The sequence below is a fragment of the Paraburkholderia diazotrophica genome (assembly GCF_900108945.1).
In the GTDB taxonomy this organism is placed as follows: Bacteria; Pseudomonadota; Gammaproteobacteria; order Burkholderiales; family Burkholderiaceae; genus Paraburkholderia; species Paraburkholderia diazotrophica.
Window position 1 is genome coordinate 1 of record NZ_FNYE01000007.1, and the last position, 230,686, is coordinate 230,686.

203 protein-coding genes, 13 pseudogenes and 3 riboswitches (1 of these 219 cut by a window edge) are annotated in these 230,686 nt (G+C 63.0%); of the genes and pseudogenes, 127 read left to right on the forward strand and 89 right to left on the reverse strand.

What is annotated here, in order from left to right:
• The 4 genes from BMW76_RS11355 to BMW76_RS11370 form a co-directional block, all read right to left on the reverse strand.
• The coding region (locus BMW76_RS11355; RefSeq protein ID WP_245763181.1) for a beta strand repeat-containing protein at positions 1-3,032 on the reverse strand (3,032 nt) is incomplete at its 3' end.
• 244 nt (positions 3,033-3,276) lie between these two features.
• A complete protein-coding gene (locus BMW76_RS11360; protein WP_090865245.1) occupies positions 3,277-4,695 on the reverse strand; it encodes an HlyD family type I secretion periplasmic adaptor subunit in 1,419 nt (472 codons plus the stop codon).
• Positions 4,679-6,880, reverse strand: a complete 2,202-nt coding sequence (locus BMW76_RS11365; RefSeq protein ID WP_090865246.1) for a type I secretion system permease/ATPase — start codon at positions 6,878-6,880, stop codon at positions 4,679-4,681. Before BMW76_RS11365 ends, BMW76_RS11360 begins: the two co-directional genes overlap by 17 nt.
• Positions 6,881-7,739: 859 nt before the next feature.
• On the reverse strand, positions 7,740-9,710 hold the full coding sequence (locus tag BMW76_RS11370) for a lytic transglycosylase domain-containing protein (protein ID WP_090865247.1): 1,971 nt from the start codon (positions 9,708-9,710) through the stop codon (positions 7,740-7,742).
• Between the two features lie 581 nt (positions 9,711-10,291).
• Between BMW76_RS11370 and BMW76_RS11375 the strand changes: the two are divergent.
• Positions 10,292-10,417, forward strand: a pseudogene (locus tag BMW76_RS11375) (IS630 family transposase); the annotation flags it as partial.
• A gap of 883 nt (positions 10,418-11,300) precedes the next feature.
• On the opposite strand, the gene BMW76_RS42435 reads toward BMW76_RS11375, so the two are convergent.
• From BMW76_RS42435 to BMW76_RS11395, 6 genes and pseudogenes are all read right to left on the reverse strand, one after another.
• Positions 11,301-11,423 carry a type 2 periplasmic-binding domain-containing protein gene (locus BMW76_RS42435; protein ID WP_281248509.1) on the reverse strand — a complete coding sequence of 41 codons (123 nt, stop codon included), beginning with the start codon at positions 11,421-11,423 and terminating at the stop codon, positions 11,301-11,303.
• A gap of 535 nt (positions 11,424-11,958) precedes the next feature.
• A pseudogene (locus tag BMW76_RS11380) lies at positions 11,959-12,598 on the reverse strand (peroxiredoxin).
• 62 nt (positions 12,599-12,660) lie between these two features.
• Positions 12,661-13,115, reverse strand: a pseudogene (locus tag BMW76_RS11385) (class I SAM-dependent methyltransferase); the annotation flags it as partial.
• Between the two features lie 485 nt (positions 13,116-13,600).
• On the reverse strand, positions 13,601-13,858 hold the full coding sequence (locus BMW76_RS11390) for a hypothetical protein (RefSeq protein ID WP_090865445.1): 258 nt from the start codon (positions 13,856-13,858) through the stop codon (positions 13,601-13,603).
• Between the two features lie 360 nt (positions 13,859-14,218).
• Positions 14,219-14,545, reverse strand: a complete 327-nt coding sequence (locus BMW76_RS40265; RefSeq protein WP_143062243.1) for a hypothetical protein — start codon at positions 14,543-14,545, stop codon at positions 14,219-14,221.
• A gap of 182 nt (positions 14,546-14,727) precedes the next feature.
• Entirely contained in the window at positions 14,728-14,949 is a 222-nt protein-coding gene (locus BMW76_RS11395) for a hypothetical protein (RefSeq protein ID WP_090865249.1), read from the reverse strand.
• Positions 14,950-15,263: 314 nt separating this feature from the next.
• On the opposite strand from BMW76_RS11395, the gene BMW76_RS41085 reads away from it, so the two are divergent.
• Complete coding sequence (locus tag BMW76_RS41085; protein WP_177200358.1) at positions 15,264-15,566, forward strand: hypothetical protein; 303 nt, start codon at positions 15,264-15,266, stop codon at positions 15,564-15,566.
• Between the two features lie 77 nt (positions 15,567-15,643).
• On the opposite strand, the gene BMW76_RS11405 is transcribed toward BMW76_RS41085, so the two are convergent.
• The gene (locus tag BMW76_RS11405; protein WP_090865250.1) at positions 15,644-16,051 is read right to left on the reverse strand and encodes a response regulator; all 408 of its coding nucleotides are present in this window, start codon (positions 16,049-16,051) and stop codon (positions 15,644-15,646) included.
• Between the two features lie 356 nt (positions 16,052-16,407).
• Here BMW76_RS11405 and BMW76_RS11410 point away from each other — a divergent pair.
• Together BMW76_RS11410 and BMW76_RS11415 are read left to right on the forward strand one after the other, a co-directional pair.
• A pseudogene (locus BMW76_RS11410) lies at positions 16,408-17,129 on the forward strand (transporter substrate-binding domain-containing protein).
• A 333-nt stretch (positions 17,130-17,462) separates the two neighbouring features.
• Positions 17,463-19,265, forward strand: a complete 1,803-nt coding sequence (locus tag BMW76_RS11415) for an alkaline phosphatase D family protein (RefSeq protein ID WP_090865251.1) — start codon at positions 17,463-17,465, stop codon at positions 19,263-19,265.
• Positions 19,266-19,420: 155 nt separating this feature from the next.
• Here the strand turns inward: BMW76_RS11415 and BMW76_RS11420 are convergent, their stop codons facing one another.
• Both BMW76_RS11420 and BMW76_RS40270 read right to left on the reverse strand, forming a co-directional pair.
• Positions 19,421-19,636 carry a DeoR/GlpR family DNA-binding transcription regulator gene (locus BMW76_RS11420; protein WP_245763182.1) on the reverse strand — a complete coding sequence of 72 codons (216 nt, stop codon included), beginning with the start codon at positions 19,634-19,636 and terminating at the stop codon, positions 19,421-19,423.
• 125 nt (positions 19,637-19,761) lie between these two features.
• A pseudogene (locus BMW76_RS40270) lies at positions 19,762-19,896 on the reverse strand (LLM class flavin-dependent oxidoreductase); the annotation flags it as partial.
• 776 nt (positions 19,897-20,672) lie between these two features.
• Here BMW76_RS40270 and BMW76_RS11425 point away from each other — a divergent pair.
• From BMW76_RS11425 to BMW76_RS11450, 6 genes are all read left to right on the forward strand, one after another.
• The gene (locus BMW76_RS11425; RefSeq protein WP_090865252.1) at positions 20,673-21,587 is read left to right on the forward strand and encodes a LysR substrate-binding domain-containing protein; all 915 of its coding nucleotides are present in this window, start codon (positions 20,673-20,675) and stop codon (positions 21,585-21,587) included.
• 96 nt (positions 21,588-21,683) lie between these two features.
• Positions 21,684-22,433: an SDR family NAD(P)-dependent oxidoreductase gene (locus tag BMW76_RS11430; protein ID WP_090865253.1), complete on the forward strand. Its 750-nt coding sequence runs from the start codon at positions 21,684-21,686 to the stop codon at positions 22,431-22,433.
• A gap of 143 nt (positions 22,434-22,576) precedes the next feature.
• On the forward strand, positions 22,577-23,905 hold the full coding sequence (locus tag BMW76_RS11435) for an MFS transporter (RefSeq protein ID WP_090865254.1): 1,329 nt from the start codon (positions 22,577-22,579) through the stop codon (positions 23,903-23,905).
• Between the two features lie 27 nt (positions 23,906-23,932).
• On the forward strand, positions 23,933-24,784 hold the full coding sequence (locus BMW76_RS11440; protein WP_090865255.1) for a transketolase: 852 nt from the start codon (positions 23,933-23,935) through the stop codon (positions 24,782-24,784).
• On the forward strand, positions 24,781-25,782 hold the full coding sequence (locus BMW76_RS11445) for a transketolase family protein (protein WP_090865256.1): 1,002 nt from the start codon (positions 24,781-24,783) through the stop codon (positions 25,780-25,782). The genes BMW76_RS11440 and BMW76_RS11445 overlap by 4 nt, the downstream gene beginning before the upstream one ends.
• 504 nt (positions 25,783-26,286) lie before the next feature.
• Positions 26,287-26,475 carry a hypothetical protein gene (locus tag BMW76_RS11450; RefSeq protein ID WP_090865257.1) on the forward strand — a complete coding sequence of 63 codons (189 nt, stop codon included), beginning with the start codon at positions 26,287-26,289 and terminating at the stop codon, positions 26,473-26,475.
• A 368-nt stretch (positions 26,476-26,843) separates the two neighbouring features.
• On the opposite strand, the pseudogene BMW76_RS41805 reads toward BMW76_RS11450, so the two are convergent.
• Positions 26,844-27,220, reverse strand: a pseudogene (locus BMW76_RS41805) (glycosyltransferase family 9 protein); the annotation flags it as partial.
• Between the two features lie 565 nt (positions 27,221-27,785).
• On the opposite strand from BMW76_RS41805, the gene BMW76_RS11460 reads away from it, so the two are divergent.
• From BMW76_RS11460 to BMW76_RS11475, 5 genes are all read left to right on the forward strand, one after another.
• Positions 27,786-28,535, forward strand: a complete 750-nt coding sequence (locus BMW76_RS11460) for an SDR family oxidoreductase (RefSeq protein ID WP_090865258.1) — start codon at positions 27,786-27,788, stop codon at positions 28,533-28,535.
• A gap of 60 nt (positions 28,536-28,595) precedes the next feature.
• Positions 28,596-28,946, forward strand: a complete 351-nt coding sequence (locus BMW76_RS40275) for a hypothetical protein (RefSeq protein ID WP_143062244.1) — start codon at positions 28,596-28,598, stop codon at positions 28,944-28,946.
• Between the two features lie 102 nt (positions 28,947-29,048).
• The gene (locus BMW76_RS11465) at positions 29,049-29,354 is read left to right on the forward strand and encodes a helix-turn-helix domain-containing protein (RefSeq protein ID WP_090865259.1); all 306 of its coding nucleotides are present in this window, start codon (positions 29,049-29,051) and stop codon (positions 29,352-29,354) included.
• A 137-nt stretch (positions 29,355-29,491) separates the two neighbouring features.
• The gene (locus BMW76_RS11470; protein WP_015004218.1) at positions 29,492-29,695 is read left to right on the forward strand and encodes a cold-shock protein; all 204 of its coding nucleotides are present in this window, start codon (positions 29,492-29,494) and stop codon (positions 29,693-29,695) included.
• Between the two features lie 520 nt (positions 29,696-30,215).
• Complete coding sequence (locus BMW76_RS11475; RefSeq protein WP_090865446.1) at positions 30,216-30,551, forward strand: H-NS histone family protein; 336 nt, start codon at positions 30,216-30,218, stop codon at positions 30,549-30,551.
• Positions 30,552-31,367: 816 nt separating this feature from the next.
• Here BMW76_RS11475 and BMW76_RS42950 read toward each other — a convergent pair.
• Positions 31,368-32,052, reverse strand: a pseudogene (locus BMW76_RS42950) (divalent metal cation transporter); the annotation flags it as partial.
• 586 nt (positions 32,053-32,638) lie between these two features.
• Here BMW76_RS42950 and phaP point away from each other — a divergent pair.
• The 9 genes from phaP (at position 32,639) to dctA (ending at position 38,102) form a co-directional block, all read left to right on the forward strand.
• Entirely contained in the window at positions 32,639-33,154 is a 516-nt protein-coding gene (gene phaP, locus BMW76_RS11495; protein WP_090865263.1) for a TIGR01841 family phasin, read from the forward strand.
• A 145-nt stretch (positions 33,155-33,299) separates the two neighbouring features.
• Positions 33,300-33,443, forward strand: coding sequence for a DUF2934 domain-containing protein (locus tag BMW76_RS40280; RefSeq protein WP_143062245.1), 144 nt, complete (start codon positions 33,300-33,302; stop codon positions 33,441-33,443).
• On the forward strand, positions 33,427-33,903 hold the full coding sequence (locus BMW76_RS11500) for a PRC-barrel domain-containing protein (protein ID WP_090865447.1): 477 nt from the start codon (positions 33,427-33,429) through the stop codon (positions 33,901-33,903). The genes BMW76_RS40280 and BMW76_RS11500 overlap by 17 nt, the downstream gene beginning before the upstream one ends.
• Before the next feature lie 64 nt (positions 33,904-33,967).
• Positions 33,968-34,255, forward strand: coding sequence for a hypothetical protein (locus BMW76_RS11505; protein WP_090865264.1), 288 nt, complete (start codon positions 33,968-33,970; stop codon positions 34,253-34,255).
• Positions 34,256-34,370: 115 nt separating this feature from the next.
• The gene (locus BMW76_RS11510; protein ID WP_090865265.1) at positions 34,371-34,808 is read left to right on the forward strand and encodes a response regulator; all 438 of its coding nucleotides are present in this window, start codon (positions 34,371-34,373) and stop codon (positions 34,806-34,808) included.
• 344 nt (positions 34,809-35,152) lie between these two features.
• A complete protein-coding gene (locus BMW76_RS11515) occupies positions 35,153-35,464 on the forward strand; it encodes a DUF4148 domain-containing protein (protein WP_090865448.1) in 312 nt (103 codons plus the stop codon).
• A 39-nt stretch (positions 35,465-35,503) separates the two neighbouring features.
• Positions 35,504-35,695 (forward strand): hypothetical protein, encoded by a 192-nt coding sequence (locus tag BMW76_RS40285; RefSeq protein WP_143062246.1) that lies wholly within the window; start codon positions 35,504-35,506, stop codon positions 35,693-35,695.
• A gap of 134 nt (positions 35,696-35,829) precedes the next feature.
• Positions 35,830-36,798, forward strand: coding sequence for a LysR family transcriptional regulator (locus BMW76_RS11520; protein WP_090865266.1), 969 nt, complete (start codon positions 35,830-35,832; stop codon positions 36,796-36,798).
• The gene (gene dctA / locus BMW76_RS11525; protein ID WP_090865267.1) at positions 36,795-38,102 is read left to right on the forward strand and encodes a C4-dicarboxylate transporter DctA; all 1,308 of its coding nucleotides are present in this window, start codon (positions 36,795-36,797) and stop codon (positions 38,100-38,102) included. Before BMW76_RS11520 ends, dctA begins: the two co-directional genes overlap by 4 nt.
• Positions 38,103-38,141: 39 nt before the next feature.
• On the opposite strand, the gene BMW76_RS11530 is transcribed toward dctA, so the two are convergent.
• The 4 genes and pseudogenes from BMW76_RS11530 to BMW76_RS42590 form a co-directional block, all read right to left on the reverse strand.
• Positions 38,142-38,924, reverse strand: a complete 783-nt coding sequence (locus BMW76_RS11530; protein ID WP_090865268.1) for a substrate-binding domain-containing protein — start codon at positions 38,922-38,924, stop codon at positions 38,142-38,144.
• Positions 38,925-38,978: 54 nt separating this feature from the next.
• The gene (tcuC, locus tag BMW76_RS11535) at positions 38,979-40,274 is read right to left on the reverse strand and encodes an MFS transporter (RefSeq protein WP_090865269.1); all 1,296 of its coding nucleotides are present in this window, start codon (positions 40,272-40,274) and stop codon (positions 38,979-38,981) included.
• A gap of 195 nt (positions 40,275-40,469) precedes the next feature.
• Complete coding sequence (locus BMW76_RS40290) at positions 40,470-40,700, reverse strand: citrate synthase family protein (protein ID WP_143062247.1); 231 nt, start codon at positions 40,698-40,700, stop codon at positions 40,470-40,472.
• Positions 40,693-41,037: pseudogene (locus tag BMW76_RS42590) on the reverse strand (CoA-binding protein); the annotation flags it as partial. The pseudogene BMW76_RS42590 and the gene BMW76_RS40290, both read right to left, overlap by 8 nt.
• 915 nt (positions 41,038-41,952) lie before the next feature.
• Here BMW76_RS42590 and BMW76_RS11545 point away from each other — a divergent pair.
• Complete coding sequence (locus BMW76_RS11545) at positions 41,953-42,192, forward strand: hypothetical protein (RefSeq protein ID WP_090865270.1); 240 nt, start codon at positions 41,953-41,955, stop codon at positions 42,190-42,192.
• A 551-nt stretch (positions 42,193-42,743) separates the two neighbouring features.
• Here BMW76_RS11545 and ligD read toward each other — a convergent pair.
• From ligD to BMW76_RS11590, 8 genes are all read right to left on the reverse strand, one after another.
• A complete protein-coding gene (ligD, locus tag BMW76_RS42775) occupies positions 42,744-43,250 on the reverse strand; it encodes a non-homologous end-joining DNA ligase LigD (protein ID WP_407668937.1) in 507 nt (168 codons plus the stop codon).
• Between the two features lie 19 nt (positions 43,251-43,269).
• Positions 43,270-43,647 carry a hypothetical protein gene (locus BMW76_RS11560; protein ID WP_090865272.1) on the reverse strand — a complete coding sequence of 126 codons (378 nt, stop codon included), beginning with the start codon at positions 43,645-43,647 and terminating at the stop codon, positions 43,270-43,272.
• The gene (locus BMW76_RS11565; RefSeq protein ID WP_245763183.1) at positions 43,644-43,991 is read right to left on the reverse strand and encodes a hypothetical protein; all 348 of its coding nucleotides are present in this window, start codon (positions 43,989-43,991) and stop codon (positions 43,644-43,646) included. The genes BMW76_RS11560 and BMW76_RS11565 overlap by 4 nt, the downstream gene beginning before the upstream one ends.
• Before the next feature lie 17 nt (positions 43,992-44,008).
• On the reverse strand, positions 44,009-45,229 hold the full coding sequence (locus BMW76_RS11570; RefSeq protein ID WP_090865274.1) for an NRAMP family divalent metal transporter: 1,221 nt from the start codon (positions 45,227-45,229) through the stop codon (positions 44,009-44,011).
• A 123-nt stretch (positions 45,230-45,352) separates the two neighbouring features.
• A complete protein-coding gene (locus BMW76_RS11575) occupies positions 45,353-46,657 on the reverse strand; it encodes an NAD(P)/FAD-dependent oxidoreductase (protein WP_090865275.1) in 1,305 nt (434 codons plus the stop codon).
• 10 nt (positions 46,658-46,667) lie between these two features.
• Complete coding sequence (locus BMW76_RS11580; RefSeq protein ID WP_090865449.1) at positions 46,668-48,086, reverse strand: saccharopine dehydrogenase C-terminal domain-containing protein; 1,419 nt, start codon at positions 48,084-48,086, stop codon at positions 46,668-46,670.
• Between the two features lie 188 nt (positions 48,087-48,274).
• A complete protein-coding gene (locus BMW76_RS11585) occupies positions 48,275-48,865 on the reverse strand; it encodes a ParB/Srx family N-terminal domain-containing protein (RefSeq protein WP_090865276.1) in 591 nt (196 codons plus the stop codon).
• Positions 48,866-49,185: 320 nt separating this feature from the next.
• A complete protein-coding gene (locus tag BMW76_RS11590; RefSeq protein ID WP_090865277.1) occupies positions 49,186-50,538 on the reverse strand; it encodes a caspase family protein in 1,353 nt (450 codons plus the stop codon).
• Between the two features lie 671 nt (positions 50,539-51,209).
• Between BMW76_RS11590 and BMW76_RS11595 the strand changes: the two genes are divergently transcribed.
• From BMW76_RS11595 to BMW76_RS42785, 15 genes and pseudogenes are all read left to right on the forward strand, one after another.
• Entirely contained in the window at positions 51,210-51,860 is a 651-nt protein-coding gene (locus BMW76_RS11595; protein ID WP_090865278.1) for a cytochrome c3 family protein, read from the forward strand.
• A gap of 52 nt (positions 51,861-51,912) precedes the next feature.
• Complete coding sequence (locus tag BMW76_RS11600) at positions 51,913-54,729, forward strand: 4Fe-4S dicluster domain-containing protein (RefSeq protein ID WP_245763185.1); 2,817 nt, start codon at positions 51,913-51,915, stop codon at positions 54,727-54,729.
• The gene (gene nrfD / locus BMW76_RS11605; protein ID WP_090865280.1) at positions 54,726-56,111 is read left to right on the forward strand and encodes an NrfD/PsrC family molybdoenzyme membrane anchor subunit; all 1,386 of its coding nucleotides are present in this window, start codon (positions 54,726-54,728) and stop codon (positions 56,109-56,111) included. Before BMW76_RS11600 ends, nrfD begins: the two co-directional genes overlap by 4 nt.
• Positions 56,108-56,641 carry a DUF3341 domain-containing protein gene (locus tag BMW76_RS11610; protein WP_090865281.1) on the forward strand — a complete coding sequence of 178 codons (534 nt, stop codon included), beginning with the start codon at positions 56,108-56,110 and terminating at the stop codon, positions 56,639-56,641. The genes nrfD and BMW76_RS11610 overlap by 4 nt, the downstream gene beginning before the upstream one ends.
• Before the next feature lie 74 nt (positions 56,642-56,715).
• Positions 56,716-57,261: a c-type cytochrome gene (locus BMW76_RS11615; protein ID WP_245763186.1), complete on the forward strand. Its 546-nt coding sequence runs from the start codon at positions 56,716-56,718 to the stop codon at positions 57,259-57,261.
• Positions 57,258-58,346, forward strand: a complete 1,089-nt coding sequence (locus BMW76_RS11620; protein WP_177200359.1) for a hypothetical protein — start codon at positions 57,258-57,260, stop codon at positions 58,344-58,346. Before BMW76_RS11615 ends, BMW76_RS11620 begins: the two co-directional genes overlap by 4 nt.
• 149 nt (positions 58,347-58,495) lie before the next feature.
• The gene (locus BMW76_RS41090) at positions 58,496-58,906 is read left to right on the forward strand and encodes a hypothetical protein (RefSeq protein ID WP_218162531.1); all 411 of its coding nucleotides are present in this window, start codon (positions 58,496-58,498) and stop codon (positions 58,904-58,906) included.
• A complete protein-coding gene (locus tag BMW76_RS11630; protein ID WP_090865283.1) occupies positions 58,869-59,744 on the forward strand; it encodes an SCO family protein in 876 nt (291 codons plus the stop codon). Before BMW76_RS41090 ends, BMW76_RS11630 begins: the two co-directional genes overlap by 38 nt.
• Position 59,745: 1 nt before the next feature.
• A complete protein-coding gene (coxB, locus tag BMW76_RS11635) occupies positions 59,746-60,696 on the forward strand; it encodes a cytochrome c oxidase subunit II (RefSeq protein WP_090865284.1) in 951 nt (316 codons plus the stop codon).
• Complete coding sequence (ctaD, locus tag BMW76_RS11640; protein WP_090865285.1) at positions 60,677-62,299, forward strand: cytochrome c oxidase subunit I; 1,623 nt, start codon at positions 60,677-60,679, stop codon at positions 62,297-62,299. Before coxB (BMW76_RS11635) ends, ctaD (BMW76_RS11640) begins: the two co-directional genes overlap by 20 nt.
• Positions 62,296-62,937, forward strand: coding sequence for a cytochrome c oxidase subunit 3 (locus BMW76_RS11645; RefSeq protein WP_090865286.1), 642 nt, complete (start codon positions 62,296-62,298; stop codon positions 62,935-62,937). Before ctaD (BMW76_RS11640) ends, BMW76_RS11645 begins: the two co-directional genes overlap by 4 nt.
• Entirely contained in the window at positions 62,934-63,275 is a 342-nt protein-coding gene (locus tag BMW76_RS11650; protein ID WP_090865287.1) for a cytochrome C oxidase subunit IV family protein, read from the forward strand. Before BMW76_RS11645 ends, BMW76_RS11650 begins: the two co-directional genes overlap by 4 nt.
• 263 nt (positions 63,276-63,538) lie before the next feature.
• Positions 63,539-64,723: a hypothetical protein gene (locus tag BMW76_RS11655; protein WP_090865288.1), complete on the forward strand. Its 1,185-nt coding sequence runs from the start codon at positions 63,539-63,541 to the stop codon at positions 64,721-64,723.
• A 714-nt stretch (positions 64,724-65,437) separates the two neighbouring features.
• Positions 65,438-67,542 (forward strand): annotated as a pseudogene (locus BMW76_RS42780) (glycoside hydrolase family 65 protein); the annotation flags it as partial.
• Positions 67,543-67,647: 105 nt separating this feature from the next.
• Complete coding sequence (locus BMW76_RS42785; protein ID WP_407668946.1) at positions 67,648-67,878, forward strand: glycosyl hydrolase family 65 protein; 231 nt, start codon at positions 67,648-67,650, stop codon at positions 67,876-67,878.
• 106 nt (positions 67,879-67,984) lie between these two features.
• Here BMW76_RS42785 and BMW76_RS11670 read toward each other — a convergent pair whose 3' ends face one another.
• A complete protein-coding gene (locus BMW76_RS11670; RefSeq protein WP_090865291.1) occupies positions 67,985-69,001 on the reverse strand; it encodes a D-alanyl-D-alanine carboxypeptidase family protein in 1,017 nt (338 codons plus the stop codon).
• A 1,097-nt stretch (positions 69,002-70,098) separates the two neighbouring features.
• On the opposite strand from BMW76_RS11670, the gene BMW76_RS11680 reads away from it, so the two are divergent.
• Together BMW76_RS11680 and BMW76_RS40295 are read left to right on the forward strand one after the other, a co-directional pair.
• Positions 70,099-70,494: a hypothetical protein gene (locus BMW76_RS11680; protein WP_090865293.1), complete on the forward strand. Its 396-nt coding sequence runs from the start codon at positions 70,099-70,101 to the stop codon at positions 70,492-70,494.
• Between the two features lie 695 nt (positions 70,495-71,189).
• Positions 71,190-71,414, forward strand: coding sequence for an amidohydrolase family protein (locus BMW76_RS40295; RefSeq protein ID WP_177200361.1), 225 nt, complete (start codon positions 71,190-71,192; stop codon positions 71,412-71,414).
• A gap of 94 nt (positions 71,415-71,508) precedes the next feature.
• Here the strand turns inward: BMW76_RS40295 and BMW76_RS11685 are convergent, their stop codons facing one another.
• The 3 genes from BMW76_RS11685 to BMW76_RS11695 are packed head-to-tail and all read right to left on the reverse strand — an operon-like array spanning position 71,509 to position 73,651.
• Entirely contained in the window at positions 71,509-72,108 is a 600-nt protein-coding gene (locus tag BMW76_RS11685; RefSeq protein WP_090865294.1) for an NADPH-dependent F420 reductase, read from the reverse strand.
• Between the two features lie 27 nt (positions 72,109-72,135).
• Positions 72,136-72,903, reverse strand: a complete 768-nt coding sequence (locus BMW76_RS11690; RefSeq protein ID WP_090865295.1) for an SDR family NAD(P)-dependent oxidoreductase — start codon at positions 72,901-72,903, stop codon at positions 72,136-72,138.
• 13 nt (positions 72,904-72,916) lie between these two features.
• Complete coding sequence (locus BMW76_RS11695; RefSeq protein WP_090865450.1) at positions 72,917-73,651, reverse strand: SDR family NAD(P)-dependent oxidoreductase; 735 nt, start codon at positions 73,649-73,651, stop codon at positions 72,917-72,919.
• 106 nt (positions 73,652-73,757) lie between these two features.
• Here BMW76_RS11695 and BMW76_RS11700 point away from each other — a divergent pair, with 106 nt between their 5' ends.
• Entirely contained in the window at positions 73,758-74,729 is a 972-nt protein-coding gene (locus BMW76_RS11700; RefSeq protein WP_090865296.1) for a LysR family transcriptional regulator, read from the forward strand.
• A gap of 270 nt (positions 74,730-74,999) precedes the next feature.
• Here BMW76_RS11700 and BMW76_RS40300 read toward each other — a convergent pair whose 3' ends face one another.
• Together BMW76_RS40300 and BMW76_RS11705 are read right to left on the reverse strand one after the other, a co-directional pair.
• On the reverse strand, positions 75,000-75,185 hold the full coding sequence (locus BMW76_RS40300; protein WP_143062249.1) for a hypothetical protein: 186 nt from the start codon (positions 75,183-75,185) through the stop codon (positions 75,000-75,002).
• Between the two features lie 41 nt (positions 75,186-75,226).
• The gene (locus tag BMW76_RS11705) at positions 75,227-76,114 is read right to left on the reverse strand and encodes an NAD(P)H-binding protein (RefSeq protein ID WP_090865297.1); all 888 of its coding nucleotides are present in this window, start codon (positions 76,112-76,114) and stop codon (positions 75,227-75,229) included.
• A gap of 196 nt (positions 76,115-76,310) precedes the next feature.
• On the opposite strand from BMW76_RS11705, the gene BMW76_RS11710 reads away from it, so the two are divergent.
• A complete protein-coding gene (locus tag BMW76_RS11710) occupies positions 76,311-77,198 on the forward strand; it encodes an AraC family transcriptional regulator (RefSeq protein ID WP_090865298.1) in 888 nt (295 codons plus the stop codon).
• Positions 77,199-77,244: 46 nt separating this feature from the next.
• On the opposite strand, the gene BMW76_RS11715 is transcribed toward BMW76_RS11710, so the two are convergent.
• Positions 77,245-79,728: a GcvT family protein gene (locus tag BMW76_RS11715; RefSeq protein ID WP_090865299.1), complete on the reverse strand. Its 2,484-nt coding sequence runs from the start codon at positions 79,726-79,728 to the stop codon at positions 77,245-77,247.
• Between the two features lie 211 nt (positions 79,729-79,939).
• Here BMW76_RS11715 and BMW76_RS11720 point away from each other — a divergent pair, with 211 nt between their 5' ends.
• Positions 79,940-80,734 (forward strand): DeoR/GlpR family DNA-binding transcription regulator, encoded by a 795-nt coding sequence (locus BMW76_RS11720; RefSeq protein ID WP_090865300.1) that lies wholly within the window; start codon positions 79,940-79,942, stop codon positions 80,732-80,734.
• Positions 80,735-81,497: 763 nt separating this feature from the next.
• Positions 81,498-82,181, forward strand: a complete 684-nt coding sequence (locus tag BMW76_RS11725; protein WP_090865301.1) for a response regulator transcription factor — start codon at positions 81,498-81,500, stop codon at positions 82,179-82,181.
• Positions 82,182-82,272: 91 nt separating this feature from the next.
• On the opposite strand, the gene bluB is transcribed toward BMW76_RS11725, so the two are convergent.
• The 5 genes from bluB to cobA all read right to left on the reverse strand — a co-directional run bounded on the left by bluB (position 82,273) and on the right by cobA (position 86,068).
• Positions 82,273-82,974, reverse strand: coding sequence for a 5,6-dimethylbenzimidazole synthase (gene bluB, locus BMW76_RS11730; protein ID WP_090865302.1), 702 nt, complete (start codon positions 82,972-82,974; stop codon positions 82,273-82,275).
• Entirely contained in the window at positions 82,958-84,262 is a 1,305-nt protein-coding gene (locus BMW76_RS11735; RefSeq protein ID WP_090865303.1) for a cobyrinate a,c-diamide synthase, read from the reverse strand. The genes bluB and BMW76_RS11735 overlap by 17 nt, the downstream gene beginning before the upstream one ends.
• 3 nt (positions 84,263-84,265) lie before the next feature.
• Entirely contained in the window at positions 84,266-84,868 is a 603-nt protein-coding gene (gene cobO, locus BMW76_RS11740; RefSeq protein WP_090865304.1) for a cob(I)yrinic acid a,c-diamide adenosyltransferase, read from the reverse strand.
• A 64-nt stretch (positions 84,869-84,932) separates the two neighbouring features.
• Positions 84,933-85,325: a cobalamin biosynthesis protein gene (locus tag BMW76_RS11745; protein WP_245763187.1), complete on the reverse strand. Its 393-nt coding sequence runs from the start codon at positions 85,323-85,325 to the stop codon at positions 84,933-84,935.
• Positions 85,322-86,068, reverse strand: coding sequence for a uroporphyrinogen-III C-methyltransferase (gene cobA, locus BMW76_RS11750; protein WP_090865451.1), 747 nt, complete (start codon positions 86,066-86,068; stop codon positions 85,322-85,324). The genes BMW76_RS11745 and cobA overlap by 4 nt, the downstream gene beginning before the upstream one ends.
• 195 nt (positions 86,069-86,263) lie before the next feature.
• Positions 86,264-86,535, reverse strand: a riboswitch (cobalamin riboswitch).
• A gap of 107 nt (positions 86,536-86,642) precedes the next feature.
• A riboswitch (cobalamin riboswitch) is annotated at positions 86,643-86,929 on the forward strand.
• A 192-nt stretch (positions 86,930-87,121) separates the two neighbouring features.
• Here cobA and cobW point away from each other — a divergent pair.
• The 6 genes from cobW (at position 87,122) to BMW76_RS11780 (ending at position 99,516) form a co-directional block, all read left to right on the forward strand.
• Positions 87,122-88,240, forward strand: coding sequence for a cobalamin biosynthesis protein CobW (cobW, locus tag BMW76_RS11755; protein WP_090865305.1), 1,119 nt, complete (start codon positions 87,122-87,124; stop codon positions 88,238-88,240).
• 10 nt (positions 88,241-88,250) lie between these two features.
• Positions 88,251-92,054, forward strand: a complete 3,804-nt coding sequence (gene cobN, locus BMW76_RS11760) for a cobaltochelatase subunit CobN (RefSeq protein WP_090865306.1) — start codon at positions 88,251-88,253, stop codon at positions 92,052-92,054.
• Positions 92,051-93,085 carry an ATP-binding protein gene (locus BMW76_RS11765; RefSeq protein WP_090865307.1) on the forward strand — a complete coding sequence of 345 codons (1,035 nt, stop codon included), beginning with the start codon at positions 92,051-92,053 and terminating at the stop codon, positions 93,083-93,085. Before cobN ends, BMW76_RS11765 begins: the two co-directional genes overlap by 4 nt.
• 29 nt (positions 93,086-93,114) lie before the next feature.
• Entirely contained in the window at positions 93,115-93,759 is a 645-nt protein-coding gene (locus BMW76_RS11770; RefSeq protein WP_090865308.1) for a vWA domain-containing protein, read from the forward strand.
• Positions 93,760-94,132: 373 nt separating this feature from the next.
• Complete coding sequence (locus tag BMW76_RS11775) at positions 94,133-98,440, forward strand: ESPR-type extended signal peptide-containing protein (protein WP_090865452.1); 4,308 nt, start codon at positions 94,133-94,135, stop codon at positions 98,438-98,440.
• Positions 98,441-98,490: 50 nt separating this feature from the next.
• Complete coding sequence (locus tag BMW76_RS11780; RefSeq protein WP_090865309.1) at positions 98,491-99,516, forward strand: OmpA family protein; 1,026 nt, start codon at positions 98,491-98,493, stop codon at positions 99,514-99,516.
• An 87-nt stretch (positions 99,517-99,603) separates the two neighbouring features.
• Here BMW76_RS11780 and BMW76_RS11785 read toward each other — a convergent pair whose 3' ends face one another.
• The 5 genes from BMW76_RS11785 to cobG form a co-directional block, all read right to left on the reverse strand.
• Positions 99,604-100,542, reverse strand: coding sequence for a flagellar brake protein (locus tag BMW76_RS11785; RefSeq protein ID WP_090865310.1), 939 nt, complete (start codon positions 100,540-100,542; stop codon positions 99,604-99,606).
• A gap of 164 nt (positions 100,543-100,706) precedes the next feature.
• Positions 100,707-102,458 (reverse strand): precorrin-3B C(17)-methyltransferase, encoded by a 1,752-nt coding sequence (gene cobJ / locus BMW76_RS11790; protein ID WP_407668938.1) that lies wholly within the window; start codon positions 102,456-102,458, stop codon positions 100,707-100,709.
• On the reverse strand, positions 102,455-103,213 hold the full coding sequence (locus BMW76_RS11795) for a precorrin-2 C(20)-methyltransferase (protein WP_090865312.1): 759 nt from the start codon (positions 103,211-103,213) through the stop codon (positions 102,455-102,457). Before BMW76_RS11795 ends, cobJ begins: the two co-directional genes overlap by 4 nt.
• Positions 103,213-103,839, reverse strand: coding sequence for a precorrin-8X methylmutase (locus BMW76_RS11800; RefSeq protein WP_090865313.1), 627 nt, complete (start codon positions 103,837-103,839; stop codon positions 103,213-103,215). The genes BMW76_RS11795 and BMW76_RS11800 overlap by 1 nt, the downstream gene beginning before the upstream one ends.
• Positions 103,832-105,208, reverse strand: coding sequence for a precorrin-3B synthase (cobG, locus tag BMW76_RS11805; RefSeq protein ID WP_090865314.1), 1,377 nt, complete (start codon positions 105,206-105,208; stop codon positions 103,832-103,834). The genes BMW76_RS11800 and cobG overlap by 8 nt, the downstream gene beginning before the upstream one ends.
• A 125-nt stretch (positions 105,209-105,333) precedes the next feature.
• Positions 105,334-105,508: riboswitch (cobalamin riboswitch) on the reverse strand.
• A gap of 83 nt (positions 105,509-105,591) precedes the next feature.
• Here cobG and cbiE point away from each other — a divergent pair.
• The 4 genes from cbiE to cobM are packed head-to-tail and all read left to right on the forward strand — an operon-like array spanning position 105,592 to position 109,373.
• The gene (gene cbiE / locus BMW76_RS11810) at positions 105,592-106,812 is read left to right on the forward strand and encodes a precorrin-6y C5,15-methyltransferase (decarboxylating) subunit CbiE (protein WP_090865453.1); all 1,221 of its coding nucleotides are present in this window, start codon (positions 105,592-105,594) and stop codon (positions 106,810-106,812) included.
• A complete protein-coding gene (locus BMW76_RS11815) occupies positions 106,812-107,903 on the forward strand; it encodes a cobalt-precorrin-5B (C(1))-methyltransferase (RefSeq protein ID WP_090865315.1) in 1,092 nt (363 codons plus the stop codon). Before cbiE ends, BMW76_RS11815 begins: the two co-directional genes overlap by 1 nt.
• The gene (locus BMW76_RS11820) at positions 107,900-108,643 is read left to right on the forward strand and encodes a cobalt-precorrin-6A reductase (RefSeq protein ID WP_090865316.1); all 744 of its coding nucleotides are present in this window, start codon (positions 107,900-107,902) and stop codon (positions 108,641-108,643) included. The genes BMW76_RS11815 and BMW76_RS11820 overlap by 4 nt, the downstream gene beginning before the upstream one ends.
• A gap of 1 nt (position 108,644) precedes the next feature.
• Positions 108,645-109,373 carry a precorrin-4 C(11)-methyltransferase gene (gene cobM / locus BMW76_RS11825; RefSeq protein WP_090865317.1) on the forward strand — a complete coding sequence of 243 codons (729 nt, stop codon included), beginning with the start codon at positions 108,645-108,647 and terminating at the stop codon, positions 109,371-109,373.
• Positions 109,374-109,428: 55 nt separating this feature from the next.
• On the opposite strand, the gene BMW76_RS11830 is transcribed toward cobM, so the two are convergent.
• Both BMW76_RS11830 and BMW76_RS11835 read right to left on the reverse strand, forming a co-directional pair.
• A complete protein-coding gene (locus BMW76_RS11830) occupies positions 109,429-110,901 on the reverse strand; it encodes a sodium:solute symporter family protein (protein WP_090865318.1) in 1,473 nt (490 codons plus the stop codon).
• Positions 110,898-111,110 carry a DUF3311 domain-containing protein gene (locus BMW76_RS11835; RefSeq protein ID WP_090865319.1) on the reverse strand — a complete coding sequence of 71 codons (213 nt, stop codon included), beginning with the start codon at positions 111,108-111,110 and terminating at the stop codon, positions 110,898-110,900. Before BMW76_RS11835 ends, BMW76_RS11830 begins: the two co-directional genes overlap by 4 nt.
• A gap of 323 nt (positions 111,111-111,433) precedes the next feature.
• Here BMW76_RS11835 and BMW76_RS11840 point away from each other — a divergent pair, with 323 nt between their 5' ends.
• Entirely contained in the window at positions 111,434-112,099 is a 666-nt protein-coding gene (locus tag BMW76_RS11840; protein WP_090865320.1) for a MarC family protein, read from the forward strand.
• Positions 112,100-112,368: 269 nt separating this feature from the next.
• Complete coding sequence (locus BMW76_RS11845) at positions 112,369-114,693, forward strand: putative bifunctional diguanylate cyclase/phosphodiesterase (protein ID WP_090865321.1); 2,325 nt, start codon at positions 112,369-112,371, stop codon at positions 114,691-114,693.
• A 75-nt stretch (positions 114,694-114,768) separates the two neighbouring features.
• Here BMW76_RS11845 and BMW76_RS11850 read toward each other — a convergent pair whose 3' ends face one another.
• Positions 114,769-115,419: a LysE family translocator gene (locus tag BMW76_RS11850; RefSeq protein WP_090865322.1), complete on the reverse strand. Its 651-nt coding sequence runs from the start codon at positions 115,417-115,419 to the stop codon at positions 114,769-114,771.
• A 132-nt stretch (positions 115,420-115,551) separates the two neighbouring features.
• The gene (locus tag BMW76_RS11855) at positions 115,552-116,331 is read right to left on the reverse strand and encodes a glutathione S-transferase family protein (RefSeq protein WP_090865323.1); all 780 of its coding nucleotides are present in this window, start codon (positions 116,329-116,331) and stop codon (positions 115,552-115,554) included.
• A 374-nt stretch (positions 116,332-116,705) separates the two neighbouring features.
• Here BMW76_RS11855 and BMW76_RS41095 point away from each other — a divergent pair, with 374 nt between their 5' ends.
• Positions 116,706-116,873, forward strand: coding sequence for a hypothetical protein (locus BMW76_RS41095; protein WP_177200362.1), 168 nt, complete (start codon positions 116,706-116,708; stop codon positions 116,871-116,873).
• Positions 116,874-117,184: 311 nt separating this feature from the next.
• Here the strand turns inward: BMW76_RS41095 and BMW76_RS11865 are convergent, their stop codons facing one another.
• Positions 117,185-118,090, reverse strand: a complete 906-nt coding sequence (locus BMW76_RS11865) for a 2-hydroxy-3-oxopropionate reductase (protein ID WP_090865325.1) — start codon at positions 118,088-118,090, stop codon at positions 117,185-117,187.
• A gap of 420 nt (positions 118,091-118,510) precedes the next feature.
• Here BMW76_RS11865 and BMW76_RS11870 point away from each other — a divergent pair, with 420 nt between their 5' ends.
• From BMW76_RS11870 to BMW76_RS11915, 10 genes and pseudogenes are all read left to right on the forward strand, one after another.
• A complete protein-coding gene (locus BMW76_RS11870; RefSeq protein WP_090865454.1) occupies positions 118,511-119,806 on the forward strand; it encodes an MFS transporter in 1,296 nt (431 codons plus the stop codon).
• Between the two features lie 23 nt (positions 119,807-119,829).
• Positions 119,830-122,307 (forward strand): glycoside hydrolase family 31 protein, encoded by a 2,478-nt coding sequence (locus tag BMW76_RS11875; protein ID WP_090865326.1) that lies wholly within the window; start codon positions 119,830-119,832, stop codon positions 122,305-122,307.
• A 151-nt stretch (positions 122,308-122,458) separates the two neighbouring features.
• Positions 122,459-123,643 (forward strand): porin, encoded by a 1,185-nt coding sequence (locus tag BMW76_RS11880; protein WP_090865327.1) that lies wholly within the window; start codon positions 122,459-122,461, stop codon positions 123,641-123,643.
• A gap of 252 nt (positions 123,644-123,895) precedes the next feature.
• A pseudogene (locus BMW76_RS41825) lies at positions 123,896-124,134 on the forward strand (hypothetical protein).
• Between the two features lie 26 nt (positions 124,135-124,160).
• On the forward strand, positions 124,161-124,469 hold the full coding sequence (locus BMW76_RS11890) for a hypothetical protein (RefSeq protein WP_245763189.1): 309 nt from the start codon (positions 124,161-124,163) through the stop codon (positions 124,467-124,469).
• Between the two features lie 306 nt (positions 124,470-124,775).
• On the forward strand, positions 124,776-125,930 hold the full coding sequence (dinB, locus tag BMW76_RS11895) for a DNA polymerase IV (protein WP_090865330.1): 1,155 nt from the start codon (positions 124,776-124,778) through the stop codon (positions 125,928-125,930).
• Positions 125,931-126,344: 414 nt separating this feature from the next.
• Positions 126,345-127,376, forward strand: coding sequence for a phosphate ABC transporter substrate-binding protein PstS (gene pstS, locus BMW76_RS11900; RefSeq protein ID WP_090865331.1), 1,032 nt, complete (start codon positions 126,345-126,347; stop codon positions 127,374-127,376).
• 176 nt (positions 127,377-127,552) lie between these two features.
• The gene (locus BMW76_RS11905; protein WP_087739221.1) at positions 127,553-127,765 is read left to right on the forward strand and encodes a hypothetical protein; all 213 of its coding nucleotides are present in this window, start codon (positions 127,553-127,555) and stop codon (positions 127,763-127,765) included.
• Positions 127,766-128,164: 399 nt separating this feature from the next.
• The gene (locus BMW76_RS11910; RefSeq protein ID WP_090865332.1) at positions 128,165-129,163 is read left to right on the forward strand and encodes an O-fucosyltransferase family protein; all 999 of its coding nucleotides are present in this window, start codon (positions 128,165-128,167) and stop codon (positions 129,161-129,163) included.
• A gap of 202 nt (positions 129,164-129,365) precedes the next feature.
• Positions 129,366-130,523 (forward strand): J domain-containing protein, encoded by a 1,158-nt coding sequence (locus BMW76_RS11915; RefSeq protein ID WP_090865333.1) that lies wholly within the window; start codon positions 129,366-129,368, stop codon positions 130,521-130,523.
• Between the two features lie 98 nt (positions 130,524-130,621).
• On the opposite strand, the gene BMW76_RS11920 is transcribed toward BMW76_RS11915, so the two are convergent.
• Entirely contained in the window at positions 130,622-131,071 is a 450-nt protein-coding gene (locus BMW76_RS11920) for a tellurite resistance TerB family protein (protein ID WP_090865334.1), read from the reverse strand.
• A gap of 53 nt (positions 131,072-131,124) precedes the next feature.
• Positions 131,125-131,310, reverse strand: a complete 186-nt coding sequence (locus tag BMW76_RS11925; protein ID WP_090865335.1) for a DUF3563 family protein — start codon at positions 131,308-131,310, stop codon at positions 131,125-131,127.
• A 359-nt stretch (positions 131,311-131,669) separates the two neighbouring features.
• On the opposite strand from BMW76_RS11925, the gene BMW76_RS11930 reads away from it, so the two are divergent.
• The 3 genes from BMW76_RS11930 (at position 131,670) to BMW76_RS11940 (ending at position 134,615) form a co-directional block, all read left to right on the forward strand.
• Positions 131,670-131,978: a DUF4148 domain-containing protein gene (locus BMW76_RS11930; protein WP_090865336.1), complete on the forward strand. Its 309-nt coding sequence runs from the start codon at positions 131,670-131,672 to the stop codon at positions 131,976-131,978.
• Positions 131,979-132,201: 223 nt separating this feature from the next.
• Entirely contained in the window at positions 132,202-133,530 is a 1,329-nt protein-coding gene (locus BMW76_RS11935) for a sensor histidine kinase (protein ID WP_090865337.1), read from the forward strand.
• A 410-nt stretch (positions 133,531-133,940) separates the two neighbouring features.
• Positions 133,941-134,615, forward strand: coding sequence for a response regulator transcription factor (locus BMW76_RS11940; RefSeq protein WP_090865338.1), 675 nt, complete (start codon positions 133,941-133,943; stop codon positions 134,613-134,615).
• A gap of 30 nt (positions 134,616-134,645) precedes the next feature.
• On the opposite strand, the gene BMW76_RS11945 is transcribed toward BMW76_RS11940, so the two are convergent.
• The 3 genes from BMW76_RS11945 to BMW76_RS11955 form a co-directional block, all read right to left on the reverse strand.
• Positions 134,646-135,941 (reverse strand): MFS transporter, encoded by a 1,296-nt coding sequence (locus BMW76_RS11945; RefSeq protein ID WP_090865339.1) that lies wholly within the window; start codon positions 135,939-135,941, stop codon positions 134,646-134,648.
• 139 nt (positions 135,942-136,080) lie between these two features.
• A complete protein-coding gene (gene gcvA, locus BMW76_RS11950; protein WP_090865340.1) occupies positions 136,081-137,025 on the reverse strand; it encodes a transcriptional regulator GcvA in 945 nt (314 codons plus the stop codon).
• A 99-nt stretch (positions 137,026-137,124) separates the two neighbouring features.
• Entirely contained in the window at positions 137,125-137,358 is a 234-nt protein-coding gene (locus BMW76_RS11955) for an FmdB family zinc ribbon protein (RefSeq protein ID WP_090865341.1), read from the reverse strand.
• A gap of 206 nt (positions 137,359-137,564) precedes the next feature.
• On the opposite strand from BMW76_RS11955, the gene BMW76_RS11960 reads away from it, so the two are divergent.
• Entirely contained in the window at positions 137,565-138,128 is a 564-nt protein-coding gene (locus BMW76_RS11960; protein ID WP_090865342.1) for an SLATT domain-containing protein, read from the forward strand.
• A gap of 53 nt (positions 138,129-138,181) precedes the next feature.
• Here BMW76_RS11960 and BMW76_RS11965 read toward each other — a convergent pair whose 3' ends face one another.
• Positions 138,182-139,135, reverse strand: a complete 954-nt coding sequence (locus BMW76_RS11965) for a PTS sugar transporter subunit IIA (protein ID WP_090865343.1) — start codon at positions 139,133-139,135, stop codon at positions 138,182-138,184.
• Positions 139,136-139,473: 338 nt separating this feature from the next.
• Here BMW76_RS11965 and BMW76_RS11970 point away from each other — a divergent pair, with 338 nt between their 5' ends.
• Entirely contained in the window at positions 139,474-140,064 is a 591-nt protein-coding gene (locus tag BMW76_RS11970) for a BPSL1445 family SYLF domain-containing lipoprotein (protein ID WP_090865344.1), read from the forward strand.
• A gap of 129 nt (positions 140,065-140,193) precedes the next feature.
• On the opposite strand, the gene BMW76_RS11975 is transcribed toward BMW76_RS11970, so the two are convergent.
• Entirely contained in the window at positions 140,194-140,601 is a 408-nt protein-coding gene (locus BMW76_RS11975; protein ID WP_090865345.1) for an Hsp20/alpha crystallin family protein, read from the reverse strand.
• 12 nt (positions 140,602-140,613) lie between these two features.
• Complete coding sequence (locus BMW76_RS11980; protein WP_090865346.1) at positions 140,614-141,054, reverse strand: Hsp20/alpha crystallin family protein; 441 nt, start codon at positions 141,052-141,054, stop codon at positions 140,614-140,616.
• Between the two features lie 265 nt (positions 141,055-141,319).
• Between BMW76_RS11980 and BMW76_RS11985 the strand changes: the two genes are divergently transcribed.
• Complete coding sequence (locus tag BMW76_RS11985) at positions 141,320-141,703, forward strand: hypothetical protein (RefSeq protein WP_090865347.1); 384 nt, start codon at positions 141,320-141,322, stop codon at positions 141,701-141,703.
• Between the two features lie 232 nt (positions 141,704-141,935).
• On the opposite strand, the gene BMW76_RS11990 is transcribed toward BMW76_RS11985, so the two are convergent.
• Positions 141,936-142,289 carry a hypothetical protein gene (locus BMW76_RS11990; RefSeq protein WP_090865348.1) on the reverse strand — a complete coding sequence of 118 codons (354 nt, stop codon included), beginning with the start codon at positions 142,287-142,289 and terminating at the stop codon, positions 141,936-141,938.
• Positions 142,290-142,462: 173 nt separating this feature from the next.
• On the opposite strand from BMW76_RS11990, the gene BMW76_RS11995 reads away from it, so the two are divergent.
• The 5 genes from BMW76_RS11995 to BMW76_RS12015 all read left to right on the forward strand — a co-directional run bounded on the left by BMW76_RS11995 (position 142,463) and on the right by BMW76_RS12015 (position 148,885).
• Entirely contained in the window at positions 142,463-144,997 is a 2,535-nt protein-coding gene (locus tag BMW76_RS11995) for an EAL domain-containing protein (RefSeq protein WP_407668939.1), read from the forward strand.
• Between the two features lie 79 nt (positions 144,998-145,076).
• Positions 145,077-145,463, forward strand: coding sequence for an ester cyclase (locus BMW76_RS12000; RefSeq protein ID WP_090865349.1), 387 nt, complete (start codon positions 145,077-145,079; stop codon positions 145,461-145,463).
• Between the two features lie 223 nt (positions 145,464-145,686).
• Positions 145,687-146,604 carry an alpha/beta fold hydrolase gene (locus BMW76_RS12005; protein ID WP_090865456.1) on the forward strand — a complete coding sequence of 306 codons (918 nt, stop codon included), beginning with the start codon at positions 145,687-145,689 and terminating at the stop codon, positions 146,602-146,604.
• A complete protein-coding gene (locus BMW76_RS12010) occupies positions 146,601-148,013 on the forward strand; it encodes a hypothetical protein (RefSeq protein ID WP_090865350.1) in 1,413 nt (470 codons plus the stop codon). Before BMW76_RS12005 ends, BMW76_RS12010 begins: the two co-directional genes overlap by 4 nt.
• Entirely contained in the window at positions 148,010-148,885 is an 876-nt protein-coding gene (locus BMW76_RS12015; protein ID WP_090865351.1) for an alpha/beta hydrolase, read from the forward strand. Before BMW76_RS12010 ends, BMW76_RS12015 begins: the two co-directional genes overlap by 4 nt.
• Before the next feature lie 123 nt (positions 148,886-149,008).
• Here BMW76_RS12015 and BMW76_RS12020 read toward each other — a convergent pair whose 3' ends face one another.
• The gene (locus BMW76_RS12020) at positions 149,009-149,170 is read right to left on the reverse strand and encodes a DUF1328 domain-containing protein (protein ID WP_087739237.1); all 162 of its coding nucleotides are present in this window, start codon (positions 149,168-149,170) and stop codon (positions 149,009-149,011) included.
• A 204-nt stretch (positions 149,171-149,374) separates the two neighbouring features.
• Here BMW76_RS12020 and BMW76_RS12025 point away from each other — a divergent pair, with 204 nt between their 5' ends.
• Both BMW76_RS12025 and BMW76_RS12030 read left to right on the forward strand, forming a co-directional pair.
• Entirely contained in the window at positions 149,375-149,593 is a 219-nt protein-coding gene (locus BMW76_RS12025; RefSeq protein WP_090865352.1) for a DUF2795 domain-containing protein, read from the forward strand.
• Positions 149,594-149,752: 159 nt separating this feature from the next.
• Positions 149,753-149,971 (forward strand): four-helix bundle copper-binding protein, encoded by a 219-nt coding sequence (locus tag BMW76_RS12030; RefSeq protein ID WP_407668948.1) that lies wholly within the window; start codon positions 149,753-149,755, stop codon positions 149,969-149,971.
• Between the two features lie 51 nt (positions 149,972-150,022).
• Here BMW76_RS12030 and BMW76_RS12035 read toward each other — a convergent pair whose 3' ends face one another.
• The gene (locus tag BMW76_RS12035) at positions 150,023-151,372 is read right to left on the reverse strand and encodes a cation:proton antiporter (protein WP_090865457.1); all 1,350 of its coding nucleotides are present in this window, start codon (positions 151,370-151,372) and stop codon (positions 150,023-150,025) included.
• 235 nt (positions 151,373-151,607) lie between these two features.
• On the opposite strand from BMW76_RS12035, the gene BMW76_RS12040 reads away from it, so the two are divergent.
• Complete coding sequence (locus tag BMW76_RS12040) at positions 151,608-152,474, forward strand: SDR family oxidoreductase (protein WP_090865354.1); 867 nt, start codon at positions 151,608-151,610, stop codon at positions 152,472-152,474.
• On the opposite strand, the gene BMW76_RS12045 is transcribed toward BMW76_RS12040, so the two are convergent.
• Complete coding sequence (locus BMW76_RS12045; RefSeq protein WP_090865355.1) at positions 152,471-153,589, reverse strand: glycosyltransferase family 4 protein; 1,119 nt, start codon at positions 153,587-153,589, stop codon at positions 152,471-152,473. The two genes, BMW76_RS12040 and BMW76_RS12045, sit on opposite strands and share 4 nt — an antisense overlap.
• 133 nt (positions 153,590-153,722) lie before the next feature.
• On the opposite strand from BMW76_RS12045, the gene BMW76_RS12050 reads away from it, so the two are divergent.
• The 9 genes from BMW76_RS12050 (at position 153,723) to BMW76_RS12090 (ending at position 163,904) form a co-directional block, all read left to right on the forward strand.
• The gene (locus tag BMW76_RS12050; RefSeq protein ID WP_090865356.1) at positions 153,723-154,772 is read left to right on the forward strand and encodes a glycosyltransferase family 4 protein; all 1,050 of its coding nucleotides are present in this window, start codon (positions 153,723-153,725) and stop codon (positions 154,770-154,772) included.
• A gap of 12 nt (positions 154,773-154,784) precedes the next feature.
• A complete protein-coding gene (locus tag BMW76_RS12055) occupies positions 154,785-156,545 on the forward strand; it encodes an HAD family hydrolase (RefSeq protein WP_090865357.1) in 1,761 nt (586 codons plus the stop codon).
• Between the two features lie 165 nt (positions 156,546-156,710).
• Complete coding sequence (gene coxB / locus BMW76_RS12060; RefSeq protein ID WP_245763202.1) at positions 156,711-157,712, forward strand: cytochrome c oxidase subunit II; 1,002 nt, start codon at positions 156,711-156,713, stop codon at positions 157,710-157,712.
• On the forward strand, positions 157,709-160,348 hold the full coding sequence (ctaD, locus tag BMW76_RS12065; RefSeq protein WP_090865359.1) for a cytochrome c oxidase subunit I: 2,640 nt from the start codon (positions 157,709-157,711) through the stop codon (positions 160,346-160,348). The genes coxB (BMW76_RS12060) and ctaD (BMW76_RS12065) overlap by 4 nt, the downstream gene beginning before the upstream one ends.
• Positions 160,348-160,692, forward strand: coding sequence for a hypothetical protein (locus BMW76_RS12070; RefSeq protein WP_090865360.1), 345 nt, complete (start codon positions 160,348-160,350; stop codon positions 160,690-160,692). Before ctaD (BMW76_RS12065) ends, BMW76_RS12070 begins: the two co-directional genes overlap by 1 nt.
• Positions 160,668-161,675, forward strand: coding sequence for a cytochrome c oxidase assembly protein (locus BMW76_RS12075; RefSeq protein ID WP_407668940.1), 1,008 nt, complete (start codon positions 160,668-160,670; stop codon positions 161,673-161,675). Before BMW76_RS12070 ends, BMW76_RS12075 begins: the two co-directional genes overlap by 25 nt.
• Positions 161,672-163,042, forward strand: a complete 1,371-nt coding sequence (locus BMW76_RS12080; protein WP_177200363.1) for a c-type cytochrome — start codon at positions 161,672-161,674, stop codon at positions 163,040-163,042. The genes BMW76_RS12075 and BMW76_RS12080 overlap by 4 nt, the downstream gene beginning before the upstream one ends.
• A gap of 69 nt (positions 163,043-163,111) precedes the next feature.
• On the forward strand, positions 163,112-163,615 hold the full coding sequence (locus BMW76_RS12085; RefSeq protein ID WP_090865361.1) for a CinA family protein: 504 nt from the start codon (positions 163,112-163,114) through the stop codon (positions 163,613-163,615).
• A 73-nt stretch (positions 163,616-163,688) separates the two neighbouring features.
• Positions 163,689-163,904 carry a hypothetical protein gene (locus tag BMW76_RS12090; RefSeq protein WP_090865362.1) on the forward strand — a complete coding sequence of 72 codons (216 nt, stop codon included), beginning with the start codon at positions 163,689-163,691 and terminating at the stop codon, positions 163,902-163,904.
• Between the two features lie 162 nt (positions 163,905-164,066).
• Here the strand turns inward: BMW76_RS12090 and BMW76_RS12095 are convergent, their stop codons facing one another.
• Positions 164,067-164,510: a CBS domain-containing protein gene (locus BMW76_RS12095; RefSeq protein ID WP_090865363.1), complete on the reverse strand. Its 444-nt coding sequence runs from the start codon at positions 164,508-164,510 to the stop codon at positions 164,067-164,069.
• A gap of 136 nt (positions 164,511-164,646) precedes the next feature.
• On the opposite strand from BMW76_RS12095, the gene BMW76_RS12100 reads away from it, so the two are divergent.
• Complete coding sequence (locus tag BMW76_RS12100; protein ID WP_090865364.1) at positions 164,647-165,054, forward strand: hypothetical protein; 408 nt, start codon at positions 164,647-164,649, stop codon at positions 165,052-165,054.
• Positions 165,055-165,074: 20 nt separating this feature from the next.
• Positions 165,075-165,626, forward strand: a complete 552-nt coding sequence (locus BMW76_RS12105; RefSeq protein ID WP_143062250.1) for a hypothetical protein — start codon at positions 165,075-165,077, stop codon at positions 165,624-165,626.
• 68 nt (positions 165,627-165,694) lie between these two features.
• On the opposite strand, the gene BMW76_RS12110 is transcribed toward BMW76_RS12105, so the two are convergent.
• From BMW76_RS12110 to BMW76_RS12120, 3 genes are all read right to left on the reverse strand, one after another.
• Positions 165,695-165,898, reverse strand: a complete 204-nt coding sequence (locus tag BMW76_RS12110; protein WP_090865366.1) for a CsbD family protein — start codon at positions 165,896-165,898, stop codon at positions 165,695-165,697.
• An 84-nt stretch (positions 165,899-165,982) separates the two neighbouring features.
• A complete protein-coding gene (locus BMW76_RS12115; RefSeq protein WP_090865367.1) occupies positions 165,983-166,933 on the reverse strand; it encodes a DUF72 domain-containing protein in 951 nt (316 codons plus the stop codon).
• Between the two features lie 115 nt (positions 166,934-167,048).
• On the reverse strand, positions 167,049-167,360 hold the full coding sequence (locus tag BMW76_RS12120) for a DUF2934 domain-containing protein (protein ID WP_245763203.1): 312 nt from the start codon (positions 167,358-167,360) through the stop codon (positions 167,049-167,051).
• 103 nt (positions 167,361-167,463) lie between these two features.
• Here BMW76_RS12120 and BMW76_RS12125 point away from each other — a divergent pair, with 103 nt between their 5' ends.
• Positions 167,464-167,988: a universal stress protein gene (locus tag BMW76_RS12125; RefSeq protein WP_090865368.1), complete on the forward strand. Its 525-nt coding sequence runs from the start codon at positions 167,464-167,466 to the stop codon at positions 167,986-167,988.
• 66 nt (positions 167,989-168,054) lie between these two features.
• Here the strand turns inward: BMW76_RS12125 and BMW76_RS12130 are convergent, their stop codons facing one another.
• The 3 genes from BMW76_RS12130 to BMW76_RS12140 are packed head-to-tail and all read right to left on the reverse strand — an operon-like array spanning position 168,055 to position 173,425.
• Entirely contained in the window at positions 168,055-170,955 is a 2,901-nt protein-coding gene (locus BMW76_RS12130; RefSeq protein ID WP_090865369.1) for an Hsp70 family protein, read from the reverse strand.
• A gap of 14 nt (positions 170,956-170,969) precedes the next feature.
• Positions 170,970-172,841 carry an Hsp70 family protein gene (locus tag BMW76_RS12135; RefSeq protein ID WP_090865370.1) on the reverse strand — a complete coding sequence of 624 codons (1,872 nt, stop codon included), beginning with the start codon at positions 172,839-172,841 and terminating at the stop codon, positions 170,970-170,972.
• Entirely contained in the window at positions 172,838-173,425 is a 588-nt protein-coding gene (locus BMW76_RS12140; RefSeq protein ID WP_090865371.1) for a DUF2760 domain-containing protein, read from the reverse strand. The genes BMW76_RS12135 and BMW76_RS12140 overlap by 4 nt, the downstream gene beginning before the upstream one ends.
• 441 nt (positions 173,426-173,866) lie before the next feature.
• Here BMW76_RS12140 and BMW76_RS12145 point away from each other — a divergent pair, with 441 nt between their 5' ends.
• Together BMW76_RS12145 and xth are read left to right on the forward strand one after the other, a co-directional pair.
• On the forward strand, positions 173,867-174,268 hold the full coding sequence (locus BMW76_RS12145; protein ID WP_090865372.1) for a DUF3597 domain-containing protein: 402 nt from the start codon (positions 173,867-173,869) through the stop codon (positions 174,266-174,268).
• A gap of 97 nt (positions 174,269-174,365) precedes the next feature.
• Positions 174,366-175,148: pseudogene (xth, locus tag BMW76_RS12150) on the forward strand (exodeoxyribonuclease III); the annotation flags it as partial.
• A 314-nt stretch (positions 175,149-175,462) separates the two neighbouring features.
• On the opposite strand, the gene BMW76_RS12155 reads toward xth, so the two are convergent.
• A complete protein-coding gene (locus BMW76_RS12155; RefSeq protein ID WP_407668941.1) occupies positions 175,463-176,383 on the reverse strand; it encodes an LLM class oxidoreductase in 921 nt (306 codons plus the stop codon).
• 308 nt (positions 176,384-176,691) lie between these two features.
• Here BMW76_RS12155 and BMW76_RS12160 point away from each other — a divergent pair, with 308 nt between their 5' ends.
• Positions 176,692-176,970, forward strand: coding sequence for a hypothetical protein (locus tag BMW76_RS12160; protein WP_090865374.1), 279 nt, complete (start codon positions 176,692-176,694; stop codon positions 176,968-176,970).
• A 76-nt stretch (positions 176,971-177,046) separates the two neighbouring features.
• Positions 177,047-177,358, forward strand: coding sequence for a superinfection immunity protein (locus tag BMW76_RS12165; RefSeq protein ID WP_090865462.1), 312 nt, complete (start codon positions 177,047-177,049; stop codon positions 177,356-177,358).
• Positions 177,359-177,496: 138 nt separating this feature from the next.
• Here the strand turns inward: BMW76_RS12165 and BMW76_RS12170 are convergent, their stop codons facing one another.
• Positions 177,497-177,967, reverse strand: coding sequence for an NUDIX hydrolase (locus tag BMW76_RS12170; RefSeq protein ID WP_090865375.1), 471 nt, complete (start codon positions 177,965-177,967; stop codon positions 177,497-177,499).
• A 296-nt stretch (positions 177,968-178,263) separates the two neighbouring features.
• On the opposite strand from BMW76_RS12170, the gene BMW76_RS41830 reads away from it, so the two are divergent.
• On the forward strand, positions 178,264-178,872 hold the full coding sequence (locus tag BMW76_RS41830) for a hypothetical protein (RefSeq protein ID WP_245763190.1): 609 nt from the start codon (positions 178,264-178,266) through the stop codon (positions 178,870-178,872).
• Between the two features lie 21 nt (positions 178,873-178,893).
• On the opposite strand, the gene BMW76_RS12180 is transcribed toward BMW76_RS41830, so the two are convergent.
• On the reverse strand, positions 178,894-180,225 hold the full coding sequence (locus BMW76_RS12180) for a type II toxin-antitoxin system HipA family toxin (protein WP_090865376.1): 1,332 nt from the start codon (positions 180,223-180,225) through the stop codon (positions 178,894-178,896).
• 2 nt (positions 180,226-180,227) lie between these two features.
• Complete coding sequence (locus BMW76_RS12185; protein WP_090865377.1) at positions 180,228-180,722, reverse strand: helix-turn-helix transcriptional regulator; 495 nt, start codon at positions 180,720-180,722, stop codon at positions 180,228-180,230.
• Between the two features lie 362 nt (positions 180,723-181,084).
• Between BMW76_RS12185 and BMW76_RS12190 the strand changes: the two genes are divergently transcribed.
• Entirely contained in the window at positions 181,085-182,545 is a 1,461-nt protein-coding gene (locus BMW76_RS12190; protein ID WP_090865378.1) for an alkaline phosphatase family protein, read from the forward strand.
• 110 nt (positions 182,546-182,655) lie between these two features.
• Here the strand turns inward: BMW76_RS12190 and BMW76_RS12195 are convergent, their stop codons facing one another.
• The 3 genes from BMW76_RS12195 to BMW76_RS12205 are packed head-to-tail and all read right to left on the reverse strand — an operon-like array spanning position 182,656 to position 185,532.
• The gene (locus BMW76_RS12195) at positions 182,656-183,909 is read right to left on the reverse strand and encodes a DUF3734 domain-containing protein (protein ID WP_090865379.1); all 1,254 of its coding nucleotides are present in this window, start codon (positions 183,907-183,909) and stop codon (positions 182,656-182,658) included.
• 9 nt (positions 183,910-183,918) lie between these two features.
• The gene (locus tag BMW76_RS12200) at positions 183,919-184,701 is read right to left on the reverse strand and encodes a 3-hydroxybutyrate dehydrogenase (RefSeq protein ID WP_090865380.1); all 783 of its coding nucleotides are present in this window, start codon (positions 184,699-184,701) and stop codon (positions 183,919-183,921) included.
• Positions 184,702-184,722: 21 nt separating this feature from the next.
• Positions 184,723-185,532 (reverse strand): acetoacetate decarboxylase, encoded by an 810-nt coding sequence (locus BMW76_RS12205; protein ID WP_090865381.1) that lies wholly within the window; start codon positions 185,530-185,532, stop codon positions 184,723-184,725.
• Positions 185,533-185,990: 458 nt separating this feature from the next.
• On the opposite strand from BMW76_RS12205, the gene BMW76_RS42440 reads away from it, so the two are divergent.
• Entirely contained in the window at positions 185,991-186,119 is a 129-nt protein-coding gene (locus tag BMW76_RS42440; RefSeq protein WP_281248513.1) for a hypothetical protein, read from the forward strand.
• Positions 186,120-186,228: 109 nt separating this feature from the next.
• On the opposite strand, the gene BMW76_RS12210 is transcribed toward BMW76_RS42440, so the two are convergent.
• Positions 186,229-186,867, reverse strand: coding sequence for a LysE family translocator (locus BMW76_RS12210; RefSeq protein ID WP_090865382.1), 639 nt, complete (start codon positions 186,865-186,867; stop codon positions 186,229-186,231).
• 138 nt (positions 186,868-187,005) lie between these two features.
• On the opposite strand from BMW76_RS12210, the gene BMW76_RS12215 reads away from it, so the two are divergent.
• Entirely contained in the window at positions 187,006-187,827 is an 822-nt protein-coding gene (locus BMW76_RS12215; RefSeq protein WP_090865383.1) for an SIR2 family NAD-dependent protein deacylase, read from the forward strand.
• Between the two features lie 57 nt (positions 187,828-187,884).
• Here BMW76_RS12215 and BMW76_RS12220 read toward each other — a convergent pair whose 3' ends face one another.
• The gene (locus tag BMW76_RS12220; protein ID WP_090865384.1) at positions 187,885-188,241 is read right to left on the reverse strand and encodes a hypothetical protein; all 357 of its coding nucleotides are present in this window, start codon (positions 188,239-188,241) and stop codon (positions 187,885-187,887) included.
• A gap of 116 nt (positions 188,242-188,357) precedes the next feature.
• A complete protein-coding gene (locus BMW76_RS12225; protein ID WP_090865385.1) occupies positions 188,358-189,242 on the reverse strand; it encodes a LysR family transcriptional regulator in 885 nt (294 codons plus the stop codon).
• A gap of 149 nt (positions 189,243-189,391) precedes the next feature.
• Here BMW76_RS12225 and BMW76_RS12230 point away from each other — a divergent pair, with 149 nt between their 5' ends.
• From BMW76_RS12230 to BMW76_RS12270, 9 genes are all read left to right on the forward strand, one after another.
• Positions 189,392-190,198, forward strand: a complete 807-nt coding sequence (locus BMW76_RS12230) for a TerC family protein (RefSeq protein WP_245763191.1) — start codon at positions 189,392-189,394, stop codon at positions 190,196-190,198.
• Positions 190,199-190,211: 13 nt separating this feature from the next.
• The gene (locus BMW76_RS12235; RefSeq protein ID WP_090865386.1) at positions 190,212-190,526 is read left to right on the forward strand and encodes a TFIIB-type zinc ribbon-containing protein; all 315 of its coding nucleotides are present in this window, start codon (positions 190,212-190,214) and stop codon (positions 190,524-190,526) included.
• A gap of 125 nt (positions 190,527-190,651) precedes the next feature.
• Complete coding sequence (locus BMW76_RS12240; protein WP_245763192.1) at positions 190,652-190,948, forward strand: hypothetical protein; 297 nt, start codon at positions 190,652-190,654, stop codon at positions 190,946-190,948.
• A 175-nt stretch (positions 190,949-191,123) separates the two neighbouring features.
• A complete protein-coding gene (locus BMW76_RS12245; RefSeq protein ID WP_090865387.1) occupies positions 191,124-191,429 on the forward strand; it encodes an acylphosphatase in 306 nt (101 codons plus the stop codon).
• Positions 191,430-191,486: 57 nt separating this feature from the next.
• Positions 191,487-192,497, forward strand: coding sequence for a hypothetical protein (locus BMW76_RS12250; RefSeq protein ID WP_090865388.1), 1,011 nt, complete (start codon positions 191,487-191,489; stop codon positions 192,495-192,497).
• 33 nt (positions 192,498-192,530) lie between these two features.
• On the forward strand, positions 192,531-192,773 hold the full coding sequence (locus tag BMW76_RS12255; protein ID WP_090865389.1) for a hypothetical protein: 243 nt from the start codon (positions 192,531-192,533) through the stop codon (positions 192,771-192,773).
• A 202-nt stretch (positions 192,774-192,975) separates the two neighbouring features.
• A complete protein-coding gene (locus BMW76_RS12260; protein ID WP_090865390.1) occupies positions 192,976-193,233 on the forward strand; it encodes a hypothetical protein in 258 nt (85 codons plus the stop codon).
• A 159-nt stretch (positions 193,234-193,392) separates the two neighbouring features.
• Positions 193,393-194,277 (forward strand): polyphosphate kinase 2, encoded by an 885-nt coding sequence (gene ppk2, locus BMW76_RS12265; RefSeq protein ID WP_090865391.1) that lies wholly within the window; start codon positions 193,393-193,395, stop codon positions 194,275-194,277.
• 15 nt (positions 194,278-194,292) lie between these two features.
• Positions 194,293-195,639 carry a TAXI family TRAP transporter solute-binding subunit gene (locus BMW76_RS12270; protein WP_090865392.1) on the forward strand — a complete coding sequence of 449 codons (1,347 nt, stop codon included), beginning with the start codon at positions 194,293-194,295 and terminating at the stop codon, positions 195,637-195,639.
• Between the two features lie 18 nt (positions 195,640-195,657).
• Here BMW76_RS12270 and BMW76_RS12275 read toward each other — a convergent pair whose 3' ends face one another.
• The 4 genes from BMW76_RS12275 to BMW76_RS12290 form a co-directional block, all read right to left on the reverse strand.
• Positions 195,658-196,251 (reverse strand): recombinase family protein, encoded by a 594-nt coding sequence (locus tag BMW76_RS12275; RefSeq protein ID WP_245763193.1) that lies wholly within the window; start codon positions 196,249-196,251, stop codon positions 195,658-195,660.
• A gap of 43 nt (positions 196,252-196,294) precedes the next feature.
• Positions 196,295-196,885: a hypothetical protein gene (locus tag BMW76_RS12280; protein ID WP_090865394.1), complete on the reverse strand. Its 591-nt coding sequence runs from the start codon at positions 196,883-196,885 to the stop codon at positions 196,295-196,297.
• Positions 196,886-196,941: 56 nt separating this feature from the next.
• Entirely contained in the window at positions 196,942-201,024 is a 4,083-nt protein-coding gene (locus tag BMW76_RS12285; RefSeq protein ID WP_090865395.1) for a CheR family methyltransferase, read from the reverse strand.
• A gap of 241 nt (positions 201,025-201,265) precedes the next feature.
• Positions 201,266-201,955 (reverse strand): chemotaxis protein CheB, encoded by a 690-nt coding sequence (locus BMW76_RS12290; protein WP_090865396.1) that lies wholly within the window; start codon positions 201,953-201,955, stop codon positions 201,266-201,268.
• 164 nt (positions 201,956-202,119) lie between these two features.
• Here BMW76_RS12290 and BMW76_RS12295 point away from each other — a divergent pair, with 164 nt between their 5' ends.
• Together BMW76_RS12295 and BMW76_RS12300 are read left to right on the forward strand one after the other, a co-directional pair.
• Positions 202,120-202,575, forward strand: coding sequence for a hypothetical protein (locus tag BMW76_RS12295; RefSeq protein WP_090865397.1), 456 nt, complete (start codon positions 202,120-202,122; stop codon positions 202,573-202,575).
• Positions 202,576-203,465: 890 nt separating this feature from the next.
• Positions 203,466-204,716, forward strand: coding sequence for a phosphatidylserine decarboxylase family protein (locus BMW76_RS12300; RefSeq protein WP_090865463.1), 1,251 nt, complete (start codon positions 203,466-203,468; stop codon positions 204,714-204,716).
• A 152-nt stretch (positions 204,717-204,868) separates the two neighbouring features.
• Here BMW76_RS12300 and BMW76_RS12305 read toward each other — a convergent pair whose 3' ends face one another.
• Positions 204,869-205,141 carry a hypothetical protein gene (locus BMW76_RS12305; RefSeq protein WP_322789265.1) on the reverse strand — a complete coding sequence of 91 codons (273 nt, stop codon included), beginning with the start codon at positions 205,139-205,141 and terminating at the stop codon, positions 204,869-204,871.
• A gap of 301 nt (positions 205,142-205,442) precedes the next feature.
• Here BMW76_RS12305 and BMW76_RS12310 point away from each other — a divergent pair, with 301 nt between their 5' ends.
• Positions 205,443-205,877: a phage holin family protein gene (locus BMW76_RS12310; protein WP_407668943.1), complete on the forward strand. Its 435-nt coding sequence runs from the start codon at positions 205,443-205,445 to the stop codon at positions 205,875-205,877.
• Positions 205,874-206,188 (forward strand): hypothetical protein, encoded by a 315-nt coding sequence (locus BMW76_RS12315; protein ID WP_090865400.1) that lies wholly within the window; start codon positions 205,874-205,876, stop codon positions 206,186-206,188. Before BMW76_RS12310 ends, BMW76_RS12315 begins: the two co-directional genes overlap by 4 nt.
• 69 nt (positions 206,189-206,257) lie before the next feature.
• On the opposite strand, the gene BMW76_RS12320 is transcribed toward BMW76_RS12315, so the two are convergent.
• From BMW76_RS12320 to BMW76_RS12335, 4 genes are all read right to left on the reverse strand, one after another.
• Entirely contained in the window at positions 206,258-206,467 is a 210-nt protein-coding gene (locus tag BMW76_RS12320; protein ID WP_090865401.1) for an MARCKS-like protein, read from the reverse strand.
• Positions 206,468-206,929: 462 nt separating this feature from the next.
• The gene (locus BMW76_RS12325) at positions 206,930-208,126 is read right to left on the reverse strand and encodes an amidohydrolase family protein (RefSeq protein ID WP_090865402.1); all 1,197 of its coding nucleotides are present in this window, start codon (positions 208,124-208,126) and stop codon (positions 206,930-206,932) included.
• A 175-nt stretch (positions 208,127-208,301) separates the two neighbouring features.
• Positions 208,302-209,900: a murein transglycosylase A gene (gene mltA, locus BMW76_RS12330; RefSeq protein ID WP_245763194.1), complete on the reverse strand. Its 1,599-nt coding sequence runs from the start codon at positions 209,898-209,900 to the stop codon at positions 208,302-208,304.
• A 326-nt stretch (positions 209,901-210,226) separates the two neighbouring features.
• Positions 210,227-212,299 carry a serine/threonine-protein kinase gene (locus tag BMW76_RS12335; protein ID WP_090865404.1) on the reverse strand — a complete coding sequence of 691 codons (2,073 nt, stop codon included), beginning with the start codon at positions 212,297-212,299 and terminating at the stop codon, positions 210,227-210,229.
• A 455-nt stretch (positions 212,300-212,754) separates the two neighbouring features.
• On the opposite strand from BMW76_RS12335, the gene BMW76_RS12340 reads away from it, so the two are divergent.
• From BMW76_RS12340 to BMW76_RS42795, 4 genes and pseudogenes are all read left to right on the forward strand, one after another.
• Positions 212,755-214,851, forward strand: coding sequence for a CHAT domain-containing protein (locus tag BMW76_RS12340; protein ID WP_245763195.1), 2,097 nt, complete (start codon positions 212,755-212,757; stop codon positions 214,849-214,851).
• A gap of 8 nt (positions 214,852-214,859) precedes the next feature.
• A complete protein-coding gene (locus BMW76_RS12345) occupies positions 214,860-216,539 on the forward strand; it encodes a ShlB/FhaC/HecB family hemolysin secretion/activation protein (protein WP_090865406.1) in 1,680 nt (559 codons plus the stop codon).
• A gap of 24 nt (positions 216,540-216,563) precedes the next feature.
• Positions 216,564-217,442 (forward strand): annotated as a pseudogene (locus BMW76_RS42790) (two-partner secretion domain-containing protein); the annotation flags it as partial.
• Between the two features lie 3,657 nt (positions 217,443-221,099).
• A pseudogene (locus BMW76_RS42795) lies at positions 221,100-221,582 on the forward strand (MBG domain-containing protein); the annotation flags it as partial.
• 52 nt (positions 221,583-221,634) lie between these two features.
• On the opposite strand, the gene BMW76_RS12355 reads toward BMW76_RS42795, so the two are convergent.
• The gene (locus BMW76_RS12355; protein WP_090865408.1) at positions 221,635-222,447 is read right to left on the reverse strand and encodes a PP2C family protein-serine/threonine phosphatase; all 813 of its coding nucleotides are present in this window, start codon (positions 222,445-222,447) and stop codon (positions 221,635-221,637) included.
• Positions 222,423-223,154: a hypothetical protein gene (locus tag BMW76_RS12360; protein ID WP_090865409.1), complete on the reverse strand. Its 732-nt coding sequence runs from the start codon at positions 223,152-223,154 to the stop codon at positions 222,423-222,425. The genes BMW76_RS12355 and BMW76_RS12360 overlap by 25 nt, the downstream gene beginning before the upstream one ends.
• Positions 223,155-223,890: 736 nt before the next feature.
• Here BMW76_RS12360 and tssA point away from each other — a divergent pair.
• From tssA to tssF, 7 genes are all read left to right on the forward strand, one after another.
• Positions 223,891-224,934, forward strand: coding sequence for a type VI secretion system protein TssA (gene tssA / locus BMW76_RS12365; RefSeq protein WP_090865410.1), 1,044 nt, complete (start codon positions 223,891-223,893; stop codon positions 224,932-224,934).
• 79 nt (positions 224,935-225,013) lie between these two features.
• Complete coding sequence (tssB, locus tag BMW76_RS12370; protein WP_028369702.1) at positions 225,014-225,514, forward strand: type VI secretion system contractile sheath small subunit; 501 nt, start codon at positions 225,014-225,016, stop codon at positions 225,512-225,514.
• Between the two features lie 25 nt (positions 225,515-225,539).
• The gene (tssC, locus tag BMW76_RS12375; RefSeq protein ID WP_090865411.1) at positions 225,540-227,036 is read left to right on the forward strand and encodes a type VI secretion system contractile sheath large subunit; all 1,497 of its coding nucleotides are present in this window, start codon (positions 225,540-225,542) and stop codon (positions 227,034-227,036) included.
• 45 nt (positions 227,037-227,081) lie between these two features.
• Complete coding sequence (locus BMW76_RS12380) at positions 227,082-227,573, forward strand: Hcp family type VI secretion system effector (protein ID WP_090865412.1); 492 nt, start codon at positions 227,082-227,084, stop codon at positions 227,571-227,573.
• A gap of 142 nt (positions 227,574-227,715) precedes the next feature.
• Entirely contained in the window at positions 227,716-228,555 is an 840-nt protein-coding gene (locus BMW76_RS12385; RefSeq protein ID WP_090865413.1) for a type VI secretion system accessory protein TagJ, read from the forward strand.
• Positions 228,548-229,060 (forward strand): type VI secretion system baseplate subunit TssE, encoded by a 513-nt coding sequence (tssE, locus tag BMW76_RS12390; protein WP_090865414.1) that lies wholly within the window; start codon positions 228,548-228,550, stop codon positions 229,058-229,060. The genes BMW76_RS12385 and tssE overlap by 8 nt, the downstream gene beginning before the upstream one ends.
• Before the next feature lie 4 nt (positions 229,061-229,064).
• On the forward strand, positions 229,065-230,686 hold the 5' portion of the coding sequence (gene tssF, locus BMW76_RS12395) for a type VI secretion system baseplate subunit TssF (protein ID WP_090865415.1). Its footprint extends 256 nt past the window's final position; only the first 1,622 of its 1,878 coding nucleotides appear in the window; it begins with the start codon at positions 229,065-229,067; its stop codon lies beyond the right edge, outside the window.

The following is a 230,686-nucleotide window of genomic DNA, read 5'->3' on the forward strand; positions in this document are numbered from 1 at the left end:
GTGATGTGATCACTGGCGCTGCTGCCCGAGTCGGTGGTGAGCGCAACGCCCGGCGCGGCCGCCGACGTATCGAGCGTGAAGCTGAAGCTGGTCGCACTCGAGACATTGCCGGCGATATCGGTCTGCCGGACCTGGACATCGTTGACACCCTCGCTCGCGCTGAAACTTGCGCTCCACGTGTGGCCGGCATCAACCGAATACTGGGCCGTGGCGCCGTTCTCGATGCCAGTGACGTTTAGCGTGCCGGCACTGGTGATGTGGTCGCTGGCGCTGCTGCCCGAGTCGGTCGCAAGCGCGACGCCCGGTGCAGCGGCCGAGGTGTCGAGCGTGAAGCTGAAGCTGGTCGCACTCGAGACATTGCCCGCGACATCGGTCTGGCGGACCTGCACATCGTTGACGCCTTCGGTGGCGCTAAAGCTGCCGCTCCAGTGGGCACCGTTGTCGGTGCTGTATTCCACGATGGCACCGCTCTCGATGCCGGTGACGTTCAGCGTGCCGGTATTGGTGATGTGGTCGCTGGCGCTGCCGCCCGAGTCGGTCGCAAGCGCGACGCCAGGTGCCGCGGCCGACGTGTCGAGCGTGAAGCTGAAGCTGGTGGCGTTCGAGACATTGCCGGCAACGTCGGTCTGGCGCACCTGCACATCGTTGAGCCCTTCGCTCGCGCTGAAGCTGCCGCTCCACGTGTGGCCGCCATCAACCGAATACTGGACGGTGGCGCCGCTCTCGAGCCCGGTGACGTTCAGCGTGCCCGTGTTGGTGATGTGATCACTGGCGCTGCTGCCCGAGTCGGTCGTGAGTGCAATGCCCGGTGCCGCGGCTGATGTGTCGAGCGTGAAGCTGAAGCTGGTGGCGTTCGAGACATTGCCGGCGATATCGGTCTGCCGGACCTGGACATCGTTGACACCTTCGCTCGCGCTGAAACTTGCGCTCCACGTGTGGCCGCCATCGGTGGAATATTCAACCGTGGCGCCGCTCTCGAGCCCGGTGACATTCAGGGTTCCCGTGTTGGTGATGTGATCACTGGCGCTGCTGCCCGAGTCGGTCGTGAGTGCAATGCCCGGTGCAGCGGCCGACGTGTCGAGCGTGAAGCTGAAGCTGGTCGCACTGAAGACATTGCCGGCGATATCGGTCTGCCGGACCTGGACGTCGTTGATGCCTTCGGTGGCGCTGAAGCTACCGCTCCAGTGGACACCGTTGTCGGTGCTGTATTCCACGATGGCACCGCTCTCGACGCCGGTGACGTTCAGCGTGCCGGTATTGGTGATGTGGTCGCTGGCGCTGCCGCCCGAGTCGGTCGTGAGTGCAATGCCCGGTGCAGCGGCCGACGTGTCGAGCGTGAAGCTGAAGCTGGTCGCACTGGAGACATTGCCGGCGAGGTCGGTCTGGCGAACCTGGACATTGTTGAGACCTTCGCTCGCGCTGAAGCTGCCGCTCCACGTGTGGCCGCCATCAACCGAATACTGGACCGTGGCGCCGTTCTCGATCCCGGTGACGTTCAGCGTGCCGGTATTGGTGATGTGGTCGCTGGCGCTGCCGCCCGAGTCGGTCGCAAGCGCCACGCCCGGCGCGGACGCCGACGTGTCGAGCGTGAAGCTGAAACTGGTGGCGCTGGAGACATTGCCCGCGACATCGGTCTGGCGGACCTGCACATCGTTGACGCCTTCGGTGGCGCTGAAACTGCCGCTCCAGTGGACACCGTTGTCGGTGCTGTATTCCACGATGGCACCGCTCTCGACGCCGGTGACGTTCAGCGTGCCGGTATTGGTGATGTGGTCGCTGGCGCTGCCGCCCGAGTCGGTCGTGAGTGCAATGCCCGGTGCAGCGGCCGACGTGTCGAGCGTGAAGCTGAAGCTGGTGGCGCCGGAGACGTTGCCGGCGATATCGGTCTGCCGGACCTGGACGTCGTTGATGCCTTCGGTGGCGCTGAAACTACCGCTCCAGTGGGCACCGTTGTCGGTGCTGTATTCCACGATGGCACCGCTCTCGACGCCGGTGACGTTCAGCGTGCCGGTATTGGTGATGTGGTCGGCCGCGCCGCTGCCCGAATCGGTCGCCAGCGCAACACCCGGCGCGGCCGCCGACGTGTCGAGCGTGAAGCTGAAGCTGGTCGAACTGGAGACATTGCCCGCGACATCGGTCTGCCGGACCTGGACATCGTTGACACCTTCGCTCGCGCTGAAGCTCCCGCTCCACGTATGCCCGCCATCAACGGAATACTGGACCGTGGCGCCGCTCTCGATCGCGGTGACGTTGAGCGTCCCGACATTGGTGATGTGATCGGTCGCGCTGCTGCCCGAGTCGGTCGTGAGCGCGACACCCGGCGCAGTTGCAGCCGACGCGTCGAGCGTGAAGCTCAATGAGCACGCAGCCGAAGTGTTGCCCGCTACGTCTGTCTGCCGGACCTGCACAGTATTCAGCCCCTCGACTGCGCTGAAGCTGCTGCTCCAGTGCGCGCCATTATCGACGCTGTACTCGACGTTCGCGCCATGCGCAATTCCACCGACAGCCAGCGTGCCGTCGCACGAGATGTTGTCCGTGCTCGAAATCCCCGTGTCGTGAGCGAGTGTTACGGCGGGCGGCGGCGGCGCGATATCGACGTACGCAGTCGCCCAGCTGAGCGTCCCATTGCCGAGCCGGATTGCATACGTGAAGCTGTCCTGCGCGCAGCCGACCGTACTGAAACTCTGCGAGAGCCAGGACGCATCCAGATGGCTCGCATCGTATCCGACCTTTCCGTCCGCCGTGATCCAGATGTGCGCACCATGCGCGCTGTAGTCCGTGCTCACCGCTTCAGCTCGCGCGGTATCCTGGGTCAGCAGGGCCTTCTGCTCGAGCGATACCGTGCCTTCCGTTCCGCAGTCGAGCGAGTAGAGCGTCTTTGCCGCGCCGCCCTGGTCATTGGCCATCACGTTCAGATAGACAACGCCTAGCGAACTGTCGGTCAGTCCCGTCTGCGCCGATGTAAAAAGATCGTTGTTTGCCTGCGGTGTGTTGCTGATGGAAACTGCGGTTCCGTTCGAGATCGTCGCCATGTTGCTCCCCGTTATTGTCGATATGTGTCACTGAAACGCAGCCCGCCGTGCCTGTTGTCGCGGCGGACACTACTGATTTGCAAACTGGACGGGCGTACGTTCGGCCGATGACGAAGCCGACGTTCGACGCAAGCTGGCAGTCACGTAGGCGTTGCACTTGCGATTGCCGATATTTCTTCTTCCCCTGGTCGTCAGACCGTACGTCCGCGATCGGCCATCTGTTGTCGATTTCCGCCTGCGCGCCTCAACGCTCGCGCAACGCCGCTTCCTTCGTCTTGATCACGGGCTTCAACAGGTAATGCAGTACGGATCTGCGACCCGTCTTGATGTCGACGGTGGCGATCATGCCCGGCACGATCCTCACCGGCTGGCTTTGCCCGTCCGGCTTGTTCGTCTTCGTGCGTACCAGAACCCGGTAGTAGCTGTCAGGTTTCTCGGCAGGATGTTCGGGCACCAGCGTGTCGGCGCTGATGTCCTCGACGGTCGCAGGAAAGCCGCCGTAGATGGAGAAGTCATACGCTGAGAGCTTGACCATGGCATCCTGCCCCGGATGCAGGAACGCGATGTCCGACGGGCGCACGCGTGCCTCGATCAGCAGCGTCTCGTCGAGAGGCACGATTTCCAGAAGCTCCATGCCCGGCTGAATCACGCCGCCGACGGTATTGACCTTGATCTCCTTGATCATTCCCTTCACGGGCGCCCGCACCAGCGTGCGCGTAACGCGGTCTTCCAGCGCGACATTGGCTGCGCTCAAGGCGGCCTGTTCGGCGCGTGCGTCGTTCAGATCCTTCATTGCTTCGGCGCGAAAGTGTGCAGTCAGCTCGTCCATCTTGTGACGAGCTTCGCTATAGGCGGCTTCGAGGCGCGGCATCGCGAGCCGCGTTGCGTTGAGGTCGCCTTTCATGTCGTTGGCTTCGCGCTCGAGCCGGAGCACTTCGACGTCGGACACGGCGCCCTTCTGCACGAGCGGGCTCGTCAACTCGAGTTCCTTCGCGACAAGGCTGTAGCTGTGCTGCAGCTGGGCCTCTCTCGAGCGTTTCTCGGACAGCTCCTGCCGGTGCTGCTCGGCCTGCTGCCTGAGCACCGCGAGGTTCGTGTGCAACTCGCGCTGCCGCGACTCGAACAGCGATCGTTCTTCATTCAGCAGCGCGGGGTTCACCGCTTCCAGCTGGGCGGGCGCAACGAACGGCGTGTCGTTTGCCTCGGCCGTGAGGCGCGCGATCCTCGCAATCAGTGCGGAGTCCTTTGCCTGTCCTTCCTTGTACGACGACGTGAAACGCGTATCGTCGATGCGCATCAGCGGCTGGTCTTTCTGCACCGTCTGTCCGACGCGCACCATGATCTCCGAGACGATGCCGCCCTCGAGGTTCTGCACCACCTGCACGCGGCTGGTCGGAATGACCTTTCCCTCTCCGACGGTGACTTCGTCTATCTGCGCGAAAGCCGCCCACGTCAGCGCGGCAATGAAGAAAACCAGCGTCGACCAGAGTATCCAGTGCGTGAAGTACCGCGGCCCTTCCATCGCGGCTGCGCTGGTCTCCCGCATGAACGCGGTGTCGTCCGCGCGCGGCCGCAGCGCCGCGATGATCCGGCGGGCCAGCGTGGCGAGCGCGACGCGGCCTCGCCGTAACGAATCCGCGTTGGACTCAGCCAGCAGCGACATGGAGCTTCCTCCCTGCAAGAGCGGCGAGGACCTGGTCCTTGGGGCCATCGGCGATGACCCGGCCCTGATCCATCACGATCACACGGTTGACCAGCGAGAGCAGCGAGGCGCGATGCGTGATGACGATCAGCGTGCGGTTTTCCAGTTCGGCAGCGAGTCTGGCCTTGAACATTTCTTCGGAGCGGTTATCCATTGCGCTGCTGGGCTCATCAAGCACCAGCACGGGCGGCGCCAACAGTTCCGCGCGCGCAATGGCGATCGCTTGCCGCTGGCCTCCCGATAATGCTTCGCCGCGTTCGCCGACAGGTAGATCGAAGCCGTTCGGCAAGCGGTTGACAAAATCCGTCACACCGGCAATCTGTGCGGCGCGCAGCATGGCGGCATCGTCCGCGCCGGGCACGCCGAGCACGATGTTGTCCTTGACGCTGCCGCTGAAGAGCATGACGTCCTGCGGCACGTGCCCGATCCCGCGCCGAAGGACGGCAGGGTCCCATTGGCGCTGTTCGACGCCGTCGATCAGCACGTTGCCCGAAGTCGGCGGATAGAGGCCCAGGATGAGCTTTTCGATCGTCGTCTTGCCTGAACCGACGCGTCCGATGATGGCCACGCGCTCTCCGGCGGCAATGCGAAACGAAACGCCATCGAGCGCCGTGCCGCTTTGGCGAGGGTAGGCGAAGCTGACGTTCCTGAATTCGATATCGCCATGCAGCGTCGGACGATGCACGAAGCGTCGGTCGGCGGGACGCTCGCCTGGCAGGTTCATCAACTGGCCGATCGATGCGAGCGCGCTGCGCGACTGGTGGTAGCGCGTAAGGAGCGTCGCGACCTGGCCCATCGGAGACAGTGCGCGGCCCGTGAAGATCGTGCAGGCGATCAGGCCGCCCGTCGTGAGCTGGCCGTCGGCAATCATGTAGACGCCGCAAAGAACGACGGCGAGATAGGCGATCTGCTGCGCAAAGCTGGCAAAGTTGACCGCGCATCCAGAGAGGAAACGCGAGCGCAGGCCGAGCCTTGCGAGTTCGCCGATCGACTGCTCCCACCTTGCTTGCATCGGGCCTTCGGCGCCCGTGATCTTGATCGCCTCGAGGCCCACCAGCGCTTCAATGAGGAGCGACTGGCGCTGGGCTGCGTGGCGCTGTGTGCATTCGACGGCTTTCGCAAGCGGGCGCTGCACGGCGATACCGACGCCCACCACGAGCGGCAGCGCGGCGAGCGGCAGCCAGGCGAGTGCGCCACCCACCCAGAACATCGCCAGCACGAAAACGACCGAAAACGGAAGATCGATCACGGCGACAGCCGTCGCGGAGGTGAGGAACTCCCTGACCGCCTCGAATTCCTGGATGCCCGAAGCAAACCCGCCGACCGATGGCGGACGCGCGGGCATCTGAATGCCCAGCACCTTCTCGAACATGTTGGCGGAGAGGATCACGTCGATCTTCTTGCCGGCAATGTCGATGAAGTAACCGCGCAACGTTCGCATCAGCAGATCGAACACGATCACGAGGATGATGCCCGCCGCCAATGCCCACAGTGTTTCGAACGTGTGGTTCGGCACCACCCGGTCATAGACGTTCATGGTGAAGAGCGGCATCGCCAGCGCGAACACGTTGACGAGCAGCGAGGCGAGCATCACTTCGCCGTAGATCGGCCAGGCCGTTGCGACCACGCCCCAGAACCAGTGTCGAACGCGAGGCACGGCGCTCTCGTCGCTGCGCTCGTCAAAACGATGAGCGGGTCGCGCAAACAGCACGTGGCCCGCATAGCGTTGCCGCAGATCGTCTGTGCTGATCTCCTGTTCGCCCGTGCCCGTCTCGGGCAGTATGACGCGCAGGCTGCCGTCCGCGTCCCTGCGCACCAGCACGCATGCCTGCCGGTCATTGAGCAGCAGAACGGCGGGCAGAACGAGTTCGGAGATGCTCTCCAGAGAGCGCCTCGCGAGTCGCGCGGAGATTCCCACACGAGCCGCGGCGCGAGCAAAGAGGTCGGGCGTCAGATGATGGCCGTTTAACGGCAACCCGGCGATGAGCGTGTCGGCTTGTGTTGGCCGGTCGAAGAGCCGGGCGAGGACGAGCAGGCAACCCAGCAAAGGATCGTCTTCGGCACCGGACGTAGGCCGAACATCCCACCCTCGGGCAGTGCGTTGCCCCGCTGACCCGGCAGCGGTTCCTGTCGTGGCGGAATACATCTACAGCACGCCGGCAAGCACGCATTGGTCTGCTCGTCCCAACGATCTCGGCGATGCTGGAATCCCTGTCGGGAAGTCTCCGGCCCTGTACATGATGAACCCCCGTTTATGGTCGTTTATGGTCGTTTTTGTAGCTGCGTCTTCAGCTACTGTTTCTAGCGAAGCGCTGAGGCAAGTAACGGGCCATGCGAACCGGGGAGCGGCGCGGCGTACAGCGTGCCCATCGCGGATTGCGCGCAGGCGGAAAAAGCTGACGATTCTGTTTCACAACTGAAGCATGCTTTTGCCGTCGAACGTCGGAAGCCGCCACGTCGAGAGACCGGCGCCGTCGCGTCCTGGAGGATTAGCGCGATGTAGCGCGGCATGAAGTCCCGCGCCGAAAATGTTGCGGTTCTGAAACGTCCGTCTCCTTCTTCACCTGATTTTGCTTCAATGTGGTCAAGCCGGCGCGCGGATGTAGTCCGACGCGCACTGCCGCTAACGGTTGGGCTGAGAGTCGATCACGGCGCTCGGAGCAATGGCGTGGACGCGGATCTTGCCGAACTGGCCGCGGCGTTGAAAGGGTTGTCTGAACGAGTCGCAACGAATAGTCGGCAACTGTATGCGGATATCACCCGTGTGCGAGCTTACGGCGTCGCAAGTCGTGGCCGGCGGAATTCACCTTCACTTTCCGAAAGGTCGTTCAGAGATAGATGGATCGTTGTTCAGTGTTGCGTATGCAGCCGCCACCACCGCGCCGGAAAGCCAGGCGGCGATTGTGGCCTGATCCTGAACTTCAAGTATGAGTCCCGGTGATGGCGCCACACGGATGGCCCTTTGTTCTATCCGTGCGCTCAGCGAGGCAGCGTTGCGCACGATGTCATCGGGGCGCGATATGGCCGAGCCGCTCCGTCAGCGATTGCGGGCGGCCATCAAACAGCGCCGCGTAGTAGACCGTGTTCGATAACACATTCTTGACGTAGTCGCGGGTTTCGTTGAACGGAATCGTCTCCGCGAAAATCGCGCCTTCAACTGTGCGCGGCAGGTTGGCCTGCCACTGACGCGGCCGGCCAGGGCCGGCATTGTAGCCGGCGGTCGCTAGCACGGCAGAACGATCAAGCTGCCTGTAAAGCATCGACAGATAATACGTGCCGAGCAGGATGTTCGTGTCGATGTCATTCATCCGCGCCCGCGAGATCGGACCGAGCCCGATCTTCCTCGCGACCATTTCCGCCGTGGCCGGCATCACCTGCATCAGGCCGCCCGCGCCAACCTCCGAGCGCGCACGGATAATGAAGCGCGACTCCTGGCGAATGAGGCCATACGCCCATTCGACACCGAGCCCGGTGGACTGCGCATCGCGCCCGACAACCGTGCGGAACGGCGCCACGTAGCGCAGCGAAAAGTCATGCTCGGTCTGCGTCCTGTCGGCGGTGCTCACGGCCCGGTCGTAAAGCTCGATGCGGCGTGCGTACTCGGCGACGGCGAGCAGTTGCCGGTCGCTCATGCCGCGCAACTGCCAGTTCCACTCCCGATTGCCTTCCGTGCGCAGATTCAGCGCATAAAAACGTCTTGCCAGTTCGAAGCCCGCTGTCTGGCCGGCCTTCTCGACTTCCGCGTCGGTCACTTTAATCTGTGGCGGCATCACGATCTGCTGGCCAAGCGCTTCGGAGGCCAGTTGGCCATAGAAGCTGTAGGTTCCCGCGATCTTCCCGAATGCCTGCTCGGCCGCCGCCATCTCGCCGCCCTGCTTCAACGCGCGTGCGTACCAGTAGACCCACGCGGGTTGTGCGCGCAGCGCGGCCGGCATTTGCTCGATCGACCAGCGCACCATCGTCCAGTCCCCTGCCAGCAGCGCGCTGCGTGTGCGCCACTCATAGGCCTGGCTCGACAGGGGCGCGTTCGCCGACAGGCGGTACCAGTCCACCGCGCCGGGTAGTTGCCGGGTCGCCGCCTGGTAGGCAATCGTGCCCCAGCCGACAGCGCGTTCCGCCAGGGTAAGCGCCGGTGCGATCGCGGTGAAGGTGGCCGCGGCCGCCATCGGATCGCTGGCCGCCACCTGCGTGATGGCGAGCAGCACGAGTTGATGGGACGCCGCGTCCAACTGGACGCCTTTCGCGAGCAGCAGGCGCGGCTGGTTCGTCGCCTGATCGACGAGCAGGGGAGCCGGGCGCGCCGCGCCCAGCGCATCGACCAATCTGCCGCCTGTCGTCGTCGCGCCCTGTTCGTAGGCCTGGCGAATCTGCTGCCAGACATCCTCCGAAGTGAACTGCTGGTTACCGGCGAGCGCGGTGATCAGATCGACGCAGCCGTCGCCATACCACTTCGGCTCGACGAGCAGCGCCCGCGCGGCGTCGGCAACCTTTTCACCTCGCGCGGCGCGCGACTCGAGCGCATAGCACTTCACCTGCGTATCGTCGTCCAGGACGAACTGTGCGTATAGCAAATCGAAATCGTGCCAGGCGTGGCGCGCACCAAGCACGCGCAGGTAGTCGTTGCGCAGACGGTCGGCGATCGCCTGGCCGTTGTAGCGTTGCAGAAACGACAGCACCGGTGCGTCCGGCGCGTCGGGATTGGCATGGCCCGCGCCGTTGAACAGACGCGGCTTGAGCTGGAAATAGCTGAGATACGCCGGCGCCGGATAATTCGGAATCAGGCTCGCCAGTTGCGCGGCACGCGCGGGATCGTTGTCGCGGGCGGCGTCACGCAGCTTGATGAAAATCTGATCGTCGGCGGAAAGCGGAGAGAGCCCGGTGGGATGCCTCGCCAGCGCCGGGCATGATATGACGAACATCGCAGCGGCAAGGGCAAAACCGACCGCGCGAGACACCCGGTGAAGTCGTGTGGACATCGTTGATCTTGTTCCGCTGCAAATTGAGCCAAAGCTTAGGCCGCGAAACGGCGAAGCGAAGCGGCGAAAAGCACTGGAGTCAGCCCGCAATTCGGCCCTTTGCGGGCCGGATGCATGAAACACCCCGGCACCTTCGTGTTCGCGTTCTGTTCCGCAGGCCTGCAGCCGGATTCGCTACTGAAATGAAAAGTAGGTCTTGAATGCGGTGCAAGCCGTCGTGGCCAGCCTGCTCCCTTCCAGGTGGGGCGTGGAGCGGAGGGCAGTCAAGATGCCCGTGGACTAAATGGAAGGGGCCCACGCTTGCTTGAAAAGACTTCTGTTTATGCCGCGAAAGGCTCTTGATGGACAGGACGTGCTAACAGTCAAGGCTGCTGAGTGTGGGTTAGTTGTTGAACCTGATGCCAGCGACCAGACGGCGAGTACAGAGCAGGGACGAAGCCTCCGAGTCCCCGCGCGCCGCGTGCGTGCCGCTCTTCCGGACGGTCGCAACCATGTCGATCGCGCCGGTCGGCTGACTTCCCACCACTTGACGTTGCAAGACAGGAAGCGCGCGCACAAAAGCACAAGGCAAGATATTGATTACCACGCTGTTCGCCTTCCTGAACGTACTCAACGGCGCAGTACTCGCCACCTGCAAACCGCGTCACCGGCATCAGGAATTCCTGTCATTTCTGCGCGAAATCGACAAGGCGGTGCCGGCCGACCTCGCCAAACTACAAAGACTATGTACGCGAATCAGGGGAACGGGACACTGAAAAAATGAAAAGAGAGATCGTGGAGTTCGATGCTGCCCGATCTTCGGCGAGCGGCGGCGTTTGCGGATGGGTGGTGCGTGCGGTCGCTTCCTCCACAATCTGCTGGCCGTCACCTGCATCAAGGCGTGGTCACTGGATCTTGCGCCGGTGCTCCAGAGTGACTCCAACGTGGGGGGCGGCTGTCATCTGGTGAATTTGCCGCCTTGCGCATTTCACATAGGCTGAGGTCCTCATTACCAGTACTCTCATTGTTGTCCTTGCTCGTCCTTAGCACTGACGCGATTACGACGCCAAAGTTTGCGCCCAAGAAGGCTCCCACTCCCAGGCCAAGTAAGAATTCCATCGCTCCCCCTGTGTATTGATTGTGGCATATGGGCAAAACGCATGAAGTTCCAGCACCGGTAATGCATGGCTTCATTACGCGAGTTCTACCCCGTCGCGGTGTCCGTACGTGTACCGCATCTTTTGTGGGTTCATGTTTCGTATTTCAGCCTGCGGGTAGACATGACCGGTTTGCGGGTCGCCCCGCTGGCCGATTGTCGGCGTGGCGCAAACACAGGCTTGACTTGACAAGTGCCGTGATGGCGATTCAGGTTGCGACTGTAGACATGATGGTCCCCGTTAATGTCGATTGTATTGTGGGGCTAGCATATGTCGAGCTTGGGCAATCCTTTGCGGTTTAGCGCACGCTGCAGGCGCGCATTGTTCGAAGGTACGTGTCATGACCGTGCGTCCTTCCGAGGCGGGGTTATCGTCGCTCCCGCCAGCAGCTCCGGGCCTTATCCAATACGATTCACATTGCGAATCCGTATATCAACCAGCGTTGAACGGCCGCTCAACCGCGAACAATCTCGGTACTGACGCGTTCCTCGAGCACGACGCTGATCTTCTCGTTCGATTGCAGGAATGATGCGATCTCATCGGGAATGAATTCGACAATGGACGAGACGTTTGCCATCACGCGCACAATGCCTCGAACGCCCGTCTAAACTTCACAGAGATCAGCTTGCAGCACCTCAACGCTATGCATAAGGTGTCGTGCATGACGTAGTAGTATTTCTCGGGCGGTTGTTGGATTCACACCGCGTGGCGTCTTGAAAGTAGGGCGGTCCCAAGCGCCTGCTCCATATCTGCGATCCGCTTACTCACGGCTGCAGCTACATAAATGCAATTGCAATCAAGCTATTCAGTGATGCAAAGCTATTTGTTCAATCTCGTGATTTTTGCTTGTATTCCGGAGGATCGTCACATCGGCTGTTCGACCGAGCTGCCACGACGCAGGGCCGTGCGCTCCTGCTCCGCATTCCCCGGAAAAAAGCGAGGCGGACCATACTCAGCAGTATTCGCAAGCTAAGCGTCAGAAACATTAACTGTCAGCTCTCTGACGGGCTACACGGGCGAAAAACCGAGCAGGTCGCGCGAGACCAGAATCGACTTGCAGGTGGTCAAGCTGCAACTTCCGAGGGGACATGGGCACGCGAAGATGTCATTGATTATTTGTCGGGCTGCGGCGTGTACCGCAGATAGGGACGCTCGGCGCGATAGCCTTTGGGAAACTTCTTCTTGATGACGTCCTCGTCCTGAAACGTAAGCTCGATGATGACCTCGTCCCCGTTCTTCCAGTTGCCTGGCGTGGCGATTTCGTGCGCATCGCTGATTTGCAACGCATCGATCACACGCAGGATCTCGTCGAAGTTCCGACCGATATTCAGCGGATAGGTGAGCGTCAAACGCAGTTTCTTTTGTGGATCGATGATGAAGACCGAGCGCACCGTCGCCGTTCCAGACTGGTTGGGGTGAATCATGTCGTAAAGGGTGGCGACCTTTTTATCCTCGTCGGCGATGATGGGAAATCCGACCACGGTCTTCTGCGTGTCCTCGATATCTTTCGTCCACGCCTTGTGCGATGCGACGTCGTCGACCGAAAGCGCGATCGCCTTGACGTTGCGTTTCTCGAACTCGGCTGCAATTTTCCCGTCAGTCCCAGTTCGGTCGTGCAAACGGGTGTGAAGTCTGCAGGATGGGAAAACAGAACGACCCATGCGTTCCGGCCCATTCGTGAAACCGGATGCGGCCAATGGATGTCTCCAGTTCGAAATCGAGCACCTTGTCGCCCGGATGAATGCTGCTCATGGCGTTGACCTCTCTCAAGTAAGCCGCCCTTGGGGCGGGAATCGCTGGTTCGCCGGACACCATCAGTCCGGCGCGTGGATATAGCGGCGTGACCACGGAAGATGGCTCGCTCGTGTGCCCGCCTTGCGGGCGACGATCTGGTAGATGGCCACATCGTCGTTCTCGAACGCGTGCGCGAGCCAGCAAGATAGATGCGCCAGATGCGGAATGCCTGCTCGTCGACCAGTTCGCGCAACTTCGCCGAGTTCGCCTCATAGTTCGCGCTCCATGGCCGCAGCGTTCGTGCATAGTGGCGGCGCAGCTTTTCCACATCGAAGGCTTCGAGACCGCCTTCCTGCATCGCATCCAGCGCGAGGCTCAGATGGGGCAACTCGCCATCGGGAAACACGTATTTATCGATGAACGCCTCGCCGTACGCCGCCTCGCCGCCGTTCCGATCCGTCGACGTGATGCCTTGGTTCATCACGACACCATCTTCGGAAAGGAGGCTTTGCACGTGTGTGAAGTACTCGGGAAGGGCACGAAATAGAGCAGGGGAACGAGCACGAAAAGAAGCGGTAGCAACCGGTATCCCGATGCCGTTCCCGCTTGCGCGGCAGCGACCACATTCCCGACGTCCGTATCCGCGAGCATGACCAGCGTACCCGTTCCCCACACGCCGGGTGTTCTCAAGGACGCTACCGATTTCATGGGGATACGTTCTCCCGCGAATGGCTGTCGAGCGCAACGTTGCACGCGTACTCCAGTCCATGCACAAACGGTAGCGAGGAATGGTTGTTGCGCCCTTGTGGATGAGCTATCGTTTGATGATGGGATGATGGCGCGACTCCACGATGATGCCGTCGCGCACAACATGGCGTGTCCCGCCCGTCATCGCATTATGGCGACGTATGGATTGCCGCGCGATGTCGCAGTTCAGCGACGAAGTCGCGCTGTCCTCGCGCGCGACAAACCGCATCGACGCGAAACACCCGTTGAACGCAACGGCGGCATGGACAAACTTTACTGGCGGACTTCCCCCGTCTTGCCCGGCGTCGATGCGCCTTGTGGGGACATGGATTTGGCCCGCTTGTCCATTAGCGTGTCGGCTTTGTTGCCTTGGCTGCCCTGGGCAGCCGGCTCGTTCATCCGTTGGCCGGAGCGACCCGGCTGTTCGGTCGTGGCGGAACTTCCCGACGAAGGGGAGTTGCCCGGTTCTTGCGCCTGTGATAAAGATCCTGCGGCCACCGCAATAACGGCCGCCCATGCCAGCAGTTTCATCGTCCCCTCCATTGCACATGGCTGTGTGCTTCCATCACACGCAAGCGATGTGCCCATTTCGGCAAGAAACGTCCTGTCGCCATGGGGAACTTCGAGCGTTTCCTTGGGCTTTTACACCGCCCTTCAAACGGGTCTGCTTGTACGGCGCGTTGAGCGTCCCATTGGCTTGCCGGCGGTCCATCGGGGCCGCGACTGCGTAGGCGACGGGCGTCTAACGTTTTTCTCTTGCTGAGGACCGTTTCTCTTGCGAATAAGGCTGACCTGTCCGTTCATTTGATAATCGCTTGTTGTATCCTCGTCCAGACTGCATGTGTGGAGTGCCTGCCGGGCGACTCGAACACGTCATCCTGGGCGCCAACATTAAGGCGTGCCATTGTCGGTGCTTCGCCCGCCATCTGTACCGTGATCGCGTTCCTCGTCAGCATTGCGCTGATTCATCGGGTACTCGCCTGTGCCTGCGTCTTCAAGAAGACTGGAGTCTCTTTGGTCGGCGAAAAATGAACGACGTGCAAGGCAGTATCGCGACAACTTAATCGAACGGCGAGCGCGGTCCGAAAGTCCGAAACAGCGCCGGACAGAGAAGCGAATGCAGAGGAGTCCAACGAAGAACACTGCCACGGTGCGCATCCTCACCTGCAGGGCATCAAAGTCCCTGCCTTCGCCGAATATCGCTATCATCACGTCCATTGCCCTCCCATCGGGCAACCTGGACAACAGCTGAGGCCGTAGGACAAGCGCCTCCAGATGGCGGGGGCCTCTTACATCCTTCAGCCCGTTTCGCTGATCTCCCGCTCGCGGTCCGATCGATGTTTATCCCGGCAGGAGCATCCCGAAGGCAGCGACCACCGTAAAGGCCACCGTGTACCGGCTCACGCGTTGTCGTCTATCCACCCACGCAGCCACTCAGCAGCCCACCGGATCGCGCCCTCGGGTGTGTCCGAGATGCCGAGATTCCTGAACGTGTAGCTGAAGTATCCGTCGTCCGCATCCGTACTCGTTCGCGAGATCGTGGCCTTGGCCGTGTACATCCCCACAGCCGCAACGGGCTCGATGTCCAGCTTCCAATCCCGGTAGTTCTGGACCGCGTTCATGGCTGTACCCTCCTGTATTCGGACGCAAAATTTTACTGCTCATATGTGACTGCTACCCGCCGCTGGTCTGCTGAGACGTGCTCCCATCCGTGTAATGCGAGCGTCAAATTACGAGTCGGCGACGGTACTAACGTTGGTCGCAAGCCGCTCGTGCTCCGGGAATTCATGTGACGGATCAACAAAGCCACGGTAGACAGATGTATAACGCCTCTACTGGCCGCAGTCGGAAGCCAACCCAACAAAAGCATTGCGCAAGGGATTGCGTCGCGAGCCGATTTAGATCAGCCAGTTTCCTGTTCCGGGAGCGTGACCAGTTGCTGATTCACGCGATGTGCGCGAAAGCACTATCTGCCGGAAGTCGGTTTGCCCACCCGTCGCCTTCAGCACATCATCCAGTCGGCGCATCACACCGCCCCAGCGTTTCGATCATTACCGATAGCAGCGATGCGCCGTTGCCGCTGCATTCGAGCTTTGGCGCGATGCCGTTGGGCATCTGGACCGTCCACGTCCAGGAGGCCGCACGAACCGAAGGCAAACCAACCGTCGTCTTCTACGAAGAAGTCATCGCAGGTCCTCGCTCGATCGCAATGGGCCAGGCCCCTGTTCGCTTCCTTTAACAACGCGTGAAACCACAACTGTCACGCGCGCGGGGATCCGCGAACCATCCGTTCCGGGCCATCGCTCGTCGGCTGACTCATCGACCGTCGGTGGCTTGCCAGCCTCGCTTATCCAAAAGGGTAGAAACGGTCGCGCACAGAAGCGAGACGTCGACGGGCTTCCGGAGATAAGCAGTTTGTAATCCAGATGCAGAGTCGTCGGGTAGTGCCAGCGGTGAAGCAAGAGCGAGAATGATTGGCACGTGGATGAGCTCCGGGTCGTGCCGAAACAGGCGACGCAACGTCATGCCGTCAATCTCCGGCAAGAGCCAGTCGGTAACAAGAAGATCTGGACGTGCGGTTTTCGCGAGCGCAAGTGCGGACTCTCCTGTGGTGGCCCAGACGACCTCAAAGCCGTTCAGGCGCAGTGCCTCTGTCCATGCGCGTGCGATCGTCTCATCGTCCTCAGCAAGCAGAACAACGTATTTTGAGGTTGGCAGGTTCAAGTGCCCATCGCCAGTTGGTCAGCCCAAGGGCGTGCAGCAACAACCGGTCCTGCTTCAACCTCAGTGGATTCGCGCTTCGTCGCCGGTATGATCGGCATTTATTTTTCCGGTTGTAATCTGGAAACTGTTGTCGTCGGATGTGTTGCCGATTGCGGGCGACGCTCAGACCGGGAGCACTCGCGACGGCTGACATGGTCGCCTACACTGGCCATGCCTTCAGAATCGCCGACCTGGGTCCGATTGCTACCGACCGAATCGGCCAACCGGCGGCCAGGAAGCGACATTCGTGCATGTGAGTAAAATCGTCATCTTTCGGCCCCACACTTCACGGCCGTTTTCGGCTTGGAGACGAAGCGTTGACGGTAATGATTGCGTACATCGAAGAATCCCCGTTCGGCTGGACCGAAGCGGGTGGACCGCTACCGGTGCTGATATCGAGCTCGCGGGGACGATCGTGCGGCAGATCGGCGTCACCAGGATCGAGCATGCCTGACGATGTTCAGCGAATTGCTATCCGGCGTGAAGCAGGTCGCTGGGACATGCGCGTTGCGCTGTTTGCGACGCCGCAGCGTGCCAATACAGTTGCGTTCAGCGTCCCGGTGTGGGGAATCGAGGACGGCTTTCTGGTTCGACCTGGAAACCACAGAGCGCTCAGTAGCTATCCGTCAATCGCCGAATGTCCTGATGCGCGCCTCGGCATCATTGCCGGACCGGTACAGCATGATTCGGCGGTAGCCTCAGGCGTAACGGAGGAGCAAAACGTCATCGTTGGCCAACAAGCCGACGCGATCGCGGCCGTTCTCTCCGGCGCGATTGACGGATATGCGAGTACGGCCCTGGGAAATCGGATTGTTGCGAGCGGGATGGGCAGTCGGTGATCGAGGCCGTCGCACACGAGCCGGAAATTAACGGCATACAGCGGACGCTTCCGCTGGGAGCGTTTTCATTGAACCGACAGAACGGATATCTACTAAAAGCAGTGAATCAGCGACTCCATTCATATCCCGGCTCGCCGGATCATCGCGCTCCCATGGCGAGATTCGGGCTAAGGGGCAGTGAGATCGAGCAGCTATCTTGAACGCAGGATAGTGCGGCCGTTCGATCTCGCCCCACACGCTCGTTCAAACGGCGGTTTCGCTCCATCGACGGACGGACGCTGACGACGACTGGCTCCGAGGTTGGTGCCAGAGTTACTACGCGGCGCTTTAACGCTGCGCGCGGGGAACGTGCGCGGCATCGAAACGGGGTCGTCACGGCTTTTCAGGAGCAGATCTTCGAGGTAGTCTCGTAAATCGACTATTCCGCCACTCGCGCTCGGTGGCGGGGCCAAGGCTGCTTGGCGGAGAGCAGCGATCACGTGCTGTCGCGCCGCGATGCTCTCAGGGAGACGGTATGTCGGTCAGGAGGATCGATGGATCGCCGCCACTTCCTCAAGTCGTCGGCCTTTTTTACGATTGCGGCCGCCACCGGCACCCTTGGCGCTCCGCAATCGGTACCGCCGTCCGGTGCTTCACGCAAAGGTCTCTATCGGTTCCCACAGGGTGTCGCCAGCGGTGATCCGCGCGATCGCTCCATCGTGTTCTGGACGCGGTGTGTGCCAGTACATGGGGACGCAAAGCAACGCGCAAAACGCGTTACGCGCGCAGTGCCGTTACGACTCGAGGTATCGACGCGGCCTGATTTCTCGGCTCTCGTCGCCAGCGTACCGCTGAGGGCACTGACCGCCTATGACTTCACCGTGCGAACGAAGGTGACGGGGCTCTCGCCGAAAACCACGTATCACTATCGGTTCGTCGCCGGCGGCGACACGAGCGTCATGGGTGTCGCGCGCACGGCTCCCGATCCAAACGAAGTCAACAACCAGGTGCGCTTCGCGTGGCTCACCTGTCAGGACTGGAGCGTCAACCACTGGCAAGCAATGAGCCTGCTGGCAGACGAAAGCGATCTCGATTTCGTCGTGCATGTGGGCGATTACATCTATGAAACGGTCGGGGCCGCGAGGCCGGGCGCTGTCGAGGCGGCGCATCCTTCGTTTCGGCTGCCGGACGGAAAGCCGCTCGCCGACGGCAGCGTTTATGCCAATACGCTCGAAGACTATCGGATGCTCTATCGCACCTATCGTACCGATCCGCGCTTGCAGACGCTGCACCAGCGCCTGCCGATGATCGCGATATGGGACGATCACGAATTTTCCGACGACTGTTGGCAGGATCATCAGGTCTACACGAATGCGGAAACGCAGGAGACACAGCGCCGCCGCAACGCCAGCCGCGCGTGGGCCGAGTACATGCCGGTGGACTGGGGCGACGTGCGCTTCGAGCCGAACAATCCGTCGTACACCAACATTCGTATCTACCGCGAATTTCGCTTCGGTATGCTGATGCATCTCGTGATGACGGACGAGCGGCTGTATCGCGACGACCATGTTGTGAGCGAGGCGGCTGTCGCACGCGCGCACGGGCACGACCCGGTCCATGGCGACGACGCGGCCGGCTCGCGCTACTTTGTGAAGCAGGACGTGCTGCAGCGCTTCGACGCGCGGGATACCGCGGAGCTCGGCCGCGCGCCGTCGATGCTCGGCCCAGAGCAGACGCAATGGTGGAAGACTACGATGCAGGGCTCGGCTGCGACCTGGAAGGTGTGGGGCAACGAGGTGATGCTAAACCGTCTCTGGGCCGTGATGCCGGGTGCGCCAGAGACACCGGCGGCACGCCTCGTGATCGATTGCGATGCATGGGACGGCTATCCGGCGCACAAGCACGAACTGCTCTCATACCTGAAGGAGCAGGGCATCCATAACGTCGTCGCGATCAGCGGGGATCTGCATGCGTTTCAGTGCGGCGTCGTGCGGGACAACCCGGACCCCGCATCGGGTACACCCGTGATCGTCGACTTCGTTTGCGCCGGCATCAGCAGCACGTCGTTCTACTCATACATGAAGGCCGCATGGAGCGGCACACCGCTCGCGTCGCTTGTCGCTACCCCGGCCAAATTCGACACCTTCCTGATGACGAATAACCCCGATCTGCGCCACGCTGACCACGACGCGCAGGGCTATGCGTCAGCCACCGTTACGCCGGAGAGTTTTTCGGTGGTGTTCAACAAAGTGAGGTCGTTGAACCCGGACGGCACCGCGCCCGCAGACGCCTTACTCGAGCGCACGCGGCTGATCGTGCACAAGGACGCGATCGAGGTACGCGTCGAGCGCTTCTAGCTTCCACTAGGCAGGCATGATGTCGGCGATCGCATCGCCTCGTCGCGATAGTCTTCCCCGCTGGCAGGATGTGGCCTGCACGCTTTCCGACGGGGGCGCTTGAGTTCCTTGCTGAGGATCTGATAGCCGCGGTTCGCGTAAACAACGGTCATCTGTTACATGCAAAAAGCCGCCGTCTTCACGATCATCGCCCGTTTAACGTGGAGGTCGATGAAGTCAGGGTAGGAGATGCCTGACTCTTTCGAGACACCACCGGCAGCCAGGAACAGTTTGTCGACGAACATTCCCTCGAAAAACGCCGACGCCTTTTCTCCCGAAACCGCAATTGTCTCCGGCTTGAACTCGCCACCCGTCAGCATGATCCGGTCCATTTGCTCATCCCGCGAAGCCTCTGTGCGGCTTCGCCACTCAGCCGATATTGAGCCCTAAACCGCCGCGTTGTGGTCCATCTAGGGGTTTTCCCTCTTTCTGTGCATTTCTCTTTGACTTTCTAACGAATGCGGTTGAAACCCGCTGCTTCGTGCGCCTGCGCGAACGCGCGCACATAGTCGGTGTCGATTGCCGGGCCTTGCGGAAGATGTGTTTCCGAAATCCTGCGCTGCTGGATCATGCCGATGAATTCGACGCTCACGTTAGCTCCTTGCGGAAATCTATTGGACGATGATGTTTTCTCCGTTTGAGGCTAACACTGCCACTATGCAAAGACTAAATAGTAAATACAGATAAAGATATCGGATGCGCATGTTATGTTACGCTGATTTCGCGCCGCGCCAGATAACGTTGGCCGGAACAAATCCGAAGCCCCGAACGAGTGCCATTGATTGTCCTTATTGTCGCGTGTGCTCTGAGCTTTCAATGTAACGAAGCACTCCGGGATGCGAACCAATAAAAGATCAGAATCAAAGTTGTGCTGGCGCTATTGCAGACGAGTCGCCTTGCGAAGATGTTGGCGCTTATAGCTTGCTGCTTGCTTTAACGAGAGCGTTTCATCTTCATTGCACGCAAGCGAGTAACGTAGGCGCAAATCGGTTGTATCTGCGCGAGGGCGCATCGCTATACTGGCTCGCTGTCCTGTCGATGAGTTTCGATGCACGGCGCCTGCGTGCCGCTCTGCATCTCCAGCACAAGGAACAACGAATGCCTGCAAAAGATCCCACAATCGACCACTCGAGGCTGGGATTAGAATTGTCGACAATCTACGCCTGCTTGCCGGTGCGGCATCGGCTGTCCTCACCAGTTGCAACTATCAAAGGGCCCGCTAAAGCACACACGCGATTCATCTCAAAGGGGTGATGAGAAGGCCGAGCTGTTCCCGGTGATCGAATGCAGGTGCTTGCGGTCGGAATGGCTGCGACGGAAACTTCCGGGCAATGCGGTTCTCTTTAAAAGCGTCTGAAGAAATTGACCATGCGTATTCCCCCCGTCAAGGCCATTATTGCCTTCGAATGCATTGCCAGAACCAGGAGCGTGAACCGCGCAGCCGAGGAACTCGGCTTGACGGCGTCGGCAGTGAGCCATCAACTGAGCAATCTGGAGTCGATCATTGGCCAACCTTTGTTCCAGCGAACGGGGCGCGGTCTGGTCCTGACGCCAACAGGCGAGCGCTACCTGTCCGATGTAACGGGTTCTCTGGCGGACCTCAGCCGCGCGACGGAGCGGGCGTCGAGCCGCAAGGAGGTCGATATCCTGCGGGTCCATTCGAGTCCGAGCTTCGGTCTCATGTGGCTGTTGCCGCGGCTCGCTTCGTTCCAGGACGCGAACGGAGACATCCAGTTGAACCTCGCGTGCTCCTATGAGAATGTCTCGTTTTCGAACGGCTACTACGACATCGACATCCGTCACGGATACGGCGAGTGGAGCAATGTCGAAGTCAAAACTCTTCGAGGCGAATTCATCGCGCCGCTGGCCTCGCCGAAGTATCTCGAACAACACCCGGTAAAGACGCCCGAAGATCTCCTTGCGCATCGGCTCATTTTTTCCGAAACACCGCTTGTTCAGTGGCGTCAGTGGTTTGGACGTCTAGGTGTCGCCGGCGCACAAAAGACCTTCGATTTCTCATTCGACCGTTCATACATGTCTATCGAAACGGCCGCGCTGGGCCTGGGCATCGCACTGGAGAGTCTGATGCTCGCCTCCGTCAAGATCCGGGAAGGCGCATTGGTGCCCGTGTTCGACGATGCGCATTCAGTCGAGGTCGGCGCTCACCATCTGGTTTACCCGAGCCAGAACGCCGATCTGCCGCGCGTGGCCCGGTTCCTTGCATGGATCGAGCAGGAGACCGGGCGCAGCGCGCCTCGCATGCCAGGGAAACCCCGCAGCTGAAATTTTCTCAGCACCGATTGAGCAAAACTGCGTTGATGGTCAGGTCGCAGGCGGAGAAACTTCGCCTACACCTAGTTCACCAACGGAGACACCAACATGTTGCTCGATAATCAAGTGGTCATCATCACGGGCGCGGCATCGGCGCGCGGTATCGGCAAGGCGACGGCGAAAGCGATGGCCGCGCAGGGCGCCCGCGTTGCGATCCTGGACCTCAAACAGGCCGAAGCCGAAAGCGCAGCGCGCGACCTGGGAGACGGCCACCTTGGCCTGGCGTGCGACGTCACCAATAAGGACGCGTGCATTAGCGCGGCAAATGCCGTCGTCGAGAAATACGGCCGCATCGATGCGCTGGTGAACAACGCGGGCATCACGCAACCCATCAAGACGCTTGAAATTGCCCGCGAAAACTTCGACGCGGTCATTGGCGTGAGCCTGCTCGGCACGCTGTACATGTCGCAGGCAGTCATTCCGCAGATGAAGAAACAGCAAGGCGGCAGCATCGTTTGCATGTCGTCCGTCTCCGCGCAACGCGGCGGCGGTATCTTTGGCGGCCCGCACTACAGCGCGGCGAAAGCAGGCGTACTCGGCCTCGCGAAGGCCATGGCGCGCGAGTTCGGCGCCGACCATATCCGGGTGAATTCGATTACGCCAGGCCTCATTCAGACGGACATCACGGGCGACAAGCTGACGCCGGAAATGCGCGCCGACATCATCAAGGGCATTCCGCTCGGACGTCTCGGCGACGCCAACGACATCGCCAACGCCTGTCTGTTCCTGGCAAGCGGCTTGTCGACGTATCTCACGGGCATCACGCTCGACGTCAACGGCGGCATGTTGATTCACTGACGATGCACTCGCGTGTGCTTCGCAACGATGCGCACGCTCATGACGCACCCGAACACACGGGGTGTCGCGCCGTATAAACGGCTCACAAGCTTGCGGTCAGACGTGGCACCGAAGGCATGCGTCCGGCCAACAGGAGACAACTCATGAAACCCAAAATGGCCTCGCCCACGATCGGCGCAGAGCTTTCCGTGTCTGACGACGTCGTCAGCTTCGAAGCAAGAACCTATGCGAAGGTCGCGCGCCGTCTCATTCCCTTTTTGATGCTCTGTTATCTGGGCGCATATCTCGACCGCGTCAACGTCGGTTTTGCAAAGCTTCAGATGCTCAATGATCTGCGCTTCTCCGAAACGGTGTACGGCATCGGCGCGGGCATCTTCTTTCTGGGCTATTTCCTCTTCGAAGTGCCGAGCAATGTGATCCTTCACAAGGTTGGCGCGCGCAACTGGCTCGCACGCATCATGCTGACGTGGGCGCTGATTTCGGCGAGCTTCGTGTTCGTCAAATCGCCGACCGTGTTCTACCTGTTGCGTTTCCTTCTCGGCGTCGCTGAAGCGGGCTTTGCGCCCGGCGTGATTCTGTACCTCACATACTGGTTTCCCGCAGCGCGACGCGCGAAGGCGCTCTCGATGTTCTTCATGGCGATTCCGCTCGCGGGTATCGTAGGCGGACCGCTGTCGGGCTGGATCATGCATTCGTTTCAGGGGCTGCATGGCCTTGCCGGATGGAAATGGCTGTTCATGCTCGAAGCGGTTCCGTCTCTTGTTCTTGGCTTCGCCATCATTCTCTATCTCGACAACGGCATCGCTGGCGCGAAGTGGCTGACGGATGACGAGAAGGCCCTGCTCAAGCGTAACGTCGACAAGGACCGCACTCAGACCACCGAGCATATGTCGATTCGTGCGTTCATCGCCGACCGGCGCTTGTGGCTGATGGCAGCCATCTACTTCTGCGTCGTGCTGGGCCAATACGGACTCACGTTCTGGCTGCCGACCATCATCCGCCGCACGGGCGTTGCGGACCCGTTGTGGGTTGGCATTCTGACGGCGATCCCGTACCTCTGCGCCATCGTCGCGTTGCCCCTGCTTGGCAGCAGCGCAGACAAGCGACGTGAACGCCGTCTGCACCTGGCCATTCCAATGCTCGTCTCCGCAGCCGGCTTCGCTATCTTGCCGATGCTCGGCAGCGTGGGCGCCTCGATTGTCTGCGTCAGCGTTGCAGCGGCGGGCATTCTCGCCTCGTCGTCGCTCTTCTGGGCGCTGCCTACGGCCGTACTTGGCGGCATGTCGGCTGCGGCGGGGATTGCCGCCGTCAACTGCTTCGCCAATCTTGCGGGCTTCTTCTCGCCCGCCATCGTCGGCTGGTTGAACGACCTCACCGGCAAGTCGACGGCAGGCCTGATCTTTATCTCGTCGGCAGTGGTGCTGGGTGCGGTCCTGGTGTTCTTCGTACCCGCGAAAACCGTCAATCGCTAAACCAAATTCTTCTCTGGAGACAAGCAAATGAGTACTCCCGTCATCGAGGATGTGACGCTCGCCGAGCGCGCCTATCGCATCCGGCGCAATGCCCTTCTGATGGGCGAAGTGCAAGGCCAAGGCTATATCGGGCAGGCGCTCGATATCGCCGACGTGCTGGCCGTCTCGTACTTCGGCGCAATGAACTATCGTCTTACGGATCCCGACTGGGAAGATCGCGACCGCTTCCTGCTGTCGAACGGCCACTACGCGATTGCGCTGTACGCGGCGCTGTTCGAAGCAGGCATTCTTCCGCCGGAAGAACTCGAGACCTACGGCAGCGACGACAGCCGTCTGCCGATGTCCGGCATGGCCAGCTACACGCCGGGCATGGAAATGTCCGGCGGCTCGCTGGGCCAAGGGCTGACGATCGCGGTGGGCCGTTGCCTCGGTCTCAAGCGCAAGGGCTCGAAGTCATTCGTCTACACGCTCTTCTCCGATGGCGAACTCGACGAAGGGGCGATCTGGGAAGGCTTGATGTCGGCGGCGCACTGGAAGCTCGACAACCTGATCGCGATGGTCGACGTGAACAATCAGCAAGCCGATGGTCCGTCGACGCAGATCATGGCTTTCGAGCCACTCGTGCCGAAGCTCGAAGCGTTCGGCTGGTATGTGCAGCGTGTGAACGGCAACGATATCGACGCGGTGAAGCACGCATTCGACAGCGCGCGAAACCTGAAGGAAGCCAAACCGCGCATCATCGTGTGCGACACGAAGATGGGCTGCGGCGTGCCGTTCCTTGAGCAGCGCGAGAAAAATCACTTTATCCGCGTCGATCCGCACGAATGGAAGCTGGCGCTCGAAGCACTCGATGAAACTTTCGCAGGGAGAAAAGCATGAGCTCGGTCATCGATAAAAAGCCTCGCCTGAAGACCTCGGCGATGATCGCATCCATTGCGGGCGAAGGACAGATCACGCGTTCGGCACCGTTCGGCCACGCGCTTGCCGAACTCGCACGTAGCAAAGCGAACGTGATCGGCATGACGGCCGATCTCGGCAAGTACACCGATCTTCACATCTTCGCGAAAGAGTTTCCGGATCGCTATTACCAGATGGGCATGGCCGAGCAGTTGCTGATGGGCGCGGCGGCCGGCTTCGCTCACGAAGGCGCACAGCCGTTCGTCACCACCTATGCGGTATTCGCGACGCGGCGCGCGTACGACTTCATTCACCAGACCATCGCGGAAGACGACCTGGATGTGAAAATCGTCTGCGCTCTGCCGGGTCTGACTACGGGCTATGGTCCGAGCCACCAGGCCGCGGAAGATCTTGCACTGATGCGCGCAATGCCTAACATGACCGTCATCGATCCATGTGACGCGCTGGATATCGAGCAGATGGTGCCCGCCATTGCGGCTCACAATGGCCCGGTCTATGCGCGCCTGTTGCGCGGCAATGTGCCCGCCGTGCTGGACGAGTACAACTACCGGTTCGAACTCGGCAAGGCGAAGATGCTTCGCGACGGCAGAGATGTGCTCATTGTTTCGTCCGGGATAATGACCATGCGCGCACTCGAAACCGCGAAGGCGCTCGAAGCGGATAAGGTGGACGTCGCTGTGCTGCACGTGCCGACCATCAAGCCGCTGGACACCGAGACGATCATTCGCGAAGCACAGCGAACGGGGCGAATGGTCGTGGTCGCCGAGAACCATACGGTCATCGGCGGGCTAGGCGAAGCAGTGGCGACGACCTTGCTGAGTGCTGGCGTCTCGTGCGCTTACAGGCAGATCGCGCTGCCGGACGCATTCCTCGATGCAGGTGCTTTGCCGACGCTGCACGACCGCTATGGCATTTCCACGAACGCAATGGCCGCCAATATCAGGAAGTGGCTGGCATAGGAGGCGAAGCGTACACCCGAACACGACGTCGGCAGATGTAGTACGAGGGCCTTGGAAGCATTGCGAGAGAACGTTTCCATCATGGGCAAAGAAGCGAATCACGGAAAGTTATCGAGACGGTGCGCATGTTCGCAGCGACCACGCTGAGGAAAGCGGTGCTATCCGTCTCCCCATGTCTTCAAGTGTCGTGAATCCGGCCCACTGACTGGTGGGCCTTTTTCTATGGCGAGATACATCGATACTTGCGTCAGCACACTAGCGAAGTACGTGCGACGGTGCGGCTTTTCACAACATCTGTCGCGTGCCGTGCGCGAGGTCTGCCGCGTAGACACGTGACCTGGCAGGGCGTGACGCGGAAGTTTACGTCTGCTTGCGCGCAACGGTTGCGGCCGCACGATCATGCAGAAATTCCCCAGGCACTTGCGATGCTCAAACCGTATTCAGGCAGGCATCAGCGCCTGGCCTGGCTGGTATCCGCATGTAATCGTTAGAGGAGGAAGTCACATGAGCGCTCGCCCGCAATCCAACCCATCCACAGAAACAGACGCCGATAAGAAAAAGAGCACCGACACGTTTGAGACTGACGTCTCCGAGTCGGGCGACGACGGCACGACCGTTCGTCAGGCCGAGGTACGCGAGGACGATCTGTCCGAAACCCATTCCTCGTCGGACGACAAGAAGAAATCGCCGTGATATGAAGTGAGCGAATGTGGCAGCGCAGTTGATTCGAATGAGCGACGATCAGCTGAGCAGCGTGAAAAGCGGATCGTAGCTCGCGCTTCACCGCTCGGGTCTCGCGGGCGACGATTCGTCGCTCGCGGCCACATCGCTGGGCGTAATCACGTCCTATAGCCGTTTGTCGTCGAGCACGGCGAGTCTGCGAATGAAAACCGCCAAAACAGCACTGCGATGCTGTGCGCCCGAGCATGCAATGTGCCCTGACGCCTCGCGCACTACCGCCTTCGCGCGAATCGCAATCTCGTAAGTGGCACCTTCAGTTGCTCAGCGAGGCGAAGGTGTCCGGCGTCCGCGCAACGACGCCGATAAGCCTTGAGGGCCACCTATAGAGACCGCAAGCCGGCCATAGACTTCCGGCGGTTAGCAAAGACAAGGCGAAGCGAGCGCTTCGCCAACTGCTCGCGGACTTGGCCGAGCACATCAGCGACGCTTATGTTCAGCGCGTCGGGATGGTCATGGGGCAGTCATGGAATCGGCAGGGGCGGCAGGCCGGATAGTCGGCGAGCACACGACGTTGCTCGTGATCGAGCGGCGCCCAGCGCTGCGTGTCACTACCGGATGCGATGGCGGCGCCTGGAGCGTGCATCGCCGCTGCGACGTGCGAGATGCCCGTATCGTTGCAGATAACAAGCCGCGCACGCGCGGCGAGCGCCGCAAGCCCGCCGAGTAGCGTGTGGCCCGCGAAGAGCAATTGTGGCGCCGGCCGCTTCTCCGGAAATGGCGAAGAATCATTGCTCTCTCCAGGATCTGTGCACTGGTCCAACAGGACATTGCATGCGCACCGCAACAATAGAGAGCTCTTGCAGATCGAAATGTCGGCGGCTATAAATGATGCAACGCGGCCATTCTCTGAGCAGCCTGTGCTAAACAGTCCAGGGCTTGATGGACGGGCAAAAACAGGGGCTGGCATCGCACCCGCGCCGTAATCGCCGTTTGTTCCAGTTTTGCAGCCTTGCGCGCCATAAGCAGATCGACAACAAAAGATCGCGTTCGCCAGGAACGCTATGCACTGTGCACGCGTGCATGGAATGAATTTACGAAACATTGAACTCCACTATCAAGGCAACATGTTTGGCTGTGCAGCATGGTCTAAAAGGAATCCTAAGTCATAAATTCATCTAGCGTCGAACGCAAGGTTCACGATTGCCCAGGCCGTTTTCCGGTTCGTGGCGTGCACGACCCCGTCCCCGACCAGGTACGGTGCGAACTGCGTCAGGACCATAGGACAGGTCGTGCGGGCACGACGGAGACACGAGGAGAGCGCCATGACTCAACAAGGTTCGGTTGCCGAGGCCGACTTCAGTAATCGCGTCGTTCTGGTAACCGGTGCGGGAAGCGGTCTTGGCGCTGCCGTTTGCAACCGGCTGGCGAGTGAAGGCGCAACCCTGATCGCCGCGGATCTGAACTGCAAGCGCGCCGAGGATACGGCGGCGCGTATCGTGCTGGCGAATGGTCGCTGCCATTCGCTGGAACTGGATGTGACCGACGCGGCGGCTGCGGCATCCGCGATACAGCACATTGTGCGAGAACACAGCCGTCTGGACGTCGTCATCAATAACGCGGCGATAGACGTGACGGAAGCAATCGATACGCTGTCGATCGACGACTGGGACCGTGTGCTGGCGACGAACCTGCGCGGCCCCTATATCGTCTCCCGCTATGCTATACCCCATATGAAAGCGGCGGGCGGCGGCCACATCGTGAATATCGCATCGACCGCATCCAAGCGCGCGTGGCCGAACGCGGCCGCCTATCATGCCAGCAAGTGGGGACTGCTCGGCCTTTCACATAGCATGCACGCCGAACTTCGGCCGTTTGGAATCAAGGTTTCGGCCATCGTCGCGGGTGGAATGCGCACGCCATTTTTGCTCGAGCGCTTTCCGGACATCGACGAGGCTACCCTGCAGGACCCGGCCAACGTCGCGGAAGTCATTCGCTTCGTGTTGATGCAGCCGTGTGAGACTGCAATTCCCGAAGTGATGGTGCTGCCAATGCGGGAAACGTCCTGGCCGTGAAGGGGCCCGCAGATTCACCGACAGAGAAAGCACTCGTCGTGGTCTCGAAGAGCGCGCAGCATGACGATCGAACAGATCCGCGCCAGTTGGCAGCGAAGCGCAGATATTCCCGACGTAGTTTGCGGCACTGGAAAGATTTACATCTTTTTTCGGCTTATTGGGGTTAATTCCAATGCCGTATTTGCGCTGCGAGAATTGTTATACGGCACGGCTTGCTGTACCTTTATCGCTCCAAAAGCTAAAGCAGTTATCCCCGGCTTTTGGTGCGTGTTGGAAAATCCCGCCAGTTTTGAGACTAGACTCTCATCAGGAGAGCTGGCGGGGCCTTTTTTGCAAAAACAAGAAGGCGCTGCGTTTACTGGTTGCGGAGTACGTTGCCTTTGTAACGATCCCGCTTCCGGCTTCGACTGAAAAATACCGTGTTCCGGCGATAGCCTGTTTGCGCGGACGGTAGGTGTTATCCGTCGCCACGACGCGACGGCAATACAAGTACTTCTGAGAGACTTTGAACAAATGAATCGATATGCTCAAACCATCGAGCACCTCGAGCGCAGCTGTGAGAACAGCGGCCTGAGACGCGCCCTTGCTGCGCGCCTGAACAACGCCCTCAAGCGAGCCAACGTCAGTTCGTCTCGCGTTGCCACGTGGCTCGGCGTCAGTGAATGTGACGTTCAGTTCTGGCGCCGGGGAATTACGGTGCCCCCGCTAAATGCGTTCAAACGGATCGCCGCGGCGCTCGATCTCGATGTGCATTGGCTGTGTACCGGGCGGACACAGGGGGTGGCGGCTGGAAGGACTGCGTTGCTTGCGGTGCTGTGAGCATTTGGCAATGGCATTTCGAGTCGCCTCCCGAAAACACCTATTGCTGGCAGAAGCCGCTTCGTTAGTCAGATATTGACAGAGCGTCGGTGAGTGCCGGTCGCATTTCAACTCAACGGTTTGGGAAGAACAGGAAAATGGCAACAGGTACAGTGAAATGGTTTAACGATGCGAAGGGTTTTGGATTTATTACGCCGGACGACGGCGGTGAAGATCTCTTCGCACACTTCTCCGAGATACAGGCAAAAGGCTTTAGATCTCTGCAGGAAAATCAGAAGGTGAGCTTTGAGGTGAAGCAGGGACCCAAAGGCAGGCAGGCTGCAAACATCCAGCCGCTGTAACTGGCTTTGACATCGGTCTGCGCAGGCATCCCGTTGCTCGACATTCTGATTGGCAATGCAAAAGGCACTGACGGGTTCGGGGTGTCTCCGGAAGGAAGGCGTCGCCGAACATCGCTGTAAATCCTCAGGACTACGGTACCTGAGCGCAGCGTTCGCAGGAGGAGACTTTGCTTGTCTGATCGCTGGCCGCGGGGTATGTGCGGGGAAAAAGCGGGTCACTGTCGACGTGATGTCTGGCAGATTTCCACGGCTGCTTGCTGACCGTACCCGGCAACATCACGAGATCATGTGAGTAGAGCGGAGCATCGCTGACGTTCTGCCATTTCAGGTTCACAGCGCCCGGATCAAGCGATTGCAGACGAGGCACGTCTGATGGCTGCGCGAATTCGCCCGACTGATGCACGGTCTCTCTCGCCGCTTCTGTTACTGGACTTCGCGACGAGACCGAAACGTCGAAGGCACGAAATTACACTCTGGCGTTGCGTCGTTCTGCGCAATACGGATGAGAGAGGAAATCACAGTGGATCAACGAAAACGGGACAGCATTGTCGCTTACCTGCGCCGTCGAATGGCCGAGGTCGGGATCGACCTGGACGATGTTGCAGCCGCCATAGCGCAAGACGAAAACGCTGCACGGTATCGTAGCCCAACAGGAGAGACATGGTCCGGCGATGGCGAGATGCCCCAATGGCTTAAGCAGGCCATCAGCGCCGGTCAATCTCCCGAACACTTTGCCGTTGATGGAAGGCCGTCGCAGCGCGACGCTGCCTCGCGTCGAAAAACAGACTGGCGCGAAGATCCGTTTGCAGGTACGCGCCTGGCAACGATTCACCGTTCATATGCTCATGCCCGTTGATGCCTGAATGCAGTACGGGCGCGGCTTTCTAGTGCTCGCAGACGGCACTCGGGCGCAGTCATCCACGCGCAGACCAAAAAACGAACCTGTGTATTGACCAGGTACAACAGTTCGCGCGCATTGATGGCGATGGTTTCCATTCCTGATGGCATAGGCACTCATAGTCGATGACGAGCCGGACGTTCGCGACGCGCTCGGTGGAATCAACGCGGAAGAAGAACTAAGCCAGCCACGGCGGACGTCGCGGGCAAGGCACTCGGTCTGCGGTTGCCAGATCACACGGATCTCGATCTGTTTGAAGCGTTGTTAGAAGTGCATTCGGGCCGGGTAGGGTCGGCTGCGATATGCAATTGCGCTGGCGCCTCGTACGATAACGCACTATCGCGACAACACTACTCAACGTCACACTATTTGCAGACTTCTGGCTGCCAGCGTGCGAGCGTCGAGCGCGCCAAGCGGCCTGTGTCGACGAGTCGCGTTGTTACGGTGTCGGCGGTCCTTCGTCGTTTCTGGCGGGATCGTATTCTCTCCGCCGGCGGGATGGCGTCGAAAATATCGAGTCGATAAACGTATGCGCACGGCTCTCGCCGTATCTGAAAGCCTCGTGTTCCGATAGAAAATCGAACTGCTCGGGGAAGTTCGCCACTTTGCGATCGGGCTGGTCCGGAAACGAGACAGTCCATGACACGCGAAACCGCCGGTACATCCCACCAATAGCGTGCGACTTCGATAACGTAACGTGAACCTCGATGCCGCACCCGCGATACGGCGCATAATATTGGCTGGACATTGTCATCCCTCGAAGCGGGAACTGTATTACGGATCTTGCGGAGCATTGCTCGTGCCGCATGTGGCGACGTCCGTCCGCTGTCGACTGCTGGCAGCTTTTACAGGCAAAGTGCTTGTCGCATCGCTTGCTTGATTGTCCCGGCTATGCGTGGCCCGATCGCCGCAGTACGTCGTCGTTCGATGCCTGCGAGAACAAGTCGCGAAGGCAGTGTCAGAGATGCGACTACTAATGCACGACGCCCAACTTCTTCGCAGCACGCCGTCAGCGATTTGTGGAATTGGTCCGGACCAGCCGAGCCAGCCTAAGGCGCCCCCGACAGGGAACCGGCCCATCACCTTGCGGCTCGATGCCAGGTACATGACGAGCGCCATGATCCGCACGGCGGTGATGCCGTTGATGACGGCACTCCAGTAAGCGCAGACGCCAGTCAGCCGGCGATCGGCCCGAGCGCTGACGCTGCATCGGCTGTCGACTTCACATCGACGTGATGCGCATGCAGGGTGGCGGTGCCGTCAGCATGATGAAAAAGGCAGCGACGTTCGATGCGGCCATCCCGATCCACGTATCGACGCTGATGCGCTCAAGCTGGGCGGGCGCTTGCAGCGGTGCACGCATCAACGGCGCATGCCGGTGATGTGAAGGGATTTCCTCCACTTCCTGCGCGGCCTGCCAGAAGAACAGATAAGGGCTGATTGTGCTGCCGGGCACCGCGTCTCGTCTCAACGAAAATGAGCCGCTTACCGACATCGTCCAACGCCGTACCTGACTGTTTTGCATGTCGTCGGGCTACCGCGCTGCCGCTTTTCGTGCGCAGTTCGGGCGGAGTTGACGTAGTGGTGCAGCCTTCTGATATGAGCGTATTCGCGTTTGCATCTGAATGCGCAACTGCCGGATGGCCGGCCTATGCGATAAGGCGCACAAGAGGAGAGACACTCGAAGTTCATTTGCCTGCCGAATGAGCGACGTTAGCGTTTTGCGCGTGAAACGACTTCTTTACACGGGGGTTTTGCGAAGGGATGCGTCCTGTTTCTGAGCCGGACAACAATCAGAAGATTGTTGTGAACGCGTGCCCTGCCTGGCGTCGATGGCCCTTGTGGCTACATCGCCTTGGCTGCATGTCCATCAGCTATCGGGTTCGTTGCTTGACTGTCCTGGTGACCCGTAACTGTGCCTAACGACACGCGCCGATGTGACATTGAACTGAAGCGAATCGGGAATGGTGATTGCGCGGCAACCTGCTCACATTGCGAGGTGTGTGTCGCGTGTTATGTCCCATTAATTCATTGAGGAATCGACCATGGCAACCGAACAACTTATCGCTATTCCGGATACCGGATTCAAGGCAGCGGCTGAGCGTGCTGCGTCGGCTCGACGAGAAGACGCGGACGCAGTGGTCAACGTGTGTGTTGGCACCGCCGAGCGGCTCTTCGAACTGAACCGCAAGGCGATCCAGACATCAATCGAAGAACAGCGTGCCGTTTCCCTTAAGGCTGCGGAAGAAGTCTCGCCTTTCGGTGCGTGGCGGCTTCACGCGAGCTACGTTCTGGCTGGGACGGCGAAGGTCGTCGCCTACTGGCGTCACGCCAGTGAGATCATCCTGGATGGATATGCGGACGCGGTCAGCGAAGCAGAGAATCGTCTAAATCGAGGCTTCCTGACAATAACGGGTGTGCTGGATGACGTAACGGCTGGCGTCGGTTCCTCAGTGCTGACGGGCGATCCGGCTCTCGCTGCCGCCAGCATGAAAGAAACCGCAGAGATGAGTGAGCGCGGGGCCAAGGGAAAACCGTCCGCCGACTTGAAGCAGGGCTGAATGCGGGGCTGCTGGCAAGCTCGCCGTTCCGTCCGGAAGATACATAGCCGCGATATGGGCGGGCTGATCGTCGCGCGTACGTGGGCGTTTGCCGATAGCGGTCACCTGGCCATATATACAGCTGCGCTATTGGATGGAGGTCGAAATGGACGGCACCGTCATCGAGGAACGGATTCGAACGCTTGCCTTCTATCTGTGGGAGGAGGAGATGCATCGCGACGCTGGAATGGCGGATGCGGATAAGTTGGCTCAACCTCCAGGAGGAGACAATCATGAGCACACCACTTGACCCGACAGGTAATACGTCCGGCGGCGCCGGCGCCGACATCGTCGGTGGCGGACGTGGGGAAGGACCAGGACCGTATGTGATGGCGGCCGCGACGCTCGATGGTGACAAGGTCGTCACATCAGACGGCGAAGACGTCGGCAAGATTTCGGACATCATGCTTGACGTGCGCAGCGGACGCGTAGCATACGCCGTCCTTTCCGAGGGTGGCTTCCTCGGGATGGGTAAGACGTTGCATGCAATTCCGTGGAATGCATTGACACTCGATACGGACGAGAAATGCTTCCGCGTCGACATCACTGCGCGGCAACTCAAGGATGACCCCGGCTTCGACCCTGACCACTGGCCGTCAATGGCCGACGCGGCCTGGGGCACACAACTGCACCAGTACTACAACCGGCAGCCATACTGGGCCACGACGCGAGATATCGCCGCGGGACGCGACAGCGCCGCCGATGTCTGATTGACAGCTCGCGTGCGACGCCCTGGCCGCAGAAGTCCGGGGCGTCCATTCAAGGGAGACAGCCATGAAAACACGACGAACAGCCGTGTTGTGTTCTGCAATCCTGTTTGCATTCGCCGCGGCGACGTTCGCTCAGGGCGGAGGAACTGCAGGAGGCGGTGGCGGCAACAGCAATGGTGGCGCGGCCGGTCAGGGCGGCACGGGGATGAGCACGCCGAACGCGAGCGGGCCGACGGGCACGACTTCAACCTCGAAGGGCTCGAATACCATGAAGTCGCCATCCGGCACGTCGAAGAACTACAAGCCGCATGCTAAGGGGGCGTCCGATACCGCCGCTTCATCAGCCCAGTAACGACGTTTCGTCCATCGCCTTGCCGTTCAAGGCAAGGCGGTGACCTGTCCAAACGCTGGCGTTCGCCCGCGGGTGTGGCTGCTAACGGCATTGGTCACTGCATCTGCACACCGCCATGTCTACTGTGCTTCTGGTCGATGACGACGTCGAAAATCTTTGGGCTCTCCAGCTGGCGCTGGAATCGTGCGGGCATCACGTCGTGCTTGCGGAAAGCGGATGCGACGCATTGCAAAAGCTGCAGCGTCAGCTTCCGCGTCTCATCATCACCGACTGGCAGATGCCCGGGATGGACGGTGTCGAGCTTTGCCGTCGCATACGGTGCCAGCCGTCGCTTGCGGACCTGCCGATTATCCTGCTGTCAGCCACGCCCGAGCCGGAAGACTATCCGCGATGCTGGACGGCGTTCTTTCAGAAGCCGGTTGACGTGGCGGCTCTCCTGGATTCAGTGAACATTTTTATCGCGGAGCGCCTGGCAGAGGCGTTCAGAAGACCTGCTATGGGTGACCCCGCCCCGTCGCGTTTGCAGCCAGTCGATTCCCGCTGTTGGCCATAGCGATGCAACAGGGAGAAAGTCGGGTTTATCACTACAGCTGTAGCTTTTCCGAGGCACGCCACCGCGTCGTCAGTGCTGGCATTGCTGTGCGCGGCACTGATGTCGGCGCCTCCATTGACGACGCCATCACATGCTCATTGGAGTGGCTACTAACGCACGACGGCAGGAATGGTTTTCTCTTTTCGAAGTACGACGGTCACTCGAAGCGCTGGCTCCCGATTTTTTTCTTTGGACAGTGCGCTTCGTCCTGTTACTGGTCTAAGGTATCCTTAACACGGATGTCGCGAACGACGGGCGGCATCGTACCGCTTGCGCTGTGCCAATCGGACGAGTGGAGATGCACTATGGAAAGCCTTCCGGGATACCGCGCGACGCTTACTGCGTGGGTGCTTTTGCTGGCGGGATGTGCGGCTGGCGGCGTGCCTCAAAGCGGCCCACATCTGAGCCCAACAGAGTGCCGTGACCTGGCCGCACTCAGGAGCAACGCGCCTCCGACGGCGGCGCAACACCAAAGCGAGCTTGCGGCGCTGAGGAAAGCGGGCTACAACCCGTCACCATGGAACGACGACCCAAAATTCCCAGAGGATCTACACGCGGCGCAGCGTCTGGTCGACCATTGGTTCGAAACGGAGTGCCAGCAGTTTCAACCCGGGTGAGAACCCCGCGCCACTAGAGACCTCATTTTCTTGACACCATTGAAAGACGTCGACCGTCCGTTGCTGGCCGGCATTACGCGTTTATCACCGCGGCAGAAGGCTGCCGTTAAAGACGCTAAAGTCAACTCTGTGCGGGCGAACAAGATCAGCGCTTACTCGGTTCATGCCCGCAGTAGAACCTTCACGGAACTGATGCTGTCGGCCATGAACAGTCAGCTGCGTCCGGGCTGACCGCGTGAATCCGGCCCGTCGCGCCTCACCTCGATGGCACCCTTCAAGGGCTACGCAGACGAACGTCGTCCCCGATGGGCGCTCCCGGCTGAATCATGCACAATACTCGGCATCCAAGATGCGGAGGCCGGTCCGTGGGCGTTAACTTCGATTTGAATGACTTGCAGGCGTTTCGCGCGGTGGTGGAACTGGGAAGCTTCCGGAAGGCTGCCGAGGCGGTCAGCATTTCCCAGCCGGCCTTAAGTCGTCGGATCGACAAGCTCGAGGAAGCGCTCGGCGTGCGTCTCTTCGAGCGCACCACGCGCAGCGTCACGCTTACCACCGTCGGCCGTGTGTTCGCCCCGAGCGCAGAGCAACTGCTCGACGATCTCGACGTCGCGCTGCTCGGCATCCGCGATGTTTCATCGAGCCGCCTGGGGCACGTGACCATCGCGTGCGTGCCTTCGGTCGCCTACTATTTTCTGCCGAACGTCATCGCAAACTTTCATCGCCGCTTCCCACGCATCAGGGTCAAGCTGCTGGATTCGAGCGCGAACGAGGTGCTTGGCGCGGTCATCAGCGGCGAGGCTGATTTCGGCGTGAGCTTTATGGGCAGCCAGGAGTCCGAGATCGAGTTCAAGCTGCTGCTGCAGGAGCGCTTTGTTGCTGCCTGTCGCCGCGACCATCCCCTCGCGCGCAAGAAGCGCGTGACCTGGAACGAGCTTTACGAGCACGAATACGTCTCGGTGGACAAGACTTCCGGTAACCGCCTGTTGCTCGACCAGGCGCTCTCGGCTGTGGCGCCGCGAGCGCCGAGCGTCTGCGAGACGCGGCACGTCACGACGATGCTCGGGTTGATCGAAGCGGGACTCGGTGTTGCCGCGGTGCCGTCGATGGCCATGCCCGGACAGGATCACCCAATCCTCACGAGCGTGCCGCTCGTCGAACCGGTGGTGAAACGACGCGTGGGAATCGTGAGACGGCGCGGACGGCCGCTCACACCGGCCGCACAGGAGTTTCACCGGACGATCATCGAGACGAAGCGCGGCGGCGTCGCAAGCGGCGATGCCGTGGCCAATAAGGTGACGGCGACAGCGAAGACAAGAAGGAAGACGGCATCGTGAGGTTGGCAAGACCGCTTCGTTTGCTCTATGTGCAGGTCGTGCTGGCCATGGTGCTCGGCATGACGCTCGGCCATTTCTGGCCGCAGGCGGGCGCGCTGCTCAAGCCTCTCAGCGACGCGTTCGTTGGCCTTGTACGGATGATGATCGCGCCGATTGTCTTTTGCACGATCGTCTCGGGCATCACATCACTGGCGAACGGGAAGGCCATCGGGCGCACGATTATCCACTCGCTGGCGCTTTTCTATCTCCTGACAGCCGTCGCGCTCGCGCTCGGACTCGTCACAGCGTTCGTACTGCGACCTGGCGCCGGCATGCACGTCGACGCCCATCATCTGGACTCGAGCATCGTCGCGCAATATGCGAAGCACGCGCAGGAGCACGGGCTGGTGGCGTTCGGACTGAGCGTGATCCCGGAGACGATGCTCGGCGCCTTCGAGAAGGGCGAGGTGCTGCCAGTGCTGCTGCTCTCGGTGCTCTTCGGCTTCTCGCTCAATGCTTATCCGCGGGCTGGCCGGCCAGTGCTAGCGCTCATCGACGGCGTCGCCCAGATGCTCTTTCGCATCCTCGCGATGATCATGCGACTCGCTCCACTCGGGGCGTTCGGTGCGATGGCTTTCACGGTGGGACGCTTCGGCATCCGCTCGGTCGGCTCGCTCGGCATGCTGATGGTGTCCTTCTACGTGGCATGCCTGTTATTCGTTGCGCTGGTGCTCGCGCCCCTCGCGCGGCTGCACGGCTTCGCGCTTTGGCGACTCTTGCGCTACATGCGCGAGGAATTGCTCATCGTCCTCGCGACATCGTCGACTGAGCCGGTACTGCCGCGCCTGATCGCGAAGCTGGAGGCGCTCGGTTGCGACAAGGGCGTCGTGGGGCTTGTGCTGCCTGCGGGCTATTCGTTTAATCTGGACGGCACCGCAATCTATCTGACGCTCGCCTCGCTGTTCATCGCGCAGGCGTGCGATGTGCCGCTTTCCGCGCCGCAGATCGCGACGATGCTCGCCGTCATGTTGCTCACTTCCAAGGGGGCGGCCGGTGTGTCAGGCAGCGGGCTGGTGGCGCTCGTCGCGACGCTCATCGCGATTCCCGATCTGCCCGTTGCCGGGGTGGCGCTTCTGGTGGGTATCGACCGCTTCATGTCCGAGGCGCGTGCGCTGACGAGCGTGATCAGCAACGCCTGCGCAGTGATCTTCGTTTCGCTGTGGGAAGGCGCGTGCGATCGTGCGCGTCTCGCGCAGATGCTCAGGGTGGCCGAGCCAGGCCGCCAGGACGGTGCCAATGACGCCGCGACAGACACCGCGAGGTAACAGGAAGGCTGACTGGGCAAGCCTTCCCATGGTGCTGCCTCAATGTGCGGAAACGGAATCGAGCCCGGTCGATTTCACTTCCGCTTGTACGTCGGGTGATGCAAGGTAGTCGAGAAGCGCCTTCGCTTCCTTCGGATGCTGCGCGCCGACGGGGATGCCGGCGGCGAAGCGCGTGACGGACTGCAAGGACTCGGGAATCTTTCCGACGAAGGTCGCGCCCTGGACAGGCAGCAACTCGCTCACCTGCTGGAAGCCGATTTCGTAGTCACCGTTCGCCACCACCGACGCCACTGGAATCCGCGGAATCATCTTCGCCTTCGACCTCACCTGGTCCTCGATGCCGAGCTTCCTGAACAACTCTCGCTCGATATAGACGCCGCTCGCGCTGTCCGAGTAGGCGATCGATTTCGCGTGCAGCAGGGTTTGCCTGAGGCCTTCGGCCGAGCCGATGTCGGGCTTCGCCGCACCTTCGCGCACGACCATGCCGATGCGCGAATCGGCCAGCTCGATCCGCGATCCGGGGATGACCTTGCCTTGCCTGATCAGCTCGTCGAGTGCGTAGCCGACCATGATGACGGCGTCCGCAGGTTCGCCGCGCGCGAGCCTGTTGGGGATCGCTTCGGGCGATTTGCCCATCGACGGGCCGAGCGCGGTGTCGAGCGTGTTGCCCGTCTGGGACGCGAACCTGGGACCGAGCACCTTGTAGGCGGCGGTGAAGCCGCCCGAACTCATGACGTGCAAGTCGGCGGCCTGCACGTTCGCCGCAGCGGCCGAGGTTGCGACGAGCGCTGCCGCGCATAGTTTCAGAAGCAGATTTTTCATGATTGCGGTCGTGCCGGGTCGTGTGTATTCGGGAACATGCGGGATGGCCGCGCATCAGTGCGCCGGCGTCAGCGTCACTGCGCGGCGTCGATAGAGCGCAAACGTCGCCAAAAGGGCGCACGCTGCGGCCAGGCTCATCCAGTAGCCAGGCGCCGCCTTGTCGCCCGTCATGTGAATGAGAGCCGTCGAGATCGCCGGCGTGAAGCCTCCAAACACGGCCGTAGCGAGGCTATAGGCGAGCGAGAAGCCTGCAACGCGTACCTGCACGGGCATCACTTCCGTAAGCGCGACGACCATCGCGCCGTTATAGATGCCGTACATGAATGAGAGCCAAAGGAGGACGAACAGCATGTTGACGAAGCTCGGCGCGTGAGCGAGCAGCGACAGTGCCGGGTATGCGGTCGCGATCGCGAGCACCGTCATGCCGACGAGCAGCGGCCGGCGGCCGATCTTGTCCGAAAGTGCCCCGCCAACCGGCAGCCACACAAAGTTCGACACGCCGACGCACAGCGTCACGAGCAGACTGTCGGCCGTGCTCAGGTGCAGAACCGACTTGCCGAAGGTCGGCGCGTAGACCGTGATGAGGTAGAAGCTCGCGGTGGTCATCGCCACCAGCATCATGCCGGCGACAACGACGGCCCAGTTCTGGACCAGCGTGCCGAACACTTCCTTCATGCCCGGACGATGCTGGCGTGCCTTGAACTCCTGCGTTTCCTCCAGATTGCGGCGCAGCATGAAGATGAACGGCACGATCATGCAGCCGACGAAGAACGGTATACGCCATCCCCACGCGGCGATGGCCGCTGTGCTCAGCGATTGATTGAGCGCGAAGCCGAGGCCCGCAGCCACGACGATCGCCACCTGCTGGCTCGCGGACTGCCAGCTCGTGAAGAAGCCTTTGCGGCCGGGCGTGGCCATCTCGGCGAGATACACCGACACGCCGCCCAGCTCGGCACCCGCCGAGAAGCCCTGCAGCAGCCGCCCGAGCAGCACGAGCGCGGGTGCCAGAAGTCCGATCGTGGTGTAGCCCGGTACGAACGCGATCAGGATGGTGCCGCTTGCCATGATGGAGAGCGTGACGATGAGGCCCTTGCGGCGGCCGACGTCGTCGATGTAGGCGCCGAGCACGATCGCGCCCAGCGGCCGCATCAGAAAGCCGGCGCCGAAGACCGCGAACGTCATCATCAATGAGGCGAACTCGCTCACGGCGGGAAAGAAGACGTTGGCGATCTGTGTGGCGTAGAAGCCGAACAGGAAGAAGTCGAACTGCTCCAGGAAATTCCCGGCCGTTACGCGGAAAACCGCAGCGGCCTTCGAACGTCCGGTCGAAAGGCTAGACGAGGGGTGCATCGAGGTGTCTCCTGAGATCCAGAAAGTACGCGGTGATCCGGTCGATTGTGGTTTTGACAATGTTCGCCCGGAGCCGGCAAAACGATAAGTGCAATTTTCGGAACGATTGATGTTCGATCGTTATCAATCGGGGCCTGCTGATACCGCCGCGCGTTGCAACGCGAGCATGCGGCAGTGGCCGTCACAGACCTTGGGTCACGCCACGAAGTGGCACAGGGAAGCGGCAGTGCGTGTATCCATGTTGCGTCCGCGATTCAGGTGATCGTCGATTTCCGCGGCGCAGTCAAGCATGCGCGGATAGAGAAAGATCGTGAACGCGGCGGTTTCGAGATCCGCCTCGCTCAACTCTCCGCGCCTGAGCGGCTTCCACAGCACCTTGAGCAGCAGCGCAGCGATCACCGCGTCGACATTGACGCAATAGCGCAAGGCTGCCTTCGGGCTCGAAGTCGGGCATCGTCGCGTTCTCGCGTATCACCGCCGTGAGTGCCGCCGGGATGTGCGCGATGTTCGTGACCACCGCGCCCTGGCCGAGCAGCGCGGATCGTCTGGTGTGTAAAGCCGCTCGACGCCAAACTTTTTCATGAACCAGCGTTCCTTTGCGAGCGCATCGTCTGCGCCGCCCGCCATTGCTCCCGCGTGCCCCACCGCGCGTGAGACGGCTCTTCCAGCGGCCCACCACGCACGCGACTACCGGTTTCGTCAATGTGGCGTCGGCCTCGTAGTAGCCGCACGGTTCGCAGTACAGCACGGCGGCCGTGCTGCGCGTCGCGACGGGAAGGCGTGTGCGAGAACTGCCAATTACGGTCGACAGGCTCTTTGCATGAGAAAACGGAAGCCGCCGCCCGGTGTAGATATCTATCTGGCCGAAATCGCCGACCAGTGCAGTGAGCAGACTCGTCTGAGGAGGGGTAGAACTGGCTTGTCTTTAGCGACAGCTGCCGGCCGCAGTATCCAGGTCGAGCGCTGCGGGGGCTAGATCAAATGCCGCGCAAAGACGTACCGTCAGCGTGCGCGTTGCCCCGTTCTCGCGGAATACCGACCGACCATCAGCTGCGCTCGATACGACGCGCTTCTCTGGCATTCTGGATGCTGCGCATTCAGTAACGATGGGCGCGTGTCCGCACTGGAAGAGCATTGCCGCGGGCTGGGTACGGTATGGAATCAGGAATCAGCGTGCCCGGCCTACTTTGTGTCGCAGGACTTCGTGAGAGTGTCCTGGACTACGATCGCCGCGCTCGGTCGCGGGACGCAGTACGGGCCAGATTGGGACATTCGACGCTCGCCCGCAAATCGGTGACACCCGGCAGATCCAATTCGCGCTTCAGCCGTTCATCAGGTCGAATCTTCATTCGATTCCCCAATGTTTTATCGTTGTTTAGATTGCTGATTGTGCTAATCGGATAGGGTCTTTCTTCAAGGCTCTCTCTGCTTTGCTGCATGGTTTTCGGCAACTACCAAATCGATTGGTGCGAGCGGGTCTGCTCCATGACATGAAAGTCGGCGGCGTAAGCGACGCGGACTCGCAACAAGAGGCATACGATCAAGGCGTTGCAATCGGGCGAGCGGCGATCGATGACGCGTTGCCGAAGCCATAGGGACGACTTCATCGCATCTGTCCGATGCGATCCTGCGGCTCTCGCTCATACTAATGTTCTCCGCGTAATTCTGGGAAAAGACCATGATCACCGCGATCAGCACAGTTCTGAACTTCATCGGCCTTACCATGATGGCTTTCGGCGGAATCGGCGCTGCCTGGTTTTCGCCTGCGTCCCATCCGGACCCGGACTGGTCCGTGGACCATATCGGGGAACAGAGGGTCAAGCGAGTTGTGACGCACCATAGCCAGAAACTGGTAAAGCCATGCTTTGCCCTCGTTGGTGTGGGCGCGCTGTTCCAGCTTGCCGCCATGGCGTTTTGAGCCGCCGTGCCCGGATTGTGCATCACGAATATCGCGGCTGACTTCAGCGGTGTGATCTTCGGCCTGCCGCTTCAGGAGATGGCCGCATTGCCCGCACGGGCTGATGCTTGCGCGCACGCAATTCCTCTTACGGATTGACAGTAAAAGTCTGCGTCGACACCGAATCAGATCGGCTCGCCCGGCATGTCGGATGCTGCGCTTATGGGGTGATCATCCGGTGAATGCGGGAGCAGACGATGCTCGCACCTCGTCGCTTCGCGCTGCATCGGTAGCGAGGAAGACCATGTCCACCCAGTGCTATGCGTCGTATCGCGGATGCAAGATTGAAGTCCACGTCACGCCGGCAAATTCGCATGCGTTCGGTGGGATATGTCGGCGCTACCGCGTGTCATGGGTGATTTCTTCGCCTGATAATCCACATCAGGTGCTTGCAAGTTTTCCAGAACGCTTCGACTTCCTTACTGAGCAAGAGGCATTCAGGTACGGGGAGGGGCGAGCGCACACATTCATTGATTCGATCCTGTCTACTCCGTCGCGCAGACGGATCGCGGTCAACAGTTCCGGGCACGCAGATGAAGCACCAACAGTCTGATGGTTTCTTTGTTGCTCTCGTTGCCACAATAGTCGTGACTTTGTGCACAGTTGCTTTGTGGGATCTTGCGGTATCGCTTGGCGAGTATTAGCCAACCTCTCATCCCACGAGACAAGCATCGACACGGCCATGCCAGAGCGCGCACGTACCGAAAAGGATCAACGGTGCTTGCGCCTTTGCCATTGCAAAGATAGTCGATGAAGATTTTGCCGACGCGGTTCTTGGTCCAGGCACGGCGGAGAACTTTTGCGGGATGACGTGCGCCATATGCTGGGCTACTGCCTGTGAGAGCGCCTTTAACCTCATCCCAATCGCGCCGGCGGGTGAGCGGCACGACGATGTGAAAGCTCTTGCCCCGCGCGTCTTTGCGAACGAGCGCAACCGAATGACCCGCAAAATGCGAAGCAAACGCTACTAGACGGTTGCTGCGTGCTCCCCGCGCAATGAAGTACTGAAGCTGGAACACGTCGCGCTTTTACCCACTTCTACTCCGTGCGGGGCCGGTCGTCCGAACTTCGCGGGGGTACAGTTTCACGCTCGGTTGCCGCGTCGTGCGCGCTGCCCTGGAGGTCGGCTTTATCGCACACCAGCCGTGGGTGCCTCGGATCGGTGACGTCGATCTGATGCCATGCGATCCGGTGGCGACGCGAGCGGCCCTTGCGCTGCACCGCTTCACGCAACACTCGCGGCAGCAAACCGACGGCGAGGCGCTCGAGCAAAGCATCGGGACCGACATGAAATTCGCTTATCAGCCACGCGTCGCCGTCGCGTACCACCTTGATCGCCTCTATGTGGCCGAGTCGTTTGCCGTCTCGCGATAGCACTTGCCGGCCAAGCGCGAGATCCACATTGACGTGCTTCATCGACCCGATCCCGGAATGCGCTCGATGACGTGCTCGCGCAGCCAGCGCTGGGAGTCGCCAAGCGGCGTGTCGGATACATCGACGTCCACCTGGATGTCGATCCCTATGCGGCGGACATGGCTCCAGGGAATCCGGTACGGCTCGGTACAGCCCGCGCCACCAACGCTGCGGGCTAGTCGTGCTACCCAACGCGCGGCGCGTTCGCCAATGCGCCGCGCCATCGCTACCGAACCCGTTTCGATCGCAACGATTTCCGGCGGACGGCCCTGGCGCAGTTCGACGACGATACTGTCGATCCGCCCCATCTTCGCGCCATGGCGATCGACCAACTGTTTGTCCAGCACGTCTCGAACAAGGTCCATTACGTGCCTCCGAGTATCTGTAGCGGCACTGTGACGATTGCCAGCACGAAGCTGAGTGCGACGATCGCGATAACCACAGCATTTGAAAACGCGCCGTTGCGGTGATCTCCGACATAGCTCTCGTCATTCATCAACGACAGGAATGGAACGACGGTGAGTGGCAGGCTCATCGCAGTCAGCGCCATGGAGAAGACGGTCAGCTTTAGCGGGTCGACGCCCACAGCAATCGGGATCGCACCGATTGCAAGCGCGCACGTGTAGACGAGGGTGAATGCCGGATCTTCGCGCGGCATGCGGTTCTCGCCCCAGTTCCAGCCGAAGCCTTGCGCAACGAAATACGCCTGCTCGAGCGCGATCTCCAGTGTCGCGCCGAAGCAGGCGAAGGCGAGCGACGCGATAAACAGCACGAAGCCCCCGAAACCGAACACCGTGACCAGCATCATCGGCAACTGGTGATAGTTCTCGACGCGCGTAATGCCGTGCGCGGGAAACACGCACGCGGCGGCAATCAGTACAGTCAGCGAAATGCCGCCGCCAAATGCCATGCCCAGGCCTGCGATCGCGCGGTTTGCGCCGAGATAGCCCCGGTCCCAGCGATCCTCGACCGCACCGGATGAGTAGAAGAGGAACAGTGACGGTGTGATCGACGCGCCGAGAATGCTGACCACGGTGAACCAGTAGTTTGCCGGGTCGTGATGTGGCAGGCTCGGCAGCACGCCTGACGCGACCTGATGCCAGTCGGGCCTGAGCGCGACTGCCGCGGCGACAAAGCTCAACGTGACGAGGCCGAGCAGTGACATGCCCTTTTCGATCAGCCCAAACGTACTGCGCCACAGTGCAAACCAGGCAAGCACCGCGACGGGCAACGCCCACCACTGGTGCTGTATCCCGGTGGCCATTTCGAGCGCCACACCGACGCCTCCGATTTCCGCCGACAGCACGAGCGTATTGACGATGAGTGTCGCAACCAACGGGAAAAGGAAGAAGCGGATACCGAAACGGTCGCGAATGCCATCGGCAATCGTATGTTTGCTCACCGCGGCGAATCGTCCCGACATCTCGGTCAGAAAGACGATGCACAGCGTGCCGAGGACAATCGGCCAGACAAGCTTGAAACCGAATGCGGCGCCTCCTTGCGCCGCCGTCGACAGCGATCCCATCTCCAGAAAGCCGCCGACGCTCGTCACAACGCCGAGGGATATTTCGAGCAGTTTTTTCATCCATCCGGCTCCGCCGCGATACAGCCATGCTCAAGCATTGTCTGTTCCCAAAGGCGCGGTTTCCGCTGCTGACGATGCGCGAGCCGAATAAAAGCGCATGACGATGCGTGCCGCCACAGCCCATCACAGAATGTCTCGCAGCCGGTAGTAGAGCGTGCCGAGCAGCACCGCTGGCGTGCGAAACAAACGGCCGCCAGGAAAGGGCCCATGTCGAAGCCGGGCAAAAACATCGAAGCGACCGGCCTGCCCTTCGATCGCTTCAGCGACGAGCTTGCCCGCCATGCCGGAAAACACCAGTCCGTGGCCCGAGAAACCTTGCATGAAGTACACGTTGCTTCCAAGGCGCCCGAGATGCGGCGCACGGTTCAACGTAACGTCGACAAAGCCGCCCCATGCATAGTCGATCCGCAAACCGTCCAGTTGCGGAAATACGCCGAGCATGCGCCGCCGCATCCTGTCGACGAGGTCATGCGGTGTTTTTGCGTTGTACGTTTCACCTGCACCAAAAAGCAAACGGTTGTCTGCGCTCACGCGGAAATAATCGAGCACGAAGTTGTTGTCCGATACGGCGGCGCGATGCGCGATCAGCGCATTCGCGCGTGCGCTCTCCATTGGCTGCGTCGCGACCATGTAGGTGCCGACGGGCATGATCCGCGAAGCAATCTCGGGAGCCAGGCTATCGCCGAATTCGCCGAGATAGACGTTGCCGGCGAGGACCACGAAGCGACACGCCACCTGTCCCGTACCTGACTTGACGATCGCCGTGTTGCCGCGCTCCAGCCGGAACGCAGGCGAACGCTCGAAGATCCGCACGCCCATTATTCGGGCGGCTTCAGCGAGCGCGAGACAATACTTCAATGGATGCAAATGCCCTGACCGCGGATCGAATACGCCTGCGACGAAGCGCTCGCTGCTGATCCAGCGGCCGATATCGCCGCGCTCGATCCATTGCAACGGATAACGATACGCGCGTTGCACGTGCTCTACATACTTCAGCAGTTCGCGGCATTTGCGTTCGCGGATTGCGACGGTGAGGTAGCCACGGCTGTACTCGCATTCCATCCGGAAACGCTCGATGCGTTGCTCCAACAGCGATAATCCTTCGACAGAGATGTCCCATGCGCGGCGCGCATCTTCGGCGCTGAACTGCTCTTCGATCGCACACTCACCTTCCGCGCCGAATCCGACAATCGCCTGGCCGCCGTTGCGCCCCGATGCGCCCCATCCCACACGAAACGCCTCCAGCAGCACGACCTCGAAGCCGCTCTGCGCAAGCTCCAGCGCGCAAGACAGTCCTGCATAGCCGCCGCCGACGACGCACACATCGGCTGTCACCTCGCCTTCGAGCGCATCGCACACGGGCTGGCGCTCCACGCTTGCTTCGTACCACGACTTCTCGATGACGGCGGACTCCTTTTGCAGTAACACAGTGGCCTCGTCAATCAACGCGGAAGTTCAGGAATTGCCATGGGTCCGACGCGTCGACGTTCTCTTCGTAGAGCGCGGACCGATCCCGCAGCGGCGTCCATTGCCCATAGGTTCCGGCGAATTCACCCAGGTACGGTTCTGCCACGGCGAGAATGGTTTCGTGATCGATGTCGTCCGGCTCCACGATGCCCTCACGCGGATAGCGCAACGCCCACACCATGCCCGCGAGCGCGCCGGCGACGACCTGCAGTGTCGTCGCGCTGTTGTAGGGCATCAACTGTCGCGCGGTCGAAATCGACAGGCGGGAGCCGAACCAGTAAGCGCCGTTCGAATTGCCCATCAGCAGCACGCCGAGCTCATCGCAACCGTCGACGATTTCATCGCGCAGGATTCGCTTGTGCGACTGCGCGTGCCAGTTGCGGCCGGCGAGCTCATGAATCGACAGCACGGAATCCGGACAAGGACGGTACGCGTAATGGACGGTCGGCCGATAGACGACGCGAGCCGCCTCGCGAACCGTCAGATGGTCGGCAATCGATATCGATTCGCCATGCGTGATCAGAAAGCCGTGATACGGGCCGCCTGACGGTGTCCAGCTGCGCACTGTCGTCGCAAATCCCGGTCGCCGCAAGTAGATCGCTGCATCGCTGCCGTAGCCATGCCGTGCGCCATCGCGCGGCCAATGCCGTTCGTGATGACCCCAGCCGAGTTCGGCTGGCTGCAGACCTTCTTCGATGAATGCATCGACGGACCATGTGCAGACGAACTCGTCCATTTTCTTTGCGATTCTCGCGACCTGCGTATCCTGTTCGGCGATGTGGATGACCTTGATGTCGAGGCGTCGCGCAAGCGCCGCCCATTCTTCGTGATGCACAGGTTTGCCCGGATCGAAGCCGCTATCGCGCGCCATGTTGATGAGCGCCTGTTTCACGAGCGCCGACGCAAGGCCTGGATTGGCGCCCTGCGTCACGATGGCCGTCGGTCCGCCGCGGCGGTCGAGTCGCAAGGCAAGCAGTTCTTCTCGCAACGCGTAGTTCGTGCGCAGTTGCATCGGCACCGCTTCGTCGACGGACATGTCCTCCCACGGTTCGATGGCAAGATCGATGTAACGGATGCCCCGGCTCCAGCAGAAGCGGACAAGGGTCGTGCTCGCGACGCCCACCGAAAGATTCAACACAAAGTCGCCTTCGCCGATGAGGCGGTCCAGAACGGATTCGTAGTTGCTGTGCGATAGCGGTTCGAAAACCAGCTCTACTCCGTAGGCTTTGGCCGGCTCGACATCGTCGGAGGGCAGGCAAAGCACTTTGACGTTTTCTGCTGATACTTCGATATGGCGGAATATCGCGGGCAGCATCGCGTGACCCATTCCCCCAAAACCGATAATGAGCAGACGCCCGTCAAGGCGTGCGAGTGTCGATGCCTGTTCCATCTGCCATCCTTCGAGATCGCTCGTGCACTGATTACGAGCATCGCGCGTGCCCCGGCGCAACCGGCCATTTATCTCGACGGGCGCGTCGTATTCGGGCAGCGGAAAAACGGGACGGTCTACCTGTACGAAATGCAGCGCTTAAGTACGGCGGCTTGAGCGCAGTGTTGAACGCGCAGCGAGTCGCGGGATCACCGCTTGCCGATGAAGCCGGGCATCGATGCCGCGTCCCGGGTGCGCGCGACGCGAATCGCATGCACCAGCGCGAGCGCGAACGCAGCCTCGCTGCTGTCATGGATCGGCACGCGCGCCCGAAAGAAGTCGGCCCACACGAATGATTCGTACGCATGGTTCGGTTTGCGGTAGGCGCCAGCCCGGCGTGCGAATGCGGAAAGACTATGGTAGGGGTCGTCCGCCATCTCGTGCAGCACCAAAGGCAACTCAGCGAGCGAGCTTCGAACGCCATGTTCGTCGAACGGATGAAGCCAATGCCTGTCTTGCATCTGCTCCCAGAATGCGTCCTCGCTGCATCCGCTGAAATCGGCGACCACGTGTACCGGCAAGCGGTCGAAGCCGGCCCGCTGCCAGGCGCATGCCCAATGATGGTGGTCGACCACGTACATTGCATTGTGCGGTCCGAGCGCGACGTGCACTGCGTGCCGCGCCATGAACGCATCGACGTTCCATCTGTGCCGTTCGGTCAGGAGGGCCTTTGCGTTGACATATCGCGAACCGATCGTCATTTGGGTCGGTCGCAACTGATCGGGATGCGCGTACATCATTTTCTGCAACTCATTCGGTCGAGCGGGAACATGTTTTCGTTCAGCATTGCGCGTGCCCCTGCGCTCGCTTCGTCCCACGCGTAAAACCGAATAGCGGCGCAAGCGTCGCACGCCGTGCGTCAGGCCGCCTTCGCTTCAGGATTGCCCGACTGCTCGCGCACGTTCCTGCTTGTCACGGCGACCACGTCCGAGAACTGGTCACTCGATACATTAGGATACCGATGCATGTAGCGTCGTATCGAGTCGCGAACCAAACATATGAACGGTCGAACTAGCGAAACAAGAGGCGGTGCCATCACACGTTCAGTTCGAGTCGGCCTTTACACACTCCAAGATCGCGCCAGATTCCTCCAGACCTTGCGACATTGCGTTCTCACTACGTCAATGACGAATACAGAAATAGCACATATAGGGGTGCTTGCGACAACGAGAAAGATCACTGTATATAGCGGAACATCCGGTGCGCTATAAATCACGTTGATGAAGATCAGAGCTCCGAGAATGAGACTTGAGAGAGCGACCGCTTCGAAGAAGTTCCTTGAATTTATAACAGCGAGAATGCAACACGAAAGAACCAGAACCGGCACGAAAAAGGCTCCTGGCCATAACGCCGTATGCGAATGGTCCCATATCGCAAAAAGGGCGAACGAAATGGCTACGAGTATCAATGCCGCAACGTTTTGTACAGTAGGTCTTCCAGATACTCTACGTGTGTAGAGGAAATGGCGCGGGTGCGTCGGCCCGAAGTCCGTGCCAAGGGCACTTTCTTCATTGAAAATCCGGAACTTGTTTTGCCCGTTGGCTCTGTTGCTAAACAACCGGACGCGAGTAGCGATGTTTCCGTTAATTTGATCAGGCGCATGCAGTTCCGGGCGCACATGGTCACGGTGCCGTTCCTCAAGTCGTACATTGATCATATCCAGTATGTCCTGGATAGACAGACACTCGCCATAACGCCAATCACCTTCATATAGCGACTTAACAAGCGCACCACTGAATATCGTGCAGCCATCTTCGTCTGTGCGAATCGGGCAGCTTTCCTTATTGAGTGCACAGAGCAGGGCGGTGCCATCGATCGGAATATCCATCGCCTGCGGCATGGAGTCGGACGCGAAAGCCTTGGCGGCTTTCAGTGCCGCCACATACTCTCCTTGACCCTGAAACGCCTGAAGCGCCTCGGCGGAGAAACAGCAGTCAAGAATAATGAACCGCCGAAATCCATTCGCGTTCTTACTCAAGATGGCCGCCAAGTCTACGATCCTTAGTCCCGACGACTCGTTTTCCGATTCCGTCGACGCCAAAGCGATCAGATAATCGTGGTTTTTGCCATAAAAGTAGCCGTGACCGACGTAATAGAAGATCAAATTCCGAGGAAGCTCGGTCTTGTGACGTCGGTCATATGCAGCGAGGAATACACCTATTCGCGTCAGCTGTTCAGAGGCCGTTTCGATTGAATTGAAGAGATCCAGAACGCCGTCTTCTGAAACGGGAGGAATTGCTTGCTCGAAAATTCGTTTTTCAACCGCTTTCTTTGATCGTAGGAAAACTGGTTCTGCTCGATAACCATGTCGAGGAAACCTGGATGCCCCCACGAATATTACGCAGGTTCGCGGCTCGGCCATGGTCTTCTTCTCAGGAAGGCTTTCCTTATCTGGCATTTCAGGATCGGACATGGTTCTTTCCTCGAGTGCAGCTTCGCACTTGCGCGAGTTGCGCGCACGCTTCGAATGCGTGATATCGCATCTATCTTCCATTGCCTATGGTGGCAAAGGAACTGAGCATTGGTCGTTCCGGCGGCCTCGTCCGCCCGGGCGCCGGGTGGATTCAAATTGCGGCATTTCAGCGCCGGCGTGGCTTGTAGTCATCGTCCTCGTGCGACCTTCCGGCAATGGACTACGATGCATGCCGCAGACGCGTCAGTCGAAAAACTGACTGAGTTGCCTGGTCCTATGCGCAGAACCCAGGTACTGAATGCATTCGAAAACCGCTCGTATGCCGTTCTGTAAGCTTGTATTCAGATGCGTTTCACGGCTAGCTAGCCGCGCGTGTCAACGAAATGACGAAGGATGCGCTGATGTACGGAAGCACCCCGTATGACGGCGTTCGCAGTGGATGCCATTGATGCGGCCTATTAAACCTACCGGTATTCATTGTAAGAATGACAGCGGCGTGGCCTCTCGAATCTGGCTAGCGAAAAGAGAAGAGACAGCGACCGGGGACGGCACGCTCGTGAATGCCCGCCGATGCTTCGCGGTTCAAAACCTTGTCACTCAAACCTTTGGCATCACATTTGCTGGGCTAGTCGGGGAGATCGGTCACACTTTAGCGGATAGCATGTGCATCCATGGCGCAAGCGTTCAGTCAGTCAACGGTTTTTGCCATCAAACTGTTCTCCATGGCGGCGCTTGTCCTTGCGATTGGCGCCGTCACGGCTGCGCGCTGGTACGCTTCGCCCGACGTCAAGATGCAAGAGCCCGTCGAGCAGCCGATCCCGTTTAGCCACAAGCATCATGTCGGCGATGGCGGCATCGACTGTCGTTATTGCCATACGTCGGTCGAAAAGTCCGCGTTTGCCGGCATGCCATCGACCGAGATCTGTCTGACATGCCATTCGCAGCTGTTCACCGATTCGCGAGTCCTCGCGCCGTTGCACGCAAGCATGGACAGCAATACGCCTGTTCGCTGGAACCGCGTGCACGATCTGCCGGATTTTGTGTATTTCGATCACAGCATCCATGTCAACAAGGGCGTCGCCTGTGTGGAGTGCCACGGCCGGGTCGATGAAATGCCGTTGACTGCGCGCGTGGCCTCGCTCGATATGCAGTGGTGCCTGCAGTGTCATCGAACTGCGCCGCGGCACATCCGGCCACTCGCCGATGTGTTCGAGATGACGGATGTCCGGCCGTTGTCTCAGCAAGAGATCGGGCAGTTAAACCGGCTCTTTCATCTGCAGGATACGCGGCGGCTGACCGATTGCTCAACCTGTCATCGTTAAGACCATGCGCCATCGTTCCTTCATCCCGATCGTACCGGCCAACGACGAGGCGATGAGTGCCGAACGCCGCGCCTTCCTCAAGGTCATGGCCGCATCGCTTGCGATGGCTGGCGCGAGCTGCAGCGGACCACCGCAGGAAGTCATCGTCCCGTATGTGCGGATGCCGGAAACGATGGTGCCCGGCAAGCCACTGTATTACGCGACCGCCTTCATCCACGGCGGGTACGCGCAGGGCGTACTGGTCGAAAGCGAGATGGGGCGGCCCACGAAAGTCGAAGGCAACCCCGGGCATCCCGCAAGCCTCGGCGCTACGGGCGTGTTCGCACAGGCTTCGGTGCTGCAACTATGGGACCCCGACCGCTCCCAGACGGTGCAGCGCAGCGATGCGCTCTCGACGTGGGAGGCTTTCAAAGCGGCCTTGCTGCCGCAACGCGCACAGTGGGATGCGAACGGTGGCGCCGGGCTTCGCATCTTGACGGGGACCACGACGTCGCCGACGCTTGCCGACCAGATCGGCGGCTTGCTGACGCGATACCCGAAAGCGCGCTGGCATTGTCATGATCCGCTGCACGACGACGCCGGCTTCGAAGCGGCGCGGCTCGCGTTCGGGCAGGCCGCCGACATGCTGTATCGCTTCGACCGCGCCGCCATCATAGTGAGCGTCGACGCGGACCCCTTCGCGGACTGGCCAGGAAGCATACGCTACGCGCGCGATTTCTTGCATAACCGTCGCAGCGATTCACCGCAATTCGACAAGCGGCTCTATGCGCTCGAAGCGAGTCCGCGATTGCTTGGCGCGCTGGCGGACAACCGCCTTGCGTTGCCGCCGCATGAAATCGAAAGAACGATATGGCGCATCGCTGCCCGGCTGGGAATCGCGAGCGGCGGGATATCCGGCATTCCGGCCGCTTCCGGCCAACGGGCCGCCAAATGGGAAGAAGTGCTGGCAAACAGACTGGCCGCGCATCGCGGGCAGTCGCTCATCGTAGCCGGTGGCAGCATCTCGCCGCGCACGCGTGCGCTCGTGCATCAGATGAACGCGCATCTTGGCAACCTCGGCGAGACGATTGTGCCGATCGCACCCGTCGAGGCGCAGCCTCAGAACCATGCCGCGTCGATGGCGACACTCGTCGAAGACATCGACTCCGGCGCGGTGACTTCGCTAGTCATGCTGGAGGTCAATCCCGTCTACGATGCACCGTCGGATATCGGTTTCGAGCGCGCATTGAGCAAGCTGCCGTTCTCGGTGCATCTCGGCCTTTACCGCGATGAAACGGCGCACGCTTCCACGTGGCACGTCCCGGCCACGCATGGGTTCGAGCAATGGAGCGATGGCCGCGCATTCGACGGCACGGCATCCATCGTGCAGCCTGTGATTGCGCCGCTGTACCACGGCCACTCGGCGCATGAGTTGTTGTCCCTTCTGACCGACGGCGAGGAGCAAGCCGGGTACGTGCTGGTACGCCGCTACTGGCAGAGCAAACAACAAGGCGGGAGTTTCGAATACTTTTGGCAGCAGGCACTTCGCCAGGGCCTCGTTGCAGGCAGCGCCTACCCGGCGCTCGCGTTGAGCGGTACACCCACGATGCCGCCACAGCCGGATTTCAACGGACCCGCGCTGCGAGCATTGTTTGTCGCAGATCCGTCAGTTGGAGGCGGCGAGTACGCCAACAACGGCTGGCTCCAGGAATTGCCGCGTCCGTTCAGCACGTTGACTTGGGAAAACGCGGCCTTGCTCGGCGAACGCACCGCGCAGGCGTTGGGCGTACGCACCGGCGACGTGCTGCGTTTGTCGCTGGAGCATGCGCCGGAACATGCGGTCGAGGCACCCATATGGGTCTGGCCCGCGCACGCGGAAGGCGCGATTACGCTGCCGCTCGGGTACGGTAGATGGGCCGCCGGTCATGTCGGCAACGGCGTTGGTTTCGATGCGTATCGCCTCCGTTTCTTGCGTGGCCCGCATGCATTGAAGGCTGAAAAGACGGGACGCCAGATTGCATTTGCCACCACGCAGCATCATCAGCGGATGGAAGGGCGCGAGATTGTGCGCATGGCGACGCTCGACGAATATCGCCGTAACCCGCACTTCGCCAATGACGAACCGCGCAAGCGCACGCCCGAAATGTCGATCTATCCCGAGTGGCAATACAAGGACTACAAGTGGGGCATGGCGATCGACCTCAATGCCTGCATCGGCTGTCGTGCCTGCACCATCGCCTGTCAGGCCGAGAACAACATCCCCGTGGTCGGCAAGGAAGAAGTTGCGCGCGGGCGTGAGATGCACTGGATTCGCGTCGACCGTTACGACATCGGGTCGGCTTCCGATCTGCGCAGCGCCTTTCAGCCCGTGCCTTGCATGCATTGCGAAACCGCGCCTTGCGAAGAGGTGTGCCCGGTCGGTGCAGCCGTGCACGATAGCGAGGGCCTCAACGTGCAGGTCTATAACCGCTGCGTGGGCACGCGCTTTTGTTCGAACAACTGCCCTTATAAAGTACGGCGCTTCAACTTCCTCCAGTATGCGGATACGGCAATCGACCGCCCGAGGGCCGCCTACAACCCGGAGGTGACGGTGCGACGCAGGGGCGTGATGGAGAAATGCACGTACTGCCTGCAGCGCATCACTCGCGGGCGCATCGAGGCGGAAAAGCTCGGACGGCGCTTGCGCGATGGCGAGGTGGTGACGGCGTGCCAGGCGGTATGTCCGACGCAAGCGATCACATTTGGCGACCTGAACGATCCGGCGAGCAAGGTCAATCGAGCCAAAGCGTCGTCATTGGACTATGCGTTGCTCGCCGAACTGAATACACGGCCGCGTACCACGTATGCGGCGCTCGTTTTGAATCCGGATGACGATCTGGAGCAGGCATGAATCCGGCCTCAGAGCAGCCTCCTGCTTCGAAGGATAGCGACGTCCTGCGCGCAGGGTGGGGCTACGCGAGCGTGAGCGACAAAATTGCCAACCTCGTGCTCAAGCGCCCCGTTCGCTGGCCGTGGCTAACCGCATTTCTCGTGACGTTCGCCGGTACGGTGGTGTTTTTCGGGGCGATCGCATGGCTCTTTACGGTCGGTGTCGGCATCTGGGGTGTCAACATTCCCGTTGCGTGGGGATTTGCGATCGGCAACTTCGTCTGGTGGATTGGTATAGGTCATGCCGGCACGTTCATTTCGGCTTTCCTTCTGCTGCTGCGTCAAAAATGGCGCACTTCGATCAATCGCTTCGCCGAAGCCATGACGCTGTTCGCGGCGGGTATCGCGGGGCTTTTTCCTATCTTGCATCTGGGACGGCCCTGGTTCTTTTACTGGCTCATTCCTTATCCCAGTGTCATGAATGTATGGCCCCAATGGCGCAGCCCTTTGGTATGGGACATCTTCGCGATCAGCACTTATCTGATCGTATCGCTGATGTTCTGGTATGTCGGCATGATCCCCGACCTGGGCACGCTGCGTGATCGGGCGTGCGCTGCCGGCAGGCGCTTCCCGACATTTGCCTACGGCCTGCTCGCGCTCGGCTGGCGCGGCGAGGCGCGGCATTGGGCGCGCTATGAAAGTACTTATCTGCTGCTGGCAGGGCTCGCTACGCCGCTCGTGATTTCCGTGCATTCGGTCGTCTCGCTCGATTTCGCGATCGGCAATACGCCCGGCTACCACTCCACCATTTTCCCGCCTTACTTCGTAGCCGGCGCGTTGTTCTCCGGCTTTGCGATGGTGCTCACGCTCGCCATCCCGCTTCGCCATTTTTTTCGGCTGGAGGATTTCATCACGCAACGCCATCTGGCGAACGCGGCGAAAGTGATGCTAGCGACCAGTCTGATCGTCGCCTACGGCTACGGGGCAGAGATCTTCACGGCCTTTTACGGCGCGGACCCCTTTGAGGAATATATGACGGTCAACCGCTGGCTGGGTCCCTATGCGCCCGTTTACTGGGCGATGATGTTTTGCAACGTCGCCGTGCCGCAGCTCCTGTGGTTTCGTCGTGTGCGCCATAGCGTGCTGACGCTGTTTTTGCTCAGCCTGGTGGTCAACGTCGGGATGTGGATGGAACGGTTTCTGATCGTGGTTTCCAGTTTGCACCGCGACTTCATGCCTTCCGCGTGGGGACTTTTTGTGCCCACCGTCTGGGACTGGACGCACCTGTTCGGGTCCATTGCCTTCTTCGTCTTGCTGTTCCTGCTGTTCGTCCGGTTTCTGCCCGTCATTTCGATCGCCGAAATGCGCGAACTTGTCCATGAAAGCGCGGAGAGCGAATCATGAGCGACGGTATCTACGGTCTGCTCGCGGAATTCGGCACCAGTGACGCCTTGCTCGGAGCGGCCAGGCTCGCACGAGAAGACGGTTATCGCTACGTCGAAGCCTATGCACCCTACGCAGTAGAAGGTATCGCTGAAGCGGTCGGTTTCAGAGGCAGCAGTATGCCGCTGATCACGCTGCTCGGCGGCATCGTGGGCGGAGTGGGCGGCTATTTCCTGCAATGGTATTCGGCGGTGATCGACTATCCGATCAACGTCGGAGGACGACCTCTGAATAGCTGGCCATCGTTCATCGTGCCGACATTCGAGCTCACTATCCTGGGCGCCTCGATCGCGGCGGTGCTCGGCATGCTGGCGGCGAATGGGTTGCCTCGCCTCAATCATCCCGTTTTCAATGCGCGTCACTTCGAGCAGGCCACCCGCAACCGGTTCTTCCTGTGCCTGACCGCGCGCGACCCACGCTTCGATATCGAGCGCAGCAGGCGCTTCTTGCAAGGCTTGCAACCGATGTCGGTAGTCGAGGTGCCGCGATGAAACGGGTGGCGGCGACATTGCTATCCTGCTGCGTGGCCGTGTCGCTGGGCGGATGCGAGAAGGCGAAGCAGGACATGTACGACCAGCCCAAATACAAGCCGCTTTCGCGTAGCGAGTTGTTCGCTGACGGCAATTCGTCGCGCCCGCTGCCGCAAGGGAGCGTGCCCTATTCGCAAGGACCGTTCGCGGGCACCTCGAGTGGGCGCAAGGGCACCGATGAGGTGGGCAAAGACATCGCGGCCGCGGCTGCGCAAGCCAATCCCTATCCGGTGACGATGCAACTTTTGCTGCGTGGCCGACAACGGTATCAAATCTATTGCATGCCTTGCCACAGCGCGGTCGGCGACGGTGACGGATTGATCGCCCGGCGAGGCTTTCCCCATCCGCCGTCGTATCACGACGAGCGCCTGCGCCAGGCGCCCGACCGGCACTTCTTCGACGTGGTCACCAACGGCTATGGCGTGATGTATCCGTACGCGGACCGGGTCGATCCGCCGGACCGCTGGGCCATCGTTGCTTATATCCGCGCACTGCAGCTGAGCCAGCATGCCGATGTCTCGAAGCTACCCGCTGACGTACTCGAGCGTCTGAAGGCCATAAAGCCGGGAGAGACCCAATGAACCGGTATCTCCCGCTGGTTGCGCTTGCTGCCGTGATCGCCGCCTGCATCACGGCCTGGTCATTAGCGCCTGCAGCGTTCCTCGGCGCCTATCTTGCGACCTGGTGGTTCTGTTGCGGGCTCGTCATGGGTGGCCTCGCAAACGTCTGGGTCCACAATCTGACGGGCGGGCGATGGGGGGAGGCGATTCGCGTGCCCCTGCTCGAACTGTCGCGCCTCATATGGATTTTGGCGTTGCTTTTCTTGCCGGTGCTGATCGGCATGCACGAGCTGTATCCATGGGCGGCGCGAGCATCCGTCGGCGTTGAGCGCTGGGCGGGCGAACTGCCGGCACAGAGTGCCTGGTTCAAGGATAGGTGGCTCACGCCCTGGTTGTTTGTTGTGCGCAGCATCTTTTATCTCGCTGTCTGGACGTTGCTCGCAACGCTTTCAAGGCAGCCGGCGCTGCGGCGCTCAGCGCGGTTTTCGGCTGCATCACTGATCGTCTACGGCTTGACGGTAAGCGTTGCGGCCGTCGATTGGGTGATGTCGCTGATGCCTGTCTGGTATTCCAGCGTGTTCGGCATGCTGGCAGGTGTGAGCCAGGCGCTCGCGGGCATGGCGCTCGCTGCACTGCTGGCGACGCGCATGCGTCCTTTGCCGAAGCCCATCGTCTTTCGAGACCTCGGCAACCTGTTGCTGATGTACGTCATGACATGGGCCTATCTTGCGTTCACCCAGTTCCTCATTATCTGGGCTGAGGATCTGCCGCATGAAATCGCCTGGTACATCCCGCGCATGAAGCACGGCTGGCTCTACGTTGCCTGGCTGCTGGCGCTGTTTCATTTTTTCGCACCGCTCCTGATCCTGCTTTTTCGCAATGCCAAGGAAGCGCCCGTGCTGCTCGGATGGCTCGCCGCCGCATTGCTTGTAGCTCATCAGCTCGACGTTTGGTGGACAGTCTTTCCCTCGCTGCCGGTCGGCTGGTTGCAGTGGCTATGGACTGTGCCGCTCACAATCACCGCTTTTTTTGCTGCTGCCTACGTGGCAGTAAAGAAGAGTCCTCGCATTGCCGCCGCCACCGCCGCAGGGGCTGGTCATGTCTGAACGCCAAACGGAAACGTCACCGGCTCCTGACGAAGTGAACGTCCGCGGCGTGCTGTGGGGCAGCGCTGCCATTGCGATTGGCATCACACTCGTCGTGCTGGCGGCATGGCTGCTTTGGCAGCGGTGGGGGGCGCCGTCCGGCGGCCCCAATGCCGGGACTGTGCCGCAAGCGACACCGCCCGCATTGCAAAGCGCGCCGCGGCAAGAGCGTGCCGAATATGAGGCCGAAAAACGCAAATTGCTCGAATCGTGGGAATGGATCGATCGGCAACACGGCATCGCGCGTATTCCGGTTGAAGAGGCGATGCGCATCATGGCAAGTCAAGGCCAAAGCCAAGGCCAAGGCCAAGGCCAAGGCCAAGGCCAAGGCCAAGGCCAAGGCCAAGGCCAAGACCAAGGCCAAAACCAAGGCCAAAACCAAGGCCAAAACCAAGGCCAAAACCAAGGCCAAAACCAAGGCCAAAACCAAGGCCAAAACCAAGGCCAAAGCGGCAAACCGATCGATGAGCGCAAGGAGTCCCCATGACGCGTCTGCACGGATCGCGGCACATCGCGGGTGAGTTCTTTGAGTTCGTTGCGGGCCGCTGCTTTGCGTACGGCATCGCTCGAATGAGGCGGTGCCGATGGGTGCTTCTCATTGCATTTGCATGTGTTATCGGCCTGCTCCGACAGCAGCCGGTGAGCGCGCAGGTACTCGCGGTTCGTCCGCCCGAGCAGACGCGATACGTGCAACGGCTCAACGCGAAACTGCCTTTATCCGGCACGTTTGTCGACGACAACGGGCGCCCCACGCGCCTTGGCGAGTATTTTGGCGACCAACCGGTGGTGTTGGTGCTTGGTTATTTCCATTGTCCCAACCTGTGCAGCACGCTGATGGATGGCGTGCTCGAGACTCTGGCCGCGGCCGGTGTTCCGCCGCACGCGTACCGTGTGTTGGGCGTGAGCATCGATCCATCGGAGACTCCCGGGCTCGCCGCTCGCAAGAAAGCTTCTTATGCGCCCTTGCTTGCCAACACGGGTGTGCAGCTGACCTTGCTGACCGGGGCGAAGCCGGAAGTCGACGCACTGGCGAGCAGCGTCGGGTTCGAATACGTCTATGACGGGCAACTGCAACAGTACGTGCATCCGGCGGGCTTCATCGTTGCCACGCCTGATGGCCGCGTCTCGCATTACTTCATGGGAGTGCGCTTTGACCCGCGCGATGTGCGGCTCGCGCTGATTGATGCTTCATCGGGAAGCATCGGCTCTCCGGTCGATCAGCTGCTTCTACTGTGCTTGCATTACGACCCGGTGACGGGCCGTTATAGCCCGCAAGTCATCGCAGGCGTGCGCGCGGTATGTCTGATGGTGCTGGCGGGGCTCGTCATCTGGCTGTGGCGTGCGACGAGAAGGGCATAACATGAATGCTTCCTTCCATCTCCTTCCACAGAGCGCGACAACAGCAAGCGGCCGCTACGACGCGCTCTTCATCACGCAGACAATCGTACTGGTCATCGTCGCTTTTGCCGTGGCGTTCCTCGTCGTTGTGTTTTCGATCCGCTACCGCGCGGGATCGGCAGCCGATCGCAGCCATGCGCCGACGGCCGTTCGCTGGATCGAAATCGCCTGGACCGTGACTCCGCTCCTGCTCTTTATCGGCACATTTGCATGGGCCGCCTATGACTTCACACAACTCTATCGCGCGCCACCCGATGCGATGCCCGTGTTCGTGGTCGCAAAACAGTGGATGTGGAAGCTGGAGCATGCGAACGGCAAGCGAGAGATCGACGAACTGCATGTGCCCGTGAATAAGCCGGTGCGCCTCGTGATGACTTCGCAGGACGTCATCCACAGCTTTTACGTGCCCGCTTTCCGGATCAAGCAGGATGTCGTGCCGGGGCGATACACGACGATCTGGTTTATCGCGACTGAAACGGGCGAATTCCATCTTCATTGTGCCGAGTATTGCGGCACAGAACACGCCGCTATGGGCGGGCGCATCGTCGTGATGCAGCCGAGCGAATTCGCCGCGTGGCTGGCAAGCGGCAACGCCCGGCCGGGCATTGCCGCTCATGGCTTTGAGCTGTACCGGCGCTATGGCTGCAGCGGATGCCATGAGGCGCAATCGTCGGTCCACGCCCCCGATCTGCATGGCTTGCTGGGACGCGAGGTCCATCTGGCGGATGGCCGTTCGCTCGTTGCGGACGAAGCATATATCCGCGACTCCGTTCTGCTGCCGCGCAAGGATATCGTGGCCGGTTACGAGCCGATCATGCCGTCGTTCGCTGGACAGATCAGCGAGGAAGACGTATTGGCCATCATCGAATACATCCGTTCCACTGGAGGCGACGATGCACGCGCGGGTCAGTGAAGCCGAAGTGTCGGATTATCTGGAAGACTGGTCATTGAAGTCGTGGCTCACCACCCACGATCACAAGCGCATTGGCTGGCTTTACATGGTGTCGATTACGGCATTTTTTTTCGTCGGCGGCGCGGCCGCGGCCATGTTGCGGTTGAATCTGATCACGCCGCAAGGCGCGCTGGTCTCGGCCGACACGTATAACCGGTTGTTTACCGCGCATGGCGTCATCATGGTGTGGCTGTTTCTGATCCCGTCGATTCCTTCGGCGCTCGGCAACTTTTTGATGCCGATGATGATAGGCGCGCGCGATCTTGCCTTTCCTCGCCTGAACCTGATGAGCTGGTACATATACGTGGTAGGCGGGCTCTTTACGCTGGGCGCGCTCTATGCGGGCGGCGTGGATACGGGGTGGACCTTTTACACGCCGTTTTCGACGATGTTCTCAAACAGCAACGTGATACTCGCGGTGACTGGCGTGTTCATTGTCGGTTTTTCGTCCATCCTGACCGGGTTGAATTTTATTGTCACCGTGCACACGATGCGCGCGCCGGGCATGACCTGGTTCCGCTTGCCGCTCTTCGTATGGGCCAACTACGCCACCTCGATCATCCTCGTGCTCGCCACGCCGGTGCTGGCAATGACGCTCGCGTTGGTCGGGGCCGAACGCCTGCTGCATATCGGTATCTTCGATCCGGCCCTGGGCGGCGATCCGCTGCTTTTCCAGCACCTTTTCTGGTTCTACTCGCATCCAGCCGTCTACATCATGGTGCTGCCGGCGATGGGCGTGGCGAGTGAGATCATTCCGTGCTTCGCGCGCAAGCGCATTTTCGGCTACCGCTTCATGGCGTATGCAATCCTTGGTATTGCATCGATCGGTTTTCTGGTTTGGGGTCACCACATGTTCGTGTCGGGTCAGTCGATGTACGCGAGCATGGTGTTCTCGCTACTGTCTTTTCTGGTTGCGATTCCGTCGGCCATCAAGGTCTTCAACTGGACGGCGACACTCTACAAGGGCCGCATTACATTTTCCGCGCCCATGCTTTATGCACTCGGCTTCGTCGGCCTTTTCACCATCGGCGGTCTTGCGGGGTTGACACTGGCCTCGCTGGCGTTGGATGTGCACCTGACGGACACCTATTACGTCGTCGCGCACTTTCACTACATCATGGTCGGCGGCACGGTGATGGCGTACCTGGGCGGCATCCACTTCTGGTGGCCGAAGATGACGGGACGCATGTACCCGGAAATGTGGGGCCGCGTGGCCGCTCTGATTATTTTTTTCGGCTTCAATCTGACGTTCTTCCCGCAGTACCTGCTCGGCTTCGAAGGCATGCCTCGCCGCTATCACGCATATCCGCCGGAGTTTCAGGTGATGAATGTTTTGTCGTCGGCCGGTGCTTCGATACTCGCAGTCGGCTACCTGTTGCCAATGTGCTATCTGATATGGTCGCTTTTCTACGGCGAGCGTGCCGGGTCCAACCCCTGGCGTGCCACCGGCCTCGAATGGCAAACGTCTTCACCGCCGCCCAAGCATAACTTCGAACACACGCCCCTCGTGCAGCGAGATGCGTACGAGTACGATCCGGAAACCGGAAACGAGGCGCCGCAATGACGCTTCACGCCGAACAGTTCGATACCGCCGCGCAACAGGAAGCAGCCTCGACACTGGGCATGTGGACTTTTCTTGCGACGGAGTTGATGTTCTTCGGCCCGCTCTTTTTGGGTTACCACTACGGACGCATGCATTTTGCCGAAGGCTTTGCCGCTGCAAGCCGTCACACCGATATCATGCTCGGCACGATCAACACGGCCGTTCTGTTGACGAGCAGCATGCTGATGGCGATCGCCGTTCAGGCAAGGAAAATGGATGCAGTGCGGCTCGCCGCGTGCATGTTGTTTTTCACGGCCGCGCTTGGCGCCGTGTTCCTCGTCATCAAGGGCACCGAGTATTGGACAGAGTGGCATGAGCACCTCGTGCCAGGTTCAGGGTTTGCTTTTCCCGATTCACGCCATGCCGACGCCGCCCAGTTGTTCTATTTCCTCTATTTCGGCATGACCGGGCTTCATGCACTGCATCTGATCGTCGGCTCTATCATGGTCGTTGTCTTTGCGCTTGGCCTCTCACGCGGCGAGCGCCGATTTGCTGCAGCTGAACGCATCGAAGTGGCCGGCCTTTATTGGCACTTCGTCGACATCGTGTGGATTTTTCTTTATCCCTTGCTATACCTCGTCGGAAGGAGTAGCGGATGAGCTCGCATGATGCGCATCGGTATGTGGGCCAACTCAAGGTGTGGGCTGCACTTCTGGCATTGCTGCTGCTGACATTCAGCAGTTCGTACCTGAAGCTCGGCCCATGGAATAGCGTGATCAACTTCGGTATTGCGACGGCAAAAGCGTTGCTCGTGGCGCTCTACTTCATGCACCTGCGCCGGGCGTCCGCGATGCTGCGCATCGCCGCCATCGCCGCATTGCTGACACTGGGGCTGCTGTTCGGCTTGAGCTATACCGATTACTCGACACGTGCGATCAATGTTGCGCCGTGGCAGGCACCGGCGGTGCCGCAAGATGCGGGGGCGGCTGCGTCGTGAAGCAGCCAGTGGTCTACTGGCCGCCGAGTGCATCTCTTCAAGGGCGATTGGGCTTTACCGCCAGCATGGTCGATTCCGGATGCTCGCGGCGATAAAACTGAAGTAATCAGCGCTCCTATGATCGTCTCTCCGCAGCGGGTCTCGACAGACGGCCGTCGCGCGCCGTCTCGCAATTGTGGCCCGGCCGGAGCGGGCATAGGTGTTGCGCGTGTCGTCCATATGGTGGCGAAGTTGCTGGACGGCGATTGCGGAGGGAGACAGTCATGAGAAAGATTATTTTAGGCGTGTACGACAGATACGCGGACGCGTGTTCGGCGCAGCGGGCGCTAGGCGAGGCGGGCGTTGAGCAGGCCGATATCGCCATTTACTCGATGTCGGCCGATGTCCCAGTCGAAAAGGGCCCGCGCGTCTATGCGCCCGGCGGTGGCGATGTGCACCATCACAAGCCGGTCTTTGATCAACTCGAGCAACTGTTCGCACGGATCTTCAGGCGGGGCGAGTATCCGCCGGAAACGGAGGATTACAGGGAATTCATCCGCCGCGGCGGAACAGTTGTCAGCGCCGATGTTGTCGAAACGCAGGTCGATCTGGCGCGTGAGGCGATGCGCCGCGCGGGCGCAGCCGACATCGGGGAGCGCGCCAATGCATGGCGGAATGGTTCCGCGGAAAAAGGCATGTCGGAACACGCGCCAGATCCAGGTAGCCCGGCGGCGCGCGATTCCTCCAGCCAGTACGAGTCGGCAACGCGGCGACAGGACGACGCGATGTCAGGCAGCGGACGGGTCGCGGGCACGGCGCCTTCGTTGGACGAAATGGAGAAGCCCGTTACCTCGCGCGACACCTCGCCGGATTCGGCATTGCCGGCGGAATTTGCCAGCGATGCTTCTGCCGCCGCCGGAACGGAAACGCCGAGCACTGCGTCGCCGTCGTCCGGACCGAACATGGTCGGCGGGATGCAGCAGGTGACAACGCACACCGAGGAGCGACGATCCGAGCCTTCTATGGAGCAAAGACAGCAGTTATCGGGTGTACCCGACGTCGGGTTCGCACGAACATCGGCAGGTGTGGACGCGGATCTTAAATCCCGCGCAGCGGCTCCATCCGATTCCAGCGCGGGCACGGCTGGCGCGAAGGCGCAGCAGACGTCGGGGACTGGTCTCGTGGGCGATCCTGTCATGGGCACCCCGCTGGACGATGACCCCTACGACGATGAATTTCGCAAGGACTATGACGCTCACTATGCGAACACGGGCGGCTCATACGACGAATATCGGCGCGCCTACACGCATGGCGCCACGCTCGGGCAGGACGAGCGATATCGTATGCAGGACTGGCAACAGGTTGAGCCCAGCGCTCGCGAGCATTGGGAGTCGCGTTATCCGGAAAGTGGCTGGGAACGATTCAAGGCTGCCGTGCGGCACGGTTGGGAACGCGTTACGGGTCACTGACGCTGCTTGCCGTCATGCTGATGCGATCGCCGATCGCACGCAGGCTGATGGCGTATCAGGGCTAGCAGACAGATGCGTAGCCAGGCGTTTTCGCATGGAATTTCCCGTATGGTCTAAATGGGTCCGTCGGTAACGCGTTGCAAACTCGCGGCGCTTTAACCGACGGGCACGGCCAACGGGCCAGTCGTCGGTGCAGTGCAGGAGCGTCCGTAACGGCGGCTTCGGGAGATGATGAAGCGACGCATGAGCTGTATCCGGCTCAGAAGCCTGAAGCGTGCGATCGACTTTGTAGCGGGAGACGAACGTGAGCATCCTCGTGGTCAGCTTGTTGGTTCTTGTCATGGCGCTGCCGTCTTCCAACGCGCGTGCTGAGGTTGACCAACGCTGCGTATCCGTTCAGGTCAGCATCTGTAATTCCACATTGGCGCAATGCCAATGCACGTCTTCCGGTCGGACGAATGATGCCAATAGCGTGGCCGAACAGCAGAGAAGGTGCACTCAGGATTGCCACGAGGCCTATCAAAAGTGTGTCGCCGATGCGGCACGATCGTGTTACCGGTAGACGGGAGTCCGGCGCATTCCGCAGTACGTGGGCTGGCAGCACCCGACGTTCGGACATCGACCGTGCGTAGACGACGCGTGAGGCACGGGGATACTTGTTAGTCAGCGGCATCGGGCAATGTGCCGGGTTCGCTGATTGCTCACCGACCGCTCATGAATCCAGACACGCAACCGTTGCGTTTCGATGCCTACGATCCGCGCGACGAGCGGCGCCGCGAGTCGCTGCTCGGTCTCGGCAATGGCGTGCTGTTCGTGCGTGCAAGCGCGCCGGAACAGCGCCTCGCACATACGTCCACGTACCCGACAAACTACCCGCCCGACGAAGCGCACGCGCACTATCCCGGCATCTATCGCGCGGGGCTTTACAACCCGGTGACAGCATGCGCGAACGGCGAGACCTTGCGCGCGGCATTCCTGCCGCGCCTGCCGGATGCGACGGGCTTGCGGTACGGCGCGGCGGCGAGCCGTGGCTCGGGACGCATACGGCGCAGCTCGTTCGCTACACGCATGCACTCGACATGGAGACGGCGCAAGCAACGCGGACGCTGCTGCTGCGCATCGCGGACGGCACGACGCAGATCGTCGAATCGCGTTTTGTCAGCGCGGCGCATCCATCCGTGTTCGTGATCCGCTGGCACGTCACCGCGTGCGACTGGTCAGGGCCGCTCGATATCGCCGACGGCACGGACGGCGATGTGCGCAATGCGATCGTCGAAAGGCAGCGCGCGTTCGATGGCCGCCACATCGTCGACGTGATGCATGCGATACAACCCGATGGCGTGCTGCTGACGAGCGCGAGGTTGTCGGGCGCGCAGGTGAGCATCGCAATCGGATCGCGCGTGGATGTGCAGTGCGCGAGTGACGAGATCGCCCCGCGCGTCGAATGGAAAGAGGGCGCGGCCTGCTTCACGCGTCGTACCGTGCATCTGCGCGCGGGCGAGACGGTATGCATCGACAAGATCGTGTCGGTGCATACGTCGCGCGATGCACTCGCGCCCGATCCCGCCGATGCGGCGCTCGCCAGTTTGCGGCGCGCAGGCAGCGCGGACAGTCTGTATGACGCGCATCTTCGCGCATGGCAACCGACGTGGGACGGCGTGCGTGCCGATGGCGACGATGAGCCGCTCGTGCGTCAACTGAACCTGCGCGCGTTTCACGTGCTGCAGACGGTGTCCGCGCATTCGGCGCTCGAGGACGCCGGCATTCCCGCACGCGGCTGGCAGGAGGGCTACCACGGTCATGTGTTCTGGGACGACCTGTTCGTGCTGCCCGTCGTCACGCGCGACGAGCCGGATCATGCGCGCGGGCCGCTGCTCTATCGCTACCGGCGTCTCGACGTGGCTCGCTCGGCGGCGCGCGCGGCGGGTCTCGAAGGCGCGATGTATCCGTGGCGAAGCGCGGCAACGGGCGATGAAGAAACACCGCGCCTGCAGTTCAATCCGCTCGATGGCCACTGGATGCGCGACCATACGCGTCTCGAACAGCATGTCGGCTCGTCGATCGCATGGAACATCTGGCGCTACTGGGGCGCCTCAGCGGATGACGGATTCTTTCGCGACCGCGGCGCTGAGATGATCATCGAAATCGCGCGCTTCTGGGCGAGCGCAGCGACGTTCGACGAACGCATCGGCCGCTATGCGATCGACTGCGTGATCGGGCCGGACGAGTATCACGATCTATCGCCGCAAACGAACAGGCCCGGCCTGCGCAACAACGCATACACGAACGTGATGGCGATGTGGACGCTGCGATGCGCGCACAAGGCGCTCGCATCGCTCGTCGAGCGCGACCGCGCCGCGCTGGCGCGCAAGATTGCGTTGCGCGACGACGAGCCGGATCGATGGCTCGACGTTGCGCGCAATCTGGCTGTGCCTTTCGTCGACGATGGCGTGATCGAACAGTTCGAAGGCTTCGCGCGCCTGCGGCGAGCCGCCGATCCGAAAGGACTCGCCGATGACGGCGCGCGCGTGGACTGGTCGCTCGAACGTGCCGGCGATACGGTGAATGCATGGCAGGTCTCGAAGCAGCCCGATGTCGTGATGCTGTTCTATCTGCTGGGCGAGACGAAGTTGCGCGAGTTGCTCGCGCAGGCGGGCTATGCGTTCGACGCAACTGCCGCGCGTCGCACGCTCGACTATTACCTTGCCCGCATGACGCACGAATCGAGTCTGTCGCAGGTGGTGTGCGCAGGTGCGCTCGCGCGCGGCCAGCCCGAGCGTTCGTGGGCGTACTTCTCCAATGCGCTGACAACCGATGTCACGCCGCTCGAAGGCAGCGCGCACGAGGGATTGCATCTGGGCGCGCTCGCGGGGACGCTCGATGTGGTCGTGCGCCACTATGGCGGCGTCGACTTCGAAGACGGCGTGTTGCAGTTCGATCCCGCATGGCCGCGCGCATTGCCGCGAACGCGCCTGTCGCTGATGTTCCGTCATCAGCAGTTGCAGCTCGAAGGCAGCGCGCAAGCCGTTGCGCTTCGCGCCGCACGCGACAACACACAGGGCGTCGCAGTCGCAGCACGCGGGCGACGCTTCGTGCTCGAACCCGGCGCTGTATTGACGATACGCGCGGGCAGCGGTGCCGTCGCGATCACATGACAGGAACGCCAGTCTTATTAGTATTTTTTTTGCGTCAAGAAAGACCCGATCGACAACATGCAGGGGATATCGTTAATGAACGACACATGGACGAGAATATTCGACGTCAATCTGCAGCCATCGTTCCGGATTTGCCAGTCGGGTAAAGCTGCGCCGCCGCGCGACTGGCATTGATGCGATGCCACGCGTGGCGGCGTGAAGGAATCGCGGAAATGGTCCGCCAGGCTGGAGAAACCACTTTCACGTGATGCAAATGGCTGGCGGTGGCGGCATGGTGGTGATGCGAATGCGCTGCGGCGCGATATAGCCGAGGCATGTTGATGGGAGTTGGCTCTCCACTCATCCAGGCGCGGATTGTTATAAGATCCGCGGCGCGTGCACGGGATGAACTGGCGCCGAGCAGTGCAATGATCACTGGGTTGCCCGACACTATGGCGTCGACGACTATGCAGCGTCCGGCCTCGCGCGTGTAGCCGGTTTTGGCCAGGCGGACGTCCCAGTCCGGCCAAAGCACGACGGGATCGGTGTTGTGATAGAACCTGATCCGGCCGCCAACAGCCTGTTCATATCTTGCCAGCGTGGTGAACGAACTGATCATCGGATAGCGCGTTGCCGCTAACGCCATCATGATGACATCACGAGCGGTAGAGACATTGCCCGGCGAAAGGCCGCTTGGATCGCCGAAGTGCGTGTCGGTCATGCGTAGCGCGCGCGCCTTGCTGTTCATCGCGTCGACGAACGCCAACTGACCGCCAGGGTAGGCGCGCGACAGAGCGGAGGCCGCGCGATTGTCGGATGTCACGAGCGCCATACGAAGCATGTCCTCGCGTTCGAGCGAAGTGCCGATCGAAAGGTGCGAACCCGAGTGCTTGAGGCGGTCGATGTCGGCGTCTTCAACAGTCACGGTATCGGTCAACACCTGTGCCTGGTCAATCACGACCATCGCTGTCATCAGCTTCGTCAGCGATGCGATCGGTCTAACATCATCAGCATTCTTTTCCAGCAGGACTTCGCCGCGCGCGACGTCGTACACGATCGCACTGCGGGAATACAGCGAGGGTGTGTCGGCCCACGCGCACACGGCCGCGATTGCCAGCAGCAACGCACCACCGAGTTTCAGCATTTTGGTTGATACCTTCGTGCCGCGAGCCCGCAACCAGAGAGGCAGGACTGGCCCCGCGCGCAAGTTCTCTCTCGCATCGGGAAAGCAGAAATGCGTGCAGGACGAACAGATTCTATCCGGAAGCAATCGAACTGAAACGATAGCGTTAGTACCAACGCCGTTATCGGGCCGTCGGCGCTTTCGATGTTCTTTGGCGGCCCGCAAATTGCCCAGTCAGCGTATTGCTGTGTCGGTGCACGGGCGATTTAAGCCATCGCCCGGGAACACCTCGATCGACGGAAGCATCAGACGGAAGTATTGCAATGGAGCCTCCGCGCCGGGGCGAGGCGCACAGTCGTTGGATGTCCAGGCCCGGAAAGTGCTGAAGCCATAGGTGATACGGACGTGTGCATGGAGAGCTGGATGTCAAAAGCGCCTTCAACGACGAGCGACCGCCTGATCTCCGGAAGACTGCGAGCTAACGGATACCAACCTCCAGATGGGTCATTGGATACCGCGTCCAGGACGCCGGCCAGGGCGTCCCTCGAAAAAGATGGCGTCGATCGGCAGCTCGTCGCACTCAATGTGGCCGGCGCAGGCCGTCGGCATATGATGGGGGCCGCGTCGGGTGTCGTCTTCGGGGTATTACTTGCCGCCGCAGGGCCCTTACTCTGGCGGTATGCAGAGGTCACGGGGCAATCTGTGCAGACGGACGGATGGCTGGCTGCATTGGCGTTGTTTGTCGGTCTGTTCCTCACGATTTGCGCTGGACTGGCGTTGCTGGGCTTGCCGCTTTCGGCAGCAGGAAACGACAGGGGGCGATAAGGCAGCCGGTCAACCGGCGCAATGAGCTCACCCAGGCCGTGGCGCATTACCGTTGAGCACAATCAGTCATTGGACCAAGGTCCAATACAACATTCTCTTCAGGTTGTATAAGCTGAAGACTCTCTCTCACAGGAACACCAACGCCGCTTTCATGGGAGTTCGTCATGAAGGTACGCTCAGGCGTTGGAAACGGACCGCAGTGCGAGGCCAGTGATGATCATGGCTGCGATCGGTAGTTCACGGATATCGAGGCTTTATCGCCAATCAATTATCAATCCCGCCCCGGAGTCCTGATGCGTGCATGGCTCTCTCTTCCCCTGTGTGTCTTGCCCTTTCTGGCGGCCGGCTGCAACACGCCGCCGATTCCACCAGGCAAGCCCGTCGATATTCCAACTGCTCTTGAGCAGGTTCTTCAGGGCCTGTGCAATTTCAGGAAGACTGAAGCGGCACGGAAACAGGACCGGGGTGTTGTTATCGACTCCATTACCGTAGAGCTCGACCTGACCGTCGACGGCGCAAGAAATCCGCCGGTGGCCGTCGCGCCGGATATTCAGTTCATCCCCACGGTGAGCTACGGACAGATCATCACCGCGAACCGGGGAAGCCGACTCGTTCTTTCGCTGAAGAAAACGGGCTCCGGCAACGCGTCTGCTGATGTCGAGTGCGATGCCTCCAGCCCTGCTCAGTAGGCGGCGACTCAGTCACCCCCAAGTGCGCGACAGTTCATCATCGGATACGCTTCAGAAGAAAGTATCTGTGGGACAGCACATGCGTCAGGCTGCGCTGGGGATAGTCATCGCTGTGGCACGCGCGGCAATCGTCAACTCGTCGTCCTGCATATTGCTTGTCTACGCGCCGACCTACGCGGTCAAGACGCTCAGGTTGCCGACGTATGTGCCTTTTGTCGCGCTGGTCGTCACTGGCGTCGTTGGAATGCTTTGCATGCCAGTCTTGAGAGCGCTCGCCGACAGACTCGGCGCCCGGCGGCAATTCCCTGGTGGCGTATCTCTTCCCCTTGCAATAAGAGCGAGTGCGAGGGGGCTTGCGTACGAAATTGGTGCGACTGTTTTCGGCGTCTCATCGCTTTGCTTTGTGACCGTTCTTCTTGCGAAAACCGGAAGCTCGCTCGTCCCGCGTACTACCTCGGAGCAATTGGAATCACGTCGTTGCTCGTGACGAACCTGCTCATCGGTAAGGTCCATCAGCAAAAACTCTAAAGCTTGTGTCAGGACATAGCAATGAACAACTGGAATCTCTCTGAGCAAGCGGCCAACCTGCATGCCGATGCAATGGTGTGCGATATGACTCTTCCGTGGCGCACCCCTGGCTCTCAGGCAATCAAGGACGAAGTGCCCCAGAAACTGCGCGAAGCGGATTCAAGTTTGTGTCCTTCACTGTCGTTGGTGACGAATCTTCTTCAACTCTTGATGCCGTTCGCGCTGTCGCGCGTGACCGGGCGTTCCTTCAGTCACAGCCGGACGAATGCATCCTGGTCGACAAATACGACGACATCCTCCGTGCGAAAAAAGAAGGCAAGGTCGCCATCGGACTGCATTTTCAGGGCACGGTACGGGTGGGGCGTGAACTGAAGCTCGTCGAAGGACCATGAGAGATTTTCCGGCGACGCGCTGTTCGAATGTCTCGGACGTCGGCTGTGCCCGGCAATCGGCCATTCGAATCAGCAAATAGTCGGAAACGGTTGTTCATCGGTCGAACGCGGTCAAGTCCTTGAAGATCAGATGACCCCAGCTTCTCCCGCGTGCATGCACAAGGAGTCCGCCTTCGGAAAGCCCGCCGAGTTGGATGGCAGTGAAACCGAGCTCTTCCGCAAGCGCGCCGATCTCCGCTGCAGCGTCGTCATCGTCGCTCGCGAGGAACACGACCCTTCTGCCACCGTGTACGGCCGGGTCCTGGTCAAGGACGGCAGCGACCAGATGGTTGAAGCCTTTCACCACCCTGGCGCCGGTGAACACCTTCGCGATGAAAGCAGAAGACGGGAGACCGCCCAGTTCCTCAAGCGGGACCTGCGTGTTCATCGCGTCGATGACGGTCTTCCCCTTCCAGTTGGGCAGTGCTTTTGCGACCTCCGGGTGCGACTCAAAACGGACTGCCAAAAAGACGATGTCCGCCTTGACGGCTTCCGCCAGAGTTTGGGGAATAATCGTGGGTCCGATCGCGGCCGCATCGGCTGCGAAGCTTTCGGGGTCGCGCGTGGTTGCAACGGCCACTTCGATGCCGTTGCGGGCGAATGCCCTGGCAAGTGCGTGGCCGATCTTTCCGAAGCCAATGATGGCGTAACTCATATGTTTCTCCTTCGTTTCCCGGCGCAGTCAGAGCTTGTAACCGCCGCTCGCTTCAATCGTTTGGCCGGTCACCCAATGGCCTTCATCGGAGGCGAGGAACGCCACGACGGCGGCGATTTCCGAAGGCTCGCCAAAGCGGCCCAGCGCGATTTGGGCCTCGACCGCCTTGACGAGTTCGGGATTCTCCCGAAAATCGGCGTTCGCATCTGTTCGCGTGAAGCCCGGCGCGACGGCGTTCGCGGTGATGCCACGCGGCCCCAGCTCGATTGCGAGCGTATGGGTCAGGGTGTTGATGGCCGCTTTCGCCATCGAGTAGACGGGCGCAGCCGTCACGGGCTTCGTGGCGGCAGCGGAAGAAATGTTGACGATGCGTCCACCGTCGGAGAGACGATCGAGAGCGGCCTGAATGATGAAGAAGGGCGCGCGGGCGTAGACCGCCATCAGGGTGTCCCAACTCTCCGGCGTCGCGTCCTTGAAGCCAACCCAGCCGGAATTGCCAGCGTTGTTGACCAGAATGTCGAGCGTTTTGCTTCCGTTCCGCCTGGTGAACTCGTCGTCGAGTCTCTCGAACAAAGCCGGGACGGTCGCCGGATCAACGAGATCCGCATGGATCGCGAACGCGGTGCCTCCCGCTTTCCCGATGGCCGCGATCGCCTCGTCCGCGCTGGATTTGCTGGCGTTGTAGGTTAGCGCGACTGTCGCACCATCCTTTGCAAGACGTTCCGCGATGGCGCGGCCAATGCCCCGTGATGCCCCGGTAACGAGAGCTGTTTTGCCCTTTAGCGATCGTGTCATTTGATTTTTCTCCTCAGAGTTGTGCCAGGCCACCGTCAACGGCGACCTCGCTCGCGGTCATGAAGCTGCTGTCCGCGGACGCAAGAAAGGCGGCGACCGCCCCGATCTCCGCCGGATCGGCCATACGCTGGAGCGGCGTCATCGCACCGTAGGCCTTCTGGCCTTCTTCGCCCAGCGCCTCCTTGGCTAGTTCGGTCGCCGTCGCCCCGGGCGACAGCACGTTCACCCGGATGCCGGTGCCCTTCAGGTCCTCCGCCCAGGTCCGGGCGAGGTTGCGCACCGCTGCCTTGCTCGCGCTGTAAGCCGTGAATCCCGGGGCGCCCGTGGTGCCGGCGCTCGATCCCGTCAGGATGATCGAACCGCCTGAACCCATCAGCGGCAGCGCCTTCTGGACCGTAAAGATCGTCCCCTTCACATTGGTGTCGAAGGTGTCGTCAATGTGCTCGGCGGTGATCTGGCCGAGAGGAAGCGGGCTTCCCGCACCAGCGTTGGCGAAGACGATATCGAGGGTTCCGCGCTCGGCCTTCACCGCCGCGTAGAGCCGGTCGAGGTCGGCCAGGTTGGAGACCGAGCCCGTCACCGCGCGGGCATTCGGCCCAAGGTCGGCGACAGCGGCGTCGAGCGCTTCCTGGCGGCGGCCGAAGATGAATACGAAGGCGCCTTCCTCGATGAAGCGCTTCGCTGCGGCGCGGCCGATACCCGTGCCGCCACCGGTGATCACGGCGGTCTTTCCATTCAGTCTGTTCATGTCATGCATCCCTTGAAACGAAAACGACGAACACGATTCTGCGGGACTTGATTCATGAAGCCAATTGACCAAATATGTATAGATTCAATCTACTTTTTAGATATCTATGCTCGACAACGTCACGATCAATCAACTGCGAGCCTTCGTCGCCGTGTGTGATCAGGGAAGCTTTTCCGGGGCTGCACGGGAGCTGAGGCGTGCACAGTCGGCGATCAGCCACGCGATCACCTCGCTCGAGAGCGCATTTGACGTGTTGCTGTTCGAGCGCAACGCTCGCAAAGCGACGCTCACGGCCGCGGGTCGCAGCCTCCTGCCTGACGCGCGCGGGGTGATCTCGCGAACCGAGGAAATGAAGATGCGCGCGGTTGCGATTGCCGAAGCCGGGGTTCCACAAGTTTCGCTTGCCGTGGATACGTATTTTCCGCGTGCGCACCTGATTGAATGCCTGCGCAACGTGCAGGCGGGCTTTCCAACGGTCACGATCAATCTGCGCATGACGACCATGCAGGGCGGAGAGCGTCTGGTTCTCGAAGGCACTTGCGCATTGGCGGTGACGATCACGGACGTCCCGGAGGTGAGCCCAGGCACCATAGAAAGGCAGCATTTATGTGACACCCACATGGTGACCGTCTGTGCGGCATCGCATCCGCTGGCCGCAATCGCGGGGCAGATCCCGCGGGAAGAATTTGGCCGGCACATCCAGCTTGTCGTAACCGACAATCAGCCCGATGCCGAAAAGACACAACAGGGAGTCGCCAGCGAACGCCAGTGGTGGGTGAATGACCTCGGCGCGAAGCATGATCTGCTCAGGGGAGGCTTGTGCTGGGGGCACATGCCGCGCCATATGGTCGAGGAAGATCTCGCGAAGGGAACACTTGTCGAACTCCAACGGCGCGCATGGCACATGCGCCCCCTCACGTTCATGATCTCGCACCGGCGCGGGTACTCGTTTTCCGAATGCGAGACACGGCTGGTCGAGCTCCTTGGCAAATGTCATCCTTCGCAAAGAGTGGGAAGACCAGGCCAGCGTAGTGCGCGCTTGCTGATGGCTTTGCCCGGAGACGTTGTCCAACCGTGACGTGGGCACCGGCCGAGTCCGGCCCGGGAGTTTGACCAGGCGTCTGCCACACAGGAGGTTGCGGCGTCATTGCGTTCGACGAAGTGAGAGTTCGGCTAAGGCCGTACAAAATTCTGCGCGGTCCACGAAACGGTTTTGGCGTTGGTTTCAGGAAGGCAGTCCGCTGGACAAGGCCGTATCACTACTTCGAGGAGAACGAGTGACGCTCTGGCTTCTGTCTCCATCCGCGCAATGGCCTCGCCGATGGCGAGGCCATTTGTTTTTGTAGCTTCAGAAGATCATGAAGTCATCGTTGCAGTCGGGAATCGCGTTCAGCAACTGTTCCAGCCGATACCAGCCGAGCCGCGCGGCCAGGTGCGTCGCGAATGCGTACAGCGCCTGTGCCGCGTCGTGACGCGCGTCAGGGCTTCGAGCCGAAGCGTTCCGGCTCATGCGCAACAAAGTACAGCACTGCATGTGAAGCTCCTCGCAAGAGAGGCGCGCGTATTCGGCAGCATCTAGCGCGCGCCGATCGCGGACACCAGTGCGGCGAACACCTCGTGCAGTTCGGTCCTGCCGAAGTGCCGCTCGCCTGCACCCGCTTCGGCATCGATGCGGCCCGCGTTCTGCGCATCGTAGAGATCGACGATGAGTTGCGCGTGATTGGCATTGAGTCCTGCGCGCAGAAGCGTCGCCGTCCAGTCGCTGCGCGGCAACGCGCGTGCGACGATGGTGCGCCCGGCCACTCCGCTCAATGCACTGGCGACGCCGTTCGCATCGTAGCGCCGGGGGCCTTCGACGCTCACGACGCGGACGGCATCGCCCGCATGCCCATCGATCTGCAACTGCGCGGCAAGCACGCCGACATCGTGCGCCGACACCGACGGGAAAGCCCTGTCGACGGGATGATGCAGGCTCGGCAGCAAACCCGTCGAGAGCGCGGCGGGCAGCACGCGCGCCCAATTCTGCATGTGCTCTGCCGAGCGCAGCAGCGTCAGGCGTGGCACAGCATCGCGGAACGCCGTTTCGAGGTGATGGAACAGCAACGTGATGCCCGTGCCCGTATCGAGCTCGGCGCCATAGTCGGACAGCGCGACGACATGAACCTCGGGATGCTCGCGCAGCGCGCGGGCTGCCACATCGACCGTTCGACGCATCGTGCCGGCGGGATCGGGGTCACGATGCGGCACGGGGCACAGCATCTGCACGCCTCGGGCGCCGACGAGCGCGCGCGTCACCGATGCCTCATCCATCAGATCGCCCAGCACGACCTCACAACCGAGGCGCTCGAGCGCCTCGCGCTGGGCGGGGTTGCGCACAACGGCGCGTACGGCATGGCCCGCGTGCCGCAATGCCGTTGCGGCCGTGCGTCCCACGTTGCCCGCTGCGCCAAAAATCACGAACATCATCCGGCTCCTTGATCGTTCAGATGGCATCGAGCGTAAGCCGCGACGACGTCCGAAGCGCGCATGCAAGGATGCAAAACAGCAGATCCGGATGACGATCTGCGTGCGACGGCAGTCGACATGAATGGGCGGCCTGCAGGCTGGCGCGAAACGAAGCACAATGCGTCAATCTGAACGATGACGGAAGGAGCAGGCGATGAATGCAGTCAACCGTCGGCTGGTGCCGCACTCCGGCGCGCGCGAGAGCTTGCGTTCGAGCGCACCGCTCGGCTGGTCTGGATTCGGCGCGGAACTCGTCGGCGTGGCCGCCGGCGCGCATCGCATTCCGGCGATGGCGCATCATCGCGTTGGCGTGCATGTCGGCGCGCCTGTGAGAGCCGTGTGCCGATGCAACGGCCGCCGTTATGCGCGCATTCAGGCGCATGGCGATGCCGACGTGATTCCGGCCGGGCTTGACGGCGAGTGGTCCGATGACGCGAACTGTACGATCTTGCGCATCTGGATTGCCGACGATTTCGCGCGCGAGACGTTCGACCAGCTCGGTCTGCGCGCAGCCGATGCGCAGATTCGCCCGCAATTCCAGATGCGCGACGCGCGGTTTCAGCATCTGGCCTGGGCCATGCGCGCGGAACTCGAAGCCGAATACGCATCCGATCCCCTCTATGCGGAGAGCCTCTGCACGGCAATGATCGTGCGGCTCGCCGGCGGCGGCGTCCCATGCGACGACAAAAGACGCACACTGTCGCCGCGTGTTGCTGCGCGCGTGAGCGACTATATCGAGTCGCATCTCGACGAACGTCTGACGCTCGCCGGACTCGCTGCGCTCGCCGCACTGAGCGTGCCGCATTTCAAGGTGCTGTTTCGCGAGACGTTCGGCGTGCCCGTACATCGGCATGTCGTGCAGCGGCGCGTGGAGCGAGCGCAAATGCTGCTGTCGCAAGGGCGCCTGAGCGCGAGCCAGGTCGCGCTCGAAACCGGCTTTGCACATCAGAGCCACATGGCGCACTGGATGAAGCGGCTGCTCGGCGTGACGCCGCGCGATCTCACCCGCAACGGCGAGGGACGGCCGATCGTTGCGCGCTAGCGCAGGTGTTGCGTTCGCGCCGCCTGTGATTCAGCCGGCCTGTGATTCAAACTTTCACGCGCGCTGAAGCGGGATCGTACGGCGCTTTGAGATGCAGCGTCGCCGGCAGCAGATCGCCGGCGACGTCGATCTGATAGCGGCCGCTCGTGAGCCACGCTTCGTCGGGCGCGCCATCGTCGTCGCGCTTCACGTAACCCATCGCGACCGGGCAGCCGAGCGTATGGCCGAACGCCGCCGACGTAACGAAGCCCGCCACCTCTCCATCGCGCAGGATCGCCTCGCCGCCCCATAGCATGCGATCGCTTGCGCCGTCTGCGGTGAGCACGACGAGACGCTTGCGCAGCGGCTCGTCGCGCAGTTTGACGAGCGCCTCGCGCCCGACGAACGGAATGTTCTTGTCGAGCTTGCACGCGAACGCGAGCCCCGCTTCGAACGGATTCGTATCCGGCGACAGCTCGCGTCCCCATGCGCGATAGCCTTTCTCAATGCGCAGCGACTCCAATGCATAATAGCCCGCGTTTTTCAGACCGAAACGCGCGCCCGCCCGATGCAGCGTTTCGTAGACGCCCACCGCGAATTCGACGGGCACATACAGCTCCCAGCCGAGTTCGCCGACATACGTGATACGCGTCGCGCGCACGGTCGCGTAGCCGATATCGACTTCGCGGCTCTGCCCGAACGCGAACGCCTCCTTGCTCCAGTCGGCCTTCGAGACGCTCGCGAGCAGATCGCGCGCGCACGGTCCCATCACGGCGAGCACCGCGTATTGACCGGTCACGTCGACGAGCATGCAGTGGCTGTCGTGCGCAATGCGTTTGTCGATCATGTCGAAGTCGCGCGTGGTTTGCGCGGAGCCCGTGACGAGCAGATATTCGTCGGCGGCGAGGCGCGTGAGCGTGAAATCCGATTCGTAGCCGCCGCGCGCGTTGAGCATGCCCGTATAGACGGTCGTGCCCGGCGGCACTGCGACGTCGTTCGCGACGATCTGTTGCAACACGGCTTCGGCATCGCGTCCCTTGACGAGAAATTTGGAGAACGACGTCATGTCGAAGAGCGCAACGCGTTCGCGGCATGCGCGATGTTCGTCGCCGCTCCACGGCAGCCAGTTCTGTTGGCCGAACGCATAGTCGATGCGCGCCTGCTCGCGCGTCGGCGCGAAGAAGTTCGCGCGTTCCCAGCCCATCTTGCTGCCGAAGCATGCGCCTTCGTCCCGCAGCAGCGCATGAAGGGGCGAGCGCCGGAACGGCCGCGCGCTGTCGAGTTCGCGATTCGGCCAGGGCATCGCGTAGTGCAGGCCGAGCGTCTCCTTCACGCGGTCGTGCAGCCACGTGTCGTTGCCGTTGAAGCGCGCGAAGCGGCGAATGTCGACGGGCCACAGGTCCATCGTCGGTTCGCCCGCGACGATCCACTCGGCGAGCGCCATGCCCGCGCCACCCGCCGACGCAATTCCCATCGAGTTGAATCCCGCGCCGACATAGAAGTTGCGCAGCTCGGGCGCTTCCCCAAGGATGAAGTTGTTGTCGGGCGTGAATGACTCGGGGCCGTTGTAGAACTGGCGCACCTGGGCCGTCTCCAGCGCGGGCACGCGTTGCAGTGCGTTTTCCATCAGGATCTGGAATTGATCCCAGTCATCGGGCAGCAACTGGAACTCGAAGTTCTCGGGAATGCCGTTCATGCCCCACGGCTTCGCATCCGGTTCGAAGCCGCCCATCACGAGGCCGCCCACTTCTTCCTTGAAGTAAATGTAGCCGTCCGGGTCGCGCATCACGGGCAGATCGGGATGCACGCCCGCAATCCGCTCGGTGACGATGTAGTAGTGCTCGGCCGAATGGAGCGGCACCGTGACGCCGCATAGGCGTCCCACGGCCTTCGCCCACTGGCCCGCGCAATTGACGACGACCTCCGCCGTGATCGCGCCTTCGTTGCCCGCCTTGTCGCGCCACGCAACGCCGCTCGCCTCGCGGCCCTTGTGGGTCTCGCGCGTGTGGATCGCCGTGACACGCGTGTTCTCGACGATGCGCGCGCCGCGCCGCCGTGCGCCGCGCGCGAGCGCCTGCGTCAGATCGGTTGGGTTCGCCTTGCCGTCGCCGGGCAGCCAGACGGCGCCAAGCAGATCGTCCGTGCGCATCGGCGGCCACAGTTCGCCCGCTTCCTTCGGGCCGATCACATCGCACGTCACGCCATACGCGCGCGCGACGGCGGCCGTGCGCTTCAGCTGCGTCATCCGCTCGGCCGTGCGCGCCACCGACAGCGAGCCGCATTGCTTCCAGCCCGTCGCGAGTCCCGTGTCCGCTTCGAGTTCGGCGTAGAGCGCCGTCGAATAGCGGATCAGCTTCGTCATGCTTTCCTGCGCGCGCAACTGGCCGACGAGCCCCGCCGCATGCCACGTCGTGCCGCACGACAGCTGGCCCTGTTCGAGCAGCACGACATCCGTCCAGCCGAGCTTCGTGAGATGCCAGGCGAGCGAGCATCCGATGATGCCGCCGCCCACGATGACGACGCGCGCCTGCGTCGGAAGATTGGTTGACATGTGTTGGACCTCGTCGAGGTGTGTGGAAGTGAGTTGAAATATGTGGAAATGCGTTGTTGTGTACTCTGCCGCAAAAACGCGCATGACGCAACGTTTTCTGGCGCCGTCGGGCAAGCGAGCAGGGCGGGGTTGTGTGGGATTGTTTGGATTCGTGTTGGCCTCGGGCGGGCGTGTCTGCTAGACTCGCGCCAGATTCCAACCGCCGCTGCCGATGTTCGCTACCCACCGACAGAACGAGATCCTGCGCCTCGTCCGCGCGCAACAGACCTGCACGATCACCGATCTGGCGAACACGTTCGCCGTGTCCGATGAAACGATTCGTCGCGACCTGAAGCCGCTCGTCGCCGAAGGGCTGCTCGTGAAAGTGCATGGCGGCATCATGTTGCCCGCGCAACTCGACGAGCCGCCGTTTCGCCGCCGCATGGTCGAGCAGCGCGACGCCAAGCGCGCGATCGCGGCGCGCATCGCGCAAATGATCGACGACGGCGATTCGCTGCTGCTCGACGGCGGCACGACCTGCGTGCATATCGCTCACGCGCTCGAATCGCATTCGCGCCTGACGGTCGTCACCAATTCCGCCGAGATTGCGCGCCTGCTGGCGCCGCGCAACGGCAACCGCGTGCTGATGGCGGGCGGCGAACTGCGCGCCGACGATGCATCCGCTGTTGGCGAGAGCGCGCTCGCTTTCGTCCGGCAATTCCATGTGCGTTATGCGATCGTGTCGGTGACGGCCATCGACGCGAAGGGGCGCTTCATGGACGCGCAGCCCGCCGACGCCGCACTTGCGCTCGCGGCGTTCTCGCAAGCGGAGCGGCGCGTCGTCGTCGCCGATCACTCGAAGTTCGGCCACAGCGCACTCGCTCATGTATTCGGCCCGGACGGTCTCGACATTCTCGTCACCGATGTCGCGCCGGCTGCGGCACTGTCGAAGGTTCTGTCGGCGGCTGGCGTCGAAACGATCTGCGCGGCCCCCGCGCCGGGTGAAGCAGGCGGGTCCGGCACCTGATCGGGTGCCACGGGCTGCGTCAGCACGCAGACCTGAAGTGCAGCGCCGCAAGAGCCGCTAACGGGATCGAAGGGACCGTCCTGGGCTCGCGCATCGGCCCGTGAAGCCGATAAGCCGCTTATCGCCGCGATCGGCCGATTTAACGAAATGGTTCACCGGCTGCGCAAAAATGAGAGGTTAATTGACTGATTGAATTCGTTCTAATAATCTTCACCCCGATTTAAATCGAATGCGTCAACGGCGACGCTCGAATTGTTAAATCTTCCCGGTAACTGGCACGAACTCTTTATTGCGTAAATGTTAAATCCGCAAAAGGACGTTCGTGATGCAGCGCCGCATGTGCCAGCGGTGTCGTCCGCCGGCCGGTTGTCAGTTGCCTGCCAGTTATTTCTGGTGGCCGAAAAGCTGTGGCATTCCCCGCAAAGCGAGCAGCGGCGCTCGTTTCAGGGCGGCGGCACGATTAGTCTGTGAAGTACTGCAGAAAGCAAAACGCAAGAAAAATCCGCTGGCACCAGGCGGTCAAAAGAAGTCGAATTCGCGCCTCTTATACACCGGCATTTCGATGAGTCGTAATAGGGTGCGAAGGCATTAAAGCAATATCGGGGCTATCAAGGCGTTGTCGGGCAATGAGAAAGAATTGGCCCGCAATCGATGCAGGGCTTGCCGCGCCAATGTGGAATTCCAGTTTCATATTGCCGGTTGTGGTCCTTCATCAATGATTTCCCGGTCGGATGGAAACAACGATTGAGCGTTGCGGGGTTTTATGAGAATTGCAGTTCTGGAGGAGACACAGGCGCAAGCCGATTTCGTGTGCGGGACGCTATCGGCGGCGGGGCACAGCTGCCATGCGTTCGGGAATGGACAGGCGCTGATCGGGCAACTGCGCAGCCAGCCGTTCGATCTGCTCGTGCTCGATCGCGATGTGCCGGGCCTGCCCGCTGACGATGTGCTGCACTGGGTCCGCGAGAATTTCAGCGAGCGTCTGCCCATCCTTCTGATGATGAGCGCAGAGGATACGTCCGACCCGATAGCGGACGTCGACGATTGTCTCGTCAAGCCCATCAGCGCGGCGACGTTGCTCGCGCGCGTCGGCATGCTGCTGCGCGGCGCGGGCCAGGCGCTGGTGGCCGGGAAGGAAGTGTTCGGTGAATACGAATTCGAGCCGGGCTCGAAGCGCGTTCATGTGCGCGGCCATTCCATCACGCTCACGCACAAGGAATTCGAACTCGCGCTGCTGCTCTTCAAGCATCTGAGCCGGCCGCTGTCGCGCTCGCATATTCTCGATGCGATCTGGAAACAGGCGGCGGCCATTCCGTCGCGTACGATGGATACGCACGTGTCGATGCTGCGCACGAAGCTCGGCTTGCGTCCCGAGAACGGCTATCGGCTGATGCCGATCTACGGCTACGGCTATCGGCTCGAACGCATCGAGAAGGGCGACACATAGAGCGGCCCTTAACCCGGCCCGTACCTGGCCCCTTAACTGGTCCCTTACCTGGCCCCTTGACTGGTCCCTTAGCTGGCCCCTTTCTTGGCCCTTATAGCGCATCGTCATGCGCCTGCTGCTGCATCGACCGCGCTTCTTCGCAAGCGGATTTCCGATCGCACCACGTGTTCTCGAAGAGACACGCATCGAGCGGCATGCGTTTCGCCCAGCCTTCCGATTCGAGCATCGGCTCGGGATAGAAACGCTCCACATGCCCGAGACACAGAATGGCGATGGGCCGCGCGCCCTCCGGCATGCCGAGCATCGCCCGCACTTCGTCGGCATCGAACAGCGACACCCAGCCCATTCCAAGCCCTTCGGCGCGCGCCGCGAGCCACATGTTCTGGATCGCGCATGCGACTGAAGCCAGATCCATTTCGGGCAGCGTGCGCCGTCCGAAGATGTGCTTCTCGCGGCCGTCCATCAGCGCCATCACGAGCAGTTCGCCGCATTCGAGCATGCCTTCCACCTTGAGCTTCATGAACTCGTCGCGCCGCTTGCCGAGCGCATCCGCCGTCAGCACACGCTCGCGCTCGACGACGGCATGCAGCTTCTGCCGAAGCGCGGGCTCGGTGATGCGGCCGATCCGCCACGGCTGCATATAGCCGACGCTCGGCGCGTGATGCGCGGCGTCGACGAGGCGCGCGAGCACGGCGGGATCGACGGGCGTGGGCACGAAGTGGCGCATGTCGCGCCGCTCGTAGATCGCGCGGTAGACCGCCGCGCGTTCGGCGTCGTCAAAAGGCTCGGCCATCGAAGAGAGCAGCCGCGAAGGCTGGGTTGGACGGCCAGTAGCCGTGCATGTAAGTGGCGACGATCGAACCTTGGCGATAGACGGCTTCGCCGGGCGCGTCGGACTGTGCGCGCGTCGCGTGACGCACGGGCGCGAGCGGTGTGCTCACGCGCGAGTAGTGAAACGTGTGGCCCGTCAGCGTGCCGTGCACGTTGTCATCGATCTGCTGCATGCCGAGCGCTGTGAAACGCGTCTGCATCGCGGCATGACCGGGCAGCAGGCCGAGCATCGGCGTCGTGACACCTTGCGTGTCGGTCACGCTGTCGAGCAGATACAGCATGCCGCCGCATTCGGCGACGATGGTCTTGTTCGCAGCCGCATGCGCACGGACGGATGCCGCACTGCTCGCATTGGCTGCGAGCGCCGGCGCATGCAGTTCCGGATAGCCGCCGGGCAGATAGAGCGCGCTCGCATCGACGGGAACGGGCTCGTCGGCGAGCGGCGAGAAATACGTGACGCGCGCGCCCAGCGCTTCGAGCAGTTGCACGTTCGCCGGATAGATGAACGCGAACGCCGCGTCGCGCGCGACGGCGATATGCATGCCGTCGAGCAGTCGCGGCAACGGCGCTTCGTGCGCGGGCTCGTCGAATGCCACGACAGGCGGCAGTTGCGCGAGCGCCGTCGACGCCAGCGCATCGGCCGCGCGATCGAGCCGTGCATCGAGATCGTCGATCTCCGCGGCCTGGAGCAAGCCCAGATGTCGATCGGGCAATTCGATCGCATCGCTGCCAGACAGATAGCCGAGCATTTTCAGATCGGCGGGCAACGACTCTTCGAGAATCTGCGCATGACGCGTGGAGCCGACCCGGTTCGCGAACACGCCATGAAACGGCACGTCCGGCCGAAAGCGCGCGAGGCCGAAGGCGACCGCGCCGAAGGTCTGCGCCATCGCTTTCGCTGAAATCACGGCAGCGACGGGGACGTTGAATTTCGCGGCGAGATCGGCGCTACTCGGCGTGCCGTCGAAAAGGCCCATCACGCCTTCGATCAGGATCAGATCCGCGTCGCGCGCCGCTTCGGCGAGCAGCGCGCGGCATGCGTGCTCGCCGACCATCCACAGATCGAGCGACAGCACGCTTGCGCTGCTCGCGCGCGCGAGGATCATCGGGTCGAGGAAATCCGGGCCCGTCTTGAACACGCGCACGTCGCGCCCCATCCGCCGATGATGCCGCGCAAGCGCAGCCGTGATCGTCGTCTTGCCCTGGCCCGACGCCGGCGCGCTAATGAAGAGAGCGGGGCACGCGGACATCGTTCAGAACTCCACGCCGCGCTGCGCCTTCACGTGCTGCTCGCGATACGGATGCTTGACGAGGCGCATTTCGGTGACGAGATCGGCGGCGTCGATCAGCGCGTCGGGCGCGTGACGTCCCGTAATGACGACGTGCAGCATCTCGGGCCGAGCGTTGACGACGGACAGCACTTCATCGAGCGGGAGATATTCGTACTTCAGCACGGTGTTCAGCTCGTCGAGAATCACCATCTGATACTCGCCGCTTTCGATCATGCGGCGCGCTTCGTTCCAGCCTTTGCGTGCCGTCGCGATGTCGGCTTCTCGGTCCTGCGTGTTCCAGGTGTAGCCGTCGCCCATCGTGACGAAATCGCAATTAGCCTGTGCGCCGAGAAAGTCGCGCTCCGACGTATGCAGCGCGCCCTTGATGAACTGCACGACGCCAAGCTTCATGCCGTGGCCGAGCACGCGCACGGCCATGCCGAACGCGGCCGTGGATTTGCCCTTGCCCGTGCCCGTGTAGACGATCAGCAGGCCTTTTTCGATGGTCGCCTGTGCCTGCTTCTTCTCGTGGCCTTCGCGGCGGCGCTGCGTCATGCGTGCGTGCGATTCGGGATCGGTCTTCATCGATTGTCCTTCGTTCGGTGTGTGTCGTTTGAGTGCTGATGGTTGGCGCTGCTATGTGGCCCTGCTACATGGCCCCGATGTCGTCGGCGGAGCACGCGATCGCGACCGTGACGCCGTCGCGCGCGCGTTTGTGCACGAGCAGCCGTCCGTTTCGCGTGGCGAGCAACGCGCATGGTTCGCAGACGCCGTCGACGCCCATATGCTCGCGCACGGCCTGCGATGCATTCGTATGTGCGTCGAGCGCGGCGATCTGTTCCCGCGTAAAGGTGCGCATCGGCAACGCATGGCGTGCGCAGAACGCGACGAGGCCGGGTTCGGCGGCTTTTATATCTACGGTTGCGACGGCCCTGAGCGCTTCGAACGGCAGCATGTCGCCGAGCGCATCGCGCACCGCCGCTTCAATCTGCTCAACCGACACGCCGCGCCGGCAACCGATGCCCACGATGACCTCCGTCATGATGACGCGTGCTGAACGAATGCATCGACGGGCACAGCCAGCGACGCGACGCCGCCGATCACGACGATCGAAGGCGAGCCCAGCCCCGCATCCGCGACCCGCATGGTGAGATCGCGTAACGCCGCGCATACGTGACGCTGCTCGGGCCGCGTCGCCGATTCGATTGCGGCGCACGGCGTATCCGGCGACATGTCGGCGCGCAGCAGCGCGTGAACGATGTCGTTCAGGCGGCGCATGCCCATGTAGATCACGAGCGTCATCCGCGTGGCGGCGAGCGCGGGCCAGTCGGCTTCGTGCTCGCTCGCGCCGTGACCCGTGACGAAGATCACGCCCTGCGCGTAATCGCGATGCGTGACGGGAATGCCGATTGCCGCAGGCGCAGCGATGCCCGCCGTGATTCCGCTGACGATCTCGACGTGTATTCCTTCCGTCTGCAACGCCTGCTGCTCTTCGCCGCCGCGTCCGAACACGAACGGATCGCCGCCCTTCAGACGCGCGACGCTGCGGCCCGCGCGCAAATGATCGAGCATCGTCGCGACGATCGCGGATTGTGGTGTCGATGCGTGGCCGCCGCGTTTGCCGACGTGGACGATCAGCGCATCGTCGCGCGCGAATTGAAGGACTTCGGGATTCACGAGATCGTCGACGAGCACGACGTCGGCCTGCGCGAGCGCGCGGACGGCCTTGAGCGTCAGCAGTTCGACGTCGCCGGGGCCGGCGCCGATCAACCAGGCGCGGCTCATCGCGATCGAAGCGCCGCTGCATGCGCGGGCCTTGAAGAAATGTGGGTCATGCGATGCTGCATCTGATGCGCGGCGCCAATGCCTGAAGTCCACTTATGAACGGGTACAAGCGGGCGTACAGGCAGCGCGTCACGCGTGGGCGCTGGCGTCCGTTTCCCGCGGCTCCAGCGAATGGCGACGGGTTTGGTCCGCCTCGTCGCCCCCTTGCATCTGGCCGGTATCCGGGCTGGCGGCTCATCGCGTTCGCCTTCCCACTTGCATGATGCAGGCAGTGGCCTTGAACGCACTGCGCGGAAATAACTTCTTCCGCTCGCCGCGTGACCGTTGCGGGGACAGCACAGGCTGAGCGCTTCATTCGCCGCACGTCATGTGCCATACACATGTGCCGTACAAAAGAGGCGCTTCCCTGTTTCCCGTTTAACCGTGCAAGCGAGCGCAGGCACGGCACCAGACGCGCGCATACGATAGCACAGCCGACCTTGAACGTCGCTGCGGAGTTTCCTCGATGGGTGCGTTGCAACGCGGGCGAAGGAGGCACTCTGCCTCTATTCTTGACGCTCCCCGCGTGCAAGCCTAAACTCGCACGCACTCTGGTGCTCGCGCGCGCTTTCTGCTCGCGCAGTTAAACGGGAAATAGCAGGCCCCTCGTGTCGCTCATGTCGGATCGAGTCGTCCCAGGCCAAACTATGCTGCTCCCCGCAACGGTAGGTGAAGGCATCGCGAAGTCGATGCGGAGCCGTCTCGCTGCATGTGCGTCCAACAGCGGCCCATGCAGATCATCCACTGCGCGAAAACGCTCGCGCGGGAAGGAGAGGCGGCGCTTTCATCAGCCCGGATACCGGCCCGAGAAAACGACGCAATGCTGCGGGGATGCGGCGCTGCGTTCACGATTCCGCACGTGCCGCATGCCCGTTTCGCGCTTGCTTCTTTAAGCTGCGAAGCGTTTGCGGCGCCGTTTTCCGTCCCCGTGCATCACGCTGACTCGCACCGCTCGCGGCGTTGCGATTTCAGAGTCCAGAGTCGCCCGACAACACAGCGGGCAACGGAGCCATCATGCAGACACAGATGCGCAAGATTCCCGTGACGATCGTCACAGGCTTTCTCGGCAGCGGCAAGACGACGTTGATGCGTCACATTCTTCAGCACGCGGGCGGCTTGCGCATCGCGGTCATCGTCAACGAGTTCGGCGAGCTCGGCATCGACGGGGAAATCCTCAAGGGTTGCGGCATCGGTTGCGACGAGAACGGCAACGAGACGGAGGGCCAACTGTACGAGCTTGCCAATGGCTGCCTCTGCTGCACCGTGCAGGAAGAGTTCTTTCCCGTGATGGAGCAGCTCGTCGAGCGGCGCGGCCAGATCGATCACGTGCTGATCGAAACGTCGGGCCTCGCGTTGCCGAAGCCGCTCGTGCAGGCGTTCAACTGGCCGTCGATCAAGAACAGCTTCACCGTCGATGCCGTCGTCACCGTGGTCGACGGGCCTGCCGTCGCGAGCGGTCAGTTCGCCGACGACCCCGCCGCCGTCGACCAGTTGCGCAAGGCCGATCCCAATCTCGATCACGAATCGCCGCTGCACGAGCTGTTCGAAGACCAGCTGTCGGCGGCCGATCTCGTGATCCTCAACAAGACCGATCTGCTCGACGAAGCGCAGCAGGCCGCCGTCGAATCGACGCTGCGCGAAGAGATACCGCCTCAGGTGAAAGTGGTGCGCGCGCATAGCGGGCAGCTCGATCTGCACGCGTTGCTCGGGCTCGAATCCGCATCGGAAGAAACGATCCATTTGCGGCACGATCATCACGGTTCCGCCGACGATCCCCATCACGCCGATCACCATCACGACGAGTTCGATTCCGTCGTCGTGACGGCACAGGCGCCGTCGCGCGACACGATGATCGCGGCGCTCAGGCAGGTGGTCGAAGCGCACACGATCTATCGCGTGAAGGGTTTTGCGGCCTTGCCGGGCGCGGCGATGCGTCTCGTCATTCAAGGCGTGGGGCGGCGCTTCGACAGCTATTTCGACCGGCGCTGGCAGGCGGGCGAACTCGACGCGTCTTCTGGCTCTGCGCTCAGCCGCTTCGTACTGATCGGCGCGGACCTCGATCAACGTGCGTTGCAGCGCGCGCTCGATGAAGCGTTGAACGACGTCGCGAACGCCCTGGCGCAACAGGTCTGAAGGCGGCGAGATGCATCTGCTGCGCACCGTCCCCGGCGGTTTCGTCGACGATACGAAGGGCGTCATCCGTATCGACCAGAAGCCCGCGGATATCGTCGTTCTCAGTTCCGCGGACACGACGCTGTCGCTGCTCGCGAGCGTCGTGCCGCGTCTCGGCGAAGGCTTTCCGAGCGTGCGGCTCGCGAATGTCACGTATCTGCGGCAGCCGGCTTCCGTCGATTTCTACGTCGACGATGTGTTGCAGCACGCGCGCGTCGTCGTCGTCGATCATCTGGGCGGCGAGTCGTACTGGCCGTATGGAATCGAACAGGTCGTCGCGCTCGCGCAGCGCAACGGGCAGACGCTCGCGATGTTTTCCGGCGACTTGCAGGAAGACCCGAATCTGCTCGCGCGCAGCACGGCGGATGCGGACCTGTGTCACCGGTTGTGGCGCTATCTGCGCGAAGGCGGCGTGCGCAATGCCGAGTCGTTCATGCGCTGCATCGCGTGGCGCGCGCTCGGTTGGGGCGACGAGCCTGCGCCGCCGAGCCCGTTGCCCGCAGCCGCGCTCTATCACGCCGCGCACGACGCGGCGACCATCGAAGACTGGCAGGCGCGCTGGACTCAGGGCGCGCCCGTCGTCGCGGTGCTGTTTTACAAGGCGCATTTGCAGGCGGCGAACACGGCCGTGTTCGATGCGCTGATCGATGCGCTCGAAGCGCGCGGCATGAACCCGTTGCCGGTCGCGATCACGTCGCTGAAGGATGCGATGAGCCGCGACGTCGTGCAACGACTCGCCGCGCAGCACGACATCGCGCTCGTGCTGAACACGACGGCATTCGCCGCTTCCGCGATCGACGATCCCGAGCCGCTCGCGCTGGCGGGCGACGCGCCCGTGATGCAAGTGATCCTGAGCGGCGGCAATCGCGAAGACTGGCTGAAGGACAATCACGGTCTCAACTCGCGCGATATCGCGATGCATGTCGCGCTGCCCGAAGTGGATGGCCGCATCATCACGCGCGCAATCAGCTTCAAGGGTCTTGCGTATCGCTGTCCGCATACGCAGGTGGACGTCGTTCGCTATCAGCCTGATCACGAGCGCGTGGCGTTCGTCGCCGAATTGAGCGAGCGCTGGTGCAAGCTGCGCCGCACGCCGAACGCCGACAAAAGGCTCGCGCTGATCCTCGCGAACTATCCGATGAGCGAAGGGCGCATCGGCAATGGCGTGGGACTCGATACGCCTGCGTCAGTCGTGAATATCCTGACGATGCTTCGCGACGAAGGCTATCGCATCGACGATGTGCCCGCGAACGGCGAAGCGTTGATGGACTCGTTGACGCAGGGCGTGACCAACGATCCCGTCGTGCGCGATCTGCGGCCCGCGTTGCAAAGCCTCGCGCTGAGCGATTACATCACGCATTTCGCGCGTCTGCCGCAATCGCTGCGCGATGCGCTGAACGAGAAGTGGGGCCCACCCGAACGCGATCCGACCTTGCGGCGCGGACGCTTCATGATCGCGGGCTGGCGCTGCGGACATGTGTTCATCGGCATCCAGCCGCCGCGTTCGCGCGAGCAGAACGACTACGCGAGCTATCACGATGCCGAGCTCGTGCCGCCGCATGCGTATCTCGCGTTCTACTTCTGGCTGCGTCATCAGTTCGGTATCGATGCTGTCGTGCATGTCGGCAAGCATGGCAATCTTGAATGGCTGCCGGGCAAGAGTGTCGCGCTGAGCGATGCGTGCTGGCCCGATGCGATTCTCGGGCCGCTGCCGCATCTGTATCCGTTCATCGTCAACGATCCGGGCGAAGGCAGCCAGGCGAAGCGCCGCGCGCAGGCCGTAATCGTCGACCATCTGATGCCGCCTCTGACGCGCGCCGAAAACTACGGGCCACTGCAAGACCTCGAACGCCAGGTCGACGAATACTATGACGCGCTGATGGTCGATCCGCGCCGCGCGAAGCTGTTGCGCAAGACCATTCTCGACACGATTGTCACGCATCGGCTGCACGAAGAGCTGAGCGTCGACGCGCCGGACGATGCAGAGGCGGAAGACGCGCTGCTCACGCGCGTCGACGCATGGCTGTGCGAGCTGAAGGAAGCGCAGATACGCGACGGCTTGCATACGTTCGGCGAGTCGCCTCAGGGCGTGCAGCGGCGCGATACGCTGCTCGCGCTCGCGCGCTTTCCCGTCGGCGATGGACAGGGCGAGAAGGCGGGGCTCATCGATGCGCTCGCTCGCGATCTGGACGTCGATCGCGTCTTTGATCCGCTGTCGGCGGACTGGTCGGTCGCATGGGAAGGGCCACGTCCTGCGTTGCTGGAACAGGTCAGCGATGCGCCGTGGCGCCACAACGGCGACACGCGCGAACGGCTCGAACTGCTCGCATCGTGCTTGCTCGACGATATGTGCGGGCTGCCTTGCGGTTCACGCATCCCACTCGATGCCGATGCATTGCCGCACGCGGCGCGCGTGATCGCACGGCTGCGCGATGACATCCTGCCGCGTCTCGACGCATGCGGCGCGCACGAACTGATGCATCTGAAACGCGGGCTCGAAGGGCGTTTCGTGCCGCCTGGCCCGAGCGGCTCGCCGTCGCGCGGACGTCCGGACGTGCTGCCGACCGGCCGCAACTTTTATTCCGTCGACACGCGCGCGATCCCGACGCAAGCCGCGTGGTCGCTGGGGCTGAAGTCGGCGCAGACGTTGATCGAGCGTCACTTGCAGGAGCACGGCGACTATCCGCGCGCAATCGGCCTGTCGGTGTGGGGCACGGCGACCATGCGCACGGGCGGCGACGATATCGCGCAAGCGCTCGCGTTGCTCGGCGTACGGCCGAAGTGGGCGCCGGGCAGCCATCGCGTGACCGACTTCGAGATCATGCCGATCGCCGCGTTCGATCGGCCGCGCATCGACGTGACGTTGCGCGTGTCGGGCTTCTTTCGCGATGCGTTCGCCAACGTGATGCATCTGTTCGATGCAGCCGTGCAGGCAGTCGCCGAGCTTGACGAGCCCGAGGACGTCAATCCTATTCGTGCGCGCGTGATGCGCGAGCGCGATGTGTGGATCGCGCGCGGCGTCGCGCCCGACGAAGCGCGCAGGCGTGCGGGCTTTCGCGTGTTCAGCGCGCGGCCCGGCGCGTATGGCGCGGGCTTGCAGGAGATCATCGACACGCAACGATGGCAGACGGACGCCGATCTGGCGAATGCGTATCTGTCGTGGGGCGGCTACGCGTACACGCAGAAGAGCGCGGGCGAAGAGGCGCGGCACGCATTCGGCACGCGGCTCGCGGCGATGGATGTCGTGTTGCAGAATCAGGACAACCGCGAGCACGACGTGCTCGACTCGAACGACTACTACCAGTTCCAGGGCGGCATGACGGCGGCCGTGCGGCATCTCGCGGGCAATCAGCCGCACGTCTATCACGCGGATCACAGCAACCCGGATGCGCCCCGCGTTCGCACGCTGCACGAAGAGATTGCGCGCGTGATCCGTTCGCGTGTGGTGAATCCGAAGTGGCTCGACGGTGTGAAGCGTCACGGCTACAAGGGCGCGGCTGAAATCGCCGCGACGGTCGATTATCTCTACGGCTACGATGCGACGGCGCGCGTGGTCGCCGATCATCAATATGCGCTCGTCGCCGATGCGTATCTGAACGACAGCGATACCCGCGAGTTCATGCGCCGGCACAATCCGCATGCGCTGCATGCTGTCTGCGAGCGGCTCGTCGAAGCGATGCAGCGTGGACTCTGGCAGCAGCCCGGCGGCTATCGCGCGCAAATCGAACAACATCTGCTGGATAGCGAACAGCACATCGAAGGATCACGATCATGAGCGAGACCCGTGCGACGCCTGTCGTGTTTCCGTTTTCTGCATTGATCGGCCAGGCGCCGTTGCGACAGGCATTGTTGCTCGCGGCCGTCGATCCCGGCATAGGCGGCGTGCTGGTCAGCGGGCCGCGTGGCACGGCGAAATCGACGGCTGCGCGCGCGCTCGCCGAACTGCTGCCCGAAGGCCGCTTCGTGACGCTGCCGCTGGGCGCAAGCGAGGACCGGCTGATCGGCACGCTCGATATCGAAGCGGTGCTGCGCGATGCTTCTGTGCGCTTTTCGCCGGGGCTGCTCGCGAGCGCGCATCGCGGCGTGCTGTATGTCGATGAAGTGAATCTGCTGCCGGATGCGCTCGTCGATGCGCTGCTCGATGCGGCGTCGAGCGGCGTGAACACGGTCGAACGCGATGGCGTTTCGCACACGCATGATGCGAGCTTCGTGCTGATCGGCACGATGAATCCGGAAGAGGGCGAGCTGCGTCCGCAACTGACAGACCGCTTCGGCTTGATGGTCGAACTGGAAAACTGCTACGAGCCGCAGACGCGCCAGCACATCGTCAAAGCGCGGCTTGCATTCGATCTCGACCCGTTCGGTTTTCGCGCGGGTCATGTCGAGCAGCAGCACGCGCTGGTCGCGCGCATACGCGATGCGCGCGCGTCTTTGGCACACCTGTCGTTCGACGATGCCGTGCACGCGCATGTCAGCGCGTTGTGCATCGCTGCGGGCGTCGATGGATTGCGCGCGGATCTCGTGATGCTGCGTGCGGCGCGCGCGCTCGCCGCGTTCGAACAGGCCGATGACGTGACGCTCGAACATGTCGATCGCGTCGCGGAATCGGTGTTGCTGCATCGGCGGCGCTTGCATGACGATGAGAACGCGCAGGCTCAGGAGACCGCTTCTTCTGATCGACAGCCGCCGTCTTCAGCCGATAAGGCGAATCCCTCCACGGAAAGCGACTACGGCTATCTCCCGCCCGAGCGGACGGGCATCACGCACGTCAAGCAGGTCATTCCACTTCCGACAAAAAAACACTGAGCCATCGAAAGGGCGCGGCCGCGCGCGCAATGCGCAGCGGTTTTCGATGGCGGCAAGGCGCGGGCGATGCATCGCGCGGCGGCTCGGCCGGCGCACGCATCGCGTGGCCGCGCACGCTTGCCGCGAAGCGCAATCAACGTCTGGATGTGGATCATCTGCGCTTCGTTCATGAAGCGGCACGGGGCGGCGTGCTGCATTGCTTCTTGCTCGACTGCTCCGGCTCGATGCTGTCGGGGCAAAGGCTTGCGCTTGCGAAGGGGCTGCTCGTTGCGCTGTTCGATCAGGCGCGCGGCGAGCGATCGGAGGCGGCGCTCGTGTGTTTCGGCGGGCAACGTGCCGATGTGCGCTTTCGTCCTGCCGTGCCGCGCTGGTGGAACGAACGTTGGCTGTCGCCCATCGGCGGCGGTGGCGGCACGCCTTTGACGCTTGGCATCGAAACGGCGGCGACGGTGCTCGAACACGCGGCACGCCGCAAGCCCGGCCAGCAGCGCTGGCTGTGGATTCTCACGGACGGCCGCAGCAGCGGTGCGCCCGCGCGGCCCGTTGCCGCGGATCATGTCGTCTTCGTCGACTTCGAGCGCGACGAGACGGTGCGGCTCGGTCGCTGCGCTCAGCTCGCGCAAGCATGGGGCGTTGAGTACGTGCGTCCTGATGGGTTGATTGCCGCAAGGTAATCGCGCACACAGCATTGCCGCAATCGTACGATTCTGCGCGGGCATTCTGGCCCGCTGCCCATATCGGTTCGAGATATTGCCATCGCCTTTTCGCGTCTTTTTCGAAGACATACGTAGGGATGCTTCGAACTCCAAGTGGCAAAAATCTAAATAAGACTGCTCCTATTCAGCAACTCGGCCGCTTCGCATAACTTGCCGACGCTGCTAACCCATCGATTGGATTTGGATTGTCTGCGCCGTGTGAAAGAAGTCGACGTGCAGACGGCGCTTTTTTTCGCACTCGAAGCGGCACCACGAAGCGAAAGCCTTTCCGATAGCTGAGCCGATCGTTGGACTGAAGCCGATCATTTATTTATAAAAGTTAGGATAACAAATGAATAGAATTTACCGGACTGTCTGGAACGAAACGACGGGTACCTGGGCCGCCGCACAAGAGAATGCCGCTGCGCGTGGCAAGGGGTCGTCGAAGAAAAATCTCGCGGCCGTCATTGGCATCGTCGGAGCTAGCCTGGCGCTTGCGGCAGGCGGCGCCCATGCAGCCGTCACGACCGGATACGGCTCGCTCGAGCTGTGTCCGGGACTCGCGTCGGGAGGCACGGGTTCTTCGTACGGGTACGCGACGAGTGTGAACAACCTGGACTGCACGACTGCTGGAAGCAATCCTCTTTCGTTCTCACTGAACAATACGGGCGACACCAATGGGTCGTACGGTCTTTCGGCATCGACGGCGCGTATTACCGGTTATCAGACTGGCTTGCTTGAGTTGAAGGGCACGGCGGGCATCAGCATGCTGAACACCGTGAACATGAATTCGAACAAGATCACGAACCTTGCTGCTGGTGCCGTCAACGCGTCCAGCGCCGATGCAGTCAATGGCTCGCAGCTGTACAACGTGGCCAGCTCGACGGCGAGCGCAATCGGTGGCGGCTCGACTTTCGATCCGACGACGGGCACGATCTCCGCGCCGACCTACGTGCTCGACGGCGGCAACACGACCGCGACTAACGTGGGCAGCGCGATCACGAACATCGACGCTCGCGTGAACAACATCAGCAACGGCGCGGGCATCAAGTACTTCCACGCGAATTCGACGCTGGCCGATTCGTCGGCGGCAGGCACCAACTCCGTGGCGGTTGGCCCGGCAGCGACGGCCGCTCTCGCGTCGGACGTGGCGATCGGCAACAACGCGACGACGGAAGTGGGCGCAACCAACAACCCGGGCGCCATTGCGATTGGTGGAAGCGCGACAGCGTATGGCGCATATTCGAACAGTATTGGCGCGAATATCGCAATCGGTTATGGCAGCGTTGCCGGGAAGTCGGACGCCTCGACCTCACAGGGACTGGCACTGGGTACCTGGGCGACGGCTTCGAACTGGGCGACCGACGCTATCGGCACGAGTTCGACCGCGTCGGGCAACTATGCGTCGGCAATAGGCTCGCAATCGTGGGCGACGGGCGACCAGTCCACGGCGTTGGGTGCGTTCACCCACGCAACGGCAAACAACTCGACGGCGCTCGGCGAGGGCGCGAATGCCACGACGACGAACTCGGTCGCACTCGGCTACCACTCGGTCGCCAACTCCGCGGCCCTTGCCACGTCCGGCTACAACCCGGGCAGCGGGACCTTGTCGGCGGCCACGGCTGCGGGCGAAGTGTCGATCGGCACTGCGGGCGGGGAGCGCCGCATCACGAACGTCGCAGCCGGTCTGAACGGCGCGGATGCAGTGAACGTGAGCCAGCTGCAATCGGAAGACGCGAAGGTGAACACGGAAGGCGCAGCGACGGCGGCGGTGCTTGGTGGCGGCTCGACCTTCAATACGACGACGGGCGCGATCTCCGCGCCGACCTACGTGCTCAACGGCGGCAACACGACCGTGAGCAACGTCGGCTCCGCGATAACCAACCTCGACGGCCGCGTGACGCAGAACACGACGGATATCAGCAACATCCAGACGCAGATCGACAACGGCTCGATCGGTCTGGTGCAGCAGGATCAATCGACACGCACCATCACGGTTGCGAAGGGCACGGACGGTACGCTGGTGGACTTCACCGGGACGGCAGGCTCGCGCAGGCTGACGGGCGTAGCTAACGGCAACGTGAATGCATCGAGCGTGGATGCGGTCAACGGCTCGCAGCTATACAACCTGGCGAACTCGACGGCAAACGTGATCGGCGGCGGCGCGACGGTGAACAGCGATGGCTCGATTTCGAACCCGACGTACGTCGTGGGCGGCTCGACCGTGACGAACGTGGCGGGCGCGATCACGAACATCGACGCTCGCGTGAACAACATCGTGAACGGCGGCGGGATCAAGTACTTCCATGCAAGCTCGACGCTGGCGGATTCGACGGCATCGGGTGTCGATTCGGTGGCGATCGGAGCTGCGGCAACCGCGACAGCCCAGAACTCTGTGGCACTGGGTTCGGGCTCGACGACGACGGCCGATCTGTCGGCGGCGGGCTATAACCCGGGCAATACCACGTTGTCGGGTACGGCATCGGCAGCTAACGGCGAGGTGTCGGTGGGCTCGTCAGGCAAGGAACGCCGCGTGACGAACGTGGCGGCCGGGTCTGCCGCGACGGATGCGGTGAACGTGAGCCAGCTGCAGTCGGAAGATGCCAAGGTGAATGCGGAAGGCGCCGCGACGGCGGCGGCGCTTGGCGGCGGCTCGACCTTCAATACGACGACGGGCACGATCTCGGCGCCGAGCTACGTGCTGAACGACGGCAACACGACCGTGACCAGCGTGGGCGGCGCGATCACCAACCTCGACGGCCGCGTGACGCAGAACACGACGGACATCAGCAACATCACGACGCAGATCAATAACGGCTCGATCGGTCTGGTGCAGCAGGATCAATCGACACGCACCATCACGGTCGCGAAGGGCACGGACGGTACGCTGGTCGACTTCACCGGCACGGCAGGCGCGCGCAGGCTGACGGGCGTAGCTAACGGCAACGTGAATGCATCGAGCGTGGATGCAGTGAACGGCGCGCAGCTGTACAACGTGTCGAGTTCAGCGGCAACAGCGCTGGGCGGCGGCTCGACCTTCGACCCGACGACGGGCACGATCTCCGCGCCCACCTACGTGCTGAACGACGGCAACACGATCGTGACCAGCGTGGGCGCCGCGATAACCAACCTCGACGGCCGCGTGACGCAGAACACGACGGACATCAGCAACATCCAGACGCAGATCGACAACGGTTCGATCGGTCTGGTGCAGCAGGATCAATCGACACGCACCATCACGGTCGCGAAGGGCACGGACGGTACGCTGGTCGACTTCACCGGCACGGCAGGCGCGCGCAGGCTGACGGGCGTAGCTAACGGCAACGTGAATGCATCGAGCGTGGATGCAGTGAACGGCGCGCAGCTGTACAACGTGTCGAGTTCAGCGGCAACAGCGCTGGGCGGCGGCTCGACCTTCGACCCGACGACGGGCACGATCTCCGCGCCCACCTACGTGCTCGACGGCGGCAACACGACGGCGACCAGCGTAGGCGGCGCGATCACCAACCTCGACAGCCGCGTAACCAACATCGACAACGCGGTGACGAACATCGTCAATGGCGGCGGCATCAAGTACTTCCACGCGAACTCGACTCTGGCCGACTCGTCGGCGACGGGCAGGGACGCAGTGGCCATCGGCGGCGCGGCGACAGCGGGGGCGGCGAGCGCGGTGGCAGTCGGCGGCCAGTCGACTGCGACCGGGTCGAATTCCGTCGCAGTCGGCGGTCAATCGACGGCGGCCGGGCCGAATTCAACGGCGCTCGGCAACGCATCGACGGCCACGGCGAAGAACTCGGTTGCGCTTGGTTCGGGTTCGATAGCGGATCGCGACAATACGGTGTCGGTCGGGTCGGCGGGCAATGAACGCCAGATCACCAACGTGGCGGCCGGCACGGCAGGCACGGATGTCGTCAACGTCAACCAGCTGAATGCAGCCATTCAGAACGTGACGAATCTCGCGAACAACGCAGCCGATCCGATGTTCACCGCGGACGGCGACCGCAACGCCGAGGCAGCGGCGGCGAGCGGCACGCACTCGACGGCAATGGGACCGACCGCGAACGCGAGCGGCAACCAGTCGATCGCGACGGGCTTCAATGCGAAGGCAAGCGGCGACAGCTCCGTCGCGACGGGCGCGAACTCGGCTGCGAACGGTCCGACGGCAACGGCGATCGGCACGAACGCCACGGCGAGCGGCAGCAACGCGGTTGCGCTCGGCGCGGGCTCCGTCGCCGATCAGGACAACACCGTGTCCGTCGGCTCGGCTTCGCAGCAACGCCGCATCACCAACCTCGCTGCAGGTACGGCGCCCGGCGATGCAGTGAACTTCGGCCAGGTCAACGACATGCTCTCGCAGATGGGCAACCAGGCGGTGCAGGCGGCGAACGCGTACACGGACCAGCAGTTCAGCAAGATGAACAACAAGATGAACTCGCTTGGCGCGGCGGCCATGGCGGCGACATCGCTGATTCCGAATGCGCGCGCGGAAGGCAACTTCCAGATGTCGGCTGCGGCGGGCACCTATGGCGGGGCTGCCGCCATCGCGGTCGGCGCGAACTACTGGGTCAGCGACCGCGTGCTCCTGAACGCGCACGTCACGCGGGCGACGGGCAACGGCGCGAGCACGGGCGCATCGATCGGCGCGACGATCGGGTTCTGAGTGCCGGGCACGCCCGCCGCGCGAATAACGCGGCGGGCGCGGAGAAATCTATGAAAAAACCAATACTACGCAGCGTGGCGTTCGCTGCGCTGGCCGCAACCTGCGCGGCGACCTTTGCTGCGCCGGCGTTCGCAGCCAGCATCAAGAGCGAGGCCGAGGCGTTGATGCCTGCCGCACAGCGCATCGCCGATCCGTACCGGCGCGGCGTCGCAGAAGCCTACCTGGAAATCGCCGCGCGTCAGGACAGCCACGTGCTCGTGTCGAACGTCTACAACGACGCAGCGAAACGGGCGCTCGGCAACGCACGCTACGTGATCGACGGCAGCGGGCAGTGGCAGTCATTGTTCAGCGCGAAGAACTGGCCGACGCGCGACAACTGGGTCCAGGCGATCCGCGCGATCGAAGCGACCAATGCGCGCGCTTCGGCGTCGTCCTGCAAGGGTGAGTCGGCGGGGCGGCTGCATGCGCTCACCGACGAAGTCTGGAAAGAACAGGACGAAACGCACGGCACGCGCTGGGTGCACGGATGGGAATCGATCGAGCGCGCGAAGAAGCTTAGCGAGCAGGTCGACGATGAGCTGAACCGCTGCGCGCCGCCGCCGCCCGTCGACGTTCCGGCGGCAGTCGAGAAGCCCGTCGCGCTGTCCGCCGACGCGCTGTTCGACTTCGACAGCGCGACGCTGACGCGCAACGGCAACGCCGCGCTCGACGACCTCGCGTCGAAGCTCAAGCAGGTGCGCCCGATCGACGCCGTCACGCTGACGGGCTACACGGACCGCTTCGGCAGCGTCGAGCACAACCGCGATCTGTCGGCGCGTCGCGCGCAATCCGTCGCCGACGGGCTGAAGCGACGTGGCGTGGGCGCCGCGCGCTTCGACGTGCGCGGCGCGGGCTCGACGGCGCCTGTCGCGACGTGTCCGGGACCGAAGACGCCCGCCGTGATCGCATGTCTCGCGCCGAACCGGCGCGTGGAAGTGCGCGTCGGCGCGCTGGTCGCGCAGCCGGCCGCCGCGCAGCGCGACGAGCCACGGGTACAGCCGCAGCAATCGCAGCAGCAACAGCAGCAACAGCAGTAACAGCAGTAACGTCCCGCAATAGCGAAGCGGCCCGGTCGTGCGAATGACCGGGCCGCTTTATTTGTCGCGCGTGATCACGCGGGCACTTTACTTCGGTCCGCTCGTCCAGAAGATCACATCGTCGATCCGGTCGAACACGTAGACCTTCAGCGCCATCTGCTCGACCTGATCGAGATTTTCGAACTCGATGCCGTGCGTCGTCGGATCGGCGGGCATCGAACCTTGCTGCACGTTGCGGATGACGGCCGTCGCTTCGATCGATGTGTCCATGTCCTTCGAGCGCAGCCGGAACGCCACGCGAATGCGCTTGCCGACTTCGCCGACTTTCCACGGCGCGGCGAACGACATGCCCATTGCGCTCACGCTCTGCACGAGGCCGAGGCTTTCGTAGCCGGTGCCTTCGGCGTCGATGCCGAAGCGCAGCGGCAGGCTCGCGCGCACGCGGATCGACTTGCGTTCGCGCAGCCGGCGGACCACGCCGGGCTTCGACAGCACGAGATAGTGGAAGGGCGCGACGCACACGGAATCGACGGTGCACACGAAGCGGAACACCGCCTGGCTCGCGATCGCGAGAATCTCGACGTTCTCGCCGACGGACAGCGTCATCGGCTTGCCGTCGACGAGCGGCGGCGTGACGAACAGCGACTCGTTTGGCGCAAAGCCGATGATGCGCGACGGATGCATCGGCGCGCCCATGCCGACCTGCGAGCGCACGCCGATCAATGCGCCGATCGTCAGGTGCATGTCCCTGAGCGTATCGGCTTCGCCCGCTTTGCCGGCGGATTCCGCCGACGAGTGTGACGAACCCGCTTCGACGTCGCCCCGCTGCGGCTTGAAATGCTGAAAGAGAAAGCGGTGCTCGTCGGCGCCGATCACGATTGCGCCGCGCTCGAACAGCAGCGTGTCGTCGCTGTCGACAATCGGGAACTCGAGCGGCACACCGACGGGCACGGCCTCGGGCGCGAGCGACCGAGACATCACAGGCATGCTCGCACTTACATCGAGAGCGTCTTCACTGGTGTGCATGATGGCGAATGAAAGCGTTGGACGAAGATAACCCGTTTAACGTCGTCTTTTAGAAAAACTTTAATTTCTTTTTTAGCGCTGGATCGATCCGGCTTTCAATCGCGCATTCAATCGTGGATTAAATCGCTTCATTTTGATCCGGAAGCGCCCCGATTTAAAACGATTTAAACGTTAAAATCGGCGCTTTTATACCAGCGCGGCGTATAAATCCATTCGCGGGATCTGTCGGCGGGCCGAAAGGCGCGTGTCATCGACGAACCGATTATCACCATCGTCCGCATGTCGACGTCGGCGGATTTCAATCCGGCGAGTGTCGTGGTTTTGAGCGCCGCGCCCGGACGGCCAATATCGCGGCCGAGCACGACAATCGTTTGCGGTCCGCGAAAATCGCGCACGATTTCAAGCGCCTTGTCGAGTTGCCACGGACGCGCGCGCGAAATCGGGTTATAGAATGCCATCACGAGGTCGGCTTCGGCGGCATGCCGCAGACGCGTTTCGATGACGGACCACGGTTTCAGATTGTCGGACAGCGACAGCATGCAAAAGTCGTGGCCAAGCGGTGCGCCCGCCTGCGCGGCCGTGGCGAGCGCGGCGGACACGCCGGGCACGATTTCCAGCTCGACGGCGGCCCATGCCGGGTCACGCGACTCATCAAGCGCTTCGAGCACGGCGGCCGCCATCGCGAACACACCCGGATCGCCCGACGACACCATCGCGACGTGCCTCCCGGCGCTCGCCAGTTCGAACGCATGACGGGCGCGCTGCATTTCCTCGCGATTGTCGGTGCCGTGCACGCGCTGGTCCGCACGAAACGGGCCGGCCATCTTCACGTAGGTTTCGTAGCCGAGAATGTCGGTGGCCTGCGCGAGCGCCGCGCGCGCGGCGGGCACCATCAGCGATGCGTCGCCGGGTCCGAGCCCGATCACGCTCAGCTTGCCGCGCGCGCGGCCGACCGTCGCGGGATCGACGGGCGCGTGCGCGATCGCGAATGCGATGGGCGCGCGGTTGCCATCGCCGAGTATTTTGTGCGGCATACGCAATGTGTTGCCGAGCAGCCGAGCCGGATCGGATGAAGCATCGTCGTCGGCAAAGCGCAACGGGATCTGCAACGCGTCGGCGGCCTGCTGAAGCGCCGCATCGCCGATGCGGGCCGCCGGCGCGAGCAGCACGGCGAGCGCCTGCGCCGCAAGGCCGCGCTCGCGCGCCGCTTCGAGTATGCGTTCGTGCAGACCTTCGTCGCGCACATCGCGTACATCGCCGATCGCGACGACGACGCTGCGTGGATGAATGACCAGTTCGTCCGTCGCGCCGCTCCATGCAAGAGGCGTCACGCGGATCGCACGCCGCGCATCGTCGGCACGCAGCAACTGCACGTCGTCGAGCCACGGCGCGTCGCCTTCGATACGCGTCGCTTCGCCCGCCAGCAGATCGGAAACGAAGCGCTTGCCCTGATCGATGCTCGCGAGCGCGTAGCCATCGGGCGGATTCAGCACGCAGGCGCCGAAGCGCAATTCACCGCTGGTCGTGATCGCGGGCGGCACATCGAGCGCAGCCGCGATCTCGCGCGCCATCGCGTTGACGCCCGACAGGCCGCCGAGCAGCGGCACGACGGCGCTGCCATCCTCCGCGACGGCGAGCACGGGCGGCTCGCTGCCCTTGTTCGCGAGCAGCGGCGCGATGCAGCGGATCACGATGCCCGCCGCGCACAACGCGACGATCGGGGTGCCGCTCGCATACAGCGCGCGCAGATGCGAGGCGAGTTCGGTGAAGGCGACGTCCACATCGGCATCGGCGACGCGTCCTTGCAGCCCGTGCACGCTCGCGCCGGGGCAAGTGGACAGCACGGCGGACTGCACGCGCCGCGCCGTCGCCAGCGCGCCGACGCCGAGTATCACGATCGCGGGCGGTGTCGTCATCCTTGCCATTTTTCCCCCGGCACGACGAGCAGCGAGAAATAGGGCGACGCCATCGGATCGACTTCGGCGAGCGGCACGATGCGCTGGTTCGCCATCGTCGCGCGTTCGACGTAGAGCGCGCGGTCCGCGAGGCCGAGCTCGTCGAGCACGCGGCGCACCTTGTCGAAATTGCGGCCGAGCTTCATCACGACGGCGGCGTCGGCATCGGCGAGACGGCGCTTGAGTTCGTCCTCGGGCAGCACGCCCGACAGCACGGAGAGCGTCTGGTTGCGATACACGAGCGGCTGGCCAAGCACGGCGACGCCGCCGAGCATCGAGCACACGCCGGGCACCACTTCGGCGTCGAAGCGCGGCGACAGCCGGTTCGCGAGCCGGTCGTGCAGATACATGTACGAGCCGTAAAAGAACGGATCGCCTTCGCAGATCACGGCCACGTCGCGGCCCGCATCGAGGTGAGCAGCGACCACTTCCGCCGCCGTGTCGTAGAAGTCCGCGATGATCGCCTCGTACGAGAGCGGCGGTTCGAGCGCTTCCGTCGTCACCGGGTAGACGAGCGGCAACTGCTGCTGCTCGCTCGACAGATGCGACTCGATGATCGAGAACGCGTTGCCTTTCTTGCCCTTCGCGACGAAGTACGCGACCACATGCGCCGACTTCAGCAGACGCAGCGCCTTCACCGTGATCAGCTCGGGATCGCCGGGACCGACGCCCAGCCCGAAGAGACGTCCGCGCGCGCCGTTCGCCTGCTCAGCCATCATTCGTCCTCCGATGCGAGCGCATTCACGGCGGCCGCCACCATCGCGCTGCCGCCTCGGCGGCCTTGCACGACGACGAACGGCACGCCGCGGCTGTCGGCGGCGAGCATCGCCTTCGATTCCGCAGCGCCGACGAAGCCGACGGGGAAGCCGAGAATCAGCGCGGGGCGGGGCGCGCCAGCGTCGAGCATGTCGAGCAGATAGAAGAGCGACGTCGGCGCATTGCCGATCGCGACGACGCTGCCTTCAAGATGCGATCGCCACAGTTCGAGCGCCGCCGCCGAGCGCGTGTTGTCCAGTTCGCGCGCGAGCGTGGGCACGCGCGGATCGGCGAGCGTGCAGATCACTTCGTTGCGCGCGGGCAGACGCGCTCGCGTGATGCCTTCGGCGACCATGCGCGCGTCGCAGAGAATGGGCGCGCCGTTCGCCAGCGCATTGCGGCCGGCACGTCCCGCGCCTTCCGAAAAGCGCAGGTCGCCGACGATATCGACCATGCCGCACGCGTGGATCACGCGCACGGCGAGTTTTTCGAGGTCGGCGGGAATGCGCGACAGGTCGGCTTCCGCGCGTATCGTCGCGAACGACTGGCGATAGATGGCTTGTCCGTCGCGGAGGTAGTCAGGCATCGGATGGCTCGTCAAAAGGTGGGATCGGTGGACGCGCGGCATGGCTCAGCATGCCGGCGGCTTCGTCGATCGTCAGACCGCGCGCGAGACAGCGGCCGAAGCCCGTCGGATCGCGCGGGTCGCGGGTGTGGTACAGGTCATAGCGGCCGGGCGCCACGGCGAGCAGCGTATAAGGCGCGCGATGCGCGGCCGCGCATGAACGCGGGCAACCGCTCAGATGGACTTGCGCGTTCGCATGCGCAGGCAAGTGGGCGGCGAGCTTCATTGCATCGGCCTTGGCGTCGGCGAGACTCTTCGCGCAGCCGGTCGAGCCCGCGCACGCTATCACGCGGGTCAGCGGATCTCGCGCGTTGCACGCGAGGCCGAGCGCTTCGAGCGCCTGCAACGTAGCCGCGATGTACGCGGAGTCGATATCGGTCAGCAGCACACTTTGCCACGGCGTCATGCGCAGCGTCGCGCCGTCGTTGTCCTTCACGAGCCGCGCGAGCCCGCGCAGCGTCGCGCTGTTCATGCGTCCGAGCACAGGCTGCCCACCGACATGCGATCGCCGTTCGTCGCGTTGCCGGTGCGCGCCGAGCCGCAGCGACGGATCGGCGGGCGCGCGGCGCCATCGTTCGATCGACGCATCGCGCAGCAGCGCGATCCCCGTCTTGCTTTCGACATGCGTCAGCACGCGCTCGACGGAATGCACGGCGAGCAGATCGCGCATGCGTGTGTGCTCGGGTGCGGCGAGATCGAGAAACGTGTGCACGAGCGCGTATGTCAGCGCTGCAACGTTGGAAGCCGCGACGGCTGCGACCGCGCCAGCGTGCTTTTCGGCGACAGGCGGGCAGCCTGCAAGACCGAAGGCGAACAGCACGTCGTCGCGCCTGGGATCGCGCGCCGCTGAAAACCAGATATCGTGTGGATGATCGAGCATCGCGAGACGCTCGCCGCCGTCCAGAAGCAGCGCAAATTTCGGCGACAGCGCCGTGAAGCGCTTATCGCTTTGCAGGCGAGCGAGGATGTCGTCGGCAATCGCCGATGTGTCGATCATAGCGCCTGCATCGCGGCCCGCTGTCGGACTCACCATCACGTTGCGCACATCGTCGGCGAACGCATGCATGTTGTCTTGTGAACCCGAAGGCCCGAGTCCCGCCCGGAGCAGCGCCGCGATCAGCGGCTCTTCATGACCGCGCTTCACGCCGCGCAATTGCAGATTCGCACGATTCGTGATGTCGGCGATGCCGCAAGCGTGTTCGTCGATCGTATCGGCGATCGCCAGCGCCTGCGCTGCGCTCAGCTCGCCGCGCGCGAGCTTCACGCGGCAGATGCCGCCGTCGAGCGCGGGCACGATGCGCAGCAGCCCCGGACAGGCTGAAGGGCGCAAGCGACTGGCATCGGACGAAACGTAAGCGTGGCTCAAGGCGTCACCGGGTTAGCGTCGCGCGACGGCCCCGGGCATCTCGAACGGAGAGCGGCTCGGCATCGGTACACCCCGCCCGACGTTGGCTGGCACGAACAGGTTGGCCGGCAGGTTTCCTGACTAGCAGTTCATCATCCACGCCAGCCTTCCCGGTGATACCAGTGGCGCAAATTGGCGTGGACTCGCTGCATACAGTTGCGGGGGCAGTCACGACGACGTGTTCCCTCTTAGGCCCCGAAAGGCACCGGCGAGCGGGTATTATGCCTTTTTTCGAACAGCACAACGATGCCGCGGCCTTTGAACAGGGCTCGCCGCAGCGTTTTCTGCAATCCGATGAGGAAAGATGCATGCCGGCCTGGCTGACCGTAGTGGGAATGGGCGATGACGGTTTTGCCGGTCTGGGAAAGACGGCGCGGCGCGCGCTGATCGACGCGTCGGTGATCTACGGCGGCGAGCGCCATCTGGCGATGCTGCCCGTTTGCCTGTCCGCGCGGCGCGAGCCGTGGCCGCGTCCGTTCGATATCGAAGCGGTGCTTGCGCAGCGCAACGCGGGCGATGCGCCCGATGCGCGCGTATGCGTGCTCGCGAGCGGCGATCCGATGTTCTACGGCGTCGGCGCGACGCTTGCGCGCCATCTTCCCGCCGACGAATTGCGCGTGCTGCCCGCGCCGTCGTCCGTATCGCTGGCCGCCGCGCGGCTGGGCTGGGCGCTGCAGGACGTCGCGACGGTATCGCTCGTCGGGCGGCCGCTCGCCGCGTTGCACATGCATCTGCACGACGGCGCGCGCGTGTTCGTGCTGAGCGCCGACGGCACGACGCCCGCCGCCGTTGCCGCGCGGCTCACCGAGCGCGGCTTCGGCGCGACGCGCATGGTCGTGCTCGAGCATCTGGGCAGCGCGTCCGAGCGTCTGATCGACGCGCGCGCGGCGTCATGGCAAATGAATGAGACGGCCGCGCTGAACGTCATCGCGCTCGAATGCCGGCGCGACGCGTCGGCGCCTCAGCTTGCGCTGACGCCCGGACTGCCCGACGACGCCTATCGCCACGACGGCCAGCTGACCAAGCGCGACGTTCGCGCGCTGACGCTCGGCCGGCTCGCGCCCGCGCCCGGCGAACTGCTATGGGACGTCGGCGCGGGCTGCGGATCGATCGGCATCGAATGGATGCGCGCGCACCCGACGTGCCGTGCGATCGCAATCGAAGCGAACAGCGAGCGTCAGCGTTTCATCGAACACAATCGCGACGCGCTCGGCGTGCCGGCACTGCAATTGATCGCGGGCAGCGCGCCCGATGCGTTGAACGGCCTGCCCGAGCCGGATGCGATCTTCATCGGCGGCGGCGTGACGGCCGATGGCGTGCTCGACACCTGCTGGCACGCGCTGAAAAGCGGCGGTCGACTGATCGCGAACGCCGTCACGCTCGAAGGCGAAGCAGCGCTCGCCACATGGCGCGCGCAGCACGGCGGCACGCTCACGCGCATTGCGCTGGCCGAGGCGCAGCCGCTCGGCGGCTTCGAGACGTGGCGTCCCGCGCTTCCCATCACGCTACTCGACACCCGCAAACCGTGATGCGCGACGAGACACCTGAACAACCCGCGCCGCTGCGCAGCGGCTACACGACGGGAAGCTGTGCAACGGCGACTTCGCTGGCAGCGGCGCGCCTGCTGCTCACGGGCATCGCCAGCGACGTGGCTGAGATCGTCTTGCCGAAGGGCCAGCACGTGCCGATGACGCTCGTGTTCTGCCGCTTGACGGAAGACGGCGCGGAGGCGGGCACCGTGAAGGACGCAGGCGACGATCCCGACGTCACGCACGGCGCCGTCGTGTTCGCGCGCGTGCGTCTGAGCGATACGCCCGGCGTGCGCTTTCATGCGGCGCCAGGCGTCGGCACGGTGACGCGCGCGGGCCTCACGCTGCCTGTCGGCGAGCCCGCGATCAACCCGGTGCCGCGCCAGATGATGACCGCTCATCTCGCCGATTTCGCCGCCGAGCATGGCTATGCAGGCGGCTTCGAAGTGGCGATCGGCGTCGAGAACGGCGAGGAACTCGCGCAAAAGACGATGAACCCGCGTCTCGGCATCGTCGGCGGGCTGTCGATACTCGGCACCACGGGCATCGTGCGGCCGTTCTCGTGCTCGGCGTACATCGCGTCGATCCATCAAGGCATCGATGTGGCGCGCGCGAACGGCTATCAGCACATTGCCGCATGCACGGGCAACGCGAGCGAAGACGCGATGCGCGCGTACTACCAGCTGCCCGATATCGCGCTGATCGAAATGGGCGACTTCGCGGGCGCTGTGCTCAAGCATCTGAAGCGCGCGCCCGTCGGCACGCTCAGCATGTGCGGCGGCTTCGGCAAGCTGAGCAAGCTGGCCGCGGGGCATCTCGATCTGCACAGCCGCAACTCGAGCATCGACTTGCCGCAACTCGCCGCGTGGTCCGCCGAGCACGACGCCAGCGACGCCGCGTTGCAGGCGGCGATCGTCGGCGCGAATACGAGCCAGGAGGCGCTTGCGATGGCGCTCAAAAAGGGCGTGCCGCTCGGCGACATCGTGTGCGCGCGTGCGCGCGACGTCGCACGCGAGATCGTGCCCGCGACGGTCGCGGTCGAGATGTTCGCGATCGACCGCAAGGGCAACATCGTCGGAGCGGCGCGATGAAGCGCGTGCTCCTGCTCGGCGGCACGGGCGACGCGTTGCAGATCGCGCGTCAGCTCGGACCTCGACATGTCTATAGCCTCGCGGGGCTCGGACGCGTGCCCGAAAGCCTCGCGTGCACGGTGCGCGTCGGCGGATACGGCGGAAGCGTGGGTCTTGCGCGCTTTATCGTCGATGAAGGCATCGGCCTCGTGATCGACGCGACGCATCCGTACGCCGCGCGGATCAGCGCGAATGCGGCGGCTGCATGCCGCCAGACCCATGTGCCGCGCTGGGCGTTGCGCCGCGCGGGCTGGACGCCGCAGGCGGGCGACGACTGGCGCATGGTCGACGAGTGGAGCGGGATCGTCGACGCGATCCGTCCGTTCAAACGCGTGCTGTTCACATCGGGCCGCGAGCCGCTCGCGCATCTCGACGAGATTCCTCCGCATCAGTTCTGGCTCGTGCGTTGCCTCGATGCGCATCCGGGCAACGAGCGCGCGCGCATCATCGACGCGCGCGGCCCGTTCGATATCGACGGCGAGCGCGCGCTGTTCGCGCTAAACGCGATCGACGTGCTCGTCACCAAGAACAGCGGTGGCGATGCGACGCGCGCAAAGCTCGATGTCGCGCGCGAACGGAAAGTGCCCGTCGTCATGACGCGGCGTCCGTTGCTGCCCGAACCTGGTGGTGAGTTCGATCGCGAATTCGACAGCCCGCAGCAGGTGCTGCGCGCATTGAACGAAGAAGAGGGAGTGCAGTGAAATGACGGTATTTTTCATCGGCGCGGGGCCTGGCGATCCCGAGCTGATCACGGTGAAAGGGCAGCGCCTCGTGCGCACGTGCCCCGTGATTCTGTACGCAGGGTCGCTCGTGCCGCAGGCCGTGCTGAGCGGCAACGTCGCAGAAAAAGTGGTGAACACGGCCGACCTCGATCTCGATGCGATCGTCGCGCTGCTCGCCGATGCGCACGCGAAAGGCCAGGACGTCGCGCGTGTGCATTCCGGCGATCCTTCGCTCTATGGCGCGATCGGCGAGCAGATCCGACGCTTGCGCGCGCTCGGCATTCCGTACGAGATCGTGCCGGGCGTCACGGCGACTGCCGCGTGCGCGGCGGCGCTCGGCGTCGAGCTGACATTGCCTGATGTTTCGCAGACGCTGATCCTCACGCGCTACGCGCGCAAGACGTCGATGCCCGAAGGCGAGCAACTGGGCGATCTTGCGCGGCATCGCGCCTCGATGGCGATTCATCTCGGCGTGCGCCATCTCGCGCGCATCGTCGACGAACTGGCGCCGCATTACGGCAGCCATTGTCCCGTTGCGGTGATCTATCGCGCGAGCTGGCCGGATGAAGAGAAGGTGACGGGCACGCTCGCCGATATCGTCGCGAAGGTAGAGGCGACGGATATCGAACGAACCGCGCTGATACTCGTCGGCCGCGTGCTCGATGCCGAGCATTTCGCGGAATCGACGCTGTATTCGAAGGAAGGTTGACTCGTGCTTCGGGCCCGATGCGCGCCTGCAACGGCGCGCATCGGGCCAGGCAACATCAGTGTGCGGCCGACCGCTCCGCTTGCGGCTGCGGCTGCGTCAACGCGCTGACGATCGCGAGCACGACCACGTTCAGCGCCAATGCAAGGAAGCCGATGTTGACGTCCTTCAGCGCATCGGGCAGGAACGGCATCATCTGGCCGACGCTCATGTGCAAGAGCGTCGTCATGGCGACGACAGCCACGCCGACCACGATCCCGCAGAACGCGCCTTGCTTCGTCGCGCGATTGCGCGGTGCGATGCTGCAGATCACAGCCGGGAACAGCTGCGTGACGAAGTTGTAGCCCATCAGCAGCAACGCGACGATCGTCTCGCCCCCGTGCAGCGTGAAGAGCACGGCGACGAGCGCGACGACGGGCACGAAGATCCGCGCGAGCTTCGTGACCGTTTCGTCCGGCGCGTTGCGATGCACGAGACCGCGATAGACATCGTTGGCAAGCAATGTCGAGGCCGTCGTCAGGATCATCGAGCCGGGCACGAGCGCCGTCAGCACGCCCGCCGCGCCGATCACGCCGACAAACCACGGGTCGAACGTCTGTAGCGACAGCTTGAAGAGCGACAGGTCGATGTCGCCGCCCTTGAGGCCCGGCACCTTCAGCGCGGCCGCGAAGCCGACGAAGAACACGAACAGCAGGATCAGCTGATAGAGCGGCAGCACCATCGCGTTGCGGCGGAAGATGCGCTCGTCCTTCGCGGTGAACACCGAGCCGAACGTGTGCGGCCACATGAAGAAGCCCAGCGCCGTGAGCAGCACCGTCGACTGGAACCACGTGACGCTCGAGCCCTTCTCGGGGAACGTGAGGAAGCCGGGACGCGCGGCGTCGATTGCATGGAACATCTGGCCGAGCCCGCCGTAGTAGTGCATCGGCAGATAGATGCCGAGGAACAGCACGATCGCGAGAATCAGCAGGTCCTTCGCGACCGAGTTCCACGCGGAGCCGCGCACGCCCGACACGGTCACGTAGATCGTGACGACGACTGCGCCGATCCAGATCGCCACCGACGAAGAGATCGCGCCATACGAGGCCGTCGACACGATGATGCCGAGCCCCTTGAGTTGCAGCACGAGATACGGGATCAGCGCGGCGACGTCGACGATCGCGACCAGCACGCCGAGCGCATGGCTGTCGTACTTGCGCGTGAAGAAGTGCGGCTGCGACACGAGCCGGTGCGCCTTGGCGAAACGCCATACGGGCGGCAGCATCCAGTACGACAGCACATACGCGAGCGTGCCGTACGCGAGGATGTAGTAGACGGGCGCGCCCTTGCCATAGGCAAAGCCGCTTCCGCCGAGGAACGTGAACGTCGTGTAGATCTCGCCTGCCATCAGCAGAAACACGAACGCGGTGCCGAAGCTGCGGCCGCCGACCGTCCATTGTTCGAGGCTCATGTCGTGTCCGTGCCGCGCACGGACGCCGAGGTAGAGCGCAAAGAGCGTGATCGCGGCGATGATGACGAGTGCGCTGCTCATGAACGCACCTCCTCGCGGGCGGACGCGTGCCGGTTGGCGGGATCGAGCCGGTAGATGATGGCCATGATGAGCGAGCTCAGCACGACCCACGCGACGATCCATGCAAGCACGAGCGGCATGCCGAGCACGAGCGGCTCGACGCGATTGACGAACGGAACGCCGAGCAGGATGCCGATGAACGGCAGCACGGCGAGCAGACGAAATGACATGAGACAACTCCTCGGATGGAATGGAGGTGGTCGTTGCGAACGTCTTTTCATGAAGCAATGACTGAGGTGCCGCGCACCGACTGTATGCCCTTCACAGTATTCCGGTAAAGGGTGTCAAAAATACGCAGGTACATTGAAAGGCAGATGCGCAAACGCAATGCCCGCATGGCTTGCGTATCGCACGGCATGCATCGGGGCGGTGCTGCATTGCATGAAAATCGCGCATGGACCGCATGCGATTTTCATTGCATTAAAACAACCCGGGCTGCAAGCTGCACGGTGGCGCGGCGCAAAAAACACAACCACAATCGAGCGGGTCATAGATGATTTCAAGCCTGGTTTCGGAGATTCTGTTTGGCTTCACGGGGTTGATCAGCATCATCAATCCCATCGCGATTGCATTCGTGTTTGTCGACCGTACCGATTCGCTGACAGAAAGCGAACGCGCCGCGCTCGCAAGGCGCGTCGCGATCAATGCGTTCGTCGTGCTGCTCGTCGTGTTCTTCGTCGGCACGCCGATCCTGCATTTCTTCGGCATCTCGATGGAGGCGTTGCGGATCGGCGGTGGACTTGCCGTCGCCGTCAGCGCGTGGAATATGCTCAATGCACCGGAGAAGCAGCCGAACGAGGCGGCCGTGAAACCCGTCGACCCCGACAACGCGATGTCGAAGGCTTTCTTTCCGTTGACGGTGCCGCTCACTACAGGGCCCGGCACCATGGCGACGGCGATCGCACTGAACGCGAACCGCAGCCACAAGGTGTCGGAGTTCCTGATGTCATCGATCGCGTCCGTGACGATTTCGTTTCTGATCATGCTCGCGATCTGGTTCACCTATAACCACGCGACGACCTTCGCCCGTTACCTCGGCAAGGAAGGGACGAAAGTCGCGTTGCGCGTGTCAGCGTTTCTGCTGCTGTGCATCGGCGTGCAGATCATCCTGACGGGGCTGTCCGAGTTTCTCGCGCCGCTTGCGCGCATGAACAGCTGAGTGCAACTGGGTGCAACTCACTGCCGGTAACGGAACGGACACGGCGGCCGGCCGGTTGTCAGCGTCGCGTCAAACAGGCAGGCGCGCGCGAAGGCGCTTTCATCGAGGAGACCGATCATGTGCCGCTGGCTGGCTTATAGAGGAAGCCCGATACAGCTCGAAGCCGTGCTGCTCGGGGCGAAGCATTCGCTGATCGATCAGAATTTGCGGGGTAAACCCGGATGCGCGGCGGGCATCTGCCTGCCGTTGTCGCGTGAGGGAGTACCACCATGAGTCGTCAAGTGACTGCAGACATAGCGACTGACAAGCCATCCGAATGCACTCGATATCAGCCGGATCTGGCGGCCGGAGTGCTCGCGTCTGAGCAGACCGTGTTGCGTCTTCTGACGCGCAGTACGCCGCTGCCCGAACTGCTGGCTGAAGTGTGCCGGCGCGCCGAGACATTGCTGGGCGTTGGCGCCTCCTGTTCGATTCTTGTGCTCGACAGCGACGGCGCGACCGTGCGCGTCGGCGCGGCGCCGTCGCTGCCGGCGCAATTCAGCGCGTCCATCGACGGCGCGACGATCGGCCCGGCCACGGGCTCGTGCGGCACGGCGATGTTCGAGCGGCGTCTCGTCGTCGTCGACGACATCGAACGCGATCCGCTGTGGGCCAGCTACCGCCATCTCGCGTTGCCGTTCGGCTTGCGCGCGTGCTGGTCGATTCCGTTCGAAGACGATGCGGGCCATGTGCTCGGCGCATTCGCCGTCTACTACCGCGACGTGCGGCGTCCCAACGAAAGCGAACAGGAACTGCTGCGCGAGATCGGCAACAGCGTTGGGCTCGCCGTACATCAGGACGCGATACGCAAGCGGCTCGCGCAGAGCGAAGAACATCACCGGCTCGTCGTCGATCATCTGAACGAAGGCATCATCGTGCAGTCGCGCGACGGGATCGTGCTCGCGTGCAATCCGAGCGCGCGGCGCATGTTGCGCACGACGGACGACGTGATCGGGCAGGGCATCTATACGGTGATGCGCGCCGCTTACTGGGAGGACGGCTCGCACGTCGAGCCCGGCGACCGGCCCACGGAGCGCGTGCTGCGCTCCGGCAAGCCGCTCGTCGGCGTGACGCTGCGGCTCGATCTGACATGCGGCGAAACGATCTGGGTCACGGAGAACCTCGTGCCCATCGTGAAGCCGGGCGAGACCGAGCCGGGCGCCGTGCTCGTTTCGTTCAACGACATCAGCGCCGTGCGGGCTGCGCGGGCGCAATTGCAGCAGCTCGCCACGCGCGATTCGCTGACGGGGCTCTATAACCGCGCGTATCTCGCGGACAGGATGAGCGAGCGTCTGGCGCCACGCGAGATTAGCGCAGGCCACGTGCCTGAACCTTCCCTGCCTCAACCAGCCGTATCGAAACTGGCCGTGCTATTCGTCGATCTCGACGGCTTCAAGAAGGTCAACGACATCGCCGGCCACGAAGCGGGCGACGCGCTGCTGCGCAGCGTCGCCGAGCGGCTGTCGGCCTGCGTGCGCAGCGAGGACACGCTCGCGCGCGTCGGCGGCGACGAGTTCGTGATCGTGACGGGCGACTACGCCGACGCGTCGTTCCTGACAGCGCTCGCGCAGCGCGTGCTCGATACGATCGCGCAGCCGTTCGCGGTCGGCGCCAACGAGTACTACCTGGGCGCGTCGATCGGCATCAGCCTCTTTCCCGATGACGGACACGATGCGCCGACGTTGATGCGCAACGCCGACTCCGCGATGTACGACGCGAAGCAGCGCGGCCGCAACAACTTCCAGTTCTTCACGGTCGAGCTGAGCCAGCGTCTGCAGCGGCGCTTCGCGATCGAGCAGTCGTTGCGGCGCGCGCTGCTCGCGGACGAACTGAGCCTCGCGTATCAGCCGATCGTCGAAGGGGCGACGGGGCGCATCGTCGGCGCCGAGGCGCTGCTGCGCTGGCACAACGGCGAGCTGGGCCACGTGTCGCCCGCCGAGTTCATCCCCGTCGCCGAGGACACGGGGCTCATCGTCGAGATCGGCCGCTGGGTGCTGGAGAACGCGTGCAGGCAGGCTGTCGAGTGGCGCGGGACGCTGATTCCGCATCTGATGATCGCGGTGAATCTGTCTCCGAGACAGATCAGCGGCGAGCTGATCGACCACGTCGGTTCGAGCCTGGAGCGCGCAGGACTCGACCCGTCGGCGCTCGAACTGGAGATCACGGAAGGCGTGCTGATGAGCGACACCGACACCGTGATGCCGCTTCTGTCGGCGCTCGCGCGGATGGGCGTGCGCATCTCCGTCGACGATTTCGGCACCGGCTATTCGTCGCTGTCGTATCTGAAGCGGTTTCCGCTGCATTGCCTGAAGGTCGACCGGTCGTTCGTCGCGGGCCTGCCCGCGCATCGCGATGCAGTGGCGATCACGCATGCCGTCGTCGCGATGGCGCACTCGCTCGGCATGAACGTGACGGCGGAAGGTGTCGAGACTGACGAGCAGGCGGCGTTCTTGCGCTCGATCGGATGCGAGCGGCAGCAGGGGTATCTGTTCGGGCGACCCGCCGCGGCGGACGAGTTCGCACGCGAGGCGCGGCGTTGGCGAGCGGAGATCTGAAGGTCGCGGCTTTCGTGCCGCTGATCGAGCGGCCGGCGCACGCGTCGCGTCGCGCGGCGTCGGGCGCTCGGGTGCTCACGTGCGCGAGGTCAACAGCTTGAGACCGGCGAGGCCGAACACGACGGCGAGCCCGCCGTCGAGCCAGCGGCGGATCGACAGATAGACGCGCCGCGCCAGTGGCGTCGAGAAGAGCGCCGCGTAGCTGCCGAACACGAGCATGCCGATCGCGAGACATCCGGCGACCGTCGTCAGCATGTGCGGCGCGCCGCCGTGCGTGGGCGATGCGAGCGCGACCACGGAGATCCACACGAGGATCGCCTTCGGGTTCGTCAGGTGCAGCAGCACGCCGCGCATATAGACCCGGCGCAGCGACAGATGTGCGTTCGACGCCTGCGTTCTGGCCGGTGTCGATTGCAGCGCTGAACGGCCCGACTTGTACGCGAGCCACAGCAGATAGCATCCGCCGAAAATTTTCAGCCCGACCATCAGGCCCGAAAACGCGAGCAGCGCAGCCGACAGCCCGAGCGCCGCCAGCATCGCCCAGAAGCACGACCCGCAGACGACGCCCGCCGCGAAGGCGAATGCGGCCTTGCGTCCGTCCGTCGTCGCGATCGACATGATGGCCAGATTGCTCGGCCCGGGGCTCGCCGTGCCGACGAAGTACGCGGAATACGCAAACAGCAGGTTCGCGGAGACGTTCACGGAAAGAAGCGGAATGCTGGTCATGGTCGCGCCGTGGGAGAGGAAGCGGATGATTGTCCGGGGTCCAGGCCGCGCGAGGAATAGACAGTTCGACGGACGCAAGGCAGGCCAGAAGAACGGTTGCGCCGGACGGTCCCGCACAGTCGGCGCGCATCTTCACGCACTCGGTCCGCGTGGGCCGCCGCGTGACGCCTTCGCAAGCTCCGGCCAGCAGCGCTGCGCGATCCGTTCGTGATACGCCATCAGCGCCGGTTGCTTCGCGACAAAATCGCGTACCGGGCTTTCGAACGCATGCATGGCCGTTGTGTGAATCCACGCGAAGCATGTCGCGTCGACTGTCGTGGGTTCGTCGCCGAGCAGATACGGCTGGTCGCCGAGCAGGTCCGCGATGGCCTGCCACGCGTCGATGCCCATTCGCACGATTTCGTCATAGCCATGCCGTGCTATGCCCTGTTCCCATACCTGGCGCAGCACCTTGCGACGAATGATCGGTATCACGGCGGGCGCCACCGCGCCGATCAGCGCGCGCGCAGGCGGCGGCGCGGTCAGCCGTGCGTATTCGATCAGGTACGGCCGGTAGATGGCCATGTTGCTGTCGACGGCCCAGCGCAAATAGACGATCACGAAGTACAGATGCGTCTCCAGCAGCGCCTTGATCGCCGCGGACCGCGCGCGCTGCGCGCGATCGAGCCGTACGTCGCTCAGCGCGTTTGGATGGCGGTGCTGCAGATAATCGATGATCGCCGACGAGTCGTTGACCGTCACGCCGTCGATCACCGCGACGGGCAGCTTTTTCTTCGGCATCGCGTTGAGATTGCCGATCCGCCCTTCGTACGGAATGCCCGAGAATCTCAGCCACGTTTCGAGTTTCACGACGAACGGGCTGAGATCGGGTGGCATCGCGCCTGAACCGTCTCCGAACTTGTACACGATCATGAGCTTCCCCTCGTGCCTTCGTGCTTCGTGCTTTCGTGGTTGCGAATGACGATGCTTCGCCGTTGCGGCTTCAGTGCCGCGCGATCGCAGCAACGGCAATCGCGGCAACGGCAATCGCGGCAACGGCAATCGCGGCAACGGCAATCGTACAGGGACGCGGACACGCGGTGGGCGCTCGAAGCGGTATGGGGCGCAAGCACGTGGCTTACGCGCCGACCCGTGCCAGCGAGCGCAGCGCATTGTTGCCTTCAGCCGAACAGAGATTCCCTGTGTATGCGATTGATGTCTTGCGCCCGCTCCATAGAATCAATATCAAGGACGCCGGTATCGAAGGCGCCACGCGATTGAGGATGCAAGCGAATACGGAGGCTCACATGGACATCATCGATGTAGCGCGGCAAGCGGGAATGACCGTCGTGCTCGAAGCGCGGATCGGGCGGCAGGAATACCACAGCGTGCATGGATCGCTCACTGCGCTGCTGGATTTCGCTGAGCGGGTGAGGGCGATGAAGGAAGAATGCCTGGCGGTCGAGCAGCACTAAAAATGGAAGAGCCGTCGGCGCGCGACGGCTCTCTTTCGTTATTGCGTGGTCTCCAGCGCTGATCGGACGATCAGCCGTTGAACAGCTCGACGACGCAGACGATCATCGTGTACAGCCCGATGCAGCCGCCCAACGCGACCGCACCTTGCATGAAACCGCCCAGATTCCGCATGTAGCGCTCCTTGGTTTTGACAGGTGGCGCCAGTCTAAATCGAAAGAAATAAGAAAGGTAAAGGAAAGTTTTGTGTGAGATGCCCGTTTGTATGCACTGTTATCTTGTACGACGACGTATCTCAAAGAGCCTGCGCAGGTCATCCTTTCGCTTTCTGGCCGATCTCATGGTTTGCCATGATTTCGAGCGCGCGCACCATGCCCGAGTGATCCCACGCGTTGCCGCCATGCGCGCTGCAAGCATTGAACAGCATCTGACACGTCGATGTAGCCGGTAAGGGCACGCCGAGCGCCTGGCCCGTCGAGAGCGCGAGATTGAGATCCTTCTGATGCAGCTCGATCCGGAACCCCGGCTTGAACGTGCGTTTCGTCATTCTCTCGCCGTGCACTTCGAGAATGCGTGACGACGCGAAGCCGCCCATCAGCGCCGTCCGCACCTTTTCCGCGTCGACGCCCGCCTTCGATGCGAGCAGCAGCGCTTCGCCGACCGCTTCGATCGTCGCCGCGACGATCACCTGGTTCGCGACCTTGCACACCTGGCCCGCGCCGACTTCGCCGATCAGCGAGATGTTCTTGCCCATCATGTCGAGGAGCGGCTTGACCTTGTCGAAGGTGGCTTGCGAGCCGCCCACCATGATCGTCAGCGACGCGGCCTTCGCGCCGACTTCGCCGCCCGATACGGGCGCGTCGAGATAGTCCGCGCCTTTCTCGCGCACGCGGGCCCCGAAGCCGCGCGTGGCCATCGGCGAAATCGAACTCATGTCGACGACGATCTGCCCCGCGCGCAGGCTCTGCGCGACGCCGTTCTCGCCGAACAGCACGCGTTCGACGTCGGGCGTGTCGGGCACCATGATGAAGATCACGTCGGCTTGCGCGGCGACGTCGGCGGCGCTGTCGCACGCGACGACGCCCGCCTGCTTCAGTTCGTCGGGCACGCCGCTGCGCGTGTACGCGGCCAGCGTGACGTTGTGCTTGCGCAGGTTTTCCGCCATCGGGCGGCCCATGATGCCGAGTCCGATAAAGCCGGCCTTGAGTGTCTGAGACATGACGTCCTCCGGATGCGTTGTTCGGGCAATGTGCGCATTCAGCTTAGCGAGCGCGGCGCCAAATGCCTACGAAACCGCGCTGCCGTCACGTCTTGCCGACAACTTTTCTGAGCACGGTCCTGCGCTTTCCATGTTCGCGCGAACGTGAAAAAGAACAATCCGATGTTCGAATGAACATCGGAAGCTAGCTTGGCTGCTCTTGTCCTTTCACAACACAATCGCACGCGAAGTATGCGAAACGGCCATCTGACGGGACTTTCCGGCGATTTATTCAACGTACTACATCGTTTTCCCTGGTATCCTACAGCCTGCCGAGTGATACGATGACCGACGATAAATGCAGATCCAATGTTCGAATTCGCGCATCGGGTCGGCGACCAAGCCGGGCGGCCCAGATCCCGGTTCGACCAGGAGACAGACTTGAAAACGATCATTGGCCTGCGTTGGTGGATCATCGCGCTCGTGTGCGCGGGGACCATCGTGAACTACCTGTCGCGCAACGCGCTCGGCGTCATGGCGCCCGAGCTGAAGACGTTGCTGCACATGAACACCCAGCAGTACTCGTATGTCGTCGGCGCGTTTCAGATCGGCTACACGATCATGCAGCCCGTCTGCGGGCTCGTGATCGACCTGATCGGACTTCGTCTGGGTTTCGCGCTGTTCGCGTGCCTGTGGTCGGCGACGGGCATGCTGCATGGCCTCGCGAGCGGCTGGCTGTCGCTTGCCGCGCTGCGCGGGCTGATGGGCTTGTCGGAAGCGGTCGCGATTCCGGCAGGCATGAAGGTGGTCGCGGAATGGTTTCCGAACCGCGAGAAGTCGGTGGCCGTCGGCTACTTCAATGCGGGCACGTCGCTCGGTTCGCTGCTCGCGCCGCCGCTCGTCGTGTTCCTGTCGCTGCGCTACGGCTGGCAAAGCGCGTTCGCCGTGACGGGCGCGCTGGGTTTCGTGTGGGCGGCCATCTGGTATCTGTTCTATCGCGCGCCCTCCGACCACGCGCGGATCGGCGACAACGAGCGCGCGGCGATCGTCGAAGGGCAGACGCCCGTTGCTGCCCATGCGCAGGACAGGCGGCGCATCCGCGAAGTGCTCGGCACGCGCCGTTTCTGGGCGATCGCGCAGGCGCGCTTCTTCGCCGAGCCTGCGTGGCAAACCTTCAGCTTCTGGATTCCGCTGTATCTCGCCACCGAGCGTCACATGGACCTGAAACAGATCGCGCTGTTCGCGTGGCTGCCGTTTCTCGCCGCGGACGTAGGTGGGCTGTTCGGCGGCTACCTGTCGCCGTTCCTGATGAAGCGCCTGCGCGTGCCGCTGATCTGGTCGCGCGTGGCGGGTGTCGTGCTCGGCGCGTTCATGATGATCGGTCCGGCATGCATCGGGCTCGTCGCGTCGCCGTACCAGGCCATCGCGCTCTTCTGCGTGGGCGGCTTTGCGCACCAGATGATTTCGGCCCTCGTCAACACACTGGCCGCCGACGTATTCGAGCCCGGCGAAGTCGGCACGGCTGCGGGTTTTGCGGGCATGGCTGCGTGGATCGGCGGGCTCGGTTTCTCGCTGATGGTGGGCGCGCTCGCCGACAAGATCGGCTACACGCCGCTCTTCGGCGCGCTCGGCGCGTTCGACCTGATCGGCGCGACGCTGCTCGTCATCCTGATGCGCGGCGTGTCGAGCGACGCCCGTCTGCATCGCGTCGAAAACGGCGCGAGCAGCGCGGCGTGAACTGACTGACCTGGAAACACATCATGGCTACGTTGAAAAATCGACCGCGTTTTTCGGTCTCCGCGCCGGTGGCTGCTTCGGGGTCCACATTGCAGTCCCCTTCGGCGTCCGTTCCGGTTGAGCAGCAAGCCGTCAACCCGATCGTCCTCGACGCCGCCGATGGCGCGCGAATCGAACTGTTCGTGCTGGCCGACGACATCATCCGCGTGCTGGTGCTGCCGAAGGGCGCGCTGCAAGGGCCGCGCACGTGGTCGATCGCGCCGGGCATCGAAGACGTGCCGCTCGAAGGACGCGACAGGCGCGATATGAGCGGCTTCTCGCCCGTCGCGTTCCGTTTCGAAAGCGACGCGGAGCGTGCCGTCGTCGAAACGGCGCGCGTGCGCCTGACGGTTGCGCTGGACGGCGGCTTCTGCTCGTGGGAAATCGCGCGCGACGGTATCTGGCATCACGTGATGAACGACCGCAAGACCCAGGCGTACAACTTCGGCTGGTGGGACGAGCGCGTGTATCACTACGTCGAGAGACGGCGCGGCGAAATGTACGTCGGTCTCGGCGAGCGGGCGGGCGCGCTCGATCGCGCGAACCAGAGCTACGAAATGCGCAACATCGACGCGATGGGCTACAGCGCGCGCACGACCGATCCGCTCTACAAGCACATCCCGTTCTACGTGACGTGGCAGCCGCAGACGTCGATGGGCTTCGGCCTCTTTTACGACACGCTCGCCGATTGCCGCTTCGACATGGGGCGCGAGCTCGACAACTACCACGGCCACTACCGGCATTTCGTCGCGAAGCACGGCGATCTCGACTATTACTTCATCGCGTCGGCGGATACGCCGTTGCACGCGGTGCGCCGCTTCACGTGGCTAACGGGGCGGCCCGCGTGGATGCCCAAGTGGGGGCTCGGTTATTCCGGCTCGACGATGAGCTACACCGATGCGCCCGACGCGCAGCACCGCATGGGCGAATTCATCGCGCGCTGCCGAGAGCACGATGTGCTGTGCGATTCGTTCCATCTGTCGTCGGGCTATACGTCGATCGGTGCGAAGCGTTACGTGTTCAACTGGAATCGCGAGAAGTTTCCGGATATCGAAGGCTTCGTGCAGGGCTATCTGCGCGAGGGCGACGTGCGGCTGTGCGCGAACATCAAGCCGTGTCTGCTGCAAGACCATCCGGCGTTCGACGAAGCCGCGCAAGCGGGTCTGCTGATCGAGGCGCGCGACGGCGAGCCCGCATGGGTGCAGTTCTGGGACGAGGTCGGCGCGTATCTCGACTTCACGAATCCCGCGACGATTGCATGGTGGAAGGCGCGCGTGAAAGACAGCTTGCTCCGCTACGGCATTGCGTCGACGTGGAACGACAACAACGAGTTCGAAATCTGGACGCCGGATTCGATGGCGCACGGCTTCGGCCAGCCGTTCGCGGCACGCGAAGCCAAGGTGTTGCAAACGCAATTGATGATGCGCGCGTCACGCGACGCTCAACGCGAACATGCGCCGCACAAGCGGCCGTTTCTCGTGTCGCGCTCGGGCGGCGTCGGCATGCATCGCTATGTGCAGACCTGGTCCGGCGACAACTACACATCGTGGGAAACGCTGCGCTACAACCTGAAGATGGGCCTTGGTCTCGCGATGTCGGGCGTGTCGAACAGCGGACACGATATCGGCGGATTCTCCGGTCCCGCGCCTTCGCCAGAACTGCTCGTGCGTTGGGTCGCGTTCGGCATCTTTCTGCCGCGTTTCAGCATCCATTCGTGGAACGACGACGGCACGGTCAACGAGCCGTGGATGTATCCCGAAGTGACGAGCCAGATCGCCGGTCTCATCAAGCTGCGTTATCGGCTCATTCCGTACCTGTACGAACTGCTGTGGCAATCGCATCGTTCGTACGAACCCGTGCTGCGTCCGATGTTCGCGGAGTTTCCGAACGATCCGCACTGCCTCGCCGATGGCGACGACATGATGCTCGGCGCGTCGCTGCTCGTTGCGCCTGTCGTCGAGCAAGGGCAGCGCGAGCGCGAAGTCTGGCTGCCGTCTGGCGCGCGTTGGGCGTCGTACTGGAGCGGCGAGGTATTCGATGGCGGACAGAGCGTCCGATTGCCCGCGCCGTTCGAGCAGCCGGTGATGCTGCTGCGTGAAGGCAGCGTGATTCCGCTGAATATCGCGGAACAGCATTTCGCACAACCCGCCGACGAGCGCGCATTCATCGCGCTGCCGTTTGCGGGCGTCGGCACGGCGCAAGGCGGCTGCATTGAAGATGACGGCGAAACGCAAGCGTGGCGCGAGGGCGCGCAAGGGCGCTGGGACGTGATGATCGCCAGCGACGCGAGCACGTTGCGCATTTCCGTCGAGCGCAAAGGGCAGATGCCGTTCGCGCAGCACGAGGTTCGGCTCAGCGTGCCCGCGTCCGATACGCGCACGGCCCATTGTGCGAAGGGCGACGTCATCGGCGATTCGGTCGCGGATGGCTGGCGGTGTCTGACGCTGCGGCTTGCCCAATGAGTCGCGCAACGGCTCGCTGAATGAATCGCCCAGTGAATCGCCCAATGAATCGCCCAATGAATCGCCCAATGAATCGCGAACGCCACGCCCAACGAATAAACGACCGGCCTGACCCACAGGTCCTATTTCCAATCAGGGAGACTGACAAGCAATGAATACTTCGAACCGCACGCGCATGCGTGCATTGGCCCTCTCATGCCTGCCGATTGCAGGCGCCGTGCTCTCGACGGGGGCGTTCGCGCAAAGCAGCGTCACGCTGTACGGCGTCGTCGACAACGCGTTCAGCTATGTCAGCAATCAGCGCGGCCACGCGAACTTCTACATGAGCCAGGGCAACCTGCAGGCGAGCAAGTTCGGTCTGCTAGGGGCGGAAGATATCGGCGGCGGCACGAAGGTCATCTTCCGGCTCGAAAGCGGCTTCAACTCGCTGACGGGCGCGCAAAGCAGCGCGGGCCTCATTTTCAACCGGCAAGCCTACGTCGGCGTGAGCAACGACAGGTACGGCACGGTGACGCTCGGCCGCCAGTACACGCCATACTTCAACATGGTCGGCGCGCTCGGGCCGACGGGCGTGCTGACGGGCGCAACGGGCGCGCATCCGGGCGATCTCGACGCGCTCGACACGACGCTGCGTTTCAACAACTCGATCACGTATATGTCGCCGAACATTGCCGGTCTCACTTTCGGCGCGCAGTACGGGCTGGGCGGTGTGCCTGGCAGCGTCACGAGCGGCAGCAATTTCAGCGCGGCACTGCGCTACGACTATCAGGCATTCTCGGTCGCGGCGGGTTACGTGAAGCTGAAGGACATCGCGACGAGCCAGTCGCTCGGCAGCTTCGCGATCAATTCGCCCGTCAACAACGGCTATGCGACGGCGACCAGCACGCAGATGATTGCCGCAGCCGCCCGCTATAACTTCAACGATCTGATGATCGGCGTGAACTACTCGAACGTGCAGTACGCGCCGGGCTCGCACTCGTTGTTCGCGAGCGAGGCGGTGTTCAACACGTATGGCGCGATTGCGACCTATCGCTTTACGCCGGCCGTGATCGCAGGCATCGGCTATAGCTACACGCGCGCGAGCAAGGCGAATGGCATCGACGATCCGGCGCAATATCACCAGATTTCGCTCGAACAGACCTACAGCCTGTCGAAGCGCACGACGCTGTATGCGCTCGAGGCCTATCAGCTGGCGCGCGGCAAATCGCGGATCGCGTCGGGCTCGGGCACGACGATCGCTGATGCCGTAGCTGTGGTCGGTGATTCGCAGAACACGACGCCGTCGTCGGGGCCGTCGCAGTTCGTCGGGATGGTGGGCATCCGACACGCGTTCTGACGGCGCTGTTTTTGGCGCGGCAATCGTTTGCGCCATCTGGTTTGCGTCATTTGTCCAGCCGGGCGTCGCGAGATTGCGACGACCCGGCTTTTGTTTGTCCGCGTGCCGGATGAGCGCGGTAGACTGCTGCGCGCAGCGGCGGCGTGGGGCTTGAGCTTCACGCACTGATGCGCGATGACCGTTCCGGCCAATTGCATAAAAACCTGTATGGATATACAGTATTGGCGATGCGATTGAAGAGGAGCCTGCGTCGTGGATATGCGCGTGAACAAACCGTCGGCCATCCGATGCCGGAGATCGCGGCTTTTGTCGCGGTGTTGAAGTCGGCGTTCGGCGAACGGGAAATCGATGAAGCGATCCGCCGCGGCAAGGCTGGCGAGCCCACGTTTTACGCATGCGAGAACGGCCGGTCGGTGGGAACGGCGAGTACGCCGGCGGGCGCGGACCCCGCGCACGAACATCCCAACGCGGCGGCAAACGATGCCCGGTAAGACGCGCGAGGCAAGGAGATAAAGCAATGAATGCAGGTCGTTGTCTCTTATCCGGAATGACAGCCGGGCTGATCACGCTGCTTATGGCTTCGGCGGCGCACGCGGAAAAGTACGTCGAGATCTGGAACCCGCCGGAGGCGCGCGGCCATTCGGCACCGGCGCCGAAGCACCTCCGCCCGCACACGCAAACCGCACCGCGGCTCGCGCGGAAAATCACCGAGCCGGGCGGCCAGCATCCGGATCAGGGCGCTTCATCGGTAGTGTCGTCGAAGAAGGCGCCGAATCGCAGTATCCCGCGCAAGATCAGTCCGGACGGCAGCGTGTTTCGTGTCTGACGCAAGCGGCAAGCGGCAAGCGGCTCCGCGCGACGCGGTTTTGAGCTGCTGTTTTGAGTTCCTGTTTGAAGCCGCTGACTTTCGTCCGCGTCGTGTGTCGCTGTTTTCCGCCGCCTGTTTTCTGCCTGTTTTCCGCCTGGGTATTGCTAAACTCCACGACCGCGCCGCATAGCCGACTGCACCACATGCGAGCAGCACGGGCGGCGTGAAAAACGCACAGGCAGCGCACGTGGCGTATCGTCGAATCAGGTTCTCACTGAAATCCGCTGCCGCAGCCCACATCCATCGCACGCCGCACCACGCAACATGAGCGTCACCACTCGCCGTATCGCGCATCTCGACATGGACGCGTTTTACGCATCCGTCGAACTGCTGCGCTATCCGGAGTTGCGCGGCAAGCCGGTCGTGATCGGCGGGGGCCGCAACGCGACGCCTGAGACGCTGCCCGACGGCACGCGCCGCTTCGCGCGGCTGCGCGACTATGCGGGGCGCGGTGTCGTCACCACGTCGACTTACGAGGCGCGCGCGTTCGGCGTCTTTTCGGCGATGGGCATGATGAAGGCCGCGCAACTCGCGCCGGACGCGATTCTGCTGCCCACCGACTTCGATTCGTACCGCCATTACTCGCGCCTGTTCAAGGCGGAAGTAGCGAAGTTCACGACGCGTATCGAAGATCGCGGCATCGACGAAATCTATATCGATCTCACGGACCTCCCCGGCGACGCCGCCGACATCGGCACGCGCATCAAGCAGGCCGTGCGCGATGCGACGGGTCTCACGTGCTCGATCTGCGTCGCGCCGAACAAGCTGCTGGCAAAAGTCGGCTCCGAGCTGGACAAGCCCGATGGCCTCACGATCCTGACACCCGCCGACATCCCTTCGCGCATCTGGCCGCTGGCCGCGCGCAAGATCAATGGCATCGGCCCGAAGGCGAGCGAGCGGCTGGCCACGATCGGCATCCATACGGTCGGCGATCTGGCGCATGCGGCGCCCGACCTGCTGCAGGCCAATTTCGGACTCAGGTACGCGACGTGGCTGCTGCACGTCGCGCAGGGTGTCGACGAGCGTCCCGTCGTCGTCGAATCCGAGCCGAAGTCGATGAGCCGCGAGACGACCTTCGAACGCGATCTGCATCCTCGGCACGATCGGCCGGCGCTGTCGGAGTCCTTCACGCGCCTGTGCACGCGCGTGGCCGAAGATTTGCAGCGCAAGGGCTATGTCGGGCATACGGTCGGCATCAAGCTGCGCTTCGACGATTTCTCGATGGTCACGCGCGATCTGACGATCCCCGTCGCCACGTCGGATGCAGCGGCGATCCGGCGCGCAGCGACCGAGTGCCTGAAGCGCGTCGCGTTGACGCGCAAGCTCCGGTTGTTGGGCGTGCGAGTGAGCGGGCTGTCGCATGCGAGCGAACACGCGCAGTCGCTACCCGTGCAGGCGGAATTGCCCTTTACTGCGTGAGCCGATTGCGCGGCGTTTGGTGGCATGCGCGTGCGCCGCGCTGTCCACGACCTTGCGATCAAAGAATCGTCGACGCACCGCATCCACTGCGCCATCGCTTCCGGCAAAACCGCGCGAAGCCATCGGCGCGACCGTCAATGCCGCGTTTATTGACCTGCCCGAACACTCCGCGCGCCGCTCCGCAACCGTCACCGCAATGTCACGAAGCACGGCTAATTTCGAAACGCACCCATACAAAGCTTTCTGCAACTGTCTTGCATGGGACCAGTAAGGCATGAGACGGTAGGCACCGAAGTGCCAACTCCGGATCGACAGTTTTGCATAGGATCAGAGTAAGGCGTTGAGGCGGCGGTAGGCACCACAGCGCCAACTCCCGCCGACACGCCAACTCTGGATCGACAACAGGAGGTGACCATGAAACTCGCATTCCTCGCCGTGGCCGGCATGATCGGCGCGCTATCCAGCTCCTTCGCGCAGGCAGCCGACATCACGGGCGCCGGCAGCACGTTCGCGGCACCGATCTACACGAAATGGGCCGACGCGTATCAGAAGACGGGCGGCGCCCGCATCAACTACCAGGGCATCGGCTCGTCGGGCGGGATCAAGCAGGTGCTTGCGAAAACCGTCGACTTCGCCGGCTCCGACGCGCCGCTCAAGGACGACGAACTGGCCAAGGACGGCCTGTTCCAGTTCCCGACCGTCGTCGGCGGCGTGGTGCCCGTGGTCAACCTGCCCGGCGTGAAGCCGGGATCGCTGGTGCTCTCGGGTCCCGTGCTCGGCGACATCTACCTCGGCAAGATCAAGAAGTGGAATGACCCGGCTATCGCCGCCCTCAATTCGGGCGCGAAGCTGCCGGATACCGATGTCGCCGTTGTGCGCCGCGCGGACGGTTCGGGCACGAGCTTCATCTGGACGCACTATCTGTCGCAGGTGAATCCGGAGTGGAAGAGCAAGGTCGGTGAAGGCACGACGGTCAACTGGCCGACGGGCACGGGCGGCAAGGGCAACGACGGCGTTGCCGCGTTTGTGCAGCGTCTGCCGGGCTCGATCGGCTACGTCGAATGGGCGTACGCAAAGCAGAACAAGATGACGTACACGTCGCTGAAGAACGCGGCGGGCGCCGTCGTCGAGCCGAAGACGGAAACCTTCAAGGCGGCCGCCGCGGGCGCCGAGTGGTCGAAGTCGTTCTACCAGATCCTCACCAACGAGCCGGGCAAGGACGCGTGGCCCGTCGTCGGCGCGACGTTCGTGCTGGTGCATTCGTCGCAGGACAAGCCGGACCACGGCAAGGAAACGCTCAAGTTCTTCGACTGGGCGTTCAAGAACGGCAACCAGACCGCGCAGGAACTCGACTACATCACGCTGCCGGATGCCGTCGTATCCGAAATCCGCGCGCAGTGGAAGGCGAAGGTGAAGGACGCTTCCGGCAAGCCGATCGCCGATTGATCAGAGTGCGCGCATAAAAGCGGACCGGCGTGCAAAAACGCCGGCCGTCACCGAACAGTAACGGGGCGTCGTGATAATGCGAATCCTGGCCCGAAAGTGAGCGCGAGGCGCGGCTCCCGTCGTTCGGGACGCCGCGCATCGGCCCACATTCCGTTGAAAGAGCCAGAGACGTATCAATGACGATTCCCATGCTGACGACACATCGAGGCTATCGTTTGCAGGCCAGCGCCGCCATGGGCGACGACGGCATGCACGCGGCCGACCTGATCATCGAAAAACCGGGGCTGCCGCCCCGCACATTCAACGCGCTCGACTACTTCTACGACGGCGAACAGGCACTCAAATACGCGACCGCCTGGGGCCGCATCTGGGTCGACATGAAAGGCTGATGGAAGGCTCCGACGGCAGGCCTGCCGACAGTTGCAGCCGGCCCTCGATCGCCCCGGCCGCAGCTGTCCCGTTCCCACGTAAGCGCCTTAAAAAATCGTTCTAATTCATACGATTAGCGCCGCGCATGCCAATGTTGGATGTCGCACACAGCCTCCTTTTCCCGGCTCGACCGCCGCGTTTCTGCCCTATATGATGGCGCGTGACGGAACGCGTCTATTTGCTGGCTGATTTCGCATTGGGCCGGCGGTCCGCTTCGTACGATGTGCAAGACGCGCTGGACATTCCAGCATGAAGGGCGTCTCGCGGCTGTCGTACGAAGCACCGCATCGGGCCTGCATCCTTCGACCACAGACGCCGTTATCGGGTGGGGCTGCCCGGTGAGCGGAAAGGGACGTGGCATGTTGAGCAAGTTGATCGATATCGCAAGAGATATCCGGCGCAGCGAACGGTTCAAACAATCGATCAGCACACCGGGCCGCATCTCGCTGCATGCGCAGCAGCGCTTGAACCACGGTTACTTCGCGATTGAAATTCGCGCGCATTCGGGGTTTTTCTCCGTGATGCAGATGGTGCTGTTCATCCTGATGTATTGCGACGAGAAGCAGCTGACGCCGCTGATTTCCGCGCGCGGCGGAATTTACGGCGATCGGGAAGGCCAGGTCGACTGGTTCGCCGAATACTTCGATTCCGTCAGTGTGTCGCCAAGGCCGGGCGCGAGCGTGCGGCTGCGAACGTCGGTCGTGCGCGATCTCAGCGTGCTCGGCTTTCGCCGTCGCTATGAGCCGCGGCTCGAGCTGAAGCATTCGAGCGCGCTCTTCATGGCGCATTACCGGCCCGCCGCGCCGATCCGCGCGGAAGTCGACGGAATCTGCCAGCGGCTCGGCATCGGTGCGGCGACGCTCGGCGTGCATTATCGCGGCACCGACAAGAAGGTCGAGGCGCACACGATCGGCTGGGAAGAGTTTGGCCGGCTCATCGATGCGACGCTCGCCGAAGAGCCTCATCTGACGAATATCTTCGTATCGAGCGACGAGCAGCCGTTCCTCGATTTCTTCGCCGCTCGCCGGTTTGCCGTGCCCATCAACGTCGCGCCCGCGCGGCTGCTGGCCTCGGGCGGCACGCCCGTGCATTTCAGCGGACATCCAGGGCTCGCCATCGGGCGCGAGGCGCTGGTCGCAAGCCTGCTGCTCGCGCGCTGCGGCTATCTGCTGAAGACGCCGTCGTATCTGTCGGCGTGGTCGAAGATCTTCAATCCGTCGCTGCCCGTCAAGCTTGCCGTCCCGCCGCGCGCGACCGCGTTCTGGTTCCCGGACAGCCAGATCTGGAACGAGCAGCAAAAACGTAACGAGGAAACGTCAGAATCGGCTGTGCAGTTTTCCCACGAGAAGACGGCATAAACGGAAGACTGCATAGCGAACGGCGGCGGGAACGGCGGCGCGCGCCACCTTGCGCGCTGTAAAAACAGCGCAACGAGAAGTGCGGTCCAGGCCACAACGGCGATTCGAAAGCCGGGTGCGGGTGCGCCCGCGACGGGTAGGCTCGCTTTGGGTCGCGTAGAATCGACTAAAAGACAGCACGGCAATCGGGGAAGGGAAGGGCGTGAAGATTCACAGCCACTATGACAATCTGAAAGTCTCGCGGGACGCGCCTCAGGAAGTGATCCGCGCGGCCTATAGGACCTTGTGTCAGAAATATCACCCGGACCGGCGGATCGACGATCCGGACGCCGAGCGGGTGATGAAGATCATCAACGCGTCTTACGCGGTCCTGAGCGACCCGGTGCAACGCAAGGAACACGACGAATGGCTCGCGCGCAAGGAGCGCGAGGCGTCCGCTGCTGCCGCGACGGCGGCGCCGTCATCGCGTCCGGCCGGTTCGTCGCATTCGTCCGCCTCTTCCGCCTCATCCACGTATTCAGCGTCGGGCTTCCAGCAGACGCCCCGGTACGCCGCTGCGCAAGCCGACGCGTCGGCGCGCTCCACGCCGCGCGGAAGCGGCTGGACATCCCAGGCGCGGGTCGATCCGCGCGCCGCTGGGCGCAAGAAGCAGCGCGTGTCGTTCGGACATGCGCTGCGCAGGGTCTCGTTGCGCGGCTGGATCGCGATTGCGGCATGCGCGTTCGTCGGCTACGTCGTGATCACGGAATCGATGTCGCCTTGGCCGTTCACGCGCAACATCACGTCCGGTGCGTCGTACGGCGAGCACGGCCATGCCGATGCCGACAGCGCGGCCGCAACCGACAGCAACGGCCGCGCGCTGGCTGCAGTGGCGTCGGCACAGGCAGCGACTTCACCGTGGACGAACGACGCATCCGGTGCCGCGAGCGACGCGGGCGCGGCTGCCGCGTATGTGCGCCCCAGCGTCGCCCCGAACGGCGCGCCATGGCCTGCCACGGCAGGTTATCTCGACGGCATCCCTGTCGGCGCATCGGGCGGGCATTCGTCGGTGACGATCGACAACTCGATCAACCGCTTCGACGTCTACGGCAAGCTGGTCTATAACGCGTCCGTCTTCGATCAGCCCGTGCGCCACTTCTTCGTGCCGGCAGGACGGACCTTCACTCTGAAGGACGTCGCGCCCGGAAGCTACGACATCCGCTACCAGAATCTCGACGACGGCGGCATCTACAAGTCGCAGCCATTCGGGCTCACCGAGCAGACCGTCGGCAACGGTCTCGACGCGACGCATATAAGCGTCATGCTGTACGCGTCGCCGGGCAGCATGCAGGCGACGGCGATCGGCCGCGGCGAGTTCTAGTTTCAGTTGCCCTTCTATCGCGCAACGGGCGCCGCCATGCGCTGCGATGCGGCTTGCAGATCGCACGGCGGCATGACAACGGCATCGATGCCGAAACGCTACACGGCCGTTACGGTTTCGAGCTTCGACATCTCGCGCGAGCGTGGCGGCGATTCGTTCTCTTGCGGCATTCGCCACGCGGCGCGCAGCACGCGCATGAACATGTCCTCGCCTTCGGAAAGATGCCCATCGGCGTGCGCGCCTTCCTTGCATAGCGCGATGACTTCGCGTCGCAGACGCGCGTCCTTGACGTCCTGCGCCAGCTGAAAGATCACGGCGGGGTCGAGCCGGCAGGTGTCGCCCCAGTTCAGATAGGCCGTCGTCGTGAGGTCTTCGCACATCTGCTGGATGACGGCGAGCAGTCGTTCGCGGTTCAGCCCGAGCCGCTCTTCCATGCCGTAACGGTCCAGCGCTTCGAGTTCGTGGATGCCCACGTGTCCGTCCGAGAGCAGGCAGGCAGCGACGATACGTGCTGCGCCTTCGGGGCTGTCGCATCGATAGTGACGCATTTCAGATCTCCATTTGCATTGATCGATTGATACCGGTGCTGGCGTGCCGCCGCTCATGCGATCCAGTCGCGCGGCATCAAGCTCGAATGCACGTGGAACGGATGGCCGCCGTCGTCGAGCAGACGCATGCGCCGTTCGAGATCGGCGAGATCGGTCGACGAAGCGAGGAAGGCATTGCGTTCACGTTCGCGTGAGTGCGTGAACAGCGCGCAGAGACGGTGAGCGAGTCGGGTCAACATGATGGGCTCCTTCAGTGATGCAAAGAATCGGGAACGTGCGGGCGAACGAATGATTTGCGTCGCTACGCTGCGTGGATGCGATGCACTTGAAATCCGCGAGCCGTCTGTTGCTCGGAGTCGGACCGCTGCATCGACGGATTGCATCGTAGTCAGCCCGAATTAGCCGGAAATGAGTCGGACATGCAGAAATCCGCCGGCCAGGCGATGGGATAGCGCACGACGTGACATATCGCGGTCTGTGCCGGCCGGATTGGCGTTGCTCATTCTGTGCTCACTATTGGCGCCCAGAATGCAAATGAACCGATGCATCGAACCCACGGCATCGGAGACTCATTCGATACCCTCTGGAGAGAAACGTCATGAAATCGCTGATTCAAACCGCTACCGTCGCTGTGTTCCTTGCATTGCCCGTTGCATCGTTCGCGCACACCAATGCACCCGTCACGAGAGCCGACGTGCAGGCCGAACTCGCGCAACTGGATCGCGCGGGCTACGAGCCCGCTAACGACTACGTGCACTATCCCGCGAACCTGCAGGCGGCGCAGGCACGCATCGATGCGCAGAACCCAGTCGAATACGGCGGCGTCGCCGATGGCACATCGCAAAGCGGCGCGTTCGATCATCCGCAAAACGACGTCGGATTGAAGTCGATCTACGTCGGGCATTGAATGCCTGCCAGCGGCATTTTTCGTTGCAGTGAGTTGCGGACGCGCGGAGCGATCGGCGCGATCGGCGCGTCCGCATCGCTGCTTTGAGAACGAAAAGGGCCTGTAGCGCGGTGTAGAATCGGCTCCCAACGACGAAGCGCGCGCGTCTCTCGCGCGTGCGCCGTCGCTTTCAAGCTGCAAAAGCTGCACGCACAACGCTCTTCGGACGGCACGCTTCATAACCATGTCCATGCCCAAGATCCGGTCGTTAAGAAATCAGCTCGTGCTCGCCTTGTGTGTGCTGGTGAGCATCGTCGGCGTGGTGCAGGGCGTCAGTTCATATCAATTGTCCAAGGCGGGCATGAGCGCGCTGCTCGACCTGCGACTCGAACAGGCGGCGACGCGCCTCTATAGCAGCGGTCTTGCCGAGTCGCTGCCCGCGATACCCGCGCGGGGTTCGCAGCCCGAGCGCGATATCGTCGTCACCGTCTGGAAAGACGACATCGAAACGCCCTACCGTTCGACGGAACCCGCGCTTGCGTTGCCGCGCGATGCTGAAGCGGGCTTTCTGACGACGGACGTCGGCGGTGAGAGCTGGCGCATCTACACGCTGCGAGAGCCGGGCATGGTCGTCCAGGTCGCGCAGCGCTCGCGCGTGCGGCATGAGCTGGCGCAGGCTCGCTCGATCAACACGCTCTGGCCGATGATCGTGCTCGTGCCGCTCGTGTGGCTCGCCGTGCTGCTGGTCGTGCGGCGCGCGCTGCGCCGTCTGACGCGTCTCGGCGCCCAGGTGCAGGCGATCGACATGACGCATTTCGAGCAGCTGTCGACATCGGGCGTGCCGACCGAAATACGCCCCTTCATTGTTTCGATCAACAAGATGTTCGAGCGTCTCGCTCAATCGATCGAAGGCGAAAGAAAGTTCATCTCCGATGCCGCGCACGAGTTGCGCACGCCGCTCACCGCGTTGCAGTTGCAGGCCGACAATCTGCAGCCACATATCGCGCCCGGAAATCAGGCGCGTTTTCGCGAGCTGCAAAGCGGGATACGGCGCAGCGGCAGACTGATCGCTCAACTGCTGCGGCTCGCACGCGCCGATGCGGCGCTGCAGCCCGATACGCTGACGCGCGTCGACGTGACGAAAGTGGTCGTCGATGCCGTGGCCGAAGTGCTGCCGATTGCAATGAAGCGCGGCATCGATATCGGCGCCGACGAAATGGCGAGCGCGCATGTGCGCGCAAACGAAGCCGACATCGGCATTGCGCTGCGCAACCTCGTGAGCAATGCGATCCGCTACACGCCAGATGGCGGCAAAGTCGATCTGAGCGTGCACGCGCGCGATGGCATGGTGTGGATCGAAGTGGTGGACACGGGGCCAGGCATCGACGAGGCGCTGCTGCCGCGCGTGTTCGACCGCTTCTTTCGCGCGAATGCGCAGATAGAAGGCAGCGGACTGGGGCTGTCGATCGTGCAGGCAATCGTGAACCGCTATGGCGGCGCGGCGAACTTGCGCAATCGTACGGATGGACAGTCGGGCATCGTCGCTTCGATCGGATTCGACGCCGTGCCCTGAGCGTTTGCGCTCACGCGCGGGGCTCATTCGCATTTGCTCATCGTTTGCTAACTTTACGCGCCCATGATGGAACCGTTGGAGCAGGCCCCTCTGGTTCTGGCATGGCGACCAGCGCGCCAGGATCTTTCTGCCGACTGCGCGAGCGGTCGGCTTTTTTTCGCCTTCACCACCGCGGAAACCTGCGCGACGTCTGGTGTATCAACGCAAGCAAACGACGCAGGCGAACGACGCAAGCCAAACGACGGAAACAACTCGGCTATCATGCGTTGTGGCCGATGTGCGATAGCGGGTTCGCACCGGCGGGCTACGGCCTGGAATCACAATTCGCCGCCTGGGCGCGAGTCGCCCCGCCGCGAACGGTCCTCGCGCCGCAGCCAACGACAACGCTTCGTTGCTGTGGATACGACATCATGCGAGTGCTACTGGTTGAAGACGATCTGCAGATCGGCCAGAGTCTGTTGCGCGCGCTTCAGGACGCCGATTACAGCGTCGACTGGGTACGCGACGGCAAGGCGGGCAGCGCGGCCATCGCGGCCGCCGAATACACGGTCGTCCTGCTCGATCTCGGCTTGCCCGGCATGGGCGGCATCGAATTGCTAAAGTCGGCGCGCGCGGCGGGCAACACGGTGCCTGTGCTGATCCTCACCGCGCGCGACGATCTCGAGGCACGCGTTCAAGGCCTCGACGTGGGCGCCGACGACTACATGCTCAAACCCTTCGACGTTCCCGAACTGCTCGCGCGCATCCGCGCCGTGCTGCGCCGCAAGGCGGGCTATGCATCGTCGCGGCTCGGCGACGACGCGCTGAGCCTCGATCTCGACAAGCGCACGCTGTGCTGCAACGGCGTGTCGTCGGTGCTGTCGGCGCGCGAGTTCGCGCTGATGCTCGCGTTCCTCGAACGGCCCGGCACGATCCTGTCGCGCGATCAGCTCGAAGACAAGTTGTACGGCTGGGGCAAGGAAGTCGAGAGCAACGCCGTCGATGTGCTCATCCATTCCGTGCGCAAGAAGTTCGGCCAGTCGGTGATCCGCAACGTGCGCGGGCTCGGCTGGACAGTCATGCTCGGCGATACGCCGAAGACCTGAAGCCCGCCGGCGCATCACGGCACTTTCACGTCAGGCGCGCGCCGTTTCGACGGACGCGCCGCTCGCATGAACCGTATCGTCGATGGGGAAATGCAGCAGCGCCGCGAACAGTCCCGCCAGCGCCGTCGCGCCCCAGATCAGCGAATACGAGCCCGTCATGTCGAACACGAAGCCGCCGAGCCACGCGCCGAGAAACGAACCGAGCTGATGGCTCAGGAACACGACGCCGAACAGCGTCCCCAGATGCCGCGTGCCGAACACCTTTGCGATCAATCCGCTCGTCAGCGGCACCGTGCCGAGCCATGTGAGGCCCATCACGGCCGCGAACAGCACGACCGAGAGCGTCGATTTCGGCAGCAGGAAAAACGAGGCGATCGTCGCGCCGCGAATCAGGTACAGCCAGCCGAGCACGTGCTGCTGACGCAAGCGCCCGCCGAGCCAGCCGCATGCCCAGCTGCCCGCCATGTTGAAAAGCCCGATCAGCGCGAGCGCGGTGGCGCCGAGTCCCATCGGCATATGGCACAACGTGAGGTATCCGGGCAGATGCGTCGCGATGAATGCGAGCTGGAAACCGCACGTAAAGAAGCCGAGCGTCAACAGCCGGTAGCCGCGATGGCGCGTCGCGTGCGCGAGCGTCTCGCGCAGCGACGTCGCGGGCGCCGACACCGCTGCATGTGACGCCACTGCATGCGACATGTCCGCGCCTCGGCCCCGGCGATCGAGCACGATGCCGAGCGGCGCGGCGATCAGCATCAGAAACGCAAGCGCGAAGAGCGACGTCGATACGCCCGACGTTTCGCGCAGCGTCTGCGCGAACGGCACCATCAGCACCTGCCCGAGCGAGCCGCCCGCGCTCGCGATGCCCATCGCCATGCTGCGCTGCTCGGCCGACGCGACGCGTCCGACGGACGTCAGCACGACGCCGAACGTCGTGCAGCTGACGCCGATGCCGACCAGCAGCCCGAGACCCGCAATGAGCGCGAGCCCCGACGGCGCGCCCGCTGCGAGCGCGAGGCCTGCCGCGAACGTGGTGGCGCCGAACGCGACGACGGGGGCCGCGCCGTAGCGGTCGGCGGCCGCGCCCGCGAACGGCTGCGCGAAGCCCCAGACGAGATTGTGCAGCGCGATCGCGAAGGCGATCAGCGTGACGGGCAGGCCGCGGTCATACGAAAACGGCCCGATAAAGAGGCCGAACGTCTGCCGGATGCCCATCGCGGCGCTCAGGATCAGCGCGGCGGCGACGATCACATGGAACGTCGGGTTCTTCAGGGTTGTTGCCAGAGTTGTTGAATGAGTTGTTGCATGAGCGGGTTTGGCCGTCGACATGGTTCGTTTCCTCCTCGCGGCCATCGTCGCAGCAGCGCGGCCACGCGACAAACGAAAAGTTTTCGGCGACAGATGAACAGAATTCACTCATGGCGAACGACCCCGCCAGCGTTGAGAGCGTCGCAAAGAGCCAATCGTGCTAACGCGACGCGGCAACCGCGGACGCGGGCGTTTCGTCGACGGGATGCTGATCGTCGAACGCCTGCGCTTCTTTAAGCAGCCAGCGCTTGAACGCCTGCAGATCGGGCCGCTCGTCGGCGCCCTCGGCGCGGACGAGCCAGTACGCGGTCTTCGCTTCGACGGTCGGCGCGGCGGCTTCGACGAGCGTGCCCGCATCGAGCTCGCGGTTCACCAGCGGCCGGCGGCCGATCGCGACGCCCATGCCTGTCGACGCCGCTTCGAGCGCGAGCTGGATCGTGTCGAAGCGCAGGCCGGGCGATGCGTCGACGTCGGCGATGCCGGCGCCGTCCAGCCATGCCTGCCAGTCCTCGCTCGCGGTATCGACGTGAATCAGCGTCGCGCGGCGCAGATCGACATGGCCGTGCGCATCGACGAGCGTCGCGCGATAGGCCGTGCTGCAAACGGGCACGAGCCGCTCGCCGAACAGCCGGCTCCAGTCGCTGCCCGGAACAGGGCCACGGCTCAGTCGGATGCCGAAGTCGAAGCCGTCGATGGGAAAGCCGACCTGGCGCCGCGATGTGTCGACGGACACGTCGATGCCCGGCCAGCGCGCGCGAAAGTCGTGCAGGCGCGGCACGAGCCAGCGGACGGCGAGCGTCGGCGCGCAGCTCACGGAGATCGTCGGGTGCGTGCGGCTGTCGGGCAGCCGCTGCGTCCCGAGCGCGATCAGCGAGAACGCTTCGGCGATGTACGGAAAATACAGCTCGCCTGCGGGCGTCAGCGACAGCTTGCGCGGCTCGCGCACGAAGAGGGCGACGCCAAGCGTTTCTTCGAGCGCGACGATGCCGTGGCTGACGGCGCTTGGCGTCACGTTGAGTTCGGCGGCCGCGAGCTTGAAACTGCCGTGCCGCGCCGCCGACTCGAAGAAACGCAGCGAGTTCAGCGGAGGCAGGCGAAGCGGCATGACACGTCCTTCTGTCGTGATGGTTGACGTCGGCGCCTATCGACCGATGGCACAGATAAGGCGGATAAGGCGCGGCCCGTTCGCGTGCCGCTCATAAGCTCACGGGCAGCAGGTGCAGCCGCGATGCCGCATGCCGTAGCCGCCCTCGCCATCGGACGCGGCGCTGCCCGACGCCGACGCCGACGAGCCGCCGAGCAGCGCGGGCGCGCCGATCCGCACGCGCTCGGCGGGGCTCCCGCAACGGGGACAGTCGGCTGCTTCGTCGCGCTGCGCGATACGCCGCACTGCTTCAAACGCGCCACAGTCGGCGCACTCATAGTCGTACACAGGCATCACTTGCTCCTACGAATCCCGTCATCGTACCGTGTCCGCCGCGCCTGTGTGAACTCCGCGTTTTGCGCCCCGCATGCGGTCGGCACGAGGCCGAGGCGACATCGATGCGACATCGATGCGACGTCAATGCATGCGCAGCGCGCAAGGACCATGCCGCAGCGCACGATGCTATGCTGGACTTTCCTTGTCGAAGAAAGGCGGCAGGCATGACGATGGTCGATACGCAAGCGAAAGCCGGTTCGGACGCGCAGGCCGAGTACAGGCCGCCCGTCAACGAAGACGAGCTGCTGCTGAAATGGATACGCCGCGCGCGCGAATCGCAGAAGAGCCATTACGACATGGCCGATCTGCTGGCCGCGCGGAACCGCCTGTTCGGCATCGGCGTGACGGCCGTTTCGGCGGTGGTCGGCACGACGGTTTTTCTGTCGCTGGTGGCGTCGGCGGACTCGCCTTGGGCGCGGCTCGTGGTCGGCATGGTGAGCATTGCGGCGGCCGTGTCGGCGGCGTTGCAGACGTTCATGCGCTACGCAGAACGGGCCGAAGAACATCGCTCGGCGGGCGCGCGTTATGGCGCCGTGCGGCGCCAGCTGGAAGCGATCTACGCCGGCGATCCCGGCTCGCGCGACGGCCTCTATGTGAGCGCGGTCCGCGAGACGCTCGACAGGCTCGCGGAAGATTCGCCGAGCGTGCCGCCGCGAGTGTTCAGACGCACGCAGGAAACATTGCGCGTCGCAGCGGCGCAAAGCCGCCACGAAGGACGTTGGGAATGAATGCCGTCGACGCGCAGCCCACAATGCAGGCGCGCAAAGGCCACGCGCCGGCGCTACGCCCCCAGACGCGCCCCTGATGCACCGTTGCTGCCAGTGGGACGCTGCATCGGCGTCAACGACGGCGTGAGCGTGCCGTCGCCTTCGGCATCGCTGCCGAACAGGCGGCAAACCTCGCTCGGGCTGCCACATGCGCGCAGACGCTCGCGAAAGTGCTGATCGCAAAAGCGCTGCGCGACGTCGGCGAGCAGGTTCAGGTGCGTCGTGTTCGCGCCTTCGGGCACGAGCAGCGCGATGACGTCGCTGACGGCCTTCGCATCGGGCGCGTCGAAGTCGAACGGCACGGCGGGGCGCACATACACGACGACCGCGTTGCGCAGGCCCGCGATCTGGGTGTGCGGCACGGCCACGCCTTGTCCGAGACCCGTCGAGCCCAGTGCTTCGCGCGCGTCCAGTCCCGCGACCACTTCATCCGCCCGTACGCCGTAGCGCGTTTCGCAAAGCTCGCCGAGCCGTGCGAAGAGTGCGGCGCGATCCGCGATGCTCGCATCGAGCAGCACGTTGCCGGGATTCAGCAGACGGTCGAGCGACTCGACGTCGTCGCTGGCGGGCTGCCTTGCTGCACGCAGCGCGTTGGCCGCGTGCGTCCAGGACGTCGCGCGCAACAGATCGCGCCAGCCGTCCGTCGGCGTTTCGGGAATCTCGAACAGGTGGCCGAATTGCGCGGCGGGTGCGATGCGCGTCACCTGCGCGATGGCGCCGTTGACGGCGTCCTTCGGCAGATACAGCGACAGTTGCACGCGATCGGTATGCGGCAATGTCGCGATACGGATCGTCCAGGGCTGGCCCGCGCAGTCGCGGGTGAGCGCGCGCCGCAAGGGCGTGACGTGCTGTGCGTCGAGCGTCACGCGCATCATCACGCTGCGCCCGGCCGCGTGCCGCCGCACAGCATCCGCACGGACGCGATGGACGCCGAAAATCGCGCGCAGAATGGCACTTGTCTTCGTCATGCCGTCTCTCCAGACCTCGACACGATCACTAGCGTAGCGCGATCTGCATTAAAGCCGAATAAAAAAGTCGCGAGTGGCGCGCTCGCGGAATGCGGGGTTCCGCACTGCGCGCCAACTGGCGCGAAACGATGATCACGCTCGGGCAATGTGCAGCCATGGCGGCTTTCGATGGCGCGCAATTCAGGTGCCCGAGCAGGTGTGCCAGGTGCAGTTGTCCCATGCAGTTGCCAGATGGAACTCCGGCGATGCATTCAGTGTCATCAGCTAGGGCCGTCCTCTGCCAACGCAAGGACAGTGCCGCCGTCGCGACAAAATTCGGACTTACAAGGGAGAAAACAATGCGCCGTCGCCGATTCCTCGCCATGACCACTGCCGCAGTCGCCACGAGCGGCCTGTCGCTTGCGGGCTGCACGACCACGGGGCCGTCGTCGGACGCGACGCCTGAAGCGAACGCGGGCAAGCGCCAGTCGATCGACGCCGACGTCAACGCGACGCTCACGCGTCTTTTCAACACGATCGGCGGCTCGCGAGAACTCGCCGACAAGGCGCGCGGCATTCTCGTGTTTCCTTCGGTGATCTCGGCGGGCTTCTGGTTCGGCGGACAGTACGGGCAGGGCGCGCTGCGCGTCGGCGGACAGACGTCGGGCTACTACAGCATCACGGCGGCGTCGTTCGGCTTGCAGATCGGCGCGCAGTCGAAGGCGATCATCATGCTGTTCATGACGGACGACGCGCTCAACGGCTTCACGCACAGCCAGGGCTGGGCAGCGGGCGTCGATGCGACCGTCGCGGTGCTGAAGGTCGGCGCGAACGGCAACGTCGATACATCGACGGCAACGAGCCCCGTCGAAGCCTTCGTGCTGACGAATGGCGGATTGATGGCGGGCGTGTCGCTCGAAGGCTCGAAGATTTCCCGTCTGATCATCTGATCGCTCAAGTGCAGCGTTGATGCCGCGTTGATGCCGCGTCGATGCGGCGGACGTGCGGGCTGGCAACACGCGTAGCCGCGCGCTGCCAGCCCGCCGCGCAAATCTGATCTTCAGATCGCGCGCCTGGCCTCAGCCCACCTTGACGTCGACACGGCGCGGCTTTGCCGCTTCATGACGCGGGATCGTCAGCTTGAGCACGCCGTCTTTCAGCGAGGCGTCGATCTTCGACGTATCGAAGTCTTCGCTGACCGTGAAGCGCCGCGAAAAGTAGGGCGCGCGCAGCTCCGCGTGCGACAGCGCGAGGTTCGGCGGCACGGGTACGACAGATTCGGCTTCGATAGTCAGATTGTCGTCGTGAACCTTCACCTCCAGCTTCTCTTTCGACACGCCCGGCAGATCGGCCAGCAGCGTGACGGTATGACTGTCTTCGAAGATGTCGACTGCCGGCGTCAGCGTGACGCGGCGCTGTGCTTCGTCCGATTCCGCGCGCGTCATCGCGCTCTGATCGCGTTGGGCGAGTTGCGTGTTGTCGTTCATGATGTCACCTCATTACTGGACGGTAATGGCACGGGGCCGCGATGCCTCGCGCTTGCCGACTGAAACCAGCAGGCAGCCATCGACGTAGCGCGCCAGCACCTTGTCGGGATCGGCCTGTTGCGGAAGCTCGATGACCCGCCGGAAAGCGCCGTTGAAGCGCTCCTGCGCATACTGGCGCACGCCTTCCGTCGACGGCTCTTCGTGGGCCGTTCGTTGGCCGGCTATCGACAGCAGGCCCTTGTCGACGGATATCTCGAGCTTCGAAGGATCGACGCCCGGCGCAAACGCAACGATCTCGATCGAGTCGTCGGTCGTGCCGATGTTGATCTGCGGGAAGGTGCCGAAACGGCTTGAACGAAGGCTTGACGGGAAGCCGCCGAACAGGCTGGACATCTGGCGTTGCAGACGGTCCAGTTCGCTGAAGAGGTCGGTCCCAAAGTAAACGTCACTCATGGTCGCTTTCTCCTCGGGCGGCAAGGAAGCAAACCGGCATACGCGCTTCAGTCCGGTTGTCCCATGCCGCGGACAATCAAGGTTGAAACACGCAGCGCCCGCGAACGGAATGTTCACGAACGACTGCCTAAGCGATGCTAAAGATAGGATGCCCGTTGTCAATTTCAAGGGGCGGCGCGAAAAATTTTGAGCCTTGAATTTGGGCCTTGAAAATCCGCGTGATCGCCCATAAAGTCCGCGCACCAATGTTCACTGGGAGACGACCGTGGAATTCGATACGGACTGGAGAACGCTTGGCAAGCATCGCATCAGACTGCGCTCCACAAAAGGCTTTCCGACGGAACTGATGCATCAGGTCGCGGAAGTGACGCGGCTTGCCGTCGACAACAACATGAGCGCCCGCGCGCGCATCATCGAAATCCTCTTCAGGCATGAAAAGGCCTACGACATCACGATAGGAACGACGCTGCTGGAAGACCGCATCAGCGCGCCGCAACTCGAGAGCGCGATCGCGACGGTCATGGGCCTGTTACCGGAGCAGGTGAACCTGTATGTCCACGCTGTCACGCAAGAGGAAGTCGATCTTCATTTCGGCGTGTACGAACGGATGCTCGCCGAGAAGCTGGGCGCCGTTCCGCCGTTGCAGTGAATCATAATTTTCGATTGATAGAACGCATGGCGGCTCATGCGCCGACCGTTATTGACGCTAGCTGATCGTTTGACTAGATTTTTTTTGCCAGGGCGGTCGGGCGAATCCAATGTCGCTGCCATGCGTTATCTACTCTTCATTGTGCGGCTTGCAATGAAACGGGCACAAAGGCGCGTTCTCTTCTTGCCGCCTCATAAGGAGAAAACGGGAGAAAACGATGACTCGAATGGACTCATCCTTGTCGACTTTTCGACGAGTCTTTGACAAAGCGGGTTCGGCGATTCTTGCAGCCGAGAAACACCTGCTTGCCAGATGGAAAGACAAAAGCACCCATTTGAAAAAGAACGCGTCGAATCGCAACGAACGCAATGCCAATGACCATAGCGGCTAACGCACAGTCCACATTCAAAAAGGCAAGATCGGCTGTATGCCGGACATGACCCGGCGGCTGCCGTGTGCCCGGCGCGATTCCGGGGCGCTGCGCCAATGTCTCCATGTTTTCGTTGCCGGCCGTGGTGCCGGAGCACTGCCGGCACAGCGCGGCCTCGTGCGTATTCGATACATCGCTCGTCGAACGGTGCGACATTCCGCCACTCAGGTTTTGCACCCGGCCTGTCGTCAAGAGACGGGTTGAAGTGTCATTTCCTTTAGGCGTCCGCAGACCCCGTCGATGCAGCAGCGAACCTGCGAGGCCGTCCGGCTTTGCCGGCGTGCAGGTGATGCAGACGTCTGCGAAGGTTCGCCGCTCTGAGCCAGTCGATGATAAACACGAGCAGTTACGCCATTCCCGTTTCACGCCTCATTGCGCGTCCGATGGTGACGTGCACGCCTGCCACGTCCGTGCGCGAAGTCGCGCGGCGCATCTTCGCGGAACATTGCAGCTCAATCGTCGTGATCGACGACGGCCAACCCGTCGGCATCTGGACGGAACAGGACGCGCTCGCCGCCGGCGAGGATGCCGATGCACTCGATCGCCCGATCGGCGACGTGATGAGCGCGCCGCTACTCACGCTCGATGCGGGCACGCCGCTCGGCGAAGCAGCCGTCCGTTTCAAGCAGTCGGGCATTCGCCACTTCGGCGTGGTCAGGGACGGCGCCTGCATCGGCGTGCTGACGCAGACGGACGTGATCGTGAACCAGGGCGCCGAATTTTTCCTGCGCCTGAAGCCGATCGAATCGATTCACGTACACCCGCACGTCGTGGTGCCGGCACATCAGCGGCTGCACGACACGATCGCGCAGATGCGGGCCCGCAAGCTCGATGCCGTCGTCGTCGAGTATGACGACGGCGGGCACGGGCACGGCATCCTGACCGAGCGCGACGTGTTGCGTCTGATCGTCAACGACCGGCTCGACGGCGTGGTGGGCGATCAGGCGAGCCGTCCGTTGCAGTCACTTGCTGCGACGCAGAGCCTGTACGCCGCGCAGCGCCTGATGCTGCAGCGGCACATCCGTCATGTCGGCGTGTGTGACGGCGACGGACGGCTCGCCGGATTGCTCAGCTTCGAGGATCTCCTGCAGAACATCGAGGACGAGTACGTCAGCGAGCTGCAAAACGCCGTGCGCGAGCGCGATGAGGCGCTCGGCCAGGCGCGCTTCAGTCTGCGAATGGCGGATCGCGTGTTCGAGTCGGCGCTCGAAGGCATCATGGTGACCGACCGCAACGCGAAGATCGAGCGCGTGAACCAGGCGTTCACGCGCCTCACGGGCTATACGCAAGAAGAGGTGCTCGGGCGCGACGCGAGCCTGCTGAACTCGGGCCATCAGCCGCCCGGCTTCTATGCGGAGCTGTGGCGATCGCTCGAAACCGATGGACATTGGCAAGGCGAGATCTGGAACCGCCGCAAGAACGGCGAGCTGTATCTCGAGTATCTGACCATCACGAGCATTCGCGGCAACGACGGCGAGATCTCGCACTACGCGGGCATCTTCTCCGACATCACGCAGCGTCGTCAGACGGAAGAGCGGCTGCGTTACCTCGCGACGCACGATGTATTGACGGGGCTCGCGAATCGCGTGCTGTTCGAGGAGCGGCTCGAGCGGGCGATCATTCATGCGGGCCGCAGCAGACGCAAGTTCGCCGTGATGTGTCTCGACCTCGACCGCTTCAAGCTGGTGAACGACACGCTCGGCCATAGCGCCGGCGACAAGGTGCTCAAAGTGGTGGCCGAACGGCTGCGCACCGGTTTGCGAGAGAGCGATACCGTCGCGCGGCTCGGCGGCGATGAATTTGCGCTCGTGCTCGAAGACTTCAACGATGTCCGCGACGTGGGCCATCTTGCGGGGATGCTGCTCGACTCGGTGGGACAGGCGATCGACCTTGGCGGACGCGAGATTTTCACCACGCCGAGCATCGGCATCAGCATCTATCCGGACGACGGCGTGCAGGCCGAGCAACTGATGTTGCGCGCCGATCAGGCGATGTACGGCGCGAAGAGCCGCGGACGCAACGTGTTCCAGTTCTTCGAGAGCAACATGACGTCGTCGGCCATTGCGCAGCTCGAGACGCTCGGCGAGCTGCACCGCGCGCTGGAGCAGAACGAATTCTGCCTGTACTACCAGCCGCAGTACGACCTGTCGAACGGCCGCATTGTCGGCGTCGAAGCGCTGCTGCGCTGGCGTCACCCGCGTCGCGGGCTCGTGCCGCCCGGCGAATTCATCGGCATCGCCGAGCAGTCGACGCTGATCGTGCCGCTCGGCCGCTGGGTGCTGCGCGAGGCATGCCGGCAGGCGCGCGCGTGGCTGGATGCGGGCATCGAGTTCGGCCGTATCGCCGTGAACCTGTCGGCGCGCCAGTGCTTTACCGACGAGTTTCTCGGCGACCTGTCCGCCATTCTCAGCGAAACGGCGCTGCCGCCCGAGCGCCTGCAGCTCGAACTGATCGAGAGCATGGCGATGAATACGCGCGAAGAGATCGGCACGCTGTTGCGCGAGCTGGTCGCGCGGCGCGTGAGCCTCGCGATCGACGACTTCGGTACGGGCTATTCGTCGCTCGCCTATCTGAAGGATCTGCCCGTCGATACGCTGAAGATCGACCGCTCGTTTCTCGGCAGCAGCGACGCGCACAATCCGGATCGCGCGATCATCCGCGCCGTCGTCGTGATGGGGCGCGCGCTCGGTCTCGACGTGGTGATGGAAGGCGTGGAGACGCAGGAACAGCTCGCGTTCCTGCAAGAGGTGGGCTGTCATCAGGGACAGGGCTATCTGCTGGCGAGACCGCAGCCTGCTGAACGGCTGACGGAACACATGCGGCGCAGTTGCGATGCGCTTCTCGCGCAGTTGGAGAGTGCGTAAAACGCGTCACTTGATTCGGGCAACGCACGGCGGCAAGATTCCTTGCTCGGGGACTTCGCACGAGCAAGGAGACATGGCCATGATCGAAACGCGTCTGCCCGTCATCTACCGGAATTACATCGCATGCCTGAACAGGCAGGACTGGCCGGGCCTCGGTCAGTTCGTTCATGACGACGCAATCCACAATGGCAAACGGCTCGGCTTGTCGGGTTATCGCACGATGCTGGAGCGAGACTTCGAGGCAATCCCGGATCTTTGCTTCAACATTCAGTTGCTGGTCTGCGATCCGCCCTTTATCGCGAGCCGATTGCAATTCGATTGCGCGCCAATGGGCGTATTTCTTGGGCTGCCCGTGAATGGCAAGCGAGTGTCGTTTGCCGAGAACGTGTTCAATCAATTCCACGCAGACAAGATCAAGGAAGTATGGTCGGTCATCGACAAGGCCGCCATAGAAGCGCAGCTTTAGCGGCTTAACAAATAGCAACCAGCAGAAAGTTTGGCTCCAGGCCACACCGCTTGGGCCTGTGCGTCGATTCCTGACAGCACGCTTGACGCCGTGACCTGGACCGCGCTTGCTCGCGCCCATTGCAGCAGGAACGGCAATTGCTGCCATCATTGATCCCGATGCGGCACGGGCGCATGCATGCGCCGCTGACGCGTGCCGCCACTGCCTTTCAACGGACACGACGTTGCAACTTCTTCCTGTTTGCCTGGCCGTCTGCATCGTGCTCGGCGGCGCCTGGCTCGCGCTCGCGTGGCGCCGGCTCGAAGCCACGCCCGCGCTGACGGGGGCGAGCCGCGCCGCGGGCATCGGCGGCGTCTACACGGAGGTCGGCCGCTGCCGGATGTTTCATCGCGTGCATCCCGGGCCGCCCATGACGCAGCAGACGATGCCCGTCGTGCTGGTCCACGGCCTTGTGATATCGAGCCGCTATATGGAGCCGCTTGCCGGCGCGCTGGGCCGTCACTTTCGCGTGCTCGCGCCGGACCTGCCGGGTTTCGGCGAAAGCCGTCTGATCGACGGCAGCCACGCGCGGACGTTGTCGCTTGCGCAACTCGCCGACGCGTTGCGCGACTGGCTGCGGGCGCTCGGCGTCGAAAGGGCGGCGTTTGTCGGCAATTCGTTCGGCTGCCAGATCATCACCGATCTTGCGTGCCGGCATCCGGATGTCGTCGACCGGCTCGTCCTGCAAGGGCCGACCACCGACCCCAAGGCTCGCACGCTCATCAAGCAGGTGTATCGCGATCTCGTCAATGGCCGGCGTGAGCAGATGCGCTCGCCCGCCGCAACGGGACGCATCGACTACGCGAAGGCGGGCCTGCCGCGCGCGTTCGCGACGATGCGTATCCTGATTCGCGACAGGATCGAAGAGCGGCTGCCGTATGTTGTTGCGCCGACGCTCGTCGTCGCCGGCACGCGCGACGCCGTGGTGCCGCTCGAATGGGCGGCCTGCGTCGCGCGGCTCGTCCCGCGCGGAACGCTTGCTGTGATCGAGGGAGGCACGCACACGTTGAACTACGTCTATCCGCACGCGTTTGCGCTGGCGGTCGCGCCATTCCTGATGGCAGGCACACCCACACTTGCAACCGAGGCCGCACGACCATGAACAAGCCACCGCGCGGCATTGCCCGTTTCGATTCGGCGGCCGGCATGGCGCAGGCGCTCGCCTCGACGCTGCACGGCAAGCCGTTCGTGAGTCCGAGCCAGTCGCGCGTGCAGGACTGGCTGATGTCCTCCGTCAACAGGTTGTCGCCGCGCGCCCGCGAACGCTGCTACAGCATCGGCGGCATGATGGAAGGGATACGGCGGCGTCAGGTCCGCAAGCTGGACATCGAGCGTATCGCCGAATGGCTCACGGGACTGTATCCTCAACGTCAATACGATGCCGCCATTGTCGGGTCGTCGAATGGCGCGCTCGTTCATCTCGCGGCCGCGATGCGGATTCCGTGGCTGCCGCAAACGTTCCTGTGCCCCGTGCGCGCACCGTTTCGCGACCCCGACGACGCACAGCGCGGTTTCAACGAAGGCCGCCCGATCGTCGATGCGTTGCTCGCCGCTGACGAACGCATCGCGGTCCATCATATGCAGGACCCGAATCAGGACAGGCTGATGCTGCATTCGATGCACTATTTCCGCCTGAAGCATCTCGCGCTGCCGCTCGCGTATCGCGAGTTTCTGCTGAGCAGCCTGCGGCCCGGCGGGACCTTGTACGTGAATGCATGCACGCGCGCGTGGCCCGTCACGCGCACGAGTTCGCGCTCGGTCTACCAGTTCGGCGCGACAGGCGGCGCGACCGAGGACGAGTACCTGCACGGCGGCCCATCCGTGAAAGCGAGCCTCGCGCGCTACGGCAGCAAGCGCACGCACTGGACGCCGCCCGCGCCCAACGACATCGCACCCGAGGCCGAGTGGGGCTTCGACGAACGGCTGATGCGCGACATCGAATGGCTCGCTGCGCAGATGCGATGGCGCATCGTCGAGATCCGCTACGAGGAGCCCGAGAGCCTGAGCTTCGTGACGGCGGCCGTATATCGCGACTGGTATCGCGATGCGGGCATCGTTCCGCGCAGGCTCGTCGTCGATTCGTTCCTGCTGATGGAGCCGCTCACTACGATGCGTCTTCACGCGCTGCCGTTCTGGCTGCTGTTCTGCGTCGAAGCTTCGGCGGATGCGTTGCAGCGTTATCTGCAGACGCAGCCCGCATTCGACGAGATCGACATGATGCTGTTCTCGCATGGCGTCGAGAGCATCGGCTATGCGCCCATCGATCGCTGGCGCGCGCTGCTCGCTACGGCAAAGAGCGCGGGCCGCTTCGCAGGCGTCGATACGACGCATTATCCGCGTGACTTCGCGACCTTCGCGCGCTTCGGCCGCGCGCTCGTGCGCCTCGATCCTCAATTTCCGACACCGCCTGCATTGCACTGCGCGCGCTTCGAAGCGCTGCTTCAACAGCATGGGGCGGCGCATCGCGTGCAGTGCGCCGAGCGCGCGTCCATCCAGGGCGCGACGGCATGAGCGAAACGGTGCGGCTGATTCTGCTGTCGCTGCTTGCCATTGTGCTCGCTGGTTATGCGATCGTCGTCGCGCTGCTGTTCTGGCTTCAGGGACGACTCGTCTATCCGCTCGAACAGATTCGAGGCGTGGCGCGCAACGCGGCTGCCGACCACATCGAGCCTGTGACCGTGCGCACGGCAGACGGTCTCGTGCTGCCGGGCCGTTATGCGCCCGCAAGCCAACACGACGCATTCACCGTCGTGCTGTTTCATGGAAACGGAGAAGACCTGTCGCAACGCGTGCAAATCGCACATGACCTGATCGTGGCGGGGCATGGCGTGTATCTCGCCGAATATCGCGGCTATGGCGGCGCGCCGGGACATCCGTCCGAAGCAGGCCTGTATGCGGACGGCCGCGCAGCACTCGACTTCGTCGCGCAGCGCGCGAGCAGGATCGCCGTGCATGGGTTTTCGCTCGGCACGGGTGTCGCCGTGCGAATGGCGTCCGAATATGAAGCGCTTTCTGCGCTGATTCTCGAAGCGCCGTTCACCTGCATCGCCGACGTGGCGAGAGCGCGCTTTCCATTGTTTGCGTTGCGCGGCATGGTGCGAGACCGGTATGACAACCTCGCCAGCATCGGCCGCGTGCGTGCGCCCGTGCTGATATGCGGCGGCCTCGCCGACGCGGTCATTCCGCCTGTGCAATTCGCGCGGCTCCATTCGGCTGTCCGCGCGCCGCGCCGGCTCGAACTGATCGATAGGGCGGGACACGCCGATGTGTGGGAACAGGGCGCGCGCGAGCACGTATTGCGTTTTCTCGACGATCTGCGACGCGTGAGCGCCGCCGTCGAAACGGATCCGCAGCACGGGCGTACTGCACCGCACGATGCGTAAACGCTGCGTGTAAAAGGACGCATCTTATAGACGCGCCTGATGCGAAGTGGCGGCGGCGATGCGAGCCGTCCGATCGACAACGTTCACGCGTTCGCATCGCCGCTTCTTGCGCTTGCCGTTACGCTATCGCCGCACGACGCCCATCAGCAGCGTCACGATGAAGATCACGAGGAAGATGAAGAAAAGGATCTTCGCGATGCTGGCCGCGCCCGCAGCGATCCCGCCGAATCCGAAGACGGCGGCAATGATCGCGATGATGAAGAAAACGAGAGCGTAGTAAAGCATGGTAGGGATCTCCTTTTTGGGGCCGCGCCGCATTAGCGCGTGCGCTTCACAGGGACTGAGCAACCGTCGTGCCGTCGCCGCGTGAGGCCGACAAGCGGTGTACGCGCGTGCGCTGCGGTGAACCAGAAGGCCGCGATGCAAGCGCGGGCCTTGGAACGTCGGATGCACAACTCCGGCTGTAGCAATTCTTCAACGGAGAGAGTGATGTCCACATCGAATGCGAAAAATCCGGCCATCCGGAAGTTCATCGACGTGCAAAAGGCGCTTAAAGGTGCGTCTTATCCCGCTGCCAAAAAAGATCTGCTGAATACGGCGAAGCAAAACGGTGCTGACGAGGAAGCGATGGAAGCGCTGGCTGCGTTGCCGGAGGAAGAATATGCAAACCCGGCCCAGGTATCGAAGGCGGTGGGCAACGAAGACTAAACGGCGCTGACCTGTGTGTTCGCGTTGCACGTGCAGCGAGGGCCACTCGACCACGGAGAATCCATGACACTCGAGCAAACCATTCACGCGTTGGACGACTGTGCTGAGGCATGCGCGACGTGCTACTCCGCGTGTATCGCGGAAGGCGCGTTGCCGGAGATGGAAAAGTGCATACGCCTCGATCTGGATTGCGCGGCGTTGTGCCGGTTCACATCGGAGGCGCTCGCGCGGCAGTCGCAATTCGTTGGCGAATTCTGCCAGTTGTGCGCTCGCATTTGCGATGCGTGCGCGGACGAGTGCGGGCGGCATCCGGCGGCACATTGCCAGGCGTGCAGCGACGCATGCCGCAAATGCGCCGAAGCGTGCAGGGCGTTATGAAACCTCGGGTCCGCGCCGGGCGTTGAAGCGCGGAGTACCTGCCGGCCAGGACTATTGCGGCCGTGTCCGCGCTTCTTCTTCGGGCGTTGAATCGCGCCGCTGCTGCCTGCGTTCGTAGCGTTCCAGCGCAGGCGTCGCGCTGGACCCGTGCACGATGACCGACAGCGCCACGGTCGCGAGCACGATGGGCACGAGTGGCCTGACGAGCTTGCCTCCATGTTCGAGCGCGAACAGCAGATAGTAGAACGCGCCGACGCCCCGGATGCCCATCCACGCGATCAGAATCCGTTGATACCCGTCCGCGCGCACGCCGAGCAGCGCGATCGACGTGCCGATCGGCCGCGCCACGAGGAGCAGCAGCAACGCCGGCCAGATCGCCTGCCACGTGAGCACTTCGCGCCAGTGCGACGAAAGCGCGCTGCCGATGGCCAGCATCAGCGCGAATTCGACGATGCGCTCGATCTCGACGGTGAAGCCCATCATCGACTCCGCCATGTACGCGTGCGCAAGCTCGGGGTCGGTAGCGGCCGCCTGTTTCTCGCCGTGTTCGACATCGGCGAGCACTTCGGATGGCGGCGTGTCGCCCGTCGCTTTCAGTTCTTCGTGACGCAGCGCGACGCCCGCAACGAACACGGCGATGAATGCAATCGTGTGCGCGACGAGCGCGGCGCCGTAGCATATCGCCATCAGTCCGAGTGCGAGAAAGCCTTCGAGGCCGATCGCTTCGCCGTATCGCGTGCGCAGCCAGGTGACGAGCTTCACCATGCTCGTCCCGCAGATCCAGCCGATCAATATTGCGCCGCCCATGCCCCACACGACGGAGAGCGCGAATACGGCGGGCTGCCTGCTGACCAGGTCCGACATGCCGCACAGCGCAAAGCCTGCAAGCGCAACGGGGTAGGCCGCGCCGTCGTTGCAGCCGCCTTCGCCGGATAGCGCGAATCGCAGCGGCTCGTCGTCGCCGGCCTCCCTGACGCGCAGTTCGTTCGCGAGCACCGGGTCCGTCGGCGCAAGCGCGGCGGCGAGAAGCAGCGCCGGCCCGAGCTGAAAATGCAGTCCCCACACGGCCACGGCAGCGACGATCGCAACGGTGATGAGCATCGCCGGAAAACCCAGCCGCAGCGGCAGCCTCCATAGCCGGTCGCGGAGTGGCACGCGCAAGTGCATGCCGATTGCAAACAGCGAAACGACGAGCCCTACCTCGGTGACGAGGCGCAGCAGCCGGACATTGCCATCGAGCGAGACGGACAGCAATCCCGCGCCTTGCGCGCCGATCAGAAATCCGACGCCGAGATAGACCATTGCGCCGCTCAGCGGCAGACGCGCGATCAGGCCACGGCCGAGCGCAATTGCGACCAGCAGCACGCCGACGAGCATGAACCACACTGCTTCGATCAACATGAGTGCCTCGGCGCGATTGAACAAGGCATTGCGTTGCGTTGCTTCGCGGAGGCGGTGCTCCATGCCATATCGGCTCCCAGTGTGATGGCTCGTGAATTCCCGATGACAGAGCAGACCTCGTGCCCCAACGTCGTGTCGAAGCGGCGCCGCCCATCCGGGCCGGGCAGGCGCATTGCTCATCACGTGTATCCGATAGCCATGCAGGCACGTCGACAACACTCGCGAGAGGAACGTCATGACCGACATCAGGCAACCCGCGCCACCGTTTCCGTCACAACAGCAGCAGAGCGTCCCTGGACGCACGGCGCCCATGCAACCGCGGCCCGACCACGGAGAAGAAAGTTACGCAGGCAGTGGAAGACTTTCCGGTAAAGCCGCGATCGTCACGGGCGGCGATAGCGGCATCGGCCGCGCGATCGCGATCGCGTTTGCACGTGAGGGCGCCGACGTGCTGATCGCCTATCTCGACGAAGACGAAGACGCCGAAGAGACGAAACGCTGGGTCGAAAAAGCAGGGCGCCGCGCGGTGCTCGTGCGCGGCGACATTACCGACCCACGTCATTGCGACGAGATCGTCGATCGGGCCGTGAAGGAGTTCGGCAAGCTGGACGTGCTCGTCAACAATGCCGCGTATCAGATGACGTATGACTCACTGGACGACATCAGCGACGAGGAATGGAACCGCACGTTCGACACCAACATCGGCGCGATGTTCAGGATCTCGCGCAAGGCGGTCCGGCATATGAAGCAGGGCGGCTCGATCATCAACACCACGTCGATCAACGCGGATAAACCCAACCCGGGACTCCTCGCCTACGCAACGACGAAAGGCGCGATCCAGAACTTCACGGGCGGCCTTGCGCAGTTGCTCGCCGAGCAGGGCATTCGCGTGAACTGTGTCGCGCCGGGGCCGATCTGGACGCCGCTCATTCCATCGACGATGCCGAAGGACAAGGTCGAGAGCTTCGGCAAGCAGGTGCCGATGAAGCGGCCAGGGCAACCGGCCGAACTGGCGCCCGCGTATGTGATGCTCGCCTCCGACGAAGCCAGCTATATCTCGGGCGCGACGATCGCGGTGACGGGCGGGGCGCCGATTCTTTAGCGCGCTCTGGCGTGGGCGCCGCGTGTGTGTGGCGATCCGAGTGAGGGAGCGTAACGCCGCGTCTGGTCATGCGTTGCAGGCGCCAGTGCGCCACACAGGCTCGTATAGAGTTCGATGTAATCGTCTGCCATGCGAGCAGCGGTGAAGCGGGACTCGAATGCGCGGCGGCAAGCGCGTCGATCGATTGAGCCAATCTGTCCGGCTGCGGCAACGGCGCCGTCGATATCGTCGACGAGCCGGCCGCTCACGTTGTCCTCGATGATCTCCGTCATCGCGCCGCGCCTGAACGCGATGACGGGCGTTCCACACGCCATCGCCTCGATCGCGACGAGGCCGAAGGGTTCTTCCCATTCGAGCGGAAGCAGCAGCGCGCTTGCCTGAGAAAGCAGACGGCTGCGCGCTGGTCCGCCCGCTTCGCCGAGATAGTCGACGAAGGCCGCGTTCTGGTGCAGCAGCGGCTTGATGGTTTTCTGAAAATACTCGCGCTCGCCAGGATGGACCACCCCTGCGATCTTGAGCGGCATCTGCGCGCGCCGCGCAATATCGATGGCCAGATCGGGGCGCTTGCCGGGCATGATCCGCCCGAGGAACAGCAGGTAGCCGCGCGGCGCGTCGTCGAATGGGAGTGCGTCGGCGGGAATGCCGTGATGAATCGTCCTGACCCAGTTGGCCTCGGGCAGCGGCTTGCGTTGACTTTCGGAAATGGCGACGAGCGGCGCGTCGGCGAACTCGCGCAACAAAGGACCGTGGTCGTGCGCGAGCATGAGTCCATGCATCGTGGTGACATGTTTGCATCCGAGGCTGCGCATCAGTGGGAAGTGAATCGGTTCGCCATGAAAGTGCAGGATATCGAACTCGCGTGCGTGGCGGGCAACCTGTTCGAGCTGACGCACGTGATGACACGATGTGTCCCACGCGCTCGAATCTCGCCACAGGCCGCGCTCGCATCCGGCGACCAGCGCCGCCGACGTGCGCGAATCGCCACTGGCGAACAGCGTGACGTCGTGCCCGCGTCGAACCAGTTCCTCCGTCAGGTAGTGGACGATGCGCTCCGTCGCTCCATAAGCGAGAGGCGGGACCGGTTCGTAAAGCGGCGCAATCTGAGCTATACGCATTGTCTTGCCTGCTCGTGTGATGATGGCTGTTGCCGGACAGCAATCGCCGTTCCGTATGGCTCGTCGCGGCGCGCGTCGGGAACAACGGATGCTCGCTACATCGCACGTCAATCATGATGCTGGAAATGAAGCGATGCGTATCGCGCAAGTCTCGACACTCTATGAACGCGTGCCGCCCGTCGCTTATGGCGGCATCGAACGTGTCGTCTCGTGGCTCACGGAAGAACTCGTCGCGCGTGGCCACGACGTCACGCTGTTTGCAAGCGGCGACTCAATCACAGGGGCAGACCTCGTGTCGGTGTATCCGCGTCCGTTGCGTGAAATCGAAAACACGGCTGACCCGCAGGCCTTTCATGTCGCGATGCTCGAGCAGGTCGTGCACCGGTCCGACGAATTCGACATCGTCCATTTTCATACCGACTACGCGAGCTTTCCCTTCGCGCGGCGCCTGTGTTGCCCGCAACTGACGACGTTGCACTGGCGCCTCGACGTGCCCGGCCTCGAAACGATGTACCGCGAATTCGACGACATGCCCGTCGTGTCGATTTCGGACGCGCAGCGCGCGCCTTTGCCCAACCTTGCGTGGCAGTGCACGATTTACCATGGCCTGCCGACAGGGTTGCTCACGTTCTGCGAAACGCCTTCGGACTACCTCGCGTTCGTCGGACGTATCGCACCCGCCAAGCGGCCCGATGTTGCGATCGAAATCGCCGGGCGCGCTCAGGCGCGACTCGAGATCGCCGCGAAAATCGATGACGGCGACCGCGCGTACTACGAGCGTGATATCGCGCCGCTGATGCGGCAACCTCACGTGTGCTATCGCGGCGAACTCGACGACGCGGACAAGAACGCTTTTCTCGGGCATGCCCGCGCGCTGCTGTTTCCGATCGACTGGCCCGAGCCGTTCGGGCTCGTGCTGGCGGAAGCGCTGGCGTGCGGCACGCCCGTGATTGCGTTCGGGCGCGGCTCGGTGCCCGAGATCATCGATGACGGCGTGACGGGCTATGTCGTCGGGACAGTCGATGAAGCCGTCGATGCCGTCGGAAAGATCGACGGAATCGACCGCTCGCGCTGCCGCGCCGAATTCGAAAAGCGCTTTACGGCATCGCGTATGGCCGATGAGTATCTGAAGGTCTACGCGACGCTGGTCGACCACGCGCAGCGCAGATCCTGCGCGCGCTGATGCGGAGGTGTCATGCGTTATCTGGCTTTGGCGACGGACTACGACAATACGCTCGCGGAACACGGCAGCGTGGCTGACGCCACGTGGGCCGCGCTCGAAAGGCTGCGCGAGTCCGGCCGCTATCCGATTCTCGTCACTGGGCGCGAACTCGACGACCTGATGACGGTCTGTCCGCGCCTCGACATGTTCTCGCGCGTGGTCGCCGAAAACGGCGGCGTGCTGTTCGACCCCGCAACGAAAGACAAACGGCTGCTGGCCGATGCGCCGACGCAGGCGTTCGTCGACGCGCTGCGCGAGCGTGGACTGGAGCACTTCAGCGTCAGCGAAACGCTGGTCGCGACGATGAAGCCGAATGAACAGATCGCTTTCGAAGCGATACGCGATCTCGGCCTCGAACTGAACGTCGTGTTCAACGGCGATGCCGTGATGATTCTTCAGCCCGGTATCAGCAAGGCATCGGGTTTGATGGCGGCGCTGGCGGCATTGCGGCTGTCGCCGCTCAACGTCGTCGGCGTGGGGGACGCCGAAAACGACCATGCGTTGATTCGCGCGTGCGGCATGTCGGTCGCGGTGGAAAACGCGCTGCCGGCGTTGAAGCAGCACGCGGATCTCGTGACTTCGCAGCCGGACGGCCGGGGCGTGGCCGCGCTGATCGATGCGCTGATCGCCGACGATCTGCGCGGCCATGCATCGTCGCTTGCCAAATGCAGGCTCACTGTCGGCCAGCGTCGCGGGGCGCCCGAGTCGTCTGTCGCGCCCGTCGTGTCGATCGATGCATACGGCAGCGTCGTGCTGCTGGCGGGCGCGTCGGGATCAGGCAAATCGACGACGACGGAGGCGCTGCTCGAAAGGCTCACGGACGCGGGGCATCAGCTTTGCATTTTCGATCCGGAAGGCGATTACAGCAGCGACGATCATACGGCCGTGGTCGGCGACGCGCAGCACGCGCCCGCCGAAGACGAGGCGTTACAACTGCTCGAAGGCGCGCGCCAGCCCGCCGTCGCGATCAACATGATGCGCGTGCCGCCCGGCGATCGCGCGCAATATTGCGCTGCGCTGCTGCCGAGGCTGCAAACGCTGCGCGCGCGGACAGGGCGGCCTCATTGGCTCGTCTTCGATGAGGCGCATCATCTCTTTCCCCGCACGTGGGCTTCTGCGAGCGCAGCCGTTCCTGATGCGCTCGAATCGGCGCTCGTCGTGACCGTGCATCCCGAGGCGCTTTCGCCGGCGCTGCTCAAGCATGTAAACGTGGTCATCGCGCTCGGCGACGATGCCGCCAGCAAGCTCGACGAGTTCGCGTCGTCTGTCGGGATCGACCAGCCCATTGTGCCGACGAAGGGTGTCGAGCGCGGCGAAGCATTGTTCTGGGAGCCGGCTCAAGGCGAGCCTCGCGTGGTGACGATCGAGCAAGGGCGCGGACAACATCGCCGTCATCTGCGGAAGTACGCGGAAGGCCTGCTGATTCCCGAGCGCAGCTTTTACTTTCGTGGGCCGCACGGCAAGCTCAACTTGCGCGCGCACAATCTCATCCTGTTTGTCGAGCTTGCCGAAGGCGTCGACGAAGAGACGTGGCGCTTTCACCTTCAGCGTGGCGACTACTCGCAATGGTTCGAAAGCGTGATCGGCGATGCCGATCTGGCAAACGAGACGAGGGCGATCGAACAGGACGGATCGGTGTCGCCGGATGAGAGCCGCTCGCGCGTGCTGTCCGCGATCAGCGCGCGCTACACGCAGCCCGAGAATCCAAATCTGCCGCGTGTGGGCGAACGGTAGTGCGGTCGTTTGTGCAGCGACGCGCGTGCGTGCATGGGCCGCGTGGCATCGCGGAACGGAATTTGCTGTTGGCGTGTGTCCGCCTTTCCGGCTGCTGCCATGCACGAAAACCCGCGTCGAAGCCTCACGATTGCGTTGCAGCGTTCGCATGCGCGTGTCGTGCGCATGCTGACGCTGACGGCGCTATTCATGAGCGATGCGGTCGCGCAGCCAAACCAGAACGCGCTGCAGCCGGCAGGGGCGCAAGCCGCGCACATCGCGCGGCTGTGGAATCTGACGCTCGTCGTCTGCGGCGTCGTGTTCGCAGGCGTATTGCTCGCGACGCTGGTCGCGCTCGCGAGGCGGCGCGGCGATGCCCGCACGCCACCCGAGCCCGCGTCGGCGGATGCGCCCGAACAGCGGACGCGCCGCTTCGTCATCGGTGCAACGGGGCTCTCGGTCGTGTTGCTCGTCGGGCTCGTCGTCGCGGACGTGATGACGGATCGCGCGCTGTCGCGCCTGCCCGTGGACGACGCGGTCCATATCGAGGTGACGGGCCAGCAGTGGTGGTGGCAGGCCGCCTATGCGCCTGACGGGGGCAACGCGGGCTTCGTCACGGCCAATGAACTGCATGTGCCCGTCGGGCGCCCCGTGATCGTTTCGCTGAAGGCAGGCGATGTCATCCACAGCTTCTGGGTGCCGAATCTGCATGGCAAGAAGGACATGCTGCCCGGCGTCGACTCGACGATCGAGTTTCGCGCCGACCATGAGGGCGTCTATCGCGGGCAGTGCGCGGAGTATTGCGGCGCCGGGCACGCATTGATGGCGATGCTCGTCGTCGCGCAGCCGCCGGACCGTTACGCGGCATGGCTCAGGCAACAGTCGGCGCCCGCCGTTTCCGCAGACGACGCGCTCGCAGTGCGCGGCCGCCAGGTCTTTCTGCAATCGAGTTGCGCAGGCTGCCATTCGGTACGCGGCACGTCCGCGCAGGGCACGCTCGCGCCCGATCTCACGCATCTGATGAGCCGGCAGACCATCGCTTCAGGCGTGCTGGCGAATACGCAGGCGAACCTGCTGGCGTGGATTCGCGATCCTCAGGCGCTGAAGCCCGGCACGACGATGCCTTCCGTGCCGCTTGCCGCAGACGATCAGCGCGCCGTCGTCGCGTGGTTGGGTACCTTGCAATGAGCACGGCCGAACCGCGCATCGAACGCGTCGACGCAGACGTTTCGCTGAAGGACGGACCCGACGCGCCGCAATGCGCACGCGATGCGCTCGCCGTCACGTGGAGCGATCCACGCGGCCTGGTCGGCATGTTGTCGGCCGTCAATCACAAGACGATCGCACGGCGCTTCGTCATCACGACGTTCGCATTCTTCGTGCTCGCCGGCATGCTCGCGCTTGCGATGCGCACGCAGCTTGCGCGCCCCGACAGCCGGCTGATCGGCCCGGAACTCTACGACCAGCTCTTCACGATGCACGGCTCGACGATGATGTTCCTGTTCGCCGTGCCCGTCATGCAGGCGGTGGCAGGCTATCTGGTCCCGCTGATGATCGGCGCGCGCACCGTCGCGTTTCCGCGCATGAACGCGTACGCGTACTGGGTGTTCCTGTTCGGCGGCCTGATGCTCTACACGTACTTCGCGATCGGCTCGGGTCCGCGCGCCGGCTGGTTCAGCTATGTGCCGTTGGCCGGTCCCGACTACGCGACGGGCAAAGGCTCGGACGTGTGGGCGCAGATGATCACGTTCACCGAATTGTCCGCGCTGCTGGAGGCCGTCGTGCTCATCACGACGATTCTCAAGATGCGGGCGCCCGGCATGTCGCTGAACCGGATGCCGCTCTTCGTGTGGGCGATACTCGTCACGCAGTTCATGGTGCTGTTCGCGATGCCCGCAATCATGCTTGCCAGCACGGCGCTGATTCTCGACCGGCTCGTCGGCACGCAGTTCTACAACCCGTCGCTCGGCGGCGACGTGCTGTTGTGGCAGCACCTGTTCTGGTTTTTCGGGCACCCGGAGGTGTATCTGATCTTCATCCCGGCGCTCGGCTACATGTCGTCGATCATCGCGACGTTTTCGCGCCGCCCCGTATTCGGCTATCCGGCGATGGTGCTCGCGCTGATCGCGACCGCGTTTCTCGCGTTCGGGCTGTGGGTTCACCATATGTTCGCGACGTCCGTGCCCGCGCTCGGCAAGAGCTTCTTCACGGCGGCGAGCGTGATGATCGCGATTCCGTCGGGCATGCAGATCTACTGCTGGCTCGCGACGCTGCTCACCGGGCGGCTCAATCTGAAAGTGCCGCTGCTGTTCGTGCTGGCGTTCTTCTTCATTCTCGTGCTCGGCGGGCTGACGGGCGTGATGCTCGGCTCGGTGTCGCTCGATCTTCAGGTGCACGACACGTATTTCGTCGTCGCGCATCTGCACTATGTGCTGCTCGGCGGCGCGGTGTTTCCGCTGTTCGGCGCGTTCCATTACTGGTTCCCGAAGGTGACGGGAAGAATGCTCGACGCGCGGTTGGGTCAGTGGCAATTCTGGCTGTTCTTCATCGGCTTCAATGTGACGTTCTTTCCGATGCATCTGCTCGGACTGCATGGCATGCCTCGCCGCGTCTGGACGTACCCGCACGGCATGGGCTGGGACACGATGAACTTAGGCGCGACGGCGGGCGCGTACATGATCGCGCTGAGCGTGCTGCTCTTCATCGTGAACGTGGTTCGCAGCGCGCGACACGGCGAGCGCGCGCCCGCCGATCCGTGGGGTGCCGATACCCTCGAATGGAGCACGCCGAGCCCGCCGCCCGCGCACAACTTCGACGCGTTGCCTGTCGTGCACGGACGTCATCCGTTGTGGGAGCCGGCTCGCGAGCCGCGCTGGGTATCGGGCCTGACGGCCGGCGCGCGCGAAGTGCTGACGACGAGCGTGCTCGACGCGAGGCCCGATACGCGTCCGCTGTTTCCGTCGCCGTCGCTATGGCCTTTCCTGAGCGCGGTCGCGACGACGGTGTTCTTCATCGGCTCGATCTACACGCCTAGCGCGGTCTGGTGGGGCACACTGCCCGTTGCAGTCGCGATGATCGCGTGGTTCTGGCCGACGCGGCGCTTCAATGCGATCGCGCGTGCGCTAGAACGATGGCCCGAATCTGCGGACGACGCAACGGCGAAGCCGGTGCACGCAGCGACGACGTCGCAACCGTCGCGAACCTCGCGAACCGCATCGCCCGATCAACGGCCTTCGACACTCGACGTGCGCAACCTCGCGAGTTTCGGCTTCGGCTCGCGCAGCCTGATGTGGTGGGCGACAGCAGGGCTGATGCTGATCGAAGGCACGGTGTTCGCGATTGCCGTCGCGATGTACTTCTATCTGCACAGCGTCAATGCGGCCTGGCCGATGCATGCGCCGCCGCCTTCGCTGATGTGGGGTTCGCTGAACACGGTGGTCCTGCTGCTCAGCATCGCGCCGAACGAATTGGCGAGACGCGCCGCGCAGAAGGGCCATCGCGAAGACGCGCGGCTATGGCTCGCCGTGTGCCTCGCCTTTGCCGTGGTCTTTCTGGTGCTGCGAGGTTTCGAGTTCGCGGCGCTGAACGTGATGTGGTACGCGAACGCGTATGGGTCGATCGTCTGGCTGCTGCTCGGATTGCACACGACGCACCTCGTCACCGACACGGTCGACACGGCCGTACTCGCGCTGCTGCTCTACACCGGGCCTTTCGAAGGCAAGCGTCTTGTCGATACCAGCGAGAACGCCGTCTACTGGTATTTCGTCGTGTTGAGCTGGCTGCCCGTTTATGCCGTGATCTATCTGGCGCCAAGGATGCTGTGATGAACCGGATGCCTGCCGCTGGATGGCTCGGATTGCTTGCTGCTCCCATCGTCGTATTGAGCGTGCAGAGCATCGACTACGCGCTCGTGCATGTCGCGTGTACGCACGGCAGCCGCCTCGCACTCGGCATCGTCAGCGGCATTGGCCTGCTGTTCTCGGGCGCGACGGCGTGGCTCGCGTGGCGCCTGTGGCGGAGCGCTTCACGGCGCTCTGCGCAGAGCGGCACGGCAAGCCATGCACGCGTCGCGTTCTTCGCGGTCATGGCGATGCTCGTCGGAGCGTTGTGCACGCTGATCCAGTTGATGATGTGGTTTCCGCAATGGCTACTTTCGCCTTGCCGTTGAGACGTGTCGCGAAGTTCGTCGCCGCTCTTGCGCTACGTGCGCTGCTTGCGCTACTCGCGCTGCTTGCGTTGTCGATGTCGACGGATGCGCTCGCGCATGTGCTCGACGACACTGCGCGCGCCGCGCCGTCGTTCGGCTGGACCGGCGAGCCGTGGGTGATCGCATTGATGGCGGCGAGTCTTGCCGCGTATGTGATCGGTCATGTGCGGTTGCTCAGGCGAGGGGCGCGGCGCATCGAGAGCGCGCGGTTGCGGCGAACGCATCTGCTTGCGTTCGTGGCCGGTTGGGCCGCGCTCGCGCTGGCCTTCTTCTCGCCACTCGATGCGCTGGGCAGCGCGCTCTTTTCCGCGCACATGGTGCAGCACGAAGCAATGATGCTCGTCGCGGCGCCCTTGTGCGTGATGGGCCGCCCGCTCGGCGTGTGGATCTGGGCGTTGCCGCATCGCGCGCGCCTGCAGGTCGGACAGTGGATCAGGGCGCGCGTGTTCGTGCGCTTCTGGCACATGCTGACGATGCCCGTCACCGCGTGGATGCTGCACGCGGCGGCGTTGTGGGCGTGGCATGCGCCCGCTCTCTTCGAAGCGGCGCTGATGCGCCCGTGGGTTCACACGCTGCAGCACACGAGTTTTCTGCTGACGGCGCTCCTCTTCTGGTGGAGCATTGCAGGCGAGGGCGCGCGGCGGCAGACGGACGGCCACGCGATGCTCTCGCTGTTTACGACGATGGTGCACACGGGCGCGCTCGGCGCATTGATCACGCTTGCGCCGCAGCTCTGGTATCCGCTGTACGTCGAGCCATGCACCGTGCTCGGTGTCGATCCGCTGCATGATCAGCAGCTCGGCGGACTCATCATGTGGGTGCCCGCAACCGCAGCGTATCTCGCGGGCGCACTGGCCATCGCGGCGCGCTGGCTGATGCGCCGCGATGCACCCGTGCTGACCGCGCAGCATGCCGTGATCGTGCGGCGGGATGGCGTGCAATGAGACGGCGACTTCTGAGCGCGGCAGGCCGCACGACCCTCGTCGTGCTCGCGGGCGCATGCGCCGTGTCGCTGTCGTATCTCAGCGGCGCATATCTCAGCGGCGCAATGGGTGAAGCAGCTACCACGTCTGCGTCCGGTTCGGCTCAAACGCCATCGGCGTCGGCGGATCGCGAGTTGCTTGCGCGCGGCGAGTACGTTGCCAGGGCCGCCGATTGCGCCGGCTGCCACACGGCGCCAGAGCATGGCGCACCCTATGCGGGCGGGCTCGGCATGGGGTCGCCGTTCGGCACCATTACGTCGAGCAACATCACGCCCGATGCGCAATACGGTATCGGCCGCTACAGCTACGACGAATTCGCGCGTGCGTTGCGCGAGGGTGTCGCGCGAGGCGGCAAGCGCCTTTATCCGGCGATGCCGTATGCGTCGTTTGCGAAGATCACCGACGACGACATGCGCGCGTTGTATGCATACATGATGCGTGGCGTCGCGCCTGTCGCGAAGCCGGCGCCGCCTTCGGACGTCGCGTTTCCGTTCAATCAGCGTTGGGCGCTGCGTTTCTGGCAGATGGCGTTCATGCCGCGCGGCGTCTATCGGCCGCGCGCGGACCGCGATGCGCAATGGAATCGTGGCGCGTATCTGGTGCAATCGCTTGGACACTGCGGCGCTTGCCATACGCCGCGTGGAGCGGGCTACCAGGAGCGCGGCTATGACGAGTCGTCGCGCACTTATCTGACGGGCGGCATCAACGATCACTGGTTCGCGCCCAATCTGACAGGCGACGCGGGCTCGGGACTCGGGCGCATGAAGCCTGGCGAGATTGCCGCGTTCCTCAAGACGGGACATGCGGCGGGCGTCGTCGCGTATGGCAGCATGGTCGAGCAGATCGAGGACAGCACGCAGTACCTCAGCGACGACGACCTTCAGGCGATCGCCCGCTACCTGAAGTCGCTGCCCGCTCAGCAACCGTCGGGCACCTACACGCCGCGCGCCGATCCCGCCCGCTCGCCCGCCAACGGCAGCCGTGTGTCCGACCGCCTGTCGATCGGCTTCAATGTCTATCGCTCGTTCTGCGCGCGCTGTCATCGCGACGACGGCGCGGGCATCCCCGGCGCGTTTCCCGCGCTGGCGGGCAACCCGTCCGTTCTCGCGGAAGACACGACATCGCTGATCCGTTTGCTGATCGAAGGCGGCAACAGCCCGTCGACGCTCACCGGTCCGCCGCGCCAGGCGATGCCCGCATTCGTCGGCACGCTGGCCGATGTGCAGATCGCCCAGGTGCTGACCTATGTGCGCAGCGCATGGGGCAACAACGCGCAGCCGATCACCGCCAACGACGTCAGCGCGTTGCGCGAAATACTGCACAAGTGAGCGGGCCCCGGGGAACGGCATGCAGATTGCTGGAGGCCGGGCAACGAAGCGTTGTCGGGAGTAAATGCGATGAATGTGCCGAGGCAGGTCGTATCGTTTCTTGCTTCGCGCGGGCTCAGGCTCGCCACGGCCGAGTCGTGCACGGCCGGGCTGATTGCGTCGCTGCTTGCGGAGGTGCCCGGCAGCGGAGCGTGCCTCGATACGGGCTTCGTCACGTATTCGCCGGAGGGAAAGGCCGGTTTTCTGGGCGTGCGCGAGGCGACGATGCAACAGTATGGTCTGACCAGCGAGCCGGTCGCTCGCGAGATGGCCGAGGGTGCATTGCAGCATGAAGGGGGCGCTGCAGACGTCGCAGTCGCGAACACGGGCGTCGCCGATGGCGCGCCATCCGTTGGGCCGCCCGCAGGCACGCAATGCTTTGCATGGTCGTACCGGCTGCGCGGCGGCGGCATCGCGACATTCACCGAGACGAAGCAGTTTGGCGGCAACAGAAACGAAGTCAGGCGGCGCGCCGCGCAGTACGCGCTCTCACGGATCGAGCATTACTTCAACGCGCTGGCTTCACGGCGTTGACGCTGTGCGTCGCGTCGCGAGTCTCGCGGTGCGACGCGCGCCGTCACAACATTGGGAACAAGAGGACAGCATCATGGAAATGACCTATGCGTCCTGCACCGTCGGCGTCACGGCCGGCGTCGCGGACGGCAACCTGGTGGCGAGTGTGCGGATCTATTGGCCATCCAATGAAGACGCCGCAATGCAGACCTACGAGTTCGAAGTGCCGGGGAACTTTCTCGACGAGAAAGAGGCGATCGTTTTCGGCACCGAATGGGCGAAGGAATGGATCGACGAGCATTGCGTCTAGTCGCGTGCGAGAGGCGTTGCGATGCAGATGCGTGCAACGTGGCCGGGCCGCGCGCATCTGCTCTGATCCTTCCTTACCAATGCCCTGAAGATTTTTCGTGTATTTCGCGTATTTTCGTGTTCCGGGCGAGTGGTTCACGCGTTGCGCAATGGAATGCGTCGCCTATCGGTGAGAACTGCCCGGGCGGTCGGGCGTGGCAGGCGCGGATACCGCGCCGAGCGTCGACGAAAGGCCGCCATCCTGCGACGTCGCCACGTCGCCGATCGAGACCATTCCGACGAGGTGCTTCTCGCGATCGAGCACGGGTAGCCGCCGTATCTGCGAGGACGCGAACTTGCGTTCCGCTTCGTCGATGTCGTCGTCTTCGAAACAGTACTCGACCGGGCCGCTCGCGACATCTTCGACGGGCGTAGCGGGTTCGAGGCCTATCGCCACTGCGCGCACGACGATATCCCTGTCCGTCACGATGCCCGTCAGCCGTGAACCGTCACAGATGGGAAGCGCGCCGACGTTCAACCGGTCCATCAATTCCGCCGCGTGACGGATGCTGTCCTTGGGCGCGAGCGTTTCGGCTTCGCGCGTCATCACTTCGCTGATCGTGGTCATGCGAGTCTCCTTCGTTTGGGTTGGGGAAGTCATGGCATGCATCCGGCGTTCCTCGTTCAGAGGCGGTGCGTGCCTGTCAGTGCGGCATGCAGGATGCTCGAATACAGGGCGATGGAAAGCGGGGATAGGTGGACAGATGGCAGCGTACCTGAGCGCGATATTTCGTTCGTACCGCGATGCATGCGACGCACAACGGTTGCTCGACGAGTCGGTGCTGCGCGAGTCGGGCGCATTGTTCCTTTTTCCAATCGGCCCTTCGACGCGCTGCGCGCGCGCAGTATGTCCGGCGCACGAACCGGATCATGCGGAATACGCGGCGCATGGCGAGCAGTTCGCGATCATGGCCGGCAACCGTTTTATCGAGCCGCATGCGGACTACTTCGTCGCCGGGCTGCATGAAGACAGGCGAGCGGGTCATACGTTGCTGGTCGCGGCGCATGCTGAATCGTCGGTGCTCGTGCAGATGTGCGACACGCTGAAGGACTGCGGAGCATTCGCGATCCGGCTGCCGGGATCGCGCTGGCGTCTTTGCCACTCGCGATAGCGATGTGCCGCGGACGTTGGATGAAATCACTTGCGCTCGTGTATCCCGTCGTTGCGATGATCGCGAGCGGATGCTCGGAAGTGCCGCCGGGCACCGCATCGAACGTGGGCGGCACGCAGGTCGCGGAGCCCCTCAGCGCGAGTGCAGGCGACGTGCAGCGTGGAGGACTCGAGCGCATCGTGGTGGATATGCGGCCCGTGCCGCCGCATGAGAAAGTGGTTGCATCGAACAATGGCATCGACGGGCCGGCCGCCGCGCAGCTTTTGCGTGAACGTCTCGATGCACTGGTCCGTCCGCATGTCGAGACATGGGACACGCATGACGCGCCGAAAATCGTGATCGATATCGACCGGTATGAACAGGTCTTCAACGAAAGGAAGCGCGGTTATGCGCTCGTGCGCGGAGAAGTCAGTCTGCAGGCAACGACGGGCGCCATTCATCAGCGCCTGTTCGTTGCACGTGTGCCGATCGTTTCGCGCACGAGCGGTTCGTTGCGTGACGCAATGACGGGCGCACTGGACAACTTCGCATCGCAGATTGCCGTCTGGGCCGATTTGCAGTTGCAGCCCTGAGACCTGAGCGAAACGGCCGACTCTTCGCGCGAGCCGGGCGATGCGGTTACACGACGACGATTACACGACTACAGGTTCGTCGGATTGCCTGGATCGGTCTTGCCCTTTTCGATGTTCTCGCGTTGATCGCCGAGATCCTTGCGGTTATCGCCTTCCGTGATCTGCGCTTCGCCCTTGGCTTTTTTCGCTTCGTTGCGCGTGATCGTACCGACTCCCTTGTTCACGTAACCTTTTAGTTCTTCCTTGATGCCTTCCGTTTTGTCGTTTGCCATTTGCGCCTCCGTGAGTGTGAACAGCGAAAGGGTCGCCAGACTTTCACCCGTCTGACGACACTCGAACAGAAAGGGCCGCAAGCGCTATGCCGGCTTGTGAGGAAGCGGTGTACGAGCGGCTCGTCTGACGCGCTGCCGGAGTGGCGTTTCCGTGGGCGATTGCGCGGGTTGATCGAGCCGTGCTTTCAGGCGCGCGGCATCGAAAGGCGCTTCGACTTTCGTATCGTTGTCGAAGTAGACGAGCACGTCGCGCGAGCGGCGCCGCGTCGCCGGCTTTGGCGCGAACCTCACCGCGTCATGCGGTTCGCCGCCGTGCGCCCATGCGTCGATGCGGGCCGCGAGCCGTTCGAGCGTAGCGTCGGCATAGGCGCCGCTGTACAGCGTTTCGCTGCCGTGCAGACGCAGATAGACGAAATCGCTCGTCACGTCTTCGCCGTAGGGCCAGCCTGCTGTCGAGTCGGATATCACGAGTGCTGCCTTGTACTTTCGCAGCAGGGCCACGAATCCGGGCGTGCAAAAGCTTGGGTGACGAATTTCGATTGCATGCCGAAGGCGCCGGTTCACGTCGACGCTGAACCACGGATGGCTGACGCGTGCATCGTGTTGCGCGGCGAATTGGGCCGCCGACGCGAAGTCCACGGGCAGCAGCGCGAGGAATGCTTCGAACGATTCGGGGACGAACGCGAAGTTCGGCGGAAATTGCCACAGAAACACACCGAGCTTTTCGCGCAACGCAAGCACGCCGGACGCGAAGAAATTCGCCATTGCCGGGCGCGCCGTTTCATCGCGAAAGCGCAGCATGTGAGTGAGGTAGCGCGGACCCTTCACGCTGAAAAGGAAATTGCGTGGTGTTGCGTCGTACCACGACAGATAGCTCTCGACGGTTTGCAGCGAGTAGTGCGAGCCGTTGATCTCGATCGTATCGACGGCGCGCGACGCGAATTCGAGCTCGCGTTTTTGCGCGAGTCCTTCCGGATAGAAGACGCCTCGCCAGCCCGAATAGCGCCAGCCTGAGATACCGATCCTGATCGTCATCCGGGCTCTCCTCGTGAAAGACGCGTGGCGCAAAGACTCGTGGCGTTCGGGCGCGCAATTCGTGTTGAACGCATTTGCGCCGAACGCATTCTTCAAATCCCGCGATTTGCGCTCGTCATCTCGTCCGCTTCGCGCGCGGCTTGCCGCTTATATCGTCGTGAGGGGTGTTGCCTTCCTGCGGGTCCTCACTCTCGATATGGCGCTTCACCGATTGCGCGGCAGGCTGCGCGTCTTGCGCATCGTTGGCGCCCTCGGCTTCGATCTGTCGGCGCGCCGTGTCCCAGTACTCGTCGGCGTGCTTTTTCGGATCGTCGTCCTGTTCCCAAAGTTGGTACGCACGTTCCCTGATGCGGTCGTCCGTGCTCCGTTCATCGCCCTGCATGGCCATCGCGTTCTCCTCGGTCCCTAAGCGCATGACAGCGAGCATGCGCAATGCCTGATGCACAGCGCTCGTTCAGCGCTCATTTGCCGCTAACTCTCGCGTTTCATCATGCCTGCATCGCGCAAACGCAACGACGGAGGTACACACGATGATCAGGCACATTCTGGTAGCAGTCAGCGCCAGCACGAACGACGCCCTACTGAAGACGGCGATCGACAAGGCGCGCGACACGGGCGCGCGGCTCACAGCCGTGTATGTCGTCGATACGATGCCGCGGTGGGCGATGATGGGTGTCGAGCATGGCTGCATCGATACGCCGCAGATGGTCCACGAGCTCGAGCGTATCGTCGAGCGCCGCTGCAGCGATACGTTCGAATGCGAAGCATGGGACATCCAGACACGTGCGATCACAGTGCCGCTGCAAAGCCGCAGCGTGGGACGCGAGATCGCGAATCTCGCCGTTCAGCTCGACGCCGATCTGATCGTGGTCGGCGCGGGCCGCGCTTCAAAGTGGAGGTTCTGGGAAGAGCGGATGAGCGATGTGATCGGACGTTGCACGCGGCGGACCGTGCTGATCGCGATGGGCACGCAGCCGTCGGGCCGCGCGCACGACTGCGCGATGGCACGGGCCGACGCCCGACGCGCAGGCGCGGCTCATGCGAAGGCGGTTTGACTCGCGGCAGGATCGAGCGTGAATCAGATTTACTGTGAACCAGGCCGAGCGCAAATCAGGCGCGCATCACGCGCCGCCTATCAGCTTCAGCCCCGCCGGCAGCGATTCGCCGAATACGCGTCCGGTGTCGGCCTCGTCGAGCGCGACCGTCTCGCGCACCATCCGCACCCACGCGGGCGCCGCGCCGAGCGCTTCGAGCCGCCGGATCACGGTCTCGCGCGCTTCGTCGGGCAGGTCGCGCGAGCGGTCGCCCGTCATCCGCGACAACTGCACGGCGGCGAATGCGGCGGGCTCGACTTTCTTCCAGTCGAGCGCCAGCACGGCGTCGAGCCACGGCAGCGCGACCTCGGGCGGCACCACGCCATGCGCGCTGCCATAGAACGGCAGACGCGCGCCGATGCGCCCGATCGCCCACCACGTCTGGTGATTCTCAGAAGGCTTGCGCAGCCGTTCGAGCAACTGCTGCGCGAGCGCGATCTTGCGATCGACGGAAATGCGTTCGAGCGACGCCTGCACGCGAATCATGTCCGCGTAGCCGACCTTCGCGGGATCGAATGGCAGCTTCTGCTTCTTGATGCTGGCGGCTTGCAGGAAGTCCATCGCGTCGAGCAGCTGCAATTGCGCGTCTTCGTTCAGCCCGCCCGCCGCGCGTCGCCACAGCGTCCACCATTCGGACCACACCTGGCTTTCGTGGATGTACTGAATGCCGTCGTCGAAGATCGACCAGAGTTGCTCGACGCGCCACTCGTCGAGCGGATAGCCGAAGCCCGGGCGCACGCAGTAGCCCGTGAGGTTGAGCCACAGCCGCTCGTGAGCGGCCGAGCGCCTTCTGCGCTTCGCGCGTTCCCACAGTGCGCCGAACAGTTCGCGCAGCAGCGCGACGTCCCAGTTGTCGCGCGGCCCGAGCGTCTGTTCCAGTTGCGCGCGCAGCCGCTTCACTTCGTTCGGGCCCACGTCCGACGAACGCGCACCGAACGAGCGCTCGATCAGCTCGATTGCGTGATCGAGCGACGGATGGCGCCCGGATTCAATCGCCTCGTCCGTCGCGGCCGCCGCCTCGTTGCGCCGCAGTTCGAATTGCAGCAGCCAGCGTTGCGGAGGATCGTCGGTGGCGATGCAGGTCACTTCGAGCGTGCCGACTTCCGTCATCGACGTCGTCAGCCGGACGGCGCGCTCGTCTGCATCCGTCGCATGCTGGCGTTGCACGACGGTCGCGATGGGCGGCAGGCGCACGAAGTCGCCTTGCGACAGATCGGCGAGTTCGCCCGGCGCGAAGCGTGTGTCGGCGACCGTCGACATCAGGTGAAAGCGCACGGGCTGCCCCAGGCGCAGCGCGAACACGCGGTCATCGAGATGCACTTCGTGCGCTTCTTCCGTGCCGCGCGGCAACAGGCAGATGCCCTGATCGCCTTCGAGCACGAGGAAATAGCTGCGCGCCGAGCCCCCGCCGATGCGCGGTGCGTTGCCCGTGCGCGCAAGTCCATACGCGACGGCGCCGCGCGCGACCGCGACATCGGGATGATCGTTGTGCAGCACATGCAATGGCTCGCCGCGCCACGCGCCGAGCGTTTGCGCGAGCCGCTCCGTCAGCGGCTGCGCGCGGAACACACCGCCGTTGAGCAGCAGCGTGTCGGGTACGGGCAGCGTGTCGGCGTTGTTGCCGTGGTCGTCGTTGTGTTCGGAGCCCTGGTCACTCTCGCCGCTTTGGCTGGAAAGGGCCAGCGCGTCGCGCGATTGCGCGGCGAGCCGCTTCAGGAACGCGGCGACGTGACGCGTGACGGCGGCATCGCTCGCGTAAGGCAGGCCGAACTCGACGATCGCCGCGCGCGAGCGGCGCGGCATCTCGTCGGCGGCGACCTGTGGAAAGAATCCGTCGACGACGACCGTTTCGATCTCGTCGCGCGTCACGTGCGTGGTGCGCGCGCCGCCGATCACGCGCGAGCCCGCGCCGAGCAGCGTGATCGCGACGGACGCGGGCGCGTTCGCATCGAGCAACTGCTCCTTCGCGACGCGGCAGCGTTCGACCAGCTGCGACAGACTCGCCGCCGACAGACGCGTCTGGCCGTCCTGCGTTTGCGAAAGCCGCGTCTCGACGAGCCGCGCGAGCGCGAGGTCCATGTTGTCGCCGCCGAGCATCAGATGATTGCCGACGCCGATGCGCGTCAGTTGCGGCTCGCCGCTTGCGTCGATGTGCACCTTGATCAGCGTGAGATCGGTGGTGCCGCCGCCGACGTCGCAGATCAGCACGAGCCGCGTGTCGGCCAGTTCGTCGCCGAGACTTGCGCGATGATGGAACAGCCAGTCGTAGAACGCCGCCTGCGGCTCTTCGAGCAGCCGCAGCGCGGGCAGCTTCGCGAGACGCGCCGCTTCGAGTGTCAACGCGCGCGCGCCTTCGTCGAATGACGCAGGCACCGTGAGAATCACGTTCTGCTGTTCGAGCGGCGCATCGGCGAAGCGCGCGTTCCACGCGGCGCGCACGTGCGCGAGGTAGCTCGCGCTCGCGGCGACGGGCGAGACCTTCGCGACGTCCTCCGGTGCGCCCCAGGGCAAGATCGGCGCGAGCCGGTCCACGGACGCATGCGACAGCCAGCTTTTCGCGCTCGTCACGAGACGCCCGGGCACTTGCGCGCCGAGCGTGCGCGCAAGCCGCCCGATGATGGGCGGCGGTTCGTCACGCGATCCGTCACGTGATCCGTCCCGTGATCCTTCGCGCGCTTCATCCGTTGCACGCGACCACGGCAGTTGCAGATCGCCGGGATTCAGCTCGCCCGCCGCCGGGTGATAGCGCACGGACGGCAACAGCGGCTGCGCGCCCACTTCGCCTGGGCCAACCAGCTGCTCGACATCGAATACGCGAATGTCGTCGGTGCCCGGCTCGACGTACGCGACGACGGTATTGCTCGTGCCGAGGTCGATGCCGACCGTGTAGCGCCTCGTGGCCTGCGGCTTCGGCTGCTTTCGCTTCATCGATGAGCCGATGTTCAGCCCTGCGCGCCGCCGCGCACGTCGAACTCGACTTTCCAGCGCTCGTCGGTGCCGCGCGGGATCGCTTCGAGTTCGAGCGTGCCCGTTTCCGTCACGCGCGCGTGCAGCTTGACGGGCACGACTTCGCCGACCGTGCGGCCTTCCGCCGGCAGCGACGCTTCGATCTCTTCGAGCTCCTGCAATTCGTCGGGTGACCAGTAGTCGAGCATCGTGCCGACCTGATCGAGACGCCGCACCGACGAGCCGAAGAAGCGAAACCGCACCGGCTCGCCGACGACGAGGCCGAATTCCTGTTCCGGCAGCGGCGCATCGGTGCCTTCTTCCATGCCGAAGGGCGCGACGCACAGCGCCGAGATGGGCGGCTCCATGCCTGGCACGGCGGGCATCGCCGATTCGATCGCGATGTAGTACGAGCGCGCCGTGCCGCCGCGAATGCGCACGCCGCGCCCGCGCTTCACGTAGCCGTAGTAAGCGGCGCCGCGCGCCACGGCGAGATCGAGATCGGCGCCTTCGAGCAGACGTGCTGCCGCGCCGCCATCGGCCGCGAGCCAGCCGTTGAGCGTCGTCATGATGCGCTCGACGAGCAGCGGCGACTTGAACACGCCGCCGTTGAACAGCACGGCCGTCGGATGCAGGAACGTCGCATCCCGTTCGAGCGGCAGTTGCCCGGACCCTTGCGACTCTTGCAGTTCCGCGAGCGCCGCGACCTGGCGGCCGAGGAACGCCGCGAGATGGCGCGTCACGCCCGCGTCCTGCGCGTACGGCAGACCGAGTTGCGTGAGGCCGGCGCGCGTGCGGGCGATGGGCCGCGCCGATGCGTCGACTCGCGGGAAAAAGCCTTCGAGAATGGTCTGCGTGAGCTCGTCGCGCGTGAGTTCGGTGCGGATCGATCCGCCGATCAGCCTCGAGCCGCGGCTCGGCACGACGAGGGGAACGGTATCCGTCGACGGATCGGACAGCAGCGTTTCCTTCGCGCTTCGGCACGCATAGGTGAGGGCGCGCAGCTGCCACGGATCGGCCTGCGTGCCTTGCGACGCGAGCTTGCGCGCGACGACGTGCGCGAGCGCGAGGTCCATGTTGTCGCCGCCGAGCAGAATATGCTCGCCGACCGCGACGCGATGCAGTTCGAGATTGCCTTCGCGTTCGATCACGGCGATCAGCGAGAGGTCGGTCGTGCCGCCGCCCACGTCGACGACGAGAATGATGTCGCCGATCTTGACCTGCTTGCGCCACGCGCCGTCACTCTTCTGAATCCAGCTGTAGAGCGCGGCCTGCGGCTCTTCGAGCAGCGTCATCTGGCCGCGGTTCTGGCCGTAACCCGCGGCGTTCGCGGCTTCCGCCGTCAGCTCGCGCGCGGCGGGATCGAACGACGCGGGAATCGTCACGGTGATTTCCTGGTCGTCGAACGGCGCGTCGGGGTGCGCGTGGTTCCATGCTTCGCGCAGATGCGTCAGATAGCGCACCGAGCTTTCGAGCGGCGACACGCGCGTCACTTCGGGCGGCGCGTCGCTCGGAAGAATCGCCGCACGGCGGTCGACGCCCGGATGGCACAGCCAGCTTTTCGCGCTCGACACGAGGCGGATCGGCGTGCCCGCGCCACGGCTGCGCGCCATTTCGCCGACGACGAAATCGCGTTCGCCCGTCCACGGCAGCGCGAGATCGCCGGGCGTCAGTTCGCTCGCATGCGGCAGGTAGAGAAACGACGGCAGCAGATCGAGATCCTCGATCGCGCCGGGCGCCGTGAGCTGCGCGACGGGCATCACGCGTTGTTCCGTCTTTTCGCCGTCGCTTGCGGCGAGATCGACATACGACAGCGCGCAGTGCGTCGTGCCCAGGTCGATACCGATCGAATAGCGCGGATCGCTCATAGTTCCACCTCGGCGGGAGCGAGCACGGTGGCGTCATGGCTTTGCGTGAGCTTCGGCAGGCGCACTTCGGCGACGCGCCAGCCGCGATGGCTGATGCTGCCCGTAAACGGCGCCTTGCCGACCACGTTGCCCGTGAGGCGGATCGCCGTCGCGTCGAAGCCGTCGTTGATCGTCACGCGGCTGCCTTCCGCTTCGTCGCGCACGGGGCGGATCGTGAAGTGCTCGCGCAGCGTCGCGCGGCAGCCGTCATGGACGAGGCGCGCGGCGGCGCCGATGTCGGCGTCCGAGTACTTCGCGATGTCCTCTTCGACGAAATCGATGAAGCGCGCATCGCGTTGCAGGAGGCCGAGCAACTGGAGCGCGGCGTCGGGCGTGGCTTCCTTGATCACAGGCGCGGGAGCGGGCGCGGGCCGGGGCGCCGGTGCGGGCGCAGGTGTCGCCACGGGAGCGGCGGCAGGAGCGGGCGCCGCGCCGCTGCGCAGGCGCAGCACGCTTGCGGCGAACTCGCGGTCGCCGAGGATGCTGAAAAATGTGCCGAAGGCAAGCGACAGCCTGCTCATCAGCGAAACGTTCGGTTCGGTCATGAAAGATCGCTCCTGATTCTTTGGATACTGCCGCGGCGCGCGGTGCCGCGCGGCCGCATGGGGTTCGGGGCGGATGGCCGTGGCCGCCGTGGCCGCGAAATGGGCGGCTGCCGGTGCGCCAAATACGCATCAAATCCGCGTCAAAAGCGGTATTTTGCCTTGTTATGAGCCGACGACGGTCCAGAGTCTGATTCCGACACAAGAATGGCGGCCGGATTTTACGTCCTCAAGTAAGAATAGGCGGCATCGTCCTGTCATTTTTTGCGGCGAGGATAGTGGTTCGTGCGGGCGCATCCGGCGCAACGTTGCCTACAATCTCCACCGGACGCCTTGCGTGCGTCGATCCCGCGAAATTCCATCAGGCGGATGTCCGGGGCGGTTTCGTCGAGTGCGGCGTTACCGCCTTCAACCCGCCTTCAACCGATTGTCTGGAGGAAAGCCATGAGCATTTTCAGCACGATCCTCAGCAAGATTTTCCCGTCTAGCCATCCTGCCGTGCAGGCCGCGGCAGCGGCGCCCGAAGCCGCGCCCGCCGCCGAGGCACCTGCGGCCGCGCCCGCCGCGCCCGCTGCCGCACCGGCCGAACCCGTCGATGTCGAAGCCATCCTGACCTCGCTCGCTGACCAGAATCCGGAAAAGCTGAACTGGCGCACGTCGATCGTCGATCTGATGAAGCTGCTCGGGCTGGACAGCAGTCTCGCCGCGCGCAAGCAGCTAGCCGAGGAACTCAAATACAGCGGCGATACGAACGACTCGGCCGCGATGAACATCTGGCTGCACAAGCAGGTGATGACGAAGCTCGCCGAAAACGGCGGCAAGGTGCCCGACGATCTGAAGAACTGACAGGGCCGATCGGCCGCGTTCAGCCCGCGCGACGCGGCCTGGACACGCGTAAAGACGCGGCGCGCGTGGGTATGGCACTTGCGGGCGCCCGATGATCATGAAGCTCGCGACGTTCAACATCAACGGCATTCGTTCACGGCTTCCCGCGCTGCTCGAATGGCTGAAGCGGGAGGCGCCCGACATCGTGTGTCTTCAGGAGCTGAAGACGCCCGATGCGAGCTTCCCCAAGACCGAGATCAACGCGGCCGGCTATGGCGCGATCTGGCATGGGCAGGTGTCGTGGAACGGCGTCGCGATTCTTGCGAGGGACAGCGAGCCCGTCGAGACGCGTCGCGGCCTGCCGGGCGATCCGGACGATACGCATAGTCGCTATATCGAAGCGGCCGTCGACGGTCTGCTGGTCGGTTGCCTGTATCTGCCGAACGGCAATCCGCAGCCGGGGCCGAAGTTCGACTACAAGCTCGCGTGGTTGGAGCGCCTGATCACCTATGCGAAGAAGCTCGCCGACAGCGGGCATCCTGTCGTGCTGGCGGGCGACTACAACGTCGTGCCGACCGATTTCGATATCTACAATCCGCGCTCGTGGCTCAAGGATGCGTTGCTGCAACCGGAGAGCCGCGAATGCTATGCGCGCCTGCTCGCGCAGGGCTGGACGGATGCGTTGCGCACGCGCTTTCCCGACGAACAGGTCTTTACGTTCTGGGATTACTTCAGACAGCACTGGGAAAAGAACTCGGGGCTTCGCATCGATCATCTGCTGCTGAGCAAACAGGTCGCCGCGAAAATGCGCGATGCGGGCATAGACCGTTGGGTGAGAGGCGAGCCGCATGCGAGCGATCATGCGCCGGCGTGGGTCGAGCTGGATTTCGGCGGGCAGCGCGGCGCGCTTGGGTGGGCGTCGTCGGGGAGCAGAGATGCTGATGAAGATGCAGGGGGCGGACGCAGTGCGGCGAAGGCGGTTGTGAAGAAAAGTGCTATGAAGAAAAGTGCTGCGAAGCAAAGTGCCGTGAAGCAGAGTGCCGTGAAGCAGAGTGCTGTGAAGGTAAGTGCAGCGAAGGAAAGTGCAGCGAAGAAGAGTGCAGGGGAGCAAACTGCAGTGAAGAAGAGTGCAGCGAAGAAGAGTGCAGTGAAGAAAAGTGCAGTGAAGAAAAGTGCAGTGAAAAAGTAGCGGCACTCGCCTCGCGCACGGCGACATCACGTGTGCAAATGTGGCAGGACGTCAGCGGCCAGTTCCTCGATCACTTCGCGCACGGGGCGATCGGAATTCAAGTTCAGGGTCACATGATGCGTGTCGTTCTCGCGCATGTCGTCTAGCAGTTCGAGCAGCGCATGCCGTCCCGCGCGATAGCCGAGCGAGAGCGGCGTAGCGCGCTCATGCGGATCGCCGCTCAGATCGAGCCGCATCGCAACGCCGAACGCGCGAAAGCCCGGCATCGGCAGACGTTCGACGGCCGCGCGCCACATGCTACGTCTCGCACGCTGGGTTTCCGGCTCGCGGTGATACGTCATCCAGCCGATCGAATGCCTGGCGATCCAGTCCACGCTCTGTCCGCCCGAGCCGACGGCAAGCATCGGCACGGGGGAAGGCGGCTGCGGCAAGAGCATGAATTCGGGTGCGCCCTCCGGACGACGATCCGCCACCACGCGCGGCCCTTCGCCCAGCGCCGCGGCAACGGTTTCCCAATGCGCGCGATACAGTTCGCGCCGCTCTTCGCCATCGCGTCCGAACGCCGCGTATTCGGGCGGCCGGTCGCCCGAACCCAGCCCGAGGATGAAGCGGCCATTCGACAGCGTTTGCACGGAGTCCGCGCCCTTCGCGATATGCAGCGGATGGCGCAGCGTCAGCACGATCGCGCCGCTGGCGAGTGCGATCCGCGTCGTGTGCATCGCGAGCGCGCCGAGCAGCACCCACGGATCGAGATGACCCACGGGGTCGGGATAGTCCGCGCTGTTCAGCGGTACATCGCGCACCCAGAGCGCACGGAACCCGAGTGCATCGGCGAGCGCCGCGAGTTCCACCTGTTCGCGGAAGTCTGCAACGGTATCGCCCGCGCGCAGCAACGGCAGCGTCAGTCCGATCGACAGACGGCCTTCGGAAAACACCAGGGGTTCCATGGTGGATGCAATTGAGTTCATGAACGTGCGCCACCTGCTGCCGCAACGCTTGCGACGGTTGAACGGAAGCCGATCCTAGCATCGGCGCGCGAATCGCACCGGCAACGGGCACGACGACCCTGAGAGCCGCATGGGCAACGCGCCGGCATCGGTGCGCGATTTCCCATTGTTTGAAAAACGGGAACTGTGATTTCAATCTATGAGCATAGAAGTTTGATAGGACTCGCCTAAACTCATTCCCAACCGACGCCGCGCCAGAACATCCGGTTGCGACGTCTTCCTGATTCAACACTTTCCGGAGTCACGTCATGAAAACCCGTCTTATCGCAGCTTTGCTCGTCGCCGTATCCGCAGCCGTTGCCGCACCGGCTTTCGCGTCGGGCTACGGGCCCGCACCGTTCTATCGTCCGTCCGTCGGTGCTCCGGCCTCGCAACACGGCGTCAGCGCTCAAACGATCGCAGCAGAACGCAACCAGGCTGTCGATGCGAACAGCGCCGTTGGTGGCGTGGCCGATACATCGTCGGCATCGGGCAGCCGTCGACCGGCCGAAGCCGCTCGCGAATCGAACGTGTTCAAGGGCCACTGATCGCCGCACGCGGCGCGTGCAGCGCGCCGCAGCGACGACGATGGCGACCATCGCGAATAAGGCAGGAGGTCATGGCATGAGAACATTTTTCGAAGGACTGGTGTTGCTGGCGGCAGTAATCGTGTATTTCCTGCCTGCCATCGTCGCTGATTCACGCGAGCGCGACGACGCGTTCACACTCACGGTCTTCAACGTGTTGTTCGGCTGGACGGTGATTGGCTGGATCGCGGCATTCGTGTGGGCGCGCCATCGCGTGAGCGAAAAGCGGCTTGCGAATGTCGCGACGAAAACGCGCCGCTCGCTCGGTCGAGTGACGATTGCAAAGCTGGTCGCGCGCTCACACCGTGCGCGTCTGGCGCGGCGTCAGTCAACGGTATCCGTGCTGTAATAAATCTGGTAGAGGAAGCCGCCGGTCTCTGAGGCCGGCGGTTTTGTTTTTGCGCACAGGTGGAAGCGCTTGCGCGAACATCAGTCACGCGGCTTTCACACACAGCCAGTGCGAATCCCGAACTGAATCGACTCTCGATCACAACGCAGGCGTCCACCCGTTGAGCCCTACATCGTGCAAAGCGTCGCGCAGATTCTGCACGAATGCATCCGCGCGCTGATGCCGGCTCTGCTCGCGTGGATCGTAGCGGCGATTCAGCGCGAGCACGTCGACGATGCCTCGCGTCGAAACGCTCGTATCGAGATCGGAGATGTCGGTGACCTTGGTCCACGTGCAGCGTGTGATTTCGTTGCTGGGCACGGGTGATTGCCGCTCGTCGATATGCGCGGCGAACACGTGATGACAGGTGCGCGTGCCCGCGAATGCGAACAGGTACTGCATGCCGATGGGATGAAGGCGCGTCTCTTCGATCAGTTCGCGCACGGCGGCCGCTTCGAATGACTCACCCATTTCAGGCTTGCCGCCCGGCAGCGACCAGCGTGAATTCGTCTTGCCGACCAGCAGAATGCGTGTGCCCAGCCTGCATACAACAGTCGCACGTTGCTTCACGGTGTCTCTTCCAGGTAGGGACGCGATAGCACGGGCTTGAGCACGCCGTGTGCCGCGCGATGCGATGGCGCTCTCAGCCGCCATTCGACCGTATTGTCCGCTGATGGTGCGCACGACAAGTGACATCTTTATGACAGCCCTCACCGGAATGACGCAACGCTGTCACATGCATCGGAGAACCTTGATTGCGACCACGCGCCGCCGCGCGCGATGCCATCTGTAGCGCGGAATCGCAACGTACTGGCGGCGTGCCTGCAACGACCGGGCGAAGCGGCCGGCAGCGGCGAGGTGAATCGATGAACCCACTGTCCACGCAGCACAATTTCCAGAGCCTGTCGCTGAAGGATCTGCTCGAGGCGCGCGATCTGTATCACTGGCATCTGTCGAACAAGGCCAATGTGGTCGGCACGGCCGTGGGGCTGTATCTGATCCGCACCGATGAACCGTGGCCCGACCAGCACGCCGACACGAAGGGCCACGATGCGCGCAACGGCAAGGCGAAGGGCATACGCACATTCGACAACGCGGAGGTGCGGCCCTATTCATGGCCCGCCGTGATCGTGCTGGTGCGGGACTGGATCGACGCGGTGGAATTCGGTCATGGCAAGGTCGATCCCGATCATATGGTGCCGCGCACGCTTTACATGCCCGATGGCCGCGCAGTGCCCGTCTGCGTGGTCGCCGTCGATGGTCTGTGGGCGGCCTTCGGCGAGGACACGGCGAAACTGATGGGCGCGGGTGCACGTTTTCTCGCTGCGATGTGGGAAGCCGCGTATGCCGTCGCCGATACGTCGCTGCCTGCGGGCGCGCGTGAAATCGGCGAGCAGGCGCTCGCGCACGTGTATCAGGACAAGACGTTCGTGCCGTCGCTGACTATCGACAAGATCGGACCGGTGATCGGTTGAGCCATTCTTTCATCGCGAGGCTTACATCGCCGCGAGCTTCCTGCTCTGTTTGAAAAGGCCGTCGAGTATCGCCGAGGCGAGGTCTTGCGGGAAAGCGACAGGCAGTTGCGCGGCCACGCTTTCGATGACGTGCTGTGTGTCATTCGTCACCGACGCGATCAGCGCATCGACGGCATCGGGCGCCAGGCCGACCTGCTGTCCTTGCGCGATCCAGTGCCGCCGCACGATCTGCGCGATCAGATAGTGGTTGCTCGCGCCGCGCACGGCCATCGCCATTTTCGCTTTCTGCATCGGGATGCGATTCGCGCCGCGCCCGATGATGGGATGCGCGGACAGCACGTCGTACAGCGGCGTCGCGCGATAACGATTGCCCGGTAGATGTGTGATGCTGAAATTCTTCGCGTGACCGTCGGTGGCCGCGAGCAGCCAGAAGATCAGTTGCGTCTTGAAGAAACGCGCGGTGTCGGTCGCGGCATCGATTGAGCCCGCCAGTATCTCCATCACGGTGTCGATGCCGGGGCCGCCGTCGGCCTGGTACTTCACGATGGGCGGCGTGCCCGTCGCCTGGCACATGTCTTCCTGCGGCAGGCGGACGATCCACGTGCCGTCACTTGACAGCCTGCGATCGAAGCGCTCGACGACGAGTGCCTTTTGATCGCCGAAATGCGCAATCTCGCACGCGGCGACGGGCAGGCCGTACGCTTCGACGATCTTCGAGCAAAGCCATTCGTTTTCGACCGACGTGCGCATGTCGGCGCGCATGTTGCCGACGAGTCCCAGCGGGAGCTTGAGAATGTGCGTGGTCGGCGTGCTGCCCGAGGGCAACACCCAGCGGCCCTTGTGGCGCAGCAGCGCTGTCTTTTCCTGCGCGCCCGCGATGGACAGCCGCAAGTCGCCCGCCTGATCGCGCTGGCCGAGCGGCGCGGCCGACGTCGTGTCGCGCAGCAGGCGGCCGATATCGTCGTCGGTGAGCGTCTCGCCGGCGATGCGGTAGAGGTCGGCGGGGGCCTCGCCTGGCGGCAGCATCTGGATCGCGCCGACGCAGTCGCGCCCGAGCGCCGCGAGCAGATCGAACGGCGCCGTGCCGCCCGTGCGGTAGCGCTGCGCCATCCGTCGCCGGATCGGCTCGCTGTCGGGCAACAGGTTGTCGAAGAACGCCGACACGACGGCGCCGCGATAAGCCTGATTGCCGGGCGTGAACGGCAACGAAAGCGACAGCGGACGGCCCTGTTCATCGTCGATCCAGTCGTCGAAGTAGACGAGCCGCTCGCCACCGCTGGCTTTTTCCCAGTAGCCGACGGCGAGGCCGTTCATCCATAGGTCGAGTCGTTGTATCTGGGAACTGCGCCGCATGCTTACCAGTTCTCGCGCTTTTTCGGTGGTGTTGCCGCTTGCTTCGCCTTGACGGCGGCGGGCGCTTTTCGGCCGGACGTGCTCTTGCTCGCGGCCATGCGGGCGCCCGGCGCTGCCTTGCCCGGCTGCGCCCGCTTGCCCGTCTTGCGTGCGGGGGCCGCGCGTTTCGGCTCGGCTTTGCGGGGCGCTGCCGGGCGAACCGTTGATACGTTCCCGTTAGTGGCGGCTGCGCGGTTCGACGGCGCCATCTTCGCGACGGGCGCCGTGTTCGCCGGCGACGGCGCATCTTGACTGAGCGTGATGCCGGCGTTCAACAGCCGCAAAACCTTGAACAGCCGCTCGACTCCGGCCGCAGCCGGATTCGCTTCGAACTGCGCATAGCTCTGCTGCGTGACGCCGAGCCGCTCGGCGAGCATGGCCTGCGTGAGTCCCGCGGCCTTGCGAAAGCCGCGCAGAACGGGCCGCAGCTGGCCGAGCGTCTTGACGGAATAATCCACGGCGGGCCTCGAAAGGGGACGGTTGAAGGCGGGCAGGCGAGGGTGTGCATGCGTCGCTGCCTGTCGATCAGGATACAGGTCAAAAACTGTATTGGCAATATACAGCCTTTAGACTGTAAAGAGTAAATACAGGCTTGAGACTGTGATAATGCGCATGTCCCCGTGCACGGCCATCCGCGTTACACGCCGGACGAGAAACCCATGCAGCATCGGGAAAGGATCAGGGAATCCACTGACACGGATCGCGTGCCGATCGGCGACGTCCGGGAACGCCAAGTGCTGACGAGGCTTGTCCGCCCGCTCGATCCGTCGACACTGATCTCAACGGCACCCCGGCGGCCCTTACAACAACGGAGAACGACATGAGCGATCATCAGTCTTCGAATGCACCCGATCCCACGCGCCGCAAGATACTGGCTGCGCTCGCGGGCACCGTCGCGTTGTCGGCTTGTGGAGGCGGGGGAGGCGGATCGTCGGGCAGTACGGGCGCGACAAGCGGCGTTCCGCCTGATCGCGCCAATCTGCCGAGGCCCGCGCTGCCCAACCCCGCCACGTCAGGCGTCGATCACATCGTGCTCGTCACGATGGAGAACCGCTCATTCGATCACCTGTTCGGCTGGGTGCCGAATGCGGAGCATCAGCAGAACCGGCAGTTCCCCGACGCATTCGGACAGACACAGTCGTCGTTCGCATTGACGTCGAACGCGGCATACGGATTCCAGGCCTGCTCGTTTTCCGATCCGAACCATCAGTACGCCGGTGGCCGCACGCAGCTCGCCAATGGCGCGATGAACGGCTTCCTGCTGACGCCGGGCACGAGCCTGTTGCGCGGCGATCTGCTGCCCATCGGCTATTTCGGTGCGGCCGACCTCGACTTCTATCGCGGCGCCGTCACGCAGTATACGGTTTGCGATTACTTCATGAGCGGCATTCTGTCGGCCAGTTTCCCGAACCGTCTTTACCTGCATAGCGGCGAAACCGACCGTCTCAACGACAACACCGACACCTGTACGTTGCCGACCATATGGGACCGGCTCGATGCGAAGAACATCTCGTCGACATATTACTTCCATGACGTGCCGATCACCGCGTTGTACGGCTCGCGCTACGTCGACCGTTCAAAGCTCTTCGCGAGTTTTCTTGCGGATGCGGCGACGGGCAATCTGCCGTCGTTCTGCATGGTCGACCCGAGTTTCGCGGGAGAACCGCAGGGAACATCGAATGACGATCACCCGCATGCGGACGTGCGCAACGGCCAGGTCCTGCTCGGCCAGATCTACGACGCGCTGCGCACCGGGCCGAAGTGGAGCACCACGCTGATGATCATCGTGTACGACGAATGGGGCGGTTTCATGGAGCACGCGGTGCCGCCCGTCAGGCCCGTATCGACGGCTGAACAGAGGCTGGGCAACGACGGCCGCCTGGGCTTTCGTGTGCCGTGCATGATGCTCGGACCACGTACGCGCGCGAACATGGTGTCGCGCTATCCGTTCGATCCCAGCTCGATTCATCAACTGCTCGCATGGCGCTTCGGTCTCGACCCGCTGGGCGTGCGCGGTACCGACACCGCCACCTTCAACATGGCCTATGCGCTGGACTTAAGCGATGCTGCGCGAACCGATGCGCCCGCCATTGCGGTGACACAGGGAACATTCGGCGTCGCGTGCTCGACGGCGGGCATCATACCTGGACTCGGCGGCGTCGATCATAGCCAGCAGCTTCCGTCGAGCGCGCCATCGTCGACAGCCGTGAATCCGCCCGGCGGCCGCTTCGCGGACTTGCGCGCGAAAGCGACTGCGCTAGGTTTTCCAGGCAGCATGTAAATTTTGCGCAGCCTTCGTGAAGCATTTGCGCGGCTCGATAGAAACACGGCTCTGCAACATGCGTATTGCAGAGCCGTGCTTCATCTAGAGCGAACCTGTACGAAATGTACTCAGGCTGCTTCCTTGCGGCTCTTGCCCGGCAACGTTTCGACGGTACGCTTGTCGGACTGCGGCACCGATCCAATGGGGCGGTGCACATCGTGTGTGGCGAAACCCTGCTCACGGCTCGGTACATCGAACCAGTCGCGATGCGAGAACGAATCACGAATATCGTCGAGGCCGCTTTGCCAGTGCTCGAGCATCGTATCCATGCTGAACTCGTAGTCCTTGTAGTGGCCTTCGTATGGCTTGTTCTTGTAGATCAGATGCACGACATTGATCGCGCTGCCATCCGCGGCCGCTTCTGCAAGCCGGAATAGCGGGTCCGCTTTCAGCACCGACGTCGGCACGTGTTCGAGCAGTTCCTTGATGAAGCGTGCGTGCTTCTGCCGCTCCGCGAGCATATTGGTGATTGCGCGAGTCCGGCTCGAATACTGAATGTCTTTTGCACGCTCCGATATGTCGAGAAAATCGCCGGGCGCATTGCCTTTCGCACTCCACAAATCGACTTGAAAGACCAGCGTGTCCTTGTGATCCGAATCGCGCAGAACCTCCGTTAGCGGCGTATTTGAAACGAGTCCGCCGTCCCAGTAGTATTCGCCGTCGATTTCGACTGCGGGAAAGCCCGGCGGCAATGCGCCCGACGCCATGAAGTGCTCCGGCGCGAGACGCATTTTTGCGTTGTCGAAGTACGTGAGATTGCCCGTGCGCACATTCACGGCGCCGACGGACACGCGAATCTTGCCGTCGTTAATGCGATCGAAATCGGCATACTGCTGCAACGTCGCCTTGAGCGCGGCCGTGTCGTAGTAGCTGACGCGGCTCGGGTCCAGCTTCGCGAGTCCTGCAACGGGTAATGGAAAGCGCGGCGCGAAAAACCCCGGCTGGCCTTCCGTCAACGCGCGGCCCGCGGCCCACATGCTGGCCCACTTGCGCGACAGGTCATGCAAGCCTAAACCGGGCAAGGTCCACGCGCTCACACTACCCACCCAGTCGATCGGATGGCAGATCGCATTCCAGAATCCGCGTAACGCTTCCACGCGTTTTTCCGGCGCATTGCCCGCGATGATCGCCGTATTGAGCGCGCCAATCGACACGCCCGCGATCCAGTCCGGTTCGACATTCGCCTCGGCCAGCCCTTCGACGACACCCGCCTGATACGAGCCGAGTGCTCCGCCGCCCTGCAACACGAGCGCGATCTCGTCGTAGCGCGGCAACACAAATGCATCCGGCCGCGCGCTGATTTTTTTTGTGTCGCTGCGCATGCAAGCTCCTTACTGCATCGACCAGCCGTGACTGACGATCACCGACTGTCCCGTCAGTGCCGCCGATTCGAAACCCGCGAGGAACGCAACCGTATTGGCGACGTCGTCGACTGTCGTGAATTCGCCGTCCACCGTTTCCTTCAGCATGACGTTCTTCACGACTTCGTCTTCGGTGATGCCGAGTTCCTTTGCCTGTTCGGGAATCTGCTTCTCGACGAGCGGCGTGCGCACGAAACCCGGGCACACGACATTCGCGCGCACGCCACGCGGGCCGCCTTCCTTCGCGATGACGCGAGCGAGACCCAGCAGGCCATGCTTGGCCGTCACATAGGCCGACTTCAGCTTCGATGCTTCATGCGAGTGGACCGAGCCCATATAAATGATCGAGCCGCCGCGCTTGCTGTCGTACATGTGCCGGATGGCTGCTTTGGTGGTCAGGAACGCGCCGTCCAGATGAATAGCGAGCATCTTCTTCCAGTCGGCGAACGCGTAGTCCTCAATGGGCGCCACGATCTGAATGCCCGCGTTCGACACGAGGACGTCAATACCGCCGAGTTGCTTTACCGCACTGTCGACGCCCGCATTGACGGCTTCTTCATTCGTCACGTCCATTGCAACGGCGAGTGCCTTGCCGCCCGCAGCGACGATGCTTGCCGCGACTTTCTGCGCGGCCTCGAGATTCAGGTCGGCAATGACGACGGAAGCGCCAAGGCTCGCCATTTTGCGCGCGCATTGTTCGCCGATGCCGCTTGCTGCGCCCGTGACGAGCGCGACCTTGTTTTGCAATGACATGTTCTTTTCCTGATGAGTGGTTTAGAGGGCGAGTTCCAGTGCATCGTCATTCGACTTCTTCGCGGTCTGCGTAGTGGCTTGCGCGGGCGCGAGATAGTCGAACGCCACTTCGCCGATATCGAGCGTGAGATTCGCAATCACGTGACGCGCGCCGATTACGCGTTTGACGGGCAGTTCCGCGATAGGCGCAAGCGCATGCGGATGCAGTTCGAGCGCGGCCGGGCCACTCCATGCACCGAGCACCGTCACGTCGCGCAGATAGAAGCGCACGAGCTCGCAAATGCGCGCGCTGCCATCGACATGCGGAATCACTTTGAGCAAATAGTTCGGCGTATCGGCGAGCCGGGCGCGCTCGGCTTCGATGTCGAGCGTCCGGTGCTTGTAGCCCATCGTGCCCGTCGCGATGCGTTGCGTGCCATAGTTCAGCGTGCCGAGCAGCGTGTCGTTACCGTCGACGCTCAGCTTCGGGCGCGCGAGCTTCTTCGGAAAGCCCCAGATTTCACGGCCACCGGCAATCGGGCCTTCGTCGTCGAGGTACATCGAGTGCGTGTAGTTCGCAAGACGTCCTTCCATGTCGCGCACGGAAATAACCTGACCGCTTTCGGTGTAGTCGCCAAAGCCCGACGAATCCGGCATGCGGATGAATTCGTAATGGACCAGCGCGTTTTCCGGCTTGAGAGGTTCGGGCACAACGGCGCGCAGCGCATCCATTTCCGTTTCATACGAAATGATGAAGTACTCGCGGTTGAGAAAGCGGAATGGCGGGCGAGGGTAGGCGGGATTGTGGACGGGCATCGCAAAAGCGGATTGCCGGATCGACTTGATGTCCATACTTTTCCTTTGAGCGATAGGCGTTGTTGGAGCACGGCGAATCTTAGAGCAAAAGCGTTTGCGCCATCACGTTAATTTTTCCAATACACCGTTGGTTCAAACGCAACAGTATTCGATGCTTTCAATTCGATTCGTTAAACGACCGATCATTGTGAAATCCGGCATGACCTCTTTGTCCAGGCGAAATGAACGCATCCCCACGTGTGCATGAACATATTGAGGTATCCGATCTATTTGAATAGCTTGCTTCGGTGATGCGCAACCGCTCGTTGTGGACGCATTCGGTTTTCCCGGAATGCAATTGGAACCTGATAAGCGCGTATACGCAGATGACAAAGGCCCGTTGTAAGGTTGCGTCGTCCGTTTGGCAAAGAGGTTTATTGATTTGTTGCGCCGCGTCACGTGTGCGGATATACTAGGGTTGTTACCTAAGGTGTTACCCGTACAAGGAGTCCGCCATGCAACAAGCAACGACCGCCGCTGCCTCGTCCACGAACTGGCTCTCGCGTCTGCGCGAACTCGCCATCCGCGCTGTCGAACTGCATCTGCAGCATTGCGCCGTGCTGGCCGAAGCCTATCGCCGTTAAGCATTTGCCGCTGGGCATTTCGCATAAAACAAGGGGGAGTACGCGCCGTACTCCCCCTTTGCTCATCAGCGTTCTACGGCCGGCTTGCGCGGCCGTTATGTCCGTGCGGTCAGATACCCGCCTTTCTCGCCGCAAGGATCAGCCGCAGTCCGAGTGCCGCGATCGCGCCTGCGGCAATTCGATCGATCCACTTCTTTGCGCGCAAATAGACTTCGCGCGGATACCGGCTCGAAAAGCACAGCGCGACGACCGTGTACCAGCCGGCCTCCACTGCAAAGACGAGCGGCGGCAGCACGAAATAGCACCATACAGGCGGATGCTGCGGCAACAGTGCCGCAAAGATACTGCCGTACCAGATCGCCGTTTTCGGATTGCTGAGCTGCGTCGTCAAGCCGATCCAGAACGATTTCTTCGCGCTACGGCCGTGCGCCGCGTTAGAGCTATTCATCGCGATAGGCTGAGCCGCACCGCGCCAGATCTTCGACGCGATATAGATCAGATATAGCCCGCCCGCAATTTTCAGCGCGATATAAAGCCATTCGACGGCAACGAGTAACGTATAGAGCCCGGCGAGCGCGATGCCGCCAAAGAAAATCCCGCCGACGCCCATGCCGAGCGCAGTCGAGAGTCCGTCGCTGCGAGACAGGCTGATTGAATTTCGCGCGACCAGAACGAAACTCGGCCCGGGAATCATCGCGCCCAGTAGCAACGCGATGAGAATGACAAATACAGCGGCGGATGCGGACATCGACTTGTCTCCTCGATAGGGTGGCCACGCTGCATGAACGATGGCCTCGCGAACCATGTATCGGCTCGCGTCGCTATTGTCCAATACGCGAAGCGTGGCATACAAGACGCTTCGTGCGCGAATTGCTAGAGTAGCGCGATGGACGAAAACGAACGTATCAGGCGCGCCGTGTCGTGGCTACGCGAGGCCGATGGCATGCTCGTGACCGCAGGCGCCGGCATGGGTGTCGATTCAGGCTTGCCCGATTATCGCGGCGCCGACGGATTCTGGCGCGCCTATCCCGCATTGAAACAGCAACGCCTCACCTTTCGGGACATGGCGAATCCGCGTGTGATGGCGTTGCATCCGCGGCTTTGCTGGGGCTTTTATGGGCATCGTCTCGACCTGTACCGGCGCACGATTCCACATGAGGGCTTCGCCATGCTGCGCCGCTGGGCCGATTCGATGCCGCGCGGACTATGGGCATTCACGAGTAACGTCGACGGACAGTTTCAGAAGGCGGACTTCGACGACGCGACGATAGCCGAATGCCACGGTTCGATTCACGTTCTGCAATGCTCGGAAGTCTGCAACGACCGGCTATGGTCCGCCCATGACGTGCGTCCCATCGTCGACGAGGCGAGCTGTGAATTGACGAGCGATCTGCCGCGCTGCCCGGCATGCGGTGCAGTGGCGCGGCCCAATATCCTGATGTTCGGCGATTACGACTGGATCGCGCTGCGCACCGAGCAGCAGGAGGCGCGCTTGCACGCGTGGCTGTCGACGGTCGAGCGGCTCGTCGTGATCGAAATCGGCGCGGGCAAGGCCATACCGACCGTGCGTCTGTTCAGCGAGCAGAACGGGCCGCGCGTCATTCGCATCAATCCGCGCGATTTCGGCATTGCGTCGCATCTGGGCATTGGGCTTGCCAGAGGCGGAGTCGACGGCTTGAGGCTGCTCGATCGCGCGATGAATGCGTAGCGGGCGACACCGCGCTGGCAGTGCCGCCGACCACGCAGCCATCAACTGCATTCATCCTTAAGCGGAATCAGGCTGAGCGGCCCATGCGGGCTCGCGCTGGCTGAAGCGTCGCGCGGCAACACGCGTCTGCTGTCTTCGCACGATGGAACGCGCCGCGCGAGCGAGCGCCAGATCGAGCGCGCCGCGCCAGTCTCTCGCAATCGACGTCACGACGACGGGCGTCGCATCGGGCGTCTGCACGTGGACCTGGCAGCGCTTGTCGAGCCCGCCGCGCGGGCCATTGATGTCCGAAAGACTGACCGTTGCCTTCGAAATCAGCCAGTCCAGACGTCGGAACACGAACCGGATACGTTGACGCGCGAAGCTGCGCATACGAACAGCTTCACGATCGCGGGACTTGAACAGGACTTGCATGCGACACCTCCTTCGTGAGTACGGTTCAAGAGTACGGTGTCGACGTGTCCGGAAAAAGCAGAAATAGCGGAACGGAAAGTTCGGAAAAATCGAAGCCTGCGCTACAGCCAGAACAGTCAGCCCAAAGCGGAAGCCAGTACCTTTTGCGTCAACGGATGATGGCGTCCGCGCCGCGACACGATCGCGTGAATCTCCTCTTTCACATCGGGCGACCGGCCTAGCCAGCGCAAGCTGCGATGGATCGGGTCGTTGCGCTCGGCGCCGAATGCCGCGAGTGGAAACACGCCGAGGCCTCGCGATGCGAATAGCGCCATCAACGCGCTGTCTTCGAACTCGCCCGCGATACGCGGCCGTATGCCTTCCGCTTCGAACCAGCGCTCGAGCCGTGAGCGCAGAGAAGAATGTCCCGTCGGCAGCAAGACGGGCAGGCTCGCGAGACATTGCGGGAAGTGGTCGATGGCGCTCTTGCGCACGTTAGCCGCCGGTCCATACCAGTCGATCGGCGATGCGATCAGGCGTTCGCTCGACAGCCGCAAGTTCGCGTTATGTGGCGCCGCGTGACTGGACAGCACGAGATCCAGATGATGGTGCGCGAGTTCGGCTAGCAACTGCTCGGCTTCTCCCTCGTGACAGAGCAGCCGCAGCGCCGGCGCATCCAGCACGGGCGCGAGGATCGCATGGGCGGCCAGCTTCGAGATGCCATCCGTCAGACCGACCGCGAAGCGCGCGACCGCTCCGCTTGCGGCCTCGCGTACTTCGTCGTGCAGCGTGCTGCCGAGCTGAAAGATTTCTTCCGCGCGTGCGAACGCTGCCTGGCCGGCCTCCGTCATCGCGACGCCGCGGCCCGCCGGCTTCAGCAACTGATGACCGAGCGATTTTTCCAGTTCGCGTACCTGCGCGCTAATGGTCTGCACGGCCATGTCGAGCCGTTCGGCGGCGCGCGCAAATCCGCCTTCCTTCACAACGACCCAGAAATAGTGCAGGTGCCGGTAGTTGAGCATTTGGGGGCCTCGTGTACTTCGAAAAATACGAATCAACCGTCAGATTATCACTGGTTTTTTCGACGCCTCGCGTGATGGATGATTCGCTTTACAGGCTGTGAACCAGTAATCGGCCGTTTTCCTTCAACCCCGGACAACAACGCGCGCAAATGGACTCCCTGTTGACTCTCGTCGCCGATCCCGCGGCATGGGCGGCACTCGTGACACTCATCGTGATGGAAGTCGTGCTCGGCATCGACAACCTGATCTTCATTTCCATTCTGAGCAACAAGCTCCCTGAAGCGCAGCGCGCACGGACGCAGCGCATCGGCATCATGCTCGCGCTCGTGATGCGTCTCGGCCTGCTTGGTACCGTCGCGTGGATTGCGCGCCTGACGGAACCGGTGTTTTCCCTGTTCGACCATGCGTTCTCATGGCGAGACCTGATTCTGCTCGCGGGCGGTTTGTTCCTGGTGTGGAAGGCGACGCGTGAAATGCACCATCACGTGAGCCACGATGCCGATGTGTCGAATGCGGCCGTGCGTGTCGGCGGACTGACGGCGACGGCTGCAATCGGCCAGATCCTGCTGCTCGACCTCGTGTTCTCCGTCGACAGCATCATTACGGCCGTCGGCATGACGGACCATCTGCCCATCATGTTCATCGCGGTGATTGCGGCTGTCACGGCGATGCTGTTCGCGGCGGCTCCGTTGTCGAAGTTCATCGAGGGCAATCCGACCATCGTCACGCTGGCGCTCGCGTTCCTGCTGGTGATCGCGATGACGCTGATCGCGGAAGGATTCGGTTCGCACGTGCCGAAGGGTTACATCTATGCGGCGATGGCTTTTGCGGGCTTCGTCGAAGGCATGAACATGCTGGCGCGCCGCAGACGGATAAAGCGTGAACACAGCACGGCTGCACACGCGGCAGCACATGCAACAAACCCGAATCACCGGGATACCGAACTCGTGAAATGAAAGGAGCAACGCAATGAAATGCCCCGTTTGCAAGACCCCCGATCTTCTGATGACCGAGCGGCAGAACATCGAAATCGATTACTGCCCGACATGCCGCGGCGTATGGCTCGATCGCGGCGAACTCGACAAGCTGATCGGCCAGATGCAGGACGCGCCCGAGTCGCAGCGCGCAGACGCGGAGCACGAGCGTCACGCGCGCTATAGCGATCGCGATGTGCGGCGTGAACAGGAGTGGGGCCGGCGTCACGAATCGCACGACGACAGTCGCAAGCATTACGATGCGCGCCGCAAGAAGAAGTCGCTGTTCGATATGTTCGATTTCGATTGAGCGTCGACGTCGTCCGACTGCGTTGCGTCCTGCGCCCCACGGCGCCGGGCGCAACGCCGATGATGTGAGCGGCGGGCGCGTGCGCGATCCATGCGTTCCTGAGCCAATAATCACAGAAGCATGCGTTGCTCGTCGCCGAAATCGCGCGAACGACGGGGCCGGCCGGTCGCTTCACGCGCATTCCGATGGCGGATTACGTCACTGCGCTCGAAGAAGCACAACTGCCGCATGATGTCATCGGATTGCTTCGCTGCCTGTTCACGGAAATGCTCGACGGGCGCAATGCTTCCGTGCGGGACGGCGTGCTTCGTACGCTGGGGCGGCGTCCACGGGAATTCGGCGACCAGGCGCGCGCAACGGTGGTGACTGATGTCCGGACGCCAGCCGTGGAGCAACGGAACGGCAACGGTCGCAAGCTCTGATCCGCCTGGTTTTTCCGGTCTGGAACGAAAGAGAAGAGGCAAAGGCATCGTCATACGTATTCGCTTCCGACGAAAATCGAATCGGCCTATCGCTAGCGCACCGACGTGACATACGATCGACACATCGGTGTGAGTGCGATATTTTCGTGGCAGTTTTTGCCGGTGGAGAGCACGTATGGCAGGCGATTTCGATGGCCGGGTGACGACGCTGCTCGTGAGAGTAACGGGCACGGTTCAGGGCGTGGGGTACAGGGCGGCGTGCGTGCAACAGGCGGCCGTGCTCGGTGTCGCGGGCTGGGTGCGCAACCGGATGGACGGTTCCGTCGAGGCGCTGCTCCAGGGCGCGCCGGAGCAGGTGCGCGCGATGTGCGACTGGATGATCGACGGCATGCCCGTGGCGCTCGTCGACAGGATGGAAATCGAAGAGCTTGCGCCGCCTTTTACGCGGTTCGATGCGTTCAGGCAGATTCCCGATGCGTAGATACGCGCATTCTGCGCGCCATAGACTATGTTTGATGGGCCTTCGGAGAATTCGACAATGGGTCTATTGCGCAGGCTGTTCAATCGCGAGCGGGGCCACGTTTCAACGGTCGACGCCGCGCGTATCGACGAAGCGGTCGAGCGCATTCTCGCCATTCATCCACGGCTGAAGCTGGCGAGCCATTACCGGCGTCGCCTGAAACGGCCTGTCGCAGCAACGCTCCAGTACGTCGACGAGCTGATCGCCTCGCTGCCCGCGACGCTCGAGGCCAATGCCGCCGCGTGGTCCAGCAATCCCTGTCTGCGCGCGTTCTTTGCGACACCGGACGATATCGCGCGCGCGTTCGGCCGCTCCGAGGCGGTGCGCGCCTTTTTCGAGCAGAACCCCGCTGCACTGGACGTGTACGGAACGCTCGGGATGGCCTTGAACGAGCGTCATGTACTCGGCGTCGCGATGGAGGGCGACACCGTGCGCCATGACGTCGTACAGACGACGTTGTCCTTCAGCGATCATCGCGTGAGGATATGCGGACGCGCGGAATCTGAGTTGCGCGAGGAACTGGTGCGGCGGCTGATCGACCAGATGGCGCTGGAAGGGCTTTCCCGGCTGGCGACCGATCGCGCGGAACGTCTCGCTCGGGGACGCGAACTGATGCAGGAGCGCGTCGCTTTGCTGCATCAGCAGGGCACGGGTATTCGGGCCGTCGTCGGCGGCGACGGTGCGACCCCGGAAGAACTCACGCGCGTGCAGGCGCAGATTGCGGAGAACGCGGAAAGTCTCGCGGCGCTCAGAGTGCCGACGGAAACCATCGAGCTCGACCTGAAGGGCGTGTGTGAAGTGTTGAGCAATCCATCGGAGCACGTCTACGTCAAGACGCGGCACATTCGGATCGACATGATGAACGTGATCCAGAAGGCGAACGTGCAAGGCGCGCGCGAAATCGAATTTCATTTCGCGCGCATTCCCGGTCCCAGGCCGGAAACGCGTGCCTTCGCACTGGTCCGCTTTAGCCGTGCGGACTTGCCGCCAGGTGGATTGAATATCGACGCGGCGATGCGCGCCCTATAACATTCAATATGAAAGCCGGCAGCGGAGGAGACCATGAACCGATTCGATCTGGCTGTACGGGCAGTCGCGGCAAGCGCCGCCGCTTCATTTACCGTTTCGTTTGCCGTTTTGTTTACTGCGGCGCCCGCCGCCGTCGCGCAGCCGGCCGCAACGAAGCAGATGCAGGACGCGCAACGCAAGGCAGAGCAAAAGGCGCGCGAAGCAAGGAAGCAAGCCGGGCAACAGCAAGCAGAACCTCAACAGCACCAGAAAGACAAGCCCGCTTCCGCGCCTTGAGAAATAGCGCGTTGCAATTTTCGATTTGATCGCTGTCGCCGTTTCGCATTTCGCAGCATCGATTCATCTTTCTGAACGGACGCAATGCGTTTTCGCGCTGGCATTTGCCGCGCGCGAGCGCACAATAAGATCATTGAGTGCGTCATGTCGTGCAGCGCATCGTCGAAGTGATGAGCCGACTGTCCAAAAGGAGAAAATTGCTATGGCTGAACTATGGGTAGGCAATGTCGAAGACAGCACGACGGATGAGGAAATCAAGACCTTTCTTTGCCACTACGGGTTTCCGCCTTTCGATACGATTCAGCGCGTCGAAGGAACGGGCGAGCATCCTGCCGTCGTGCTCGGTTTCAACGACATAGCTTCGCACGTGCTGCAGAGTCTGCAGCCACGCGTGCACAACATGTTCTGGAAGAGCCGTACGCTGGTGGTGCAGGTCGTGCCCGGGCGCGACGAGACCTGAAGACGTTTCCGGCCGCATGGCATCGCGCAGTGCTGCGCGTGCGGGCAGCTTCGCGGCTGCGTCGTGCACGGCTGTGCAAACGGCTTCGACGGCCAATGCGGCGCGTTCGTCAACAACCAGTCAGCAACCATTTTGCGTGGCAGTCACGGGAGATCAACGATGGCTGAGATGAGGAATGACAAGACAAGGAATGACAGAAACGGCGCGAATGGCAAGCACGGCGCGAATGGCAGGCACGCCGAAAAAGCTCTCGAAGCGCTGGCGGCGCACGGGCGCCTGAAGAACAGGCAATATGAAAAAGAACTCGCGTTGCTTCACATCGAACTGGTGAAGCTTCAGGAGTGGGTCGTGCAAACGGGCGCGAAAGTGTGCGTGATCTTCGAAGGGCGCGACAGTGCTGGCAAGGGCGGAACGATCAAGGCGATCACCGAGCGCGTGAGTCCGCGAGTTTTCCGCGTCATCGCGCTGCCCGCGCCGACCGACCGCGAGAAGACGCAGATGTATATCCAGCGCTATCTTCCGCATTTACCGGCTGCCGGCGAGATCGTTCTTTTCGATCGAAGCTGGTACAACCGCGCGGGCGTCGAGCGCGTAATGGGCTTTTGCACGGAAGAGCAGGTGGAGCACTTCTTCAAGGCGGTGCCGCTCATCGAGCACGCAATCATCGGCTCGGGCATCATTCTTCTGAAGTACTGGCTCGAAGTCAGCGAGGAAGAGCAGACGCGACGGCTCCAGGCGCGTATCACCGACGAGCGGAAGACATGGAAACTCACGCCGATGGATTTGCGCTCGTATAGCCGCTGGTATGACTATTCGCGCGCGCGGGACGACATGTTCGCCGCCACCGATACCGAGCAGGCACCCTGGCACGTCGTCCGATCGGACGACAAGAAACGCGCACGCCTGAACCTGATCACGCATCTGCTGAACAGCGTTCCGTACAAGACGATGCCGCGCGAGAAGGTGAAGTTGCCGAAGCGGCAAAAGCCCGAAGGTTATCGGGAATCGAACCGGCCACTTCGATACGTTCCCGAAAAGTACTGAAACCCTGCAGGGACGATGCGAAGGGACAACCCAGCGCTCTATCGTAGCCAGAAGACGCCCGTCACGCCGCGGCGCCGGCGTCTTCTGATCCTCGGTGCGATCGTCGTGCTGATCGCGCTGGGCTGGGTGCTGTTCACGATCATCGAGCCGGCATTTCAGACGCGAATCGTCATCACGACAGGCGCGGATAAAGGCATTTATCGCGGCTTTGCAGACCGGTATGCGCCCGTCCTCAAACGCGACGGCGTCACACTCGATATACGCAGTTCTTCAGGTTCCGTCGAAAACTACCAGCGGTTGAGAGATCCCAATAGCGAGTACGAGGTGGGCTTTATTCAATCGGGCACCACCGCGCCGCAGGAGACGGACGGCTTGCAGACGATCGCCGCGGTTTCGTATGAACCGATCTGGGTGTTCTATCGCGGCGACGCCGTCGTCAACCGACTCGTGCAACTGCGCGGCAAGCGGATCGGCATCGGCGTGCCCGGCAGCGGGCTCCTGCATGTGTCGCTCGTGCTGCTCGGCTATAGCGGGATCGATCGCGACAATACGCAACTGGTCGAAACCGATGCGGAGAAAGCGTATCGCTGTCTCGAAGACGGCTGTCTCGATGCCGCATTTTTTATCGGCAGACCGGATGCGCCGATGCAGAAAACGCTGCTGAACAGCGACCTGAAACTCATGAGTTTTGCCCAGGCGGACGCACTGGTGCAGAAGTTCCCGTCGCTTTCGAAGGTGACGTTCCCGCGCGGGTCGACCAGCATCGTGAACGACCGCCCGCAGAACGATGTCACGTTGCTGGCCGCGACGGCGCTGCTCGTCGCAAAGGACACGTTGCATCCGGCACTCGTCTATCTGCTGCTCGATGCCGCCAAGACCGTTCACTCTGGCGAAGACTACTTCACGCCGCTCGGCGCGTTTCCCAATCTGAATACCGACGAGTTTCCTCTTTCCAGCGAAAGCGAACGTTATTTCAAATCGGGGCGTCCCTTTCTTCAGCGCTATCTTCCGTTCTGGCTGGCGAGCTTTATCGAAAGACGCCTGCTTATTCTTTTGCCGTTCATGGCGGTGCTCATTGGCGTCGTGCAGGCATTGCCGCGAATGGTCGAGACGCGGATAAAGAACCGCTTTATCGTCTGGTATCGCGAACTCAAATCGCTGGAAGACGAAATATGGAAAACCGCGCAGCCGTCGAATGATCTCATTGCACAATGGCGTCATGAAATCGAGAACATCGACGCGCAGGCAAGCCAGATACGCGTGCCGACACGTTATCTGCATGATGTCTATGCGCTCAAGCAGGCCATCAGCGTCGTGCGTCAACGCATTGCGATGGCGGCAGCGAAGCTGAACGAGCGCTAGTTCAGCGATAATTCAGCGCTATGCAGCCGCCGGCGCGGAAGACGCGTCGCGTATCCGCATGATGGTTTGACGCGAGGTGCCGAATTTGCGCGCGACCTCGCTGACGGACAGCCCTTTGTCGAGCGAGCGCATGACGCGCGCTCTGTCGGTGCGCGAGAGCGACGCGGGGCGGCCAGTATGCCGTCCGCTTTCCTGCGCGAATTGCAGGCTCTTCCTGCTTCGCTGGCTTCTGGTCGCGATCTCCATCTGCACGATGGCGCGCAGCGTTTTGACGGCTTGCGGTTCGGGGTGGGCCGTCAGATCCATGCTGCCGAGTTCGACGCATCGCACGGACACCTTCGCGCTGCGGCATCGCGTCAATGTCGCGAGTACATCTCGCGCACTGCATCCCAGCGCGGAGAGCTTCAGTACCACGAGCAAGTCATCGCGGGCGATGCGTCTAAGCAAAACATTCAGTTGTGGTCGGTCTGCTGCGGGAAAGTACTGCGGCACGTCGTCGATTGCGACACGATTGAGCGCGACGGTATAGCCGGCCTTGTCGATCTGGATCAGCTCGTGTTCGGGAGTGTGGCTGTCGCTCGCGCCGTTGATGTAGAAGTACGTTTGTCGCAAGTGTTGTCTCCGGGAAAGCATTGAAGGGGGATGCGTGCCGCCGTCAGATCTCGAACAGGATGGCCTGAACGATCGTATCGATCGAAGCCGGCTTTACAAGAACGGTATCGAAGCCGATGTACTCGCCGTGTTCGAGCCCTTCCGGAACCATCGCGATGATGCGGATCGACGGGTCCGTTTTGAGTTGGCCGATCGCGAGCAGCGAAGCCTCATCGAGCTTCCTTTCCACGTCGACGAGGAAGGCCGTGGCAGGTCCGTGCGAAGCGGCATCGGAGAGGCGCTCCGTCGGCAGCACAGTTGTCTTGAATCCTCGCAGGCGCAATAGCAGCGCAATCGACTCACCGACGTGCGAATTGGCGTGGACGATCGCAATGCTCTTGCCCGCGTGCTGCGTCGGGTTCTCGACGATTGCGGCGCTACGCAACACCGCTTCGCAGCTCAGCCACAACAGCCGCGCCTCCTCATAGGCATGCAGCGCAGTCCGCTTCGTCGTTTCGTCGGCGAACGGATTGGCGGAGAGCGCCCGGACGCGCGCATCCGCTTCCTCCAGTCGCCTGACGGCTTCGTCGAATTGAGCCTTCGCGTTGTTGCCGGGATTGTCGAAACTGTCCATGATTTCCCGCTTCGCTTCCATCGCCCGATGCTTCTTCAAAGCTCACGGCATTCGCGTCGCTCGTGCTGATGTGCGCTCTATTTGCGCAGACGCGAGAACACAGTGAGCAGATCTTCCAGCAGCACCGGCTTCTTCATGTGCGCATCGAAGCCGGCATTTTCTGCCTGGCTGACATCGTCCTCCTCGCCAAAGCCGCTCAACGCAATGCAGATCACGGATTTCATCGACGGTTCCTGCCGCAGCTTGCCGACGAATTCGAGTCCGCTCATGCCCGGCATGCCGATATCGGACAGCACGACGTCGGGCACCTGGCCGTCGAGCAACGTCAATGCCTCTTCGCCGCTGGTGGCCGTCCGAACGACGGCGCCCTCGCTTTCCAGAAGCAGCTTGAACGTTTCCACCGTCGCCGCGTCGTCGTCGACCATCAGGATCTGCATGCCTTGCAGCGACTGGAGCGCGCCGCCGCTGTCCGCGTTCACATGCGCAAGCGAGCCGTGCGTCGGAAGCGTGACCGTGAACGTAGCGCCCTTGCCGACGCCTTCCGATTCCGCCCGCACGGCGCCGCCATGCAGGTTCACGAGATCCTTGACGAGCGCGAGGCCGATGCCGAGGCCGGCGCGGCGCGTGGTGGGGTCGCGGCTCTGCTGGAACATGTCGAAGATGTGCGGCAGCAGCGCAGGCTCGATGCCGCTGCCCGTATCGGACACGCGAAGCACCGCCTCCGCATGTTCGTTCACCTTCAGCGACACATTCACCGATCCGTGACTGGTGAACTTCAGCGCATTGCTGATCAGGTTCCAGACGATCTGTTCGATGCGCGTGAGATCCGCGTGAATGATGACGGGCGTCTCCGTCATCGAGACATTGAGCGCGAGGCCGCGATGTTTCGCGTCGTCCTGCACGGCATTGCTCACGCGCTGCACGATCTCGCGCATGTCGACGGCCGTGCGCACCACCGACAGCTTGCCCGTGCGCACACGCGAGATGTCGAGCAGATCGTCGATGATCTGCGCCTGGCCGATCACGGTGCGCCGGATCGTATCGGTTGCACGCGAGATGTTGAGGCTTTGCCGCGTTTCCGGTGCGCGCGCAATCAGTTCCGCGCTCGCCGAGATCAGGTTGAGAGGATGCTTGAGTTCGTGCGAGACCACCGCGAGAAACTCATCGCGCCGCCGTTGCGCGTCTCGCTCGCTGGTTTCGCGAGTCGTCTGGACCTGCACGCCGCGGCCGGCCGTCCCCGCCTCGACGGATTCGCCGAGATCGCGCGCGATCTTCGCAAAGCCGCTCACGCCAGGCTCGTCCAGACGCGACAGCACGCCGCTCGCAAAGAAACGCGTGCCGTCCTTGCGCGTATGCCAACGCTCTTCATTGGTGCGTCCATGCAGGCGCGCTTCGGCGAATTCGCGCTGGGCAACGTTATTGGCGCGGTCTTCTTCGGTCGAAAGAATGTCGGCGGACTGCCCGATTGCTTCCGCTTCCGCGTATCCGAAGATCCGTTCCGCGCCCGCATTCCAGCTGGTGATGATGCCGTCGTCGTCGAACGTGATGATCGCGTAGTCCTTCGTGCCGTCGGCGACGATGCGCATCCGGCGTTCGCCTTCGCGCAGCCGGTCCTCCGCCTGACGGCGGCCCGTGATGTCGATGAACGACAGCACCGCGCCGTCGATGCGGTCCTCCGTCGTGCGATACGGCACGAAGCGCGCGAGATACCAGCGGCCATCGTTGCTCTTCAGCTCGCGCTCGATGAGGCGCAGCGAGTCGAATGCTTCGGCGGCGTCGTCGGCGAGCTTGTCGTATTCGAGCCGGTGCGTGATGTCGAGCAGCGAGCGGCCGATGTCCGAAGGAATGATGCTGAACACGTCCGTCGCGCGCGGCGTATAGCGCTTGATGCAGATATTGCGGTCGACGAAGATCGTGCCGATGTCGTTCGCCGCGATCAGGTTCTGCAAGTCGTCGTTGATCTTGCCGGTTTCCTCGACCTTCGATTTCAGCTCGGCGTTCACGGTCGTCAGCTCTTCGTTGATCGACTGCAATTCTTCCTTGCTGGTTTCCAGTTCTTCCGTCGCCGAACGCAGCTCTTCGTTGATTGCCTGCAACTCTTCGTTGGAGGCTTTCAGTTCTTCCGTCGATGTTTCCGATTGCTCGATGGTCGACTGAAGCTGTTCTTTCGTGCGCTGCAATTCGCGTTCGAGCTGGGTGATGATCGGGTCCTTCTGCGCATCGGCCGACGAAGTTTCCGCGCCACCCATGCTGTCCTCGACTTCATCGAACAGCACCAGTACGAAATCCGCATTCGCTTCCGCATCGTGCACAGGGCGCGCCGTCATGTTGACGAAATACGAACGCCCGTCGCGCTCGATCCGCACGCGCCGCGCTTCGACGCTTCGATTCGTGTGCAACGCCTGATAGATCGCGGTGCGCAGTTCGAGCCGCAGTTCGGGACGCACGACGGCGACGATGTTGTGCGACGGCTCGCCACCCGAGTACTGCAAGAAGCGGCCCGCGCGATCGGACAGATGCACGATCTCCGAATCGCGGCTGACGAGCACGCTAGGCGGCGCATATTGCTCGACGAGCCGCTGATGCAGGTCGCCGAACGAAAAGCGGCGGCGTCCCGGCGGCTGCACGGTGGCGACGACAGGGCGCGTGCTCATCGTGCCGGAGATCGCAACGGGCATGGGCGCGTCGCCGCGCACGGCCATGTTCGCGCGGTAGATGCGGTTGCGCTTGTCGACGACGCTGAACATCGAGCTGACGCTATCGGCAGATTCGGAACTGCCGAGAAAGAGCACGCCGCCTGGACGCAGCGCGAAATGGAACATCCTGAGGATTTCCATCTGCGCCTCGCGATCCAGATAGATCAGCAGATTGCGGCAGCAGATCAGATCGAGCCGGGAGAAGGGCGGATCGCTCAGCACGTTGTGATGCGCGAACAGCATATGCTCGCGCAATTCCTTCTTCACACGATAATGCGCGGCGTCCTTCGAAAAGAACTGGCGCACGCGGGCGGGCGTCACGTCGGCGAGAATCGAGTCGGGATAAAGGCCGGCGCGCGCGAAGGAGATCGCGCGCTCGTCGATGTCGGTCGCGAACACCTGGAACGAGATGCCTTCCGACGACTTCAGCGAGCGCTCCTGCAGCAGCATCGCGAGCGAATAGGCTTCCTCGCCTGTCGCGCAGCCGACCGACCACACGCGGATGCGATCCTGCTCGCCGCGGCCTTCGAAAAGCTGCGGCAGCACTTCGCGCTCCAGCACATCGAACGCTTCCTTGTCGCGGAAGAAGTTCGTGACGCTGATCAGCATGTCCTGCAACAACGCCTGCGTTTCTTCGGGATGCAGATGCAAATGGTCGCGATACGCGGGCAGATCGACGATGCCGTTGACCTGCAGCCGGCGCTCGATCCGGCGCAACACTGTCGCCCGCTTGTAATGGCGGAAATCGTGCGCGGTGCGCGTGCGCAGGATGATCATGATTTCGCGCAATGCGCGCTCGGCCGTCTCGTCTGAAAGATCTTCTGCGCGCTCTTCGCTTTCGACAACGGGTAGATGAATTTCCCGCGCTGTCGACCACAGATCCATCAGCCGTTGCGGCATCTCCGCAGCCGTCAGCACGAAGTCGACCATGCCCGTGGCAATCGCGCTTCGCGGCATGCTGTCGTATTCGGCTTCCGACGGGTCTTGCGCGAGCGTGATGCCGCCCATTTCCTTGACTCTCGACAGCCCGACGGAACCATCCGAACCCGCGCCGGACATCACGATGCCGATCGCGCGTTCGCGATGGGCTTCCGCGAGCGTGCGGAAGAACAGATCGATTGCGGCCCTGCGTCCATCCTGGGGCCGGTTGGGCGCGACGCGCAGAAAGTCGTCGACCATGGTCAGTTCGAGCGACGGCGCGATCAGATACACATGATCGGGCTGAATGGGTGTCGCGCTCGTCACCTCCGCCACGGGCATGTCGGTCGCCTTCTGGAGCAACGACGCGAGGTTGCTTTCGTGATCCGGCGCCAGATGGACGACCACCACGAACGCCATCGACGTATGCGCCGGCAACGCTTCGAAGAATTCCAGCAGGGCTCCCAATCCACCCGCCGATGCACCGATACCGACGATCGGATAGTTTGCCTGGCTCGGTATGGTCTGTGCCCGTCTCTTAGGCATGGCTGCGTGTCCTGTTCGAAGAATGATAGTGTCGCCCGAGACCCGGTCCGGGCGGCAATGCGGACCTCTCCCGCATTGCGTCTACGCAAACCACTATTATCCGCTCTGGAACATAGACTGCAAAAGTCCTGCCGCTTCTTTTGCGTCGCGCGTTGCGTCTGTCTTTCCTGCCTTTGTGCGCCGTATCGCCGATGTCCGCTGAAATGCCCCGGAATGCCCTGAAACGTCCGTCACACGCGCCTCATCGCGATGGCGACGCTCTCCGGCCCCGCGCGCCGGAGGGCGTCGTGCCGGGAAACCGCGCGCGCGGTGGGGTCGCGTCGCGTTCGACGGCGTCGCGCGGCGCGGCCTCGTCTGTGGCGCGCGCGTCGCGTTTGCCGTCGATGAGTTCGATCAGCCGGCGCGGCAGGCCGGCGAGAGGCAGGATGTCGTCCGCGAAGGGCGACGCGTGCAACGGCATGCCTCGCGCGAACGCGTCTGCGGGGTCCTGGACAATCGTCGCGCCGCCGCACGTCTGGATCGCCTCGAGGCCGGCCGCGCCGTCGTCCAGCAGGCCCGTCAGGATCACGCCGATCACGCGCGGGCCCATCTCGGCGGCAGCGCTGCGAAAGAGCGGGTCGATGGCGGGTCGTGCAAAATTTTCCTTCGCACCATGTACGAGCCGCAGCCGGCTCCCTTCGACAATCAGATGCTGATCGGGCGGCGCCACGTAGATTCTGCCGCACGCGTACGTTTCGCCGTCCGCCGCATGGACGGCGTGCAGCGGGCCAGCCATGTTCAAAAGCGAGGGGAGGATGCTGCCGTGGGTGCCCACGTGCAGCACGATTGCGATGGCCGCCCGCAGATCATGCGGAAGCCTGGACACAACGGCGCGAAGAGCATCGACCCCGCCCGATGATGTGCCTATCGCAATGAAATCCCGGCGGGTCAAGGTCGCTCCAGTATGCCCAATTGGTATTTTGTAGCAATTGCTGTGCCGCGCCGTCCGGTTGTGCTGGAAGCGGGCCGTTCTCGGGAGCGGCACATAGGCTGTGCGAATACTTTTGATGCCCGGCTATAATCGCGCTCGAATGTGACCTGAGAAGAAACTTACACGTGAAAAAGATCGCCGCCTTCGCACTCGTCGCGCTTGCACTCGCTGGTTGCTCGTCCCCGGAAAAGCAGCAGAAGCAGGCCCAGGAGTTCATCCATAACGAAACCAGCCTCGCCGATGCACAGCGCAATGCGGTGGTCGACTGCGCGCCCGCGCAGTGCGACGCCGCCTGGGCCGCGACGAAGCGCTACATCCAGCAGCATTCCGACACGCCCGTGACCCGCGCGGACGCCGTCGCAATCGAGACCGACGTGCCCTACGATTCAGGCAAGGCCGCGTTGTCCGCGACGCGAGTCGCGAAAGCCGATGGCGCGACGCTCACGCTCTTTGCGCAATGCCGTGGAATGTACGGGCCGGACAAGGCGAAAGGCGAAGACTACGACGAGTGCGCCGAGAAGATCCTCAAAACGCAAAACGGTTATGTGGCGTTTCTCAGGACACATGCGTCGGGTCAGTAAGCTGTCATCGTCTCCAGGTACCGTACTGCTCGCTTTAGCTGAACGATGCCCGCTCGCTGCTGCGGTGGCGTCGCGTTCGAGCCGGGTGGATCTACGCGGCCTGATTTCGACTTGCCCGGCGACTATGAAAGCCATAACGGCAATATTTCATTTCGGCGCACTGAACGGTCGCTCGACGGCTGGACCTGGCAATTGCCCGTCAACGCGATAGGCAGCGTCGGCGGCGCACGTCATGTCGGGGCTTATCGGCGAGTATCGAACGTTATTAACGTCATATTGTTTTAATACCCGATGTGACGATGTCTCGACCTCGGAGCCGGATGGCGTCGGCAGTGCCGGGATGACCAACGTGTCCGTTAGGCTTCTATTACGTACAGCATCGCCGTATTGGATTTGCGCGCGATCGTGTGTAGGCTGATATCAGCAGATCGGCACCCTCGCTGCTCTGTGGCGGAGGACGGAGAGAGCCCTCCGTACCCGCCTATGACGGCGGCCAACGTTGACCAGGCGTTGGCCGCCGATTTTTATTGCATTCGCTCGCAGTGCTGCGTGTTTCAGTTTCCCGGCGCCGCAATTCATTCCGTTTTGGCGTGAAGTCATGTGCGCCCGACCACCAAGAGAACGGTCCGAGTCCAAAAACGATATATACCGTTTCGCCGTCACGATTCAACAGCGTGGCAATACCATCGATGCGCGGCTCGATCGTCGCTCACCAATAGACACGCACTCGTCGTCCGCAAAAAATACATAGCGATCCTGTCTATAGGAAGCGCTTTGCAAGCCGCACGCCGCGCGATTTTCCTTGAAAATTGGGCACGCTTGATGCTCGCCGCTACGCGAACGCGTGCCGCGCGACATCGCGCAACGATCGGGACAAGGAGCATTTGCCCATGAATGACGGCAACAAAGGACCACTTATCGAGCGACGCAGACTGGGCGGCTGGATGCCCGAGAAGGAACAGATCGCCGCGGCGTTCCGGCAAGACCTCGCAGCGAAAGCGCGCGAACGCGCATCGCGGACGCCGCTGTCGAGCGTCGTGTGTGACCTTGCGCAACTGGTTCACGGCGACGCGGTGCTGCGGATGAACCTCTCGCGCGCGATCGGCGAGGCGCTGGAAGCCGGCTATGAACTCGGCTATCGCTCGATCGACGAACTGTTCCCGATCATCGATTACATCACGTCGTATGTGCCGCCCTTCAGCGAGACGGCGCCCGTGATGACGCCGCTCAATGCAGTGCTGGACTGGCCCATGTGCATGCCTTCCGGGTACGCAGTCTTTCGCGATCCTGCATTCAATGCGCAGCTTCGGCGCGTGCTGACGTACTGGTGCAGTTTCCTGACGGGGCCGCACTCGCGCTCGCATCTGAACGCGAATGAACCGGATGGCTGGTTCTGCGAGAAGGCGCAGCAGAAGATGGGCCTCTCGCAGTTTGTCTGCTCGCCGGGCACGCCATACTGGGGCTTTACATCGTGGAATGATTTCTTTACCCGCCGCTTTCGCGAGGGCATGCGCCCGATCGCCGACCCGGACAATCACAAGATTATCGTGAGCGCATGCGAAGCATCGCCGTTCAACGTACGCACGGACATCAAGGAAACGGACGAGTTCTGGATCAAGGAGCAGCCCTATTCACTGCTCGACATGCTCACGGAAGGCGAGCGCGAACTGGCGCGGCGCTTCGTCGGCGGCTCGATCTACCAGGGGTATCTCAGCGCATCCAACTATCACCGCTGGCATGCGCCTGTCGCCGGGCGCGTGGTCAAGGCATACAACGTGGACGGCACCTACTATTCGGACGCCGAGGCGGAAGGCGAAGACCCGGGCGGCCTCAACGACTCGCAAGGCTACACGACAGCGGTAGCGGCGCGCGCGATCATCGTGATCGACGCCGACGACGCTTCAATCGGCGAGATCGCGTGCGTGTTCGTCGGCATGGCCGAGGTTTCCTCGTGCCAGGTCACGGTACGGCCGGGACAGCGCGTCGCCAAAGGCGATGAGCTCGGCTTCTTCCAGTATGGCGGCAGCACTTTTTGCCTGTTGTTTCGCGCGGGCGTCATCGGGACGTTTTGCCCGAAACCGCCTTACCACGACGACGTGCCGCCACTGCACGTGAATGCGCATCTGGCAACGGCGCGCTAGCGGGGCTCGTTGGTCGAAGGCAGAGCCGTCATCATTGCGTATGCGCATGCAGAACATTCGATCGCCGTCGCGTCATCGACGCGAGCGGCTACCGGCGATCAATCTTTCGGTTGTCAATCGGGTTGTCAATCGGGGGTTGTCAATCGGGGTTGTCAATCGTTATCCCACTGCCCATGATGTTCGCGGCCTCTGTGCCAACCATTGCCATGCCACTGGCCATAGCCATAGACGGGTGGCGCCTGATAGATGACGGGCGGTGGCGCCGACTGATAGGTACCCGGCGGTCCATAGGTGCCGGGAGCGCCATAAGAGGGCTGGTAGATGACGGACGGAGGAGGCGTAGCCACTGGCCCCGGCACACCGAGACCATGATAGACACCCACGTTCGCCTGGGCAGAAGCCGACACGGGTGTACAGACGGCCACTGCGACTGCAAAAAGCAGAGAGATCGGGTACTTCATGATCAACTTCCTTTTCAACTTGCTTGTGGCGCACGAATTCGGCTAAACAGTTCGGCTAAACACAACTGTAAGGCAACGGTTTACAGAATAGTCGCCGTCGCCGTGGGTAAGTGAAACCGTTGCCGCTCAACTTGTAACGGTCAGTAACTCGGCCGAGCCCGCAACTTTGCGCACCACATATAGCTCGGCCCAATGGTCCCGCATGCGCGGCGAGTCTGCGCAGAGGGCATAAATCGTGCGCTACTTTTTGTCCATGCACGCGCCGTTGAACGCAGCACGCCCGGTCCGTGAATCACCTGAAAGAGAAACAACAAGGGACAGCACGATGTCGATTCATTCCACAGTCACCCGCTGGCGCAATGTCAGCTACTTTTGCGCGAGGCGCTTCGCCGATTATGGTGAACTGTTCTCGATTGAACTTCAGCAGACTCGCAGAAGTCTCGTTCGCGAATTGATCGCGTTCGTGGCGCTTGCCGTCGCCGGACTGTTCACGCTGTCGTTCTTTTCCATCGCAATCATCGCGAGCGCTTGGGGCACACCGTATTTTCTCGCGGTCGTCTGGGGCGTGGCGGGTGCGTGGTTATTGCTGTCGCTCATTTCGTTCGCCGCGCTACGTGCACAGGAACCCGCCCGCCCGTTTCGGGTGCTCGAAGAAGAAGTGCGCCGCGATCTCGAAACGATCAGGGAGTCACTGAAATGAAGGGGCAAACGCATTCGGCACGCTGGGCCGACGTGGACACTGCCGAGAAACAGATGCTCACGCGGATGGCCACGTCACGCACTCAACTGCTTGCTGCACAAGCCGCAACGCGAAGCGGGGAGCAGACACGCAAGCCGTCGCTTTTCTTTCGCGCGCAGGAACTGGTTGCGACGGCCCCGAATATCACGCTGCTCACGGTGATCGTTGCGAGCGCCGCGATCATCGGACCCCGCAAGATGACATCGCTCGTCGTGCGTAACGGGCTCGCAGGCTGGATCGGCAAGTCGGTGCGGCGTCTTGCAGAGCGGTAGCCGCGCGGGCGCGTCGTTCTCAATCGACAGCTATTCGATGAGCGCGATGCCGTTGCCGCGCGGTGCGTGTCAGTCGTTCGAACGCTGCCGGTCGCGGTCGCTTTGTGTGCCCGGCGGCGTCGCCGGCTTTGTGTCGGGCTTCGCGGTCGTCGTAGCCGACTCCGAAGGCCCGCGCTGCGGATTGCGCTGTTCATCTGGGCTGATGGGAACGTGTTCGGTGTGGCCCGGAACGGGCTGCTGTTCGACGTGCTCTTCATTGTTCGACTGTCTGGCGGTCATCGCGATCTCCTGTCGATTCGCATTTCATCGCAATGCTGCATGCCGCATGCCTCGACATTCTGCGAGACGAACAGAAGCGCGACTCGCGTCGACACGCCGTGCGTGATTGCGATCAGGGTCCGAAGAACGTGTCGCAGAAATGGCCCGGCGTCTGGCATGCGGCGGACTGAGAGGCAGGCGGGACAGCGTTGGGCGACATCGATATCGAACAGCCGGTCATCACGAACAAAGCTGCCGTGCAGATGCCTGCGCGCACGCATGCGCAGATGGTTTTGCTGTTATTGCCTAGGCGTCGCGCCGCGCGATATGTCACGACGTCCGTCGACAACGCTTGCTTGTACAAAGACATAGTGGAGGTAAAGGTTTCGTGTTGCGCAATCGCTTGCTGGAAGCTCCCAGCTGTTTGGTTCGCGCGACGCGTCAAACGTTCAAACGCGGAATCAGCCCAGGAGCCCGATGCGATTACAACGCATCGGTCAGTTCGCCATCGCGCGCGACGATGCGTCCGTTGGCAATGACGAGCTTGCGCTTCGGCCGTGACACCACCGCGTGCGCGACGGTTTCCGCTTCCACCAGCACGAGGTCCGCGCGCGCGCCGACGCGCAAGCCGTAGTCGGCGAAACCGCATCCTCGCGCGGCCGCATCGCTCACGCAGTCGAACGCGATCGCGAGATCGTCGTCGCGGCGCAAGTCGTAGCGCAGCCCGATCAGCATCGCGCGTTCGAGCATATCCGGCACACCGTACGGCGACCACGTGTCGCGTATGCCATCATTGCCGCCGAACATCGTGATGCCTTTGCTCCTGCATGTGATCAGCGGCGGGACGGGGCACGAAGCGGGCGCGCTCGTGACAATGGCCACGCGCAGATGCGCAATCCGTTCGAGCAGCGCGTCGCGTTCGCGCTCCGGCAACGCGCCAAGACAAAACGCGTGGCTCACGACCACCTGTCCCTGCATGCCCATTGCGTCGACGCGATCGAGCAGCAGCTTCAGCGTAAATGCGCCGACTTCGCCCGGCTCGTGAAGGTGAATATCGATCGGCTTGCGATAGCGTTCGGCCAACTCGAAAGTCGCATTCAGCGATGCGACGGGATCGCCGTCGATCAATGCGGGATCGAGTGCACCGAGCACATCGGCGCCTTCGGCGAGCGCGCCGCCGAGCAACTCGACCGTGCCGGGGCGGACCAGCATGCCCGACTGCGGAAACGCGACGATCTGCATGTCCAGCACGGCACGCATCGTCTGCCGCGTTCGGAGCACGCCTTCGAGGTAGCGCAGACCTGCATCGGTATCGACATCGACGTGTGTGCGCAATCGCGTCGTCCCGGCCTGCACGAATGCGCGCGACAACGCGAGCGACTGCGCGGCTGCATCGTGGCCCGATGCCTTGCGCCATTCGCGCTCGTTGTCGATGCGGTCGATGAGCCGAGGCCCGACCTCGTTGCGATACCACGATCGGCCCCAGTTGCTCTTGTCGACGTGCGTGTGTCCCTCGACGAAGCCTGGCAGCAGCAACGCGCCGCCGCCGTTTTCAATGGGCACGCCGGGTTGCGCGACGGCTTGCGGTCCGAGCGCATCGATGCGGCCATCGGCAACCGATACGGAAATCCGTTGGCCATCGGCCAGCCGGACGTTGGAGAGATGAAGAGAGCGAGTCATGTTTGTCGTGCCGGTTCGACCGATGTGGTGACGTGAGGATGCAGCGTGCCGCGCAGTGTGCCGTTTAGCGGCGCTGATCACAACAAGACTACCGCATTGGCGAACAGCGTGACGAGGCCGTTATCGATGGATGTGAAGACAAAAGGGTGCGCTCGGTACGTCGCGGCCGTCGCGCTCACGGCGTATCGTCGACGCACAAATCGGGATCGCTGACGAGGCAATCCGCATTCGATACTGCCGGCGCGCCGCCTCGCGTTTTCAGCGTCGCCTCCTGCGCGGCGATATGCAGCCCTTTCGGCAACAGCACCCACATGCGAATGCGTTCCTTCGTCCTGCTCGCCTGCGCCTGTGCACTCTGACCGAAGCCGTAGAAGTAGTCCGCTCGCACCGCTCCCTGGATCGCGCCGCCCGAGTCTTGCGCCATCATCAAGCGGTCGATTGCACCGGGCGTCTGCGGATCGTCCTGCGTCGACACGAACACAGGCGCGCCGAGCGGCGTCGTGCGTGGATCGACGGCGACCGAGCGGCCAGCCGACAGCGGCACACCGAGCGCGCCAAGCGGTCCGTCGGGCGAATCCGGGATGCGCCGGAAGAAGACATAGCTCGGGTCCGACATCGCGAACACGCGCTTGACGGATGCGGTTGCTTGCCCTGTCGTTGCCGCCTTTGCTGTGGATGCCACAGCACTACCCGGCTTCGAAGCCGAAGGACTGACAGCCGGCGTGACAGCGCCACCGCTTTGCGGCGTCGCTGCAGCGAGCTTGAAGCCGCGCAGCAGCGGCGACACGGGTTCGTCGTCGTCCTGCGCGCGTGCCGATGTCGAGGTCACACCGCCTGTTGCATCGCCCGGTGTTTGCACGTCAGCGTCAGCGGTGCTGGTTGCGCCACTCGACGTTTCATCGACGACGTCGATCTCCACGTCCAGTCCGCGCACGGTGATCCGCTGCCCGCTGCCGCCGCCCGCACGCGCGACAGGCGGCACGAACGGGCGGCCGTTCTGCTCGGCATAGGCGAAGCGGCGCACGGTGCCATCGGGCATGCGCACTTTCCCCGCGCCTTGTACCTGCATCGAGTAGAGCATCGCCGGGTCGTCGACGTACGCGAGAATCGGCGCCTTGAGCGCGCCGCGCTCGATCTCGGCGCGCGTGTAGTACGGCACGATGCGCTCGCGATCGAGCCGCAGACGGATCTTCTTGTCGCGTATGTCGGGCACGCTGTCGCGCAGATCGAGCACGTAGACACCCTTGATGCTGCCCGCCGCACTATCGGTGACGGGAACGACCGTGCGCCCTTCGATGCGAGCCGCGCTCACGGCCCCGCGTGCACGCTCCGGCAGACGTCGCGCGTCGAGATACAGCATGTCGTCGGGCGTGCCGTAGACCGGGTAGAGAAAGGCGCCGCCGTATTGCGGGCTGCCGTTCAATAGCGGCTCGTAGTAGCCGGTCAGCGTGCCTTCGCCGCTCTTGTCCATATTGCGGATCTGATAGGCGTTGAAGTACGTCTCGAAGAAAATCCGGATCGCGGCGACATTGCGCGCATCCACCGAGCGCGACGCGATGCAGGCAGCCGACCATCCGGCGCGCGAGCCGAGCACCGCGCAACTGCGCTTGAACGCGTCCCACGAATTGCCGAGATTGTCGGTGCTCCAGCCGGGCAGGTCGGCGAAACGGGTCGGCGCATAGTAAGCGTGGCGCGTGGAGAAGGCGGCGCTCGTGCTCGCGTTTGCGTTTGCGTTCGCGACTATTGCCGACGTCGCGGATGTGGTTGGCATCATGCCCGAGGCGGCGGGCTCGGAAACAGCTGCCTGCGGCGTCGCATTGGGCTTCGTGGAAGGCGCGCTGGCGGCAGCCAAGGGCGACGAAACCTCAACCGCTGACTTCGGCAATGACTGAGCCGAAGATTGCGCCGAAGATTGCACCGAAGATTGCGCCGAAGATTGCGCCGAAGATTGCGCCGATCGTTGCGCCGCTGCGCCGAATGTCATCGTCGTGGCCGGCTGGTTGCTCGCGCAACCGGCGCATATCACTGCCACGCCGAGCATCGCATACAGGCTCTGCATGCCAACTCCTTCCCCGCGTTCGCGGACCTTCGCGTCGTCCGCTATGTCGACGGACTGACGACGTCGATCGTGAAAGTTGCTGCGCCGAATGTATCCGGGCAATCGGTTGCGCTAGCCGCGCAACGCGCCTGACCGGCGAATGGCGAGTAGCTGGCGGTGCGGCGCACGGCTGCCGCGCGCTGTGCCTGCTCGGGGAATTCGGCGAAGACGGATTCGCCGTGCAGGCCGCCATCGGAGAAGTCTCGCTGCGTCGGCGACACCAGCACGAGAAAGCGATTCGGGCCCGCCGGCGCGCCCGCCGTCATCGGCCAACTCGCGCGCGGCAGTGAGATCGACTGGCCGGCCGCGATCGTGTTGTTCTTGTCGAGTCCGTTCGGAAACAGCATCAGATATTGCCCGGCTGGGTCGACCATGAACACGTACACATAGCCCGCCCGATTGCTGCTGATCCTGAATTGCAGACGATCCTTGTTGATCCGCGCAGTGCCGCTGCGTGAGGTTGCCGTGACGCGAATCGACGGATCGGAAAGCGTGGCGATCCGTTCGAGTTCGCCGCCGGGCGTATAAGGCGGAAGCGGGACTGCCGCGGCCCGGGTCGTGTCTGGCGCTGCATTGCCGCTTGCGCGCGCACTTACGCTCGCGGTCGCGTTCGATGTCGATGCAGACGCAGTCGTGCTGGACGCCGCTTGTGCTTGCGTCGGTAGAGTGGGCGCCGCATGACTGCTGCTTGCCGCACGAGCCATGTCAGTATGGCCTGCAGAACCGGCAGTAGCAGTAGCACTGGGACGGGCGGAGGGCGTCGTCGGTGGTGCGGGACGCATCGCATACCAGCCGCCTAACGCGGCGAGCCCGACAACCGCAACGGCGCCGATTGCTATCGCCGCTGAACGCCCGCTCTTCGCATGCGGTTGCGCGTCGGCCACTGAACGTGCAGAAGCAGGCGAACTGGAGACGCCCGAGTCCGCTCGCTCGTTCCCCTCAGAACGAGCGGCAGAAGTCGCGCCTGCCTCGCGAGATTCGACAGCGCCAACCGAAGCAGCCGCAGCGACACGCGACGCAGCCGAAGCAAGCGCATCGTCGCGCGAGTCGTGCTCGCCGCCCAGTGCGAGGCCCAACCCGGTCGCGAACGTCTGCACGTTTTGCGGCCGCTCTTCGGGCCGCACCGCGAGCGCGTGATCGATCGTCTGTGCGAATGCGGGCGAGTAGCGGTCCGCGGCAAGCGTCGCGAGCGGCACATAGCTGTCGCTCATCATGCGGCCCACGGAAGGCGGTGGCGTCTTGCCCACGATCGCGAAGTAGACGACGGCGGCGAGCGCGTAGATGTCCGTCCACGGACCCTGCTTGAGCGTTGGGACTTCCGCATACTGTTCGATGGGCGCGTAGCCGGGTTTCAGGATCACGGTCAGCGCCTGCGTCATGTCGCCGATCACGCGTCGTGCCGCGCCGAAGTCGAGCAGCAGCGGCCGGCCGCTGCCCTTGAGCAGCAGGATATTGTCGGGCGCGATGTCGCGGTGGTAGCACTGCGCGGCGTGCATCACCCCGAGCGCGCTGACAAGCGGCGTCAGCAGCGCGCGCAGCCACGCTTCGTCGGGCGGCGAACGCATCGCGCGAAGCGTGTCGCGCAGGGTCACGCCTTCGTAATACGGCATCACCATGTAGGCGGTGCCGTTCGCTTCCCAGAACCGGTAGACCTTGACGAGCGAATGATGATCGAACTGCGCGAGCAGCCGCGCTTCGTTGACGAAGCTCCTCAGCCCCGCACGAAACGTTTCTTCGTGACGCTCCGAGCGCACCGTGACTTCGGCATTGTTGCCGCGCGACGCGAGTGCCGCGGGCATGTACTCCTTGAGCGCGACATTGCGGCCCAGTTGCGTGTCGTAAGCGAGGTAGACGATGCCAAAGCCGCCTTCGCCGATCAATCCCTTGATCTCGAACTCGGCGACGCGCGTGCCGATCGCCAACGCGTGATGCGAGTCGATGCTCGCGGCCGATGACGTCGCAGGACGGCTGTCGGAAGCGGGCGCTTGCGACACGATTACCGTCTTGTCATCGGGACTTGTCATCGGGTCGGGATGCTCATGTGAGTCCAGCCGCGCGGCGCTGCGAACACGCATGCGCCATCCTCACGCACACGCGCGTGTACTTACAAGACGAATGACATGACCGATTTTGAAGGCGGCTGATGAAGCCTCTTCGTCGAGGCCGCGTCGTGTCGCGCGATGCCGCCGCGCCTCTCGCGCGCCGGCGGCTTTCAAAATAGCGCCGCATGATTCGTCTAGTTCTGTGTAGTTGGAGGTCTCCGCGCGGCGCTCACGTCGCATGCCTGCGCTCTCAGTCACAACGGCTCTCCAGTCAGTCGCGTCCCAGGACCGTCCCGTAGGAAGGCGATGTGAACGAACTCAGAAGAATCCGGCGATCCTGGAGGGCGTGCGACGCCTCGCGAGCGGTGCCGTGCGTGGCTATGGCTATGTGCACGGGCAGGTCCGATGCGAAGCCTCGCATCGCGCGCTCGCGCGTCATAGGATTGAGCGAGTGCATTGCTGCGCTCTCCGTCTGCGTGACTCTCGTCGTGAGCGCACCTGCATGCGCCGCGGGCGCTGTATCTTCGAGCTCCGTTGCACCGGGCCTCGCGCCCGAATCATCCGGCTTTCGCCAGGCCGCCGAGCGCGAACGCGACGCCGAAACACTGCAGACGCTAACAGCCGAAGGGCGCTTGCTGCTGTCGCGCGATCACGTCACGCTGCCTGCCTACGACTATTGCAGCATGGCGGTGTCGGCGGCCGAGCGCGGCGACTTCCGCGACAGCGTCGAGGCGGCCGCGCGCGCGCTCGTGATGGCGCAGCGCACCGACAACGCCGATCTTGCCGCGCTCTCGAAGCGCGATCTCGCCATCGCGTACAGCTACGCGGGTGATCTCGCCGACGCCGAAAAGTACGCGCAGGAAGCCCTTGCATCGACGCCCAAAGCGCCGGAGCAGGTGTTCGCGCCCGCGAACAAGGTGCTCGGCGATGTCGCGCTGCGGCGAGGCCATCCGCAGGATGCGCTCGCTGCGTACAACCGCGCACTGGAAACGGCGTCGCAACGCTACAGGCCATTGGTACTGCTGTCGATCACGAACGCGCAGATCGCCGCAGGCGACACAGAGGGCGCGCGCAAAACATTCGATTCCGCGAGTCCTCCGCCGACAGCCGAACTCGCGCCCGCATACCGTCGCATCGAAGGCAATCTGCTGCTGGCCGAAGGCAAGCCGGAAGACGCGCGCAATGCATTCAACGCGCTCCTGAAGGAGAGCAGCTCGAACGATGCGAACTACGACCGGCTGTGGGCGCACGAGGGGATCGGCCGCGCCGATCTCGTGCTCGGCGACAAAGGCAGGGCGCGCGAAGCCTATCTGCTTGCCGTCGACGATTCGGAAAAGATCCGCGCGCGTTTTCGCAGCGACGAGTTCAAGACGGGACTCTTCGGCGACACGCAATCGGTGTTCGAAAAGGCGATCGCGCTGACCGTCGAAGTCGGCGATTATGCATCGGCATGGAGCCTGTCCGAGCGCAGCCGCGCACGCGCGCTGCTGGACGTCGTACGCAATCGCGTCGACGCGGGCGTCGACGATCGTCAGCTGAACGGCGACGTGCCCGGTCTCGATGTGGTGCGCAATGCGCTGAAGCCGAACGAAGCGATCGTCGAATATCACAGCCTCGACAAGTCGATCGTCGTCTGGGTGATCCGCAACGAAGGGCTCAAGGGCTATACGCTGCCGATCGCGCGCGCCGACATGGATGCCGCCGTCACCGACATTCGCAACGCGATCGTGCGCCGACGGCCAGCCGCGATCACGTATGGCGACAAGCTCTACGCGCTGCTGATCGCGCCACTCGGGCTGCGCGAGAACGAACGGCTGATCATCGTGCCGCACGGCGCGCTTCACTATCTGCCGTTTCAGGCGCTGCACGGTCCCGATGGTTTTCTGATCCAGCGTCATTCCATTGCGCTCGAACCGTCGGCAAGCGTCGCGGTGCAACTCGAAGCACGCGAGCGGCAAGTCGCGAGCAATCTCGTCGCGTTCGGCAATCCGACGATCGCGCCCGCGTATGCGCTGCCGGGCGCCGAAGCCGAAGTGCGCGGCATCGCGCCGCTCTTCGCGCGCAACGAAGTATTCCTGCAAGCGAGCGCAACGCGCGTGAGCTTTCGCGACAATGCGCCCGCTGGCCGCGTCCTGCATGTGGCCACGCACGCCGAAGCGGACACGATCGACCCCCTGCATTCGCGCATCCTGCTCGCGCCCGCGACGCTGCCCGCCGATGGCCCCGACTCGCTGCTCGCGAAGGACATCTACAACCTGAAGCTCAACAACGTATCGCTTGTCACGTTGTCCGCGTGCGAGACCGGGCTGGGCCGGATCGCGCGCGGCGACGAAATACTCGGCTTCACGCGCGCGTTCTTCTATGCGGGCGCGAGCAGCCTGATTGTGTCGATGTGGCCCGTGGCCGACGAATCGAGCGCGCTGACGATGCGCACCTTCTATTCGCAACTCGCTGACGGCCAAGAGGCGATCGACGCGATGCGGACGGCACAACTCACGGTCATGCAGAACCCGCGCTTTGCGCATCCGTTCTTCTGGGCACCGTTCGACCTGATGGGAGGTTGGCGCCTGAGCATCGCGCGCTAAGAACAATAATGAAGACACCACTTCGACTGATCGCCGCGGCATTGGCCTGCAGCGGAACATTCGCGTGGGGCGAGACGCTGCCGAATGCGGGCAGCATTCTCCAGCAGACGGCGCCCCGCGAGACGCGCCCCGCGCCGCCGGGCGGCGGCGAGGCGCTGCCCGGCGTGCCGCCGGCGACGCCGCCTCCCGTCGCGGCGCCCGGTCCGACGTTCACGCTCAAGGGCATCACGTTCAAGGGCAACGATACGATTTCCTCCGACGAGCTGCTTGCGCCCGTGCGCGACCAGATCGGCAAGCAGATCGGCTTCGCGGATCTCGAAGCGATCGCGGCCAAGGTCACGCAGGTGTATCGCGCGCGCGGCTATCTGCTGGCTCAGGTGGTGATTCCGCAGCAGGACGTCAGCGCGGGGACGGTCGAGTTCACCGTGCTCGAAGGGCGCGTGGGCCATGTGCGGCTCGATATCGCGGCAGGCACGCCCGTCCGCGAGAGCCTGATACGCGAGCGCGTCGCGCAGATTCCCGTCGGCAAGCCGTTGCAGCAGCACGATATCGAACGCACGATGCTGCTGCTGTCCGACTTGCCGGGCATCCAGGTGACGTCAGCGATCGAGACGGGCGCGGAGCCGGGCACGGTCGATCTGAGCATCAGCGTCTCGCCCGCCAAACGCTGGACCTTCGCCGTCGACGTCGACAACTATGGCGCGCCCGAAAGCGGAACGTGGCGCCTGGGCGCATTGGCGCGGCTCAACTCGCCGTTCATGATCGGCGACAACCTGGACTTGCGCCTGCTCGGCAGCGAACGGCTCGACACCGTCTATGGCCGCGCCGGCTACGAGGCACCCGTCAATGCGTATGGCACGCGCGTCGGTGTCGCCGTGTCGCGGCTCAACTATGCGCTCGGAAAGGAGTTCGCGTCGCTCGACGCGCAGGGTGAGGCGACCGTCGTCGACCTGACGCTCACGCATCCGCTCGTGCGCACCCGCAGCCAGAACCTGCTCGCGCGCGTCAACCTCGAGTATCGCGATCTGATCGACAACGTGGGCGTCGTCGATTCGCACAATCCGCGTTCGCTGATCGAAGGCAGCGTCGGCCTGAGCTACGAAAGCCGCGATACGTTGCTCGGCGGCGGCTTCAATAGCGCGGACGTGGAGCTGCTGATCGGCAGCGTTCATTTCAGGAATGCGCAGGCCGAGACAATCGATGCGTCGGCGTTCGGCCGCAACACGCAAGGCAACGAAATGCGCGCGACCTTTTTCGCGAACCGGCTGAATGCGGTGACGGAGCGCGTCAGCATGTTCGCGGGCATTTCCGGCCAGTGGGCGGCCACGACGCTCGACAACTCGTCGCGCTTCCTGCTCGGCGGGCCGCACGCGGTGCGCGCGTATTCGCCGTCCGAGGCGCTCGTCGACGAAGGGTTCGTGGCGACTGTCGAAGGGCGTTACGCGATCACGTCGAAAGCGACGGTGTTCGGTTTCTTCGATTTCGGCACCGGCTGGTACAACGCGAACGCGCGGCCGAACCAGGGGACGAACGTGATCACGAGAAGCGGCCTGGGCCTCGGCGCGTTCTGGTCGGCGCCGGGCGGCATCGCGGTGCAGGGCACCGTCGCGTGGCGCACGACGGGCTCCGATACGACGGGCAACGACAAGGTGCCGCGCTTATACGTGCAGTTGACGAAGACGTTCTAGTGGGCCATCGGCCTGAGGTGTGCGATGAACAAGCCCTGTAGTGTGCGATCGGATGTGCGGCCGGGTGTGGGTCCGGGCGCGCGTTCGCTACGCGCCGGCACGATCGCCAGCGCGGTGACTGCGCTGTTCGCCGCGTCGTGCGGACCGGCGGCGCTTGCGAATCCGACGGGTGCGCAAGTGGTGTCGGGAACGGTGAGCGTCGCGGTGCCCGGCGCGGGGCAAATGAACATCACGCAATCGTCGCCGAAGGCGATCGTCAACTGGAACACGTTTTCGATCGGCGCGAGCGAGGGCGTGAAGATCGTGCAGCCATCGGCGAGCGCGGCCTTGCTCAACCGCGTGATGGGCAACGATGCGAGCGTGATCGCGGGACGCCTGCAGGCAAACGGCAAAGTGTTCCTCGTCAATCCCGCCGGTGTGATCTTTGCGCCCGGCTCGTCGGTGAACGTCGGCTCGCTGGTCGCGTCGACGCTCAACATCTCGAACGCCGATTTCCTCGTGGGCAACTACCGTTTCGTCGGCGCATCGGCGGCGCCTGTCAGCAACGCCGGCACGCTCACGGCGGGATCGGGCGGCACGATCGCGCTGCTCGGCGGGACGGTCAGCAATACAGGTACGGTCAGCGCGCGTCTCGGCACGGTCGCGCTCGGCGCGGGCAGCGACATCACCGTGGACTTCGCCGGCGACGGCTTGACCACGCTGAAGATCAACGCAGGCGCAGCCCGCGCGCTGATCGGCAACACCGGGACGCTCGCGGCCGACGGCGGCACCGTGCTCATGAGCGCGCAGACAGCCGATGCGCTCGCGGGCACCGTGATCAATCAGCAGGGCATCGTGCGCGCGCAGAGCGTTGCCGAGCGCAACGGACGCATCGTGCTGGACGGCGGCACGAACGGCGTCGTGATGGCGGGCGGGACGCTCGATGCAACGGGCGGCGCGGGCCTGACGGGTGGCCGCGTGGACGTGACGGGTTATGACGTCGCACTGCCCGACGGGGCGCGTGTCGATGCAAGCGGCGCGGCGGGCGGCGGCACGGTGCGCTTTGGCGGCGGCGCAGCAGGCGGCGATGCCGACATTCGCAATGCGAACGCGATCTGGATGTCGCCGGGCGCGAGCATTCACGCCGACGCATCGCAGAGCGGCAACGGCGGCCATGTCGTCGCGTACAGCGCGACGACGAGCCGCATTTACGGCACGCTATCGGCGAAGGGCGGCGCACAGGGCGGCAACGGCGGACTGATCGAGACGTCGGGCCATTATCTCGACACAGCCGGTGTGAAGATCGACGCGTCGGCTGTTAAAGGGCGGGCCGGCACGTGGCTGCTCGATCCATTCGATGTATTCATTCAGCCGGACCCGATCGGACTTGCTGCTATCACGGCGGCTGCCGCGCCGGGCAGCACGACGACGTTCGCGGCAACGAGTGACAACAGCGTCGTGTTCCGTTCCGACATCGAGACGCCGCTTGGCAACGGCACGTCTGTCACGATCACGACGGGAACGGGCGGCGCGCAAGCGGGCAATATCTCCATCCAGACGCGGATCACGAAGACGGCGCTATCGCCCGCAGGCAACAACGCGACGACGCTCACATTCAGCGCGGCCGGCTCGATCACGGATAACGGACAGGACATCACATCGCAGGCGGGCCCGCTCAATCTCGTATTCGATGCGAACGTGGGCGGCGCGACGCCCGCGAATTCGGTGAGGCTCACCAACGTTGCAATCGATACCAACGGCGGATCGTTGACGATCGGCGACGCCGGCCAGAGCGCGGTGATCATCAACAACTCGACGGTGCATACGGAAGCGGGCGCGATCACTATCACGGGCGCGGCGGAACCGGAATTCCACGGCATCGCGATCGGCTATTCGCTGCTCGCCACGACGAGCGGCAACGTGACGCTCGCTGGTTCGAGCACGTTCGGCAATGGCATCGACGTGCAGCAGGGCGCGATCGAGACCGCGAGCGGCGCGATTTCGCTCAGCGGCAGCGGCAGCGCGGGCCTGTTCGGCGGCAGCGCTTTCGGCGTGAACATCTCGGGCGGACCGTACGCGCAGCTCAATCCGGACGAATCGACGACGCTGATTCCGAACATCGACGCGACGGGCAGCGGCACGGTCACGATCAACGGCGTCATCACGGGCAGCACGAGCGGCTCCGGCGTGAACCTCAACAATGCGCAACTCGCGGCGGCGACAGGCAATGTCGCGCTGACGGGTTCTGCGGACGTCACCAATCAGGGCGCGGGCGTCACGCTGCAAAGCGCGACGATCAGTACGACGGGCGGACGCGTATCGATCACCGGTTCGGCGTCGGCCAGTCAGGCGGTGGCGATCGGCTACGCGGCGACGGGTCTCGCATCGGGCGTCGCGCTCGGCTATGCGCTCGTCAGCACGGGCGACGGCAGCATCAGCGTGACGGGCTCGTCGAGCTTGAGCGGCTTGTCGACGTTGGGCGGCGTCGGCGTCGATATCGAGCAAAGCGCGCTGCGCACGACGGGGCAAGGTTCGATCGCCGTGACGGGGACTGCGGGCAGTACGGCCACCGGACCGGCGACGGGCGTGATCGTCAACGGCAATTTCACGAACCAGGCTCCGCCGGGCACCACGCCCGCATTGTCGGCGACGGGCGCGGGCGCGATTTCCGTCAACGGCAACGCGCAAGCGATGACGGGCACCGGCCTCAGCGTGAACAACGCGACGTTCACGGCCGCGTCGGGCGCGATCGGCATGGCGGGCACGGCGACCGTCAGCAACACGGGCGACGGAGCCGACTTCACGAGCACACTGATCAGCGCGGGCGCCGGCAATGTCACGATCAGCGGAAGCGCGAATGTCACGCTGGGCGGCTCCGGCGTCGTGCTCGACGATACATCGATGAGCACGACGAGCGGCAACGTATCGGTGAACGGCGCGGTCAACGGCGCGACGGCGTTCGGCAGCGGCGTCGGCACGTTCGGCGCATTCCTGGTCACCAACGCGGACAACACCGTCACGCAATTGCCGCTGATCGTCACGGGGAGTGGCAACATCATCGTCGCGGGCAGCACGCCTGCGACGACATCGGGCAGCATCGCGTTCGATCTCAACAACGGATCGATATCGTCGACGAGCGGCGCGATCTCGCTGTCGGGCAGGACCACGGGCACGCCCGCGACGAACCTCACGTCGACGGGCGTGGTGCTCGAAAGCCTGACTGAATCGACTGTGCCGACGCCTTCGACGGTCACGACGGGCAGCGGCCAGTTGAGCATCGACGGCAGCGGCTCCGGCGCGAATGCGCAAGGCGTGCTGATCGCCGACGGCACGCGCATCGCGTCGAACGACGGCGGCGCGATCGATATCCGTGGCGTCGTGACCAGCCCGACGACGAGGGCGAACGGCGGCAACGTGCAGTTCGACTACGGCACACTGCTCCTGAACGGCAGCGTGAGTTCGACGAAGCCTGGCAGCACGATCTCGCTCGCCGGGTCGACCAACACGTCGGATGCGGGGCTCGCGTTCGGCGCGGTGCCGATGCCGCCATTCATGGGTTCGCTGGAGGCTTCGAGTTTCTTCCACGCGGCGGGCCCTGTATCCGTCAACGGCGCGCCGAACGGATCGGTCGTGCTGCGCGCGGCGAACGACAACACGTCGCAAAGCATCTTGAGCCGCAGCGCGAGCGTCGCGGGCGGCGGGGGCGTGCTTTCGATACTGCCCGCCAGCGTCAACCCTTCGACGTTCGCGTTGACGCCGCAAGACGCGACGCCGATTACGCTGTTCGGCACGAGCGGCGGGATGAGCATCGACGCACAGACGTTCGCGAGCTTCACGAACTTCCAGACGCTCACGCTCGGTTCTGACACGCAGACCGGTCTCATTACCGTGAACGGCGTGTGCGGCTCGGCGAGCGGCGCTTGTCAGCTCGTAAAGCCCGGTCTGAACATGAACCTCGCGTTGTCGAATCCGGGTGCGGGCAGTCAGGGTATTCAACTGCCGTTCGGATTGTCGCTTGGCGCGGGACATACGCTGGCGTTGGTGTCGGCGGGCGCCGTGACCGACCCGGGCGGCATCCAGGCGGCGAACCTGCTGTTGTCGGGGCCCGGCTCGTTCACGCTGACCGATCCGCAGAACGACGTCGGCGTGCTAGCGCTCGTCAACGCGGGCAACGTGAACTTCGTCGATTCGCACGGCTTCGCGATCGGGCCCGTGACCAGCCCGACATACAACGCGACGTCGGGCACGTTGACCACGATCGACGGCACCCATTCGACGCTTACAGGAAACCTGATCGCGCAGGCCGCGACGGGCAATATCGCGCTCAATACGAGTCTGACTTCCAGCGGTACCGTCGATCTCGTGATGGAGAACGGCGTCTTCACGGCACGCAACTCGGGCGCGCTGAGCGCCACGAACGGATGGCGGATCTGGGCGGCCACCTGGAACCAGGAAGTGCGGGGCAACGTGCAGCCGAATACCGCGCAGCCCAACTTCTATGGATGCGTCTTCGGTGCCGGATGCAGTTGGGGCGGCACGGTGCCCACGACGGGCAATCACTACGTCTATGCCTCGAGGCCCACTGTGACCGTTACCGCGAATGGCGCGACGCGCATCGCCGGCGCGCCCAATCCTGCGTTCACGTTCACAGCCAATGGACTCATCAACGGCGATACGGCAGCAGGCGCGCTGACGGGTTCACTGACGACGCCCGCGAACCAGAACTCACTGCCGGGCCAATATCCGATCGATCCGAACTTCCTGTCGAGCGTCGGATACGTCGTGAACGAAGTGCCCGCGACGCTGACCGTCATCACGCCGCCGAATCCCGTTGCGCAAGCGGGTTTGCAGTCGTTCTTCAGCAACCAGGAGCAAACCTTCGTCTATGAAAACAATCTGCAAGGTACGAATATCTGCATCGGTTCGAACCAGCCGCTCTTTACGACGGCAACGCCCGGTGACAATCAGGACATACTCGCCGTCGAATGGAAGCGTGTGCGCTCGCAGCCCAATCTGAACAGTTGCATGTTGTTGAACAGTCCGCATGGATGCGGCGATTTCTAGCAACGTTCGGGGCGGTCGACGTGGAGATAGACAGCAACTGAGATGCGCACTGTCATGAAGGCGCGCGGTTTGTCTGCAATACGGTTGCCTGCGAGTCTTCCGCGCCAGCTTCCGCGTCGACGATCCATACGGCCATTGCGCTCAGGTTGTCGCGGTTCGCGTCCGCCGATGCACGCACTTGCGCGGCGAGTGCGTCGAGCCAGGCGTCCGGTGTCGCGGCGTTGTGCAGCGCTTCGCATATAGCGGTTTCGTCGACGTATTCCCACAGTCCATCGCTGCACAGCAGGAACGCGTCGCCATCGTGCAGATGGAAGGTGCCGGACGAACCCGTGATGTGCAGATCGAAGCGCGTGCCGAGCGCCGCGAGCAGCACGTTGCGGCGCGGATGATGACGTGCTGCGTCGGGGGACAGCAAGCGCGCGTCGACCATTTCCTGAACCATGCTGTGATCGCGCGTCTGCGCGCAGACGTTGCCGCCACGAAAGCAATAGAGACGCGAATCGCCGCAATGCGCCCACGCCGCCGTGCGCTGCTCGCAGTCGATCGCGAGCACCACGGCCGTCGAGCGCATGTCTTTGAGCGCGGCGCCGCCACGCGTCTGTTCCTCGACGATGTTGTCGTTCGCGTGAGCGAGCGCGCTCGCGAGACGCTGGCCTGTCGGCGGCAATTCGCCGACGGTCAGATAGCGCAGATCCGCGAGCACGGAATCGACGACGATCGCCGATGCCGTATCGCCGCCGCCATGTCCGCCCGCGCCGTCCGCAAGCACGCAGTAATAAAGGCGCTCGCTCGACCAGTCGCCGAGCGAGTCTTCGTTGCGTTGCCGGCCGCCGCGGTCCGTCAGGCTTGCTGTGGCAAGTCGCACAGGAAGCCTCGCTCAAGGGCGGGCTCGGCCGCTGGCGCGCGCGACTGCTCGGCGAGGATGCCCAGCACCAGCAGGATCGCGATCCTGTTCTCGGCGACGATGTCGATGCCGAGCGTCTTCGCGATCCACTGGCCGATGCTCGTCGCAGCGAAATCGGTTGGCAGCGAGCCTTTCTTCAGCGTGACGCCGAGCTTGCGGGCGCGATAGTGATACGACGCGATCCGGTAGCGCGCGGCAATTTCCGCCAGTCCGCCTTTTTCGTTCGACAGCCAGCCGAGGCTGCCCGCAAGCAGCAACTGGTCGACCTTGTCGAGCCCGGCAATGAAGCGCGCTGCCGATTCCCGCACAACGCGCTCGTCGAGTCCGTGTTGCAGCAACACCGAGCCGACAGGGTCGCTTTGCACGGCTGCCTGTTGCTCGATCTCGGCCAGCACGTCTTCGTTGTCGAACATGACGTTGCGCTGATGACCGGCATTGCGCAGGCAATCGATCAGATAACGGCGGAAATATGCGCACACTGCGTGACCATTAGAAGGCGCGCTATGCAGTGGGAACGCTTCCGGATGCGCATGTGCTGCTTCGAGACGGAAAACCTTGAAATAAATGAACTGCGAGATCAACTCTTCCTTGTCTTCGCCTAGCGCCTGTAGTTCGAACGGGTAATACGTCTGAAGTGCGCGGCGAACGATCATATACATTGAAGCCATTTCGTCATGATTCAGACATGTACGGCGTTGCCACAAGTCCGGCAACGCCGCATCGCAAGCACGGTCCACCGCACGTGCGCATTCTATGTGTGTCACACGTCACCCCGCATGATGAGCACAGCATCACGCTGTGCGGATTCAGTACCCGAAAAGCGTCCGTTCGTTTGAAGCTTGGAAGCTGACATACGGCTATCGGTCCGTTGCCGTTCAGCGTCGACTAATAGAGGAAACAGGTGCTCACCGCAATAGTGCGGAAAGTACTGCCTTAGGTATTGCACACGCCGGGACAAAACCAATATGAGGGTTTACCTTATTGCGTCCAATCGTGCTTTTTTTCAATTTTGTGGGACTCGAACGTTTACTAGATGGTAATGCCGCCAAATGACGCGCAGGTTGCCGCTCATGTAAAAACAAGACTGTATGCGCATCTTGCGTTTTTTTAAGGTGTTTAGAAACGGCATTTTTAATTGAATTTTTGAATCGGCTTTACAAAAGCGAGAGCATCGTACCGGTCCTTTAATTTTAAGGATTGCGTGCTATGCTCATATCGGTCTGCGACAGCAGTGACCGCGTTGCGACGTGGCTATATAAACGCGTGCGTACATAAGTAATCCGAATTGTTTCAATTGGCTCTTCGATCCGGGGGAAGTCCAGTTTCGACGGTTAACGTGGCGTGAGTGTCGCGAAGAGCGAGCACGCTAAAACTATTCGTCTCTGACTGCAGCGAATACAAGAAATGGCCACGCTCGATGCCGGGGTACTGCTTGCCGAAATCTCTCCAGAAAGCCCTTGTGGGGACGATGTCGAATACGACCCGCTGTTCCGCGAACTCGAACAGGCCGTTCACGGCAAGCCGGATGTTCAGTACGGCGCCACCGTAGTCGCCGCCACACCGCCCGACTGGAAGACAGCTCAGTCGCTTTCTCTCGAACTGTTCGGCAAGAGCCGCGACTTGCGCGTCGCCGCGCATCTTGCGCGCGCGCTGCTGCATCGTCAGGGCTTCGAGGGTCTTGCCGAAGGGCTTGCGCTGATCGAAGCGCTGCTCGAACAGCACTGGAATCACGTCCATCCGCAACTCGATCCCGACGACGACAACGATCCGACTGCGCGCATCAATGCACTGACCGTCCTCGTCGATCAATCCGGCATGCTGCTCGACGTGCGCGATACACCGCTTGTCGCTTCGCGCACGCATGGAATCGTCAGGCTGCGGGACATCGAATATGCGAACGGGGACGCGCCCGCACCCGAAGGCATCGAACCGTTGTCCCTCGCGTCGATCGATGCGGCGATCGCCGACGTACACGACGATGCCGTGCGCGTCGTCGCTGCACTGCATGGCGCGCGCAGCAGCAACACGCGTATCGAAACGCTGCTGACGGAGCGCGTCGGCACGGCTCAGGCCATCGACCTTTCGCCGTTGTCGCGCCTGTTGCAACAAGCGGCGGGATTTCTTGTCGAGCGTATCGGCGAAGCGGCGCCTCAAGCCGGAGACGAAGACGAGGCCGCAGCGGGCGAAGGTGAAACGAATGCGCCCGCGGGCACAGGTGCGCGAGCGAGCGCGCCGCCGACGGGTGACGTGAACAGCCGGCAGGATGTGATCCGCCTGCTCGACAAGATCTGCGCTTACTACCAGAAGCACGAGCCGTCGAGTCCGGTGCCGTTGTTGCTGAACCGCGCGCGGCGTCTCGTGGACAAGAACTTCATGGAAATACTCGAGGACCTGGCGCCGGAAGGTCTTGGCCAGGCCCGGCAGGTTGGCGGTATCGAAAACGAATAGTCGTGGGGAGTTGATCAGCAACGCAACTGATACGCTGCCCCGTCTTTTCGACGGTGCGGTGTCAACCAGGGGAACTGTCGTGGCCAAGGAAAGCAGCCAGAAATTCATTGCACGTAATCGCGCGCCGCGCGTGCAGATCGAATATGACGTCGAGGTGTATGGCTCGGAAAAGAAGGTGCATCTGCCGTTCGTAATGGGCGTGATGGCTGACTTGTCCGGGCAGCCTGCCGATCCGCTCGCGCCCGTCGCGGACCGCAAGTTTCTGGAGATCGACGTCGACAACTTCGATGAGCGGCTCAAGTCGATGAAGCCGCGCGTCGCGGTGCAAGTGCCGAACATGCTGACAGGCGAAGGCAATCTCGCCGTCGACATGACGTTCGAGAGCATGGACGACTTTTCTCCCGCCGCCGTCGCACGCAAGGTCGATGCGCTGTCGAAGCTGCTAGAGGCGCGCGGGCAGTTGCAGAACCTGCTGACTTATATGGACGGCAAGACCGGCGCCGAGGAATTGATCGCGAAAGTACTGAACGATCCGGCCTTGCTGCAATCGCTCGCATCCGCGCCGAAGCCACAGGAATAAGCGCGACCAACAGTGGAGTCTGACCATGGCCGAACCCACCCCCCAGGAGCAGACGCAGCAGGCAGAAGGCACGCTCGAAGTGAGCGACTTCGCTAATCTGCTGCAAAAGGAATTCAAGCCGAAAAGCGAGAAAGCGAAAGAAGCCGTCGAGACGGCCGTGCGCACGCTCGCCGAACAGGCGCTGCGCGATACCGCCGTTATTTCAGGCGATGTTCTCGCGACCATCGAGGGCCTGATTGCGCAGATCGACAAGAAGCTGACCGATCAGATCAATCTGGTCATTCACTCGGAAGAGTTCCAGAAAGTGGAGAGCGCATGGCGCGGTCTGCACTATCTGGTGAACAACACAGAAACGGACGAGTCGCTGAAGATTCGCGTGATGAATATTTCGAAGGGCGAGTTGTACAAATCGCTCAAGAAATACAAAGGTACTGCATGGGACCAGAGCCCATTCTTCAAGAAGCTCTATGAAGAAGAATACGGACAGTTCGGCGGTGAGCCTTATGGCGCACTCGTCGCCGATTATTACTTCGACAACAGCGGTCCCGATGTGGACCTGCTGACCCAGATCGCGAAGATCTCGGCCGCCGCGCATGCGCCGTTCATCGCAGGCGCGGACCCCGCCGTCATGCTGATGGATTCGTGGCAGGAACTGGCCAATCCGCGCGACCTCACGAAGATCTTCCAGACCCCCGAGCACGCCGCGTGGCGCTCGCTGCGCGAGTCGGAAGATTCGCGCTACATCGGTCTCGCGATGCCGCGCTTTCTTGCACGCGCGCCGTATGGCGCAAAGACCAACCCCGTCGACGAATTCGACTTCGAAGAAGATACGGCCGGCGCGGACAGCGGCAAATACGCATGGGCGAATGCTGCCTACGCGATGGCGACCAACATCAACCGCTCGTTCAAGATGTACGGCTGGTGCTCGCGGATTCGCGGCATCGAGTCGGGTGGCGCGGTCGAGGGCTTGCCGGTGCATTCGTTCCCGACCGACGACGGCGGCGTCGACATGAAATGCCCGACGGAAATCGCCATCAGCGACCGGCGCGAAGCGGAACTGGCGAAGAACGGCTTCATGCCGCTCGTGCACAAGAAGAACTCGGACTTTGCCGCGTTCATCGGCGCGCAATCGTTGCACAAGCCCGCCGAATACGAAGATGCCGACGCGACGGCGAATGCGAATCTCGCCGCGCGGCTGCCGTATCTGTTCGCGTGCAGCCGCTTTGCGCACTACCTGAAGTGCATCGTGCGCGACAAGATCGGCAGCTTCAAGGAGAAGGACGATATGCAGCGCTGGCTGCAGAACTGGATTTTGCAATACGTCGACGGCGATCCCGCCCATTCCAGCGAAGAGTCGAAAGCACGCCGGCCGCTTGCCGCCGCCGAAGTCGTGATCGAAGAAGTCGAAGGCAATCCCGGCTATTACACGTCGAAGTTTTTCCTGCGTCCGCATTACCAGTTGGAAGGCCTGACCGTGTCGTTGCGGCTGGTCTCGAAGCTTCCGTCCGCCAAGGCGGCATGACGGAATTCCGTTGTTACTGACGAAACGTTTTGAGTGGAGAAGAACATGGCCGTCGATATGTTCATGAAGCTAGGCGACATCAAGGGCGAGTCCCAGGACAAGACCCATAAGGAGGAAATCGAAGTGCTCGCATGGAGCTGGGGGCTGAGCCAGAGCGGCACGATGCACATGGGCACGGGCGGGGGCGCCGGCAAGGTGAACGTGCAGGACATCTCGTTCACCAAATACGTCGACAAGGCGTCGCCGGCGATCATGGCGGCCTGCTGCAAGGGCTCGCATATCGACTCGGCGGTGCTCACCGTGCGCAAGGCGGGCGGCGACAACCCGCTGGAGTACTACAAGGTGACGTTGACCGCGTTGCTGGTCAGTTCGTATTCGACGGGCGGCTCGGGCGGCGAAGACCGTTTCACCGAAAACGTGACGCTGAACTTCGAGAAGTTCCACGTCGAATATCAGCCTCAAAACGCGAAGGGAGCGAAGGAGGGCGGCGTCGTCGAGGTGAAGTGGGACATACCGAAGAACGACGCGAGCAACTAGACGAGGGCAAAACGCCGTGCCGCATTTGAATGGCGCTGTGGCACGGCAACGCGATGGCGCGGGCCGATGGTATACGGCTGTCGCGCAGTCGCACGTGGTTGCACGCAGTTGTATTTGACCCGGCCTGACGGAGCGAACTGACATGACCGCAGAGGAAAGCTTGCGCGAAGGCGATCTGGACGAGAGCTTGCGCCAATTGCAGATGCAGGTTCGCAACGATCCGTCGAAGGCGTCCCTTCGCGTGTTCCTGTTCCAGTTGCTCGCGGTGCTGGGCTCGTGGGACCGCGCGCTGACGCAATTGAACGTCGTCGGCGATCTCGACGCCGCCGCGCTGCCGATGGTGCAGACCTACCGCGAAGCATTGCAATGCGAAGCGCTGCGCGAGCAGGTGTTCAACGGCACGCGCGCGCCGCTGATTTTCGGCGAGCCGACGGGCTGGCTCGCGTTGCTCGTCGAAGCGTTGCGGCTCGATGCGGCGGGCGATGGCGCAGCGGCCACGGCCGCGCGCGAACAGGCGCTCGCCGACGCGCCCACCACCTCGGGCAGCATCAACGGCGAGCCGTTCGAGTGGATCGCCGATGCCGACGGCCGGCTCGGCCCCACGCTCGAAACGGTACTCAACGGACGTTACTACTGGGTGCCGTTCTTCCGGATCAGGCGCATCGAGATCGAAGCGCCCGTCGATCTGCGCGACCGTGTCTGGACGCCCGCGATCTTCACATGGGCCAACGAAGGCCAGGCGGCCGGGCTGATTCCGACGCGCTATGCGGGCACGCTGGCACAAAAGAGCCACGCGCTATGGCTCGCGCGGCTGACCGAATGGGTCGGTGGCGATGCAGCGCAAGCGCGCCCCGTCGGGCAACGGATGCTGACGACCGACGTGAACGACTATGCGCTGCTCGATATCCGCACGATCGAACTGGCGGTCGACGCACCGCCCGGCAGCGAGGGCGGCGCCGGCGCCGCGCCGGATCATGGCTGAAGCGAGCACGCGCGACCGGCTGCAGCCCTCGTTGCTCGACCGGCTGACCGACTACGAGCCGGAGGTGAAGCAGGAGGCGCGCGAGCGGCGCGTGCTGTCGATGCGCGCGCTGCGTCAGAGCGTGCAACGCGATCTTGCGTGGCTCCTGAACGCGAATGGTCTCGCTTCCGTGCAGGACCTGTCGGGTTATCCGTATGTGAGCACATCGGTATTGAACTTCGGCTTTCCGGACATCGCGGGCAAGACGGCTTCGGGCATCGACGCGGCGAAGCTGGAGAAGCACGTGCGCGACGCGATCTGGGCGTTCGAACCGCGCATCATCCGCGAGACGGTGCGCGTGACCGCCGTGCAGAACGAAGAAACTACGGGTCGCCATAACACCGTGGCGTTTTTGATCGAAGGAGACTTGTGGGCGCAGCCGTACCCGGAGCGGTTGTACTTCAGAACCGAACTCGATCTCGAAGCCGGGGAAATCAGGGTGATCGACCAGAGCGGGGCACGTTGAACTCATGAACCCCGAACTGATCAAGTACTACAGCGAAGAACTCCAGCATTTGCGCGAGATGGGCGGGGAGTTCGCGAAGGAATATCCGAAGGTCGCCGCGCGCCTCGGGCTGGAAAGCCTCGAATGCGCGGACCCGTATGTCGAGCGCCTGCTGGAAGGGTTCAGCTTTCTCGCCGCGCGCGTGCAGATGAAGATCGACGCCGAGTTTCCGCGCTTCACGCAGCATCTCGCGGAACTGGTCTATCCGCACTATCTCGCGCCGACGCCGTCGATGGCCGTCGTGCAGATCCGGCCCGATCTGAGCAACCCCGGCCTCGCCGAAGGTGTGAAGGTCGCACGCGGCAGCGCGTTTCGCAGCGTGCTCGACAAGAACGGCTCGACGCGTTGCGAATATCGCAGCGCTCACGACCTGACGCTGTGGCCGCTCGAAATCGCCGATGCAAAGTTCTTTACGCATTCGGGCTCGCTCGGCGGCGCGGACATCGCGCTGCCGCCCGGCGTGAAAGCGGGCCTGCGGCTGCGGCTGCGCGCGACGGGCGGCCTCAAGATCAACCAGTTGAAGCTCGACCGGCTGGTGCTGTATCTGCGTGGCGCCGACGCGTTGCCGACCCGCACGTATGAGCGCCTGCTCGGCTCGGCTGTCGGCGTCGTGGTGATGCCCGTGTCACGACCGGCAACGTGGCACGCGCAATTGCCGGCAACGGCCGTCGCGCCCGTCGGCTTTGCGCAAGACGAAGCGCTGCTCCCCATCAGCAAGCAGTCGTTCCAGGGCTATCGGCTGCTGCAGGAGTATTTCGCGTTCGCGCAGCGCTTCATGTTCGTCGCGATCGATGGCCTGCAGCCGGCGCTGCGCCGTTGCGGCGACAGCGAAGTGGAAGTGATCGTGTTGCTCAGGCGCGGCGATCCGCTGCTGGAACAGTCGCTCGACGCATCCAACTTCGCGCTCTTCTGCACGCCCGCGATCAATCTGTTTCCACGCCGCACGGACCGCATCGCGCTGTCCGCCGAGCAGTTCGAATATCACGTGATCGCCGATCGCACGCGGCCGATGGACTTGGAAATCTATTCGATCGAGGAAGTCACCGGCTATGGCGCGGGTGCCGCCGCCGAACAGAAATTCGACGCGTTCTATCACGCGCGCGACCTCGGCGCGGGCCACGGCGCGAACGCGTACTACCAGGTGCGGCGAGAGAAGCGGATGCGCTCGTCGCGGCAGGCCGAACGCGGACCGCGCACGAGCTATCTGGGCAGCGAGACGTTCATCGCGCTCGTCGATGCAGCGAATGCGCCGTTTCGCGGCGATCTGCGTCAGCTCGGATTGCAGGTGCTCTGCACGAATCGCGACTTGCCGCTCACACTGTCGATCGGCGGCGGCCAGAGCGACTTCACGCTCGATGTCGAAGCGCCCGTCGAAAGCGTGCGCTGCGTGAGCGGCCCGAGCCGCCCGCTGCCGTCGTATGCGCATGGCGCCGTCGCATGGCGCCTGCTGAGCCATCTGTCGCTGAACTATGCATCGCTCGTCGATAGCGACGCGAAACAGGGTGCCCGCGCGTTGCGCGATCTGCTGAGCCTCTATTGTCCCGTCGACGACCCGGCGGCACAGCGGATGATCGAAGGCGTGCATTC

Bases quoted from the DNA above. Each gene is read 5' to 3' on its own strand.
- BMW76_RS11910 (WP_090865332.1), top strand. From the start codon at position 128,165: ATGTTGAGCAAGTTGATCGATATCGCAAGAGATATCCGGCGCAGCGAA.
- BMW76_RS11780 (WP_090865309.1), top strand. From the start codon at position 98,491: ATGAAAAAACCAATACTACGCAGCGTGGCGTTCGCTGCGCTGGCCGCA.
- BMW76_RS11710 (WP_090865298.1), top strand. From the start codon at position 76,311: ATGAATGCAGTCAACCGTCGGCTGGTGCCGCACTCCGGCGCGCGCGAG.
- BMW76_RS12385 (WP_090865413.1), top strand. From the start codon at position 227,716: ATGACCGCAGAGGAAAGCTTGCGCGAAGGCGATCTGGACGAGAGCTTG.
- BMW76_RS42435 (WP_281248509.1), bottom strand. From the start codon at position 11,423: ATGGCAAACGTCTCGTCCATTGTCGAATTCATTCCCGATGAGATCGCA.
- BMW76_RS12280 (WP_090865394.1), bottom strand. From the start codon at position 196,885: ATGGAAGCGAAGCGGGAAATCATGGACAGTTTCGACAATCCCGGCAAC.
- BMW76_RS11785 (WP_090865310.1), bottom strand. From the start codon at position 100,542: ATGCACACCAGTGAAGACGCTCTCGATGTAAGTGCGAGCATGCCTGTG.
- BMW76_RS12205 (WP_090865381.1), bottom strand. From the start codon at position 185,532: ATGGACATCAAGTCGATCCGGCAATCCGCTTTTGCGATGCCCGTCCAC.
- BMW76_RS11830 (WP_090865318.1), bottom strand. From the start codon at position 110,901: ATGAGCAGCGCACTCGTCATCATCGCCGCGATCACGCTCTTTGCGCTC.
- BMW76_RS12040 (WP_090865354.1), top strand. From the start codon at position 151,608: ATGACCGACATCAGGCAACCCGCGCCACCGTTTCCGTCACAACAGCAG.
- BMW76_RS12160 (WP_090865374.1), top strand. From the start codon at position 176,692: ATGAAAACCCGTCTTATCGCAGCTTTGCTCGTCGCCGTATCCGCAGCC.
- BMW76_RS11715 (WP_090865299.1), bottom strand. From the start codon at position 79,728: ATGTCAACCAATCTTCCGACGCAGGCGCGCGTCGTCATCGTGGGCGGC.
- BMW76_RS11970 (WP_090865344.1), top strand. From the start codon at position 139,474: ATGCGCCGTCGCCGATTCCTCGCCATGACCACTGCCGCAGTCGCCACG.
- BMW76_RS11880 (WP_090865327.1), top strand. From the start codon at position 122,459: ATGAATACTTCGAACCGCACGCGCATGCGTGCATTGGCCCTCTCATGC.
- BMW76_RS11630 (WP_090865283.1), top strand. From the start codon at position 58,869: ATGACGCGTCTGCACGGATCGCGGCACATCGCGGGTGAGTTCTTTGAG.
- BMW76_RS11610 (WP_090865281.1), top strand. From the start codon at position 56,108: ATGAGCGACGGTATCTACGGTCTGCTCGCGGAATTCGGCACCAGTGAC.
- BMW76_RS12345 (WP_090865406.1), top strand. From the start codon at position 214,860: ATGAAGACACCACTTCGACTGATCGCCGCGGCATTGGCCTGCAGCGGA.
- BMW76_RS11440 (WP_090865255.1), top strand. From the start codon at position 23,933: ATGAGTACTCCCGTCATCGAGGATGTGACGCTCGCCGAGCGCGCCTAT.
- BMW76_RS11995 (WP_407668939.1), top strand. From the start codon at position 142,463: ATGATAAACACGAGCAGTTACGCCATTCCCGTTTCACGCCTCATTGCG.
- BMW76_RS11360 (WP_090865245.1), bottom strand. From the start codon at position 4,695: ATGTCGCTGCTGGCTGAGTCCAACGCGGATTCGTTACGGCGAGGCCGC.
- BMW76_RS11840 (WP_090865320.1), top strand. From the start codon at position 111,434: ATGATTTCAAGCCTGGTTTCGGAGATTCTGTTTGGCTTCACGGGGTTG.
- BMW76_RS11720 (WP_090865300.1), top strand. From the start codon at position 79,940: ATGTTCGCTACCCACCGACAGAACGAGATCCTGCGCCTCGTCCGCGCG.
- tssA (WP_090865410.1), top strand. From the start codon at position 223,891: ATGGCCACGCTCGATGCCGGGGTACTGCTTGCCGAAATCTCTCCAGAA.
- BMW76_RS11600 (WP_245763185.1), top strand. From the start codon at position 51,913: ATGAGTGCCGAACGCCGCGCCTTCCTCAAGGTCATGGCCGCATCGCTT.
- BMW76_RS11685 (WP_090865294.1), bottom strand. From the start codon at position 72,108: ATGAGTTACGCCATCATTGGCTTCGGAAAGATCGGCCACGCACTTGCC.
- BMW76_RS12105 (WP_143062250.1), top strand. From the start codon at position 165,075: ATGAAATCACTTGCGCTCGTGTATCCCGTCGTTGCGATGATCGCGAGC.
- pstS (WP_090865331.1), top strand. From the start codon at position 126,345: ATGAAACTCGCATTCCTCGCCGTGGCCGGCATGATCGGCGCGCTATCC.
- cobA (WP_090865451.1), bottom strand. From the start codon at position 86,068: ATGAGCCGCGCCTGGTTGATCGGCGCCGGCCCCGGCGACGTCGAACTG.
- BMW76_RS11925 (WP_090865335.1), bottom strand. From the start codon at position 131,310: ATGTTGACCCGACTCGCTCACCGTCTCTGCGCGCTGTTCACGCACTCA.
- BMW76_RS11505 (WP_090865264.1), top strand. From the start codon at position 33,968: ATGAAAACACGACGAACAGCCGTGTTGTGTTCTGCAATCCTGTTTGCA.
- BMW76_RS12245 (WP_090865387.1), top strand. From the start codon at position 191,124: ATGGCAGGCGATTTCGATGGCCGGGTGACGACGCTGCTCGTGAGAGTA.
- cobM (WP_090865317.1), top strand. From the start codon at position 108,645: ATGACGGTATTTTTCATCGGCGCGGGGCCTGGCGATCCCGAGCTGATC.
- BMW76_RS12180 (WP_090865376.1), bottom strand. From the start codon at position 180,225: ATGCGGCGCAGTTCCCAGATACAACGACTCGACCTATGGATGAACGGC.
- BMW76_RS11445 (WP_090865256.1), top strand. From the start codon at position 24,781: ATGAGCTCGGTCATCGATAAAAAGCCTCGCCTGAAGACCTCGGCGATG.
- BMW76_RS12095 (WP_090865363.1), bottom strand. From the start codon at position 164,510: ATGACCACGATCAGCGAAGTGATGACGCGCGAAGCCGAAACGCTCGCG.
- phaP (WP_090865263.1), top strand. From the start codon at position 32,639: ATGGCAACCGAACAACTTATCGCTATTCCGGATACCGGATTCAAGGCA.
- BMW76_RS11650 (WP_090865287.1), top strand. From the start codon at position 62,934: ATGAGCTCGCATGATGCGCATCGGTATGTGGGCCAACTCAAGGTGTGG.
- BMW76_RS40300 (WP_143062249.1), bottom strand. From the start codon at position 75,185: ATGCAGTGCTGTACTTTGTTGCGCATGAGCCGGAACGCTTCGGCTCGA.
- BMW76_RS11420 (WP_245763182.1), bottom strand. From the start codon at position 19,636: ATGGACCGGATCATGCTGACGGGTGGCGAGTTCAAGCCGGAGACAATT.
- BMW76_RS12195 (WP_090865379.1), bottom strand. From the start codon at position 183,909: ATGCGCAGCGACACAAAAAAAATCAGCGCGCGGCCGGATGCATTTGTG.
- BMW76_RS11390 (WP_090865445.1), bottom strand. From the start codon at position 13,858: ATGAAACTGCTGGCATGGGCGGCCGTTATTGCGGTGGCCGCAGGATCT.
- BMW76_RS12100 (WP_090865364.1), top strand. From the start codon at position 164,647: ATGGCAGCGTACCTGAGCGCGATATTTCGTTCGTACCGCGATGCATGC.
- BMW76_RS12010 (WP_090865350.1), top strand. From the start codon at position 146,601: ATGAACAAGCCACCGCGCGGCATTGCCCGTTTCGATTCGGCGGCCGGC.
- BMW76_RS11905 (WP_087739221.1), top strand. From the start codon at position 127,553: ATGACGATTCCCATGCTGACGACACATCGAGGCTATCGTTTGCAGGCC.
- BMW76_RS42440 (WP_281248513.1), top strand. From the start codon at position 185,991: ATGCAACAAGCAACGACCGCCGCTGCCTCGTCCACGAACTGGCTCTCG.
- BMW76_RS11945 (WP_090865339.1), bottom strand. From the start codon at position 135,941: ATGTCGACGGCCAAACCCGCTCATGCAACAACTCATTCAACAACTCTG.
- cbiE (WP_090865453.1), top strand. From the start codon at position 105,592: ATGCCGGCCTGGCTGACCGTAGTGGGAATGGGCGATGACGGTTTTGCC.
- BMW76_RS12145 (WP_090865372.1), top strand. From the start codon at position 173,867: ATGAGCATTTTCAGCACGATCCTCAGCAAGATTTTCCCGTCTAGCCAT.
- BMW76_RS12235 (WP_090865386.1), top strand. From the start codon at position 190,212: ATGAAATGCCCCGTTTGCAAGACCCCCGATCTTCTGATGACCGAGCGG.
- BMW76_RS12140 (WP_090865371.1), bottom strand. From the start codon at position 173,425: ATGACCGAACCGAACGTTTCGCTGATGAGCAGGCTGTCGCTTGCCTTC.
- BMW76_RS11570 (WP_090865274.1), bottom strand. From the start codon at position 45,229: ATGAAAAAACTGCTCGAAATATCCCTCGGCGTTGTGACGAGCGTCGGC.
- BMW76_RS11425 (WP_090865252.1), top strand. From the start codon at position 20,673: ATGCGTATTCCCCCCGTCAAGGCCATTATTGCCTTCGAATGCATTGCC.
- BMW76_RS11560 (WP_090865272.1), bottom strand. From the start codon at position 43,647: ATGAAGCACGTCAATGTGGATCTCGCGCTTGGCCGGCAAGTGCTATCG.
- BMW76_RS12130 (WP_090865369.1), bottom strand. From the start codon at position 170,955: ATGAAGCGAAAGCAGCCGAAGCCGCAGGCCACGAGGCGCTACACGGTC.
- BMW76_RS12015 (WP_090865351.1), top strand. From the start codon at position 148,010: ATGAGCGAAACGGTGCGGCTGATTCTGCTGTCGCTGCTTGCCATTGTG.
- ctaD (WP_090865285.1), top strand. From the start codon at position 60,677: ATGCACGCGCGGGTCAGTGAAGCCGAAGTGTCGGATTATCTGGAAGAC.
- gcvA (WP_090865340.1), bottom strand. From the start codon at position 137,025: ATGCCGCTTCGCCTGCCTCCGCTGAACTCGCTGCGTTTCTTCGAGTCG.
- BMW76_RS11855 (WP_090865323.1), bottom strand. From the start codon at position 116,331: ATGATCGTGTACAAGTTCGGAGACGGTTCAGGCGCGATGCCACCCGAT.
- tcuC (WP_090865269.1), bottom strand. From the start codon at position 40,274: ATGCACCCCTCGTCTAGCCTTTCGACCGGACGTTCGAAGGCCGCTGCG.
- BMW76_RS12055 (WP_090865357.1), top strand. From the start codon at position 154,785: ATGCGTTATCTGGCTTTGGCGACGGACTACGACAATACGCTCGCGGAA.
- BMW76_RS11960 (WP_090865342.1), top strand. From the start codon at position 137,565: ATGACGATGGTCGATACGCAAGCGAAAGCCGGTTCGGACGCGCAGGCC.
- BMW76_RS12270 (WP_090865392.1), top strand. From the start codon at position 194,293: ATGCGAAGGGACAACCCAGCGCTCTATCGTAGCCAGAAGACGCCCGTC.
- BMW76_RS41830 (WP_245763190.1), top strand. From the start codon at position 178,264: ATGAACCCACTGTCCACGCAGCACAATTTCCAGAGCCTGTCGCTGAAG.
- BMW76_RS11510 (WP_090865265.1), top strand. From the start codon at position 34,371: ATGTCTACTGTGCTTCTGGTCGATGACGACGTCGAAAATCTTTGGGCT.
- BMW76_RS11800 (WP_090865313.1), bottom strand. From the start codon at position 103,839: ATGCCTGACTACCTCCGCGACGGACAAGCCATCTATCGCCAGTCGTTC.
- BMW76_RS12115 (WP_090865367.1), bottom strand. From the start codon at position 166,933: ATGACGATCAGGATCGGTATCTCAGGCTGGCGCTATTCGGGCTGGCGA.
- BMW76_RS11795 (WP_090865312.1), bottom strand. From the start codon at position 103,213: ATGGCTGAGCAGGCGAACGGCGCGCGCGGACGTCTCTTCGGGCTGGGC.
- dinB (WP_090865330.1), top strand. From the start codon at position 124,776: ATGAGCGTCACCACTCGCCGTATCGCGCATCTCGACATGGACGCGTTT.
- BMW76_RS12360 (WP_090865409.1), bottom strand. From the start codon at position 223,154: ATGGCTTCAATGTATATGATCGTTCGCCGCGCACTTCAGACGTATTAC.
- BMW76_RS12250 (WP_090865388.1), top strand. From the start codon at position 191,487: ATGGGTCTATTGCGCAGGCTGTTCAATCGCGAGCGGGGCCACGTTTCA.
- ppk2 (WP_090865391.1), top strand. From the start codon at position 193,393: ATGGCTGAGATGAGGAATGACAAGACAAGGAATGACAGAAACGGCGCG.
- BMW76_RS11545 (WP_090865270.1), top strand. From the start codon at position 41,953: ATGATCACCGCGATCAGCACAGTTCTGAACTTCATCGGCCTTACCATG.
- ctaD (WP_090865359.1), top strand. From the start codon at position 157,709: ATGAGCACGGCCGAACCGCGCATCGAACGCGTCGACGCAGACGTTTCG.
- BMW76_RS11620 (WP_177200359.1), top strand. From the start codon at position 57,258: ATGAACCGGTATCTCCCGCTGGTTGCGCTTGCTGCCGTGATCGCCGCC.
- BMW76_RS11735 (WP_090865303.1), bottom strand. From the start codon at position 84,262: ATGTCCGCGTGCCCCGCTCTCTTCATTAGCGCGCCGGCGTCGGGCCAG.
- bluB (WP_090865302.1), bottom strand. From the start codon at position 82,974: ATGGCCGAGCCTTTTGACGACGCCGAACGCGCGGCGGTCTACCGCGCG.
- BMW76_RS11690 (WP_090865295.1), bottom strand. From the start codon at position 72,903: ATGACACGATCGCTAAAGGGCAAAACAGCTCTCGTTACCGGGGCATCA.
- BMW76_RS12135 (WP_090865370.1), bottom strand. From the start codon at position 172,841: ATGAGCGATCCGCGCTATTCGATCGGTATCGACCTGGGCACGACGCAC.
- BMW76_RS11935 (WP_090865337.1), top strand. From the start codon at position 132,202: ATGTCCATGCCCAAGATCCGGTCGTTAAGAAATCAGCTCGTGCTCGCC.
- BMW76_RS12285 (WP_090865395.1), bottom strand. From the start codon at position 201,024: ATGCCTAAGAGACGGGCACAGACCATACCGAGCCAGGCAAACTATCCG.
- BMW76_RS12090 (WP_090865362.1), top strand. From the start codon at position 163,689: ATGGAAATGACCTATGCGTCCTGCACCGTCGGCGTCACGGCCGGCGTC.
- BMW76_RS12255 (WP_090865389.1), top strand. From the start codon at position 192,531: ATGAACCGATTCGATCTGGCTGTACGGGCAGTCGCGGCAAGCGCCGCC.
- BMW76_RS12085 (WP_090865361.1), top strand. From the start codon at position 163,112: ATGAATGTGCCGAGGCAGGTCGTATCGTTTCTTGCTTCGCGCGGGCTC.
- BMW76_RS11955 (WP_090865341.1), bottom strand. From the start codon at position 137,358: ATGCCTGTGTACGACTATGAGTGCGCCGACTGTGGCGCGTTTGAAGCA.
- BMW76_RS12200 (WP_090865380.1), bottom strand. From the start codon at position 184,701: ATGTCATTGCAAAACAAGGTCGCGCTCGTCACGGGCGCAGCAAGCGGC.
- BMW76_RS12225 (WP_090865385.1), bottom strand. From the start codon at position 189,242: ATGCTCAACTACCGGCACCTGCACTATTTCTGGGTCGTTGTGAAGGAA.
- BMW76_RS12220 (WP_090865384.1), bottom strand. From the start codon at position 188,241: ATGCAAGTCCTGTTCAAGTCCCGCGATCGTGAAGCTGTTCGTATGCGC.
- coxB (WP_090865284.1), top strand. From the start codon at position 59,746: ATGAATGCTTCCTTCCATCTCCTTCCACAGAGCGCGACAACAGCAAGC.
- BMW76_RS11655 (WP_090865288.1), top strand. From the start codon at position 63,539: ATGAGAAAGATTATTTTAGGCGTGTACGACAGATACGCGGACGCGTGT.
- BMW76_RS11940 (WP_090865338.1), top strand. From the start codon at position 133,941: ATGCGAGTGCTACTGGTTGAAGACGATCTGCAGATCGGCCAGAGTCTG.
- BMW76_RS11705 (WP_090865297.1), bottom strand. From the start codon at position 76,114: ATGTTCGTGATTTTTGGCGCAGCGGGCAACGTGGGACGCACGGCCGCA.
- BMW76_RS12080 (WP_177200363.1), top strand. From the start codon at position 161,672: ATGAGACGGCGACTTCTGAGCGCGGCAGGCCGCACGACCCTCGTCGTG.
- BMW76_RS11990 (WP_090865348.1), bottom strand. From the start codon at position 142,289: ATGTCGCACCGTTCGACGAGCGATGTATCGAATACGCACGAGGCCGCG.
- nrfD (WP_090865280.1), top strand. From the start codon at position 54,726: ATGAATCCGGCCTCAGAGCAGCCTCCTGCTTCGAAGGATAGCGACGTC.
- BMW76_RS12215 (WP_090865383.1), top strand. From the start codon at position 187,006: ATGGACGAAAACGAACGTATCAGGCGCGCCGTGTCGTGGCTACGCGAG.
- BMW76_RS11820 (WP_090865316.1), top strand. From the start codon at position 107,900: ATGAAGCGCGTGCTCCTGCTCGGCGGCACGGGCGACGCGTTGCAGATC.
- BMW76_RS11580 (WP_090865449.1), bottom strand. From the start codon at position 48,086: ATGGAACAGGCATCGACACTCGCACGCCTTGACGGGCGTCTGCTCATT.
- BMW76_RS11975 (WP_090865345.1), bottom strand. From the start codon at position 140,601: ATGAACGACAACACGCAACTCGCCCAACGCGATCAGAGCGCGATGACG.
- BMW76_RS41090 (WP_218162531.1), top strand. From the start codon at position 58,496: ATGCCGGGACTGTGCCGCAAGCGACACCGCCCGCATTGCAAAGCGCGC.
- BMW76_RS11590 (WP_090865277.1), bottom strand. From the start codon at position 50,538: ATGTCCGATCCTGAAATGCCAGATAAGGAAAGCCTTCCTGAGAAGAAG.
- cobN (WP_090865306.1), top strand. From the start codon at position 88,251: ATGCATCTGCTGCGCACCGTCCCCGGCGGTTTCGTCGACGATACGAAG.
- BMW76_RS11875 (WP_090865326.1), top strand. From the start codon at position 119,830: ATGGCTACGTTGAAAAATCGACCGCGTTTTTCGGTCTCCGCGCCGGTG.
- BMW76_RS11765 (WP_090865307.1), top strand. From the start codon at position 92,051: ATGAGCGAGACCCGTGCGACGCCTGTCGTGTTTCCGTTTTCTGCATTG.
- BMW76_RS12110 (WP_090865366.1), bottom strand. From the start codon at position 165,898: ATGGCAAACGACAAAACGGAAGGCATCAAGGAAGAACTAAAAGGTTAC.
- BMW76_RS12155 (WP_407668941.1), bottom strand. From the start codon at position 176,383: ATGGAACCCCTGGTGTTTTCCGAAGGCCGTCTGTCGATCGGACTGACG.
- BMW76_RS12325 (WP_090865402.1), bottom strand. From the start codon at position 208,126: ATGACTCGCTCTCTTCATCTCTCCAACGTCCGGCTGGCCGATGGCCAA.
- BMW76_RS12380 (WP_090865412.1), top strand. From the start codon at position 227,082: ATGGCCGTCGATATGTTCATGAAGCTAGGCGACATCAAGGGCGAGTCC.
- BMW76_RS11980 (WP_090865346.1), bottom strand. From the start codon at position 141,054: ATGAGTGACGTTTACTTTGGGACCGACCTCTTCAGCGAACTGGACCGT.
- BMW76_RS12020 (WP_087739237.1), bottom strand. From the start codon at position 149,170: ATGCTTTACTACGCTCTCGTTTTCTTCATCATCGCGATCATTGCCGCC.
- BMW76_RS11930 (WP_090865336.1), top strand. From the start codon at position 131,670: ATGAAATCGCTGATTCAAACCGCTACCGTCGCTGTGTTCCTTGCATTG.
- BMW76_RS11460 (WP_090865258.1), top strand. From the start codon at position 27,786: ATGACTCAACAAGGTTCGGTTGCCGAGGCCGACTTCAGTAATCGCGTC.
- cobO (WP_090865304.1), bottom strand. From the start codon at position 84,868: ATGAAGACCGATCCCGAATCGCACGCACGCATGACGCAGCGCCGCCGC.
- BMW76_RS11680 (WP_090865293.1), top strand. From the start codon at position 70,099: ATGCGTGCATGGCTCTCTCTTCCCCTGTGTGTCTTGCCCTTTCTGGCG.
- BMW76_RS11530 (WP_090865268.1), bottom strand. From the start codon at position 38,924: ATGAAAAATCTGCTTCTGAAACTATGCGCGGCAGCGCTCGTCGCAACC.
- BMW76_RS11745 (WP_245763187.1), bottom strand. From the start codon at position 85,325: ATGACGGAGGTCATCGTGGGCATCGGTTGCCGGCGCGGCGTGTCGGTT.
- BMW76_RS11365 (WP_090865246.1), bottom strand. From the start codon at position 6,880: ATGTATTCCGCCACGACAGGAACCGCTGCCGGGTCAGCGGGGCAACGC.
- BMW76_RS12320 (WP_090865401.1), bottom strand. From the start codon at position 206,467: ATGACCGCCAGACAGTCGAACAATGAAGAGCACGTCGAACAGCAGCCC.
- BMW76_RS11890 (WP_245763189.1), top strand. From the start codon at position 124,161: ATGAATGCAGGTCGTTGTCTCTTATCCGGAATGACAGCCGGGCTGATC.
- mltA (WP_245763194.1), bottom strand. From the start codon at position 209,900: ATGATGCCAACCACATCCGCGACGTCGGCAATAGTCGCGAACGCAAAC.
- BMW76_RS11725 (WP_090865301.1), top strand. From the start codon at position 81,498: ATGAGAATTGCAGTTCTGGAGGAGACACAGGCGCAAGCCGATTTCGTG.
- BMW76_RS11450 (WP_090865257.1), top strand. From the start codon at position 26,287: ATGAGCGCTCGCCCGCAATCCAACCCATCCACAGAAACAGACGCCGAT.
- BMW76_RS40265 (WP_143062243.1), bottom strand. From the start codon at position 14,545: ATGGACGTGATGATAGCGATATTCGGCGAAGGCAGGGACTTTGATGCC.
- BMW76_RS12120 (WP_245763203.1), bottom strand. From the start codon at position 167,360: ATGCTCGCTGTCATGCGCTTAGGGACCGAGGAGAACGCGATGGCCATG.
- BMW76_RS11430 (WP_090865253.1), top strand. From the start codon at position 21,684: ATGTTGCTCGATAATCAAGTGGTCATCATCACGGGCGCGGCATCGGCG.
- BMW76_RS11775 (WP_090865452.1), top strand. From the start codon at position 94,133: ATGAATAGAATTTACCGGACTGTCTGGAACGAAACGACGGGTACCTGG.
- BMW76_RS12025 (WP_090865352.1), top strand. From the start codon at position 149,375: ATGTCCACATCGAATGCGAAAAATCCGGCCATCCGGAAGTTCATCGAC.
- BMW76_RS12050 (WP_090865356.1), top strand. From the start codon at position 153,723: ATGCGTATCGCGCAAGTCTCGACACTCTATGAACGCGTGCCGCCCGTC.
- BMW76_RS11695 (WP_090865450.1), bottom strand. From the start codon at position 73,651: ATGAACAGACTGAATGGAAAGACCGCCGTGATCACCGGTGGCGGCACG.
- BMW76_RS12260 (WP_090865390.1), top strand. From the start codon at position 192,976: ATGGCTGAACTATGGGTAGGCAATGTCGAAGACAGCACGACGGATGAG.
- BMW76_RS11700 (WP_090865296.1), top strand. From the start codon at position 73,758: ATGCTCGACAACGTCACGATCAATCAACTGCGAGCCTTCGTCGCCGTG.
- BMW76_RS11835 (WP_090865319.1), bottom strand. From the start codon at position 111,110: ATGTCATTTCGTCTGCTCGCCGTGCTGCCGTTCATCGGCATCCTGCTC.
- BMW76_RS11865 (WP_090865325.1), bottom strand. From the start codon at position 118,090: ATGTCTCAGACACTCAAGGCCGGCTTTATCGGACTCGGCATCATGGGC.
- BMW76_RS11645 (WP_090865286.1), top strand. From the start codon at position 62,296: ATGACGCTTCACGCCGAACAGTTCGATACCGCCGCGCAACAGGAAGCA.
- BMW76_RS12315 (WP_090865400.1), top strand. From the start codon at position 205,874: ATGAAGGGGCAAACGCATTCGGCACGCTGGGCCGACGTGGACACTGCC.
- BMW76_RS11920 (WP_090865334.1), bottom strand. From the start codon at position 131,071: ATGCGTCACTATCGATGCGACAGCCCCGAAGGCGCAGCACGTATCGTC.
- BMW76_RS12000 (WP_090865349.1), top strand. From the start codon at position 145,077: ATGATCGAAACGCGTCTGCCCGTCATCTACCGGAATTACATCGCATGC.
- BMW76_RS11850 (WP_090865322.1), bottom strand. From the start codon at position 115,419: ATGACCAGCATTCCGCTTCTTTCCGTGAACGTCTCCGCGAACCTGCTG.
- BMW76_RS12035 (WP_090865457.1), bottom strand. From the start codon at position 151,372: ATGTTGATCGAAGCAGTGTGGTTCATGCTCGTCGGCGTGCTGCTGGTC.
- BMW76_RS11670 (WP_090865291.1), bottom strand. From the start codon at position 69,001: ATGCTGAAACTCGGTGGTGCGTTGCTGCTGGCAATCGCGGCCGTGTGC.
- BMW76_RS12165 (WP_090865462.1), top strand. From the start codon at position 177,047: ATGAGAACATTTTTCGAAGGACTGGTGTTGCTGGCGGCAGTAATCGTG.
- tssC (WP_090865411.1), top strand. From the start codon at position 225,540: ATGGCCGAACCCACCCCCCAGGAGCAGACGCAGCAGGCAGAAGGCACG.
- BMW76_RS11370 (WP_090865247.1), bottom strand. From the start codon at position 9,710: ATGTCCACACGACTTCACCGGGTGTCTCGCGCGGTCGGTTTTGCCCTT.
- BMW76_RS11815 (WP_090865315.1), top strand. From the start codon at position 106,812: ATGCGCGACGAGACACCTGAACAACCCGCGCCGCTGCGCAGCGGCTAC.
- BMW76_RS11595 (WP_090865278.1), top strand. From the start codon at position 51,210: ATGGCGCAAGCGTTCAGTCAGTCAACGGTTTTTGCCATCAAACTGTTC.
- BMW76_RS12070 (WP_090865360.1), top strand. From the start codon at position 160,348: ATGAACCGGATGCCTGCCGCTGGATGGCTCGGATTGCTTGCTGCTCCC.
- BMW76_RS11585 (WP_090865276.1), bottom strand. From the start codon at position 48,865: ATGATGTACGCGCATCCCGATCAGTTGCGACCGACCCAAATGACGATC.
- BMW76_RS11845 (WP_090865321.1), top strand. From the start codon at position 112,369: ATGAGTCGTCAAGTGACTGCAGACATAGCGACTGACAAGCCATCCGAA.
- BMW76_RS11500 (WP_090865447.1), top strand. From the start codon at position 33,427: ATGAGCACACCACTTGACCCGACAGGTAATACGTCCGGCGGCGCCGGC.
- cobW (WP_090865305.1), top strand. From the start codon at position 87,122: ATGCAGACACAGATGCGCAAGATTCCCGTGACGATCGTCACAGGCTTT.
- BMW76_RS12335 (WP_090865404.1), bottom strand. From the start codon at position 212,299: ATGCGTGTTCGCAGCGCCGCGCGGCTGGACTCACATGAGCATCCCGAC.
- BMW76_RS12210 (WP_090865382.1), bottom strand. From the start codon at position 186,867: ATGTCCGCATCCGCCGCTGTATTTGTCATTCTCATCGCGTTGCTACTG.
- BMW76_RS11770 (WP_090865308.1), top strand. From the start codon at position 93,115: ATGCGCAGCGGTTTTCGATGGCGGCAAGGCGCGGGCGATGCATCGCGC.
- BMW76_RS41095 (WP_177200362.1), top strand. From the start codon at position 116,706: ATGGACATCATCGATGTAGCGCGGCAAGCGGGAATGACCGTCGTGCTC.
- tssE (WP_090865414.1), top strand. From the start codon at position 228,548: ATGGCTGAAGCGAGCACGCGCGACCGGCTGCAGCCCTCGTTGCTCGAC.
- coxB (WP_245763202.1), top strand. From the start codon at position 156,711: ATGCTGACGCTGACGGCGCTATTCATGAGCGATGCGGTCGCGCAGCCA.
- BMW76_RS11395 (WP_090865249.1), bottom strand. From the start codon at position 14,949: ATGAACGCGGTCCAGAACTACCGGGATTGGAAGCTGGACATCGAGCCC.
- BMW76_RS11470 (WP_015004218.1), top strand. From the start codon at position 29,492: ATGGCAACAGGTACAGTGAAATGGTTTAACGATGCGAAGGGTTTTGGA.
- BMW76_RS40280 (WP_143062245.1), top strand. From the start codon at position 33,300: ATGGACGGCACCGTCATCGAGGAACGGATTCGAACGCTTGCCTTCTAT.
- BMW76_RS11415 (WP_090865251.1), top strand. From the start codon at position 17,463: ATGGATCGCCGCCACTTCCTCAAGTCGTCGGCCTTTTTTACGATTGCG.
- BMW76_RS11465 (WP_090865259.1), top strand. From the start codon at position 29,049: ATGAATCGATATGCTCAAACCATCGAGCACCTCGAGCGCAGCTGTGAG.
- BMW76_RS12075 (WP_407668940.1), top strand. From the start codon at position 160,668: ATGGCTACTTTCGCCTTGCCGTTGAGACGTGTCGCGAAGTTCGTCGCC.
- BMW76_RS12190 (WP_090865378.1), top strand. From the start codon at position 181,085: ATGAGCGATCATCAGTCTTCGAATGCACCCGATCCCACGCGCCGCAAG.
- BMW76_RS40275 (WP_143062244.1), top strand. From the start codon at position 28,596: ATGACGATCGAACAGATCCGCGCCAGTTGGCAGCGAAGCGCAGATATT.
- BMW76_RS11615 (WP_245763186.1), top strand. From the start codon at position 56,716: ATGTACGACCAGCCCAAATACAAGCCGCTTTCGCGTAGCGAGTTGTTC.
- BMW76_RS12030 (WP_407668948.1), top strand. From the start codon at position 149,753: ATGGAAAAGTGCATACGCCTCGATCTGGATTGCGCGGCGTTGTGCCGG.
- BMW76_RS11965 (WP_090865343.1), bottom strand. From the start codon at position 139,135: ATGACGAAGACAAGTGCCATTCTGCGCGCGATTTTCGGCGTCCATCGC.
- BMW76_RS11435 (WP_090865254.1), top strand. From the start codon at position 22,577: ATGAAACCCAAAATGGCCTCGCCCACGATCGGCGCAGAGCTTTCCGTG.
- BMW76_RS12045 (WP_090865355.1), bottom strand. From the start codon at position 153,589: ATGCGTATAGCTCAGATTGCGCCGCTTTACGAACCGGTCCCGCCTCTC.
- cobJ (WP_407668938.1), bottom strand. From the start codon at position 102,458: ATGACGACACCGCCCGCGATCGTGATACTCGGCGTCGGCGCGCTGGCG.
- BMW76_RS12230 (WP_245763191.1), top strand. From the start codon at position 189,392: ATGGACTCCCTGTTGACTCTCGTCGCCGATCCCGCGGCATGGGCGGCA.
- BMW76_RS12125 (WP_090865368.1), top strand. From the start codon at position 167,464: ATGATCAGGCACATTCTGGTAGCAGTCAGCGCCAGCACGAACGACGCC.
- BMW76_RS12300 (WP_090865463.1), top strand. From the start codon at position 203,466: ATGAATGACGGCAACAAAGGACCACTTATCGAGCGACGCAGACTGGGC.
- BMW76_RS11515 (WP_090865448.1), top strand. From the start codon at position 35,153: ATGGAAAGCCTTCCGGGATACCGCGCGACGCTTACTGCGTGGGTGCTT.